The following is a 228,637-nucleotide window of genomic DNA, read 5'->3' on the forward strand; positions in this document are numbered from 1 at the left end:
CAGAGCCGGTCACCATTGTGCTCTCCCAGGGCGGCTGGGTGCGTAGCGCCAAGGGGCACGATATCGACGCCCAGGGGCTAAGCTACAAGGCGGGCGATAGCTTTAAGTCGGCGGTGAAAGGTAAGAGCAACCAGCCGGTCGCCTTTATCGACACGACCGGGCGCAGCTACGCCGTCGACCCGATCACGCTGCCGTCGGCGCGCGGGCAGGGCGAGCCGCTGACCGGCAAGGTGACGCTGCCGCCGGGCGCGACGGTGGAGCATATGCTGATGGAGAATGACGACCAGAAGCTGCTGCTCGCCTCCGACGCCGGGTATGGCTTTATCTGTACCTTTAACGATCTTATCTCGCGCAACCGTGCGGGCAAGGCGATGATCACCCTGCCGGATAACGCGCACGTGATGCCGCCGCTGGTGGTGGAGAACGAGAGCGATATGCTGCTGGCGATCACCGCCGCCGGGCGTATGTTGATGTTCCCGGTCAGCGACCTGCCGCAGCTTTCGAAAGGTAAGGGTAACAAGATCATCAACATCAGCGCGGCGGACGCGGCAAAAGGCGAAGATGGCCTGGCGCATCTCTTCATCCTGCCGCCGCAAAGCACCCTGACCCTGCACGTGGGCAAACGCAAAATCAAGCTGCGCCCGGAAGAGCTGCAGAAGGTAGTGGGCGAACGCGGACGCCGCGGTTCGCTGATGCGCGGCCTGCAACGCATCGATCGCGTGGAGATCGACTCGCCAGACCGCGGCAAAGCCGCCGATAGCGAAGCGTAACCTGCATCCCCTCCGTTCTGGAGGGGATTTTATAAAATTTCCTGTGAAGTCATTGTTAATTGGCGCGTTGCGTTTAACAATACGCGCTCGTAATAAAGTCCTTACCTGGCCACAGGTGAAGTATAATTGTCAGCTGTCAGGGCTTCAGAGGTCTCTATGCTATTCATTGTTCGACTTATTCTCGTTGTAATCTACAGTTTACTGGTCTGCATTTTCGGGTCGATTTATTGTCTGTTTAGCCCGCGTAATCCAAAGCATGTCGCCACTTTCGGCCATATGTTTGGTCGCATGGCGCCGCTGCTGGGCCTGAAAGTGGAAACACGCCTGCCGGAAGGGGCGGAGCAGTTTGGCAACGCTATCTATATCGCCAATCATCAGAACAACTACGATATGGTGACCGCGTCCAACATTGTTCAGCCGCCGACCGTGACGGTGGGTAAAAAAAGCCTGCTGTGGATCCCTTTTTTCGGTCAGCTTTATTGGCTCACCGGTAACCTGCTGATCGATCGTAACAACCGCACCAAGGCGCACGGTACTATCGCGGAAGTAGTGAATCACTTCAAAAAACGCCGCATCTCCATCTGGATGTTCCCGGAAGGGACGCGCAGCCGCGGTCGCGGTCTGCTGCCGTTTAAAACCGGGGCCTTCCATGCCGCCATTGCCGCAGGCGTGCCGATTATTCCCGTGTGTGTTTCCAATACTTCGAATAAGATTAATCTTAACCGCCTGAAGAACGGTCTGGTGATCGTAGAGATGCTGCCGCCGGTGGATATCAGCATGTATGGCAAAGATCAGGTTCGTGAACTGGCGGCCCACTGCCGTGAACTGATGATGAACAAAATCGAAGCGCTTGATAAAGAAGTCGCAGAGCGAGAGGCGGCCGGCAAGCTTTAAGCCGTCGCCAGGGGGAAATGGATCCCCGCGTTATGGGTTTATACATGGAGAATATATGTCACTCAGTCGGCGTCAGTTTATTCAGGCATCCGGGATCGCCCTCTGTGCTGGCGCGGTTCCGCTGACTGCCAGCGCCGCCGGGCAGCAGCAGCCGCTGCCCATCCCTCCGCTGCTGGAATCCCGTCGCGGCCAGCCGCTGTTCATGACCCTGCAGCGTAGCCACTGGACCTTTACTCAGGGGACGCGCGCGTCGGTCTGGGGGGTGAACGGGCGTTATCTCGGTCCGACCATTCGCGTCTGGAGTGGCGACGACGTCAAGCTTATCTACAGCAACCGCCTGGCGGAGAATGTGGCGATGACCATCAGCGGGCTGCAGGTTCCGGGGCCGCTTATCGGCGGTCCGGCGCGTATGATGTCGCCCAGCGCCGACTGGGCGCCGGTCCTGCCGATTCGTCAGAGCGCGGCGACCCTCTGGTATCACGCCAATACGCCGAACCGGATGGCCGAACAGGTCTATAACGGCCTGGCGGGGATGTGGCTGGTGGAGGATGAGGTGAGTAAATCGCTGCCAATCCCTAACCACTACGGGGTGGACGATTTTCCGGTCATCATTCAGGACAAGCGTCTGGATAATTTCGGCACGCCGGAGTACAGCGAGCCGGGCAGCGGCGGATTTGTCGGCGATACCCTGCTGGTGAACGGCGCCCAGAGTCCCTACGTGGAGGTATCGCGCGGCTGGGTTCGCCTGCGTCTGCTTAACGCCTCTAACTCCCGCCGCTATCAGCTGCAGATGAGCGACGGACGCGCGCTGCACGTCATCTCTGGCGATCAGGGCTTCCTGCCCGCTCCGGTCTCGGTAAAACAGCTGGCGCTGGCGCCGGGCGAGCGGCGTGAGATCCTGGTGGATATGACCAACGGCGATGAAGTCTCCATTACCTGCGGCGAGGCGGCGGGTATTGTTGATCGTATTCGCGGCTTCTTTGAGCCGTCGAGTATTCTCGTATCGACCCTGGTGCTTACCCTGCGCCCGACAGGCCTTTTGCCGCTGGTGACCGACAGCCTGCCGATGCGCCTGCTGCCGCAGGATATTCTGGCCGGCGCGCCGGTGCGCAGCCGCGACATCAGCCTCGGCGACGATCCTGGTATTAACGGCGCGCTGTGGGATGTGAACCGTATTGATATCACCGCGCAGCAGGGTACCTGGGAGCGCTGGCTGGTACGCGCGGAGATGCCGCAGTCGTTCCATATTGAAGGGGTGAGCTTTCTCATCCGCAACGTCAACGGCGCGATGCCATTCCCGGAAGATCGCGGCTGGAAAGATACGGTCTGGGTCGACGGCCAGGTGGAACTGCTGGTCTACTATGGTCAGCCTTCATGGCCCCATTTCCCGTTCCTGTTCCACAGCCAGACGCTGGAGATGGCGGATCGCGGTACGGTGGGGCAACTGCTGGTCAATCCGGCACCATAACTTTGCCCCTCACCCCGGCCCTCTCCCCAAAGGGGAGAGGGAGAAACTGCCTGCCCCTTTCCCAGGGGGGAGAGCGAAATGGGAGAGGGAGAAACTGCCTGCCCCTTTCCCAGGGGGGAGAGCGAAATGAGTACGCCGAACGGTTCCCTCTCCCCGGAGGGGAGAAGGAGAAACTGCCCGCCTCTTCCCAGGGGGGAGAGCGAAATGAGTACGCCGAACGGTTCCCTCTCCCCTCCGGGGAGAGGGTTAGGGTGAGGGGAATCATCACCCGCACAATACTCCTTCATTTCCCACATTGTTCCAGCGTATAATCCCGCTCCTTTTGTCTATTTTTTCTTCGGAAGCATTATGAGCGCAATTTCCCTGATCCAGCCGGATCGTGACCTCTTCTCCTGGCCCCAGTACTGGGCGGCCTGTTTTGGACCGGCGCCTTTCCTGCCGATGTCTCGCGAAGAGATGGACCAGCTGGGCTGGGACAGCTGCGACATTATCCTGGTGACGGGAGACGCCTATGTCGACCACCCCAGCTTTGGCATGGCTATCTGTGGCCGTATGCTGGAAGCGCAGGGCTTTCGCGTGGGGATCATCGCCCAGCCGGACTGGAACAGCAAAGAGGACTTTATGCGCCTCGGCAAGCCGAACCTCTTCTTCGGCGTGACGGCGGGGAATATGGACTCCATGATCAACCGCTACACCGCCGACCGCAAGCTGCGCCACGACGATGCCTATACCCCGGATAACGTGGCGGGCAAGCGTCCCGACAGAGCCACGCTGGTCTATACCCAACGCTGTAAAGAGGCGTGGAAAGATGTGCCGGTAATTTTGGGCGGTATTGAGGCGAGCCTGCGCCGCACCGCACACTATGACTACTGGTCCGATACTGTACGCCGCTCGGTGCTGGTGGACTCCAAAGCTGACATGCTGATTTTTGGCAATGGCGAGCGTCCGCTGGTGGAAGTGGCCCATCGTCTGGCGCAGGGCGAGCCGGTCTCCGCCATTCGCGACGTGCGTAACACCGCTATTATGGTGAAAGAGGCGCTGCCGGGCTGGAGCGGCGTTGACTCTACCCGTCTGGATACGCCGGGGAAAATCGATCCTATCCCACACCCTTACGGGGAAGATCTGCCTTGTGCGGACAACAAACCGGTCGCGCCGAAAAAGGCCGAAGCGAAAGCAGTGACCGTCCAGCCGCCGCGTCCGAAGCCGTGGGAAAAAACCTATGTGCTGCTGCCGTCATTCGAAAAGGTGAAGGCGGATAAAGTGCTCTACGCCCACGCGTCACGCATCCTGCACCACGAAACCAACCCTGGCTGTGCCCGCGCGCTGATGCAAAAGCATGGCGAACGCTACATCTGGATCAACCCGCCGGCCATTCCGCTCTCCACCGAAGAGATGGACAGCGTATTCGCGCTGCCCTATAAGCGCGTGCCGCACCCGGCTTACGGCAAGAGCCGTATTCCGGCCTACGAGATGATCCGCTTCTCCATTAACATCATGCGCGGCTGCTTTGGCGGCTGCTCCTTCTGCTCCATTACCGAGCACGAAGGGCGCATCATCCAGAGCCGCTCCGAAGACTCCATTATCAACGAGATCGAAGCGATTCGCGACACGGTGCCGGGCTTTACCGGCGTGATCTCCGATCTGGGCGGCCCGACGGCCAATATGTATATGTTGCGCTGCAAATCGCCGCGCGCAGAGCAGACCTGCCGCCGCCTGTCGTGCGTCTATCCGGATATCTGTCCGCACATGGACACAAACCACGAGCCGACGATCAATCTCTACCGCCGCGCCCGCGATCTGAAGGGGATCAAAAAGATCCTTATCGCTTCCGGTGTGCGATACGACATTGCGGTAGAAGATCCGCGCTATATCAAAGAGCTGGCCTCTCACCATGTGGGCGGGTATCTGAAGATCGCGCCGGAACATACCGAGGAAGGGCCGCTGTCGAAGATGATGAAGCCGGGGATGGGCAGCTATGACCGCTTCAAGGAGCTGTTTGACCTCTACTCGAAGCAGGCGGGCAAGGAGCAGTACCTGATCCCGTACTTTATCTCTGCGCACCCGGGCACCCGCGACGAAGATATGGTGAACCTGGCTTTGTGGCTGAAGCGTCACCGCTTCCGTCTCGACCAGGTGCAGAACTTCTATCCGTCGCCGCTGGCTAACTCCACGACCATGTATTACACCGGCAAAAACCCGCTGGGTAAGATTGGCTATAAGAGTGAAGAGGTGGTGGTACCGAAAGGGGATAAACAGCGTCGTCTGCATAAAGCGCTGCTGCGCTACCACGATCCGGCTAACTGGCCGCTGATCCGCCAGGCGCTGGAAGAGATGGGGAAAAAACATCTGATAGGCGGGCGTCGCGACTGCCTGGTGCCTGCGCCAACCATCGAGGAGATGCGCGAAGCGCGCCGCCAGAATCGCCATACGCGTCCGGCGCTGACCAAACACACGCCGATTGTGCATCAGCGTTCGAACGGTGGTACGGGAACGAAGAAGAACGTAAAACGTAAGATCGGTTAAACCTGTAACAATGCCCGGTGGCACTGCGCTTACCGGGCCTACAGCTCTAACCCTCTCCCCTCCGGGGAGAGGGCAGGGTGAGGGGATTACCCGCCAAACTGATCCGGGTCTGGCCCCAGGCGTTTGCCCTGGTCCAGTTTCGCAATCTCGCCCAGCTCATCTTTATCCAGACGGAAATCCCAGACGTTAAAGTTCTCGGCAATACGCGACGGTGTGACCGATTTCGGGATGACCACCAGGCCGCAGTCCAGGTGCCAGCGGATGACAATCTGCGCCGGGGTCTTGCCATATTTATCCGCCAGGTCGCGAATGATTTTCTGATTAAACACCCCTTCGCCGCCCTGCGCCAGCGGGCTCCAGGACTCGGTCTGGATCTTATGCGTCGCGTTCCAGGCGTGGAGCTGGCGCTGCTGCATCAGGGGGTGCAGTTCAATCTGGTTAATCACCGGACTTACGCCCGTCTCATCGATCAGCCGTTGCAGGTGGTGAACCTGGAAGTTACAGACGCCGATGCTCTTAATCAGCCCCTCCTGTTGAAGCGCTATCATCCCTTTCCAGGCATCAACATAGTGGTCGATAGCCGGAACAGGCCAGTGCATCAGATAGAGATCGACAAAATCGAGTTGCAGCTTCTCCAGGCTCTCCTGTAGCGCTTCCCGGGGACGCTTCTGATCGTCGTTCCACAGTTTGGTGGTGATAAAGAGTTCATCCCGCGCCACGCCGGCGCTGGCGAGCGCCTTGCCGACGCCCTCTTCGTTTTTATACGCGGCGGCGGTATCAATCGAGCGATAGCCAACTTCCAGCGCTTTATGAATGGCGGAGACGACCTCGTCGTTACCGGCTTTCCATACGCCGAGCCCCAGCTGGGGCATTACGTTGCCGTCCTGAAGCTTGATTACGGTTTGGTTTGCCATTTTTCCTCCTGCATGTGCTCGTCACCGGGAAACCCGGTGACGTGGTGTGCATTAATTCTGGACGAAATGCCAAAAAACGAAAGGTGGGAGAGAGAGGTTTATCGCGCCGCTTCGTAGATACGGCGGCTGACCTCCAGCGTAATATCCTTATGTTCGCCCAGCTGCGTCAGGCCATGCTCTTCCAGCTTCGCCAGCAGGGCAGGGATGGAGCTGCCGTCCAGGCCGTAGCCGGAGAGACGCGTCGGCACGCCCATCTGCTCGAAGAAGTTGCGCGTGGCAGCGATAGCCGCATCGATACGCTCCTCTTCCGTACCGCTGGTGATATTCCAGACCCGTTCGCCATACTGCAGCAGTTTTTCCCGCTTGGCGTCACGCTTCTCATTCCACAGGGCAGGGAGGATCACCGCCAGCGTCTGGGCATGATCCAGACCGTGCATCGCCGTCAGCTCGTGGCCCAGCATATGGGTCGCCCAGTCCTGCGGCACGCCTGCGCCAATCAGTCCATTCAGCGCCTGGGTCGCCGCCCACATGACGTTAGCGCGTACGGTGTAATTTTCTGGTTCTTGCAGCGCTTTCGGACCTTCTTCCACCAGCGTCAGCAGAATGCCTTCCGCGAAACGGTCCTGAATTTTGCCGTCGACCGGATAAGTCACATACTGCTCCACGGTGTGAACAAAGGCGTCCACCACGCCGTTCGCCACCTGACGCGGCGGCAGGGTATAGGTATAGACCGGATCCAGTACCGCAAAGAGAGGCTGAACGTGCCCGGAGTGGAACGCCTGCTTATCGCCGGTCGTTCTGCGGGAGATCACGGCGCCTTTATTGGATTCGGAGCCAGTGGCGGGCAGGGTCAGGACCGAGCCCATCGGGATCGCGCTCTGGATCTCGCTGCCGCTGGTCTGCAGGATATGCCAAGGATCGCGGCCTTCCGCGTAATGCGCCGCGGCGGCGATAAACTTGGTGCCGTCCAGCACCGAACCGCCGCCGACCGCCAGCAGGAAGGTGATCTTCTCATCGCGGGCGATAGCGACCGCGTTCATCAGCGTTTCATAAGAGGGGTTCGGTTCGATGCCGCCAAACTCACGAACGTCCATCCCTTCCAGCGCGCGGTAAACCTGATCCAGCACGCCGGTTTTCTTTACGCTGCCGCCGCCGTAGGTAATCAGCACGCGGGCATCCGCCGGGATCTGCGCACGCAGGTCGGCGATGGCGCCTTTACCAAACAGAATGCGGGTCGGGGTGTGGAGAGTAAAATTATTCATGACATGTTCCCTTCCGGAATTAAAAACGCGGCGGCGAGGATCGTCGCCTGATAGCGTTTATTGTGGGCATCGCCCCTGTTTCCCTCAATGCACATTCCTGCCAATCTCTTGCCCATTTCTCCATCATGCTGGAGAAATTGTAAAAAATTAAGCAGACTGTCAGCGTCGGAAACCAGAGCCGGAGCCGGGAAAAATGAACCGCCATGTCGTCTGCCAGCAGCTTGCTGAAAAAGTTAAGCTTTTAAAAAATAATGAAAATCGTGCCAGCGAGTGGCTGCCCGATGTACGCCTGCTCTACGGCACTCAGCCCGGAGCGCGCACGCCGGTGATGTACCAGCCCGGCATCGTATTTCTCTTTTCCGGGCACAAAATTGGCTATATCAACGAGCGCGTCTTTCGGTACGACGCCAGCGAATATCTGCTCCTCACCGTTCCTCTGCCTTTCGAATGCGAAACCTTCGCCACCGAGGCGGTGCCGCTGGCCGGGATGCGCCTGAACGTCGACATTCTTCAGCTACAGGAGCTGCTGATGGAGATTGGCGAAGATGAGCTTTTCCGGCCCGCGCTGGCGGCGAGCGGCATTAACTCCGCCACGCTGTCGGATGAGATCCTCTGCGCCATTGAACGGCTCTTTGACGTGATGACGCGTCCTCTGGACGCGCGCATCCTCGGCAGGCAAATTATCCGCGAGATCCTCTACCACGTGCTGCTGGGGCCGGGCGGCGGCGCGCTGCTGGCGCTGGTTAGCCGTCAGACACACTTTAGCCTTATCAGTCGCGTGCTCAAGCGTATTGAAAACCACTACACGCAAAACCTGAGCGTGGACGAACTCGCCGCTGAGGCCAACATGAGCGTATCGGCGTTTCACCATAATTTTAAATCGGTAACCAGCACCTCGCCGCTGCAATACCTGAAAACCTACCGGCTGCACAAGGCGCGGATGTTGATGATTCATGACGGCATGAAGGCCAGCGCGGCGGCGATGCGCGTGGGATATGAAAGCGCGTCACAGTTCAGTCGGGAGTTTAAGCGTTACTTTGGCGTGACGCCGGGAGAGGACGCCGCGCGCATCCGGACGATGCAGGGGGCGTAAGGGAAGAGAACAGGCCGGGTAAGCGCAGCGCCACCCGGCGTTATTATCAGGCGTTGTGATACTTTTTCTTAACCACCACGGCCACGGCGCCCACCAGACCGGCGACCAGCAGCACCATCGGCAGGACCATCAGAAAGGTCATCACCTGGTCTTCATGGTGCTTCACAAAGGGGATCATGTTAATCGCATAGCCCAGCGAGGTAACGACTCCGACCCACAGTAGCCCGCTCAGCCAGTTAAAGAGCTGGAAACGGCGGTTAGAGAGGCCAGAGATGCCCGCCATGGTAGGCAGCAGCGTACGAACGAAGGCCAGGAAACGCCCGGCGAGCAGCGCCAGCAGGCCGTGGCGATCGAACATACAGGTCGCTCGCTGGTGGTACTTATGCGGGAGCTGCGCCAGCCACCCCTTCACGACGCGCGTATTACCCAGCCAGCGGCCCTGCAAATAGCTCAGCCAGCAGCCGAGGCTGGCGGCGGAGGTCAGCAGCAGCAGGGTGGGGGTGAAGTCCATTACGCCTTTGCCGATTAACGCGCCGGCAAGCAACAACAGGCTATCGCCCGGCAAAAAGGAGGCCGGAAGCAAACCGTTTTCTAAAAATAACGTCGCAAACATAACAAAATAGACAATGCCAACAACGTGCGGATTCGCCAGCGCGGCAAAATCGTGTTGCCAGAGCGCAGCGATAATATCTTGAATGACAGACATGGACTTTCCTGTGGTACAGCTCGTATGAACTTATTGTACTCCTGATTTCCCCGGAACACCTTGATCGACGACGCAACAAATCAGGCAAATTGCCGCGATTTGTTACGGTAAGTGACACAACGCCCTTTTTCAGGGCGTAATGTATAAATTCTCGCCGGATCGCTTAACTTTACACGATACGCGCGAAGCCTGCCGCTAAATCCGCGATCAGATCGTCAACGTTCTCTAAACCAATGTGCAGGCGAATCAGGGTACCGCTAAAATCCACCTCGCCACCGGGACGCAGGGCGGCGATCTGCTCCGGCTGGTTAGGCAGGATCAGAGACTCAAAACCGCCCCAGGAGTAGGCCATGCTGAAGAGCGTAAAGTTGTCGAGATAGGCCGCCAGCTCCTCGTTATTCAGCCGCTTTTTCAGCACAAACGAGAAAAGGCCGCTGCTGCCGGTAAAATCACGCTGCCAGAACTCATGCCCTTTACTGCCCGGCAGCGCCGGATGGTTAACCCGCTCCACCTGCGGATGTTGCGCCAGCCATTGCGCCACCCGCAGGCTGCTTTCATGATGCTGACGCAGGCGTACGCCCAGCGTACGCAGACCGCGGCTGGTCATGTAGGCGGTATCGGCATCGACCATCTGTCCCATCAGATAGGCGTTTTCGCGCAGCTGCTCCCAGCAACGGGCGTTTGCCACCGCAGTGCCGATCATGCCGTCGGAGTGGCCTATCAGATATTTAGTCGCCGCCTGAATGGAGATATCGACACCAAATTCCAGCGCTTTAAACAGCACGCCCGCCGCCCAGGTGTTGTCGATGATGATAATCGCCTCGGGCGCTTTGCTGCGTACCGCCTTCACAATGGCCGGGACGTCGTGAACCTCCATGGTGATGGAGCCAGGGGATTCCAGGAAAACAATACGGGTGTTTGGCTGGATACGTTCGGCAATGCCCGCGCCAATCAGCGGATCGAACCAGTCGGTGGTCACCCCCAGCTTGCTGAGGATTTTGGTACAGAAATCCTGGCTCGGCTCATAGGCGGTGTTGGTCATCAGAATATGATCGCCCTGTTCGATAAAGGCGAGGATCGTGTTCGCTACCGCCGCCGCGCCGCAGGGGAAGAGGGCGCAGCCTGCGCCGCCCTCCAGCTCGCACATCGCTTCCTGGAGCGAAAAGTGGGTCAGCGTACCGCGACGTCCGTAAAAGAGCTCGCCATTGGCGCGATTGCGGGTGGCGTGCTTTTTTGCCTCCACGGTATCGAACACCAGCGAGGAGGCGCGCTGAATAACGCTGTTTACCGAGCCCTGCGTATACTTCTTGCTGCGTCCGGCCTGGACGAGCGTGGTATCAAGATGCTTCTCTGTCATGTCCGCGAAACCTGTTTTTATACGTCTGGACGTCCAGACTACCATGAAAGAAAAAGTGTGTCCGTTGGCGTCTACAGAATAAGCAGAAAATTTTATTAAAGGAGAGGGGAGAAATTTTTTCCTGCGTAAGCGCAAGGAAAATGAAACGATTTTGCGGCACTATGTAAATAGTAATGAGAACGACTATCAATTCGACGTTGTTTTGATATTATTATGCTCAGATTTTGTGACTTACGTCCTGGAGATAGAGAGTGGGTAATAATTTGATGCAGACGGATCTCTCCGTTTGGGGCATGTATCAGCATGCTGACATCGTGGTGAAAATTGTGATGATTGGCCTGATCCTGGCCTCCGTGATCACCTGGGCTATCTTCTTTAGCAAAAGCGCAGAGCTGATCTCCCAGAAGCGTCGTCTTAAGCGCGAACAGCAGCAGCTGGCGCAGGCGCGCTCGCTCGATCAGGCATCTGAATTGACCTCATCTTTCCACGCAAAAAGCCTGACTACTCAGCTTATCAACGAAGCGCAGAACGAGCTGGAACTTTCTGAAGGCAGTGAAGATAACGAAGGCATTAAAGAGCGTACCGGCTTTCGCCTGGAGCGCCGCGTAGCCGCCGTTGGCCGTCACATGGGCCGCGGTAACGGTTATCTGGCGACCATCGGTGCGATTTCACCCTTTGTCGGTCTGTTCGGTACTGTATGGGGCATCATGAACAGCTTTATCGGTATCGCCCAGACGCAGACCACTAACCTGGCGGTAGTTGCGCCGGGTATCGCGGAAGCGCTGCTGGCGACGGCGATTGGCCTGGTGGCGGCGATCCCGGCGGTCGTTATCTATAACATTTTTGCCCGTATGATCGGCAGCTACAAAGCGACGCTGGGCGATGTTGCCGCGCAGGTTCTGCTGCTGCAAAGCCGCGACCTGGACCTCAACGCCAGCTCGGTAAAGCCGGTTCACGCCGCATCTAAACTGCGTATAGGTTAAGAGTATGGCTTTGCGTCTTAATGAAAATCTGGACGATAACGGTGAAATGCATGAGATCAACGTAACGCCGTTTATCGACGTTATGCTGGTTCTGCTGATTATCTTTATGGTTGCCGCGCCGCTGGCGACGGTGGATGTGAAGGTCAATCTGCCCGCTTCTTCCAGTCAGCCGCAGCCGCGCCCGGAAAAGCCAATTTACCTCTCGGTGAAAGCCGATAAGAGCATGTTCCTGGGCAACGATCCGGTGACCGATGCGTCGGTAATTCCGGCGCTTAACGCGCTGACCGGCGGCAAGAAAGATACCACCGTCTTTTTCCGCGCGGATAAAACCGTCGACTATGAAACCATGATGAAGGTGATGGACACGCTGCACCAGGCGGGTTACCTGAAGATTGGCCTGGTCGGGGAAGAAAAAGCGAAGTAATAAAAAAGGCAACGTAAGTTGCCTTTTTTGTCTGCCCCCTTCATGAGGAAGGGGGCTGGAGTACTGGGTTTACCCCAGATGTTCCCCGCCGCACACGCCATGTACCTCTGCCGTGACGTAGCTTGATTCCTGACTTGCCAGATAAACGTAGACCGGCGCCAGCTCGGCAGGCTGCCCCGCGCGTTTCATTGGTGTCTGCTGACCAAACTGCGGAATTTTATCCTGCGTCTGGCCGCCGGAGATCTGCAGCGCCGTCCAGATAGGGCCCGGGGCGACCACGTTCACACGGATCCCTTGCTCGGCAATCTGCTTCGCCAGCCCGCGGCTGTAGTTCAGGATGGCCGCCTTGGTGGAGGCGTAGTCCAGCAGGTGCGGGCTTGGCTGATAGGCCTGAATGGACGACGTGGTGATAATGCTGGAGCCTGCCGGCAGCAGCGGGATCGCCTCCTGGGTAATGTAGAAGAGCGCCAGGACGTTAACCGCATAGGTCTGTTTAAACTGCTCGGTCGTCAGATCGGCAATCTTTTCTACCGCAGTCTGTTTACCAGCTACCAGCGCAAGGATATCCAGTCCCCCCAGCGCTTCGTGAGCCTTATGCACCAGCGAACGGGCAAACTGCTCGTCGCTTAAATCGCCCGGGATCAGCACCGCTTTGCGGCCCGCCTCTTCGATAAGCTGCTTAACCTGCTGCGCATCCTCTTCTTCCGCCGGAAGATAGTTAATAGCGACATCCGCACCTTCACGCGCGTAAGCGATGGCGGCAGCTCGTCCGATACCGGAGTCACCTCCTGTCACCAGCGCCTTACGATCCTGGAGCCTGCCGCTACCTTTATAGCTTTGCTCGCCGCAGTCAGGCACCGGCGTCATTTTCGCCTGGACGCCCGGAGCGGGTTGCTTCTGCTTCGGATATTCACCGGTGTGATACTGGGTAGTAGGATCCTGGATTTTCGTCTGGTTATCTGCCATGTGGAATCTCCTGTTTTGTGACGTAGATGATAAGCTTAGGAGAAAATTCTGGCTTGTGTGGGATAATCAGGATAATCCTTAATTTTCTTACCGCTTCGGTTATTTTTATGCGTCTTTTTCGGGGAGAGGGGAGGCAGGCGAATCGGCTCTGGCGGCAACGGCCTCCGGGTCAAGCGCCACGGCGGCGACGCTGGCGGTGCGGTGTTTGCCCTCGGCAAGAAGACGGGTAAGGCGCAGCGTGGCAGTTTCGCGCGCCAGAAGATGCTGATAATGGCTCTCCAGTCGCGCCATAACCTTTTCGGTCAGTTCCGGCTTTTGCGCTATCAGACTGGCGATCGCCGCACCGTAGATCTCTTCTTTCACCTGCAGGGGATATATTTCACGGCGGTTATGCCACTTCAGGCGCACCAGCGCCGCAGGAATAGAAACCATATCCTGTGTAATTCGCGCCATCTCTTCATTTTTATGCTGAATAAGCGCATCAAGGTTTTGCTTTAAGATAAATTCGTCGCTTTTAGCATTATCCAAAGCCAAACAGATGTTATCTTCCGGCGCGTCGCTCATCTTATTCACCCTCCAGCTTATAAAAAAGAGGCGCGGAGGTTTCGCGGGTAATTAGATTAAGCCAGATTGCGTTGCCCTCTTTATTTATCGCTTCGCTTTTTTCGGCCATTATTTCACTTAATGTCTGGGCATCTATTTCGCCTTCAGCCTGCAGGTCGTTAAGCAGCCGGACAAAGACCTCGATCTTCGCCGCGCGAAATAAGCGTTCTTTTATATGGCGATCGTGCTCTTCCAGCAGCATATTGCGGGATTTACCGGAGTGGGAAACACCAATTAATATGTCAGCCTCGAAATCGGAGAGGGTTGTTTTTCCCTGAGTTAAACTGGCATTTTTTTCTGCTGCCTCGGGCTTCTCTTTTTCAGGCGTAATGTGAAACCTGGCCGGGACCAGATGCTCAGGCAGCATTTCAATATCCTTTGTTTTCAAAAAGATAGTTTTATTCGGGAGGTGAGATCCGTTGACAATAACATGGGGCAATTTTAAAATCAAAAAAAATGGAGCCAACCCATGAACAGCATTTTTTATTCTGTCATTACCCTGCTTTTGCTGACGGCCGGCGTGCTTTTATTGATGCGCGAATTTAATAAAACAGAGACGCCGCCCGCAGATGCCGCTCCCCAGCCACAGCCTTTGACAAAGGAGGAGGGAGAAGATCATTTTTCATCGCTCATGAATGCGATAACGCCGGTCTGGTACTGGCGAGTTAATCATGAATATATTGATTTCCTGCACGCGACAATTAAGCGAATGAAAATGACGGAAATAAACGATACGCCCGGGTTGTTTGAGGCCCAGCGTCGTTGCAGCGACCTTAATTCCGCCGTTTATAAATATTACGACAATATCAAAAAGCGCTGCCTGAACGGGGAAAAAGTCGCCTTCTCCGATCTGGAGGTGCTTAACCTGCGCCAGTGTTTTCGGGAGTTTAGCCTGGAAGCTTATCCCGAACTGGTGGCGCTGGTCTGGCCGGACTATGCCCGTCCGCAGGTTAACCCGGCAGAAGTGTAAGGTTTTTGTGGGTTAGTTGTTGCAATCTGTTTACCGCGTTGCGATATACTTCAACCTGGTTTTGCTTGCTGACAGGTTTATATGGAACGTTTTTTTGAAAATGCAATGTACGCCTCCCGCTGGTTACTGGCGCCGGTTTACTTTGGCCTCTCTTTAGCGCTGGTTGCGCTGACCATCAAATTTTTCCAGGAGATTTTTCACGTCCTGCCAAACATATTTACCATTGCCGAGGCGGATCTGATCCTGGTTCTCCTGTCGCTGGTGGATATGACGCTGGTGGGCGGGCTGCTGGTGATGGTGATGTTTTCCGGTTATGAAAATTTTGTCTCTCAGCTCAATATTGCGCCTCACAAGGAGAAGCTGAGCTGGCTTGGCAAAATGGACGCCTCCTCGCTGAAAAACAAAGTGGCCGCGTCTATTGTCGCTATCTCCTCCATTCACCTGCTGCGCGTATTTATGGACGCGAAGAACGTGCCGGACAATAAGCTGATGTGGTACGTCATTATCCATCTGACGTTCGTGCTGTCGGCGTTCGTAATGGGGTATCTGGATAAGCTGAGTAAGAAGTAGGAGGCGCTTCCCCTCACCCCGGCCCTCTCCCCGGTGGGAAGAGAGAGAAAGGCGTGATAAACGCGGGTGCGGAGTCGGCTCCTTCTGTGAGGCAACGGGTAAAAGACGGCAGCGGACCGTCTCCTCTCCCCGGTGGGGAGAGGGAGAAAAGCGTGATAAACGCGGGTGCGGAGTCTGCTCCCTCTGTAGGGCAACGGGTAAAAGACCGCAGCGGACCGTCTCCTCTCCCCGGTGGGGAGAGGGAGAAAAGCGTGATAAACGCGGGTGCGGAGTCTGCTCCCTCTGTGGGGCAACGGGTAAAAGACGGCAGCGGACCGTCCCCTCTCCCCGGTGAGGAGAGGGAGAAAGCGTGATAAACGCGGGTGCGGAGTCTGCTCCCTCTGTGAGGCAACGGGTAAAAGACCGCAGCGGACCGTCTCCTCTCCCCGGTGGGGAGAGGGAGAAAAGCGTGATAAACGCGGGTGCGGAGTCTGCTCCAGCTGTGAGGCAACGGGTAAAAGACTGCAGCGGACCGTCTCCTCTCCCCGGTGGGAAGAGGGAGAAAGGCGTGATAAACGCGTGTGCGGAGCCGGTTCCCTCTGTGGGGCAACGGGTAAAAGACCGCAGCGGACCGTCCCCTCTCCCCTCCGGGGAGAGGGTTAGGGTGAGGGGATTATTTATCCGATGACGCCTGCCACAGATTTAGCTCCCCGTCCGCCACATGCTGGTCAATCTTCCTCAGCTCCTCCTCGCTAAAGCGCAGATTATCCAGCGCCCGTACATTCTCCTCCAGCTGCTCCGGACGGCTCGCCCCGATCAGCACCGAGGTGACGCGCTCATCTTTCAGCAGCCAGCTTAACGCCATCTGGGCCATCGTTTGCCCGCGCTGTTGCGCCATCTCGTTGAGCAGGCGCAGGCTATTCAGGTTCGCTTCCGTCAGCATCTTCTCCGTCAGGCCGCGCACCTTTTTACCCTCGCGATGCATACGCGAATCGTCCGGGATGCCGTTAAGGTATTTGCCGGTGAGCAGCCCCTGCGCCAGCGGCGTAAAGGCGATGCAGCCGGTGCCGTTAGCCGCCAGGGTCGCCAGCAGACCGCTCTTATCTACCCAGCGGTTGAGCAGATTATAGGAAGGCTGATGAATCAGCAGCGGCACTTTCCACTCGCGCAGCAGATCGGCCATCTTTTGAGTGCGCTCCGGTGAATAAGAGGAGATCCCCACGTAAAGCGCTTTTCCGCTCTGCACCGCATGGGCCAGTGCGCCAGCGGTCTCTTCCATCGGCGTATTCTCATCCACGCGATGGGAGTAGAAGATATCCACATACTCCAGCCCCATCCGCTGCAGACTCTGGTCGAGGCTGGCAAGCAGGTATTTGCGCGAGCCGCCGGAGCCATAGGGTCCAGGCCACATGTCATACCCCGCTTTGGTGGAGATGATCAGCTCGTCGCGGTAGCCTGCGAAATCCTCCCGCAGCAGACGGCCAAAGTTCTCCTCGGCGCTTCCCGGCGGCGGGCCGTAGTTGTTGGCGAGATCGAAGTGGGTGATGCCAGAATCAAAGGCTTTGCGCAGCAGCGCGCGCTGGCTCTCCAGCGTCTGGACATGACCGAAGCTATGCCACAGGCCAAGTGAGAGGGCGGGCAGACGTAAACCGCTTCTGCCGCAGTAGCGGTACTGCATCTTTTCGTAGCGGCCAGGGTCGGCGTTCCAGGACATGATGTCTCCTTGTTATGATGCGTTTTGAAACAGCGTTTTCATCCATTATAGAATCATAAATTTTGATGAGATGCGACTTCCCTCCCGCCGCTCTGTTGCGGATGAAAGATATATTTTAATAACCACAATTTAACACTGTTTCTTTTATAGAGGCGAATTTTGCCTTTTGCGCAATATGGCTAATTCAGGCGTTTTAATTAACGCGCTAAATATGTGGAATTAATTAAGTGCTTCTGAATAAATCATATTAAAAACAAGAAGATACTATTTTTATGCGCTCTGTTTTCCAGCGTGAAGCTGCGATTTTTAAAAAAATAAGAGAAGCGTAAATATTTATAAAATTCATCTTAAATAAGTATTGTTCTGCCAGCTGCTGCCGATAAAGGAAAAGGAGGCGCCTGCGGGCGAAGACTCCGTAACGGCAAGGATAATCTATGAATCTGTTTCGCAATTTTACGATCCGTCGCGTCATGCTGATGGTGCTGGGCTTTTTTTGTTTCATGTGGGCAGGCGTGGGTCTGTACAGCACCTGGTCCCTTTCCCGGGTCGCCGAGGGGCAGGAGATTGACAGACAACTGGTGCAGCAGCTGACGCTGGTAAGCCAGGGGAACGACGCCTATTTTCGCGTGGTTACGCGCCTGAGCCGTGCGATGGAGCTGCAGGCGACGGGCGGCACCCCTGATTTCGCTCCGGCGCGCCAGGCGCTGGATAATCTTCGCAGCAGACTTAGCGAGATGAAGGCCATATCGCCAGGGCCGATGGATCCGCAGATTTCCGCGCAGATGCTGGCTGCGTGGCAGGATTTGCTCGAGCAGGGTATCGCTCCCCAGCTGGCACTGGCGCAGCAGGGTCAGTCAGAGGGCTACCGGCAGCAGGCGGGGCAGGTGACGCCGACGCTCAGCCGCGCCTTTGGCGCCGCCGCCGACGCGTTTAACCGTGCCGCGACAGACAGGATCGACAGCTCCCGCGCTACGGTGGATGAGCTGGTGGGCATCACCCGAACGGCGATTATCGCCGCCACCCTTATTGGTCTGCTGATCCTTCTCTTTAGCGACCGCTATCTGGTCGCCATGCTGGTCAAACCGCTGGCGCAGATGCGTGAGCATTTTCGCCAGATTGCCCAGGGCGATCTTAGCCAGCCGATTGCCCCCATCGGACGTAACTGTGTAGGGCAGCTGGTGCCGCTGCTTACCGCCATGCAGGATAGCCTGCGCGAGGCGGTAAGCACCATTCGCGCCGGCAGTGAAAACATCTGGCGCGGCGCAGGAGAAATTGCCCAGGGCAATAACGATCTCTCCTCGCGTACCGAAGAACAAGCTGCCGCGCTGGAGCAGACGGCGGCAAGCATGGAGCAGCTGACCGCCACGGTGAAGCTGAACGCTGACCACGCCCGGCAGGCCAGCACGCTGGCGGAGGTAGCCTCCACCACTGCGGGCCGCGGTGAATCGTTAGTCAAAGAGGTGGTGGCGACCATGAGCGGCATTTCTGACAGCTCGCACAAGATTGCCGATATCACCAGCGTGATTAACGGCATCGCCTTTCAGACCAACATCCTGGCGCTGAACGCGGCGGTAGAAGCGGCGCGTGCGGGAGAGCAGGGGCGCGGTTTCGCCGTAGTGGCCGCAGAGGTGCGTAACCTGGCGAGCCGGAGCGCCAGCGCGGCGAAAGAGATAGAAGGGCTTATTGCCGACTCCGTAACCCGCGTGGATCGCGGTGCCCATCTGGTTAACGAGACGGGCAGCACCATGCAGGCGATTTTGCGCGACGTTACAGAGGTCACGACCCTGATGCGGCAGATTGCGCTGGCGTCAGAGGAGCAGAGCAGAGGCATCTCGCAGGTGGGACTGGCGATTGGTCAGATGGATGGCGTCACCCAGCAGAATGCCTCCCTGGTGGAGCAGGTCTCCGCCGCCGCCGCCGCGCTGGCGCGCCAGACGGATGAACTTCAGCGTTCGGTGCAGAAATTTCGCCTCAGCGCCCGGGAGGCGGAGCCGCTCGGGTAAGGGATTATCAGGCCGCCCCGTGCGGCCTGATGATTTTAGGCAAACGGGCATCGGTGATCAGCTCGGTCACCTGGGAAAGATGCCCTATTTTCACCTCGCTGGCGCGCTTAAGCTTACTTTTATCGATCAGCAGCAGCGACTGCGCGGCCCGTTTAAGCAGCTGCGCTTTAAACCCGGCGCTGTGCATTGCCGGGTCCCACATATTGCCCGCCTCATCGACCCCCTCGCAGGAGAAGATAAACAGGTCGATCTCCATTCCCTTCAGCAGCGAGCCCAGCGCGGGATTCACATAGCAGCGGTATTTACGCTCCAGCGTGCCGCCGGAGCAGATAAGGGTGATGCGCTCGCGTTTCGCCATCTCGTGACAGATGGGCAGGCTGTTGGTAAAGACGGTCATCTCTATATCCGGCAGCTGGCGCGCCAGATGAAAGCAGGTGGAGCTGGCATCCAGGGCGAGGATCATCCCTTCACTTATCCAGCCCAGCGCGTGACGGGCGATATCCACCTTATCGGCGTAATGGCTTTTTAACCGGCTGCCAAACGGCTCGCCACCGTCGCGGTTAGGGGGATGAATCAGCCGCGCCCGACCATGATGGCGCACGATCTTTCCGTGCTGCTGTAACGCCCTGAGATCCCGGCGGATGGTCTCCTGGCTGACGGCGAGCCTGTCAGCGAGCGCCCCGGTGGTGAGCCAGTCGCTGTCGCGTAGCAGCGCGAGAATGCTTTGCTGTCGGTTACCCTTCATGGTGCGGCTCCGGCTTTTCAGCGCCCGATCGGTGAAAGATAAAATGAGTGATGCCAGTTTAGCGGAGGGTTGTAAATAAGCGGGTAAAAAAAGCGCGACGGGGGCCGGTTTTCGGTCAGAGGAGGAGCGTCTTGCAGGGCGGTATTACCCGCCCTGCACGGGCTTAGTGGGTGGCTTCGCCCACCAGGCCGCCCGCACCGGCGCCGACCGCCGCGCCTTTCAGCACGCTTTTGCCGGTGAGGGCTGCCGCGCCTGCGCCAACGCTGCCGCGCCTGCGCCAACGGCCGCGCCGATCGCGCCGCCCTTGCGCGCCGCTTTACCTTTATCGCCGCTTTTCAGCATTGCGCCTGCGCCTGCGCCTACCACGGCGCCGCCGACGGTGGATTTCACATCTTTGCCCGCCGCCGCGCCGACGGCCGCGCCAACCAGCGCCCCGGTGCCGGTTTTATCAATCGCCATACCGGAGGCAGAAAAGATCAGCGTGCTGATGATCAGCGTTGTTCTTATCATTTTCATGACAGTTCCTTTGCAACTGCGTGTGGTAATTACTCAAGACCGCTCGCCCAGGCCAGCGGCGGCGGAATAATGCCAGTAAACCGCGCGCGGTTGTAGGCCAATGATGCCTGAATCGCGGTGGACGGCGGAAAAGCACTCACAATGACAGGGGAAATCGTTATATAATTTTTTGCATAACGAAAAGGTGAGGTCTTATGAAACAGCAATTCTGGCGGGCTCTGGCCCTGAGCATAGTAATTTTTATCCCGTTAACTTCCCAGGCCTCCCGCCTGATAACCGATCAGACTGGCCGACAGGTGACGATTCCCGATCGTGTCGATCGGGTGGTGGTATTGCAGCATCAGACCCTGAACCTGCTTGTGCAGATGAACGCCACCGACAAAATTGTCGGCGTGATGGCAAACTGGAAGCAGCAGCTTGGCGAGGGCTACGCGCGCCTGGCGCCGGAGCTGAACCAGAAGGCGGCGCTGGGCGATCTTACCCATGTCGATCCCGAAAAGCTGGTGGCGCTCCACCCGCAGGTGGTCTTTGTCACTAACTACGCGCCGAAGGCGATGATCGACACCATCAGCGCTCTGGGGATCCCGGTCGTGGCAATCTCACTGCGTCACGACGCGGCGGGGGAGCAGGATAAGATGAACCCGACGATGGCCGATGAAGAACAGGCCTACGATCGCGGTCTGCGCGAGGGGATTACGCTTATTGGCGATATCGTCAATAAGCCGCAGGAGGCGAAAGCGCTGATAGAGGCGACCGACCAGGGGCGTAAGCTGGTGCGCGAGCGCCTCAAGTCGATCCCGGCCGGCCAGCGGATCCGCGCCTATATGGCCAACCCCAATCTGACCACCTACGGCTCCGGCAAATATACCGGCCTGATGATGGCCCACGCGGGGGCGGTAAACGTAGCGGCGGAGACCGTCAAAGGCTTTAAAACCGTGACGATGGAGCAGGTCATCGCCTGGAACCCGCAGGTGATTTTTGTACAGGATCGCTATCCGTCGGTGGTCAACGAAATCAACGCTTCACCTCAGTGGCAGGTGATTGATGCGGTGAAAAACCATCGCGTCTACCTGATGCCGGACTACGCCAAAGCCTGGGGCTACCCGATGCCGGAGGCGATGGGCATTGGCGAGCTGTGGATGGCGAAAAAACTCTACCCCGAGCAGTTCCGTGATGTGGATATTCGCAAAGTAGCTAACGACTGGTATCAGCGTTTCTATCGCACAAACTATCAGGGCGTTGACTGATGCGCGCGCTGGCGGCTGGCAGCCTGCGAACCGTCTGGCCGAGGCTGATGGCGCACTTCCCGGAACCGGTTGAAACCCGCTTCGGCCCGGCCGGGCTGTTGCGGGAACGAATTAGCGCCGGAGAGCCGTGCGATCTCTTCGCCTCGGCAAGCCTGGATCATCCGCAGACGTTGCTCACTGCGGGCAAGGCGCGACGGGTTTTACCGTTCGCCAGCAATTCGCTCTGCCTGACCGTGCGCAGCGACCGGGTGCGGGAAGGAGAGGCGTGGCACGCCCTGCTGGACCGGGACGATCTGCGGATCGCCACTTCCACCCCTGTCGCCGATCCTTCCGGCGACTATGCGCAGCTCCTCTTTGACCGCATGGGTGACGCGGGAGCGCGCGTTCGCCGTCGGGCGCGGGCGCTGGTGGGCGGGCGCGACAGCGCGGCGCGGGCGCTGGTGGGCGGGCGCGACAGCGCGCCGGTGCCGCAGGGAAAAATGGCGGCGGAGTGGATTATTCATAGCGGCCAGGCGGAGATTTTCATCGGCTACGCCAGCTATGCGCCCGCGCTGCGGCAGAGGGAAGGGCTGACGGTGATAACGCTCCCCGAATCGGTTAACCCGCAGGCGGTCTACGCCAGCGCGGTGATCACGAGGCAGGGGCAGCGTCTGGCCGATTTTTTACGATCCGATACGGCGCAGGCGATCCTGCGGGAGGCGGGGTTTGGTGCTTGTCCGGGCGGCGAACCGCCCGGCTGAGGATTATCCCTGACGTTTATCTTCGGTTTGGGTATCGAAGTCGCTGGCGGAATGGCGCTCGTGAAGCTGTTCGGCAGGCTCGCCGAAGGTGCGATTCACCATGCGTCCGCGCTTAACCGCCGGGCGCTCGCCCACCTCCTGGGCCCAGCGCTGAACGTTTTTGTAGCTCTGCGCGTCAAGAAACTCGGCGGCATTATAGACGCTGCCGAGCGCCACGCCGCCGAACCACGGCCAAATCGCCATATCGGCAATGGTGTACTCCTCTCCCGCCACGTAGCGTCCGCGCGCAAGCTGCTTGTCCAGCACGTCTAACAGGCGCTTCGCCTCCATGGTGAAACGGTCGATCGCATACTCAATCTTCACCGGCGCGTAACTGTAGAAGTGGCCAAAGCCGCCGCCAAGGAACGGCGCGCTACCTTGTAGCCAGAACAGCCAGTTGAGGGTTTCGGTGCGGGCCGCCGGATCTTTGGGCAGGAAGTGGCCAAATTTCTCTGCCAGATAGAGCAGAATATGGCCCGATTCAAAGACGCGCGTCGGCGGGGTAGTGGAACGATCGCAGAGTACCGGGATCTTCGAGTTGGGGTTAAGGTCCACAAAGCCGCTGGAGAACTGGTCGCCTTCACCGATGCGGATCAGCCACGCGTCATACTCCGCCTGGGTCACTCCCAGCGCCAGTAGCTCCTCCAGCATAATCGTCACTTTCTGGCCGTTGGGTGTGCCCAGCGAGTAGAGCTGCAGCGGATGCGAGCCGACCGGCAGCGCCTTTTCATGGGTGGCGCCGGAGACAGGGCGGTTGATATTGGCGAACGCGCCGCCGCCGTTTTTGTTCCACTCCCACACTTTGGGTGGCTGATAGGTGTTGTCTGACATGTTGGCCTGCCTTTTTGAGGATGTGTTGAGGCAGTGTAGCAGGAGATTTTCAGCAGGTTTAACGAACTGAGCACATACGCCTGTACGCTCCCAAAGCGCAGTAAGAGGTGTATGATAATTTTTCTTTGTCTGGTTAATAACAACGTGCAGACGACAGCGCTTGCAGCCTATGCCGCCTGCCTTGATTAGGTTGGATTAATGCATAAAGGAAATTCAAGCAGCGACGCTCCTTTTGGAACCTTGCTGGGGTATGCGCCAGGTGGCGTGGCGATTTACTCTTCTAATTACGGTAGTCTCGATCCGCGTCACTATCCGGCTGATGCGGAGTTTCGCAGCTATATCGGCAACGAGTATATGGGACATAAATGGCAGTGCGTGGAGTTTGCGCGCCGTTTCCTCTTCCTCAACCACGGCTTTGTTTTTACCGACGTCGGCATGGCGTGGGAAATTTTTTCGCTGCGCTTTCTGCGCGAGGTGGTCAACGATAATCTTCTGCCGCTGCAGGCCTTCGCCAACGGCTCCCGCCGCGCGCCGCAGGCCGGAGCGCTGCTGATCTGGGAAAAGGGCGGGGAATTTCACGAGACGGGCCACGTGGCGGTGATCACTCAGCTTCTCGGCGACAGAGTGCGCATTGCCGAACAGAATGTGATCCACTCCCCGCTGCCCGCCGGGCAGCAGTGGACCCGCGAGCTAAAGCTGACGGTGGAGAACGGCTGCTATACCCTGCATGATACCTTCACCGATACCACCATTCTGGGCTGGATGATCCAGACGGCGGAGAGTGAACATAGTCTGCCGCAGCCGGAGATCGACGGCGAACTGCTGAAGATCCGCGGCGCCCGGCTGCAAAACAACCGCCAGTTCGACGGCAAATGGCTTAACGAGAACGATCCTCTGCAAAAAGCCTACGTCCAGGCTAACGGTCACGTGATCAACAGCGATCCCTGTCACTACTTCACCATTACCGAAAGCGCCGAGCAGGAATTGATCAAAGCGACCAACGAGCTGCACCTGATGTATCTCCACGCAACCGATAAGGTGCTGAAAGATGACAATCTGCTGGCGCTGTTTGATATTCCGAAAATCCTCTGGCCGCGTCTGCGACTCTCCTGGCAGTGGCGTCGTCACCATGCGATCACCGGGCGTCTCGATTTTTGCATGGATGAGCGCGGCCTGAAGGTTTACGAGTACAACGCCGATTCCGCCTCCTGCCACACCGAAGGCGGGCTGATCCTCGAAGAGTGGGTGAAAAAGGGCTATCGCGGTACCGGCCATAACCCGGCTGAAGGGCTGCTGGAAGAGCTGACCGGCGCCTGGCAGCACAGCCATGCGCGTCCGTTCGTCCATATTATGCAGGATGATGATATCGAAGAGGATTACCACGCGCTCTTTATTCAGCGCTCGCTGATCCAGGCCGGTTTTGAAACCAAAATACTTCGCGGGCTGGGCGCGCTCGGCTGGGATGCGGCAGGGCAGCTTATTGATGACGAGGGCCGCCATGTCAACTGCGTCTGGAAAACCTGGGCGTGGGAGACCGCCATGGAGCAGATCCGCGAGGTGAGCGAAACGGAGTACGCCGCCGTGCCGATTCGCACCGGCCATCCGCAGAACGAGGTGCGGCTGATTGACGTGCTGCTGCGCCCGGAAGTGCTGGTCTTCGAGCCGCTGTGGACGGTGATCCCCGGTAACAAAGCGATTCTGCCAGTGCTGTGGCAGCTCTTTCCTGGCCACCGTTACCTGCTGGATACCGACTTCGAGGTGAATGACCTGCTGGCGAAAACCGGCTACGCCGTGAAGCCGATTGCCGGGCGCTGCGGCAGTAATATCGATCTGATAAGCCCGGAAGAAGAACTGCTGGATAAATCCAGCGGCAGGTTTGCCGATCGCAAAAATATCTATCAGCAGCTCTGGTGTTTGCCTGAGGTTGACGACAAGTATATTCAGGTCTGTACCTTTACCGTCGGCGGCAGCTATGGCGGAACCTGCCTGCGCGGAGATAATTCGCTGGTAATTAAAAAAGAGAGCGATATCGAGCCGTTAATGGTGGAAAAAGAGCGGTAACTTTACAGCCTCTCCGCAGGCGCGGCCTTGCGGGGAGGCTTTGATTGTTTTCATAGCGCGTTTTAGGCAAAGATCTTCCGGTGCGGATAAAAGCACCCTCATACTTTTTCGATGAACCTTATCGAGAAGGTTCTATTTCAGAGAAATAAAAGAGCTTTAGCTTGTAGGTAGGTTTGCAGAGCGGGCTTATTTATCGGGTAATGCCATGTAGTCATCAATCTTTGACCGAACTATGCTGATCAACACAAGTCGCTAATATAGAGAGAAAGAGAGATACACTGGGAAGAAGCTTCCGCCAGGTTATTGAATCTGTATATGGAGATTGAGATTTACAGGAAGGAAAAGAAGAAAAGTGGTGCCCGGACTCGGAATCGAACCAAGGACACGGGGATTTTCAATCCCCTGCTCTACCGACTGAGCTATCCGGGCAACGGGGCGCATTAAACCCGATCCGCTGCCCGGCGTCAACGAAATTTATTGTTTTCGCAACGAAGTGCACACTCTCTCGCCAGGTTGCCGCGAAATCAGGCGAAAAAGCGACTCCAGAGGAGGGAAAGCGGCATGGCGAGCGCCAGCGCGGGCAGCATATTCACCACCGCAAACATCTTAATCCCGCAGATGCGCAAACCGGTCGCCAGCAGTAACAGACCGCCGACCGCTGTAAAATCGGCCATCATCGCCGGCGTAGTGAGCGGTAAAATAAGGCCAGCGCAGGCAGCCAGCGCAAGCTGGATGAGCAGCATCGGTACGCAGATTGCCGCAACGGCTATCCCGAGAGAAGTGGCGAAAATCGTGGCGGTAAAAAAGTCGAGAAAAGCTTTGGCGATCAGAATGCTTGGATCGCCGGTCATCCCCTCCTGCATGGCGCCAAAAATCCCGGTACCGCTGGCGCAAAAGAGAATAATGATCGCCACAAAGCTCTGAATATACGACTCATGCGCGCCGCTTTTGCTTTGCCCGGGACGGGAGATGAGCGTCTTCGCCTTGCCGACCGCCTTGTTGATCCCTTTTTCAAGGAAGCAAAACTCACCGATCAGCGCGCCGAGCAGCGTCGCCAGCACCATCACCGGCAGGTTGGCGCATTTGATGACCAGAAGGATGCCGATCCCCATAGAGGCCAGGCCGAATATGGAAGGCATCGATGAGCGAATACGCTCCGGTAATCTCTGGCTTAGCAGTGCGCCAAGCACGCCTCCCAGCAGCACGGCACTGGCATTGATAAACGGTCCGACAACCACGGGAACTCCTTTTAGGTGCAACACGTAAAAAAATAATTATGACATGTGTCACGATTTGCGTTTTAGTAATGAATGATAAACGCCCCGACCGCGCCTTGCACCACCGGAAAAAAGGTGCCATCATTGCGCAAATTTTCCTCACGGAACGGGCCGCTCATGACTATCATTTCCACCGCCGCGCGCATTCCTGTCCGTTTATCTCCCTCTCGCTCAAGCCTCACTATGCGGTGAAGTTCACGCAGGCTCACTGCTGGACAACAGTAAAACCAGACGCGATCTGCTTTTACTGATGTCTGGCGGTCGGAGCTCTCCGATCGGACACCTTCGTTGGGCAGAACAGAGATTCTGTCCGGGGCTTTTTCACCCCTGAACGGGTATTTGTGCTTATGAAATCCATGAAAATTGCCGTCAGCCACGAGCTGCTTGACCTTGTCTCTACGCATCGTGAAAAGGTGACGCTGGATAACACCGATTTTACGGATGTGGCGGCAGTCCTCATTACGGTAGCTGATAGTCGCAGCGGTATTCTGGCGCTGTTAAAACGCACCGGCTTTGCGCTGCCGGTTTTCCTCTTCTCGCCGGGGCCAGTGGAGAAGCCGGCGGGCGTGACGGCGGTGATTGGCGGTAAAGCGCAGGAGTTTCTGGAAGTGGAGGCGGCAGCGTGCGCCTATGAAGAGAAGCTGCTTCCGCCATTTTTTGACACCCTCAGCCAGTACGTGGAGATGGGCAACAGCACCTTCGCCTGCCCGGGGCACCAGCACGGCGCATTTTTTAAAAAGCATCCCGCCGGACGTCAGTTTTTTGAGTTTTTCGGCGAGAACCTTTTTCGCGCCGATATGTGTAACGCCGACGTTAAGCTGGGCGATCTGCTGATCCATGAAGGCTCCGCCAAACACGCGCAAAAGTTCGCGGCAAAAGTTTTTAACGCCGATAAAACCTATTTCGTGCTTAACGGCACGTCGGCGGCCAATAAAGTAGTGACCAACGCACTGCTGGCCCGCGGCGATCTGGTACTGTTCGATCGCAATAACCATAAATCTAACCACCACGGCGCCCTGATCCAGGCGGGGGCCACGCCGGTCTATCTGGAGGCGGCCCGCAATCCGTTCGGCTTTATCGGCGGTATTGACGAACGCTGCTTTGACGAGGCCTGGCTGCGCGAGCAAATTCTCGACGTCGCGCCGGAAAAAGCGCGTGACGCTCGCCCGTTCCGCCTGGCGGTGATCCAGCTCGGCACCTATGATGGCACCATCTATAACGCCCGGCAGGTAATCGACAAGATTGGTCATCTGTGCGACTACATCCTTTTTGACTCCGCATGGGTGGGCTACGAGCAGTTTATCCCGATGATGGCGGACAGCTCGCCGCTGCTGCTGGATCTGACCGAAAACGATCCGGGGATCTTTGTGACCCAGTCGGTACATAAGCAGCAGGCGGGCTTCTCACAAACGTCGCAGATCCATAAAAAGGATGACCATATTCGCGGGCAGGCGCGCTTTTGCCCGCATAAGCGTCTGAATAACGCCTTTATGCTCCACGCTTCCACCAGCCCGTTCTATCCGCTTTTCGCTTCTCTTGACGTCAACGCCAGGATCCATGAGGGGGAGAGCGGACGCCGGCTCTGGGCGGAGTGCGTAGCGCTGGGGATCGAGGCGCGTAAGGCGATTATCGCCAACTGTAAGATGATTAAGCCCTTTATCCCGCCGGAGGTGGCGGGGCGTCCCTGGCAGGATCATCCCACCGAGGCGATAAGCCGCGAGCGGCGCTTCTTCAGCTTTGAGCCGGGCGCCAGATGGCACGGCTTTAAAGGCTACGCCCGCGAGCAATATTTTGTCGATCCGTGCAAGCTCCTGCTGACCACCCCGGGCATCGACGCGCAAACGGGCGACTATACAGCGTTTGGCATTCCCGCCACCATTCTCGCCCACTACCTGCGGGAAAACGGCATCGTGCCGGAGAAGTGCGATCTGAACTCAATCCTCTTTCTGCTCACGCCAGCTGAAAGCGCGGAGAAGATGGCGCAGCTGGTGGCGATGCTCGGCCAGTTTGAGCAGCATATTGAGGACGACACGCCGCTGGCCGACGTGCTGCCCACCGTCTTTAATAAATACCCGGTGCGCTATCGCGATTACACCCTGCGTCAGCTTTGCCAGGAGATGCACGATCTCTACGTCAGCTTTGACGTGAAAGATCTGCAAAAAGCGATGTTCCGCAAGGCGAGCCTGCCTGCGGTGGTGATGAACCCGCAGGAGGCAAATCAGGCTCTTATCCGGGGCGAGGTGGAGCTGGTGCGTATCAGTCAGGCGGAAGGACGTATCGCGGCGGAAGGGGCGCTGCCGTATCCCCCCGGCGTGCTTTGCGTGGTGCCAGGCGAAGTCTGGGGCGGGGCGGTGCAGCGTTACTTTCTGGCGCTGGAGGAGGGGATCAATTTGCTGCCGGGCTTTTCGCCGGAGTTACAGGGCGTCTACAGCGAAACCGACGCCGATGGCATCAAACGGCTCTATGGCTACGTGCTGAAGTAAGAAAAACCCCCTCATGCGAGGGGGTGAATGTTTTAATGGGCGATCGGCTGTGTGCCGGTTGGCACGCGAACGTGTTTGTATTTGAACAGCACAATGAACGCGAAGAAGAGCACCAGCGAATAGCCCGCGAAGATCAGCCATACCGGCTGCCAGTCGGTGATGCCGTTGGTGGTATACATCTCCACCACTTTCCCGCTGACGATGCCGCCAAGGATGCAGCCGAAGCCGTTGGTCATCATCAGGAACATCCCCTGCGCGCTGGCGCGGATTTCCGGTTTCACCTCTTTTTCAACAAAGACCGAGCCGGAGATATTGAAGAAGTCGAAGGCGCAGCCGTAAACAATCATCGACAGCACCAGCAGAACGGTGCCGAACGGCGTCGGGTCACCGTAAGCGAACAGGCCAAAGCGCAACATCCACGCCATGATACTGATAAGCATAACGTTCTTGATGCCGTAGCGGCTGAGGAAGAACGGGATGGTGAGGATAAACAGCGTCTCGGAGATCTGTGAAATCGACATCATCACCGAGGCGTGCTCAACGATAAAACTGCCCGAGAAGAGCGGGTTGTTATCGAAGCTGTGCAGGAAGGTGTTGCCGAACATGTTGGTGATCTGCAGCTCGGCGCCCAGCAGCATGGAGAAGATGAAGAAGATGGCCATGCGCTTGTTTTTAAACAGCGCAAAGGCGTCCAGGCCGAGCATGGTGCTCCAGCTCTGGTTTTTCTGCTGGTTGGAGACCGGGATATGCGGCAGCGTCAGAGTGAACAGCGCCAGCAATACCGACAGCGCGGCGCCGATATAGAGCTGCATATGGCTCAGTTCGAAGCCTGCGAAGCTAACGCCCCACATCGCCAGAATGAAGCCGATGGTGCCCCAGATGCGGATCGGGGGGAAATCGGTCACGATATCCATTCCCGCCGACTTCAGGCGGTAGTAGGAGATGGTGTTGATAAGCCCGAGGGTTGGCATATAGGCCAGCGAGTTGAGCAGGATCACCATAAACATCGCCCCGGGCGTGGTGACGCTGGCGGCCATAAATAGCGTGCCGGCGCCGACCAGGTGGCAGAGGGCATAGAGCCATTTGGCGCTCAGCCATTTATCCGCCACGATCCCGAGCAAGGTCGGCATAAAGACCGCCGCGATCCCCAGCGAACTGTAGACCGCGCCGATAGACGCTCCGTCGAACTTGAGCGTAACAAACATGTAGGAGCCAAGCGTGGTCAGCCAGCTTCCCCACAGGCAGAACTGCAGGAACGACAATATTTTAAGCTGCAGCTTAAGGTTCATGTTAACTTCCTCACAAGAAGGTGGGGTAAATGTTGATTCAGAAACATTCATGAAGTGGATTTGATGCAATTCTATCAGCGGGTAATGATATGTTTTGTTACCTCCCGCAAAAAAATGCAATCTCCATTAATTTGCAGATTGGATTGTGATGCAAATAACATTTTTGTATGGATGGGGTGACGGGCTCCTCACTCTCTCCCCGGTGGGGGAGAGAGCAGGATAAGGGGAGGGGTTACCGGCGTCGGTAGCTTTTCTGAGCCGTGTTCACCTTATAAAGGTACCGGCGCGACTCCGCCGACGGATGCCGGGAGGTGAGGGTGGCGTAAACATCTCCTGGCGACATGCTGTTGATAATATTGGCCGCCTGCACCTTATCGTCAGAAAAGACGCGCAGTACGCTGCCCGCCCCGCCGTTATAGGCGGTGATCACCGCATAGCGACGCGAGGTAGGGTTATTGATGCCGCTCAGATAGACATTATTCAGCATCGCCAGATAGGCGGTACCGGTGTCGATATTGCTGGCCGGATCGAAAAGATAGTTGCGGCTCGGCATGCCGTAACGCCCCTGCGAGCGGAACACATCCTTCCCGGCGCTGTGCTGCACCACCTGCATCAGCCCCAGCGCGTCGGAACGACTTACCGCATAGGGGTTAAATGACGATTCCGTCTGCATAATCGCCAGAATCAGCGACTCGTCTACGCCATATTTACGTGACGCCTGACGCACCATGCCGATGTACTTATGGGCTCGTTTGTCGAGGTGGTTCGGCACCAGGTTAATGGTTACGCTGTAGATCACCTTCAGGCCGTTGGTACGGCTCTTGAGACGATTTTGCAGCAGATAGTCGGCAAAGCTGGTGGCGCGCCCCTCCCAGCGAATGGGCTGCCCGGTCTGATCCACCACCTGGCCATAGAGGAACGGCTCTTTGGAAATGGTAATATCGTCTTCGTCAGAGTAGAGGTCGATAGAGCCCGGATCGTCGCCCATCAGCAGGGTTTTAACGATGGCGCGCCGTAAATGCGCGGCCGGTTCAGTCCCAGCGATAGTCTCGATCGTGATCGTACCGTCATCAAAGTTGATGTGGCTACGGGTCTGGTAAGCGTCGGTATATTTAACGTAGTCTTTTGGACCGGCAATCAGGACTTCGTTAAATCCCCAGATGTTTTCAATGTTATGGGCGAACTGCCCCATCAGAATATCAAAACCGTTGGTGTCCTTAACCCAGGCTTCGTTATAGCTATCGCCCTTTTTGGAAGAACAAGAGACAAGCAACGGCGCAACAAGTGCTAGCGCTAAAATTTTTTTCATCATTCCGGGAGTGCATGTTGTGTTTGCTTGGTCGTTGCTTTCGCCGGGTGGCGCTGCGCTTACCTGGCCTACAAAACCGTAGGCCCATGCAAGCGAAGCGTTACCCGACAACAGCCGCAGCGTATTATTTTTCCGGCGGTGTATAGCCTTCGATATGGACATCTTTGCCCTCGAACAGGAAATTAACCATCTCCTGTTCCAGCAGCTTGCGGTGCTCCGGATTCATCATGCTCAGTTTTTTCTCGTTAATCAGCATGGTCTGCTTATGCTGCCACTGCGCCCACGCCTCTTTGGAGATCTCGTTGTAGATGCGCTTTCCCAGTTCGCCCGGATAGAGCTGGAAGTCCTGACCTTCAGCTTCGCGCTGCAGGTAGGTACAAAAAATCGTTCTGGCCATACTTACTCCTCATCTTTTACCAGAGCTAAATCAACGCTCCGGCACGTAATTGCTGCAACAAGCGCTCCACGGGGGCCGCCAGTCCTACTGACGGCGGTTGCGCTAAGTTATACCAAAGACCATTGCCTTCATCCATGCAAGAGGAGAAGGAGGACACGGGAAGCCACATTGGCACAATATCCAGATGGAAATGGCTGAACGTGTGGCGAAACGCGGTCTGCTGGGTTAGATTATCGGCCGATATTCCGTGCTGTTTAAGCCATTCGCGAAGCGCCGCTTCATCTGCAAACTGCGGGAAGCAGTGAAGCCCGCCCCACAGGCCGCTGGGCGGGCGCTTCTCCAGAAATACCTCGTCGCCGTGCTGCATCATCAGCATACAGGCGGAGCGCTCCGGCAGCGTCTGCTTTGGCTTTTTGCCCGGATACTGCGCCCACGACTGGTTCGCTCTGGCGATACAGATATTGTTCACCGGGCAAAGCTCGCATTTTGGCTTTGAGCGGGTGCAAACCATCGCGCCGAGATCCATCATCGCCTGGTTAAAACGCGCCACGCCAGCGGCGGGTGTCACCGTTTCGCTGATTGTCCAGAGCCGCTTTTCCACCTCTTTTTTACCCGGCCAGCCGCTTACAGCATAGCAGCGAGCCAGCACGCGTTTTACATTGCCGTCGAGAATCGGAAAATGCTGGTTTAAGGAGAGGGAGAGGATCGCCCCGGCGGTAGAGCGTCCGACCCCCGGCAGCGCAGCCACCTCTTCAAAGGTTTGCGGGAAAATTCCGTTGTGCCGGGTAGCGACCTGCTGGGCCGCGAGATGCAGATTGCGGGCGCGGGCGTAATAGCCAAGACCGGTCCACAGGTGCAGCACCTCATCCAGCGGCGCGTTTGCCAGATCTGTCACCGTCGGAAAGCGCGCCATAAAGCGCTCAAAATAGGGGATAACCGTCGCGACCTGCGTCTGTTGCAACATCACCTCGGAGAGCCATACTTTGTAGGGCGTTTTTTCGATTTGCCAGGGCAGGGTTTTACGCCCGTATTTGTCGTACCAGTCCAGCACCTGGGCTGAAAATTGAGAGGCTTGCATGGTCATTGATTCGCATTATCAGGGAGCCAGATTGCAGCACAGCGGCCCCGACCTGTAAACCGGATCTTTCCCAGGCTTGCATAGAAGGCTTAACTTTGGATAATGCCCGTTTCCCGAACATTCTCACTGGCAGACACTTTTTATGAAAAACGACGTCATTTCACCGGAATTTGATGAAAACGGCCGCCCGCTGCGCCGTATTCGTAGCTTTGTGCGTCGTCAGGGGCGCCTGACAAAAGGGCAGCAGCATGCGCTGGATAACTTCTGGCCGGTGATGGGCGTTGAGTTTAGCGAAGAGCCGCTCGACTTCGTGGCGCTGTTTGGCCGCGACGCGCCCGTCACGCTGGAGATCGGTTTTGGCATGGGCGCCTCGCTGGTGACGATGGCGAAAGCGTGTCCGGAGCAGAACTTCCTCGGCATTGAGGTCCACTCTCCTGGCGTCGGCGCCTGTCTGGCCCAGGCGCATGAAGAGGGTGTAGAGAACCTGCGCGTGATGTGTCACGATGCGGTGGAAGTGCTGCACAAAATGATCCCTGATAACGCATTAAGCATGGTGCAGCTCTTTTTCCCTGACCCCTGGCATAAAGCGCGTCATAATAAACGCCGTATTGTTCAGGCTCCTTTTGCTGAGCTTGTGAAAAGCAAGCTGAAGCTCGGCGGCGTGTTCCATATGGCGACCGACTGGGAGCCCTATGCGGAACATATGCTGGAGGTAATGTCGTCGCTGGATGGGTATAAAAACCAGTCAGCCACCAACGACTATGTACCACGCCCGGAATCACGTCCGGTAACCAAATTTGAACAGCGTGGCCATCGTCTTGGTCACGGCGTATGGGACTTAATGTTCGAGAGGGTGAAATAATGGCAAAGAATCGTAGCCGTCGTCTGCGTAAAAAGATGCATATCGATGAGTTTCAGGAAGTAGGTTTCTCCGTCGCCTGGCGTTTCCCGGAGGGGACCAGCGTAGAGAAGATTGACCAGGACGTTGACGCGTTTATTAACGAAGTCATCGAGCCGAACAAGCTGGCGTTTGACGGCAGTGGCTATCTGGCCTGGGAAGGGCTGATCTGCCTGCAGGAGATTGGTAAATGCACGGAAGAACATCAGGCTATCGTGCGCAAATGGCTTGAAGATCGCCAGTACGAAGAGGTGCGCGTCAGCGAACTTTTCGATATCTGGTGGGACTAAGTAGCACAGGGCCGGCAAATGCTGGCCCGTTTTGTCTTGAGGGAAACTTATGATGCGCAAAACGCTGCTCGCCGCGGCATTAATGACCACGACCCTGGCCGCTCACGCGGAGTACAAATGTGAAGTGACGCCGCGTGACGATGTGATCTTAAGTCCACAAACCGTACAGGTAAAAGGCGAGAACGGAAATCTGGTCATCACGCCGGATGGCAACGTGATGTATAACGGCAAACAATATACCCTGAGCGCGGCGCAACGCGAGCAGGCGAAAGATTATCAGGCGGATCTGCGCGCGGCGCTGCCGTGGATCGACGAAGGGGCGCAAAGCCGCGTCGAAAAAGGCCGCGTGGCGCTGGATAAGATCATCGCCAAAGAGGTGGGGGAGAGCAGCAATATGCGCACCCGCCTGACCAAACTGGACGCGCAGCTTAAAGAGCAGATGAACCGTATTATTGAGCATCGTCCTGACGGTTTAACCTTCCACTACCAGGCTATCGATCAGGTGCGCGCCGATGGTCAGAATCTGGTAAATCAGGCGATGGGCGGTATTCTCCAGGACAGCATTAACGAGATGGGCGCCAAAGCGGTGCTGAAAGGCGGCGGGAATCCGTTACAGGGCGTGTTAGGCAGCCTGGGCGGTTTGCAGACGGCGATCCAGAATGAATGGAAAAATCAGGAAGCGGATTTCCAGCAGTTCGGGAAAGATGTTTGTAAACGCGTGGTGTCGCTGGAAGATAGCCGTAAGGCGCTGGTAGGGACGCTGAAGTAAGCGAGTCGCGTTGGCCCCTCACCCTAACCCTCTCCCCAAAGGGGAGAGGGGATAGTCCGCACTTCACGTCAGGTATCGCACTGCCTTTCCCCCTCTCCCTTTCAGGGAGAAGAACGGGGTGAGGGTATTCACACCACCGGTCTGCTTTTCCCCTCTCCCTTTCAGGGAAAAGAACGGGCGAGGGTATTCACACCACAGGTCTGCCTTCCCTTCTCCCTTTCAGGGAGAAGAACGGGGAGAGGGTATTCACACCACCGGTCTGCCTTCCCCTCTCCCTTTCAGGGAGAAGAACGGGGCGAGGATATTCACACCACCGGTCTGCTTTTCCCCTCTCCCTTGCAGGGAGAAGAACGGGGTGAGGGTATTCACACCACCGGTCTGCCTTTCCCCCTCTCCCTTTCAGGGAGAGGGTCGGGGTGAGGGTAAAAGTCTGCGCAAATTTACCAGTATCTCCTCCAGCACTGCCTCTTCGTTCTGCCAGAGTTCATTGTTCCAGAACCGTATCACCATCCAGCCATTTTCCCTGAGCCAGGCCGTGCGGCGACGATCGTAATCGCGCCTCTCATTATGCTGCCCGCCATCCAGCTCGACCGCCAGCCGCGCTTCGCAGCAGGCAAAATCCAGAATGTAGTTACCGACCGGATGCTGTCGGCGAAATTTATAGAGCGAGAAGCGGCGGCTGCGTAGCAGATACCAGAGCCGCTTCTCTTCCTGTGTCTGCTCGCGTCTGAGCTTTTTAGCATGCGAATAAATAATGTCCATCGCCACACTCTGCCAGCCTTTTCCTCCGCTGGCAGAACGGGACGTCAATTCCTGAACCGCGCTTCAGGAATCTTCGGCGAGGAAGAGCTCAAGCAGGGAGTTTAAGAAGAGTTTGCCGTGCGGGGTGATCTGCCAGTACGTCTCGCATTCGGTGATGTAACCCTTCGCCAGCGCGTCGTCAATCTGCGGACGGATCGTTGATTCCGGCAGCCCGGTGTAAAGGGTAAACTCCGCGCGCGGCGCCGGTTCCAGCAGCCGGAAGCGGTTCATAAAGAACTCGAACGGTTTATCCGCCGCCGCAACGTCGTGGCTGCGCTCCAGATAACGCCCTTCCATATAGCCGCGCGGATGGCGCGTTTTGGCGGTGCGCAGAATGCGTCCGTCCGGGAAAGTCACCTTTCCATGCGCGCCGCAGCCAATGCCCAGATAGTCGCCAAAGCGCCAGTAGTTGAGGTTATGCTGGCACTGATAGCCCGGCTTCGCATAGGCAGATGTCTCATACTGCTCATAGCCAGCGGCCGTCAGAAGCTGATGCCCCTGCTCGAAAATGTCCCACAGCGCGTCATCGTCCGGCAGTACAGGGGGGCGGGAGCCAAAGAGCGTATTTGGCTCAATAGTCAGCTGATACCAGGAGAGATGGGGCGGGTTGAGGGCAATTGCCTGGCGCAAATCGTCCAGCGCCTCCTCCAGCGTCTGGTCCGGCAGGCCATGCATTAAATCCAGGTTAAAGCTGCGCAGCCCCAGGCCGGTCGCCAGCTTCGCGGCGCGCTTCGCCTCTTCCGGACCATGGATACGCCCGAGACGCTTTAGCTTCGGCTCGCTAAAGCTCTGCACGCCGATGGAGATACGATTGACCCCCGCGCGCTGATAATCGACAAAGCGGTCAGCCTCCACGGTGCCGGGGTTGGCTTCCATCGTAATCTCGGCATCCGCCGCCAGATCCAGGCGCGCACGTACGCCATCCAGCAGCGTCTGCATCGCCGGACCGGAGAGCAGGCTCGGCGTACCGCCGCCAATAAAAATGGTCTTCACTTCGCGTCCCTGCGCGTAAGGCACGTCTGCGTCCAGATCCGCAAGCAGATGCTGGACATAGTCGTCATGCGGTACCTCGCCCTTCAGCGCGTGCGAGTTGAAATCGCAGTACGGGCATTTCTGCACGCACCACGGGATATGAATATAAAGACTCAGGGGCGGCAAATTAGCCATTACGTAATGCTTCCAGTAATAGTTTCAGCGCGCGTCCGCGGTGGGAAATGGCGCTTTTTTCTTCGCGGGTCAGCTCCGCGGCGGTTTTGCCCTCGGTTGGGACAAAGAAAATCGGATCATAGCCAAAGCCGCCGCTGCCCGCCGCTTCACGGGTAATCACCCCCGGCCAGCTGCCGTGGCAGACGATGGGCGTAGGATCTTCCGCATGACGCATGTAGACCAGTACGCAGTGGAACTGCGCCTGACGCTGGTCGTCCGGCACCGTTTTCAGCGCCTCCAGCAGTTTTTCCAGATTCTGCTGGTCACTCGCCTCTGCGCCAGCGTAGCGGGCAGAGTAAATGCCCGGCGCACCGCCCAGATAGTCCACGGCGATGCCGGAGTCATCGGCAATGGCGGGCAATCCGGTGATCTTTGCGGCATGGCGCGCTTTCAGTATGGCATTTTCGATAAACGTCAGCCCCGTCTCCTCGGCGGACTCTACGCCCAGATCGGTCTGGGCGACCACATCCAGGCCGAAATCTTTCAACAGCGAGGCCAGCTCGCGCACTTTACCGGCATTGCCAGTAGCGAGAACAACTTTCTGCATTGTTTAATCCTGTTCGGTTAGCGCCGCGACTTCCGTCGGGAGGGTTTGCGGATGGAGGATTTTTACCTGTTTATGGCGCCCCAGCTCACCTTTTTCAATGATGACCTGGCTTTTGGCGACTCGAAACTGTTTGGCCAGATATTTGGTCAGGTGGGCGTTCGCCTGACCGTCAACGGGCGGGGCGGTGATGGCGACTTTGAGTTCGTCGCCATGCAGCCCGACAATGCTGTCCCGGCTGGCTTTCGGCTGAATATAAAGCCGCAAAACCAGCCCGTCATCGCAGAGACTCACGGCACTCATAGCGCCATCCACAGCCCCGGCAGCAGCATGTCGCCCGTCGACTGGAGCAGTTCGCCAATACCCATATTGATCACATAGAGCAGCAGCACGAGGATCATCGGTGAAAAATCGATACCGCCCATCGAAGGCAGCAGATTACGGATCGGGCGCAGCAGCGGCTCGGTGAGCTGGATAAGCGCATATTCCACCGGGCTACGGCCCTGGCTGACCCAGCTCATGATCGCCATAACCAGCAGCACCCAGAAGATGAGCGAGCCGATGGTTTTCAGCAGGATCAGCACGGCGGCGATCCAGATGATCGGCTGGAAGGTCACCACCATAAACAGCACGATGGCTTTGATGACGCACAGCACAAACGCAACCAGCAGCGAGGCGCTGTCAATCGGCCCCATCGCCGGGATAATGCGGCGTAACGGCCCGATAATGGGCTGAGTGATTTTCACCACAAACTGGGAGAACGGGTTGTAAAAATCACAGCGGGCCCACTGCATCCAGACGCGCAATAAAAGCACCATCGTATACAGTTCAATGACCGTGGAGAGCAGGAAAGTCAACGTCTTCATGGCGTTCCTCAGGTTTCCTTATTTTGTGTAATCGCGCGCACCGAAAATCGCGGTACCGATGCGCACCATAGTGCTGCCTGCCGCAATGGCGGCTTCCATATCGTCTGACATGCCCAGAGAAAGCGTGTCTACGGTTGCGTAGCGCGTTTTAAGCGCCTCAAATGCTACAGCCATTTGCCGTGCCACGGCAAACTGCCTCTCATAATTTGATTCCGGAGCAGGGATCGCCATCAGCCCGCGCAGGGTTAAACCGGGCAGCGCGGCGACCTGTTCCGCCAGCGCATCCAGGTCGGCAAGCGCGATCCCCGATTTGCTGTTCTCATCACTGATATTGATTTGAATCAGCACGTTAAGGGGAGTCATGCCCGACGGACGCTGGTCGCTCAGGCGAGTGGCGATGCGCAGGCGATCCACCGTGTGGCACCAGTCGAAATTCTCGGCCACCAGACGGCTTTTGTTCGACTGCAAGGGACCAATAAAGTGCCATTGCAGATCGCGATTTCCCGCTTCGTGAAAATAACGAATTTTATCCACGCCCTCCTGCACATAATTTTCGCCAAAGGCGCGCTGTCCAGCGGCGATCGCCTCTGCGATGGCGCTCGCAGGTTTGGTTTTACTCACTGCAAGTAACGTAACTTCTTCTGAAGCACGGCCGCAACGTGTTGCAGCGGCTGAGATTTTGTCCCGGACCTGTGCCAGGTTATGCGCAATGTCGTTCATATTCCGAGGGTGGTCGTATGGTGTTGGAAGAAATTGTGGCCCTAAGTGTAAAGCATAACGTCTCCGATCTACACCTGTGCGGTGATTCGCCGCCGCGCTGGCGCAGGCTGGGCAGGCTTGAGCCTGCCCCCTTTCCTGCGCCGGACATTCCAGCGCTGTTAAAGAAATGGCTTAACGACGAACAGCAGGGTGCCTGGTGGGCGAGCGGACAGCTTGATTTCGCTATCGCCCTCAATAACGGCTATCGCCTGCGGGCCAGCGCCTTTGCCCATCTTCGCGGCGTTTCGCTGGCCCTGCGGATCCTGCCGCAACGCTCCCCGCAGCTTGCGACGCTCGGCACACCGCAGGCGATACCGGATCTGCTTGCCAGCGACAATGGCCTGATTCTGGTGGTCGGGGCGACGGGGAGCGGTAAGTCCACCACTCTGGCGGCGATGGTCGATCACCTTAACCACCACGTTGAACGCCATATCCTGACGCTGGAAGATCCGGTGGAGTTTGTTTACGAGAGTAAGCGCTGCCTCATTCAGCAACGCGAAATTGGCGAACACTGCCCAACGTTTGCACAGGCGCTCCGCGCCGCGCTGCGTGAAGATCCAGACGTTATCCTGCTGGGTGAACTGCGCGACGAGGAAACGATACGGCTTGCCCTGACGGCGGCGGAAACGGGCCATCTGGTGCTGGCTACGCTCCATACCCGCGGTGCGGCGCAGGCTGTGGAACGGCTGGTGGATACCTTTCCGGCCCAGGAGAAAGATCCGGTACGCAGTCAGCTGGCGGGGAGCCTGCGGGCGGTAATGGCGCAAAAGCTGGTGCAGGATAACCAGGGCGGGCGCGTGGCGCTGTTCGAACTGCTGGTCAATACCCCCGCTTCGGCGAACCTTATCCGCGAGGGTAAAACGCACCAGTTGCCCGGCGTGATCCAGACCGGGCAGCAGGCCGGTATGCAGAACTTTGACCAGAGCCGCGCGGAGCGCCAGGCGCAGGGGCGGCTTTAGCGAATGTTCAGTGAATAGATGGCCGGCAGCGCGCCAGCGGTCGCCAGGATCTCCAGCCTGAGCTCCCGTGCGGTGACGGGGGTAGTGAAGCGATGTTCCCGAACGGAGTGATGATTATGTGTAACCTCAGCGAGCAGCGCGTCGTCCGCCCACAGCCGATAATGGGTCACACAGTGGGGCGTGACGGCGTAAAAATGGCCCATTTGCACCGTTTCCATCGCATTGTCGAAGTCGTTGTCCTGCACCAGCGTCAGATGGCTGAAGGTGCGTGGCGTCTGCCAGCGCCAGCGAATATGCGGCGCGGCGTCGTCAGCAGCGGGCACCCAGGCGTTGGTCTGCTGCTCCGGGCGCAGACGGCCGTTGAGCAGATGAACCGGGGAATAACAGCGCAGCGGCTCCCTCAGATGCAGCGCGGGAAAGCACTGGTGGGGATGGCGGCGCGGCAGCCAGAAGTCAAATTCATCCACGCCGTAGTCGCCGTCCGCTATCTGGCGGGTATGCTTCGCCACACGCGCGTTAAGGCTGTTAAACACCGTCATCAGCCCCGGCAGACGGCTCTCCGTCAGGGCAATCTCAACGCCGGGGCAGGCGTCAAAGGCGACGAAAAGATACTGGTCGCGGTCGCTGACCCAGTCAAAACGGAAAGCATAGTCGCGCTCGTCCGCCACCTCTGTCTGGCAGACGTCATAGCGCAGCTCCGGGGTAAAGTTACCGCTTTTCTCGCTGCCGAGCAGCTGAAGGGTGAGCGTTTGCGGCGTTTGCGCCCGCAGACGAAAGGTTATCTCGGGCAGCGAGTCGCCCTGTCTGACCGGCAGCAGAATGGCCATCCGCTCCGCAAGCGCCAGCCACTGACCATTGGGTACAAGCCGGGTAAGCTGGTATTCGCTGCTGGCGGTGACCGTTGCGCCGCAGGCGGGATCGGAGAGCCGCTGGCGGGGAAGATAGCAGCCGCTGGCCTGCAGATGCTGTTGAAGCGCGCCGATGCGCTCGGGCGCGGCCAGCGTACGCGGGGCGATTCGCTGCTGATGGCAGAGCGCCGCTGCGCGTCCCACCGCTTCGCCGAGCAGCCCGCAGGTGCACATCACCCGTGCGCTGCCGAAGGCGACATGGGAGGCGGAGATCAGCCTGCCGGTGAGAAGCAGATTATCCAGCGAGCGGCTGTAGAGCGAGCGAAAGGGGATGGTGTAGGTGCCTTTGCTGTGGAACTGGCGACAGCCGTCGTGGGTGCTATAGACCCCGTCTGCCGGATGCAAATCGATCGACCAGCCGCCGTAAGCCACTGCGTCGTAGTGGTCGCGCTGGTCGATGATATCCTGCTGGCAGAGCAGGTAATCGCCCATAAACCGGCGGCTCTCCCGCTTGCCGGGGATCGTACCGACCCATTCGATCGTCAGACGATCGGCATCCGGGAAACGGCCCGAGTTTTTAATGTAATCCCAGACGCCCCAGACAATCTTCCACAGCTCCCACTTGATCTCCTCGCTCTGATGAACGGTATCCAGGCGGCCGCCCCATTCAAGCCACCAGAGATCGCAGCCGTTCATGGAGGAGGTCAGGCGGCGATAGCGCGGAATATCGGTGATATTTTTCAGGGCAAAGGAGGGCGGCGTGAACGTTACCGGTTCGGCGGTACGTCTGGTGTAAAAGTAGATGGAGTGACCGAGCTTATGACCGAAGCTGGCGCCGGGGGCCATCTTCTCACCGAGCTCCTCTTTCTCTTCCGCCCCTTCCCGGAACTCCGCCCCGGCCAGAAAGCCCAGCACCCCGTCGCCGGTCGCATCGCAAAAGAGGGGAGCGCTCACCTGGTAAAAGGTTTCGTTGATGGCGTTAAAGGCGCGCACGCCGGTAATGCGCGAGCCGTTTTTTTCCACCTCGTAGACGGCGGTATTGAGCAGCAACGTCAATCCCGGCTGGCTTTTCACCAGATCGAGCAGCAGCAGATCGAACATCACCGGGTTGCCCTCTTTGTTGCGCCAGAGGTTCTCCTCAAGGATTTCGCCCATTATGCCGCCCTCGCGCGCCCAGCGGTTATTGTTGCCCATATGCGACGTGGCGCCGTTGGCCCACAGGCGCACTTCGCTGGAGGCGTTACCGCCGAGGACGGACCGGTCCTGAATCAGCACCACATTAAGTCCGTCGCGGGCGGCCGCCAGGGCGGCGCAGACGCCGGCGAGCCCGCCGCCCGCCACCAGCAGGTCTGTTTCGAGCGCGTTAACGGGAAAACGTCGGGCATCCTGCTGTGGAGAGATTTTCATGACCTTGTATCCTTCTGAACTGGCTGTAGAATCGACATACTTATTACCTGAACGAATGCATCGCTATGTCATCACAACCCAACCAAAGCCTGATTGACGGCATACGCTGTCTGCAATATCTGGTCTCCAGCGGCCGCGCTATCGGCTGTCGCGAGCTGGCACGCCTGATGGGCATTAATACGACACGCGTCAATCGGCTGCTGATGACGATGGCCTCCATCGGGCTGACGATGCAGGACGACCATCGACGCTACCTGCCGGGGCCGGGCATTCATGCGCTGGCGGCGCAGGCGATTCGCGGCTCGGCGCTCTTTTCCCGCGCGCTGCCGATCCTTGAGCGCTACGCCCCGCGCGACATCGTGGTGGCGCTGGGTGTGCTCTGGGAGGACCAGGTGATCTATATCTGGCACTCCGTACCCGGCAGTACCCCCAGCCAGGCGCTGGCGGGATTTCACATGCTGCCCGCCTGGCAGTCGGTTATCGGCATGACGCTGCTCGCCTCTGAACCCGACGAGCAGTTAATACCGCGCTTTGCTCCCGAACAGTGGCAAAACCTTGCCCCGCACCTTGCCCAGCAACGCGAGCAGGGGCAAGTGATCTGGCATCACGATAACGGCGAGCTCTCTATGGCTCAGCCGGTGGGAAACCATGCGGCTGCGCTGGCCTTCGCCGGGATGTGGAACGTCGACGAGTCGGTCGAGCAGGCTCGTCTGAAAGCGCTAAGCGAGCTGAACGCCAGGCTACAGGATAAAGCATAGCCTTTTATGTTTCTTTTATAGAAACATTGTGCGGAATGCAAAACAGGGCAGTTGAACTGTGAACGGGATCGGAGAGAGGAGCGTGCCCGGCATGGCGGGCAACGGGGAAGATCAGTAGCCTTGCTCGAAGAAGCTTTCCAGAATGACGACCGCGGAGGCGGAGTCCACGCTACCCTTGCTGAGCGCGCGAAAGCCGCCGTGCTCGAACAGTCCGGCGCGGGCTTCAACCGTACTCAGCCGCTCATCGTGCAGCTTAATTTCTACGCCGAAACGGCCATGGATCTTGTTGGCAAACTTGCGGGCGCGGGCGGTCAGCGGCTGCTCGGTGCCATCCATATTGAGCGGCAGACCGACAATAACCGCATCCGGCTGCCACTCTTTCAGCAGACGTTCTATCAGGTTCCAGTCAGGGGTGCCGTCCTGGGCTTTCAGGGCGTTCAGCGGCCGCGCCGTGCCGGTGATTCGCTGCCCCACGGCAACGCCGATACTCTTTGTTCCAAAATCAAAAGCGAGTAGCGTTCCGCTCATTACGCATGCCCCGCTACGCCAGGCATAGTCTGGATATCGATTCCAATCAGCTTTGCCGCCTCGCGCCAGCGCTCTGAGATAGGCGTTTTAAACAGGATATTCATGTCCGCCGGGGCGGTAAGCCAGGCGTTATCCAGGATCTCCTGCTCCAGCTGTCCTTTTTCCCACGAGGCGTAGCCCAGAGCGACCAGCACTTCGGAGGGTTGCTCAGCGGTGCCTAAGGTTTCCAGTACGTCACGGGAAGTGGTGATGATTGTGTTATCAGAGATGCGAATACTGGAAGAGAACGCCGGCGGGCTATGCAGGATAAAGCCACGATCTTCTGCCAGCGGGCCGCCCAGCATCACAGGTTTATCAAGACGGATTTCCGGAATGCGCGCTTTCGGGGCAATCTTAAGCTTTTCCAGAATGCCTTCAACTTGCAGATTTTCCAGCGGTTTATTGATAATAATCCCCATCGCGCCATCTTCGTTGTACTCGCAAATATAGATAACGGAGCGACGAAAAATCGGATCCTGGAGAGCAGGCATGGCAATAAGAAAGTGATGCTGTAAATTCATTGTCAGAGGTTCTGTTTCCTGGTTTAAAAAAGCGACAGCTCCCAGTATGGGGTCAAACTGGGACGCTGTCACTACAGACCTTAACCTTCATGCCGCCCGGGGCGACACGGAGGAGGGGAGAAAATTACTGCTTCAGACGCTTCTCAATGGCGTCCATCAGCATTCCGGTAATGGAGACGGGGAACTCCGCTTCGATTTCGCGGATGCAGGTCGGGCTGGTGACGTTCACCTCGGTAAGACGGTCGCCAATGATGTCGAGGCCGACAAAGATGAGACCTTTGGCCTTCAGCATCGGGCCGACGCGGCGGGCGATTTCCCAGTCGCTTTCGGTCAGCGGACGCGGTTCGCCACGGCCGCCAGCAGCCAGATTGCCGCGGGTTTCACCGCCCTGGGGAATACGCGCCAGGCAGTAAGGAACCGGTTCGCCATCCACCACCAGCACGCGCTTGTCGCCGTCAACAATGGCCGGAATGTAGTTCTGCGCCATGCAGTAGCGGGTGCCGTGCTCGGTCAGGGTTTCGGCAATCACGCCGAGGTTAGGATCGCCCTCTTTTACACGAAAGATCGAGGCGCCGCCCATTCCGTCCAGCGGTTTTAAAATGATGTCGCCATGCTTCTGCCAGAAAGCTTTCAGCTGCGCTTTGCTGCGGGTTACCAGCGTCTCTGGCGTCAGGTCGGAGAACCAGGCGGTGTAGAGCTTCTCGTTGCAGTCGCGCAGGCTCTGCGGTTTGTTGACGATAAGCGTCCCTTTCTCTTCGGCGCGCTCAAGAATATAGGTGCAGTAGATATATTCGGTATCGAACGGCGGATCTTTACGCATCAGGATCACATCCAGATCGGCCAGCGGCAGATCCTGTTCAGTGCCGAACTCATACCATTTATCGTAATTCTGCTCGACGTTGACGATGCGGGTACGCGCGCGGGCTTCGCCATTGTTCAGGTAGAGGTCGCTCATCTCCATGTAGTGGAGCTGGTAGCCGCGACGTTGCGCTTCCAGCAGCATAGCGAAGCTGGAATCTTTTTTGATGTTGATGGTTGCGATGGGGTCCATCACGATGCCGAGCTTGATCATTGTTCTTCTCCGTTAAAAGCCAGATCGTCAGGCTGGTTTGCTGGCCATTTTGTACCAGAGCCGCATTTAAACTTTCACGCCTGATGGATCAGGCTTAGCTTCAACCCAGGTCGCCAAACCGCACCTGTAGCGCAGTGATAGCGGTGAGGGCGGTCGTTTCTGTACGCAGAACGCGTGGTCCCAACAGAATATCCGTAAACTGATAGCGTGCGGTCATGGCGATCTCATCCGCCGACAGGCCGCCTTCCGGCCCGATCAGCAGGCGAATGCGCTCCACCGGCAACGGCAGCGTGTTGATGCTGGCGCTGGCGCGGGGGTGAAGATTAAGCTTAAGCCCGTTCTCCTCTTCTGCACACCACGCCTCCAGATCCATTGCCGGGCGGATCTCGGGGATACGGTTACGGCCACACTGTTCGCAGGCGGCAATGGCGATTTTCTGCCACTGCTGGATCTTTTTATTCAGACGTTCAGCATCCAGTTTAACGCCGCAGCGCTCAGAAAAAAGTGGCGTAATGAGGCTTACACCCAATTCAATCGATTTCTGGATAGTAAATTCCATCTTTTCGCCGCGCGACATCACCTGGCCTAGATGGATGTGCAGCGGCGATTCCCGATCGTCCACTTCGCCGCGCAGGATCTCCACCTGCACGCTTTTTTTATCCGCCCGGGCGATCCGGGCGTCAAAAACCTGGTTGGAGCCATCAAAAAGCTGGATCGCCTGGCCCGACCCCATACGCAGCACGCGGCCGACGTGATGAGCGGCGTCGTCGGAAAGGGCAATCTCCGTGCCGACGGTTAACGGTTCAGGATGATAAATACGAGGAATGCGCATAGTGAAAAGTCCATAGAATGTGCGGTCTCCCCCTCGCTAAGCCCTCTCCCCGCAGGGAAAAGGGGACAGTTCGCCGCCACAGTAACAATTGCCGCTAGTGTAGGGTAGCTCTTTTACCGCTGGCAAGCCTGCTGGACGTAGGGGTTATGGTTACCCTGGATTTTGGCAATGCGCGCGTCGCGGGTACACTCCCACTCGGTGACAGGATAGAGCTTATCCCAGGCATTAAACAGCTGCGTCTGCTGGCGGGAAAGGTTCAGGTGGTAACGGTCGCGCATATAGAAGTAGGTGCGGGCGATGCTGCCGCGCGCCCGGGCAGGCGGCTCTGCAAGCTTCTCTTTAAAGTCGACCTTCATGGCGCACTGACCGTACTGGCCTTCCCCGGCGTTCCACTGGCTGTACATGAAATTGCCGCGATCGCCGTTGACCTCGCCCACGGCGGGCTGAAGGTTGTGCATATCGCTCTCCATCTGCCGGTAGACCGGATCTTTGGTGCAGTTTTTGCGCCCGCCATCCTGCCAGCACTGGCGCTGGTGGCCAAACTGCCATGCCGGAACGACATGTTCCCATTCGATTCGGCTGGCGCGATTGGCGTTTTTACGCACCTTGTAGCCGCAGGACGCCAGATCGACGATCCCTTTTTTACCCTGCCAGGTAATTTTGCAGCCGCAGTAGAAATCCCCCGGCGCGTCGGCGTTAACCTTCACGCCCGCGGCTTTAGCCTGAGAGAAACTGTGAATACCATCGGCCAGCGCCTGGCCGCAGAATGCCGTCGCCATCAACGCAACGGCGAGAGAAAAATTACGGGACATTATTTACTCCGCCTTAAAACGAGCCCGCAACGTAACGAAAGTTGTTCCTGTATGCAATCAGGCAGATCACGAATGTTCCAGATGGCTCACCAGATTATTCCGCGACCAGCGGCTCGCCGCATTTTACGCAGCGGTAGGAGGCTTCCCCGCGCACCACGCGGTTGTGACGCCGGATGGTCAGCTGGTGCTGCTGGCACTGGCAGCGATAGGGGAACGTATTACGGCGGACCGACTCCAGCGCGAACGAGTGGGTGCGGTGGGCGGGCACTCCCAGCACGCTCTCCATCATCCATTTCCACTCTTTGCCGTGCGGCGCGACGCGGCCAAACGTCTTCCAGACCAGCAGATGCGCCAGTTCGTGTGGCACCACTTCGTCAATAAACGCCTGCGGGTTTTCCATCAGCAGGACCGGATTTAAGCGGATCTCATAAGCATCCAGCCAGGCGGTGCCGGCAGAAGTGCCGCGCTGCTGATAAACCAGTCGGGGTTCAGGATAGTCACGGCCAAGCGTCAGATTGGCCTGGGCCAGTTTTTCTCGCAGACTGCGCATGACGGCCTGCTGAAGGGCGATGGGGAGACGGAGCGTTTTCATGCAGAGAGGATAAAACGGGAAACGGGGAGGCGCAACCGCGTCCTCCCCGCCAGCAACCTTATTTGTGCGAGCCGATTTCGCGAAGCTTACGGCCTTTCATCAGGTTACGTTCAATGTGCTCCAGAGAGACATGTTTAGTTTCCGGCACCAGCCAGAGGGTCAGCAGGATAAACAGTACGTTCAGACCGGCGTAAACCCAGAAGGTGTTAGCGTTACCCAGGTTGTTAAGCATGGTCAGGAACGTAGCGCCGACAATCATATTGGCGATCCAGTTGGTCGCGGTAGAGCAGGTGATACCGAAATCACGCCCTTTCAGCGGCTGGATTTCAGAGCAGAGTACCCAGATCAGAGGACCGGCGCTCATCGCAAAGCCGACGATAAACATCAGCAGCATCGCTACCGCGAAGTACTGCGCGGTCGTGGAGTGGATGCCCATATGCATCATGGTGCCCAGCACGCCCATCCCGACAGCCATGACCAGGAAGCCCAGCGTCAGGGTCGGTTTACGGCCCCAGCGATCCACCAGGCCAATGGCGATGAAGGTGGCCAGCACGTTAGTCAGGCCAACAATAACGGTGCCCCACATCTGCTCGGTGGTATTGGTGTAACCCGCCAGTTCAAAGATTTTCGGCGCGTAATACATAATGACGTTCATACCGGTGAACTGTTGCATCACCTGCAGCAGTACGCCGAGGAACACCGCGCGGCGGAAGTTGCTGTTCTCTTTAAACAGCGCCCAGCCGGACTGTTTAACCTTCAGACTTTCGCGGATCTCTTCCAGCTCGTTTTTCGCTTCGGCGCTGGTATCGCGCAGGCGCAGCAGCACGCGCTCCGCGTCATGGAAGCGGCGTTTCGCCGCGAACCAGCGTGGGCTGTCCGGCAGGAAGAAAACGCCAATCAGCAGCAGGATCGCCGGGATGATAATTACCCCCAGCATCCAGCGCCATGCGCCGCTGTAGCTGAAGGCGGTATCGGAAAGATAAGCCCCCAGAATACCGATGGTGATCATCAGCTGGTACATGGAGATCATGCTGCCGCGGATTTTTTCCGGCGCAATCTCAGAGAGGTAGAGCGGCGCGGTATAAGAGGCGACACCCACCGCCAGACCGAGCAGTACGCGGGAGATGATCAGCACTTCGACGTTAGGTGCGGCTGCCGAGAAGAGCGAACCGGCCACGAAGAGAATAGCGCCAATCATCAGGCTCTTTTTACGGCCCAACTTGAAGGAGAGCCAGCCGCTGCCGACCGCGCCCACTGCCGCGCCAAACATCATGGAGCTCACTACCCATTCCTGCGTGTGTGCGCTTATCTGAAATTCATCGGTGATGAAAGGTAACGCGCCGGCGATAACGCCGATATCAAGACCAAATAAGAGTCCCGCCAGGGCTGCGAGAAAACAGACGAAAAAGGTCATCGCCTTATTAGACGTACGCCCCTGTTTTTTATTGTCAGGCATTATGCCCTCCAGTTGGGTTATCGATTTTAACGGTGTAAAGGGTAAGTGAGTACCGAACAAATTTGTGTGAGACAAATCACAACGGTGTAATCGGTTACACACCGGTATAACCGTAAATTTAATTAAAGCTTTGAAAATATAGATGTAAATTAATTGAAGCGCATCCCGTTTCAATTAAATTCAGACTTAACTGAAACAAAATGAAACAGCAGAAACAAAGCGGCGTTGCAAAGAGATTTTTCTGAAAACAAGCGGCGGGAATAGTGGTGTAATCGCTACCAAAATGGCAGATCGCTATTTCAAGTATAGTTCAGGAAAAAAGGGGAAGGGCGGATGAAGCGACCGGCAGGTGGTTTTCTGCGTTTGCGCGGGCATAAAAAAACGGCAACGCGAAGTTGCCGTTTGATTTGACCATTACGGGGAATTATTTCAGGCCAGCAGCATCGCGCAGCAGCGCCGCTTTGTCGGTTTTTTCCCACGGGAAATGTTCGCGGCCAAAGTGGCCGTAAGCTGCGGTTTCCTGGTAAATCGGGTGCAGCAGATCCAGCATCTGGATCAGGCCGTACGGACGCAGGTCGAAGAACTCACGCACCAGCAGGGTGAGCTGTTCGGTAGAGACTTTTTCGGTACCGAAGGTTTCAACCATGATGGAGGTCGGTTCAGCCACGCCGATAGCGTAAGAAACCTGGATTTCGCAGCGGTCAGCCAGGCCAGCGGCAACGATGTTTTTCGCCACATAACGCGCCGCATATGCTGCGGAACGGTCCACTTTAGAGGGATCCTTACCGGAGAACGCGCCGCCACCGTGACGCGCCATGCCGCCGTAGGTGTCCACGATAATTTTACGACCAGTCAGACCGCAGTCACCCATCGGGCCGCCAATCACAAAGCGACCGGTCGGGTTGATGAAGAATTTGGTCGAGGCGTTCAGCCATTCGGATGGCAGGATCGGCTTGATGATCTCTTCCATCACCGCTTCCTGCAGATCTTTCTGCTCAATCTCTTCGGAATGCTGAGTGGAGAGAACTACCGCGTCGATGCCAACGATTTTGCCGCTGTCATACTGGAAGGTAACCTGGCTTTTCGCATCCGGGCGCAGCCACGGCAGGGTGCCATTTTTGCGCACTTCAGCCTGACGCTGCACCAGACGGTGAGCGTAAGTAACCGGAGCAGGCATCAGCACGTCGGTTTCGTTCGTGGCGTAGCCAAACATCAGGCCCTGGTCGCCCGCACCCTGTTCCAGCGGATCGGCGCGGTCAACGCCCTGGTTGATGTCCGGGGACTGTTTGCCGATAGCGCTCAGTACCGCGCAGGAGTTGGCGTCAAAGCCCATATCAGAATGCACATAGCCAATCTCACGCACCGTTTTACGGGTGATCTCTTCGATATCGACCCATGCGCTGGTGGTGATTTCACCGCCAACCAGAACCATGCCCGTTTTGACATAGGTTTCACAGGCGACACGTGCTTTCGGATCCTGAGCCAGGATAGCGTCAAGCACGGCATCGGAGATTTGGTCAGCAATTTTATCAGGATGTCCTTCTGATACAGACTCGGACGTAAACAGGTGTTTAGCCATATTCTCTTTCACCCTTAGAAATTCGGTTAAAACAAACTCTTGCCATTCAAAACAATCGCAGAGGATTCTACTGCAATAGAGAAGTGAAGTCACAAGAAGTCTGAGTGTTAATCAGTATAGATGGATTAACTTCTGGACGGCTATTTTAGGTCACATCTTGACCTCATTTCCAGCGATTTTTGAGCCATGTCGCACTAAGCGTGAAAGCAAGTGGAAAATTTTCCTGACGGCGCTGGCAGGAGACATATTTTTATTTTGCTTTTTACCCCTGTTGTCGGTATAAATCGCCGCGCGCGGCTCTCAAAAATAAGCGCTCGATGACCTCATCGTGTCGCCACTTCCAGCCGGGTTAAGCAGTGAACATTTAGCTTTGGCTTGGTGGTCTGTCTTTCGGGGCAGCCGTGGAGGTGATACGAGATAATGAACCGTCGTTTTGTGCTAACTCAGCTTCGTCGTTCTGACGAACACACGCGCCCTGCAACCCCCCATTTCCGTCTGCAAACCTGCCGATGTTATACCCATCTCGGCGCTTCTCAGGATTCCAGAGCCGGCTAATCGCTTTGTGAAATCTGAACAAGGGCGCTCTTGTTAATCAGGAGCTTTCTCGTGGTTTCGCCGGACCTTGTCATACAGAGTTCGGTTACGTGTTTTACAATGTTATGAATAAGAAACCGTTAGCACGGCCTCGCTTTCAGCATGAAGTGCTGGAGTCTTGCGCCGTTTATGGGTTGTTATCGCAGGATGACGCTGCGATAGTAGTCAACTGTTTTACACTTATTACAAGTTGAGGTTCGCTATGTCTGACGACATGTCTTTAGGTTCGCCTTCGTCAGCGGGCGAACAGGGTGTACTACGTTCCATGCAGGAGGTTGCGATGAGCTCCCAGGAAGCCAGCAAGATGCTGCGCACATACAATATTGCCTGGTGGGGCAATAACTATTACGACGTCAACGAACTGGGCCATATCAGCGTCTGCCCGGATCCGGACGTTCCGGAAGCTCGCGTCGATCTCGCTAAGCTTGTTAAAGCACGCGAAGCGCAGGGACAACGCCTGCCGGCATTGTTCTGCTTCCCGCAGATCCTTCAGCACCGTCTGCGTTCAATCAACGCCGCCTTCAAGCGCGCGCGTGAATCTTACGGTTACAACGGCGACTACTTTCTGGTCTATCCGATCAAGGTAAACCAGCACCGCCGCGTCATTGAATCCCTGATCCACTCCGGCGAGCCGCTGGGGCTGGAGGCGGGCTCCAAAGCGGAGCTGATGGCGGTACTGGCCCACGCGGGCATGACCCGCAGCGTTATCGTCTGTAACGGCTATAAAGACCGCGAATATATTCGTCTGGCGCTGATTGGCGAGAAGATGGGCCACAAGGTCTATCTGGTGATCGAGAAGATGTCCGAGATCGCTATCGTGCTGGAAGAGGCGGAGCGTCTGAACGTGGTGCCGCGCCTCGGCGTGCGTGCGCGTCTGGCTTCGCAGGGTTCCGGCAAGTGGCAATCCTCCGGCGGCGAAAAATCCAAATTCGGTCTTGCGGCAAATCAGGTGCTGCAGCTGGTGGAAATTCTGCGCGAGCGCGGGCGTCTGGACAGCATTCAGCTGCTGCACTTCCACCTCGGTTCGCAGATGGCCAACATTCGCGATATCGCCACCGGCGTGCGCGAGTCGGCGCGTTTTTACGTGGAGCTGCATAAGCTTGGCGTCAATATCCAGTGTTTCGACGTGGGCGGCGGCCTGGGCGTAGACTATGAAGGAACGCGCTCGCAGTCCGACTGCTCCGTCAACTACGGCCTGAACGAGTATGCCAACAACATTATCTGGGCGATTGGCGACGCCTGTGAAGAGCATGGTCTGCCGCACCCGACGGTCATCACCGAGTCGGGCCGCGCCGTGACGGCGCACCATACGGTGCTGGTTTCCAATATCATCGGCGTGGAACGCAGCGAAACGACGGAATCAACGCCGCCTGCTGAAGATGCGCCGCGCGCGCTGCAAAGCATGTGGGAAACCTGGCAGGAGATGCACGAGCCGGGCACGCGCCGTTCCCTGCGCGAATGGCTGCACGACAGCCAGATGGATCTGCACGATATCCATATCGGCTACTCCTCAGGCAGCTTTAGCCTCCAGGAGCGCGCCTGGGCGGAACAGCTCTACCTGAATATGTGCCATGAGGTACAAAAGCAGCTTGATCCGAGCAACCGAGCCCATCGCCCGATTATCGACGAACTGCAGGAGCGTATGGCGGACAAAATGTACGTCAACTTCTCCCTGTTCCAGTCGATGCCGGATGCATGGGGGATCGACCAGCTCTTCCCGGTTCTGCCGCTGGAGGGGTTAAACCAGGCGCCGGAGCGCCGCGCGGTACTGCTTGATATTACCTGTGATTCCGACGGCGCGATCGATCACTACGTGGATGGGGACGGTATCGCCACCACCATGCCAATGCCGGAGTATGATCCTGAGAACCCGCCGATGCTGGGCTTCTTTATGGTCGGCGCCTATCAGGAGATTCTGGGCAATATGCATAACCTGTTCGGTGATACCGAAGCGGTGGATGTGTTTGTCTTCCCTGACGGCAGCGTTGAGGTGGAGCTTTCCGATGAAGGTGACACCGTGGCGGATATGCTCCAGTACGTGCAGCTTGATCCGAATAAGCTGCTGACCCAGTTCCGCGATCAGGTGAAAAACACCGATCTGGACGATGTGCTTCAGCAGCAGTTCCTGGAAGAGTTCGAGACGGGTCTTTACGGCTATACCTATCTGGAAGACGAGTAAGGCATCTGCCTTTCCCCTCACCCCAGCCCTCTCCCCATGTACAGTCCGGGGACATAGTGAACACTTGTTCGGAGACATGGTAGACACTTACAACTGAGGCATAAGAACCCGTTTATGGAGCCGCTTATGCCCTGGGATGCGAGAGATACCATGTCATTACGTACTGAGTTTGTTTTGTTCGCCTCGCAGGACGGGGCGAACATCCGTTCACTCTGCCGCCACTACGGCATTTCACCGGCCACCGGCTACAAGTGGCTTCGCCGCTGGGCTGAAGACGGCGCAGCCGGGCTTCAGGACCGGCCGCGCACGCCGCATCACTCCCCGAACCGTTCACCGGACGGCATCACTGACCTGCTGCGTATGGCCCATGCCCGCCATGAACGCTGGGGCGCGCGCAAGATTAAGCGCTGGCTGGAGGACCGCGGGCATCCCATGCCCGCCTTCAGCACCGTTCACAGCCTGATGGCCCGTCACGGCCTGCTGCCCGGTATGCCTCCCGGCATACCGGCTACCGGCCGCTTCGAACACTCCGCCCCGAACCGGCTCTGGCAGATGGATTTCAAGGGCCATTTTCCCTTTGGCGGCGGCCGCTGCCATCCGCTCACCCTGCTGGACGACCACTCCCGGTTCTCCCTGTGTCTGGCGCACTGCGGGGATGAACGGCGTGAGACCGTACAGCGGCAGCTCGTCAGGGTCTTTGAACACTACGGTCTGCCGGACCGGATGACCATGGACAACGGCGCGCCGTGGGGCGACACCACCGGCAGCTGGACGGGGCCGGAGCTGTGGCTGATGCGTCTGGGTATCCGTGTCGGTCACTCCCGGCCTTATCATCCACAGACCCAGGGCAAGCTGGAGCGTTTTCACCGCAGCCTGAAGGCGGAACTCCTGCAGGGAAGATGGTTCGCCGACAGCAGCGGGCTGCAGCGGGCGTTCGACCAGTGGCGGGCTGTCTATAACCTTGAGCGTCCGCACGAGGCGCTGGGTATGGCGGTGCCGGCCTCGCGCTATCAGCCGTCCGCCCGTCAGTACAGCGCCACCGTCATGCCGCCGGAATATGACGAAGGGGTGATGGTGAGGAAGGTGGATATCAGCGGGAAGCTGAGCATAAAGGGTCTCAGTCTGAACGCAGGCAAGGCCTTCAGGGGAGAGCGTGTGGGGCTGAAGGAAACGCAGGAGGACGGCTGTTATGAAGTCTGGTGGTACAGCACGAAAGTGGGGGTGATCGACCTGAAGAAAAAGTCGATCACCATGGGTAAGGGATGTTAAAAAGTGTTCACCATGTCCCCGAACATCTGTCTACCATGTCCCCGGACTGTACACCCCAAAGGGGAGAGGGTGTTCAAATTCCCTCCCCTTTAGGGAGAGGGGCAGGGTGAAGGGCAAAGACCTCATCAGCGCCTATACTTACTTGAACCCGTCTGAATTAACGGCGATAATTCGTTCTAATCAGCAGCATTCGAATCAATCCCTTCCTCGTCGGGTTTAACGACGCGGAAGGGATTTTTTTTCATCTGTATTTAATGTATCGACTTTTACGAGGTCAGGACATGAGCACTTTAGGTCATCAGTACGACAACTCCCTGGTATCGAACGCGTTTGGTTTTTTACGCCTTCCGCTCAATTTCCAGCCATACGACAGCGACGCTGACTGGGTCATTACCGGCGTACCCTTTGACATGGCGACCTCGGGTCGTGCGGGCGGTCGTCATGGTCCGGCGGCGATCCGTCAGGTGTCGACCAATCTGGCCTGGGAGCATTGCCGCTTCCCGTGGAACTTCGACATGCGCGAGCGTCTGAACGTGGTGGACTGCGGCGACCTGGTCTACGCCTTTGGCGACGCGCGTGAAATGAGTGAAAAACTCCAGGCTCACGCCGAAAGACTGCTGGCAGCCGGCAAGCGTATGCTCTCTTTTGGCGGCGACCACTTCGTCACGCTGCCGCTGCTGCGCGCCCACGCGAAGCACTTCGGCAAAATGGCGCTGGTCCATTTTGACGCCCATACCGACACCTATGCGAACGGCTGTGAGTTTGACCACGGCACCATGTTCTACACCGCGCCGAAAGAGGGGTTAATCGATCCGAACCACTCCGTGCAGATTGGTATCCGTACCGAGTTCGACAAAGATAACGGCTTCACCGTGCTTGACGCGGGCCAGGTGAACGATCGTACCGTGGACGATATCCTTGCGCAGGTGAAGCAGATTGTGGGCGATATGCCGGTCTATTTGACCTTTGATATCGACTGCCTGGATCCGGCATTCGCACCGGGTACCGGTACGCCGGTGATTGGCGGCCTGACCTCGGATCGCGCCATCAAGCTGGTGCGTGGCCTGAAGGATCTGAACATTGTCGGTATGGATCTGGTTGAAGTGGCGCCTGCCTACGATCAGTCTGAGATCACGGCGCTGGCCGCCGCGACCCTGGCGCTGGAGATGCTCTACATCCAGGCGGCGAAGAAGGGCGAGTAAACCCGCGCCGGCGTTCGGCGCTGTGCCTGTATGTGCCGGATGGCGCTGCGCTTATCCGGCCTACGGTTGTGCATTCACGCAGGTAGGCTGGATAAGGCGTTTACGCCGCCATCCGACGCTGCGCTTATCCGGCCTACGATTGTGCATTCATGCATGTAGGCCGGATAAGGCGTTTACGCCGCCATCCGGCGCTGTTTCTGCGATGCCCGATAAGGGCCGGGCTGGCGAAATTATTTTATTCCGTCTGCCGCCATGCGGTCGCGGATATGCTGGGCGCGCGCTTCCGAGGCCGGGTGGTCGTCGAACATCGAGCTTTGTCGTCCTGCTTCCAGTTGTGCCAGTTTCTCAAAGCTGGTGGCTAAGCCCGCCGGGCTGATGCCTCGTTTGCGCAACAGATCGTAAGAGTAGTCATCCGCTTCCGACTCCTGACGCTGGGAGAACTGCGAGTTAACCAGCTTTTCGCCAAGGTCGCCAAGCTGCGACTGGGAGAGGCTGCCGACTACGCCGCCCGCAGAGGCTGCGGCGACGCGCACTGCGTTGGTACCCAACGCTACCTGCATTCCTTTCTTCACGTGACCCAGCGCCACGTGGCCCATCTCGTGACCGATCACCGCTTCCACTTCGTTGTCGGTCATCATATCCATCAGGCCGCTGTAGACACGGATACAGCCGTTCGCCATCGCGAAGGCGTTAACGTCTTTCGTCTCATATACCTTGTAGTTTACCGGCTGGCCGTTGATGTTATCGCCCAGCGCCGCCGCGATCTTATTCAGGCGCTGGGTATAGGTGCTGCTGGCGGGAGCGATAGTAGCTTTGGCATCCAGCTCTTTACAGGATTGATCGCTCAGCGCTTTCACCTGTTCATCGCTTAACGAGTAGGCCTGGAAAGCCTCTGCGCCGGAACTTAACAGACCGTTAGAATCCATATTTTGACAGCCGCTAAGCAGAACGGTCGTTCCCAGAGCCAGCACTACTGCACGCATTTTCATCATATTGCTTCCGCACCTGTTGATCTGAATAAAATCTGAATGTTGCTTCGCCAGCGAAGCCGGAGTGAGGTAAGTATAAGGAATATCGACTGGAGCGGGCGAGCGGATTGCGCAACATGCGAGCATGATCCAGAGATTTCTGAAGAGGCAAAAGAATGCTCCATGTACATGCCCTGTCGCTTGGGTTACATTGTTGGCACTTTTTTCCGGCGTAGCCCAAAACGCGCTGTCGTCAAGGGCATGGCCTTTAACAGTCCGATCTGGAGTTAAAATGTCCTCACGTAAAGAGCTTGCTAATGCTATTCGTGCGCTGAGCATGGACGCAGTACAGAAAGCCAAATCCGGTCACCCGGGTGCCCCTATGGGTATGGCTGACATTGCCGAAGTCCTGTGGCGTGATTTCCTGAACCACAACCCGCAGAACCCGTCCTGGGCTGACCGCGACCGTTTCGTGCTCTCCAACGGCCACGGCTCCATGCTGATTTACAGCCTGCTGCACCTTACCGGCTACGACCTGCCAATGTCTGAACTGCAGAATTTCCGTCAGCTGCACTCCAAAACCCCGGGTCACCCGGAAGTGGGTTACACCGCAGGTGTAGAAACCACCACCGGTCCGCTGGGTCAGGGTATTGCTAACGCGGTCGGTATGGCTATCGCGGAAAAAACGCTGGCGGCGCAATTCAACCGCCCGGGTCACGACATTGTTGACCACTTCACCTACGCCTTCATGGGCGACGGCTGCATGATGGAAGGTATTTCCCACGAGGTATGCTCCCTGGCCGGTACCCTTAAGCTGGGTAAACTGATTGCTTTCTACGACGACAACGGCATCTCCATTGACGGTCACATTGAAGGCTGGTTCACCGACGACACCGCGAAACGCTTTGAAGCCTACGGCTGGCACGTCGTGCGCGGCATTGATGGTCACGATGCTGAAGCGATTAAACGCGCGGTGGAAGAGGCGCGCAGCGTTACCGATAAACCGTCCCTGCTGATGTGCAAAACTATCATCGGTTTTGGCTCCCCGAACAAAGCGGGCACCCACGACTCCCACGGCGCGCCGCTGGGCGACGCTGAAATCGCGCTGACCCGCGAACAGCTGGGCTGGAAATATGCGCCGTTTGAGATCCCGTCTGAAATCTACGCGCAGTGGGATGCCAAAGAAGCGGGCCAGGCGAAAGAAGCGGCCTGGAACGAGAAGTTTGCCGCCTATGCGAAAGCCTTCCCGCAGGAAGCCGCAGAGTTCACCCGCCGCATGAAAGGCGAGATGCCGGCTGACTTCGATGCGAAAGCGAATGAGTTCATCGCGAAGCTGCAGGCGAATCCGGCGAAAATCGCCAGCCGTAAAGCGTCTCAGAATGCGATCGAAGCGTTTGGCCCTCTGCTTCCAGAGTTCCTCGGCGGCTCCGCTGACCTGGCGCCATCCAACCTGACCATCTGGTCCGGCTCGAAAGCGATCAATGAAGATACCGCAGGTAACTACATCCATTACGGCGTGCGCGAGTTCGGTATGACCGCGATTGCCAACGGTATCGCCTTGCACGGTGGTTTCCTGCCGTACACCTCGACCTTCCTGATGTTTGTGGAATATGCCCGTAACGCGGTGCGTATGGCTGCGCTGATGAAACAGCGTCAGGTGATGGTCTACACCCACGACTCTATCGGTCTGGGTGAAGATGGCCCGACCCACCAGCCAGTTGAGCAGGTGGCTTCCCTGCGCGTTACGCCGAACATGTCCACATGGCGTCCGTGTGACCAGGTTGAATCCGCAGTGGCGTGGAAATATGGCGTAGAGCGTCAGGATGGCCCGACCGCGCTGATCCTCTCCCGTCAGAATCTGGCGCAGCAGGAGCGTACGGAAGAGCAGCTGGCAAACATCGCGCGCGGTGGTTACGTGCTGAAAGATTGTGCAGGCCAGCCGCAGCTGATCCTGATCGCGACCGGCTCTGAAGTTGAACTGGCCGTTGCCGCCTGGGAAAAACTGACTGCCGAAGGCGTGAAGGCGCGCGTGGTTTCCATGCCGTCCACCGATGCGTTCGACAAGCAGGATGCCGCTTATCGTGAGTCCGTACTGCCTAAAGCAGTCTCCGCTCGCGTGGCAGTGGAAGCGGGTATCGCTGACTACTGGTTCAAATACGTGGGCCTGAACGGTGCTATCGTCGGTATGACCACCTTCGGTGAGTCCGCCCCGGCGGAGCAGCTGTTTGAAGAGTTTGGCTTCACCGTTGAAAACGTAGTAGCGAAGGCGAAAGAGCTGCTGTAATTGCCGTTTTGCCCGGTGACGCTGACGCTTACCGGGCCTACAAGTGGCATAAAATGTAGGCCGGGTAAGCGTTAGCGCCACCCGGCTTTTTTGTATGCACGATTCCTGAGACATGTAACTGCTCTGTAAATTATTCCACCGAAAATGTGATGCAAGTCATATAGCTCGCCTATTCATCTGGACAGAGATTCCTTTTATTCCACGTTTCGCTTATCCTTGCTGAAGCGTTTCAGTCGATTAAGTGTTCGACATTTGACCAATCAATCGCAGTTTGTGACAGGCAATGATTCCCCTTCAGGCGTGGCTGAATTACTCTTTCACCACCTCATACTCAGGGATAGTCTTGCAGGAGACCTATGACCGTACGCGTAGCGATTAATGGCTTCGGTCGCATCGGGCGCAATGTGGTTCGTGCTTTATATGAATCCGGGCGTCGGGCGGAGATCACCGTGGTGGCCATCAACGAACTGGCGGATGCCGAAGGCATGGCGCATTTGTTGAAGTATGACACCAGCCACGGGCGCTTTGCCTGGGAGGTTCGTCAGGAAAGAGATCGGTTGTTCGTGGGCGATGATGTGATTCGCCTCCTGCATGAACGCCGCCTTGAGCCGCTGCCCTGGAAAGAGCTTGGGGTCGACGTGGTCCTCGACTGCACTGGCGTCTACGGTAACCGCGAACATGGAGAGGCGCATCTCGCCGCCGGGGCAAAAAAGGTGCTTTTTTCCCATCCCGGCAGCCACGATCTCGACGCCACCGTAGTCTACGGCGTCAACCACCAGGAGCTGCGGGCTGAACACCGCCTCGTCTCTAATGCCTCCTGCACCACCAACTGCATAATACCGATCATCAAACTGGTAGATGATGCTTACGGTATCGAATCGGGTACGGTAACCACGATTCATTCCGCTATGCACGATCAGCAGGTCATCGACGCTTACCACCCGGATTTACGACGCACTCGCGCGGCGAGCCAGTCGATTATTCCGGTGGATACAAAACTCGCGGCGGGCATCACCCGAATTTTCCCGCAGTTTAACGATCGTTTCGAAGCGATTGCCGTACGTGTGCCGACGATAAACGTCACCGCAATCGATTTGAGCGTAACGGTAAAAAAACCGGTAAAAGCTAATGAAGTCAACCGATTGCTGCAAAAAGCGGCACAGGGTTCATTTCATGGTATAGTTGACTATACGGAATTGCCGTTGGTCTCCACCGATTTCAACCACGATCCGCACAGCGCCATCGTCGATGGCACGCAAACGCGAGTGAGTGGGGCGCATCTGATCAAAACGCTGGTCTGGTGTGATAACGAATGGGGCTTTGCTAACAGGATGCTCGACACCACGTTAGCCATGGCTGCACAAGGTTTCAGGTAAGGTGCGAAAGCGCCTGCAAATCTTTAGAATCAATGAGAGGATTCACCATGTCTGTAATTAAGATGACCGATCTGGATCTGGCTGGTAAACGCGTATTTATCCGTGCCGATCTGAACGTGCCGGTAAAAGATGGCAAAGTGACCAGCGATGCGCGTATCCGTGCATCTCTGCCGACCATCGAACTGGCGCTGAAGCAGGGTGCGAAAGTGATGGTTACCTCTCACCTGGGTCGTCCGACCGAAGGTGAGTACAACGAAGAGTTCTCTCTGCTGCCGGTTGTAAATTACCTGAAAGATAAGCTCTCCAGCCCGGTACGTCTGGTAAAAGATTACCTGGACGGCGTGGAAGTAGCTGAAGGTGAACTGGTTGTTCTGGAAAACGTGCGTTTCAACAAAGGCGAGAAGAAAGACGACGAAGCGCTGTCCAAAAAATATGCCGCGCTGTGCGACGTATTCGTTATGGACGCATTCGGTACCGCTCACCGTGCGCAGGCCTCTACCCACGGTATCGGTAAATTCGCTGACGTGGCGTGCGCAGGCCCGCTGCTGGCGGCAGAACTGGACGCGCTGGGTAAAGCGCTGAAAGAGCCGGCTCGTCCGATGGTCGCTATCGTAGGCGGTTCTAAAGTTTCTACCAAACTGACCGTTCTCGACTCTCTCTCCAAAATCGCTGATCAGCTGATCGTTGGCGGTGGTATTGCCAACACCTTCGTTGCTGCTCAAGGCCACAACGTAGGTAAATCCCTGTACGAAGCGGACCTGGTTGATGAAGCCAAACGCCTGCTGGGCACCTGCGACATCCCGGTTCCGACCGACGTTCGCGTAGCGACCGAGTTCTCTGAAACCGCGACCGCCACCCTGAAATCTGTTAACGACATCAAAGATGACGAGCAGATCCTGGACCTGGGCGACGCCTCTGCAGAAAAACTGGCTGAGATCCTGAAAAACGCCAAAACCATCCTGTGGAACGGCCCGGTTGGCGTGTTTGAGTTCCCGAACTTCCGTAAAGGTACCGAAATCGTGGCTAACGCTATCGCAGACAGCGACGCGTTCTCCATCGCAGGCGGCGGCGACACCCTGGCGGCGATCGACCTGTTCGGCATTTCCGACAAGATCTCCTACATCTCCACTGGCGGCGGCGCATTCCTCGAATTTGTGGAAGGCAAAGTCCTGCCAGCTGTGGCGATGCTCGAAGAGCGCGCTAAGAAGTAAGTTTGTTCAGGCGGGGAGACCCGCCTGTTTTTCTGCGCGCTGAAAAGCTCGCTTACCCGTTTCAACGGTCGAAGATACAGATACAGGACTACGTAACATGTCTAAAATTTTTGATTTCGTAAAACCTGGCGTGATCACTGGTGATGACGTACAGAAAGTGTTCCAGGTCGCTAAAGAGAACAACTTCGCTCTGCCTGCGGTTAACTGCGTTGGCACCGACTCCATCAACGCTGTTCTGGAAACCGCTGCGAAAGTAAAAGCGCCGGTTATCGTTCAGTTCTCCAACGGTGGTGCTTCCTTCATCGCCGGTAAAGGCGTGAAAACCGACGTTCCGCAGGGCGCGGCAATCCTGGGCGCAATCTCTGGCGCGCACCACGTTCACCAGATGGCTGAACACTACGGCGTGCCGGTTATCCTGCACACCGACCACTGCGCGAAGAAACTGCTGCCGTGGATCGACGGTCTGCTGGACGCGGGTGAAAAACACTTCGCGGCTACCGGCAAACCGCTGTTCTCTTCCCACATGATCGACCTGTCTGAAGAGTCCCTGCACGAAAACATCGAAATCTGCTCCAAATACCTGGCGCGCATGTCCAAAATGGGCATGACTCTGGAGATCGAACTGGGCTGCACCGGCGGTGAAGAAGATGGTGTGGACAACAGCCATATGGACGCTTCCGCTCTCTACACCCAGCCGGAAGATGTTGATTACGCCTACACCGAGCTGAGCAAAATCAGCCCGCGTTTTACCATCGCTGCCTCCTTCGGCAACGTACACGGTGTTTACAAGCCGGGTAACGTGGTTCTGACCCCGACCATCCTGCGCGACTCTCAGGAATATGTTTCTAAGAAACATAACCTGCCGCACAACAGCCTGAACTTCGTATTCCACGGCGGTTCCGGTTCTTCTGCTCAGGAAATCAAAGACTCCGTAAGCTACGGCGTAGTGAAAATGAACATCGATACCGATACCCAGTGGGCAACCTGGGAAGGTATCCTGAACTACTACAAAGAAAACGAAGCTTACCTGCAGGGCCAGCTGGGCAACCCGAAAGGCGAAGACCAGCCGAACAAGAAATACTACGATCCGCGCGTATGGCTGCGTGCTGGTCAGCAGTCCATGATCACCCGTCTGGAGCAGGCGTTCAAAGAGCTGAACGCGATTGACGTTCTGTAATTTGCGCTGCTAACAGCCTCAGAAAGGTCCGCTCCGGCGGGCCTTTTTTATTTTTCAAATGCAATAACCGATTTCGTGATCTGTTTGGCAAAGCTCTCGCTTTTGTTTACCCTTTAATGGCCTGCCAGTCTCCTTTGGGGATGGTTAATTTGTGTTTAGCATAAGGAAAACGAAATGGAAGATCTCGGTGTCGTAGACAGCATTAATAATGCTGGCTCCTGGCTGGTGCGCAACCAGGCATTACTGCTGAGTTACGCCGTAAATATCGTTGCCGCCATCGCGATTATTATTGTCGGGATGATTGTCGCGCGCGTGGTATCAAATGGGGTTAACCGCCTGATGGTGGCGCGTCATATTGACGCGACGGTGGCAGATTTTCTCTCGGCGCTGGTGCGTTACGGGATTATCGCGTTCACGCTGATTGCGGCGTTAGGGCGCGTGGGTGTACAAACCGCCTCGGTCATTGCCGTTCTCGGTGCCGCCGGTCTGGCTATCGGTCTGGCACTGCAGGGCTCTCTCTCCAACCTGGCGGCGGGCGTTCTGCTGGTCACGTTCCGTCCGTTCCGCGCCGGTGAATATGTTGATCTCGGCGGCGTGGCGGGTACGGTGCTTCAGGTGCAGATTTTCTCCACCACCCTGCGTTCGGTGGATGGCCGTATTATCGTTATTCCTAACGGTAAAATTATCGCCAACAATATTATTAACTTCTCCCGTGAGCCGGTGCGTCGTAACGAATTTATTATTGGCGTGGCGTACGATTCCGATATTGAAAAAGTTAAGCAGCTGCTGACCACGATTATTGAATCTGATGAGCGCATTCTTAAAGATCGTGAAATGACCGTTCGCCTGAACGAACTGGGCGCTTCGTCAATCAATTTTGTGGTGCGCGTCTGGAGCAAAAGCGGCGATCTGCAAAACGTCTACTGGGACGTGCTGGAGCGTATTAAGCGTGACTTTGACGCCAACGGTATTAGCTTCCCGTATCCGCAGATGGATGTAAATTTCAAACGCGTAAAAGATACGTCAGAGACGCATTAATATCCTCTTCTCCCGGCGGCGCAATGTCGCCGGACTTTTATTAGCCTCCCTTATCGCCGATTAAAATTATCCATTTCCGCTAATGCATATCCCGCAGTATAGTCAGCGCCATGACAAAACTGTGAGATGCTCTTCATGTTATCTTTTTACTTTCAAGGGCTTGCTCTGGGGGCGGCGATGATACTTCCCCTCGGCCCGCAAAACGCTTTTGTGATGAATCAGGGGATTCGCCGCCAGTATCATCTGATGATTGCGCTGCTCTGCGCCGTAAGCGATCTGGTGCTGATTTGCGCGGGTATCTTTGGCGGCAGCGCACTGCTGATGCAGTCGCCGTGGCTGATGGCGCTGGTCACCTGGGGCGGCGTCGCTTTTTTACTGTGGTATGGCTTTGGCGCGTTGAAAACCGCGATGAGCAAAGATATCGCCCTGGCGAACGCCGAGGTGTTAAAGCAGGGACGCTGGAAAATCATCGCCACCATGCTGGCTGTTACCTGGCTTAACCCGCACGTCTATCTGGATACCTTTGTGGTGCTGGGCAGCCTTGGCGGTCAGCTTGATGTTGAGCCGAGACGGTGGTTTGCGATGGGGACAATCAGCGCCTCGTTCTTATGGTTCTTCGGCCTGGCGCTGCTTGCCGCCTGGCTCGCGCCGCGTCTGCGTACCGTGAAGGCCCAGCGCATCATCAATACGCTGGTGGGGCTGGTGATGTGGTTTATCGCTTTTCAGCTGGCGAAGGAGGGGATTCACCATCTCCATGCGCTCTTCAACCAGGTCTTGTCTTATGGACAATAGCGTCAGAACCGCTAAGCTTGCAGGCATGCGCCCTGTTGGTGGGCACTCTTCGCACCATGGAGGAATGACAGTGAAGTTTAAAGTGATGGCCCTGGCGGCATTAGTAGGTTTTGGCGCAATGTCGGTTCAGGCGAGTGAACTGCCTGACGGTCCGCACATTGTCACTTCCGGTACCGCGAGCGTGGATGCTGTGCCGGATATCGCGACTCTGGCCATTGAGGTCAACGTGGCGGCAAAAGATGCGGCCTCCGCCAAGAAGCAGGCGGATGAACGTGTTGCGCAATATCTCTCCTTTCTTGAGCAGAACGGTATTGCGAAAAAGGATATCAGCTCCGCCAACCTGCGTACTCAGCCCGACTACGACTACCAGAACGGTAAAAGCATTCTGAAAGGCTATCGCGCCGTGCGCACCGTAGAGGTCACACTGCGCCAGCTCGATAAGGTGAATACGCTGCTCGACGGCGCCTTAAAAGCGGGCCTGAACGAAATTCGCTCCGTTTCGCTTGGGGTTGCGCAACCCGAGAAATACAAAGATGAAGTTCGCAAGGCGGCTATTGATGACGCCGTTCGTCAGGCGCAGCAGCTCGCTTCCGGCTTTCACAGCAAGCTGGGGCCGGTCTACAGCGTGCGCTACCACGTCTCGAACTATCAGCCAAGCCCGATGGTCCGCATGATGAAAGCCGATGCCGCGCCAGCCTCCGCGCAGGAGACGTACGAACAGGCAACGATTCAGTTTGACGATCAGGTGGACGTGGTGTTCCAGCTTGAACCAGCCCAGGGCCAGACGCAAAGTCAGGAGCCTGCGCAGACGCAAACTCAGCAGCAGCCTGCTGCCACGCCTGCCCGGTAATTTCTCCAATCTGCTATCCCTTCTCCCGGCCGGGAGAGGGGAATATTTTTCAGTCCTGCCTCAATACCTTATGCCCGTAAGCCAGCAGCGCGTCGGTGACGTTGCGCATCATGCGGCTTTCCGGCGCGAAGCGGTGCCAGTAGAGCATCCGGCGCTGATAGAGGCCAGGCGTAAGGTCAATCAGCTCGCCGCTTTCCAGCTCCTTTTCAATCTGCAGATGCGGGATCATACAGCAGGTGGTGCCCTGGCGGGCCAGCTGGACAAACGCTTCCGAGGAGTTAACGATATGGCACGGCACGCTGCCCGGCGGCAGATCGAAGTTCTGCTGCAAAAAGGCCTGGTGCATATCGTCGAGATGGTCGAACGCGACGGCAGGCGCTTTCAGCAGGGCCGAGCGGGTGACGCCGTTCGGGAAGTAGCGTTCGGCAAAAGCTTTTGACGCCACGAAGAGATAGTCCAGCGCGCCCAGCTGATCCACCAGGCAGCTTGGCAGCGCCTGAGGCTGAATACTGACCGCGCCCACCACTTCGCCGCGCCGCAGACGTTCCTGGGTGCGGGTTTCATCTTCAACCTGCAGGTTAAGACGAATCGGCGAGTCGGCCAGTACCGTAGCCAGGGCCGGGAGTAACCAGGTCGCCAGACTGTCGGCGTTCACCGCCAGCGACAGCAGCAGCGGGGTGGAGCCGGTCTGCTCATCGCCCAGCCACTCCTCTTCCAGTAGCTCCACCTGACGCAGCAGGGCGAGCAGCTTCTGCCCCTGCTCCGTCGGGCGCGGCGGTACGGTACGCACCAGCAGCGGCTGTCCGAACATATTCTCAAGCTGTTTGATTCGCTGCGAGACGGCGGATTGGGTGATGCACAGCTTTTGCGCCGCCCGTTCAAAACCGCGCTCGCGTATGACGGCATCAAGGGCCTGTAATGTTCTGTAATCCGGACGTTTCATTGCGGGTGGGGACTCCTTTATTTGCTCAATCTGCACTATGACACAATTTTCCTTTTGTGGCAGACGAAATCGAACCTGCATGTTCTATAATGCGCGCTGAGTTTTCACACCACAGGCAAAACGATCATGACGCAGGATGAACTGAAAAAAGCAGTAGGATGGGCCGCTCTCCAGTACGTACAGCCAGGCACCATTGTCGGGGTAGGTACCGGGTCGACCGCCGCGCACTTTATTGACGCGCTGGGCACGATGAAAGGGCAGATCGAGGGTGCGGTCTCCAGCTCCGATGCCTCCACCGAAAAACTGAAAAGCCTTGGTATCACCGTATTTGATCTTAACGAGGTTGATCGTCTGGGCATTTATGTCGATGGCGCGGATGAAATCAACGGCCACATGCAGATGATCAAAGGCGGCGGCGCGGCGCTGACCCGTGAAAAGATCATCGCCTCGGTGGCGGATAAATTTATCTGCATCGCCGACGCCTCCAAGCAGGTCGACATTCTGGGCGCCTTCCCGCTGCCGGTAGAGGTGATCCCGATGGCGCGTAGCGCCGTCGCCCGTCAGCTGGTGAAGCTGGGCGGCCGCCCGGAGTATCGTCAGGGCGTGGTGACCGACAACGGCAACGTGATTCTTGACGTACACGGTCTGGAGATCCTGGATGCGGTTGCGCTGGAAAACGCAATCAACGCGATTCCGGGTGTTGTCACGGTGGGCCTGTTTGCGAACCGCGGCGCGGATGTGGCGCTGATTGGTACCGCCGACGGCGTGAAAACCATCGTAAAATGATCTGACGGGGGAGCGCTTCCCCCGTTAAAAAAATTTTGCATCGCTGAATTTGGTGACTTGTGTCACGTTTTTCCGCCCCTTCTGACGATTTGACCAGCAATTTTCTTCTCGCCAGCATTTTCCACTGCCATTTCACGCTGTATGACTTTTCTTCAGGGACTCGACGCAAACGTTCATATTGCCGCAATAGTTTTTTTTGATATGTTGGAAAGCGGATTGCAATCCAGCACAACATCATCAAAAAACAGGGTCGGGTAAATGGCAAAGGTATCACTGGAGAAAGACAAGATTAAATTTCTGCTCGTCGAAGGGGTGCACCAGAAGGCGCTGGACAGCCTTCGTGCGGCGGGTTACACCAACATCGAATATCACAAAGGCGCGCTGGATAGCGAAGCGCTGAAAGCCTCCATCCGTGATGCCCACTTCATTGGCCTGCGATCCCGTACCCATCTGACCGAAGAGGTGATTGCCGCAGCGGAGAAGCTGGTGGCTATCGGCTGCTTCTGCATCGGCACCAACCAGGTCGACCTGGAAGCCGCCGCGAAGCGCGGTGTCCCGGTTTTTAATGCGCCATTCTCTAATACCCGCTCCGTGGCTGAACTGGTCATTGGCGAGCTCCTCCTCCTCCTGCGCGGCATCCCGGAAGCGAACGCCAAGGCGCACCGCGGCGTCTGGAACAAACTGGCTGCGGGCTCGTATGAAGCGCGTGGCAAAAAGCTGGGGATTATCGGCTATGGCCACATCGGCACACAGCTCGGCATTCTGGCGGAGTCGCTGGGGATGCATGTCTTTTTCTACGACATCGAGAGCAAGCTGCCGCTCGGTAATGCCACCCAGGTGCAACATCTTTCCGATCTGCTGAACATGAGTGACGTGGTGAGCCTCCATGTGCCGGAAAACGCCTCCACTAAAAATATGATGGGCGCTGAAGAGCTGGCGCTGATGAAGCCTGGTTCACTGCTGATCAACGCCGCGCGCGGAACGGTGGTCGATATTCCGGCGCTGTGCGACGCCCTGAAGCGTAAGCATCTGGCGGGGGCGGCTATCGACGTCTTCCCGACCGAACCGGCGACCAACAGCGATCCCTTTACCTCTCCGCTGTGCGAGTTTGATAACGTCATTCTGACGCCGCACATCGGCGGCTCCACTCAGGAAGCGCAGGAGAATATCGGTCTTGAGGTAGCGGGTAAGCTGGCGAAATATTCCGATAACGGCTCCACGCTCTCGGCGGTGAATTTCCCGGAAGTCTCCCTGCCGCTGCACGGCGGGCGTCGCCTGCTGCATATCCACGAAAACCGTCCGGGTGTGCTGACCGCCATTAACCAGATTTTCGCCGAGCAGAGCGTTAACATCGCCGCGCAGTACCTGCAAACTAATGCGCAGATGGGCTATGTGGTCATTGATATTGAAGCGGATGAAGAGGTTGCCGAGAAAGCGCTGCAGAGCATGAAGGCGATCCCGGGGACGATTCGCGCGCGTCTGCTGTACTGATAAGCGGTTTGTGGTGTCGGGTGGCGCTTACGCTTACCCGACCTGCGCTGAGGATTTGCAGGCCGGGTAAGCGCAAGCGCCGCCCGGCTTTATTCTACCAGGTCCACGTTTTACCAGGCGTCACCACCGCAGGCAGCGGAATATCCCATTTTTCTACAGGTAAGGCTTCTACAGCCTGGCAATCGTGCGCATAACCCACCGGCTGTAATTTATACCGCTGCCAGTTTTGCAGCGTCCTGTCATAGAAACCACCGCCCATTCCTAAACGCTGGCCCTGTGCATCAAACGCCACCAGCGGCGTTACCAGCACGTCCAGCTCCGTGAGGGGGAGTACGTCGCGAACATCCAGCTTTGGCTCGCTGATTTTCAGACGATTCACCACCAGCTCACTGTGCGGATGGTAGTGGAGAAACAGCAGATTACCCGGGCTGAAAGGGTGCAGAACCGGCAGGTAAACCTTTTTACCCGCGCGCCAGAGCTGGTCGATAAGCGGTTGGGTATCCAGCTCGCCGTCAAACGATAAAAAGAGCGCAATGGTATGAGCCATTACCACCGGCGGGTAGGCCATCATGCGGGCGGCCGCCTGCTGGGCAAAGTGTGCCTGTTGCTCGGCGCTTAAAGCGCGACGACGCTGACGAATGAGTTTACGAATGTCCTGGCGTGAGGTAAAAACTTCAGGGAATTGAGTCATGGTAGTTGGTAGAAGAAGAGAGAGGGAATCTCCGAGATGCCGCCGCAGGCTGTAACCCTTGAACCCTTGGTTCAAGGTGAATGTGTCGTCACAGTTTTAAGGCTTCTCGGACGAACCGAGCATGCTCACCAACCGTGGAGCGCCACATTCTTGTGGTATGAAATATCGGCTCAGGGGACTGGCCCGCTTGCAAACATCTCAGAGAATTTTTTTCTTCACAGTTACTCTACCATAGTCAACTGCAAAGTGTTATTCAAACTTTGGTCCCGTTCTGTCGGGATTGCGACCCTGATCAAGCAATGCCTGTTCAATGGTCTGCTGGAGCATTTTAATGCGCTGCTCCATGCTCGCCGCGTAGTCGCGGGTCTTGGTCTTTTCCTGAGTCAGTTCATAACTGATGTTCAACGCGGCAATGAAGACCAGCTGCTCAGTATTTGTGACTCTAGTGCGTTCTTTTAAATCTTGCAACCGCTGATTCAAATCGTCCGCAGCCTGATTCAAGGCATCCCTTTGTTCAGGAGGACAATTTACTCGCAGCGCACGGCCAAAAATCTGGAGATCGACGGGTTGTGCAGACATGCCACCTTCCTGCTGATTGACTGCGCGGCCTTCGCAAACGACCCGGGGGGCGGCGAAGGGGCGACACTATAGCTACCCTGGTGTGAAGATACAAGCCCTTTTCTGGTATCACCAGGGTCCAAAGTGTTAGCATATCATGAATATTCCTCCCATTGATGACGAATGAGCATGTCTATACAGAACGAAATGCCTGGTTACAACGACGTAAGCCAGTTACTCAACCAGCAGGGAGTAGGGCTGACCCCTGCTGAAATGCACGGTCTCATCAGCGGGATCCTGTGCGGCGGGAACAACGACAGCTCATGGCAGCCGCTGATCCATGACCTGACCAACGAAGGGCTGGCCTTTGGCCATGAGCTGGCCGAGGCCCTGCGCAGAATGCATGCCGCCACCAGCGACTCGCTGGAGGATGATGGATTTCTGTTTCAGCTCTACCTGCCAGAGGGTGATGATGTCAGCGTGTTTGACCGCGCCGACGCGCTGGCGGGTTGGGTAAACCACTATCTGCTGGGTCTTGGCGTAACGCAGCCTAAACTTGATAAAGTGACCGGCGAGGCGGGCGAAGCCATCGACGATCTGCGCAACATTGCGCAGCTCGGCTACGATGAAGATGAGGATCAAGAAGAGCTTGAGATGTCGCTCGAAGAGATTGTGGAATATGTGCGCGTGGCCGCGCTTCTCTGCCATGACGCCTTTACCCGTTCGCAGCCGACCGCGCCGGAAGTGCGCAAGCCGACCTTACACTAAACATTACACACAGGAGAGTGTCATGGTTATTTCTCAGCCTGAGTATTTACGCCGTCGTCAGGCGCTGCTGGCAAAGATGCAGCCCGGCAGCGCCGCGCTGATTTTTGCCGCGCCGGAGGCGACGCGCAGCAACGACAGTGAATACCCCTATCGTCAGAATAGCGATTTTTGGTACTTCACCGGTTTTAACGAGCCGGAAGCGGTGCTGGTGCTGATTAAAAGCGATGACACCCACAGCCATAGCGTCTTGTTTAACCGCGTGCGCGATCTCACCGCTGAAATCTGGTCTGGCCGTCGTCTGGGACAAGAGGCGGCACCTGAGAAGCTCGGGGTGGATCGCGCTCTGGCCTTTAGCGAAATCAACGAGCAGCTCTATCAGCTCTTCAACGGCCTGGATGTGATTTACCACGCTCAGGGGGAATATGAATATGCCGACGAGATTGTCTTTTCCGCGCTGGAAAAGCTGCGTAAAGGCTCTCGCCAGAACTTAATCGCCCCCTCTTCGCTCACCGACTGGCGCCCGATGGTGCATGAAATGCGCCTGTTCAAATCGGCGGAAGAGATTGAGGTGATGCGCCGGGCGGGCGAGATCAGCGCGCTGGCGCATACCCGCGCGATGGAAAAATGTCGCCCCGGCATGTTCGAGTACCAGCTTGAAGGTGAAATCCAGCATGAATTTAACCGCCACGGCGCGCGCTTTCCCTCCTACAACACCATCGTGGGCGGCGGTGAAAACGGCTGTATTCTCCACTACACCGAGAACGAAAGCGTACTGCGCGACGGCGATCTGGTGCTGATTGACGCGGGCTGCGAGTATCAGGGCTATGCCGGAGATATTACCCGCACCTTCCCGGTGAACGGGAAATTTAGCCCTGAACAGCGCGCCATCTACGACATCGTGCTCAAATCGCTGGAGACGGCGCTGAATCTCTTCCGCCCCGGAACCTCCATTCAGGAGGTGACAGGCGAGGTGGTGCGCGTCATGGTGACCGGGCTGGTTGAACTGGAGCTCCTCAAGGGCGACATTGACGAGCTGATTGCCGCTAACGCCCACCGTCCGTTCTTTATGCACGGCCTTAGCCACTGGCTCGGGCTGGACGTGCATGATGTCGGCGGCTATGGTCCCGACCGTTCACGCCCCCTTGAGCCTGGCATGGTGCTGACCGTCGAACCGGGTCTCTATATCGCGCCGGATGCTAACGTGCCGCCCGCCTGGCGCGGCATCGGCATTCGCATTGAAGACGATATCGTCATTACCGAAACCGGTAACGAAAACCTGACCGCCACGGTTGTGAAGCGGGCGGAGGATATCGAAGCGCTAATGGCGGCGGCACGCCTATGAGTATCATCATCGTTGGCGGAGGGATGACCGGCGCGACGCTGGCGCTGGCGATTTCACACCTGACAGGCGGTAAGCTTCCGGTTCATCTGGTGGAGGCCGTTACTCCGCAGTCAGACGTGCATCCGGGATTTGATGCCCGTGCCATTGCGCTGGCGCAGGGCACCTGTCAGCAACTTGCCCGTGTGGGCATCTGGCAGGCGATTGCCGATCGCGCGACGCCCATCCGCACCGTGCATGTGAGCGATCGCGGCCATGCGGGTTTTGTCACGCTGGAGGCGCAGGATTACCGTATTGACGCGCTGGGTCAGGTTGTCGAACTGCATGATGTCGGGCTGCGGCTGTTTCGGCTGTTGCAGGATGCGCCCGGCGTTACGCTGCACTGTCCGGCGCGCGTCGCCAGCTTCACCCGCAGGGATGACAGCGTCAGCGTGACGCTGGACGATGGCAGCCTGATAGAGGGCAAACTGCTGGTCGCGGCAGACGGTACGCGATCGGAGCTGGCGACCCGCTGCAAAATCGAGTGGAACGAGCAACCTTATGGACAGTGTGCGGTGATCGCCAATGTCTCCACCGCTCTGCCGCACGAGGGACGCGCCTGGGAGCGCTTTACCGAACATGGCCCGCTGGCGATGCTGCCCATGTCGCACGGGCGTTGCTCCCTGGTCTGGTGCCATCCGCTGGAGAAGGCCGATGAGGTGCTGGGCTGGTCTGATGAACGTTTCTGCAACGAGCTGCAAAAGGCGTTTGGCTGGCGGCTGGGGCGCATCACCCATGCGGGAAAACGCGTCTCCTATCCGCTGGCGCTGACCACCGCCCGGCAGTTTATCTCTCACCGTGTGGCGCTGGTAGGCAATGCGGCGCAAACCCTGCATCCCATCGCCGGACAGGGCTTTAACTTAGGGCTGCGCGATGTCATGAGCCTGGCGGAGACGCTGGCGCAGGCGTGGTCTGAAGGGAAAGACTGCGGCGCTTTTTCGGTGTTAAGCCACTATCAGCAACGCCGTCAGGCAGACAAAGCCGCGACTATTGGCGTTACCGACGGTCTGGTGACACTTTTCGCAAACCGCTGGATGCCGCTCGTTGCCGGACGCAACCTGGGGCTGATGGCTATGGAACTATTCATTCCGGCACGCGACGTGCTGGCGCAGCGAACCCTGGGTTGGGTAGCGCGTTAAGGAGTAAACAGTGCAAAATGTTGATGTCGCCATTGTCGGCGGCGGAATGGTAGGACTGGCGCTGGCCTGCGGATTACAGGGAAGCGGCCTGCGCGTGGCGGTCCTTGAACAGAACGAGCCGCAACCGGTCGCCGCCGATGCGCCGCCGGAGCTTCGCGTCTCGGCCATCAATGCCGCCAGCGAAAAGCTGCTGACGCGGTTGGGAGTATGGAGCGAGATCGCGGCGGTTCGCGCCAGCTGTTATCACGGCATGGAGGTGTGGGACAAAGACAGCTTTGGCCAAATAGCCTTTGACGCCGACAGCATGGGCTACAGCCATCTCGGTCATATCGTTGAAAACGCAGTTATTCACTACGCGCTGTGGCAAAAAGTAGAGCAGTGCAGCGACGTCACGCTGATCGCCCCTGCGCAGATCCAGCAGGTAGCGTGGGGGGAAAACGACGCTTTCCTGACGCTGCAAAGCGGTGACATGCTCACCGCGCGGCTGGTGGTGGGAGCCGATGGCGCTAACTCCTGGCTGCGCAGCAAGGCGGATATTCCGCTTACCTTCTGGGATTACCGCCACCATGCGCTGGTCGCCACCATCCGTACCGCTGAACCGCACGGCGGCGTGGCGCGGCAGATCTTCCATAACGATGGCATTCTGGCGTTTCTGCCGTTAAGCGATCCGCATCTCTGCTCTATCGTCTGGTCGTTAGCTCCGGAAAAAGCGCAGCAGATGCATGAGGCGCCGGTACCGGAGTTTAACCAGGCGCTCTGCATGGCGTTTGATAATCGTCTGGGGCTTTGCTCGCTTGAGAGCGAGCGTCAGCTGTTCCCGCTGACCGGCCGCTATGCGCGTCAATTTGCCGCCCATCGTCTGGCGCTGGTGGGCGACGCGGCGCATACCATTCATCCGCTGGCAGGACAGGGGGTTAACCTCGGCTTTATGGATGCCGCGGAGCTGGTAGAAGAGCTGCGTCGTCTCCATCGCGAAGGCAAAGATATCGGTCAGTATCTCTATCTGCGCCGCTACGAGCGAAGCCGTAAACACAGCGCCGCCATGATGCTGGCCGGTATGCAGGGGTTCCGGGAGCTGTTTGCTGGCGCCAACCCGGCGAAAAAACTGCTGCGTGATTTAGGGCTGAAGCTGGCCGATACCCTTCCAGGCGTTAAGCCGCAGTTGCTTCGTCAGGCGATGGGCCTGAACGATCTTCCCGACTGGCTGCGCTAAAGCCGATCCCCGTCACACTTTCCTCTCCCGGCTTCCCGCCGGGGGATTTCCCTCGTTTGAAATATTCTAATTTCACCGCTTTTTTCGCATTAGTTTAACTAATCTGGCGTTTTTTAAGTTGAGGAAAATCGGCCCGTTTTCCCGTACGAAATGTCATTATTCACCGTATGCGCGACGGCAATATTAATTTTATGCGGCGGTATTCGCATTTTTGCAGAGAATAACTCTGTAGGCTGGCTTGCGCTTTTTGGACATAAGCTAATGTGATGGCTCACGATCGCTTATGGTTTGCCGCCAGTTTCGGTGGTAAGTTCAGTGAAAAGAGAACGTTTGCGTCGGCGTCCAGGAGCGAGGCCGGCGCCGGGTTTCGTGGCGAGTTTTAAAGCGCGAAACGCATCAAGGCCCTGCTTATTCAACGAGGAAAAGATGGCTCAACAGACTCCTTTGTACGAACAACACACCTTATGCGGCGCGCGCATGGTGGACTTCCACGGCTGGATGATGCCGCTGCATTACGGCTCTCAGCTCGACGAGCATCACGCGGTACGTAACGATGCCGGTATGTTCGACGTGTCGCACATGACCATTGTCGACCTGCACGGCAGCCGCACCCGGGAGTTTTTGCGTTATCTGCTGGCAAACGACGTCGCCAAACTGAAAACGCCGGGCAAAGCCCTCTATACCGGCATGCTTAACGCCTCCGGCGGCGTGATTGACGATCTGATTGTCTACTTCCTTGCCGATGATTTCTTCCGCCTCGTTGTTAACTCCGCCACCCGTGAAAAAGATCTCGCCTGGATCACCCAGCACGCCGAGTCTTACGCCATTGAGATCGTCGAGCGCGACGACCTGGCGCTTATCGCTGTGCAGGGGCCAAACGCGCAGGCGAAAGCGGCAACGCTCTTTACGGATGAGCAGCGCAAAGCCACCGAAGGGATGAAGCCTTTCTTTGGCGTGCAGGCGGGCGAGCTGTTTATTGCCACCACCGGTTATACCGGCGAAGCGGGTTATGAAATCGCTCTGCCGAATGAGAAAGCAGCCGATTTCTGGCGCGCGCTGGTGGAAGCGGGCGTGAAGCCATGCGGGCTGGGCGCACGCGACACGCTGCGTCTGGAAGCGGGTATGAACCTTTATGGTCAGGAGATGGATGAAGGCGTTTCGCCGCTGGCGGCCAATATGGGCTGGACCATCGCCTGGGAGCCTGCCGATCGTGATTTTATCGGTCGAGAAGCGCTGGAGATGCAGCGTGAAAAAGGCACTGAACAGCTGGTGGGTCTGGTGATGACCGAAAAAGGGGTGCTGCGCGGCGAGCTGCCGGTACGCTTTACCGACGCGCAGGGTAATCCGCGCGAAGGGATCATCACCAGCGGCACCTTCTCCCCGACGCTGGGCTACAGCATCGCGCTGGCGCGCGTGCCGGAAGGAATTGGCGAGAAAGCCGTGGTTCAAATCCGCAACCGCGAAATGCCGGTGACTGTCACCAAACCGATTTTTGTTCGCGCCGGTAAGCCGGTCGCCTAATTAAAGTTATCAGGAGAATTTCGATGAGCAATGTGCCAGCAGAACTGAAATACAGCAAAGAACATGAGTGGCTGCGCAAAGAGGCAGACGGCACTTATACCGTGGGGATCACCGAGCATGCGCAGGAGCTGCTGGGCGACATGGTTTTTGTAGACCTGCCGGAAGTGGGCGCCACCGTTAGCGCAGGAGATGACTGCGCGGTAGCCGAGTCCGTTAAAGCGGCATCCGATATTTATGCGCCGATCGGCGGCGAAATTGTGGCCGTGAATGACGCGCTGGGCGACGCCCCGGAGCTGGTTAACAGCGAGCCCTACACCGGCGGCTGGATCTTCAAAATCAAAGCCAGCGATGAAGCGGAAGTAGCTGCGCTGCTGGATGCCACCGCATACGAAGCCCTGCTCGAAGACGAATGATTTAGTGCCGGATGGCGCGTCGCTTATCCGGCCTACAGGTCTGCAGGCTAACGTAGGCCCGGTAAGCGATAGCGCCACCGGGCAACGGCGTTAAGACATATACGATTCACTGCATGTTTCAGGAACCATCGCTCATGACACAGACTTTAAGCCAGCTTGAAAACCGTGGCGCTTTTATCGAACGTCACATCGGGCCGGACGCTCAGCAGCAGCAGGAGATGCTGAAAACCGTTGGCGCGGATTCACTCAGCGCGCTGATCGGCCAGATTGTGCCGAAAGATATCCAGCTCGCCACCCCGCCTCAGGTGGGAGAAGCCACGACAGAATATGCCGCTCTGGCGGAGCTGAAGGCGATCGCCGGTCTTAACAAGCGCTTTAAGTCTTATATCGGCATGGGCTACACCCCGGTGCAGCTGCCGCCGGTGATCCTGCGCAACATGCTGGAAAATCCGGGCTGGTATACCGCCTACACCCCTTACCAGCCGGAAGTCTCCCAGGGCCGTCTGGAAGCGCTGCTCAACTTCCAGCAGGTGACGCTGGATCTGACCGGGCTGGATATCGCTTCCGCCTCTCTGCTGGATGAAGCGACCGCCGCAGCCGAAGCGATGTCGATGGCGAAGCGCGTGAGCAAGCTGAAAGGGGCGAACCGCTTCTTTGTGGCGGCCGACGTGCATCCGCAGACGCTGGACGTGGTTCGCACCCGCGCGGAGACCTTCGGCTTTGAGGTCATTGTTGACGATGCGGACAAAGTACTGGATCACCAGGATGTGTTCGGCGTGCTGCTTCAGCAGGCAGGCACCACCGGCGAGGTGCATGACTACAGCGCGCTGATTAGCGAACTGAAAGCGCGCAAAATCGTCGTGAGCGTGGCGGCCGATTTTATGGCGCTGGTGCTGCTCACCGCGCCGGGCAAGCAGGGGGCGGATATCGTTTTCGGCTCAGCCCAGCGCTTTGGCGTGCCGATGGGCTACGGCGGCCCGCACGCGGCGTTCTTCGCCGCTAAAGATGAATTTAAACGCTCCATGCCGGGCCGTATTATCGGCGTATCGAAAGATGCGGCCGGTAACACCGCGCTGCGCATGGCGATGCAGACCCGCGAGCAGCATATCCGCCGCGAGAAAGCGAACTCTAACATCTGTACCTCTCAGGTGCTGCTGGCTAATATCGCCAGCCTCTACGCCGTCTTCCACGGTCCGGTCGGCCTGAAGCGTATCGCCAGCCGTATCCACCGCTTCACGGATATTCTGGCTGTCGGTCTGCAGCATAAAGGGCTGAAGCTGCGTCACGCCCACTATTTCGATACCCTTTGTGTGGAAGTGGCCGATAAAGCGGCGGTGCTGGCACGCGCCGAAGCCGCAGAAATCAACCTGCGCAGCGATGTGCTGAACGCGGTGGGCATTACCCTTGATGAAACCACCACCCGCGAAGATGTGCTGAAGCTGTTTGAGGTGGTGGCAGGCGACGCTCACGGCCTGGATATCGACGCGCTCGATAAAGAGGTGGCGCTCGACAGCCGCTCCATTCAGGAGAGTATGCTGCGCGATGACGCGATCCTGAGCCATCCGGTCTTTAACCGCTATCACAGCGAAACCGAGATGATGCGCTATATGCACTCGCTGGAGCGCAAAGATCTGGCGCTGAACCAGGCGATGATCCCGCTCGGCTCCTGCACCATGAAGCTGAACGCCGCCGCCGAGATGATCCCCATTACCTGGCCGGAATTTGCCGAGCTCCATCCGTTCTGCCCGGCAGAGCAGGCGGAAGGGTATCATATGATGATCAACCAGCTTTCCGACTGGCTGGTGAAGCTGACCGGCTACGACGCGCTCTGCATGCAGCCGAACTCCGGGGCGCAGGGTGAATACGCCGGCCTGCTGGCGATTCGCCACTATCATGAGAGCCGCAACGAAGGCCATCGCGATATCTGCCTCATCCCAAGCTCCGCCCACGGCACTAACCCGGCCTCGGCGCAGATGGCGGGAATGGAAGTGATGGTGGTGGCCTGCGACAGGAATGGCAACATCGATCTCGCCGATCTGCGTGCGAAAGCGGAGCAGGCGGGCGATAAACTCTCCTGCATCATGGTGACCTATCCTTCCACTCACGGGGTCTACGAAGAGACGATCCGCGAAGTCTGCGACGTGGTGCACCAGTATGGCGGCCAGGTTTACCTCGATGGCGCCAACATGAACGCTCAGGTGGGCATTACCTCTCCAGGCTTTATCGGCGCGGATGTGTCCCACCTTAACCTGCATAAAACGTTCTGCATTCCGCACGGCGGTGGCGGTCCGGGCATGGGGCCGATTGGCGTGAAAGCGCACCTTGCGCCGTTCGTGCCGGGCCACAGCGTGGTGCAGATTGAAGGAATGCTTACCCGCCAGGGGGCGGTTTCCGCCGCACCGTTCGGCAGCGCCTCCATTCTGCCTATCAGCTGGATGTATATCCGCATGATGGGCGCGGAAGGCTTAAAGCAGGCGAGCCAGGTGGCGATTCTCAATGCCAACTATATCGCTACTCGCCTGCAAGAGGCCTATCCGGTGCTCTATACCGGCCGCGACGGGCGCGTGGCGCACGAGTGCATTCTCGATATTCGTCCCCTGAAAGAGGAGACGGGCATTAGCGAGCTGGATATCGCCAAGCGTTTGATTGACTACGGTTTCCACGCGCCGACCATGTCCTTCCCGGTAGCGGGTACGCTGATGGTGGAGCCGACCGAATCGGAGAGCAAGGTGGAGCTGGACCGCTTTATCGACGCGATGCTGGCCATTCGCAGCGAAATCGACCGCGTGAAAGGCGGGGAATGGACGCTGGAGGATAACCCGCTGGTGAACGCGCCACACACCCAGAACGAGCTGGTTGCGGAGTGGCAGCATGGTTACACCCGCGAGCTGGCGGTCTTCCCGGTGGGCATGGCGAACAAATACTGGCCGACCGTGAAGCGTCTGGATGATGTCTACGGCGACCGTAACCTGTTCTGCTCCTGCGTGCCGATGAGCGAGTACCAGTAATTTATTGCCATACTGTAGGCCGGGTAAGCGTAAGCGCCACCCGGCTTTTTTTTATCTGGAGGTAGAGAATGGCAATTGCACTGGTCACCGGCGCCAGCCGGGGTATTGGCAGGGCCACCGCGCTGCTGCTGGCTCGCGAAGGCTATACCGTCGCCGTGAATTATCATCACAATGTGCGCGCGGCAACCGAGGTCGTACAGGCGATAATTGCCGCGGGCGGCAAAGCCTTTATCCTGCGTGCCGACATCAGCGATGAGGCGCAGGTCGTGGCGATGTTTGACTCTATCGATCGTGAAAACGAGCCGCTAACCGCGCTGGTTAATAACGCGGGTATTTTGTTCGAACAAAGCACGGTGGAACATCTGACCGCTGAGCGGATCAACCGCGTTCTGGCAACCAACGTGACGGGCTATTTCCTCTGCTGCCGTGAAGCGGTGAAACGTATGTCGTTCAGTCATGGCGGCAAGGGTGGGGCGATTGTGAATGTCTCCTCTGCTGCGTCACGATCGGGCTCGCCGGGGGAGTATGTCGATTATGCGGCATCAAAAGGCGCGGTCGACTCGCTTACGAGGGGGTTATCGCTGGAGGTAGCGGCGCAGGGTATTCGGGTTAACGGTGTTCGCCCTGGATTTATCTATACGGAGATGCATGCCTCAGGCGGCGAGCCGGGGCGTGTGGATCGGGTTAAGTCTATGCTGCCGATGCAGCGCGGCGGCCAGCCGGAAGAGGTGGCGCAGGCGATTGCCTGGCTGCTGAGCGATAAGGCCTCGTACGTGACGGGGAGTTTCCTGGAACTGGCGGGTGGAAAGTAGGGAGCATTGCCGGATGGCGCTACGCTTATCCGGCCTGCAATCCGCAGGCCGAACCCTGTAGGTCGGGGAAGGCGAAGCCGCCACCCGACCATCGCTGCTACAGCTCCTCGCCGTTGCTGGCGATCACTTTTTTATACCACTCAAAGCTTTTCTTGCGAGAGCGCGACATATCGCCGGTACCGTCGTCGTGCTTGTTCACGTAGATAAAGCCGTAGCGCTTGCTGTACTGACCAGTGGTAAAGGAGACGCAGTCGATGCAGCCCCACGGGGTGTAACCCATCAGATCCACGCCGTCGTACGTCACCGCTTTAATCATCTCTTCCACGTGCGCGCGCAGATAGTCGATGCGGTAGTCGTCGTTGATGCTGCCGTCTTCTTCCACCTTGTCGTAGGCGCCAAAGCCGTTTTCCACAATAAACAGCGGCTTCTGGTAACGTTCGTACAGTTCGCACAGGGAGTAGCGCAGGCCCACCGGATCAATCTGCCAGCCCCAGTCGGAGGCTTTCACGTGCGGATTCGGCACGCTCCCCTCAAACCCGGAGATTGCATCCCCGGTGCCGCCTTCCGCTTTCACCGCGTTGGTCATGTAGTAGCTGAAGCCCAGATAGTCGCAGGTACCTTCCCGCAGGATCTGCGCGTCGCCTTCTTCCATCCGGATGGTAAACCCGCGGCGCTCCCACTCGTTCAGCACATAGGAGGGGTAGTAACCGCGCAGCTGCACGTCGGTAAAGACATAGCGTTCGCGCATCGATTCCTGAGCGAACATCACATCGTCTGGTTTGCAGGAGTATGGGTAGAGCGCCACCATCGCCAGCATGCAGCCAACTTTCATTTCCGGATTAATACGGCGCGCGGCTTTCACCGCCAGCGCGCTGGCGACAAACTGGTGGTGCAGTACCTGGTACATGGTCTCTTCCGGATTCTCATGGTCGGTATAGACCACCCCGGAGCAGCAGTAGCCGAACAGCGGCGCGCGCCAGTTACGCTGGTTGTTGATCTCGTTAAAGGTCATCCAGTATTTGACCTTGTTTTTGTAGCGCTCAAAAACGACTTCGGCGAAGCGCACAAAGAAGTCGACTACCTTCCGGTTAGTCCAGCCGCCATATTGCTGCACCAGGTGTAGCGGCATTTCGAAGTGGGAAAGGGTGATAACCGGCTCGATGTTGTACTTCAGCAGCTCATCAAACATGTCGTCATAGAAGCGCAGCCCGGCTTCGTTTGGCTGGGTTTCGTCGCCTTTCGGGAAGATGCGCGTCCAGGCGATGGAGGTACGGAAGCATTTGAACCCCATCTCGGCAAAGAGCCTGATATCCTCTTTGTAGTGACCGTGGAAGTCGATCGCCTCATGGTTGGGGTAGTATTTACCCTCCATCACCCGATCGGTAATTTCACGCGGTACGCCATGCGCGCCGCCGGTCAGCACGTCACAGATGCTTGGACCTTTACCCTCTTTATTCCAGCCACCTTCGACCTGATGAGCGGCCACCGCGCCGCCCCATAAAAAATCTTTTGGTAAGGTCAGTTTTTTCATCTTCGCCAGTCTCACGTTATCTCTGTTGTAGCGGAGTCTAGCAAAGCGATATTAAAAGTCACGATATAACAATTTCACCAGAATGTGATTTGTTACATACAAAAAACAGCCTGTTTTATTCCGCCAGTTTTTTTGCCAGCTTACGTCCTAACGACTCTAAAATATAGATAACCGGAATCTGCGTCGTAATATCATAAACGCCGCCGATGCGCGTTTGCGGCACATGCCAGGAGAGATTAAAGTCGGCAAGCCGCGCCAGGCGCGACTGTTCGTGGCTGGTAATAGAGAGAACTTTGCAGTGATGAAGGCTGAACTGACTGGCAAATCGCAGGATCTCCTCCGTTTCCCCGGAAACTGACAGTACAATCGCCAGCGCGTTTTTCGCCATATCATTGGTCACCGGGAAATAGGGGTCGTCGATATGGTTGCTGAATTTGCCGATATTGGAAAAGAAGCGGGCGCCATATTTTGCCAGCGATCCCGATGTGCCCGCACCGACAAAAATAATACGTTCAGACGTTGAAATAATATCTACTGCCCGATCCAGTAAAGCGTCAAATTCTTCATTATTGACGCTTTTAAAAAAGCTGATGATCTCGCTGGCGCCAAAATTTGCCTGCTGCGGCTCATTTTGCTCGAGGTAGAGCTTAAAACGGACGCGAAATTCGGAATAGCCTTCGCAGTGAAGCTTGCGGCAAAAGCGCAGCACGGTTGTGGTAGAGACACCCGCCGCATCCGCCAGTTCACGGATGGTCATATACATCACCTTGTCGCGATTCCTGATGACATAGTTGTAGACCATCATCTCCAGGTTATTGAGGCTGGCAATGGCGGAGTGGGTAAACATCGTCACGGGCTTTTCCTTTGGGTTAACGTCACCTGCTTTCCTGAACAGCTGTATTGTAAAGAATCCCGTCAGCGACTGCGAATCGGAGCGTGAAAGATTTTTTTAGCTAACAGGTGTTCACTGGAATCATTCTCAGTTAGCATAGCGTGGAGATGTATTTTTTTTAGCCGTTTTTCGAGGTCACCCATGGTTAGCAAACCATTAATCGCAAAAGGATATTCCCTGGCAGAGGAGATCGCCAACAGCATCAGTCACGGTATCGGGCTGGTGTTTGGAATTGTTGGACTGGTTTTGCTGCTGGTGCAGGCGGCGGATACCAACGCCAGCGCAACGGCTATTACCAGCTATAGCCTCTACGGCGGAAGCATGATCCTGCTCTTTCTCGCCTCCACCCTCTACCATGCGGTTCCCCATCAGCGGGCCAAGCTGTGGTTAAAAAAATTCGACCACTGCGCCATCTATCTGCTGATTGCCGGCACCTATACGCCGTTTTTGCTGGTGGGGCTTAATTCACCCCTGTCGCGCGGACTGATGATTGTTATCTGGAGCCTGGCGCTGTTGGGCATTCTCTTTAAGCTCACCATCGCGCATCGCTTCAAGGTGCTTTCGCTGGTGACCTATCTCACCATGGGCTGGCTGTCGTTGATTGTTGTCTATCAGCTGGCGATGAAGCTGGCAGTCGGCGGCGTGACGCTGCTGGCGGTGGGCGGGGTGGTTTACTCCCTGGGGGTGATTTTTTACGTCTGCAAGCGCATCCCTTATAACCACGCTATCTGGCACGGCTTTGTGCTGGGCGGTAGCGTCTGCCATTTTCTGGCGATCTATCTCTATGTGGGGCAGGTGTAATTTTTGTCGGGAGGCGGCTTCGCTTAACGTAGGCCGGGTAAGGCGAAGCCGCCACCCGGCACATAACACTTACTCTTCCAGCGAATAGGGCAATGGCTGGATAGCTAACGTGTTGGCGTCGTCGCGTACGCGGAATACGCTGTCCGGCTCCATATCGTTATTCATCACCACCTGCGCCAGCAGGCGGCCATCCTCCAGCTGAACGGCGGCTAAAACGGTGCCGGTACGACGCCAGTTTTCGCCCATCTTCAGCTCCAGATCCTCCCCCGCTTCCGGTACGCGGCTCGCCTGGCCTGCCAGATACCAGAGCGCACGTTTGTTAGCGCCGCGGAACTTGGCCCGCGCCACCATCTCCTGCCCGGTATAGCAGCCTTTCTTAAAGCTGATGCCGCCCAGCGCCTGCAGGTTGGTCGCCTGCGGAATAAATTGTCCGCTGTTCGCCGCGTCGATAACCGGCAACCCGGCTTCGATATCCAGCGCCAGCCATTGCTGGCTGTTATTCAGCTGCGCTTCGCCGCGCAGGGCATCGGTGACGCGGGTGGCGGTGGCTTCGTCGGTAACCAGCAGGAAACGCTCGTCAGGATGGGCAAACCAGAGCAGGGCGGTCTCGCCGTCATTTACCAGCGGCGTTTCGCTATCCGGCAGCACGCTGAAGAGACCTTTCAGTGCGCCGCGCGCCTGGAACCCCGCGACGCCCAGCAGCACGCGCTCGTCATCGGCGGCGATGGTCACTTTCGAAAAGACGGCGTACTTTTTCAGCTCTGTCAGCTGCGTATCGCGCAGGCTGCGACGCTCAATAAAGGCAAAGCCGTCGCGCTGGCGGAACAGACGCAGATTGCTCCACATTTTACCCTTCGCGTCGCAGTGGGCGGCGAGCAGATGGTGATGCTCGTTCATCTGGCTTACGTCAGCAGTAACCTGCCCTTGCAGGTATTTTTCGCTATCCGGGCCGGTGAGGGTCGCCAGCGCCCAGTCATCAAGGGAGATAAGCGTCAGCGGCAGACGCGCGGAGGCGGCGGGCTGGCGCGGAGAAAATGGAGTAAAAGCCATAGTGATGTCCTGATTTGCTTAACGCTTTGATAATGCCTAATGGTAAAAGAGACTGCATGCAATGCAAGCGGTTTAAACGGCACGATTGTGCCTTATAGCGCTTCTGCGTAGCGCTACGCAGAAAAAGGCAACGCCTTGTCGCGGGTCATTTCTTTCTGCGCATGCCATTCAGGAAGCGAATATTCCAGTAAAGATTGCGCTGAAAACGCGTTACACTAGGGAAGGTTAACTCTCGCCGGGCGTCGCGCGCATCGGCGTTAACCGGCATGCTGCCTTTGCCAAACGTTACGCAGGAAAAAGAACATGGATATTAGCAACAAGGCCCGTATTCACTGGGCGTGTCGTCGCGGTATGCGCGAACTTGATATCTCCATCATGCCGTTTTTTGAATATGAATATGACAGCCTCAGCGATGACGATAAACGACTTTTTATTCGCCTGCTGGAGTGTGACGATCCCGATTTATTCAACTGGCTGATGAATCACGGCAAACCCGCCGACACCGAGTTGCAACGGATGGTGCAATTAATTCAAACACGGAATCGGGAACGTGGTCCTGTGGCAATCTGATCTGCGCGTCTCGTGGCGCTCTCAGTGGATGTCATTACTGCTCCACGGCGTGGTTGCGGCGGTAATTCTGTTGATGCCGTGGCCGCTCAGCTATACGCCCTTATGGCTGCTTTTACTGTCACTCGTAGTGTTCGACAGCGTGCGCAGCCAGCGGCGCATTCATGCCCGTCAGGGTGAAGTTAAGCTCATGATGGATTGCCGTCTGCGCTGGCAGGGCATGGAGTGGGATATCGTCGGTACGCCATGGATGCTGAACACCGGTATGATGTTCCGGCTGCGTAAAGCCCGGGGAGGGCGCTGCCAGCATCTTTGGCTGGCGGCAGACAGCATGGATCCCGCCGAGTGGCGGGAGCTGCGGCGGATGGTGTTACAGCAGCCGATGCACGGACGTTAATCCGTCAGCTGAACCTTTCCGCCATTTCGGCGAGGATCTGCTCGCACCAGCTTTGCAGGCGCTCATCGCTCAGGTCATACTGGTTGGTCTCATCCAGCGCCAGCCCGACGAAGAGCTGCCCGTCGGCAATGACCGGTTTGGGGCTGGTAAACTCATAGCCTTCGGTAGGCCAGTAGCCGACAAAGTTAACCCCTTTCGGCGCGAGCTTGTCATGAAGCATACCGAGCGCGTCGAGGAACCATTCGCCGTAGCCAAGCTGGTCGCCCATGCCGTAGAGGGCGACAATTTTGCCGTCAAGATCCAGCCCGTCGAGCCGATCCCAGACCGCTTCCCAGTCCTCCTGAATTTCACCGAAATCCCAGGTGGGAATGCCGAGGATCAGCACATCGTACTGCTCCATGAGCTCCGGCGCGTCATCTTTGAGGTTATGCAGCGTGACCAGCTCAGGACCAATAATGTCGCGGATCTTTTCCGCCGCCATTTCGGTGTAGCAGGTGCTGGAACCATAAAAAAGACCAATCTTCATCGCGTAAAATCTCAATACTGGCTATGACGTTGCGCGTAGTGTACCAGAAACCTGTACCATTGAGTCATAATGGCCATTGGCATTACCAGAGGGGCAGAGGTGGAAAAGGATCTCGCGCGCATCGAACAGTTTCTTGATGCGCTTTGGCTTGAGAAGAACCTGGCGGAAAATACGCTCAGCGCTTATCGCCGTGATTTAACGATGCTGGCGGAGTGGCTGGCGCATCGTGGCCTGTCGCTTGAAACCGCCCAGAGTGAAGATCTGCAACAGCTGCTGGCCGAGCGCATGGAGGGGGGGTATAAGGCGACCAGCTCGGCGCGGCTATTGAGCGCCATGCGCCGTCTGTTCCAGCATCTGTACCGCGAGAAAGTGCGGGCAGACGATCCCAGCGCGCTGCTGGCGTCGCCAAAACTCCCGCAGCGGTTGCCAAAAGATCTCAGCGAAGCACAGGTGGAGAGATTATTACACGCGCCAGCGGTTGACCTGCCGCTGGAGTTACGCGATAAAGCGATGCTTGAAGTGCTCTATGCGACCGGGCTGCGCGTGTCGGAGCTGGTGGGGCTGACCATGAGCGACGTCAGCCTGCGTCAGGGCGTCGTGCGCGTTATCGGTAAAGGGAACAAAGAGCGGCTGGTGCCGCTGGGTGAAGAGGCGGTCTACTGGCTGGAGAATTATCTGGAACATGGCCGCCCCTGGCTGCTCAACGGCGTCTCCATCGACGTGTTGTTCCCGAGCCAGCGCGCCCAGCAGATGACGCGACAAACCTTCTGGCATCGCATTAAGCATTACGCCACACTGGCGGGTATCGACAGTGAGAAACTTTCGCCGCACGTTTTGCGTCATGCCTTTGCCACGCATCTGCTTAACCACGGCGCCGATTTGCGCGTGGTCCAGATGCTGCTGGGGCATAGCGATCTTTCGACGACACAAATTTATACGCATGTTGCAACGGAACGACTGCGGCAGTTACATCAACAGCACCACCCGCGAGCGTGAGTGCCGAAGCATTGTTACAGGACCATTTATGAAAAAATCTTTCGCACTGTTCACCTTACTGGCTGCTTCTTTTACGGGGCTGGCCCACGCTGACGATGCGGCGATCAAACAGTCGCTCAGCAAACTTGGCGTCACCAGCACTGACATTCAGCCTGCGCCCGTCGCCGGTATGAAAACCGTGTTGACCGACAGCGGCGTACTCTACGTCACCGAAGACGGTAAGCATGTTATCCAGGGGCCGCTCTATGACGTTAGCGGCGCGCAGCCGGTGAACGTGACCAACCAGCTGCTGATGAAACAGCTGAACGCGCTGGAAAAAGAGATGATCGTCTACAAAGCGGCGCAGGAGAAGCATGTCATTACCGTCTTTACCGACATCACCTGCGGCTACTGCCACAAGCTGCACGAAGAGATGAAAGACTATAACGCGCTGGGCATCACCGTGCGTTATCTCGCTTTCCCGCGCGCGGGCGTGCAGAGCCAGCCGGAACAGGATATGAAAGCGATCTGGTGCGCGAAGGATCGAAATAAAGCGTTCGACGACGCCATGAACGGCAAAGGGGTGCAGCCCGCCTCCTGCGATATCGATATCGCGAAACATTACGCGCTGGGCGTGCAGTTCGGCGTGAACGGTACGCCGGCCATCGTCCTCAGCAACGGCACCGTTGTGCCGGGCTATCAGGGGCCGAAAGAGATGAAAGCGTTCCTCGACGCCCATCAGAGTCAGACTGGCGGTAAATAATTTACGTGAAACCCAAAATTGAGCTGCGCCGCCGCGAGGCGGCCGAAGATGTTAACCTGCCCGCTGAACTGCCGCCGCTGCTGCGTCGGCTCTACGCCAGCCGCGGCGTGCGCTCTGCCGACGATCTGGAGCGCAGCGTCAAAGGGATGATCCCCTGGCAGCGGTTAACGGGTATCGATAAAGCGGCAGAGATGCTTTATGAAGCCTTCCGTGAAGGGACACGTATCGTCGTGGTGGGCGATTTTGATGCTGACGGCGCCACCAGCACCGCGCTGAGCGTGCTCTGCCTGCGTGCGCTTGGCTGCGATAGCGTCGCTTATCTGGTGCCAAACCGTTTTGAAGATGGCTACGGACTGAGTCCCGAGGTGGTGGATCAGGCCCACGCCCGCGGCGCGCAGATGATCATGACCGTCGATAACGGGATCTCCTCCCATGCGGGGGTCGATCGCGCGCACCAGCTCGGGATCCCGGTGCTGGTTACCGATCACCATCTTCCCGGCGAGACGCTTCCGGCGGCCGAGGCGATTATCAACCCTAACCTGCGCGACTGCGATTTTCCGTCGAAGTCGCTGGCGGGGGTTGGGGTGGCATTTTATCTGATGCTGGCCCTGCGCAGCCTGCTGCGGGAGAAAGGCTGGTTTGAGGCGCGCGGCATCGCCGTGCCGAACCTGGCGGAGTATCTCGACCTGGTGGCGCTCGGCACCGTGGCGGACGTGGTGCCGCTGGATACCAATAACCGCATCCTGACCTGGCAGGGGCTCAGCCGCATTCGTGCGGGGAAATGCCGTCCGGGGATTAAGGCGCTGCTGGAGATCTCGAATCGCGATCCGCTGAGGCTGGCGGCAAGCGATCTTGGGTTTGCCCTTGGCCCGCGGCTTAATGCGGCGGGCAGGCTCGATGATATGTCCGTCGGCGTGGCGTTGCTGCTGTGCGATAACATTGGCGAAGCGCGGGTGCTGGCGAGCGAGCTGGATGCCCTCAACCAGACCCGCAAAGAGATTGAGCAGGGGATGCAGGCCGAGGCGCTCACGTTGTGTGAAAAACTGGAGCGCAGCGGCGACACGCTGCCCGGCGGGTTGGCGATGTATCACCCGGACTGGCACCAGGGGGTCGTCGGGATTTTGGCCTCGCGTATCAAAGAGCGTTTTCACCGCCCGGTGATCGCTTTTGCTCCTGCGGGGGATGGCACGCTGAAAGGCTCGGGCCGCTCGATCCAGGGGCTGCATATGCGCGATGCGCTGGAGCGTCTCGACACGCTCTATCCGGGGCTGATGATCAAGTTCGGCGGCCACGCGATGGCGGCGGGGCTGTCGCTGGAGGAGACGAAGTTCGATGAGTTTCAGCGTCTTTTCGGCGAGCTGGTTACCGAGTGGCTCGATCCCGCGCTGCTTCAGGGCGAAGTGGTTTCTGACGGCGCGCTTGCGCCTGCGGAGATGACCATGGAGGTGGCGCAAATGCTGCGCGATGCCGGGCCGTGGGGGCAGATGTTCCCGGAGCCGCTCTTTGACGGGCGCTTTCGCTTGCTGCAACAGCGGCTGGTGGGGGAGCGGCATCTGAAGGTGATGGTGGAGCCGGTAGGGGGTGGCCCGCTGCTGGATGGTATCGCCTTCAATGTAGACACCGCGCTCTGGCCAGACAATGGCGTGCGCGAGGTGGAGCTGGCCTATAAGCTCGACATTAACGAATTTCGCGGCAACCGCAGCCTGCAGATCATCATCGATCATCTCTGGCCGGTCTGAACTGGCCAATTTAGCGTCACTATTCTCTATAAAAAAGGGCGTGGATTCGGTACAATCCCGCCCTTATCACCGCATTTTGACTAGTCGAAAAAAGAAAACAGACCATGTTTGAAATTAACCCGGTAAAAAACCGCATTCAGGACCTCACGGAGCGCTCTGACGTTCTTAGGGGGTATCTTTGACTACGATGCCAAGAAAGAGCGCCTCGAAGAGGTAAATGCCGAACTGGAGCAGCCGGACGTCTGGAACGAGCCAGAACGCGCTCAGGCGCTGGGCAAAGAGCGCTCCTCTCTCGAAGCGATTGTCGACACACTCGATCAGATGTCCCAGGGGCTGGAAGATGTCTCCGGTCTGCTGGAGCTGGCCGTTGAGGCGGACGACGAAGAGACCTTCAACGAAGCCGTTGCTGAACTGGACGGGCTGGAAGAGAAGCTGAGCCAGCTTGAGTTCCGCCGCATGTTCTCCGGCGAGTATGACAGCGCCGACTGCTACCTTGATATCCAGGCTGGCTCCGGCGGTACCGAAGCGCAGGACTGGGCCAGCATGCTGATGCGTATGTATCTGCGCTGGGCGGAAGCGCGCGGCTTTAAGACCGAAATTATTGAAGAGTCTGAAGGCGAAGTGGCCGGCATTAAATCGGTGACCATTAAAATCATCGGCGACTACGCCTACGGCTGGCTGCGTACCGAAACGGGCGTTCACCGTCTGGTGCGTAAGAGCCCGTTTGACTCTGGCGGCCGCCGTCACACCTCCTTCAGCTCCGCGTTCGTTTACCCGGAAGTGGATGAAGATATCGATATCGAAATCAATCCGGCGGATCTGCGCATTGACGTCTATCGCGCATCCGGGGCGGGCGGCCAGCACGTTAACCGTACAGAATCCGCGGTGCGTATTACCCACATTCCGACCGGGCTGGTGACGCAGTGCCAGAACGACCGTTCGCAGCATAAAAACAAAGACCAGGCCATGAAGCAGATGAAAGCGAAGCTTTATGAGCTGGAGATGCAGAAGAAGAACGCTGAGAAGCAGGCGATGGAAGATAACAAATCTGACATCGGCTGGGGCAGCCAGATCCGTTCTTACGTCCTCGATGATTCCCGCATTAAAGATTTGCGTACCGGGGTTGAAACCCGTAACACGCAGGCGGTGCTGGATGGCAGCCTGGACCAATTTATCGAAGCAAGTCTGAAAGCAGGGTTATGAGGAACCAACATGTCTGAACAACAAGCACAGGGCGCTGACGCGGTCGTCGATCTTAACAACGAACTGAAAACCCGCCGCGAGAAGCTGGCTGCACTGCGTGAGCAGGGCGTGCCGTTCCCGAACGATTTTCGTCGTGACCACACCTCAGACCAACTGCACGCCGACTTCGACGCTAAAGAGAACGAAGAGCTGGAAGCGCTGAACATCGAAGTGGCCGTTGCTGGCCGTATGATGACCCGCCGCATTATGGGTAAAGCCTCCTTCGTGACCTTACAGGACGTTGGCGGCCGTATTCAGCTGTATGTCTCCCGTGACGATCTGCCTGAAGGCATCTATAACGAGCAGTTCAAGAAGTGGGACCTGGGCGATATCCTGGGCGCGAAAGGTAAGCTGTTCAAAACCAAGACCGGTGAGCTGTCTATCCACTGTACCGAGCTGCGTCTGCTGACCAAGGCCCTGCGCCCGCTGCCGGATAAATTCCACGGCCTGCAGGATCAGGAAGCGCGCTATCGTCAGCGCTACCTGGATCTCATCTCTAACGATGAATCCCGTAAGACCTTCAAAATTCGCTCCCAGATCATGGCCGGTATTCGCCAGTTCATGGTTAACCGCGACTTTATGGAAGTGGAAACCCCGATGATGCAGGTGATCCCGGGCGGTGCCTCTGCGCGTCCGTTCATCACCCATCACAATGCGCTGGACCTGGATATGTATCTGCGTATCGCGCCGGAACTCTACCTGAAGCGTCTGGTGGTGGGTGGTTTCGATCGCGTGTTCGAGATCAACCGTAACTTCCGTAACGAAGGTATCTCCGTTCGCCATAACCCAGAGTTCACCATGATGGAACTCTATATGGCGTATGCGGATTACAAAGATCTGATCGAGCTGACTGAATCCCTGTTCCGTACCCTGGCGCAGGATATTCTGGGTACCACCGAAGTGCCTTACGGTGAAGAGGTGTTCGACTTCGGCAAGCCGTTCGAAAAACTGACCATGCGCGAAGCGATCAAGAAATACCGTCCGGAAACCGAGATGGCCGATCTGGATAACTTCGACTCGGCGAAAGCGATCGCGGAAAGCATCGGTATCAAGGTTGAGAAGAGCTGGGGTCTGGGCCGTATCGTGACCGAGATCTTCGAAGAAGTGGCGGAAGCGCACCTGATTCAGCCGACCTTCATTACCGAATACCCGGCGGAAGTCTCCCCGCTGGCGCGTCGTAATGACCAGAACCCGGAAATCACCGATCGTTTTGAGTTCTTTATCGGTGGCCGTGAAATCGGTAACGGCTTTAGCGAGCTGAACGATGCGGAAGATCAGGCGCAGCGTTTCCAGGATCAGGTTAACGCAAAAGCGGCTGGCGACGACGAAGCGATGTTCTTCGATGAAGATTACGTAACCGCGCTGGAGCACGGTCTGCCGCCGACGGCGGGCCTGGGTATCGGTATCGACCGTATGGTGATGCTGTTTACCAACAGCCACACCATCCGCGACGTGATCCTCTTCCCGGCGATGCGTCCGGTGAAGTAATCACTCCACGCTGAACAGAGCCCCGCGCGTTATCGCCGGGGCTTTTTTATTGCGCTGAAAAGGCGCTGAGCGCTGCTCTGGCACCTGCCGCTTCCGCAACCATCCACGGGCTAAAGGCCCAGGGAGTGGACTCCAGCGTCTGCAGGAGCGTCGCAAAATCGACCCACTCACAGGCCATCACCTCATCCGGATTGAGCGTGAGCGGGCCGGCGAGCTGTGCGGCATAAACCGGGCAGATTTCGTTTTCCACGATCCCGGAGGGATCGACCTCGCGGTAGCGAAAGTCAGTAAACATGGCGGTCAGGCGGGTCACCTCCGCGCCGAGTTCAAACCGACAGCGCCGCACGATAGCCTGCTCGGTGGTCTCCCCGCTTTGTGGATGGCCGCAGACGGAGTTAGTCCAGACCCCGGGCCAGGCTTTTTTACTGAGCGCGCGGCGGGTGACAAGGCATTCGCCCCGGGCATTAAACAGCCAGCAGGAGAAGGCCAGATGCAGCGGAGTGTGTGAGTTATGGGCGGCATATTTTTCCAGGGTGCCCAGCGCCTCTCCCCGATCGTTGACTAAAATGACATGTTCTTCTGTATGCATTCCGACTCCATTTCGCATACTGCGGGTTTTCCGCAGGCCAGGTGAGCAATGGTCCCGGGCTACCCCAGTATAAGCGATACGCCAGAGACCGGTTTATCCCCCAGAGCGGAAAACAGTCGCAAATCTTGGGCAACCAGAATGAGGCTGCTATGATAAGAGGCCATTCACGCTGACCGAGGAGCCGTTTTGTTTGCAGGAAGCCCGATGAGACAATCTATTCCCGCCGTAATCTGCCTCACGTTTGCGCTGCTGGTGGCAGGCTGCTCGGGAAGCAAATCCTCCGACGCGGGAAGCAGTTCCGGTGCGGTTTATACCGTTAAGCGCGGCGATACCCTCTATCGTATTTCGCGCATTACGGGAACCAGCGTGAAGGATCTGGCGCGTCTGAATAATATCTCTCCTCCTTACACCATTGAGGTGGGGCAGAAGCTCAGGGTGAACGGCAGCAAGTCAACGGCGAAAAAATCCTCGTCCAGAAGTAAAAACTCTAAAGTAACGCCATCTTATGCGGTGCCGCAGTCGTCATGGCCGCCTGTAGGCCAGCGCTGCTGGATCTGGCCTGCCAGCGGCACGGTCGTTGTGCCTTACTCCACCGCTGAAGGGGGGAATAAGGGAATCGATATCGCCGCGCCACGCGGGACGCCGGTTTATGCTTCCGGCGCGGGTAAAGTGGTTTACGTGGGCAATCAGCTGCGCGGCTATGGCAACCTGATCATGATTAAGCATGGCGAGGATTACATCACCGCCTATGCTCATAACGACACGATGATGGTGAATAACGGGCAAAACGTGAAGGCGGGGCAGCAAATTGCGACGATGGGCAGTACCGGAACGGACACGGTAAAACTGCACTTCCAGATCCGCTATCGCGCGACCGCTATCGATCCGCAGCGCTATTTGCCGCCGAAAGGCAGCAAACCGAAGTGCTAAGTGGTTATTTTATCGCCGGTTAACCGTTCAGGCACTTGTATGGAGAGGCGTAAGGGCTATAATGCTCTACGCACCTCAACGCGGGCGTAGTTCAATGGTAGAACGAGAGCTTCCCAAGCTCTATACGAGGGTTCGATTCCCTTCGCCCGCTCCAGTCGCTTCCCTTGTTGTCAAACTCGCGCACCGTTCGAAGGCCAGCCGCAGCTTATCGTTATCCCTCTTTTCTGAGACAGAGATGGCGCACCCGCAATGAAGGCGCTGAACGGCAGAGAAATTATAAACTGCAAAAACTATTATTTTTAAATCTGTCATTAAGGTTACCCCCCATAACTATTTATTCTCATATAGTTTCTGAGAAAATATCTGCCCCTTATTTATTGGAGTATTACGGCGTTTTTTACAGCGTCATGGATTGAATATTGGTTGCACCTGCTCGTCATCGCGCCATATTAAATAACAGCAGAATTTTTCCTGTGCTATTCCCGAATCTTAAGCACACATCCCGGTAAAAGAAAAAACGACGGGCCATGTATAATTGCGCGCGAAACAAACTATGGGAATTTTATGGCTTTACTACGTACTATCTTCTATTTTTTGCTGGCGACCGTTTTTGCAGGCGTGGTGTTGTTGGGGTTGTGGCTCGATGTGCATGTGCTTCAGGACAAACTTCGTGAAGTGTCAGTTACTGAAATCCTTCAGGAAATTATTCTGGCCACCATCGTTTTTCTCCATTTCAGACTGGTGAAAGCGTCTGAACGCATGCGGGAGTGTAATCTCCTGATCGGCGCTTTTTTCCTTGCGATGCTTATTCGTGAACTGGATGCGCTGTTTGACATCATTGCACACGGTAGCTGGGTGTGGTTTGCGCTGATGGTTTCAATAGCCGCTATTGCTTTCGCCGCTTCGCGTTATCGTAAAACCGTATCGCAATTATCGGTTTATCCGCAAACGCCTTATTACGGGATGATGATATCCGGCCTGCTTTGTGTGCTGGTATTTTCACGATTATTCGGGATGCACTCGCTGTGGGATTCAGTGCTTGGCGACCAGTATATGCGCATCGTTAAAAATATGGTGGAAGAGGGAGCGGAGTCCTTTGGCTATACGCTTTGTCTGACCTCGAGTATCGGTTATTACTTTTACCAGTGCAGAACGGCGTCTCCATCCGCCTCCGCTATGCTGTAAGGATAAGGGGCATCGCCCCTTTTAATCTTCTTTTCGCTCCCGTTTTTGTTGCAAAAATGTAAACGAGTCGGTAGGCTCATCGCTTTCGGAGCCATACCATGCCTGTCGCTGATTCGCTTCTTGCCTGGACTCTCGCTGCAACGCTTCTGACCTTAACCCCTGGCCTTGATACGGCACTTATCACGTAGTGATTGGCACGCTCTGGTCGCTGACGCTCATTGTGATTACACGCTACGCCGCAGGCGTGCTAAAAAAGCCAGCCGTCGTGAGATGGATGGATCGCGCTACCAGGCCCGCGCCTGTTAATGCTAGTGTGAAACTCTTTCAATGACCTCTGGTTCCTGTAATGACAATAAAATCTGACCTGATTAACCGCTACCCGACGGCCGTTTGTTGTGCCTTTGGCGATTCACCTGAATTAGCAGACCAGCTTGCCTCGCTTATCGCATCGGGACAAAAAACGGGCTCGTGCGGATCGCTTGCGGGCTGTGTCGAAGATAACGAATACCCCCTCATGGGCGGCTACCGGATCGTTGAAAACGGCGCCGGCGAGCCCGTATGCGTAATACGTACGACGCGGCTACAGCTGGTGCGTTTTTCAGAGGTGACGGAGGAGCTGGCCAGAAAAGAGGGCGAGGGTGACTTGAGCCTTTGCTACTGGCGCGCCGAGCACGAACGCTTTTTCAGGCAGGAGGGCACTTTCTCGAACGAGATGGAACTTATTTTTGAAGAGTTTTACGTGGTTGAGAAAGTCTGAAAGCGGGGTAGCCTCTCTTTCACATCATGATGAGAGTTTAAGATGAGCAATATTACCATTTATCACAACCCGGCCTGCGGCACGTCGCGCAATACGCTGGAGATGATCCGCAACAGCGGGAATGAACCCACCATTATTCACTATCTCGAAACCCCGCCTTCGCGGGATGAGCTGGTACAACTCATCGCACAGATGGGGATCGCCGTACGGGCGTTACTGCGGACAAACGTCGAGCCCTATGAGACGCTGAAGCTGGCGGATGAGACCCTGACTGACGAGCAGTTAATCGACGCCATGCTCCGGCATCCGATCCTGATTAACCGTCCGATTGTGGTCACCCCGCTGGGGACCCGTCTGTGCCGCCCGTCAGAGCTCGTGCTGGATATTCTGCCGGATGGGCAGAAAGGCGCCTTTATGAAGGAAGATGGCGAGCAGGTGGTCGATGCCGCAGGTAAACGCCTGTAAAACTGTGCCGGATTTATCCGGCACATTATCACGACTAAACCGCCTCGTTCACCTGACGACGTAACAGCGTTAACGGTCCCTGCCCGCTGAGGGTAAAGAGGGAAATGACCGTAAAGCCGAGCGCAATTAATCCCAGCACCAGATAGGCCCCGTGGAAGCCAATACTTTCATACATATTCCCGGCCAGCACTGACATAAAGATCATCGCCAGCTGCTTAAAGAAGCAGAAGCAGACCAGGTAAATCGTGGCGGAAAAGCGCACCTCAAACTGGCTGGTAATATATTTAAAGCAGCCGACGAGCAGGAATGGCACTTCAAACATGTGCAGCGTTTTGAGGACAACCACTTCCAGCGCAGTGGTGGCGAACGACGATCCGATAATACGCACCGACATAATTGTTCCCGCCAGCAGCAGCGCGTTTTTCCCGCCAATACGGTTAACAATCAACGGAGCAAAAAACATAATGCAGGCGTTCAGCAGCTCGCCCATCGTGGTGACATAGCCGAAAACGCGGGTCCCTTGTTCACCGGTGGCGAAGAAAGAGGTGAAGAAGTTGGCGAACTGCTGGTCAAACACTTCATAGGTACAGGAAACGCCGATCACGTAGAGAGAGAGGAACCACAGCTTTGGCTGTTTAAACAGCTCCAGCGCCAGCCGGAGATTAAACGCTGAGTGGTTCGCGCCCACGGCATCGGCCACTTCCGCCGAGGGGGAGGCATCCGTTCGCGAGAAAAAGAGCAGCAGGGCGAGGATCACCGCGCAGCCGGAGCCGAGCCAGAAGACAAACTCATTGTTGATGGTAAACATGATGCCCGCGATGGAGGCGCATAAGGCCCAGCCAACGCAGCCAAACATGCGCGCGCGGCCAAATTCGAAATGGCTGCGGCGACTCACTTTCTCAATATAGGCCTCAATTGACGGGGCGCCCGCGTTATAGATAAAGCCCAGGTAAATACCGCCGACGATGGAGCCAAGCAGAATATTAAACTGTAATAGTGGGCCAAAGACGTAGATAAAGAACGGGGCAAACATCACCAGCATGCCGGTAATGATCCACAGCAGATGTTTACGCAGACCGAGCTTGTCGGAGAGCAGGCCAAAGATGGGCTGAAATAAGAGCGAGAAAAACGAAATAGAGGCGAAGATAATACCGGTATCGCTTTTACTGATGTGGTTAATATCGTGAAGCCAGATGGGGAAAAAGGGGAAATAGGCTCCCATGATGAAAAAGTAAAAGAAGAAGAAAAACCCAAATATCCAAAAGTTACTATTTTTTAAATAGTTCATACGGCATCCTTAGCAAAGTCCGGGCAGGGGAGCCTGCCCGGTCTGGATTATTTCTGGCTCCAGATAATCTGGTAGTGATAACGTCCCGCGCTGAGCTGATATTCAGGAGAGACCGACGGGCTCCAGGAGTCATCCCCGCCCACGCCCATATGAAAACCGTCCAGGTTGAGCCAGGTACCTGCTTCCGCTTGCAGCAGATGCCGGTGGCTGGTCTCCATCAGCTGAGCCTGGCTGTAACGGCTGATATTGAACTGGAAATCGCCGCGCCAGCAGTGCGCGCCATAGTTCAGCTCGCGCGTGTTGCAGCGCAGCCCGTTCTCGCTCGGGAAAACGTACGGGGTGTACATTTCATCAAGCGACAGATCCCAGCGGTCAAAACAGGCGGCCGAGAAGCGGTCGGGGTAGTTTTCATGGGGGCCGAGCCCCAGCCAGTTAACCCGCTCCTCCACCTGCGTAAGCTGGCAGGTCAGACCTATGCGCGCCGGATGCGGGGTGCCGCTGGCGACACTAACATCAACGGTTATCGTCATCTCGCCATGGCCGTCGATACGGTAGCTTTTATGGCTGATAAAGAGCGTCTCGCCCTGATACTGCCAGGCATGAACGGTCGCTATCTCCACCGCGTCGCCCGCCGGATAAGCGTCGCAGCGTAGCAGCGCCGCTTCGGCGCGATAATGTCCCGCCGCTTTCCAGCGCTCCACCCAGGCGTTGGGATCGATACGGGTCGCTTCGCTGATGCCGATATCGTTATCCAGCGGCGCGCGAATGAACTGGTCGGTGAGCGGGGAGAGAAGCTGCGCCTTGTCATCAATCCAGTACTGCGTCAGCAGACCCCGCTGACGGCAGAACTGCCAGCGCCGGTTGTTCACGCTAACCCGGTAATTATCGTTCTCTGCCTCAAGCTGCGGCGCGCTGTCGGCGCGCGGGGGAAGCGCCACGCGGAGTTTTTCCTCGAGCGGCCACTGCTGCCAGGCGCTGATATGCCCGGCGGGCGCCCAGTCGGTAGCCCGCGGCTGTTCCACGCGGACCGTCAGCCAGAGCTGGCCCGCTGCGTCGGGGGCAGCCACGTCGGGAAGGGTAATGACCTGAACTCCCTGCGGTGCGATATCCAGTACGGCATCTCCCGTCGCGACGGGCTTACCGTCCAGGGCAATCGTCCAGCGCAGGATCTCGTTGTCGCTATGGCGGAAAAGATACTCGCTGGTCACCTCGATTTTACGTTCCGCGCCGGGCAGCAGCCTGAACTGGAAGAACTGCTGCGCGTGTTTGGCTTCGTAAAGCGCCGGGTGCGGCGTGCGATCGGCAAACACCACGCCATTCATGCAGAACTGACGATCGTTTGGCGTGTCGCCAAAGTCGCCGCCGTAGGCTGACCACGGCTTGCCTTCATCATCATATTTAATGAGCGACTGATCGACCCAGTCCCAGATAAAGCCACCCTGCAGACGGGGATACTGACGAAACGCCTGCCAGTATTTCGCAAAGCCGCCAAGGCTGTTGCCCATCGCGTGGGCATATTCGCAAAGGATCAACGGGCGCTGCTCTCCCGGCAACGACAGCCACTTTTTGATCGACCATTTCGGCACCGCCGGGAAGGGCTGGTCCTGATCGACGCGGGCATACATCGGGCAGATGATATCCGTGGCGGCGGTATCCGCGCCGCCGCCCTCATACTGCACCGGGCGTGACGGATCTTCAGACTTCAGCCAGCGGTAGAGGGCGTCGTGGTTAACGCCGTGGCCGGACTCATTGCCCAGCGACCAGATAATAATGCTCGGATGGTTGCGGTCGCGCTGCACCATGCGCGTCACGCGCTGGCTCATGGCGGGCAGCCAGTCGGGATCGTCGGTCAGGCGATTCATCGGCACCATGCCGTGGGTTTCAATATTGGCTTCATCCACCACGTAGAGACCGTAGCGGTCGCACAGGGTGTACCAGAGCGGATGGTTGGGATAGTGGGAGCAACGCACGGCGTTAAAGTTGTTCTGCTTCATCAGCAGAATGTCCTGCACCATGGTCGCTTCATCCATGACCTGGCCGTTTTGCGGATGGTGCTCATGGCGGTTGGTGCCGCGAATAAGCAGCGGCTTGCCGTTAAGCAGCAGCAGGCCGTTTTCAATACGCACCTCACGGAACCCAGTGTCGCAGGCTTCCGCTTCAATGAGCGTGCCGTCGGCGGTGTGCAGCAGGACCACCGTGCGGTAGAGATGCGGCGTTTCGGCGCTCCAGAGGGAAGGGTTATTCACATTAAGGCGCAGGGTGACGCGGTCATGGTACGCGCCGCGCTCGTCAACGATCTCGCTGCCGAAGGCGGCGGTCGCTTCCCCGACCTGCGTTTCGCCGTCCCACAGCTGAAGGGTGACGCGCAGGTCGTCACACACCTCACCTTTCATTCTGATTTCAGCAAGCAGTACCGCCCGGCTGAAGTCATCGTTGAAACGGGTCGAAACGCGCAGGTCGCTTATCTGTCTCCTGGGCTTGTTCAGCAGGGAGACGTCGCGGAAGATGCCGCTCATCCGCCACATATCCTGATCTTCCAGGTAAGTGCCGTCGCTCCAGCGCAGCACCATCACCGCAAGGCGGTTCTCGCCGCTGACCAGGAAATCGCTGAGGTCAAACTCTGAGGGGAGACGGCTGTCCTGGCCGTAGCCCACCCAGCGGCCGTTGCACCAGAGATGGAAAGCGGAGTTGACGCCGTCAAAAATAATTCGCGTCTCTTCGTCGCGTAGTTCGGCCTCGTCAATGCTGAATGTGAGCGAGTAACAACCCGTGGCGTTTTCTGCGGGAACAAAAGGAGGGTTGGCCGGAATGGGGTAGGTAATGTTGGTGTAAACCGGCGCATCGTAGCCGTCCATCTGCCAGTTAGAGGGCACCCGGATGGTGTCCGCGTTTTCCAGATCGTTGACCAGCCAGCTCTCCGGCACCGCTTCCGGGGAGGCGAACCAGCAAAATTTCCATTCGCCATTAAGGCTGCGCAGTCGGCTGGATGGCCGGTTAAGGCGCGCATCCGTTGCGTTACGCCAGCTGGCGAAAGGCGGGTGTGCCTGCAGACGGTTAAGCTGAGTCACGCCGGGGTTTTCCCAGTCGCGTCGCGCCAGTATGGCGGCGAGAGAGGTGATGGTCTGTGTCATGGTTCAGTCCTGTTGATAATTGTTATTCGCTCACAATTTTAATCAACATAAGAAAAGATCGCGCGCGCTGTAAAGCGCGAAGGGGGTAAGGGGTGAGCTGGCTCACAATAACGGGCCAGTTAAGTTTAACGGGGTAAGCGTGCCACCTGACGTGCAAGCTGCATAAGCGACTCCGCCAGCGCCTCGGGAGAAGCCGACTGTGTCTGCGGGGGAAGAACGGTTTTGCGTTCCACCAGCGTAACCGGCAGGAGTTGATTACCGGTGGCAGCGTCGCCACGCGCGAGGTGCAGCAGACGGTCCACGCTGGTCTGGCCAAGCAGCGGGAAATTCTGCCGGATGGTGGTGAGAGGGGGAATATAGCAGGCGCTGTCGTCGGTATCGTCGTAACCAATAACCGAGATATCCCCCCCCACCCGCAGGCCGGACTCGCTAATCGCACGCATCGCCCCCAGCGCCATCTGATCGTTTGCCACCAGCATCGCCCCCGGCAGCGCGCCGTCGTTCAGCATCCGCTGGGTCTGCAAAAAGCCGGACATGGCGCTCCAGTCACCCTCATATTCCGCCACCGCCTTAAGCTGGTGGCGCGCCAGGTGTTTATGCCATCCCGCCAGGCGCAGGCGCGCGGAGACCGACGCTTTCGGCCCCGCCAGTAACGCGATGCGCTGGTGACCCTGCCCGATTAGATGCTCCACCCCGAGCCGCGCCCCCTCGTCATGCGAAAAGATAATGCTGTTAACCGGCGTATTGTCAGAGACGTCGAGAAACAGGACGGGGGTGGCGCCGCAGGCGGCGGCCACGGCGAGGGCATCTTCTTCATCAAGGGGATAGTTAATAATCAGTCCGCTTACCCGCTGGGAAAGCAGGTTATAGACCGCCTCTTTACACGCCTGCGCGCCGCTGCGCTCCACCATGGCGATCACCACGCTGGCGCCGGACTGGTCGGCGCGGGACTTGATGGCGGCCACAATCTGCGAGGGGGCATGCAGCGCCAGGTTGGCAGTGGCGACGCCGATAAGCGGCGTTTGTTTACCCGCCAGCTGCTGGGCGACACGGTTAGGAATGTAATTCAGCGCCGCCATCGCGGCTTCGACTTTTTCGCGGGTTTTGACGGAAACATGGCTGGCCTGATTGACCACGCGGGAGACCGTCTGGTACGAGACGCCTGCATAGTCGGCCACATCATAGAGCGTTACCTGTTTCACTTTCATCCCCTGATTCAACGAGCGTCGCGCTATGATGCCACAAGAGACAATCTTTTTCGCCTGGCTGCGCTGACGCTTTCTTTTGCATCCGCTGAGTGGCTAAGGCTATTCTTCACATAATAATAACAACCGAGGCAATGTCATGGATAACGATCTCCTGGAGGCAGGATACCGGCTCTACAGCGGTGAAAAAATCGACGTTTATTTTAATACCCATATCTGCCAGCACGCGGGCAACTGCGTACGTGGTAGCGCCAGGCTGTTTAATCTCAAGCGTAAGCCGTGGATCGCGCCGGATGAAGTGGACGTGCAGACGGTGAAAACCATCATTGATACCTGTCCGAGCGGTGCGCTCAAGTACCGTCCCAAATAAGCGAGAAACCATGAACATTCTTGAAGGCCATAACAAGTTTTACGTGAACGACGCAGAGGGCAACCAGGTCGCCGAGATCGTCTTTGTGCCTACCGGCGAGCACCTGAGCATTATTGAACATACGGACGTTGATCCCAGCCTGAAGGGACAAGGGGTCGGTAAGGAGCTTGTGGCGAAGGTGGTGGAGAAGATGCGCGCGGAGAACCGCAAGGTGATCCCGCTCTGCCCGTTTGCCAAACACGAGTTTGATAAAACGCGCGAGTATGACGATATCCGCGCGTAGCGTTCAGGGCGGCGCCTGAGTTCAGGCGCCGCGAGGGTTAGCCGATAAACATCACCGAGACGCACAGCACGCCGACGATAAAAGTCAGCAGGTTGCCCACCGAGCGGTAAGGCTTCAGGGCCGGGATAAGCCAGGTGGAGAGGGTCGGCATGATAAAGAGGATCATGGCGATAAGCGGCCCGCTGATGGCGTAAATCATGGAGATGGCGTTCGGGTTGACGCAGCAGACCACAAAAGTAATCAACGATACCAGCATCAGTGACAGCGCCCGGTTAAACGCCCGGCTCTTCTTAATACCCGCCTGATTCAGCGAGGCCCTTACCATCTCTGTCGCCCCTTCGATTACGCCGAAGTAGGTGCCGAGAAACGATTTCGACATCGCCACCACCGCCACGATAATGCCCGAAACGCTCAGCCAGGCCGGGGAGGAGGGCATCATGGAGAGCGCCGAGAGGATTGTCACCCCTTGTGCTTTTGCCGTCTGAATATAGCCAGGCGGAATCGCCAGCAGGCAGCTAAAGACAAAGAACAGCACGCTCAGGCAGATGATCAGGTAGGCCACCTTCATGATTTTTTTGCATTTCCCCATCGCCGCCTCGCCATATTTCTCACGGCGATCAACGGCAAACGTTGAGATAATGGGCGTATGGCTAAATGCAAAAACCATCACCGGAATGGAGAGCCAAAGCTGGTGCAACGAGTGGGTATCCACGCTCATCTGGCTGGTGAGCAGCGCGGGCTGCCAGCTTCCCATCAGGTAGAAGGAGAGAAAGAGGAAATAGCCAATCAGGGGAAAGACCAGCATTCCCATCACCCGGATGGTGATCTGACGGCCCATCAGAAAGATCAGATTCAGCACCAGCACCACGCCCAGGCTGACCAGCACCCGTTCCGGCAGCCCGACCGCCATCCGCTTCGCCAGCTGCTCCGTGAGCGAGTTGGTGATCGCCACGGCATAAATCAGCACCACCACAAAGAACGCGACAAAATAGAGCGCGGTAATCAGGTTGCCGATCTTCTTACCGTAATAATGGGTAACCGCGTGGGTGATCCCTTCGCTGCCTCTGGCGCTGGAAGAGAGGATAAATTGCGCCAGCGCCTTATGCGGCCAGTAGGTGAGCGGCCAGGCGACGAGGGCGGTGATCAGTAAAACGAGGGCACCGGCAGAGCCGAGCTGGATGGGCAGAAACAGCGTTCCTGCGCCTACCGCGGTGCCATAGAGGGCGAAACTCCAGAGAGTCTCTTCTTTTGACCAAATTTTCGACATGAGAGGCACGTATCAACTATAAAACGAACAAAAAGAAGCGCAATTTACCATAATTGTGACGAGAGGGGGTTGTTTGCTTTGTCATCATATTGCAGGAGGCCCGTGGTGCCGGGCAGGGCGGGAGAGAGGCGGCAACGTGCAGGAGTGACGGGAACGATCATCCTTTGTGATTAAACTCACTTTTTTTAAACAATTGCGATAATTTTTGATAACAATGCTCTACTATCTGCGCTGTCATTTTGCGCAGAGGTTGAGATGAAAGATGTCGTTATAGTGGGTGCATTGCGTACGGCTATCGGCTGTTTTCAGGGGGCGTTATCGCGCCACTCTGCGGTTGAGCTGGGCAGCGTCGTGGTCAAAGCGCTGGTGGAACGCAGCGGCGTACCGGCTCATGAAATTGACGAGGTGATCCTGGGACAGGTGCTGACCGCAGGCGCGGGGCAAAACCCGGCACGCCAGGCGGCACTCAAGGGGGGACTGCCGAACACCGTTTCGGCGATCACCATTAATGACGTCTGCGGCTCTGGTCTCAAGGCGCTGCATCTGGCAACCCAGGCGATCCAGTGCGGGGAAGCGGATGTGGTGATCGCCGGTGGTCAGGAGAACATGAGCCGCGCGCCCCACGTGCTCACCGACAGCCGCACCGGCGCTCCGCTGGGCAACAGTCAGCTGATTGACAGTCTGGTGCATGACGGCCTCTGGGATGCCTTCAACGACTACCATATGGGCGTCACCGCCGAGAACCTGGCCCGCGAATATGGTATCAGCCGCGAGCTACAGGATGCCTACGCCCTCAGCTCACAGCAGAAAGCCCGCGCGGCGATTGACGCGGGACGCTTTCGCGACGAGATCGTGCCGATTGCCACCGTGCGGTATAACGGCGATCCGCTGATTGTCGATACCGACGAACAGCCGCGCACTGACACCAGCGCCGAAGGGCTGGCGAGCCTGCATCCTGCGTTTGAGAGCACCGGATCGGTCACGGCGGGTAATGCCTCCTCCATTAACGACGGCGCCGCCGCCGTGATGATGATGAGCGAAAGCAAGGCGGAAGAGCTGAACCTGCCGGTGCTGGCGCGTATTCGCGCCTTCGCAAGCGTGGGCGTCGACCCGGCGCTGATGGGGATTGCGCCGGTCTACGCCACGCGCCGCTGCCTGGAACGTACCGGCTGGACGCTGGAGGAGGTCGATCTGATCGAAGTGAACGAAGCCTTTGCCGCCCAGGCGATCTCGGTGGGTAAAATGCTGGAGTGGGACCCGCGGAAGGTGAACGTGAACGGCGGCGCCATCGCGCTCGGCCATCCTATAGGCGCCTCCGGCTGTCGCATTCTGGTATCGCTGGTGCACGAGATGACCAAACGCAACGCCCGCAAAGGGCTGGCGACGCTCTGCATCGGCGGCGGGCAGGGGGTCGCGCTGGCGATAGAGCGCTAATTCTTCTCTTCTGCTCTTCATAAGCCTCCTTCGGGAGGCTTTATCATTTCTGCTCGCTATATTTTCTTCCAGGTAAATTCTCAACAAGCTAATTATTGCTAAATCGATCTATTTTCATATCAAGCTATTTCGGATGTGATCTCTCCCCGTTAATTCCCCCTTAAACAGCGCCCTTTGTTGATACACGTCACGCTACGCTTTGCCAAAAAAAATGAAACAAATAATTACGATCATGATCACTAAAATAACGTTGTTTAAAAAATAAAATTCAATTTCATAAAAACGAAACACTATTTTATTTGAGGGTTTTTGCATGTTTAAGAAATCTCTGGTCCTCGCTTCTGCTGTGTGTGCATCCTTTGCGGCTCAGGCCGTCACCGTGGATCTTCGCCACGAATATATCGACAGCGGCAGTAACGCCGATCGCGTCGCTGTCTCTCATCGTTTTGAAAATGGGGTAGGTTTTTCCGTCGAAGCTAAATGGAAATCGGGTGGCGATAAGGCCGACCAGCCCTTTGCGGACGTGGTAGGTAACGGTCATGAAGATCAGATTAGCTGGCGCTGGAAGGCGACAGAAAATATCGCGCTAACGCCCGCCTTTACGATTGAAAGTACGGACAGCCGAACCATCTATAAACCTAATATCCATTTGCAGTACAGTTTTGACAATGGCTTCTATGTGGCGGCGCGTTATCGTTATGAATATACCCGTTACCCCTCCAGTGATAATAAAGACGATGATAAAGTTAATCGCGGCGACGCATGGGTTGGCTGGGTAATGGGCGACTGGCGTACCGAGCTGAATTATGTTTACGCGAAAAGTTCAGAAGGGATGGTGCGTAATAATAATAAAGATTACTCAACAGAATATAACGCCAAGCTGGCCTACAAATGGGATAAGAACTGGGCGCCCTATATTGAAGTGGGCAACGTGGGGGTGAAAGAGAGCGATGAACGCCAGACCCGTTTCCGTTTAGGCGTGGCGTATTCCTTCTGATAATCCAGCTTCTTCGCTAAAACCCGCCGGGTAGCGCTAACGTTTCCCGGCCTGCATCTCCCCTCAATCCCTCCAGTCCGTAGCCGGGTAAGCGTTAGCGCCACCCGGCAAAATGTGATGAACCAAAAAAAGCCCTTCCTCAGGAAGGGCAAAGCCAGTTACAGAAACACAAACTCAAATCATGCGCGCAACAGTTCGGGTTGCTCGGGGAGTTTCGCGATATAGAGGGCCGGTTTGCCATCTTTATCGGAACTGAAAAGGACCGCTTTCTCGTCCGGGGTAAAGGAGGGATGCGGATGGGTGACCTGGCGGCTCTGCTCCACCGTGGCCCAGGAAGTGTCGTGACGCGCGATGCGAAACCAGCCTCTTTTTGCCACGTCAAAACCATAGAGATAAGGATCGTTATTAATGGTATAGCCGCCGGTATCCTTCACATCCACCGGCGTACCGGAGCCATCACCCACCAGCAGCGTTCCGTTAACGTTGCTCATCAGGTGCGAGCAGGCAGGCATGGGCATCACCACCTCATTGATGCCGCTCTCAGGGTTATAGCGGGAGATCGAACGCCCCTGCTGGCCCTTCAGGTAAGAGACATAGATCAACGCGGAACCGTCCGGCACCCAAAACTCATGGGTGCAGCTTTCTCCCTCCGCATGATCTTTTACCTTGCGCACGTTGCTGCCATCTTCATTCACCAGCCACATGCGGGCATCCACCAGATCGTGCGGGCCTTCATGGCAGAAGGCGACCGTATTGTCGTCGAAGGGACGGTAGATTGGATGGCCGAGCCACTTTTTCTCTTCAAGGATCGTGGCGCTTTCACCCGTTTTCAGATCCACCCGCAGCAGGCGACAGCGCGGCCCCTTGTGAAAGAAGTCGTGGAAAATTTGCCAGTCGTTCAGCGGCGTCCAGTCGCTTTTTGCAATCTCAATGCCGACCAGCTTCGTGCAGTCGCTGTTCGCCACCCAGGTACCGTAGCCGACCCACTCATCCGCCACGCGATAGACTTCGCGCTCGGCCAGCGTCGTCAGATCCACCTCCCGCAGCGTGCGGTCGTTCTTAACGTAGTAGAGCGATTTATCGTCCGGGGAGAGGAAACCGCCAAAGGTATTATCCCCGGCTCCCTCCGTCAGCTGTATCGCCTCCGCCTTCTTCAGATCCAACAGGTAGTAGTTCCAGTGGCCGTCGAACGCCCCGGCGAACAGCAGATGGCTGCCGTCGTTGAAGAAACATTTCTGGTAGAAATAGTTACGATGACAGGTTACTTCCGGCGGGGTCAGACGGGTCACTTCTACGCCCGTATCCGCGTCGCGGCTGACTTCATAGTGCAGCTTGACCCGCATACCTTTAGCCATGATTCGCTCCTTTTTCGACTATCGACAGCCGGGCACTCCCCGCGGTCAGGTCTGGGTGAAGGTGAGTTAAAATTACGGTGTTAAATTATCAAAACACTGTTTTATTATGTGTGACTGAGAGCGCATTTTGAGCGATTAGTTGAGGGCCGTGATGATAACTTTGAATTTTGACAGAAAAATTCACCCCCAACGTCTAAATTCTAAGTTTAGTTAACTTGTTGTTTATATTGGTTTTTAATGGCTATACTTTTGCCTTATTCCTTTTTTATTTCTCACGTAACGCCGGGCAAGCGTGATCGACTCAGCAAATCTGCCATTAATCTTCAGAAAAAATGAAACATCGTTTTAAATGCGATTGAAAAGAAATTTTGCAACGGATAGTATAAGCGCATCAAGAAAACGGAACGCCGTTTCGTTACTGTCCTCAGTACAATGAATCTGGAGGTAGATGTGGACGTAAGACAAAGCATCCACAGCGCGCACGCAAAAACGCTGGATACCCAGGGGCTGCGCAACGAATTTTTAGTTGAGAAGGTCTTCGTTGCTGACCAATATACGATGGTCTACAGCCATATCGACCGCATTATCGTGGGCGGCATTATGCCCGTCGCACAGACCGTTTCCGTCGGTGGTGAAGTGGGTAAACAGCTCGGCGTCAGCTATTTTCTGGAACGCCGCGAGCTGGGCGTAATCAATATCGGCGGGCCAGGCACTATCACCGTGGATGGCCAGTGCTATGAGATCGGCCACCGCGACGCGCTCTATGTTGGGAAAGGGGCGAAAGAGGTGGTGTTTGCGAGCGTGGATAGCAACACACCGGCGAAGTTCTACTACAACTGCGCGCCGGCGCATACCACTTATCCGACTAAGAAAGTGACCCTGGCGGACGTCTCGCCCGTTACGCTCGGCGATAACCTCACCAGCAACCGCCGCACCATCAACAAATATTTTGTTCCCGATGTGCTGGAAACCTGCCAGCTCAGCATGGGGCTGACCGAGCTGGCGCCGGGCAACCTCTGGAACACCATGCCGTGTCATACCCATGAGCGCCGCATGGAAGTGTACTTCTATTTCAACATGGACGAGGACGCCTGCGTGTTCCACATGATGGGGCAGCCGCAAGAGACTCGCCATATCGTGATGCACAACGAGCAGGCGGTGATCTCTCCCAGCTGGTCCATTCACTCCGGCGTAGGCACCAAAGCCTACACCTTTATCTGGGGCATGGTGGGCGAAAACCAGGTCTTTGATGATATGGACCACGTAGCGGTTAAGGATCTGCGCTAGTCGCAGGCAGGTAAGTTAATTCTGCCTGTGATAACAGGCGCTGAGAGTAAGGATTAAACATGATTCTGGATGCATTTTCTCTGCAGGGTAAAGTGGCGGTGGTTTCCGGCTGTGACACCGGTCTGGGCCAGGGTATGGCGTTAGGGCTGGCGGAAGCGGGCTGCGATATCGTGGGTATCAACATCGTTGAGCCGACCGAGACGATTGAGCGCGTTACCGCGCTGGGCCGTCGCTTTCTGAGCCTGACCGCCGACCTGCGCAAAATCGACGCTATCCCCGGTCTGCTGGATCGCGCGGTGGCTGAGTTCGGTCATATCGACATTCTGGTTAACAACGCGGGTCTGATCCGTCGCGAAGATGCGATCAACTTCAGCGAGCAGGACTGGGATGACGTAATGAACCTCAATATCAAGAGCGTCTTTTTCATGTCCCAGGCGGCGGCGAAGCACTTCATCGCCCAGGGTAAAGGCGGCAAGATCATCAATATCGCCTCCATGCTCTCCTTCCAGGGCGGCATCCGCGTTCCTTCTTACACCGCATCAAAAAGCGGCGTCATGGGTGTGACCCGTCTGCTGGCGAACGAGTGGGCGAAACACAACATCAACGTCAACGCCATCGCGCCGGGTTACATGGCGACCAATAACACCCAGCAGCTGCGCGCCGACGAACAGCGTAGCGCAGAGATCCTCGATCGTATCCCGGCAGCCCGCTGGGGTCTGCCGAGCGATCTGATGGGGCCGGTGGTTTTCCTGGCTTCTGCGGCTTCCGATTACATTAACGGCTACACCATCGCCGTGGATGGCGGCTGGCTGGCCCGTTGATTATTCGATATAAACCTCTGCCTGCGGGCGGAGGTTTATATCTTCGAACAGAGTTATCCATATAACCAAAGAGAAAAAATCCATATCCACAATAAAATTTTATTACACACTGCGCTACAGGCCAGTAAAAATGAGGGTTAAATAATTAACAAATCGCTTTCAGCATAATTTGAAAGTGGAATATCCATCACAAATCCACCTGTTGTAGCTTAAAAATCCATATCTTCACGTTATCCTGCCTGACACTTTTTCCCGCTATTTCGTACCTTCAAATCACGTATAGCTGTTCGGGTAAAATAACGATGAGTTCAATATATCCCTCTTCCCTGACGCAAGGTGCGCTTCGCGATACCCGGCGTATGAATATGTTTGTTTCTGTGGCGGCGGCGGTTGCCGGGCTGCTTTTTGGCCTTGATATCGGCGTGATTGCCGGAGCGCTGCCGTTTATTACCGATCACTTTAGCCTGAGCAGCCGTCAGCAGGAGTGGGTGGTGAGCAGCATGATGCTGGGCGCGGCGCTGGGCGCGCTGTTTAACGGCTGGCTGTCGTTCCGTCTGGGTCGTAAATATAGCCTGATGGTGGGAGCGGTACTGTTTGTGGCGGGCTCCATCGGCTCGGCCTTTGCCGGTAACGTCGAGATATTGCTGCTTTCACGCGTACTGCTGGGCGTGGCGGTGGGGATCGCCTCGTATACCGCACCGCTCTATCTTTCTGAAATGGCGAGTGAGAACGTGCGCGGCAAGATGATCAGCATGTATCAGCTGATGGTAACGCTCGGTATCGTGCTGGCATTTTTATCCGATACCGCGTTCAGCTATACCGGTAACTGGCGCGCCATGCTCGGCGTGCTGGCGCTGCCCGCACTGCTGCTGATTGTGCTGGTGATTTTCCTGCCGAACAGCCCGCGCTGGCTGGCGCAAAAAGGGCGTCACGTGGAGGCGGAGGAGGTGCTGCGGATGTTGCGCGATACCTCGGAAAAAGCCCGGGAGGAACTGAACGAGATCCGCGAAAGCCTCAAGCTGAAGCAGGGCGGCTGGTCGCTGTTTAAAGTCAACCGCAACGTGCGCCGTGCGGTCTTTCTCGGCATGCTGCTGCAGGCGATGCAGCAGTTTACCGGGATGAACATCATCATGTATTACGCGCCGCGCATCTTTAAAATGGCGGGCTTTACCACCACCGAGCAGCAGATGATCGCCACGCTGGTGGTGGGGCTGACCTTTATGTTCGCCACCTTTATCGCGGTCTTTACCGTGGATAAAGCGGGGCGTAAACCGGCGCTGAAAATTGGCTTTAGCGTGATGGCGCTCGGCACCCTGATTCTGGGCTACTGCCTGATGCAGTTTGATAACGGCACCGCCTCCAGCGGCCTCTCGTGGCTGTCGGTAGGGATGACGATGATGTGTATTGCGGGTTATGCGATGAGCGCCGCGCCGGTCGTCTGGATCCTCTGCTCTGAAATTCAGCCGCTGAAATGCCGTGACTTTGGTATCACCTGTTCCACCACCACCAACTGGGTGTCGAACATGATTATCGGCGCTACCTTCCTGACGCTGCTGGACGCCATTGGCGCGGCGGGCACCTTCTGGCTCTACACGGCGCTTAACGTCGCCTTTATTGGCGTGACGTTCTGGCTGATCCCGGAAACCAAAGGGGTGACGCTGGAGCATATTGAACGCAAGCTGATGGCGGGGGAGAAGTTACGCAACATCGGTGTGTGATTTTAAAGCCGGGTGGCCTTCGCTTACCCGGCCTGGGTGAACTACGATACCTTGTAGGCCGGGTAAGGCGAAGCCGCCACCCGGCTTTGTTTTTACCGCATCGCACGTCGCAAAATACGCTCCGCCTGGCGCTGGAAATCCGCCGCCGTCTCTTCCACGGTTTTCTGGCCGTAGTCGATATACTGTAATGAGGTGCCAAACTGCGCCACGATCTGCGGATCGTCAAAGTAAGGGGAGACGGAGAGCTTCGCCGGCAGCGACTGCGCCAGACGCAGACCCGCCACGGAAGGATCGTCCTCTTTAATGGTGCCATCTTCCGTCAGATACTGTACCGCGGCCTTGCTCAGCGGCACGCCGCGCTCCAGCCCCAGAGTATCGACCCCCTCTTTGCTGTTCAGCAGGAAGTTAACCAGCTTCGCCGCCGCCTGCGGATTTTTAGTCGATTTACCAATGGAGAGCATCTGCGCCGGTTTAAAGAAGAGGCCCGCGTCGGTTGCCCCTTCCAGCATCGGATAGCTGCCCAGCTCCAGCTTCGCCGGCGGCTTCAGGTTATCGGAATATTTTGTGATGGTGGAGTTCCACATGTAGGTGCCGCCCCATTCGCCCTGGATCCACGGCTTCATCTCATACATGTTGCTCTTGCCAAAGGAGGCATAATATTTGGTGTCCGGCATCACGTGGCTGTCGATAAGCTTCTTGTACATCTGGAAAAACTCGACCCACTGCTCCTTGCTGTAAGAAAACTTCTTCGTTTTCTCATCCACCGCCGGGATATTGTATTTCTGAACCATGTACGAGTTCAGCAGCGCCAGGGTGTCCTGATGCTCCAGGATGACCGGGTAGTACTGCTTGCCGAGCTTGCTCTCGAAGGTTTTCCCCGCCGCCAGCAGTTCGTCCCAGCTTTTCGGATAGGCGATGCCCGCCTTTTTCCAGGTCTCATCGTTATAGTAAAAGACGCGGGCGGTCACGGAGACAGGAATACCGTTGAGCTTGCCGTTGATGGTGGTGGTTTGCAGCTCTTTCGGATCGAATTGCGTTAAGTCGATTACATCCTTCAGTTTGTTCAGGTCATAAAAGCCTTCGCCGTTCTTCGAGAAGATCGGCAGCCAGTTCCAGTTGGTCTGCATCACGTCGGGCTCGGTACCGCCCGCGATCTGGGTGGTCAGGCGCGAAAGATGGCCGTCCCAGCCGGTATATTCCGCCTTCACGTTAATATCCGGATTCTGCTTGTGGAACTCTTCCAGCGCCTTCAGGGTGACCTGATGACGTCCGTTGCCGCCCCACCAGGACATCCGCAAATCCACATCCTGCGCCATCGATGGCAAAGCGGTCAGACCGAGGGTAGCGGAGATGGCTGCGCTTAAAAGCACTTTTTTCATTTTTATGACTCCATTAAAGAGAGATGTTCTGCTCAGTTTTCGCGTCAAAAATATGACACTTATTCATATCGAACCGGAAATAGACCTTGCGATGTAGTCCCTTTTCAATCAAGGGCTTAGCTTCATCAGAAGGAATGCGGGCGGTCAGCTCGTAGTCGGCGACTTTTAGATAAACAAAAAATTCATGGCCCATGTTTTCGACCCGGACCATCTCACCGCTGCAACCGCCCTCTGCAAAGGGGGTGTCCGACAGCGAGACAAACTCCGGGCGAATGCCGTAGAAAATCTGCTGGCCGCGGTGGCTTGCAACCTTCTCCTGTAAACGGGGGCCGAGCGGCATGGTTTCGCTGCCGATGGTAAGCGCCTGGCCGCCCTCCAGCTCTACGAGCTGGCTGGAGCGAATATTCATCTCCGGCGCGCCGATAAAGCCCGCGACAAACATATTTTTCGGCTTGTGGTAAAGGTTGTCCGGGGTGTCCACCTGCATGATGTGACCCAGCTTCATCACGCAGATGCGATCGCCCATGGTCATCGCTTCCGTCTGGTCGTGGGTAACGTAGACGGTGGTTGCCGGTTTCCCCGACTGCTTCAGCTGCTTGTGCAGATCGGAGATGCGGATACGCATGGAGGCACGCAGCTTGGCGTCGAGGTTTGACAGGGGTTCATCAAACAGGAACACGTCCGGTTTTTTCACAATCGCGCGGCCAACCGCCACACGCTGGGCCTGACCGCCGGAGAGCTGGCGCGGCAGGCGATCGAGCAACTCTTCCAGCTCAAGGATCTTCGCTGCCTCATTCACCTGCGCATCAATCTGCTCCTTCGGCAGCTTGCTCAGCTTCAGGCCAAAGGCCAGATTTTCACGCACCGTCATATGCGGGTAGAGGGCATAGTTCTGGAACACCATCGCGATGCCGCGCTCTTTGGGGGCAAGGTTATTGACGACCTTGCTGCCGATACGTACCTCGCCGCCGCTGATGGTCTCCAGCCCGGCCAGCATGCGCAGGGTGGTGGATTTGGCGCAGCCCGACGGCCCGACAATCACCATAAACTCCCCTTCGGCGATGGAAAGATCGATAGCATGTACCGCTTTGAATCCGTTGGAGTAGACCTTTTCCAGTTTGTTGAAAATGACTTCAGCCATGGTATTTCCCTCTTAACCTTTAATTCCGCTGCTGGTCACGCCCTGTACGAAGTAGCGCTGTGCCAGGAAGAAGACGATGATGGATGGCAGAATGGAGATGCTCGCCATTGCCAGAATTTCGTTCCACGGCGCCCCTTCGGTGACGTCGATGGACATTTTGAGCGCCAGTGCGATCGGGTATTTATCCACGCTGTAGACATAGATCAGCGGCCCGATAAAGTCGTTCATCGACCACATGAACTGGAACAGGGCGACAGAGATAATCGCCGGCTTCAGAATGGGCACCACCACATACCACAGCACCTGGAAAGAGTTGCAGCCGTCGATCTGCGCCGCCTCTTCCATGTCGCGCGGGACGCCGCGCAGAAACTGAATCAGCATAAAGACGAAGAACCCCTGCGTGGCGAAGGCCAGCGGCAGATAGAGCGGCATATAGCTGTTCAGCATCCCCATTTCGCGGAACATCAGGTACTGCGGGATCAGCAGGACGGTGCTCGGCAGCAGCATGGTGGCGATAAGGGTGGCGAACCAGAACTTCTTCCACGGGATCTCGAAACGGGCAAAGCCGTAGGCCACGATGGTGGAGGAGATAATGGTCAGAATGACTTTCGGGATCACATACTTGAAGGTGTTCAGCATGTAATGGCCGAAGGTATATTCAGTGCCGGTTTTCCAGCCGTTGATAAAGCCATCCCAGGTGGCGTGCGCGGGCCACAGGCTGAGCGTGGTGAAGATCTCATGGTTTGGCTTAAACGACGCCGAGAACATCCACACCAGCGGATAGAGCATCAGCAGGCCCACGATAAGCAGGATGACGTAACGGATGGACGCGTTAATCTTTTCCCGGCGCAGCGTGCGGGCGACTTCATGTTCCGCCACGCTTCTCGCCGTAGAGAGCTGTTGAATATCAGCCATTTTTGCCTCCCTTATCGGCAGAGTAAAAGACCCAGTATTTCGATGACTTAAAGGCTATTGCCGCAAAGACTGCCACCACCAGGAAGAGGATCCACGCCAGCGCCGCGCCGTATCCCATGTCAAAATATTTGAATGCCGTATCGTAGATGTAGAGCGAGAAGAGGTAGGTGGAGTAGGTGGGGCCACCGCCGGTTATCACATATGGGCCGGTAAATTCCTGGAACGCCTGGGTGGTCTGCATAATGAAGTTAAAGAAGATCACCGGGGTAATCAGCGGCACGGTTACTTTCATAAACATCTGCCATTTAGAGGCGCCGTCGATCATCGCCGCTTCATATTGCGACTGCGGGACGTTCTGCAGCGCGGCGAGGAAGATGACCATCGCAGAGCCAAACTGCCAGACGCGCAGCAGCGTAACTGACATCAGCGCCAGCGACGGCTCGCCCAGCCAGTTCACCGGATCAAAGCCAAAGACGCCGATAAAGCTGTTGAGCAGACCATCAATGGCAAACAGCGCGCGCCACAGAACGGCGATCGCCACGGAGCTGCCGAGAATGGAGGGGATATAATAGGCAGTGCGGAAAAAGCCGATGCCGCGCAATTTAAAATTAAGGACAAACGCAATGCCCAGCGCAAACGCGAGCTTGAGCGGGATGGTTAAAAAGACATAGGCAAAGGTCACGCCCATCGATTTCCAGAAGAGGGTATCTTCGGTAAACATGTAGCGGTAGTTCTCTATGCCGTTAAAGACCGGCGGGCTCATCAGATCGTAATCAGTAAAACTGAGAAAGAACGATGAGACAAAGGGGAAGGCGGTAAAGAGTATCAGCCCGATGATATAAGGCGATATCCAGGCCAGCCCCAGCAGTTTGTTTTCATTCATACATACCTACCTGGTAATCAATGGTTAAAACGGAATCTGCTTGCGGTGCCACGCTGCAGGCGTTGTCACAACGCCTGCAGGCAAAGTCGTATGCCAGGTGTAACGGCCTCTCCATTTACCTGTTGATAAATAAACTGTTTGATGAGCAATTCAGGGCTGGTTCGGCACCATTTTAAAACAGCTGAACTGCTGTTCTTGATTACTAAAACATCGTTTTATTTTATTTTATTGCTATTTGTTACCGCGTCATTCGCTAAATGGTGGAAATGTGATCAGAGTCGAAACGCTGTTTCAATATGGTGAGGTGGGCGGCATTTTTCACCTTCGGCGATCGATTTTTCACCAAAAGCCAGCGGGAAGGAAAGGAAAGTGCAGCGGATGTAACGGGGGTTTTATAAACTTTGCGGAATACTACTAATGTTTGTAGTGCCTCAACAATTTGTAATAAGTTGCGTTCAGATAATTCTTAACTTCTTGTATTATGCCCGTTCACTCAGGCCTCGCGCCACGAACAGCACGTAACTGTGATAAGAAGAACTGGTATGTCAGCGATGGATTTCAAGAAAAAAACGGAACTGGATTTTGCCCACTACGTCCCGCCTGCGGTACATCACGCTAAAGAGATTGACTTGCTCAGGTTACTGGAACTCCTGTTCGCCGCGAAAAAGCGCATTGTCGCCATCGTCTTCGCCTTCGCTGTGGCGGGTTTAGCGATTGCCCTGATGATGCCGCAAAAGTGGACCAGTAAAGCGGTGGTCACGCCCGCTGAGCAGACGCAGTGGAACGATCTGCAGCAGATGCTGGTGGCGCTGCAGGTGCTGGATGTCGGCGCGGGCGTTGACCGTGGCGACACTTTTAACCTGTTTATCAAGAAGTTCCAGTCTCAGTCGCTACTTGAAGAGTACATGAAATCTTCCCCTTACGTGATGGCGCAGCTTGAGAACGCGGAGGTTGATCCGCTGGAGCTGCATCGTGCCGTCGTCAACATCGCTGAAAAAATGAAAGCGCAAGATAACGCCGCGGCAAAAGATGCTGACAAAATGCCCTACACCTCCTGGACGCTGAGCTTTACCGCCCCCACGGCGGAAGATGCGCAGGTGGTGCTGAACGGCTATATCGACTATATCGCCAGCATTGTGCAAAAAGAGACGATGCTCAATATTCGTAACGTGCTGGCGCTGAAGACCCGTATCGAGAAAGAGCGCCTGGAGCTGGATCGCGTGCGGCTCACCAACGCCCACAACACCAATATGCAGCGCCTCAACTACTCGCTGGAAGTCGCTAACGCGGCGGGCATTAAGAAGCCGGTCTACAGCAATGGCCAGGCGGTAAAAGATGATCCGGACTACTCCGTGGCGCTGGGGGCTGACGGTATCGCCGAGAAGCTGCGCATTGAGAAGTCGTTAAAGGATATCTCGGAGCTGAATGCCGACTTCCAGAACCGTCAATACCATCTGGCGCAGCTGGAGAAGTTGTCGGTGAACAACGTCAAGTTTGTGCCGTTCAGCTATCAGCTTTCGCCTTCGCTGCCGGTGAAAAAGGATGGCCCGGGTAAAGCGCTGATCGTCATTCTGGCGGCGCTGGTGGGCGGTATTCTGGCCTGCGGCGGCGTGCTGCTGAGAGAGGCAATCGACTCCCGTCAGCCGCTGCCGGAACCGGTACTGGAATAAATCAGGCAGGACAACAAAGGCGGCTTAACGGCCGCCTTTTGCATTATTTCAGAAAATCTTCCCGCACCGGCGTAAAGGTATCCAGCAGGGTGCCGGGCTTGAGGCAGACGCAGCCGTGCATAACGCCAGGCTTTTTATAGAGCGTATCGCCTTTGGTCACGATATGTTTTTCCTCGCCGATGGTAAATTCAAACTCGCCCGAGAGCACGTAGGTCAGCTGTTCATGCGGGTGATTATGCAGCGGGCCGACCGCCCCCTCTTCAAAATTAACCTCGACGGCCATCATCTTGCCGTCATGCGCCAGAATACGTCGCGTGACGCCGTTGCCCAGATCTTCAAGCGACGTCTCTTTGTGAAAAATAAACATGATAGCGTCCTGTTTTATAGTGAAACAATGTTTCATTTAATTTATCGCAGCCCTGAATAAAAGAAAATGGCAGCGCAAATAAGTGGAAACAGGATCACAAGTTTGTTTCACTGGGGAAAACCATTAAGGAGCGACCATGAAAACAATCGGCCTGTTGGGCGGCATGAGCTGGGAGTCAACTATTCCCTATTACCGCCTGATCAATGAAGGGATAAAAGCGCGTCTCGGTGGCCTGCATTCGGCGAGCCTGATCCTGCACAGCGTGGATTTTCATGAAATTGAAGCCTGCCAGGCCAGCGGCGACTGGGACAAGGCGGGCGAGATACTGGCCGGGGCCGCGGCAGGATTAGAGCGGGCAGGCGCCGAGGGGATCGTCCTCTGTACCAACACCATGCATAAGGTGGCCGCGCAGATAGAGGCGCGCTGCCCGCTGCCGTTTCTGCATATCGCCGACGCCACCGGTCGGGCGATTACCGCCGCCGGAATGGACCGCGTGGCGCTGCTGGGAACGCGCTACACCATGGAGCAGGATTTTTACCGGGGTCGGCTGCGCGAGCGGTTTGCCATTGACTCTCTTATTCCCGATACCGAGGAGCGGGAGCGTATTAACCGGATCATTTTTGAAGAGCTCTGTCTTGGCACCTTCAGCGACGCCGCCCGCCACTACTATCTGCAGGTGATAGCGGGGCTGGCGAAGCAGGGGGCACAGGGCGTTATCTTCGGCTGTACGGAGATCGGGCTGCTGATCCCCGCCGCGGAAAGCCCGATCCCGGTTTTTGATACCGCCGCCATTCATGCCGCCGACGCGGTGGCTTTTATGCTCTCCTAACGCTGTAGCAGATCGGGAAGGCGCTGCACCACCTGCCGCGCCTGTGCGGTAAGGTGGGCGGTAAAGGCCTCCACCAGGGAGGAGCTGGGGCGGTGCCGGGGGCGAACCAGGCTCACGGTAAAGGGGACGCTGACGCTGAACGGGCGGATGACGATATCGCTGGCGTAGTCCATCGCCGTCAGGGGATTTACCACCGCGATCCCCACTCCCGCCCGCGTCAGCGCGCAAATCGACGCGGCGCTGTGGGTCTCCACCACCATCCGCCGCTTCACCTGATGTTCCGCAAACAGCGAATCGAGCAGATGCCGGTAGCTGTCGCTCTGCGACAGGCTGATATAGTTTTCGCCATGAAAATCGGCGGGGGTCAATACGCTTCTGGCGGCCAGCGGATGGCCCTTCGGCAATACGCAAACTTCATCCAGGGTAAGCAGCTCGGTGCGTACGGTTCCCGCAGGCGTTACCCGCGTTTCGGTCAGGCCTAAATCGTGACGCTGCGCGGAGAGCCACTCCTCCAGCAGCGGCGACTCCTGCGGCACGATGGTGAGGTTCACCTCCGGGTAGCGTGCCAGAAACGGCTGGATCAGCGGCGGCAAAAAGGACTGGGAAAAGACCGGCAGACAGACAACCGACAGCTCTCCCTGACGAAACTCCCGCAAACTCTCCGCCGCGCTCAGGATCCGATCCAGCCCGTACCAGGAGCGTTGTACCTCTTCAAACAGCCGCAGCCCCTGAACGGTGGGGTGCAAACGCCCGCGCGTGCGCTCAAACAGCGTCAGCCCCAGTACCTTTTCAAAACGCGCCAGCTCGCGGCTTACCGTCGGCTGGGAGGTGTGCAGCATCTGCGCCGCTTCGGTCAGATTACCGGCGGTCATCACCGCGTGAAAAATTTCAATATGGCGTAGATTAACGGCGGGCATAGGACACCTGTTAAATGACAAAGCCATATCATTTTTGCATAGACTGACGACAAAACGATATTTTTTATCGCATGAACTCTGTGGCGTAATGAGGAAAATGATTTTACGGAGATAGCCATGCCTCGCCCGCTCAACAGTACTGATACCGATCTGAACGCCACGAACCTGCTGCGCCTGCCCGCCGAATTTGGCTGCCCGGTCTGGGTCTATGATGCGCAGATCGTGCGCGATCGCATCGCGGCCCTGCACCAGTTCGACGTGGTACGGTTCGCCCAGAAAGCCTGTTCGAATATCCACATTCTGCGCCTGATGCGCGAGCAGGGGGTGAAGGTCGACTCCGTTTCACTGGGAGAGATCGAACGCGCCCTGGCGGCGGGCTACGATCCGCAGAGCGACGCCGATGCCATTGTCTTTACCGCCGATCTGATCGACGAGGCGACGCTTGCGCGGGTGCGAGAACTGCAGATCCCGGTTAACGCCGGATCGGTGGATATGCTGGCGCAGCTTGGCGAAGCGTCGCCTGGCCATCGCGTCTGGCTGCGCGTTAACCCCGGCTTTGGTCATGGGCACAGCCAGAAAACCAACACCGGCGGCGAAAACAGCAAGCACGGCATCTGGCACAGCGATCTGCCCGCGGCGCTGGAGGTAATTAAGCGCTACGGCCTGAAGCTGGTGGGCATTCATATGCATATCGGCTCCGGCGTGGATTATGGTCATCTGGAACAGGTGTGCGGCGCGATGGTCAACCAGGCGATCGCCTTCGATCAGGATCTGGAGGCGATCTCAGCAGGCGGCGGGCTGTCGATCCCTTACCGTGAAGGGGAGGAGGCGATCGATACCGATCATTACTACGGTCTCTGGAGCGCGGCGCGTGACAAAATCGCCGCTCACCTGGGCCATCCGGTGAAGCTTGAACTTGAGCCGGGCCGTTTTCTCGTGGCCGAAGCGGGCGTGCTGGTCGCCCAGGTGCGCAGCGTAAAAGAGATGGGCAGCCGCCACTTCGTGCTGATTGATGCAGGGTTTAACGACCTGATGCGCCCCTCCATGTATGGGAGCTACCACCACATCAGCGTTCTGCCGGCGGATGGCCGCGACCTGAGCCAGGCGCCGCTTATCGACACCGTGGTGGCCGGGCCGCTGTGCGAATCGGGGGATGTCTTTACCCAGCAGGAGGGCGGTAAGGTCGAAACGCGTGCGCTGCCGCAGGTGATGCCGGGCGACTATCTGGTGTTGCACGACACCGGCGCCTACGGCGCGTCAATGTCCTCCAACTACAACAGCCGCCCGCTGCTGCCGGAAGTGCTGTTCGATCGTGGCGAGGCGCGACTGATCCGCCGTCGCCAGACCATCCAGGAGCTGATCGCGCTGGAGCAGTTATAAGGTCAGGTAGGGTCCCGTCGTCACCGAATCACGCAGAACCAGCGTGCCGGTGAAGGGCGGGATCGGCTCGATCGGCTGGCCGCTCGCCAGCCGGATCGCCTGATCGATTGCGGTCGTGATCATATTGTCGATCGGCAGATAGACAGTCGAAAGGGCAGGTTCGAGCCATTTCGCGCTCGGGGCGTCGTCAAAACCAAACAGCGAAATATCTTCAGGAATACGCAGCCCCGCCTGGTGCAACGCTTTTGAGGCGCCCAGCGCCATATCATCATTGCAGGCAAACAGCGCGCTAAAAGTCGCCTTTTCGTTAAGCAGCGCCTGACACAGCTCATACCCCCGCGTCATGCCGGCATCACCATACTTTACCCGCCTGTCATCCCACGGAATGCCATGCTTTTCCAGCGCCTGCCGATAGCCCGCCAGACGCGCTTTACCGGTGGGGGTATGAATGGGAACGGTGATACAGGCGATCTCGCGGTGGCCCTGACCTATCAGGTAGTCAACGGCCCTGAAAGCCGCCTCCTGCTGCTCGAAAAAGACGCAGCGATCCCGCGCCTGGCTGACATCGCGGTTTATCACGATAAGCGGCATCCTGACGCTGTGGATAAGCGACATAATCGCCTTTTCGCTCATGTAGCGGGTATAGAGGATAATGGCGTCGCACTGCCGGTCGGCCAGCATCTGCACCGCCTCTTCTTCACGCGTCGGGGTGTTGTGCCCGTCGGTGACAATCAGCTGTTTGCCGTGGGTTTCCGTCTGGCGCGACGCCTGCTGTAAAAGGCGGCCAAAATAGAAACCATCAAAAGTAGAGACAACCAGACCAATGCTGTTGCTCGTTCGGTTTGCCAGCGAGCGCGCCAGAAAGTTCGGGCGATACCCCAGCTCCTCCATCGCGTTAAAGACCTGCTGACGCGTGCTCTCTTTTACCTGACCCGTGCCGTTCAGCACGCGCGAAACGGTGGCTTTAGAGACGCCCGCGCGCAGTGAGACATCCAGCATCGTTACCATTCGTCATTCCTGATTTACGTCATCGAATGCAGTTTAACACAGACCTTCAGTACCATAAGCGGGGCGGGGAGAGGAAAATCCCATCACGATCACGGTTTTTAGCAACGCCTTCGCGGTTTCTTCGTTACGCATCGCGGCGGGAGGGGGCAAAAAGAGGAGCCGCAGCACGGCTCCGCGCCGGGGTTATTCGTTCTCTGAGTCCGGGGGGGCCACTACCGAGTGGCGGCGCACCAGCGTCGGGCTGAAAAGGTGGGTAATCTCTGGCGGCGGCCTTTTCTCCGCCAGCGCCAGCGCCAGCTCCGCTGCCTGCGTCGCCATCGTCACGATAGGGTAGCGAACGGTGGTCAGACGCGGGCGTACGTAGCGCGACACCAGCACATCATCAAAGCCAATCAGGGAGATTTCCGCCGGCACCTCTATACCGTTATCGTTCAGCACCCCCATCGCGCCGGCGGCCATCGAGTCGTTATAGCAGGCGACGGCGGTAAAATGGCGGCCGCGGCCCAGCAGCTCGGTCATCGCCTGCTCGCCGCCGCTCTCATCCGGTTCACCGTAGGTGACGAGCCTGTCGTTACAGGGCAGACCATTTTCACGCAGGGCGTCGTAGTAGCCCTTAAGGCGATCCTCCGCGTCGGAAATCTGGTGATTGGAGCAGAGATAGCCGATGCGGGTATGCCCCTGCTGGATCAGATGGCGTGTGGCGAGCCACGCGCCGTAGCGATCGTCCAGCGCGACGCAGCGCGTCTCGTAGCCCGGAATAATACGGTTGATCAAGACCATGCCGGGGATCTGATTCATCAGATGCAGCAGTTCGGCGTCGGAGAGCACCTTGGCGTGCACCACCAGCGCGGCACAGCGGTGGCGAATGAGCTGCTCGATCGCCTGCCGCTCTTTTTGTTCGCTGTGGTAGCCGTTGCCGATCAGCAGAAAATTGCCCGTCTGGTAGGCCACCTGTTCCACCGCTTTTACCATCGCGCCAAAGAACGGGTCGGAGACGTCGCCCACCACCAGACCCACCGTTTCGGTTGACTGCTGGGCCAGCGCCCGGGCGTTGGCATTGGGATGGTAGTTCAGGGACTCCATGGCACTGATGACGGCCTGACGTGAATTATCGCTGGCTTTCGGCGAGTCGTTAATTACGCGCGAGACGGTCGCGACGGAGACACCCGCCAGCCGGGCCACATCTTTTATTGTCGCCATTTAGGACCTTCTTCAGGGTAAGCGTTTACACACCTCATAGTGTTGCGGAAAAGCGAGGCCCATTCAAGGGTCGCGCGCGGGCGCTTTTCTCAAACGTGACGCAGAACAGGGGAAGAGAAGGGCGGCGTTACACGGCGAAGCATGTCTGAATAATGTCAAACGGAATCTTTGGTTACACTTTGCCTCAGGCTGTTGCGTTTATGCGCTGGTGGGGGGCGGCGGCCCATTGATACAGTCGAGATCCCAGAGGTATTGATAGGTGAAAATCAACCCTGAGTTGATTAACACAAATTACACCAGCCTGCGTTTATACGCAGGTTTTTTTTTGCCGTTACATCAATGTGTAACAGCTATACAGAATAGACATACCTCGTTGCACTTCGGTTCATTCCCTTGCGTTTTCCCGCTGGTGCACGGCAGGGGCGAGAGCCACAATCAAGATCCCAGAGGTATTGATTGGTGAGAATTCTTGGTACGGATTCGTACTCATCTCTTGCACCAACCTGCGCGGATGCGCAGGTTTTTTTTCGCCCTCATTTTAGCTGTCGCCCCTCCTGCGCTTCTCGTGTAATCTGCCAACATTCAATGTCAGCCGACGACAGGCAAAGGGAGTTGAAATGCTTTTTGGGTTTTTTCGTACGCTTTTTCGCGTACTTTTTCGTATCCAACTGACTGGCGATACCCGGGCGTTACGCGGCGAGCGCGTGATGATCGTGCCTAATCACGTCTCGTTTATCGACGGGATCCTGCTGGCACTCTTTTTGCCGGTACGCCCGGTGTTTGCGGTCTATACCTCTATCAGCCAGCAGTGGTATATGCGCTGGCTCGCGCCGCTTATCGATTTTGTACCGCTCGACCCCACGCGCCCGATGATGATTAAACATCTGGTGCGGCTGGTGGAGCAGGGGCGTCCCGTTGTGATTTTCCCGGAAGGGCGAATCTCCGTTACCGGGTCGCTGATGAAGATTTATGATGGCGCAGGCTTTGTGGCGGCCAAATCGGGCGCGACGGTCGTGCCGCTGCGCATTGAAGGGGCGGAGCTCACTTACTTTAGTCGCCTGAAAGGCCTGGTCAAACAGCGCCTCTTCCCCCGCATCACCCTCCATCTTCTTCCCCCGACGCAGCTGCCGATGCCGGATGCGCCGCGCGCCCGCGAACGCCGCAAAATCGCCGGGGAGATGCTGCACCAGATCATGATGGAAGCCCGTATGGCGGTGCGCCCCCGCGAAACGCTTTACGAATCGCTGCTCAGGGCGCAATCCCGCTACGGCGCCGGTAAGAACTGCATAGAAGATATTAACTTTACGCCGGATAGCTACCGCAAGCTGCTGACCAAGACTCTCTTTGTCGGACGTATCCTTGAGAAATACAGCCAGCAGGGCGAGAAGATTGGCCTGATGCTGCCTAACGCTGGCATCAGCGCAGCGGTGATTTTCGGTGCCGTCTCTCGCGGGCGTATCCCGGCGATGATGAACTACACCGCCGGAATAAAAGGGTTAAGCAGTGCCATTACCGCCGCGCAGATCAACACTATCTTCACCTCCCGGCAGTTTCTGGAAAAAGGCAAACTCTGGCATCTGCCTGAGCAACTTACCCAGGTGCGCTGGGTCTTTCTGGAGGATCTGAAAGCTGACGTCACGCTCGCGGACAAGCTGTGGATTTTCGCCCATCTGCTGGCGCCGCGTCTGGCGCAGGTGAAACAGCAGCCGGAAGATGATGCGGTGATCCTCTTTACCTCCGGCTCGGAAGGCCACCCGAAAGGAGTGGTGCATAGCCACAAAAGCCTGCTGGCGAACGTAGAGCAGATCAAAACCATCGCCGACTTTACCGCCAATGACCGCTTTATGTCGGCGCTGCCGCTGTTCCACTCTTTCGGCCTGACCGTGGGACTTTTCACGCCGCTTCTGACTGGGGCGGAAGTCTTTCTTTACCCCAGCCCGCTGCACTATCGCATGGTGCCGGAACTGGTGTATGACCGTAACTGTACCGTACTGTTTGGTACCTCCACCTTTCTGGGCAACTATGCCCGTTTTGCCAACCCGTACGACTTTTACCGTCTGCGCTACGTGGTGGCGGGGGCTGAAAAGCTCCAGGAGAGCACCCGTCAGATCTGGCAGGATAAATTTGGCCTGCGCATTCTGGAAGGCTACGGCGTGACCGAATGCGCGCCGGTAGTCTCCATCAACGTGCCGATGGCGGCGAAACCCGGCACGGTCGGGCGTATTCTGCCGGGCATGGATGCCCGCCTGCTGGCGGTGCCCGGCATTGATGAGGGCGGGCGCCTGCAGCTTAAGGGGCCAAACGTGATGAACGGCTATCTGCGGGTGGAAAACCCGGGCGTGCTGGAGCGGCCCACGGCGGAAAATGTCAACGGCGAAATGGAGCCCGGCTGGTATGACACCGGGGACATCGTGCGATTTGATGAGCAGGGCTTTGTGCAGATCCAGGGGCGCGCCAAACGGTTCGCCAAAATCGCGGGCGAAATGGTCTCGCTGGAGATGGTCGAACAGCTTGCCACCGCGGTCTCGCCCGACAAAATGCACGCCACGGCGATCAAAACCGATGCGATCAAAGGGGAGGCGCTGGTGCTCTTTACCACCGACAGCGAGCTTAAGCGGGAAAACCTGCTGCAGCATGCCCGCGCCAGCGGCGTGCCGGAGCTGGCGGTGCCGCGCGATATCCGCTATCTCAAACAGCTGCCGCTGCTTGGCAGCGGTAAGCCCGATTTTGTCACGCTAAAAAGCATGGTTAATGAGGCGGAGCAGCCAGATGCGTGAGTCAGTACACACTAACGTTTCACTCTGGTCGAAGGGAATGGTGGCGGTCACCGCCGCGCAGTTCCTTTCGGCGTTCGGAGATAACGCGCTGCTCTTTGCCACGCTGGCACTGCTGAAAGCGGAGTTTTACCCCGACTGGAGCCAGCCGATCCTGCAGATGGTGTTTGTGGGCGCTTACATCGTGTTTGCCCCCTTTGTCGGCCAGGTGGCGGACAGCTTCTCTAAAGGGCGGGTGATGATGTTCGCCAACGGCCTCAAGCTGCTGGGGGCGGCTAGCATCTGCTTCGGCGTTAATCCGTTTGTGGGCTATCTGCTGGTGGGGATTGGCGCGGCAGCTTATTCGCCAGCGAAGTACGGCATCCTCGGGGAGCTGACCACCGGCGATAAGCTGGTTAAAGCGAATGGGCTGATGGAGTCCTCAACCATCGCTGCGATCCTGCTGGGCTCGGTGGCGGGCGGCAAGCTGGCCGACTGGCATGTGCTGGCGGCTCTGGCCTTTTGCGCGGTGGCCTATGGCGGCGCGGTCATCGCTAACCTCTTTATTCCGAAGCTTCCCGCGGCCCGTCCCGGTCAGTCATGGCGTTTCACTCCGATGACCGCCAGCTTCTTCAGCGCCTGCCGCGTGCTGTGGCGCAACGGCGAAACTCGCTTCTCGTTGATGGGCACCAGTCTTTTCTGGGGGGCGGGCGTCACGCTGCGCTTTTTGCTGGTGCTGTGGGTGCCGGTGGCGCTTGGACTTACCGACAACGCCACGCCGACCTACCTGAATGCGATGGTGGCGGTAGGGATCGTCGTCGGGGCGGGCGCCGCCGCGAAGCTGGTGACGCTGGAGAGCGTGGCCCGCTGTATGCCCGCCGGGATCCTGATTGGCGTGGTGGTCACTTTCTTCTCCTTGCAGCACGCGCTGCTCCCTTCTTACGCGTTGCTCGTTCTGGTGGGGATCCTGGGCGGGTTCTTCGTGGTGCCGCTCAACGCGCTGCTGCAGGAACGCGGTAAACAGACCGTTGGCGCCGGTAACGCGATTGCGGTGCAGAATCTCGGTGAAAACACCGCCATGCTTTTGATGCTGGGAATCTTTTCGCTGGCTATTAAGGCAGGGGTATCGGTGGTGGGGACAGGGATCGGATTTGGTGTGCTGTTTGCGCTGTCGATTGCCGGTCTGTGGATCTGGCAGCGTCGCCGCTAGTCGCAATGGCCCAGCGGCGCTCTGCCGCCGGGCATCTTCTGTTACGGTGCCGGATAGGTATAGACCTGATGCACCGCTTCAATCTCCTCTAATACCGCTTCGCTTAAGGTCAGATTAAAACTGTCGATATTGGTTTTAAGCTGTTGAAGCGTTGTCGCGCCCAGCAGGGTGCTGGCGACAAAGGGCTGGCGGCGGACAAAAGCCAGCGCCATCTGGGCCGGATCGAGGCCGTGGCGTCTGGCGATATCCACATAGGCCGCCACCGCTTTTTGCGTCTGTTCGCCGCTATAGCGGGTGAAACGACTAAACAGCGTATTTCGCGCCCCGGCGGGTTTCGCGCCGTTAAGGTATTTCCCGGTGAGGGTGCCAAAACCGAGGCATGAGTAGGCCAGCAGCTCCACCCCCTCATACTGGGAGACTTCCGCCAGGCCCACCTCGTAGCTGCGGTTCAGCAGGCTGTAGGGGTTCTGAATGGTGACGATGCGCGGCAGATCGTGTTTATCCGCCAGATGCAGGTAACGCATCACCCCAAACGCCGTCTCGTTGGAGACGCCAATATAGCGAATTTTACCGGCGCGCTGGCACTCTGTTAACGCTTCAAGGGTTTCAAGCAGGCTAACCACCGGCGCGCTGTCGCTCCAGCTGTATCCCAGCTTGCCAAAACAGTTGGTCGAACGCTGCGGCCAGTGAACCTGGTAGAGATCGAGGTAGTCGGTTTGCAGGCGCTTAAGGCTGGCATCCAGCGCTTCGCGAATATTTTTGCGATCCAGGATCTGGTTTGAGCGGATACCGTTGTCATTGTTGCGCGCCGGGCCGCTCACTTTGGAGGCGATAACCAGCTTTTCGCGGTTGCCGCGTTTTGCCAGCCAGTTGCCGACATAAGTTTCGGTTAGTCCCTGCGTTTCAGGGCGCGGCGGCACCGGATACATCTCGGCGACGTCGATAAGGTTAATGCCCTGGCTGACGGCGTAGTCCAGTTGAGCATGCGCATCGGCTTCGCTGTTTTGTTCACCAAACGTCATCGTGCCCAGCCCTAACTGGCTGATTTCCAGCGTGCTGAGGGGAATACGGTGATAATGCATTGCCAGCTTCCTTAATAAGAAGGATTTTAGGGTCTATAAACATGGCAGAGGGGAGAGAAAAGGGGAAGAGGAAAAGAGAAAAAGGTCAGCAAGCGGCTGACCTGGAAAATATTAGCGTTCGATAATCTGGGAAACGTCGTCGCGGTTAATCTGCATTTTATTGCCCTGCAGATCTTCATAGCTGACCAGGCCGGTATCATCATCTACCTGGGGTTTACCGTCGGTCAAAATCATACGGCCATCTTTGGTTGCCATGACGTAGTCGCTGCTACAGCCTGAAACGACACACGCTAAACCCACCGCTGAGATTAAGACTGCCCATTTTTTCATCGTTATTGTCCTCACCTGGCTTATATTCAAACAGAGTGTAGTAATAACCCGATATGCGGTGATGAGAAAGTAGTTAAATCTTAAAAAACGGCAATTTATGTTTGATATCACACACTCTTCGTATGAAATTATGTTTTTATCAGGAAATGTCGGGCCAATAATGCGCCGGTGAAGTTCTTTTTCAGATAAAAACCGCGGGGCAGCGTCAGTATCGGTTCGCCGTGCGCGCCGATGGCCTCGGTCAGCGCTTTGCTGTTGGCGGCTTTCGGACGCAGCTGTAACACCTCCCCGTGGCGCGCGGTGATGCGCTCAACCTGGCCCAGCACAATCATATCCATCAGCTCTTCCCAGTCCTGGCTGAGCTGGCGCTCCTCCTCTTCATTAGGGCTCCAGAGCAGGGGCGTGCCAACGCGCCGGTCCGCCAGCGGGATCTGCCGCTCACCTTCTACCGGCACCCAGAGTACGCGTCTGAGCTTGTGGCGCACGTGGCTGCTCTCCCAGGTGACGCCGCTGTTGCCGGTCAGCGGCGCTACGCAGACGAATGTCGTCTCCAGCGGCCTGCCCAGGCTGTCGATCGGGATCGTTTTTAACTCTACGCCAAGCGCGGCAAAATCCTGTTCCGGTTTGCTGCCAGCGCTGGCGCCCAGCCAGCGCTCCAGCAGAACGCCGATCCAGCCTTTATCACGCCGGAGATCCAACGGAACCGGCAGACCTGCCAGCGCCGCCAGTTCGCCCAGCGTATACCCCGCCAGCCGCTGCGCCTGGTGCAGCAGCTGCGCTTCAGTCGTGGGAGGAGAGAGGAGGGGAGCAAGCGGAAGCATAGACGATCTCTTTGGTTAAAAATTAAGCAATGAAAAGCGGCCTTGTGGACAGAGTTTATCTTTTTCTGAACAGCTGTGACAGCGCTATGATTTACATGGTTTTTTCGGAGATTTCTCAGCGCCTTTTTTCCCACAACAACGGGTTGTTCAAATCTGGTCACTGACAATGAACAGGATCTTACACCATGTTATCCACAGAAAAATGGGATAACTGGGAATAACCCCCACTACTGGTTTGATTTACAGCCTTGACGTGGGACGAAAATCGAATTTTCAGACAAATTGTGCCTAACTTATTGGCACAATCTGTGGATAAAACCGACGTTGCTCGATCTTTCATCACTACAACGATCCCTGATGTGATGGAGGTCACATTAAACCACTAAAGGCGAAATAAAATCTGTCTAACCTTATGAAATATAGCGCTTTGATTTTACGTTCTTGTCTGTGGGAAAATGTGTTCACAAGGGTTGTCCATCGCTAATTCCATACTTTTTCACAAGTATATCCACAGAAAAGGTGAATAAAATCGAGTCTGGAGGGGCTTATCTGTTTATAACTCGGCTGATAATTGTGAGTTATTCAATTGTTATCCGGTTATGGCGCGGTAAGAGAGTGGTTTACCGCCTCCCTGGAGTGTGAAACAATCATTTATATATAAAGTTTAGTTTGGGGTAGTCCGGTGATTGATGACGATGGCTACCGCCCGAATGTCGGTATCGTAATTTGTAATCGTCAGGGTCAGGTAATGTGGGCAAGACGATATGGTCAACACTCGTGGCAGTTCCCGCAGGGCGGGATTAACCCGGGGGAGTCCGCAGAGCAGGCGATGTACCGGGAGCTGTTCGAAGAGGTCGGTTTACACCGCAAGGATGTGCGTATCCTTGCTTCGACCCGCAACTGGTTGCGTTACAAATTACCGAAACGTTTGGTGCGTTGGGACACAAAGCCGGTATGTATCGGCCAGAAACAAAAATGGTTTCTTCTGCAATTGGTGAGCAACGATTCGGAAATTAATATGCAAACCAGCAGTACGCCAGAATTTGATGGCTGGCGCTGGGTGAGCTATTGGTATCCCGTTCGTCAGGTCGTGTCTTTTAAACGCGATGTTTACCGCAGGGTGATGAAAGAATTTGCTGGCGTCGTGATGGCGCTTCAGGAGACCACTCCGAAGCCGCAAAGCGCGCCAGCCTGGCGACGTAAAAGAGGTTAAGCTACGCACATCATGCTCACCCGCCTGCGAGAAATAGTAGAAAAGGTGGCCAGTGCGCCGCGTCTGAACGAGGCGCTGAACATTCTGGTCACCGAGATCTGCCTTGCGATGGAAACGGAGGTCTGCTCGGTCTATCTGGCCGATCACGACAGGCGTTGTTACTACCTGATGGCGACCCGCGGCTTAAAAAAGCCGCGCGGGCGTACCGTTGCGCTCGCCTTTGATGAGGGTATCGTCGGTCTGGTAGGGCGGCTGGCAGAGCCTATCAACCTTGCCGACGCGCAAAAGCACCCCAGCTTTAAATATATCCCGTCCGTAAAAGAAGAACGCTTCCGCGCCTTTCTGGGGGTGCCGATTATTCAGCGGCGCCAGCTCCTGGGCGTGCTGGTGGTACAGCAGCGTGAGCTGCGCCAGTATGATGAAAGCGAAGAATCCTTCCTCGTTACGCTTGCCACCCAGATGGCGGCGATCCTCTCTCAGTCTCAGCTTGCCGCGCTGTTTGGTCAGTTCCGGCATACCCGGATTCGGGCGCTTCCTGCCTCGCCGGGGGTGGCTATTGCCGAAGGCTGGATGGATGCCACGCTGCCGCTGATGGAGCAGGTCTATGAGGCCTCTACGCTCGACACCTCCCGCGAGCGCGAGCGGCTGACCGGCGCGCTGGAAGAGGCGGCGGGGGAGTTTCGTCGTTACAGCAAGCGTTTTGCCGCCGGCGCGCAGAAAGAGACGGCGGCAATCTTCGATCTCTATTCACATCTGCTCTCAGATGCCCGCCTGCGGCGCGAACTTTTCTCTGAAGTTGATAAAGGTTCGGTTGCAGAGTGGGCGGTTAAGAAGGTCATTGAAAAGTTTGCCGAGCAGTTTGCCGCCTTAACGGATGGCTACCTGAAAGAGCGGGCGGGCGATCTGCGTACGCTCGGCCAGCGACTGCTGTTCCATCTGGATGATACCGTTCAGGGTGCCAATGCCTGGCCTGAACGCTTTGTGCTGATAGCGGATGAGCTTTCCGCGACGACGCTTGCTGAGCTGCCGCAGGACAGGCTGGCAGGCGTCGTGGTCCGCGACGGCGCCGCGAACTCCCACGCGGCGATCATGGTTCGTGCGCTTGGCATTCCCACGGTGATGGGGGCCGATATCCAGCCTTCGGTGCTCCACCGGCGCACCGTAGTGGTGGACGGCTATCGCGGCGAGCTGCTGGTCGATCCTGAGCCGGTGCTGCTGCAGGAGTACCAGCGTCTTATCAGCGAAGAGAACGAGCTGAGCAAACTGGCGGAGGATGACGTTAACCTGCCCGCCCAGCTGAAAAGCGGCGAGCGGGTGAAGGTGATGCTCAACGCGGGGCTGAGTCCTGAACATGAGGAGAAGCTCGGCAGCCGTATTGACGGTATCGGCCTTTATCGTACTGAAATTCCCTTTATGCTGCAGAGCGGCTTCCCCTCGGAAGAGGAGCAGGTGGCGCAGTATCAGGGAATGTTGCAGATGTTCAACGATAAACCGGTCACGCTACGCACCCTTGACGTCGGGGCGGATAAGCAGCTGCCTTACATGCCGATCAGCGAAGAGAACCCCTGTCTTGGCTGGCGCGGGATCCGCATCACCCTTGATCAGCCGGAGATCTTCCTGATCCAGGTGCGTGCCATGCTGCGCGCCAACGCGGCAACCGGGAATCTCAGTATTCTGCTGCCGATGGTCACCAGCCTTGATGAGGTTGACGAAGCGCGTCGCCTCATCGAGCGTGCCGGACGAGAAGTGGAGGAGATGATTGGCTACGCTATCCCGAAACCTCGTCTGGGGGTGATGCTGGAAGTGCCGTCAATGGTCTTTATGCTCCCGCAGCTGGCCAGTCGCGTCGACTTTATCTCTGTCGGCACCAACGATCTGACCCAGTACATTCTGGCGGTGGATCGTAACAACACGCGGGTGGCGAATATTTACGATAGTCTCCATCCGGCTATGCTGCGGGCGCTGGCGATGATCGCCCAGGAGGCGGAGCGTAATGGCATCGATCTGCGCTTATGCGGTGAGATGGCGGGGGATTCCATGTGCGTCGCGCTACTCATCGGGCTGGGTTATCGTCACCTCTCCATGAATGGCCGTTCGGTGGCGCGTGTAAAATATCTGCTGCGCCATATCGACCATGCGGATGCACACGCCCTGGCGACGCGCTGCCTTGAGGCGCAGATGGCCGCCGAGGTACGCCACCAGGTCGCCGCCTTTATGGAGCGCCGCGGTATGGGCGGTCTTATCCGCGGCGGTCGTTAACCTCGCTCTTCTGCCTTCAGTAAGAGTAAAAGCCCTCCTCTGGCTCGGTCTGTTCCCTCTCCCCTGCGGGGAGAGGGCCCCCTCCGGGCTTATACACATCTTTTACATCACAGCGCATCACCTGCGCCCGCCTTGTGCTATGATTCGCACCTTTGGAGCGCGGACAAAACCGCGTGCGCTTAACTACCGCTGTCCACTTTCGGCGGAATAACAAGAGCTTGTGGTGACAGATGAATAGTGGTTATCTGCATTTTCCGGACTTCGATCCGGTTCTTTTTTCCATCGGCCCCGTTTCGCTTCACTGGTACGGCCTGATGTATCTTGTCGGCTTCGTCTTTGCCATGTGGCTGGCAGGCCGTCGCGCCAGCCGTCCGGGTAGTGGATGGACGAAAAACGAAGTTGAAAATCTGCTCTACGCCGGCTTCCTCGGCGTCTTCCTGGGTGGACGTATCGGCTACGTGCTGTTTTACAATTTGCCGGTTTTCCTCAGCGATCCGCTCTATCTGTTCCGCGTCTGGGACGGCGGCATGTCCTTCCATGGCGGCCTGATTGGCGTCATCCTGGTAATGGTCATCTTTGCTAAACGCACGAAACGCCACTTCTTCCAGGTGTCAGATTTTATTGCTCCCCTGATCCCGTTTGGGCTTGGCGCGGGGCGTCTGGGTAACTTCATTAACGGTGAACTGTGGGGACGCGTCGATCCTGGCTTCAGGTTTACCATGCTCTTCCCGGGCTCGCGGGCAGAAGATATGGCGCTGCTGCCATCACACCCGGAGTGGCAGTCGATCTTTGATACCTACGGCGTACTGCCGCGCCACATGTCACAGCTTTACGAGCTGGCGCTGGAAGGCGTGGTGCTGTTTATCATCCTCAATCTCTTTATCCGCAAGCCGCGCCCAATGGGGGCCGTATCGGGTCTCTTCCTGATTGGTTATGGCGCGTTTCGTATCATCGTGGAGTTCTTCCGCCAGCCGGATGCGCAGTTTACCGGCGAATGGGTACAGTACATCAGCATGGGGCAGATTCTCTCCATCCCGATGATCGTCGCGGGCGCAATTATGATGATTTGGGCGTATCGTCGTCGTCCACAGCAACAGCTTTCCTGAGGAACCATGAAACAGTATCTTGAACTGATGACAAAAGTGCTCCATGAGGGCACGCCGAAAAACGACCGCACCGGCACCGGTACGCTCTCCATTTTTGGCCACCAGATGCGCTTCAATTTGCAGGAAGGCTTTCCGCTGGTGACAACCAAGCGCTGCCATTTGCGCTCGATCATTCATGAACTGCTCTGGTTCCTGCAAGGCGACACCAATGTGGCCTATTTGCATGAGAATAACGTCACGATCTGGGACGAGTGGGCTGACGAAAACGGCGATCTGGGCCCGGTTTACGGCAAACAGTGGCGCGCCTGGCCTACGCCTGATGGCCGCCATATTGACCAGATTTCCACCGTTATCAACCAGCTGAAGAACGACCCGGACTCGCGCCGCATTATCGTCTCCGCCTGGAACGTGGGCGAGCTGGATAAAATGGCGCTGGCGCCGTGCCACGCATTTTTCCAGTTTTATGTGGCTGACGGCAAACTCTCCTGCCAGTTGTATCAGCGTTCCTGCGACGTTTTCCTCGGCCTGCCGTTTAATATCGCCAGCTATGCCTTACTGGTGCATATGATGGCGCAGCAGTGCGATCTTGAGGTGGGCGATTTCGTCTGGACCGGCGGTGATACGCACCTTTACAGCAACCACCTGGAACAGACGCGCCTGCAGCTTTCCCGCGAGCCGCGCGCCTTGCCGAAGCTGGTCATCAAACGTAAGCCAGACTCTCTCTTCGATTACCGCTTCGAAGATTTTGAGATTGAAGGTTACGATCCGCACCCCGGCATTAAAGCCCCGGTCGCTATCTGATCCTCCTCATCCTGACACAACCGGTGCTTGTTAGCGCCGGTTTTTTTGCCTCTTTTATCAGTTTACGAGCCCCCTTCCGGGCGTTTTGCAACACAGTGAAAATGGTGATATTTAGCGGATAACGCCTCGCAATTTTCAGATCCAGCATTCGTTTTTTCCCTTCTGTTTCTCCACACTGCCGCCATGAAAAATGAACGCGGCTTCACCTTATTTGAAACCCTGATCGCAATGATGCTGATCGTTATGCTGAGCGGCGCGGGGCTAACGGGCTGGCAGCGCTGGCAGGCGCAGCAGCAGCTCTGGCAAACCGCCCGGCAGGTACGGGATTACCTGGTTCAGTTGCGAAACGACGCCAACGGGCACAACCGGGAGCACATCGTCAGCCTTCGCCAGGCAGAAGGAGGGTGGTGCCTGTTAACGAACGATCTGGCCGATTGTCAGGCGGAAAGTTCGCAGGTGATGGTGCCGCGCTGGCCCGGCATCGTTGTTGTCGAAATTACGCCGTCGCTCGGGTTTTATGGATTAAGGGATACCGCCTGGGCAGGGCGCATACGTCTGCAAAGCCGGGCCGGTGAATGGCTAGTGATTGTCGCAAACGGCGGGCGAATCAGAATGTGCAGCAACGAGGGAGGGGATGTATGCCATTAAAGGAGCACGGTTTTTCACTTGTCGAGGTGCTACTGGCTATGGCGATAAGCAGCATTATGCTGCTTGGTGCGTCGCGATTTTTGCCGGGGCTGCAGCGGGCCACCCTCATACAGGCAGGGCTGCAGGAGCTGGAGGACGAACTCTGGCTGCGGGCGATGGCGGTGGGCAAACAGCTTCAGCGCGCAGGCTATTGCGCCGGGCAGTGCCAGGGTGCCGCGCTATTGATTAACGAGCGCTGCGTTATCGTCCAGTGGGACGCTAACAGCAACGGCCGCTGGGAGCGGTCGCCGCTTTACGCGGCGGAGCAAACTGGCTTTCGCCTGACGGACGGGGCGCTGGAAACGCTGCGCGGCGCAACGGGCTGTGAAGGGAAAGGGTGGGATAAACTGACCGATCCTGGCCGCATCCTGATCCAGCGCTTTCAGGTGAATAAAACCGAGCTGGCCGGTTTCGCGCCGCAGCTGGAGGTGCTGCTCTCCGGCTCGCTTACCGGCAGGCCAGAAAGTGCGATGACGGTGAGTCAACGCGTGACGGGATTTAATCTGTGAATCGTCAGCGGGGACTCTCCTCCCTGGGGCTGGTTCTGTTACTGCTGATTCTGGGGAGCATGACGCTGACGGGCCTCGGTTTACAGCTTGATGCCTTTACGCACAGCGTCGCCAGCGAAAGCCTGACGATCCAGCACCAGACGGCTCTCCAGTCGGCGCTGGAGTGGGGGCGGGTTCAGCAATGGCAGGCTGGAGCGCCCCTGGAGTGCAGACAGGCACCGCAGGGGCAGGTTTGTCTGCGTCAGCTGGATGAGGGGCGCGTGGTGCTGATTGCACAAGCGGGCGATATGCTGCTGTGGCGCATCGGGGAACAACAGAAAGAGCAGGTGCGCTTTTCGCCACATGGCTGGAGCGACTTTTGCCCGCTCAAGGAGAAAACGCTGTGTCAGGTACCTTAAAAAAAGAGTCAGGTTTCAGCATGGTGGAAGCCCTGCTGGCGATGGTGCTGCTGGTCATGGTAGTTCTGGCGCTGGCAGGGTTGCAGCGGGCGCTGGCTGCCCGCTTCGCCACGCTAAACCAGTATCGTCTGCTCTGGCATCACCTCTGGAATCAGGCGCAGCTACAGCCTCCTGAGTTACCCGAAGGCTGGCAGGTAAAGCGGATGCAGACAACGCAGACGGGATGTGTCAGCATCACGGTTAAAAGTATTTCTCCTTTGGGGCGGCAGGGGCAGTTAACCCGTCTGCATTGCCCGGTTAGCAAGTAGTCTGGAGCGTGTATGTTAAGGGTCTACCACTCAAATCGTCTTGATGTGCTGGAAGCGCTGATGGAGTTTCTCGTCGAGAACGATCGGCTCGCCGATCCTTTTGAGCCGGAAATGGTGCTGGTGCAGAGTACGGGTATGGCGCAGTGGCTCCAGATGACTCTTTCGCAAAAATTTGGCATTGCGGCCAATATCGACTTTCCGCTGCCGGCAAGCTTCATCTGGAATATGTTTGTCCGGGTGCTGCCTGACGTCCCTGAGCAGAGCGCATTTAACAAGCAAAGCATGAGCTGGAAGCTGATGACGCTGCTGCCCGATATGCTGTCGCGAGATGAATTTGCCATGCTGCGCCACTACCTCAGCGACGACAGCGATAAACGCAAGCTGTTTCAGCTCGCTTCCCGCACCGCAGACCTGTATGACCAGTACCTTGTCTACCGCCCCGAATGGCTTACGCAGTGGGAGGCGGGGGAGCTTATCGACGGGCTGCCGGAGGCGCAAATCTGGCAGGCTCCGCTCTGGAAGGCGCTGGTTGAACATACGGCGAAGCTTGGACAGCCGTTGTGGCACCGCGCTAACCTCTATCAGCGTTTTATTGCCGCGCTGGAGAATGCCAAAGCGAAGCCAGCCGGTTTACCGACGCGCGTATTTATCTGCGGTATCTCTGCGCTCCCGCCCGTCTATCTGGACGCTCTGAGGGCGCTCGGCAGGCATGTGGATATCCATATCCTTTTTACCAATCCCTGCCGCCACTACTGGGGCGACATTCAGGATTCACGCTGGCTTGCCCGGCTGGTCACCCGCCAGCGGCGCCGGCTGTTTGAAGATCGGGAGGTACCGCTCTTTAAAGAGGGCAGCGACGCCGCGCAGCTCTTTGATGAAGAGGGTATCCAGAATCTGCCCAACCCGCTGCTCGCCTCCTGGGGCAAGCTTGGCCGCGACTATATCCATATGCTGTCGGACATCACCTCCTCCGGCGAAGGGGATGTGGATGCTTTTGCGGATATTCCCGCAGACAGCCTGCTGCACCATGTGCAGCTCGATATTCTGGAGCTGGATAACCGCGCGGTGGCGGGCCTCTCTGCCGATGAGTTTGCCCGCAGCGACAGTAAACGGCGCCTGGATCCTGAGGATCGCACTATTACCGTCCATGTCTGCCATAGCCCGCAGCGGGAGGTGGAGGTGCTTCACGATCGGCTGCTGGCGATGTTAGAGGAAGATCCCGATCTGACGCCGCGCGATATTGTGGTCATGGTGGCCGATATCGACAGCTACAGCCCCTTTATTCAGGCGGTGTTTGGCAGTGCGACGGGCGATCGCTACCTTCCATACGCTATCTCCGACCGGCGGGCGCGTCAATCTCATCCTGCCATGCAGGCTTTTGTCAGCCTGCTCTCCCTGCCTGACAGCCGCTTTATCTCAGAAGATGTACTGGCGCTGCTGGATGTTCCGGTGCTTGCTGCGCGGTTTGGCATTGAAGAGGAGGGGCAGCGCTATTTGCGCCAGTGGGTCAATGAGTCGGGCGTACGCTGGGGGATTGATGATGATAACGTGCAGGAGTTTGAACTACCTGCCACGGGCCAGCATACCTGGCAGTTTGGCCTGACGCGCATGCTGCTGGGCTACGCCATGGAGAGCAGCCAGGGGGAATGGAATGAGGTGCTGCCTTACGATGAATCGTCGGGGTTAATCGCCGAGCTTATCGGCCATCTTGCCTCGCTGCTGATGCAGCTCAACCGCTGGCGGCGCGAGCTAATGCAGTCCCGAACCCTTGAGGCGTGGCTACCGGTCTGCCGGGAGATGCTTAACGACTTTTTCCTGCCTGACCGGGAAACCGAAGCGGCGATGGCGCTGATTGAGCAGCAGTGGCAGGCGATCATTGATGAGGGCGTCGCCTCGCACTATGGGGAGGAGGTCCCGCTCTCCCTGCTGCGCGACGAGCTGACGCTGCGTCTTGACCAGGAGCGCATCAGCCAGCGTTTTCTGGCGGGGCCGGTAAATATCTGTACGCTGATGCCCATGCGCTCCATACCGTTTAAGGTAGTTTGTCTGCTGGGGATGAACGATGGCGTCTACCCGCGCGCGCTGGCGCCGTTAGGCTTTGATCTGATGAGCCAGCAGCCGAAGCGTGGCGATCGCAGCCGTCGTGATGACGACCGCTATCTCTTCCTGGAAGCGCTCATCTCTGCCCAGCAGAAGCTCTACATTAGCTATATTGGCCGCTCGATTCAGGACAACAGCGAGCGTTTCCCGTCGGTGCTGGTGCAGGAGCTGGTGGACTATATCGGGCAAAGCCACTATCTGCCGGGCGATGAGGCGCTTAACTGCGATGAAAGCGAGCAGCGGGTAAAATCGCATATTACCTGGCACCATAGCCGCATGCCGTTCGATCCGCTTAACTACGTGGAAAGCGAGCAGCAAAGCTATGCGCGCGAATGGCTTCCTGCGGCGAAAAAGGCCGGCACCGCCCATACGGATTTTATCCAGGCGCTTCCGCCGCTTGAGCTGGATACCCTGACCTTTGAGCAACTTCAGCGCTTCTGGGCGCATCCGGTGCGGGCATTCTTCCAGCAGCGTTTGCAGGTCAATTTCCGTTCTGAAGAGAGCGAAATTCCCGACGCGGAGCCGTTTATGCTGGATGGACTGAGCCGTTACCAGCTCAACAGCCAGCTGCTTAACGCGCTGGTAGAGCAGGAGGATGCGCAGCTTCTCTACCGCCGCTATCGCGCGTCCGGGCTGCTGCCTTATGGGGCGTTTGGTGAAATTATCTGGGATGCGCAGTGCCAGGAGATGCAGGCGCTGGCAGGGCGGGTTATCGAATGCCGCCAGCCGGGTACCAGTCTGGAAATCGATCTGCTTTGCAACGGCGTGCAGCTGACGGGATGGCTACAGCACGTGCAGCCTGACGGCCTCCTGCGCTGGCGTCCCTCCAGTCTCAGCGTATCGCAAGGTTTGCAACTCTGGCTGGAGCATCTTGTCTACAGCGCCAGCGGTTACCAGGGCGAAAGCCGTCTGTTTGTTCGTAAAGATGGGGCATGGCGTTTCCCCCCCATGGACAAAGAGCAGGCGCTTGCCCTGCTCGAACTCTTTATCGACGGGTATCGCAAAGGGATGAATAAACCGCTGCTGTTACTGCCAGAAAGTGGGGGAGCGTGGATAAAAGCCTGTTTCGATGCCGAAAAGGGTGCCATGTTAACGGACGAGGCGACGCTGCAAAAAGCGCGCAGTAAATTTTTACAGGCCTATGAAGGCAACATGATGATCCCTGGCGAAGGTGACGACGTCTGGTATCAGCGCCTGTGGCGTACGCTCGAACCTGAATATTTTGACGAAATCGTCCAGGAGGCGCAGCGCTACCTGTTGCCGCTGTTTAAATTTAATCAGTCCTGATGTTTGTTTAAAAATTGCGCAGGAAAGGACGTTCATTTATGATGCCCATCCTGTCACGGACTGATGTAGCAAAAGAATGAGAGGCTGGCGCGTCCAGCTCGCAGTTTGTTAATGATGTAGCCGTGAAAAGAGGTCGTGAATGCCAGGCAGCACCTTGTTGAAAGCGTTTGTTTTGTTCGTCGCCCTTTGGGCACCCTTCATTCAGGCAGATACCGGTTGGCAACCCATCCAGGAAACTATCCGCAAAAGCGAAAAAGATCCTCGCCAGTATCAGGCTATTCGCCTGGATAACGGGATGAGTGTGCTGCTGGTTTCCGATGCGCAGGCGGTAAAATCGCTCTCGGCGCTGGTGGTGCCGGTCGGTTCGTTGCAGGATCCCGACTCCCACCCGGGCCTGGCGCACTATCTGGAACATATGACTCTGATGGGCTCTAAAAAGTATCCACAGCCCGATAGCCTCTCTGAATTTCTTAAAATGCACGGCGGCAGCCATAACGCCAGCACCGCGCCCTATCGCACTGCCTACTACCTTGAAGTCGAAAACGATGCGCTGGATGGGGCGGTCGATCGTCTGGCCGATGCGATTGCGGCTCCTTTACTGGCTCAAAAATATGCCGCTCGCGAGCGTAATGCCGTCAACGCCGAGCTGACCATGGCGCGCTCCCGTGACGGAATGCGCATGGCGCAGGTGAGCGCTGAAACTATCAACCCGGCGCACCCCGGCTCACGTTTTTCCGGCGGTAACCTGGAAACGCTGAGCGATAAACCGAACAGCCCGGTGCTGGATGCCCTGCACGCCTTCCGCGATAAATACTACTCCGCCAACCTGATGAAGGCGGTGATTTACAGCAATCGCCCTTTGCCTGAGCTGGCGAAGCTGGCGGCGCAAACCTATGGCCGCGTACCGAATAAAAATATCGAAAGACCGGAAATTGACGTGCCGGTCGTAACCGACGCGCAGAAAGGGATCATTATTCATTATGTCCCGGCTCAGCCGCGAAAAGTGTTGCGCGTTGAGTTTCGTATCGATAACAACACCGCGCAGTTTCGCAGTAAAACCGACGAGCTCGTCACCTATCTGATTGGCAACCGCAGCCCCAATACCCTGTCAGACTGGCTGCAGAAAGAGGGGCTGGTGGAAGGCATTCGCGCCGACTCCGATCCGGTAGTGAATGGCAACAGCGGCGTGCTGGCTATTTCAGCCACCTTAACCGATAAGGGACTTGCCCATCGTGACGAGGTGGTTGCCGCCATCTTCAGCTACCTCTCGCTGCTGCGGGAGAAAGGGGTGGATAAGCGCTATTTTGATGAGCTTGCGCATGTGCTGGATCTCGATTTCCGCTATCCGTCGATTACCCGCGACATGGATTATGTGGAGTGGCTGGCGGATACCATGATTCGCGTACCGGTAGAGCATACGCTGGATGCGGTAAATATCGCCGATCGCTATGACGCTAAGGCGATTCAGGCGCGTCTGGATATGATGACGCCACAAAACGCGCGCATCTGGTATATCAGCCCGAAAGAGCCGCACAACAAAACCGCCTACTTTGTCGATGCGCCATATCAGGTGGAGAAGATAAGCCCGGCCACTTTTGCCGGCTGGCAAAAAGCGGCTTCGGCGATTGCGCTTAAGCTGCCAGAGCTGAACCCCTATATTCCTGATGACTTTACGTTGATTAAGCCGGAAAAAGCCTACCCGCGCCCGGAGCTTATCGTTGATGAGCCGACGCTTCGGGTGGTTTATACCCCAAGCCGCTATTTTGCCAGCGAGCCAAAAGCGGACGTCAGCGTGGTGCTGCGCAACCCGAAAGCGATGGACAGCGCTAAAAACCAGGTGCTCTTTGCCCTCAATGACTACCTGGCGGGTATCGCGCTCGATCAGCTCAGTAACCAGGCCGCGGTTGGGGGGATCAGCTTTTCCACCAACGCCAACCATGGCCTGATGGTCAACGCAAACGGCTACACCCAGCGGCTGCCGCAGCTTTTCCTGGCATTGCTGGAGGGCTATTTCAGCTACACCCCGACCGAGGAGCAGCTTGAACAGGCCAAGTCCTGGTACGCCCTGATGATGGATTCGGCAGAAAAAGGCAAAGCGTTTGACCAGGCGATGATGCCGGTGCAGATGCTTTCGCAGATCCCCTACTTCCAGCGGGAGACGCGCCGTGCCCTGCTGCCGGGCATCACCCTGAAGGAGGTGATCGACTATCGCAACGCGCTTAAAACCCAGGCGCGGCCGGAGTTTCTGATCGTGGGCAACATGAGCGAAGCGCAGGCCAAAAAGCTGGGGCAGGATGTGCGTAAACAACTGGGGACAAACGGCAATGAGTGGTGCCGTAACCAGGATGTGGTCGTGGCTAAAAAGCAGGGCGTTATATTTGAAAAAGCGGGCAGCAGTACCGATTCGGCGCTTGCCGCCGTCTTTGTTCCAGCCGGTTATGACGAGTTTGTCAGCTCCGCCTACAGCGCGGTGTTAGGACAAATCATCCAGCCCTGGTTCTATAACCAGCTGCGCACCGAAGAGCAGCTTGGCTATGCGGTCTTTGCCTTTTCCATGAACGTGGGCCGCCAGTGGGGGCTGGGCTTCTTGCTGCAGAGTAGCGATAAACAGCCTGATTTCCTCTGGCAACGTTACCAGGCCTTTTTCCCTAAGGCAGAGGCGAAGCTGCGTGCGATGGCGCCAGCGGAGTTTGCACAAATTCAACAGGCGGTCATCGCTCAGGTGCAACAGCCGCCGCAGACACTGGGGGAAGAGGCCTCGCAGCTAAGTAAAGATTTCGACAGGGGTAATATGCGCTTCGATTCACGTGATAAGATCGCGTCCGAAATCAAACAGCTGACGCCGCAAAAAGTTGCCGACTTCTTCCATCAGGCTGTGCTCCAGCCGCAGGGGATGGCATGTTTATCCCAGGTTTCCGGCAGTCAGAATGGCAAGGCGGAGTACGCCACGCCGAAGGGCTGGAAAGTATGGGAGAGCGTCAGCGCATTGCAGCAAACTATGCCCTGGAGTAAGAAAGAATGACCGACACCGCTGAGTCCCTTGATCCCCTACGTTTGCCGCTGTTGGGCGAACGGTTGATTGAAGCCTCAGCGGGAACAGGAAAAACTTACACCATCGCCGCGCTTTATCTGCGTCTGCTGCTTGGTCTGGGCGGCAGCGCCGCCTTTACGCGCCCGCTCAGCGTGGAAGAGATTCTGGTGGTGACCTTTACCGAGGCCGCCACCGCTGAACTGCGCGGGCGAATCCGCTCGAACATACATGAACTGCGCATCGCCTGCCTGCGTGAAACGACCGATAGTCCGCTTTACGCAAGCCTTCTTGATGAGATCGAGAACCGGGAACAGGCCGCGCAATGGTTGTTACTGGCTGAGCGCCAGATGGACGAGGCCGCCATCTTTACCATTCACGGCTTCTGCCAGCGCATGCTGAGCCTGAACGCCTTTGAATCCGGTATGCTTTTTGAGCTTCAGCTTATCGAAGATGAGTCACGGCTGCGCTACCAGGCCTGCGCCGATTTCTGGCGCCGCCACTGCTATCCTCTGCCGCGCGAAATTGCCGAGGCGGTACACGCGCTCTGGAAAGGGCCGGAAGAGCTGCTTCGCGCCATCGACCGCTACCTGCAGGGCGAGGCGCCGGTGATCAAATCCCCTCCGCCTGCGGATGAAACGCTGGCTTCACGCCATGAGAAAATCGTCGCCACCATCAGGGCGATGAAACAGAAGTGGTGCGAATCGGCAGGAGAGATCGAGGCGATCATCGAAAATTCCGGTATCGACAGGCGTAAATTTAACCGGGGCAATCAGGCGAAATGGATAGAGAAAATCAACGCCTGGGCGCAGGAGGAGACGCGCAGCTATCTGCTGCCTGAAGCGCTGGAAAAATTCTCTCAACGCTTCCTCGCAGAACGAACCAAAGCGGGTGGCGCAGTGCCGGAACATCCGCTTTTCAGCGCCATTGATGAGCTGCTGGCGCAGCCGCTGACGTTGAACGATTTAATGCTCACCCGCGCCATGATCGAAATCCGTGAGGCGGTGGCGCGCGAAAAGCGTCGCCGCGGCGAGCTGGGCTTTGACGATATGTTAAGCCGCCTTGACGCGGCGCTGAACAACGCCAGCGGCGAAGCGCTCGCCGCCGCAATCCGCACCCGCTTCCCGGTGGCGATGATCGATGAATTTCAGGATACCGACCCGCAGCAGTACCGTATTTTTCGCCGCATCTGGCGCCAGCAGCCCGAGACGGCGCTGCTGCTGATTGGCGACCCCAAACAGGCTATTTACGCTTTCCGCGGGGCGGACATATTCACCTACATGAAAGCCCGCGGCGAGGTGGCGGCGCACTATACGCTGGATACCAACTGGCGATCGGCGCCGGGCATGGTCGACAGCGTCAACACGCTGTTCGGACAGATGGACAGCCCCTTTATGTTCCGGGAAATTCCCTTTTTGCCGGTCCGGTCGGCGCCGGGGAACGCCTCGCTGCGCTTCGAATACCAGGGGCAGAGCCAGCCCGCCATGCGCTTCTGGCTGATGGAAGGAGAGGGCTGCGGCGTGGGCGACTACCAGTCTTATATGGCGGAGCACTGCGCGGCGCAAATTCGCGACTGGCTAAGCGCCGGGCTGCGCGGCGAAGCTACCCTCTGGAAGGGGAGCGCTTCCCGCCCCGTTAAAGCCTCTGACATCACGGTACTGGTACGCAGCCGCCAGGAGGCGGCCCTGATCCGCGATGCGCTGACCCTGCTGGATATCCCCTCGGTCTACCTCTCTAACCGCGACAGCGTTTTTGAAACGCTGGAAGCGCAGGAGATGCTCTGGCTGTTGCAGGCGGTTCTGGCGCCGGAGCGCGAAAGCACGCTGCGCAGCGCGCTGGCGAGCTCCATGCTGGGGCTGAACGCGCTCGACATCAACCGGCTGAATCAAAACGAGGCGGAATGGGATGCCGCCGTCGAGGAGTTTGTTCATTATCGCGAGCGCTGGCAAAAGCGCGGCGTGATGGCGATGCTGCGCGAGCTAATGGCCCGGCGGCAGATAGCGGAAAATATGCTGGCGACCCCCGGCGGTGAGCGGCGTCTTACCGATATCCTGCATCTCAGCGAACTGCTGCAGGAGGCGGGTTCGCAGCTGGAGAGCGAACATGCGCTGGTGCGCTGGCTGGCCCAGCACATTGCCGACCCGAACAGCAACGCCGCCAGCCAGCAGATGCGTCTGGAGAGCGACAAACATCTGGTGCAGATTGTCACCATCCACAAATCGAAAGGGCTGGAGTATCCCCTGGTCTGGCTGCCGTTTATCGCCAACTACCGGCCCCAGGATCAGGCGTTTTATCACGATCGTGAATCGTTCGAGGCGGTTCTCGACCTGAGCAAGGCGGATAGTAGCCTTGAGCTGGCCGAGGCCGAACGTCTGGCTGAGGATTTACGCCTGCTGTACGTGGCGCTTACCCGCTCCGTCTGGCACTGTAGCCTGGGCGTGGCGCCGCTTTTCCGCCGGCGGGGAGAGAAAACGGGGGAGAGTGATTTTCACCAGAGCGCGCTGGGACGGTTGATCCAGAAAGGAGAACCGATGGACGCTGCGGGGCTGCGCCAGCGCCTGACCTCGCTTTGTAACGATCATATCGCGCTTTATCTTCCCGATCTGCCCGACAACAGCCGCTGGCAGATGCCGGAGCCGCTGACGCCCGATTTAGGGGTGCGGCGTCTTACCCGCGCGGTGCAGGATGAGTGGCGCGTCACCAGTTATTCCGGGTTACAGCAGCACGGACAAAGCGTGGCCCAGGATCTGATGCCGAAGCTCGATATCGACGCCGCGGGGGTTGGCGAAACGGTTTCACAGCCGGTACTGACGCCGCACCAGTTCCCGCGCGGTGCCTCGCCGGGCACCTTTTTACACGGTCTTTTCGAGTCGATCGATTTCACCCAACCTGTCTCGCCAGAGTGGGTGCAGGAGAGGGTACTAAAGGGGGGCTACGCTCCCGAGTGGCAGCCGGTGCTGACCGACTGGATCGCAGCGGTGTTGCAGGCGCCGTTAACGGAAACGGGCTTCACCCTGAGCCAACTCGCTCCCCGGGAAAAGCAGGTGGAGATGGAGTTCTGGCTGCCTGTTTCCGGTTTGCTGACCGCGGGAGCGCTCGATCAGCTTATTCGCGAGCACGATCCCCTCTCCCGGGGCTGCCCGCCGCTCGATTTCCGGCAGGTGAGTGGTATGCTCAAAGGCTTTATTGACCTTGTTTTTCGCCACAACGGGCGCTATTACCTGCTGGATTACAAATCCAACTGGCTGGGCGAAAACAGCGAAGCCTATACCCGACAGGCGATGGCGCAGGCGATGCAAACCCACCGTTATGATTTGCAGTATCAGCTCTATACGCTGGCGCTGCATCGCTATCTGCGCCACCGTATCGCCGACTACGCCTATAACGATCACTTTGGTGGGGTAATTTATCTTTTCTTACGCGGCGTAAAGGCTGGTGACCCCGATTCGGGGATCTTCAGAACGCGGCCCGACGCGGCGTTGATTGAAAAAATGGACGACCTGTTCGCAGCAGGTACGGAGGAGAGAGCGTAATGACCATGCAGGAACTATTGCTGGAGGCGGTGGAACAGCGCGCCCTGCGCCGGCTGGACGTGCAGTTCGCCATGATGGTCGCCAGTAATGAAGAGCCCGCGGTAATGTTCGCCGCGGCGATGCTCAGTAAAGATGCGGGAGACGGGCATGCCTGCCTCCCGCTTACGCGTCTGCGTCTGGACGAGAAAACGCCCCCGGCGCTTCGCGCCTGTTTTACGATGCTGGGGGAGAGGGTTGACTGGCACGCTGAGCTGCAACGCGCCGCCGCCGTCAGCGGCGGCGACAGACCGACGCCGCTGATCCTCTGGGCAGAGCGGCTCTACCTGAACCGCATGTGGCGCAACGAGCTTGCCATCGCGCGTTTCTTTAATGAAGCCAACCAGCCGTTACCCTACGATCCGCAGCAGCTTAACCAGACGCTCGACGCGCTGTTCGGCCCGGCGGAGGGGGTAAACTGGCAAAAAGTGGCCGCCGCCGTGGCGCTCACGCGTCGAATCGCCGTGATTTCCGGCGGGCCAGGCACCGGTAAGACCACGACCGTGGCGAAGCTGCTCGCCGCGCTGATTCAGATGACGGGGGAGCAAAAGTGCCGTATCCGGCTGGCGGCTCCCACCGGGAAAGCGGCCGCGCGGCTGACCGAATCCCTCGGCGGCGCGTTGCAGAAACTCTCCCTGACCGAACAGCAGCGTAAGCAGTTCCCTTCCGAGGCGAGCACGCTGCACCGTCTGCTTGGCGCCCAGCCCGGGAGCCAGCGCTTACGTTACCATGCCGGAAACCCGCTTCATCTCGACGTGCTGGTGGTGGATGAAGCCTCCATGATCGACCTGACGATGATGTCGCGGCTGATAGAGGCGCTGCCGCCCCACGCCAGAGTGATTTTCCTCGGCGATCGCGATCAGCTTGCTTCGGTGGAAGCGGGAGCGGTGCTGGGCGATATCTGTACCTGTGCCAGCGCGGGTTATACCGCCGAACGCGCCCGCGAGCTTGCCCGGCTTACCGGCTGCCCTCTTGAGGGTAACGACGATCCGGCCGCTGGCGTTCTGCGCGACAGCCTCTGTCTGCTGCAAAAAAGCTACCGTTTTGGCAGCGACTCCGGTATCGGCAGGCTGGCAGCGGCGGTTAACTGCGGCGATCGCAGCGCAATACGGCAGGTATTTGACGGCACTTATGGGGATATCGCCAGAAAAGTGCTGCAGACGGGGGAGGAGTATCTGGCCATGCTGGAGGATGCGCTCGCCGGTTACGAACGTTACCTCGCCGCCCTGAAAAAACAGGATGCGCCTGAAGCCGTTATCGCCTCTTTCAGCGAGTTTCAGCTTCTCTGCGCGTTGCGCGAAGGGCCCTTTGGCGTGGCGGGGCTTAACGAACGTTTTGAGCAGGCGCTGGCGCAGAAGCGTAAAATCAGCCGCTCGCCGCATACTCGCTGGTATGAGGGACGCCCGGTGATGATCTCCCGCAACGACAGCGCGCTGGGGCTTTTTAACGGCGATATTGGCATCGCCCTCGATCGCGGCGACGGGCTGCGCGTATGGTTTCAGTTGCCCGACGGCAGCGTGAAGTCAGTGCAGCCGAGCCGCCTGCCGGATCATGAAACGGCCTGGGCGATGACGGTACACAAGTCGCAGGGTTCGGAATTTGACCACGCTGCGCTGATCCTGCCGTCGCAGATGTCGCCGGTCGTGACGCGCGAACTGGTCTATACCGCCATCACGCGCGCGCGCCGCCGTTTATCGCTCTATGCCGATGATAAAGTACTGACGCAGGCGGTTACCACGCGCACCGAGCGGCGCAGCGGGTTAAGCGAGATATTTGCACAGTAAGGCAGGGCTCCTTCGCGTTCAGCATGGCTGAACGCGAAGGGGCAGCGTAGCCCTCAGGCGAGATCCGCCATCAGCACTTTTGAGCGGCGCTGGTAGTTATACATCTGCTTTTTGCTCTCCGGCAGCAGGTCGATATCCACCGGCGTAAAGCCGCGCTCCTGGAACCAGTGAATGCTGCGCGTCGTCAGCACAAACAGCTTGCTCAGGCCAATCTGCCGGGCCTGTGCCGCGATACGCTCCAGCAACACCTCTCCGCGCGACGAGCTACGATAGTCGGGATGCACTGCCACGCAGGCCATTTCGCCAATCTTCTCTTCCGGGAAAGGGTAGAGCGCCGCGCAGGCGATAGTCAGGTTATCGCGCTGAATAATGGTAAATTTATCGATCTCCATCTCCAGCTGCTCGCGCGAGCGGCGGACCAGGATCCCCTGCTGCTCCAGGGGACGAATCAGCTCCAGGATCCCGCCGATATCGTTAATGGTGGCGCGACGAATCTGCTCGGCGCTCTCCATCACAATCTGAGTGCCGATGCCGTCGCGGGAGAAGAGCTCCTGTAACAGCGCGCCATCCTCCTGATAGCTGATAAGGTGGCTGCGGCGTACCCCGCTGCGGCACGCTTTTACCGCGCCGCGCAGAAAACGTACCGTACCGGAATAGTAATCACCTTCGGCCTCCAGCGCCTCCACGCGCGCCTGCGCTTCGTTAGGGAAGAGCTCGGAGACGATATCCCCCCGTTCGTTAAAGACCCCCTGCGAGGAGCAGAAGCCAATCATCTTCTCCGCTTTCAGCTTGATGGCGAGCTGGGTGGCGATCTCTTCTGAGGTGAGATTAAAGCTCTCGCCGGTAACCGACACCGCCACAGGCCCCATCAGTACGATGGCGCCGCTGTCGAGCTGGCGGTGGATTGCCTCTTCGTCGATACGGCGGATACGGCCGCTGTGGCAGTAATCCACGCCGTCGTCCACCCCCAGCGGCTGGGAGATAATAAAGTTTCCGCTTACCACGTTAATATGCGCCCCCTGCAGGGGCGTATTGTTGAGGCTCATCGACAGGCGGGCGGTAATATCGAGCTGAAGCTGACCGGCCGCCTGTTTTACCAGTTCCAGGGTTTTGGCGTCGGTAACGCGGATATGTTTGTGATAAAGCGGCTCATGATGATGCGCATTGAGGTTCGCCTCAATCTGCGGGCGCGCGCCGTAGACCACCACCAGGCGAATACCCAGGCTGTGCAACAGGCCAATATCATTGACGATGCTGGAAAAGTTTTCATGTTCAATGGCTTCGCCACCCAACATAATGACAAACGTCTTTCCCCGGTGGGCGTTGATATAGGGAACAGAATGGCGAAATCCCTGGACCAGTTCGATTCTACGTTCCTTTACCACGGCACAACCCTCAGTGAATTTTTATTCGTAATTTGTGTATTTTTATTCGATTCTGGCGCTAAGCGCAAGCCTAAATTTTCTGCAAGCAAAAGAAAACAATGGTGGATACGTGCGCAAGGCGCGGATTGTTTACCCTTTTATTGATGACAGTTTATGCGTCATTCGTTAAAGTTTCCGGTCGGTTTGGACGTATGTTTAGTAAAGCGTTTTCTTGCTCGGGAGAAGCATGTCAGGATCCAGTTCAGCAATAAGCCGCCGCCGCCTGTTAAAAGGGGCCGGGGCGATGTGGTTGCTTAGCGTCAGCCAGGTTGGATTTGCCGCCGTCAGTCAGGTGGTGGCGGTACGCGTCTGGCCATCGTCAACCTATACACGCGTCACGGTCGAATCGAATCGGGTGCTGAAATACAAACAGTTCGCCCTTAGTAATCCTGAGCGCGTTGTAGTGGATCTTGAAGGCGTAAATCTCAATTCGGTACTGAAGGGGATGGGGGCGCAGATCCGTGGCGACGATCCTTACATCAAATCCGCCCGCGTCGGCCAGTTCGACCCGCAGACCGTGCGTATGGTCTTTGAACTCAAGCAGAACGTGAAGCCGCAGCTCTTCGCCCTCGCGCCGGTGGCGGGCTTTAAAGAGCGTCTGGTGATGGATCTCTATCCCGCCAACGCGACCGATATCCAGGATCCGCTGCTGGCGTTGCTGGAAGATTACAATCAGGGCAACCTTGAGAAGCAGGTGCCGCCCGCCCAGAGCGGCCCGCAGCCGGGTAAGGCGGGGCGCGATCGTCCGATTGTGATCATGCTCGATCCGGGCCACGGGGGTGAGGATTCGGGCGCGGTGGGTAAATACCGCACCCGCGAAAAAGATGTGGTGCTACAAATCGCCCGCCGCCTGAAGGCGCTTATCGACCGGGAAGGTAATATGCGCGCCTACATGACGCGCAACGAAGATGTCTTTATCCCGCTCAAGGTTCGCGTGGCAAAGGCGCAAAAGCAGCGCGCAGACCTCTTTGTCTCCATTCATGCGGATGCCTTTACCAGCCGTCAGCCGAGCGGCTCGTCGGTGTTTGCGCTCTCCACCAAAGGGGCGACCAGTACAGCGGCGCGCTACCTGGCGGATACGCAGAACGCCTCCGACCTGATCGGGGGGGTGAGCAAAAGCGGCGATCGCTACGTTGACCATACGATGTTTGATATGGTGCAGTCGCTGACCATCACCGATAGCCTGAAGTTTGGTAAAGCGGTACTTGGCAAGCTCGGTAAGATTAACAAGCTACACAAAAATACCGTGGAGCAGGCCGGCTTTGCGGTGCTGAAGGCGCCCGATATTCCCTCCATCCTGGTGGAAACCGCGTTTATCAGTAACGTGGCCGAGGAGCGTAAGCTCAGGACGGCGAAATTCCAGCAGGAGGTCGCAGAGTCGATTCTCGCGGGGATCAAAGCTTACTTCTCAGATAGCGCGACGTTAGCGAGACGGGGATAAGAGGGAGCCGGGTTCACGCCCGGCAGAGTGACAAACCGCAGAAACAAAAAAACACCCGTCAGGGTGTTTAATTTTTCAGAATGTTGGTTGCGGGGGCCGGATTTGAACCGACGACCTTCGGGTTATGAGCCCGACGAGCTACCAGGCTGCTCCACCCCGCGTCCGTCATTCTGCTTTTGCAGAATCTTACTGCTTCAAATTTGATTGGTTGCGGGGGCCGGATTTGAACCGACGACCTTCGGGTTATGAGCCCGACGAGCTACCAGGCTGCTCCACCCCGCGTCCGTCTTTTCTGCTACGCATTTCAAATCACATGTGCGTTGGCTTTCCTCGTTCACCTTAGTCATTTACTTATGTAAATTCCTAAGGATTCAATGCGTCGCCGCCTTCCTGTGATTCGAACTGCTTGCAGAAAATTTGCTGCAAATTTTAATTGGTTGCGGGGGCCGGATTTGAACCGACGACCTTCGGGTTATGAGCCCGACGAGCTACCAGGCTGCTCCACCCCGCGTCCGTGGAAGCGCACTATACTCGGATAGCTTTATGATGCAACCCCTTTTTCATCGAAAAACGCAAATCAGTATGATAAGTAAACGATTCGCCCCTGGGTGGGTGAATTTTTGTGCAAAATTGAGTGCGCGTTGCGCGATCACATTTCAATCACCCTGACGGTTTGTTATCTTCATGGCGGTGACTTAGGGCAACTTAAAGACGAGACATAATGAAAGGACGTTGGGCGAAGTATCTTATGGCGGGCGCAATGGTAGCGATTCTTGCGGCCTGCTCCTCTAAACCGACCGATCGCGGTCAGCAGTATAAAGACGGGAAGTTCACCCAGCCTTTTTCACTCGTTAACCAGCCGGATGCGGTGGGTGCGCCGATTAATGCGGGCGATTTCGCCGAGCAGGTCTATCAGATCCGCACCGCCTCGCCGCGCCTGTACAGCTCGCAGAATGCCGTCTACAACGCCGTGCAGGATTGGCTGCGCGCCGGAGGCGACACCCGTAATATGCGCCAGTTCGGCATCGACGCCTGGCAGATGGAGGGCGCTGATAACTACGGTAACGTCCAGTTTACCGGCTATTACACCCCGGTTATCCAGGCGCGCCATACTCGCCAGGGCGAGTTCCAGTATCCCATTTACCGTATGCCGCCGAAGCGCGGACGCCTGCCCTCCCGGGCCGAGATTTACGCCGGCGCCCTGAGCGAAAATTATGTGCTGGCCTACAGTAACTCCTTAATGGATAACTTCATTATGGATGTGCAGGGTAGCGGCTATATCGATTTTGGCGACGGCAGCCCGCTGAACTTCTTCAGCTACGCGGGCAAAAACGGCCATGCCTATAAGAGCATCGGTAAGGTGCTGATCGACCGTGGCGAAGTGAAGCGCGAAGATATGTCGATGCAGGCGATCCGCGAGTGGGGCGAAAAGCACAGCGAGGCGCAGGTGCGCGAATTGCTGGAACAGAACCCCTCTTTCGTCTTCTTTAAGCCGCAAAACTTTGCGCCGGTGAAAGGGGCCAGCGCCGTGCCGCTGATTGGCCGCGCCTCTGTTGCTTCCGACCGCTCCATTATTCCGCCAGGCACCACCCTTCTGGCAGAGGTGCCGCTGCTGGATAACAACGGTAAATTTAACGGTCAGTATGAGCTGCGCCTGATGGTAGCGCTGGATGTCGGCGGCGCGATCAAAGGGCAACACTTCGATATTTATCAGGGGATCGGCCCGGATGCAGGCCATCGCGCAGGCTGGTATAACCACTATGGCCGCGTGTGGGTGCTGAAAGCGGCTCCGGGCGCAGGCAACGTATTTAGCGGCTAATTATGCTATCCTGACGCACTTGTCGCCCGAAGGTCACGCATCTTCGGGCCTGCGAAAACTGAGCTGGGGTGAGGGAGAACCTCACCCTTTTTACATCTGAGGTTTTATGTCTGTAACGATCGGCGATGCCTGGCGTCAGCGTTTTGGCGGCACGGCGCGTTTATATGGTGAAAAAGCCCTGCAACTCTTTGCCGATGCGCACATCTGCGTGGTAGGTATTGGCGGCGTGGGCTCGTGGGCGGCGGAGGCGCTGGCGCGTACCGGTATTGGCGCTATCACCCTGATTGATATGGATGACGTCTGCGTCACCAACACCAACCGCCAGATCCATGCCCTGCGCGACAGCGTTGGGCTGGCCAAGTCGGAAGTCATGGCGGAACGTATTCGCCAGATCAACCCGGAATGCTGGGTAACGGTGATTGATGATTTTGTGACGCAGGAGAACGTGGCGAGCTATATGGGCGCAGGCTACAGCTACGTGATTGACGCCATCGACAGCGTGTGGCCGAAGGCGGCGCTGATCGCCTGGTGCCGTCGCAATAAGGTGCCGCTGGTCACCACCGGCGGCGCGGGCGGGCAAATTGACCCGACCCAAATCCAGGTGGCGGATCTGGCGAAAACCATCCAGGATCCGCTGGCGGCTAAGCTGCGTGAAAGGCTGAAAAGCGATTTTAACGTGGTGAAAAATAGCAAGGGTAAGCTGGGGGTCGACTGTGTCTTTTCTACGGAAGCGCTGGTTTATCCGCAGGCGGATGGTTCGGTCTGCGCCATGAAAAGCACGGCAGAAGGGCCAAAACGGATGGACTGCGCTTCCGGATTTGGCGCCGCCACCATGGTGACCGCGACCTTTGGCTTTGTCGCGGTCTCTCACGCCCTGAAAAAGATGATGGCAAAGGCGGATCGTCAGGCCTGAGCCTGACGCGCGGCCTCCTGCACCGCCTCGCTGATGGCGGCCAGCCCCTGACTGCGGGAGGCGCTGAGCTGGTCACGCAGGCCAAGCTCGGCAAAGAGCGCCAGCGGATCGCCGCCCAGCAGCTGCGCCGCGCTTTTCCCCTCTACGGCGGTCAGCAGTACCGCCAGCAGCCCGCGTACGATGCGTCCTTCGCTGTCGCCATAGAAATGGAGCTTATCTCCAGATTGCGTAAAGCCAAGCCAGACGCGGTTTTCGCAACCCGGGATCTCTCTGGCCTGCGCCTTAAGATCGTCTGAGAGGGCAGGGAGCTGCTTCCCCAGCATAATCAGCTGGCGATACTTATCTTCCCACTGGGTGAGCGGCAGGAAGGTCTGGCGCAGCGTATCTTCGGTAATTACGCTGCCGAACGGATGTCCGGCCAGGGCTGAACTTGTCATTAATCCACCAGTAAGTCGAGGGCGCGGTCGATGGCGACAAGCAGCGCCTCGACGTCGCTTTGAGTATTGTAAGGGGCAAACGAGGCGCGAAGTGTTCCGCTGACCCCGAGCGCCGCCAGCAGCGGCTGGGCGCAGTGTTGACCGGCGCGCAGGGCAATGCCGGATTGCGCCAGCAGCGTCACCATATCGCTATGGTGAACGCCAGCGAAGTCAAAGGCCAACAGGCTCGAATCCTGCACCCGGAACGAGCGAAAGCCGGGGCGTTTTTTCAGCTCCTCTTCCGCAAGCGTTGCCAGCCCGCGGCTCCAGCTTTCGGCCTGGGCCAGATCGGTCTCCTCCAGCCACTCCAGCGCCGCGCTCAGGCCGATCACGCCTGCAACGTTCGGCGTACCCGCCTCCAGACGCCAGGGAAGATCCTGCATTTTAAATCCTTCGAACGTGACTTCAGTGACCATCTTCCCCCCGCCCAGCCATGGGCTCATCTGCGACAGCAGCGCGCTTTTCCCGTAGAGCGCGCCGATACCGGTTGGCCCATAAATTTTATGGCCGGAAAAGGCGTAAAAGTCGATATCCAGCTTCTGCACATCCGCCGGGAAATGGACCACCCCCTGCGCGCCGTCCACCATCACCACGATATCGCTGGCATGCGCGATAGCGATAGCACGCGCCAGATCCGGGCAGCCGCCGGTGACGTTGGACATCTGCCCCAGCGCCAGAATTTTGCTTCGCGGGGTAATCAGCTCAGGCAGGCGGGCGATATCGGGCAGACGGTCGGTCCCCAGCGGGAGTTTAACTACCCGCGCGGCGGTCTGCTCCGCCACCATCAGCCACGGCACCAGATTGGCATGGTGCTCCGCCTCGCTGACGATAATCTCATCACCGGGGCGCAGGCGAGGACGGGCATAGCATTGCGCCACCATATTGATGGCTTCAGTAGTGCCGCGCGTCCAGACGATATTTTTACCGCTTTCGGCATTAAGCAGGCGCGCTACCCGATCGCGCGCCGCTTCGTAACGCGCGGTCAGCTGTTGGGCTTCGGCAAACTGGCTGCGGTGGACGTTACCCGCGCTCAGGCTGTAGAAAAGGCGGGTGGCCTCTGTCACCGCCTGCGGTTTTAAAGCGGTCGCAGCGCTGTCCAGATAGACGCCGGCATCGGCCAGCGCCGGAAACTGTGCGCGAAAGTGCGCAGGGCTGAAAGCGTTCATGGAATACCTCATTCAATCAGACGATCGTCGCGCAAATCGGGCAGAAGGGCAAGGATGTTGATCGCTATCGGATTTTTCTGTTTAACCTGGCAAAAATGAAGGAGCAGGTTATGCTGAAGAGTGTTAGGTGAATGTTTATGCCTGTTATAAAACGAGATTTGAATAGCATATATTGCTAAAGGAGCAAAATCATGAAAAAGAGTGCCGCAATCATTTCCGCTTGTATGTTTACTTTTGCCCTGAGCGCCTGCTCCAGCCCGAACTACGTTATGCACACGAATGATGGACGTTCCATCGTTTCCGACGGGAAGCCGCAGACCGATGACGAAACCGGGATGATCTCTTATAAAGACGCCAACGGTAACAAACAGCAGATCAACCGTTCTGACGTAAAAGAGATGGTCGCGCTTGAGAAGTAATTGAAAGCAGACAAAAAAAAGCACCGCAAGTTGGCGGTGCTACATTAATCACTATGGACAGACAGGGTAAATGTACAGGAAGTGAAAAATTGGTAGCTTCGCTACCGCGGTCTGAATCGCAGACCAATTGCAAACACAACAACACAACATCACAACCGTAAGCCAAAAGCCCTTCAGAACACGCATCCCAAAAAAGCTTTTCGTTCCGGCTCAGGAAGTGCCGCCACTATAGGTATTTGCTGGTAGTTCCTCAACGGACAAATTATAATGGCTCAGATAAAAAAAACTAATAGGTTAATCGTTGTTTCCTATTTGTTAAATTTCGTTAACATCCAAGCCAGATAACCATGTCAAAGCGATTACCGCCCCTCAATGCATTACGTGTTTTTGATGCTGCCGCACGCCATCTTAGCTTCACTCGGGCCGCCGATGAACTCTTTGTGACGCAGGCTGCCGTCAGCCATCAGATTAAGTCACTGGAGGATTTTCTGGGGCTTAAGCTCTTCCGGCGTCGTAACCGCTCCCTGCTTTTAACCGAAGAAGGGCAGAGTTATTTTCAGGATATCAAAGAGATCTTTTCCCAGCTGACGGAAGCGACCCGCAAGCTGCAGGCACGTAGCGCAAAAGGCGCGCTAACGGTAAGCTTATTGCCCAGTTTTGCCATTCACTGGCTGGTGCCAAGACTCTCAAGCTTTAACTCAGCTTATCCGGGAATCGATGTCCGAATCCAGGCAGTGGACCGTCAGGAGGAGAAGCTGGCCGACGACGTCGACGTGGCCATTTTCTATGGCCGCGGAAACTGGCCAGGCCTGCGCGTGGAAAAACTTTATGCTGAATATCTGCTGCCCGTCTGCTCGCCTCTGCTGTTAACCGGTGACAAGGCGTTGAAAACGCCTGCCGATCTGGCGCAACATACGTTGTTACACGATGCGTCCCGCCGCGACTGGCAAACATATACCCGCCAGCTGGGTCTTAACCATATCAATGTGCAGCAGGGGCCCATTTTTAGCCACAGCGCGATGGTGCTGCAGGCTGCGATACACGGGCAGGGCGTGGCGCTGGCGAATAACGTCATGGCGCAGTCTGAAATTGAGGCAGGCCGCCTGGTTTGCCCGTTTAACGATGTATTAGTCAGTAAGAATGCGTTTTATCTGGTTTGTCATGACAGTCAGGCGGAACTGGGTAAAATAGCCGCATTCCGGCAGTGGATCCTGGCGAAGGCGGCAAACGAGCAAGAGAAATTTCGCTTTCGGTATGAACCATAATCTTTCGATATTTTAGGAAAAAACAATGACCAGCCGTTTTATGCTGATTTTTGCCGCGGTAAGTGGTTTTATCTTTGTTGCCCTGGGGGCGTTCGGGGCGCACGTGCTCAGTAAATCCTTAGGGGTGGTGGAGATGGGCTGGATCCAGACTGGCCTTGAATACCAGGCGTTCCATACGCTGGCGATTTTCGGGCTGGCGGTGGCAATGCAGCGCCGCATCAGTATCTGGTTTTACTGGAGCAGCGTTTTTCTGGCGCTCGGCACGGTCCTTTTCAGCGGCAGCCTTTACTGCCTCGCACTTTCGCATTTGCGCCTGTGGGCGTTTGTTACACCGGTCGGCGGCGTCAGCTTCCTGGTCGGATGGGTATTGATGTTAATCGGAGCGATCCGTCTGAAACGCAAGGGCGTTGTTCATGAATAAGGTTGTTTTATATTGTCGCCCGGGGTTTGAGAAAGAGTGCGCCGCGGAAATTACCGATAAAGCCGGCAGGCTTGAAGTCTATGGTTTTGCGCGGGTTAAGGATCATGCAGGCTATGTGATTTTTGAATGTTACCAGCCTGAAGATGCCGATAAGCTGGCGCGCGAACTGCCTTTCAGCTCGCTGATTTTTGCACGCCAGATGTTCGTGGCAGGCGAGCTGTTAAAGGATCTGCCGCCGGAAGATCGCATTACGCCTGTCACCGGTATGTTGCAGGGCGTGGTGGAGAAGGGCGGCGAGCTGCGTGTTGAAGTGGCGGACACTAACGAAAGCAAAGAGCTGATGAAGTTCTGCCGCAAGTTTACCGTGCCGCTGCGGGCGGCGTTGCGTGAAGCAGGGGTGCTGACCAACTACGAAACGCCGAAGCGTCCGGTGGTGCATGTCTTCTTTATCGCGCCGGGCTGCTGCTATACCGGTTACTCTTACACGAATAACAACTCCCCGTTTTATATGGGCATTCCGCGCCTTAAGTTCCCGGCGGATGCGCCAAGCCGCTCCACCCTGAAGCTGGAGGAGGCGTTTCACGTCTTTATTCCGGCAGACGAGTGGGACGAGCGTCTGGCCAACGGCATGTATGCGGTGGATCTGGGCGCCTGTCCGGGCGGGTGGACCTATCAGCTGGTGAAGCGCAACATGTGGGTTTACTCGGTGGATAACGGCCCGATGGCGCAAAGCCTGATGGATACCGGCCAGGTGACCTGGCTACGCGAGGATGGATTCCGCTTCCGACCGACCCGTAACAACATCTCCTGGCTGGTGTGCGACATGGTGGAAAAACCGGCCAAAGTCGCAGCGCTGATGGCGCAGTGGCTGGTGAACGGCTGGTGCCGCGAGGCGATTTTCAACCTCAAGCTGCCGATGAAAAAGCGATACGAAGAGGTGTCGCAGAACCTGGCCTATATTGAGGCGCAGCTTAAAGAGCACGGTATTAACGCACAGATACAGGCACGCCAGCTCTACCACGACCGCGAAGAGGTGACGGTGCATATTCGCCGCTGGTGGGCGGCGGTGGGTGGGCGCTGGGACGAGCGGTAACGTTCGTTCCCCTCACCCTAACCCTCTCCCCAAAGGGGAGAGGGAATAGCACGGTGCACGGCTTGTTTTCCCCGTCCCTGAGTGAAGAATAGTTCCTGCGGGGCACGGTTTGTTTTCCCCGTTCCTGAGCGAAAAATAGTTCCTGCGGTGCACGGTTTGTTTTCCCCCTCTCCCCTTTGGGGAGAGGGCAGGGGTGAGGGGCGGTTAACGCGTCAGCCTTAGCTGCTGCAAATTACCGTTTAACTGCAAATCCGTCTGTAGCCTTGCCACTTCCCGGCAGATAAAGGCCATCTCTTTCTGCGTCTCCAGTTTTTTACGCCACTTCTCCGGCACCGCTTCCAGGTTCGCATAAATCCCTTCCAGATCCTGAAAGTCGGTCAGTAGCTGCGCCGCGCTCTTCGGCCCGATGCCTGTTACCCCCGGCACTTTTGAGCTGCTGATACCCGCCAGCCCCCAGTAATCGGGGAGCTGCTGCGGCGAGACGCCGAACTCCTGGGCGATAAACGGCGCGTCCAGCCAGCGCTTCTGAAAGTAGTCGCGGATCTGAATGGTCGGGGAGAGGAGCTGGCAGTACCCTTTATCGGTGGAGACAATCGTGGCCTGATGACCCGCGCTGGCGACCTTCACCGCCAGCGTCGCCGCCAGATCGTCCGCCTCGCTCCCTTCTGCCCCCCAGCAGGCGACGCCGCGCGCTTCAAACGCGGCGCGAATCTGCCCCATTTCCGCATGCAGGTCGTCGGGCATCGGCGCACGTCCCGCTTTGTAGTCGGGCAGGCGCTGGTGCCGCCAGCTGCTGCTGCGCGCCTCGTCGTCAAACACCGCGACCGCATGGGTAGGCTGGCTGTGCCGAATCAACTGCTCCAGCGCGTGCAGGCAGGTATCCTTACAGGGCGTTCCCTGTACAGCATGAATACGGCGGATCAGGTTGAGCGCATCAACAATAAGCAAATGAACGGCCACAGATAATCTCCCTTCTGTCAGTCAGGCAAGGGTATCACTGTCAGCGTAATGAGACTACGGCAGGCGGGTGAAACGGGAAGGCGCCTCGCAAAGACGAGGCGCTTTTTTTCAGTCGCAGGTAACGATCTTCATCGCCAGTCCGCCGCGGGACGTTTCGCGGTATTTGGCGTTCATATCCTTGCCAGTTTCATACATCGTCTCGATCACCTTATCAAGGCAGACGCGCGGCTCGCTGGTGCGGCGCAGCGCCATACGCGCGGCGTTGACCGCCTTAACGGAGGCAATGGCGTTACGTTCGATGCACGGCACCTGCACCTGTCCGGCGACCGGATCGCAGGTCAGCCCCAGGTTATGCTCCATGCCGATTTCAGCGGCGATGCAGACCTGTGCCGGGCTGGCGCCAAGCAGTTCGGCAAGCCCTGCGGCGGCCATGGAGCAGGCGACGCCCACCTCGCCCTGGCAGCCCACTTCGGCACCGGAGATGGAGGCGTTCATCTTATAGAGCGAGCCGATGGCGCTGGCCGTCAGCAGATAGCGCGCCAGCGAGTTAGCGTTCACTTCGCGGATAAACTTGTCGTAATAAGCCAGCACCGCCGGGACGATGCCGCACGCCCCGTTGGTCGGCGCGGTCACCACGCGGCCACCGGCGGCATTCTCTTCGTTTACCGCAAGGGCAAACATATTGATCCAGTCCACCACGGCCATCGGATCGGTCGTGGTTTTATCGCTGCTCACCAGCATGCGACGCAGCGCCGCCGCGCGACGCGGGACGCGTAGTTTCCCCGGCAGCACCCCTTCGGTGGTGGTTCCGCGCTCGATGCCGCCGCGCATCACCTCCCAGACCCGGGCAAAGTGCTGCTCCAGCTCCGCTTTACTGTGCAGAGCCAGTTCGTTTTGCATCATCAGGCCGGAGAGCGACAGGCCGGTTTCAAGGCAGTGGCGCTGAAGATCCGCCGCGTTTTTATAGGGGTAAGGAACCTCTACCGACGCGTTGCTGGTCTGGCCAAAGTGCGCTTCATCCACGATAAAGCCGCCGCCGATAGAATAATAGGTCTGGCTGTAGAGCACGTTATCGCCCGCCAGCGCGGTGATCCGCATGCCGTTTTCATGCAGCGAGAGGTTGTCGGCATGAAAGTTCATGCAGCGATCGACGGGAAATTCCACTTCATGCCTGCCGTTCGCCAGCATCAGGCGGCTATGTGTATTCACGTCCTGAATGAATCCCGGTATGGCATCAATATCGACGCTGTCCGGCAGGTTACCCGCGAGCCCCATAATGATAGCGATATCGGTATGGTGGCCTTTGCCGGTCAGGGAGAGGGAGCCGTAGACATCGACCACGACGCGCGTCACGTCATTAAGGATGCCGCGGGCAATCAAATCGTCCGTGAATTGTTTACCGGCTTTCATCGGCCCGACGGTATGCGAACTGGAAGGACCAATCCCGATTTTAAAGATATCAAATACGCTAATCATGATGCGTCCATGGCTATCAGTCAGAGAGGAAAGGTGCGCCGCCCTGAGACGGCGCAAAAGGTGTTAGCTAAAGAGCGAGTAGAAAATGGCGGAGATGGCAATCAGGCCCATGATCACAACGAACACGTTGCTGACAGTGCCGCTGTACTTGCGCATCGCCGGCACTTTCTGAATGGCGTACATCGGCATCAGGAAGAGGATCATCGCAATAACCGGGCCGCCCAAGGTTTCGATCATGCCGAGGATGCTCGGGTTCAGGGTCGCCACCGCCCAGGTGGTCAACAGCATGAACAGCGCGGTGATTTTGTTCAGCTTGTTGATTTCAATGCTCTTGCCTTTGCTGCGCAGAGATTTAATCACCATACCGTTAAAGCCTTCGCGCGCGCCAAGGTAGTGGCCGAGGAAGGATTTGGTGATAGCGATCATCGCGATGATTGGCGCCATCCAGGCGATAACCGGCGCGTTAAAGTGGTTCGCCAGGTAAGAGAGGATGGAGATGTTTTGTGCTTTCGCCGCCGCCAGGTCAGCCGGAGAGAGGCTCAGTACGCAGCTAAAGACGAAGAACATAACGGTCAATACCATCATCACGTGGGCGCGCGCCAGAATGCTGGAGCACTTCTTCTCGGCACCGTCGCCATACTCTTCACGCTTCGCCACTGCGAAGGAGGAGATGATCGGCGAGTGGTTAAAGGAGAAGACCATCACCGGGATAGCCAGCCACAGGGTCATCATCAGGCCGTTGCCGGTAGCGGAAGCGCCGCTAAAGGAGAGGGTCTCCAGCACGGCGCCGTGCCACTGCGGGATCAGATAGAGCGCCAGCAACATCAGCGCGGCAACAAACGGGAATACCAGAATGCTCATCGCCTTAACGATCATCTGCTCGCCAAAGCGCACGATGGTCATCATGCCGACAATCAGGATCAGAGAGAGGATGGCGCGTGGCGGCGGCGTCAGGTGCAGCTGGTGCGCCATAAAGCTTTCAACGGTATTGGTGATCGCCACGCTGTAGACCAGCAGAATAGGGTAGATGGCGAAGAAGTAGAGCAGGGTAATCAGCTTACCGGCGCCCACGCCAAAGTGCTCTTCCACCACTTCGGTGATGTCCTCGCCCGGGTTTTTACCGGAGAGCACAAAACGGGTCAGCCCGCGGTGGGCAAAGAAGGTCATCGGAAAGGCGAGGATCGCCATAATGATAAGCGGAATCAGACCGCCTACGCCTGCGTTGATTGGCAAAAAGAGGACACCTGCGCCAATAGCCGTACCGTACAGGCCAAGCATCCACATCGTATCCGTTTTGCGCCAGCCGCTTCGGGTTTCTGTCGAAGCAATGGTGCTGGTTTGAGTCGTTTCCATCTGTTTCTCCTGAGGAAGCAAATTGTCAGGTTTCTAGTCATTTCTGATGCCAAAATGCCTGACGGTAATATGAAATTCGTTCAAACACGCTTTTCTTATAATTTTTTCGCGTAACTATTTGCGGGCGGAAAGATACATTTAAGTAATGAATGTATCAGTGATCGCGATCTCAAATGCAATAATCCCCTTTCGCAGTGGGTATAAATAGACCAAAAAACTGTTATCAAAACGTAAGAGCGAATTTACGGGCGCGAAGGCTACCATTAACAACATATGCCGTGAAGGTCAGGGCAGTAAGTTACGAGCGTTTCGCTGCAAAGAAATGGCTTTTTAGGATTTTCGGGTGGGTAATGGCCTTTAAGGATGATAATTTCCGGCTTAAGAAGGGAAGGTAATCGATTGCGTTCATAATAAATGGCTATTCATGTTGCACTGGCAGGCGGGCTAAAGGGGAAAAACCCGGCAGGCGACAGCGTGCCGGGCAGGAAAGTCAGGCACAGATTTCGTAGCAGGGGATATAGGCGGAGCCGGGCAGCTTCATACGGTGCTGGGCGACAAAACCTTGTAGCAGATCGTCCATCCGGCGCATCATTTCGCGATCGCCGTGAATTTTATAAGGGCCGAACTGTTCTATGGCGCGGATCCCCATCTCCTTCACGTTGCCGGCGACAATGCCGGAGAAGGCGCGACGCAGGTCGGCGGCTAACACCTCAACCGGCTGATCGGGATAGAGCTTCAGGTTAGCCATCTTCTCGTGCGTCGGCTCGAACGGCAGTTGCAGATCGGGCGCGATGCGAATCGACCAGTTAAAGCTGTAGGCGTCGCCCGTGTCGCGGCGATTCTCTTTCACCAGCGGCATCGCTTTTTTCATCTGGCGGGCCACTTCCGGCGCATCGTCGATGATGATGCGGTAGTGGCGGCGGGCCGCTTCCCCCAGGGTATGGACGATAAATTCATCCAGCACGCGGAAGTAGTCGGCGCTCTCCTTCGGCCCGGTCAGGATCAGCGGCAACACCTGCTCTTTGTTGGCCGGGTTCATCAGAATACCGAGCAGATAGAGCAGCTCTTCCGCAGTTCCCACGCCGCCCGGGAAGATGATGATGCCGTGAGCGATGCGCACAAACGCCTCAAGACGCTTCTCGATATCCGGCATGATGATAAGCTCGTTCACCAGCGGGTTAGGCGGCTCGGCGGCGATGATCGACGGCTCCGTCATGCCGATAAAACGGCCCTCTTTATAGCGCTGCTGGGCGTGGCCCACCGCGGCGCCTTTCATCGGCGCTTCCATCGCGCCCGGCCCGCAGCCGGTGCAGATGTTCAGCTCACGCAGCCCAAGCTGCGTACCGACGCGGCGGGCGTAGAGGTATTCGGTTTCGTTGATCGAGTGACCGCCCCAGCAGACCACCATCGATGGCGCTTCCCCGACGTGCAGGGCGCGGGCGTTACGCAGTATCGAGAACACCAGATTGGTAATATGCGCCGAGCTTTCCAGATTCAGGTTCGGGAAGCGGGCCGCGTTATGAATTTGTCCGTTAACGAACAGGATGTCGCGCAGAACGGCAAAGAGGTTAGCCTGGAGCGAGCGAATAATCCGTCCGTCGACAAAAGCCTCTTCCGGCGGGTTGATAAGCTCCAGCTTCACGCCGCGCTCCCGGCGCAGCACGTTGATATCAAAGTTTTGAAAGCGGGAGAGCAACTCTTTGCTGTTGTCGGTCAGGCTTCCGGAGTTCAGAACAGCAAGAGAACAGTTGCGAAACAGTTGATAAAGATCGCTGCTGGCCGTGCGTTTTAGCATGTCCACTTCCAGCTGCGACAACATATCCATTGAGCCAAGCGGGCTAATATGTGTAATCAAGTGAGCTCCTTACGGGACGAAAATCGTCTTACCTTGTTTACAATAGCCCTGGCATATGACCTTTCACAACCTCAGGCGCACAATCGCTTTCGCATATTGAGAAAAAATTTACTTTCCGGCGCGGATATTACTGCCGCACCAGACGGCCCGTGGCCGGAACGAAATCGGTGTTAGTGCGCCACGGGTTGATATCCAGACCGCCGCGACGGGTATAGCGCGCATAGACGCTCAACGTTTCTGGCTGACAGAAGCGCTGGATATCATTGAAAATGCGCTCCACGCACTGCTCATGAAACTCGTTGTGATGGCGGAAAGAGACCAGATAGCGCAGCAGCTTTTCGCGATCGATCTGCGGCCCACGATAGCGGATCTGCACGGAGCCCCAGTCCGGTTGGTGGGTAATCAGGCAGTTGGATTTTAGCAGATGGCTGACCAGCGTCTCTTCCAACACCTTGCCGCCGACAGCGTTTTGCAGATAGTCGGTGCTAAAAGCGTAGTTATCGATGTCTATCTCCTGATCGTCAATGCAGACGCCGTGGAAGTGAGCGATGGGCTGGCCTTCCAGTTCTTGCAGACGATAGAGCGCAACGGTGACTTTGCCCTGGGCGCAGGCGCTCAGGTCGCGCTCCAGCGTGCGTTGTACCGCCTCCCAGGAGTCAAAGCGGGTCTGGTTAAAGCTGTTGAGATAGAGCTTAAAGCTCTTTGACTCCACCAGATTGACGCTGGCGTAATCCAGTTCCACATGGCCGACCGCCACCTGCGGCAGGCCGCGGGCATTCAGCCAGGAGAGCTCATAGAGGGTCCAGATATCCGCTCCGGTAAAAGGCAGCGCATCGGCGCTCAGCCCCAGCGGATCGCGATTCAGGCTGCGGGGCACTCCCTGCAGCAGACTGGCGTCATAGGTATCGCGATAATCGGTGGTTTTACCCAGCGTTAAGCCCGTTAACGCCTGGTGATTTTCATAGGACATGTTTCATTGCCACTTTACAGGTAAACTATAGCGCTGAGTTTATCCTGTCTTTGAAGAAGAGAGAAATCGGTGGATATTGAGACTGCAAATGCCCTGACGGCGTTTACCACGCGCTATTGCGACGCCTGGCTTGAGAACCGCAACAGCTGGCCGCAAAGCGAAGCGCTCTATGGGGTGCCTTCTCCCTGCATTATCACCACTCTGGATGACGCGATTATCTGGCAGCCACAGCCTTTTAGTGCGGAAAAAGGGCTAAATGCGGTTGAACGGGCGATGGACCTTGTGATACAACCTGCGGTCCAAATTTTTTATACCACACAGTTTGCGGGAGATATGCCCGCCCGTTTCGCCAGCGAGACGCTGACGCTGCTCCAGACCTGGAGTGAAGAAGATCACCTGCGCGTACAGGAGAATCTTATCGGCCATCTGGTGATGCAAAAAAGGCTGAAGCTTTCGCCGACGCTCTTTATCGCCACGCTGGAGAACGAACTGGAGGTTATCGCCGTCAGCAACCTGACCGGCGAAGTTGTCAAAGAGACGCTGGGTACCGCCCGTCGCACCGTGCTCGCCCCCTCCCTTGCGGACTTTCTTAACCAGCTTGAGCCTCTTCTGTAATCCGTATTGCTACTGAGTTTGTGAGAGATCTCTTACAAGGTTTGTAGGAGATCGGCGTAATCGTTCGTCTGCTCTGGCGCGCATCACATTTAATAATTTTTACTTTTCAGTAAGATAGTGAAAAGTTTCTTCTATTTTTATGCTTCTGCACGCTCTGTAAGGTTTATCGCATGGCTTGTAAGACGAGGCGGAATAGACGATTCTATATCTGTCGACAGGATGACGACGCAAGAAACGAACATCAGGATGATGGCGTTTCTTACAGGACACGTCAGGATGGCGCTTCAGGAAGGCTTCAGGATGAAGCAAGGATCGCGCAGGATGCGTAAGGGACACCTCCAGGAAGGAGAATGAGAGCCGGTCAGGATGAACGGTGGGCCAGGATAGCCAGGATGTTTCAGGATGAAACACGCACATTCAGGATGATGTGGGCAGGATGCGGCTGTTAATGGAATAACACGCCTTCGGGCGCAGGAAAAGTTGTCAAGGATGAGCAGGGAGCAAGAAAAGTAGCCGGAATGCTGCGAAACGAACCGGGAGCACTGTTTTTACAGTGCTCCCTTTTTTTATTTCTTTTCTCTGCGGTGCTATGCTTCCCGCCGTTCAGTTTTTCAGTTGAGGTTTTCATGACTCGCCACGACAGCGTCCGTTCCCGTTTGCACGCCCTTGAAACGCTTTTGCGCGATCGCGCGCTTTGGCAGGAGATTGCGCCGCAGCCTGAGGCATTCGCCAGCACTCAGCCATTCTGCCTGGATACCCTTGCGCCACTTGAATGGTTGCAGTGGGTATTGATCCCGCGTATGCATGCGCTGATCGATGCGGGGCAGCCGCTGCCGCAGGCTTTTGCCGTCTCACCCTATTACGAAATGGCGCTGGAGGAGGCGCATCCGGCGCGCGAGGTGGTACTTATCGAGCTGCAGAAGCTGGATAAGCTGTTCGCCGGTGACGATGCATGACGCTTGAGATCCTCTACCAGGACGCGTGGCTGGTCGCCGTCAACAAACCCTCCGGCTGGCTGGTGCACCGTAGCTGGCTGGATCGTGACGAAAAAGTGGTGGTGATGCAGACCGTGCGTGACCAGATAGGCCAGCACGTCTTTACCGCCCACCGTCTGGACAGGCCCACCTCCGGCGTTCTGCTGATGGGGCTTTCCAGCGAAGCTGGGCGCCTGCTGGCGCAGCAGTTCGAGCAGCACCAGATTCAGAAACGCTACCACGCCATCGTGCGCGGCTGGCTGACCGATGCCGCCCGGCTTGATTATCCTCTGGTAGAGGAGCTGGATAAGATCGCCGACAAGTTCGCCCGTGACGATAAAGGTCCTCAGCCGGCGGTTACCGACTATCGCGGCCTCGCCACCACCGAAATGCCGGTCGCCACCAGTAAATTTCCCACCACCCGCTACAGCCTTGTCGAGCTGGAGCCTAAAACGGGCCGCAAGCACCAGCTGCGCCGTCACCTTGCCCATCTGCGCCATCCTATTATCGGCGATAGTAAGCATGGCGATTTGCGCCAGAACCGCAGCGCGGCGGAGCATTTTGGCTGTAACCGGCTGATGCTGCACGCAAGTGAGTTGAGCCTGACGCACCCCTTCACCGGCGAGCCGCTGACCCTCCGCGCCGGGTTTGATACGGTATGGATGCAGGCGTTGTCACAGTTTGGCTGGCTGGGCCAACTCCCCAAAAATGAAAGGGTTGAGTTTACGCCAGCCAGCGTTCAGGATGGAACCATTAGCGACAATTAAGGGAGTAAAAGATGGCTGAAGTGGGTATTTTCGTCGGCACAATGTATGGCAATTCGCTGCTGGTGGCGGAAGAGGCCGAGACCATTCTGAAAGCGCAGGGACATCAGGCGACGGTGTATGAAGATCCTGAGCTGGCGGACTGGGTCAAATATCAGGGCCAGTATGTGCTGGTGGTTACCTCTACCACCGGTCAGGGCGATCTGCCGGAGAACATCGTGCCGCTCTTTGAAGCGATGAAAGAGAAGCTGGGATACCAGCCCGAAACGCGCTACGGCATTATCGCCTTAGGCGACAGCACCTACGCCAGTTTTTGCGGTGGCGGCAAGCGTTTCGACGCGCTCTTGCAGGAGCAGCACGCCCGTCGCGTGGGGGAGATGTTGCTCATCGACGCCAGTGAACACCCGGAGCCGGAAAGCGAATCCAACCCCTGGGTCGAACAGTGGGCAACTCTGCTTAATTAATGCCCCGTTGCGGGCAAATTTTTTCTCTCCTCTGGCCGGAGGCTGCCGGCCATTATTAACGCCTCCCTTGTCATTTTCGTGAAGCACCTTCCACTCTATTAGGCTTTTGCCACAAACCACGTCAAACCTGCGGCTGAATGTTGTGTTGTTGCACGGTGAGAGAGTACGACTCCCTTTTTTATACTTTTCCTGTCAGTTAATAAAAGGCAGTTCGCACAATAAAACGGCGCTAAGCCGAACCAAAACTGCAAAACACTAACCTCTCCCATTCTGTCTACCCTGCAGGTTGAGCTGTTCAGAATGGATCTGGCACAAACCAGGCTTCAGGAGTACAACGATGAGTACATTAAGCCAAGCGGCGAGCAGCGCGGAAAAGCGCACTAACGCTCGTTACTGGATAGTGGTGATGCTGTTTATTGTCACCTCTTTTAACTACGGTGACCGCGCCACGCTGTCGATAGCGGGTTCGGAAATGGCAAAAGCGATCGGTCTTGACCCGGTCGGTATGGGTTACGTTTTCTCGGCGTTTTCATGGGCCTACGTCATAGGGCAGATCCCCGGCGGCTGGCTGCTTGACCGCTTTGGTTCCAAGCGCGTCTATTTCTGGTCAATTTTCATTTGGTCGGTATTCACCCTGCTGCAGGGCTTTGTCGATATCTTCAGCGGCTTTGGCATTATTGCGGCGCTCTTTACGCTGCGCTTCCTGGTCGGTCTGGCTGAATCGCCATCCTTCCCGGGCAACAGCCGTATCGTCGCCGCCTGGTTCCCGGCGCAGGAGAGAGGCACCGCGGTTGCTATCTTTAACTCCGCGCAATATTTCGCTACGGTCATCTTCGCCCCGGTAATGGGCTGGCTGACCCACGAGGTGGGCTGGTCACACGTCTTTTTCTTCATGGGTGGGCTGGGGATCATCATCAGCTTTATCTGGCTGAAAGTGATTTATGAACCGAACCAGCATCCGGGCGTAAACCAGAAGGAGCTGGACTATATCGCTGAAGGCGGTGCGCTGATCAATATGGATCAGAAGAGCGAAAAGGTAAAAGTGCCGTTCAGTCAAAAGATGAGCCAAATCAAACAGCTGGTCGGCTCCCGCATGATGGTGGGCATCTATCTGGGCCAGTACTGCATTAACGCCTTAACCTACTTCTTTATCACCTGGTTCCCGGTTTATCTGGTGCAGGCGCGCGGCATGTCGATCCTGAAAGCGGGCTTTGTCGCCTCTGTTCCGGCGGTATGCGGCTTTATCGGCGGCGTGCTGGGCGGGGTGATCTCCGACTGGCTGATGCGTCGCACCGGTTCGCTGAATATCGCCCGTAAAACGCCTATCGTGCTGGGTATGCTCCTCTCCATGACCATGGTCTTCTGTAACTACGTCAACGCAGAATGGATGATCATCGGCTTTATGGCGATGGCCTTCTTCGGCAAAGGGATTGGCGCGCTGGGCTGGGCTGTTATGGCGGATACCGCGCCGAAAGAGATCAGCGGCCTGAGCGGCGGTCTGTTCAACATGTTTGGCAACATCTCCGGCATTGTCACCCCGATTGCGATTGGTTATATCGTCGGCACCACAGGCTCCTTTAACGGCGCGCTGATCTATGTCGGTATCCATGCGCTGGTGGCAATCATGAGCTACCTGGTACTGGTGGGCAATATCAAACGTATTGAACTGAAACCTGTGGTGGAGCGTTAATCATGAGCACGCAATCCAGCCCGATTATTACTGAAATGAAGGTTATCCCTGTCGCCGGACAGGACAGCATGTTGCTCAATATTGGCGGGGCGCACAACGCATGGTTTACCCGTAATATTGTGGTACTCACCGACAGCGCCGGGAATACCGGCGTAGGTGAAGCGCCGGGCGGCGAAGTGATTTACCAGACGCTGGTTGACGCGATTCCTGCCGTGGTGGGGCAGGAGATCGCCCGTCTGAACAAGGTGGTTCAGCGCGTGCATAAAGGCAATCAGGCCGCTGACTTTGATACCTTTGGCAAAGGCGCATGGACCTTCGAACTGCGGGTTAACGCCGTGGCGGCGCTGGAGGCGGCGCTGCTCGATCTGCTCGGCAAAACGCTGAACGTGCCGGTCTGCGAACTGCTGGGACCAGGAAAACAACGCGACGCGGTGACCGTGCTGGGCTATCTCTTCTACATCGGCGATCGTAACAAAACCGATCTGCCCTATCTGGCGCGTTCGCCGGGCAACCACGAGTGGTACAGCCTGCGTCATCAGGAGGCGCTGACCAGCGAGTCGGTGGTCCGCCTGGCGCAGGCGGCGCAGGATCGCTACGGTTTTAAAGACTTCAAGCTCAAGGGCGGCGTGCTGCCGGGCGAGAAAGAGATCGAGAGCGCGCGCGCCCTGAAAAAATGTTTCCCGGATGCGCGGATCACCGTCGACCCTAACGGCGCCTGGCGGCTTGATGAGGCTATCCGCCTGTGTAAAGGGCTAAACGATGTGCTGACCTACGCGGAAGATCCCTGTGGCGCCGAGCAGGGCTTCTCCGGACGCGAGGTGATGGCGGAGTTCAGGCGCGCAACCGGCCTGCCGGTGGCCACCAATATGATCGCCACCAACTGGCGGGAGATGGGCCATGCGGTGATGCTGAACGCGGTAGATATTCCGCTGGCAGACCCGCACTTCTGGACCCTCTCCGGCGCGGTGCGCGTGGCGCAGCTGTGTGACGACTGGGGCCTGACCTGGGGCTGCCACTCCAACAACCACTTCGATATTTCGCTGGCGATGTTCACCCACGTAGGCGCCGCGGCGCCGGGTACGCCAACCGCTATCGACACCCACTGGATCTGGCAGGAGGGCGAAGCGCGCCTGACGAAAGAACCACTACAGATTAAAGACGGCAAGATTGCCGTACCGGATGCGCCGGGGCTTGGCGTGGAGCTGGACTGGGATCAGCTTCTCAGGGCCCACGAATGGTATAAAAAGCTGCCTGGCGGCGCCCGTAATGATGCCGGTCCGATGCAATATCTCGTTCCCGGCTGGACATTTGACCGTAAACGCCCTGCGTTTGGTCGTCAGTAAATTAAAAGGATCAGACCATGACCACATTTTCTTCCCCCGTTGTGACTTCCATGCAGGTGGTTCCCGTTGCGGGCCATGACAGTATGCTGATGAACCTGAGCGGCGCGCACGCCCCGTTCTTCACCCGTAATATTGTCATTATTAAAGATAACGCCGGTCACACCGGCGTGGGCGAAATCCCTGGCGGTGAGAAGATCCGCAAGACGCTGGAGGATGCCATTCCGCTGGTGGTGGGGAAAACCCTGGGTGAATATAAAAATGTGCTAAACACGGTGCGTAACACCTTTGCCGATCGCGACGCTGGCGGACGTGGCCTGCAAACCTTCGACCTGCGCACCACCATCCATGTGGTGACCGGGATCGAAGCGGCGATGCTGGATCTGCTCGGTCAGCACCTGGGCGTTAACGTGGCGTCGCTGCTGGGTGAAGGGCAACAGCGCAGCGAAGTGGAGATGCTGGGCTACCTCTTCTTCGTGGGCAACCGTAAACAGACCGCGCTGCCTTACCAGAGCCAGCCGGAAGAGAAATGCGACTGGTATCGCCTGCGTCACGAAGAGGCGATGACCCCGGACGGCGTAGTGCGCCTTGCTGAAGCAGCCTATGAAAAATATGGCTTCAACGACTTCAAACTGAAGGGCGGTGTACTGGCGGGTGAAGAGGAAGCCGAAGCGATTACCGCGCTGGCGAAACGCTTCCCGCAGGCGCGCGTCACCCTGGATCCTAACGGCGCGTGGTCCTTAAATGAGGCGATTAAGATTGGTAAGCAGCTGAAAGGCGTCCTGGCCTATGCTGAAGATCCGTGCGGCGCGGAGCAGGGCTTCTCCGGACGTGAGGTGATGGCGGAGTTCCGTCGCGCCACCGGCCTGCCGACGGCAACCAACATGATCGCCACCGACTGGCGTCAGATGGGCCATACCCTCTCTCTGCAGTCCGTCGATATTCCGCTGGCGGACCCGCACTTCTGGACTATGCAGGGTTCGGTGCGCGTGGCGCAGATGTGCCATGAGTTTGGCCTGACCTGGGGCTCTCACTCCAACAACCACTTCGATATCTCGCTGGCGATGTTCACCCATGTGGCAGCGGCTGCGCCGGGCAATATCACCGCCATCGACACCCACTGGATCTGGCAGGAAGGCAACCAGCGTCTGACCAAACAGCCGTTTGAGATCAAAGGCGGTATGGTTCAGGTGCCGAGCGCGCCGGGTCTGGGGGTAGAAGTGGATATGGATCAGCTCATGAAAGCGCACGAGCTCTATAAGAAGCATGGGCTGGGCGCGCGTGACGACGCGATGGCGATGCAGTATCTGATCCCGAACTGGACGTTCGACAATAAGCGCCCGTGCATGGTACGCTAAATGAACTGGGACCGCTCCCAAAATGCGGTCCTTCGTTTAATGTATGCTTATAACAGTCAACATGCGTAAGGATGCCCTATGAAAATTGTGATAGCTCCCGACTCATATAAGGAAAGTTTGAGCGCTCTCGAAGTGGCTACGGCCATTGAGCAGGGCTTTCGCGATATCTGGCCCGATGCAGAGTACGTAAAGCTGCCGGTGGCAGACGGCGGGGAAGGGACCGTCGAGGCGATGGTCGCCGCCACCGCAGGCCGACTTGTGCATGTTGAGGTTACCGGCCCCCTGGGGGCCGCAGTACCAGCTTTTTATGGCGTCTCCGGCGATGAGCGGAGCGCATTTATCGAAATGGCGGCGGCAAGCGGACTGGAGCGGGTCCTGCCTTCACAGCGTAATCCCCTCAAAACCACCTCCTGGGGGACGGGGGAGCTGATTCGTCACGCGCTCGATAGCGGGGTGAAACATATTATTATCGGTATCGGCGGCAGCGCGACCAATGACGGTGGCGCCGGTATGGTGCAGGCGCTCGGCGCCAGGCTGCTGGACGCCGATGGTCACAGCATCGGGCAGGGCGGCGGCGAGCTGGAGAAACTGGCGAGAATTGATATTAGCGGACTGGATAAACGCCTCGCTGAATGCCGGATAGAGGTGGCGTGCGATGTCACCAATCCCTTGACCGGAGAGCAGGGCGCCTCGGCGGTGTTTGGCCCGCAGAAAGGGGCGACCCCGGAGATGGTCGCCCGGCTGGATGCCGCGCTGGAACGGTACGCGGCGCTTATCGCCCGTGACCTCGATAAAGATGTGCTTAACCTGCCGGGCGGCGGCGCGGCGGGGGGCATGGGGGCGGCGCTTTGCGCCTTTTGCGGCGCGCAGCTACGCCAGGGGATTGAAATTGTCACCGACGCGCTCCAGCTCGATAAAGCGGTCGCCGATGCGGATCTGGTGATCACCGGCGAAGGGCGCATCGACAGCCAGACCATCCACGGAAAAGTGCCGGTAGGGGTGGCGAAGGTTGCTAAACGTTACAACAAACCGGTGATAGGTATTGCCGGTAGCCTGACCGCCGACGTCGGCGTGGTGCACCAGCACGGGCTCGACGCGGTATTCAGCGTTATCTACACCATCTGCTCGCTGGAGGATGCGCTGGTAAACGCCGCGGCAAACGTGCGCATGGCGGCACGCAATATCGCGGCGACAATTCAGATTGGAGAGCAGCTGTAACGCACGCATTTCCTCTTCGCCCTGAAGGGGAGAGGAGCCAGACACGGTTCTCCCCCTCTCCACTCCGCAGAGAGGGCCGGGGTGAGGGGCCTGTCACGCTCGATACGCTTTCCCCCCGCTACGGCTTTTAATTACCCAGTACCTTGCTCGCTTCCCGCGCGACGTTATCCATCTCATCCAGCAGCTCCAGAAACTCTGGCTCCAGCTCGGCTTCCGGCGTGCCGGAACGTAGCTGTTGCTCCAGCAGCTGGCACAGATTCTTCAGCCGCGGCACGCCGCTATAGCCGCAGCTACCGTGGAGCTTGTGGATCGCGTTCAACAGATCGCCCGGGTTTTCACCTACCAGCTGTTCTTCCACTTTGTTGCGGATCTCCGGCAGGAAGGCGATAAGCATCTGCAGCATCTCCCGCGCCAGATCGGGCTTACCCGCCGCCTGCCGCAGCGCCAGCTGCCAGTTGAAGGTATCGTCCGGGTTGATGGTAATCTCCTCGGGCGCCGGCGGCGAAACCCAGGGGGTAGCGACCAGGCCGGGCTTATAGCGCAGCAGCAGGCTATGGAGCTTCTCCTCATCGATGGGCTTCGCCAGATAGTCATTCATTCCGGCGCTCAGCAGCTTCTCTTTCTGTCCGGCCATGGCGTGCGCGGTAACGGCGATAACCGGGGTCTGCAGCTGGTGGGGAAGCTGGCGAATCAGCTCGCAGGCGCGAATACCATCCATATCGGGCATCTGAATATCCATCAGGATCAGATCGAACTGCATCTGTTTCGCCTGTTCCACCGCCTGTATGCCGCTGCTGCACAGTTCAACGTGCTGCACCTGATCCTCCAGCAGCACGCCGATAAGCTTCAGGTTGGCGGGGTTATCATCCACGGCCATGACGCTCATCGGCAGCTTCGAATCCTCCATCTCCAGAGGGAGCGCCGTAGAGTTAAGCTGGCAATACTCGGTGAGCGCGGGCAGCAGGCGCGTGGAGGTAAGCGGCTTCAGCAGACAGGCGGCCGCGCCGTCGTTTTTCAGCTCTTCGGCGTTTAGCTGCGCGTGGCACGGCAGCGCCAGCAGCAGATAATCGGTCATCGCGGCAGCCTTCGCCAGGCGTTCCTGCTGCATCGTCAGCTCGCCGGTAAAGGTGACGGGGATCCCCAGCAGCAGAATATCGTAATGTTCCACCGCCAGCGCGGAGAAGGTGGGACTGTAGATCACCTCCAGCGGAGTAGTGCTCAGAATATCCAGCGTGCACTGGGCGGCGGCAGGGTTCGGTTCGACGTAGGCGATGCGCTTGCCGCGCAGGCAGTCGGTAGCCGGTACGTCGATAATCGCGTTCGGATTCAGGTCGAGATTGATATGGAACCAGAACGTAGAGCCCCGGCTCGGCTGGCTATGGAAGGAGATATCGCCACCCATCTCTTTCACCAGTTTTTGGGTGATTACCAGCCCCAGCCCCGTTCCGCCGTGACGGCGGGAGATGCTGGCGTCCGCCTGGCGGAAGGCCTGGAACAGCCGCGACTGATCGCGCTCGGGAATGCCGATACCCGTGTCGCGGATCTGCACCTCTATCTGCACTTTGTTATGGCTAATCGCCCGCTTCTCAACCAGCACGTCAATATTGCCGCTTTCGGTAAACTTAATCGCGTTGCCCACCAGATTGGTGATCACCTGCTGCAGGCGCAGCGGATCGCCGATAACGTTATCCGGCACGTCGTTTTTAATGTTCAGCGTCAGCTCCAGCCCTTTATCGTGAGAGGAGTGCGCCAGCAGCGTCACCACTTCATCCAGCGTACTGCGCAGCGGGAAGGGGATGCTCTCGAGGATCAGCTTGCCCGCCTCCAGCTTGGAGAAGTCGAGCACGTCGTTAATGATGGTCAGCAGATTGTTGGCGGAGCGCTCAATGGTATGCAGATGGTCGCGCTGGGTGGGATTAAGATCCGATTTGAGCGTCAGACGGGTAAAGCCAATCACCCCGTTGAGCGGGGTACGCAGCTCGTGGGACATATTGGCAAGGAACTCAGACTTAATGCGCACCGCCTCCTGGGCGCGCTTTTTCGCCAGATCCAGCTCGACGTTCTGGATCTCCATCTGCTCCAGCGTTTCGCGCAGATCGGAGGTCGCCTGATCGACGTTGTGCTGCATCTCTTCATGATAGGCGGCCAGCGACATCGCCATCGAGTTGATGCCGTTTTTCAGCATATCCAGCTCGCCAAGCATAAAACCCTCGACGCGGCTGTCGAGCTGCCCGCGGCGGATGCGGTCAACGGTATTCACCATATTGCGAATCGGGCCGGTGACGTCGCGCATCAGGCGCCAGCCGAAGATCAGCGCAATACCGATACAAAACAGCATCATCACGCTGGAGATGAAAATCTCTTTATATTGCCGCAGCCGCACCGATTTCAGATCCAGCTCCAGCGCCACATACCCCAGCATATTATTGCCTGGTTTGGCATCTGACAGCGCCGACTCGTCGGGGGAGTAGCTTTCCGAGATGATCGGGGTGCGCAGAATCATAATGTCGCCATAGCGCGTCACGCTTAGCCGCTTGGGAAGCGGCGAGCCATCCGCCACCTTCAGCACGCCGGGATCAAGCTGAAAGTTGGAGGTGACAAAGAGCCGGTTATGCTCATCGTAGACCGAAATGGCGCGCACAATGTCCGAGTGGCGGCGATGGAGCACGCTGATAAGCTGCCCGAGCGACTCCCGGTTCTGCAAATTCATGCTGTATTCGCTGGAGACGGCCAGCGGCTCAATAATGCTGGAACCGGCATCCTCCAGCTGGCGCTGCAGGTCGTTGTAACGATGCACAACAAAAAAGATGCTGAGCAGCAAGCCGATGAGAACGGTCGGAGCGAGGATCAAAATCATCATCCGCGCGCGCAGGCTGTAGTTGGTCATGGCGTTCCGTTATGGGACAATTAGAGTCATTATGTTTATTTGAGAAAAATCTCGGCGATGGCGCAATTCTACTCTGCAAAACGACGCGTGACGACGCGTCAGATCATAACCGTTGACGTCACGGACCTGGACCCGTTTGGTCAGGGGGTGGCGCGGCATCACGGCAAAGCCCTTTTTGTTCCCGGCCTGCTGCCGACAGAGCGCGCTGACGTCACCGTGACGGAGGACAAGCGCCAGTTTGCCCGCGGCCAGGTAAAACGTCGCTATAACGACAGCGCCGATCGCGTGGCGCCCCGTTGCCCCCATTTTGGCGTCTGCGGCGGCTGCCAGCAACAGCACGCGAGCGTTGCCCTCCAGCAGCGCAGCAAAAGCGCCGCGCTGGCGCGTTTACTGCGCCATGAGGTCAACGAGATTATCGCGGGCGAACCCTGGGGCTATCGCCGCCGCGCGCGTCTGAGCCTGAACTACCAGCCTAAAAGCGGGCTGCTGGAGATGGGGTTTCGCCAGGCGGGCGCAAACGACATTGTTAACGTCAGGGCATGTCCCATTCTGGTGCCCCAGCTTGAGGCGCTCCTGCTCCCGTTACGGGAGTGCCTTTCGCAATTGCAGGGCGCAGGCGCGCTAGGCCACGTGGAGCTGGTGCTGGCCGACAACGGACCGCTGATGGTGCTGCGCCATACCGCGCCGCTCACCCGCGACGATCGCGAAAAACTGGAACGCTTTTCGCATTCTCATCACCTTGCGCTTTTTCTCGCGCCGCAAAGCGAGATACTTGAGCAGGTCAGCGGCGAAGCGCCCTGGTATACCTCGGACGGGCTACGCTTAACCTTCAGCCCGCGCGACTTCATTCAGGTGAATGATGGCGTCAATCAGCAGATGGTGGCGACCGCGATAGCGTGGCTTAATGTTCAGCCGGAGGACCGGGTGCTCGATCTCTTCTGCGGAATGGGGAATTTTACCCTGCCGCTGGCGAAAAGCGCGCAGAGCGTGGTCGGTGTGGAAGGGGTAGAGGCGCTGGTCGATAAGGGGCGCGAAAACGCCCGGCAGAACGGTCTGGAGAACGTTACCTTCTTTCATGAGAACCTGGAAGAGGATGTTACCCGGCAGCCGTGGGCGAAGCAGGGCTTCGATAAAATTCTGCTCGACCCGGCCCGCGCGGGGGCGCCTGGGGTGATGAAGCATATTATTAAGCTCGCCCCGGCCCGCGTGGTCTATGTTTCCTGTAACCCGGCAACGCTTGCGCGGGATAGCGAGGCGCTGCTGGCGGCAGGTTACCAAATTCAGCGTCTGGCAATGCTGGATATGTTCCCGCACACTGGACATCTGGAATCGATGGTGTTGTTTGAGCAGATCTAATTAGTTTGGCTTGCCGAATTCGACAGGCCCTGGTCCCTAAAGGAGAGGACAATGGTTGCGGTACGCAGTGCACATCTCAATAAAGCTGGTGAGTTTGACCCACAAAAATGGATCGCAAGTCTGGGTATTTCCAGCCAGCAGTCATGTGAACGCTTAGCCGAAACCTGGAATTATTGTCTGCGCACCACGCAGGGCCATCCTGACGCGGAGCTGCTGCTCTGGCGTGGCGTGGAGATGGTGGAAATCCTCTCCATGCTGAGTATGGATATCGAAACGCTGCAGGCGGCGCTGCTTTTTCCGCTGGCGGATGCTGAAGTTGTCACCGAAGAGGTTCTGCGCGAAAGCATGGGCAAGCCCGTGGTGGCGCTTATTCACGGCGTGCGCGACATGGCGGCTATTCGCCAGCTTAAGGCGACCCATACCGACGCCGTCTCCTCTGAACAGGTGGATAACGTTCGCCGCATGCTGCTGGCAATGGTGGACGATTTCCGCTGCGTGGTCATCAAGCTGGCCGAGCGGGTCGCCCATCTGCGGGAAGTAAAAGATGCGCCGGAAGATGAGCGCGTGCTGGCGGCGAAAGAGTGTACCAATATCTATGCGCCGCTGGCGAACCGGCTGGGTATCGGCCAGCTTAAGTGGGAGCTGGAGGATTACTGCTTCCGCTATCTGCACCCGGCGGAGTACAAGCGGATCGCTAAACTGCTGCACGAGCGCCGCATCGACCGCGAGCACTACATCGACGAGTTTGTCGGCGGGCTGCGCAAGGCGATGAAAGAAGAGGGGGTGAAAGCCGAGGTCTATGGCCGCCCGAAACATATCTACAGCATCTGGCGCAAGATGCAGAAAAAGCATCTGGCGTTTGATGAGCTGTTCGACGTGCGGGCGGTGCGTATCGTCGCCGAGCGTCTGCAGGACTGCTATGCGGCGCTGGGGATAGTACACACTCACTTCCGCCATCTGCCGGATGAGTTTGACGACTACGTGGCAAACCCCAAACCGAACGGCTATCAGTCGATTCATACCGTGGTGCTTGGCCCCGGTGGTAAAACGGTGGAGATCCAGATCCGTACTAAACAGATGCACGAGGACGCCGAGCTGGGCGTGGCGGCGCACTGGAAGTACAAAGAGGGGACCACCGGCGGGGTGCGTTCGGGCCATGAGGATCGCATCGCCTGGCTGCGTAAGCTGATTGCCTGGCAGGAAGAGATGGCGGACTCCGGCGAAATGCTCGACGAGGTACGAAGCCAGGTCTTTGACGATCGGGTCTATGTCTTTACCCCGAAAGGGGATGTGGTGGATCTGCCTGCCGGCTCCACGCCGCTCGATTTCGCCTACCATATCCACAGCGATGTCGGCCACCGCTGCATCGGCGCGAAAATCGGCGGACGCATTGTGCCGTTCACCTACCAGCTTCAGATGGGCGATCAGATAGAGATCATCACCCAGAAGCAGCCCAACCCGAGCCGCGACTGGTTAAACCCGAACCTCGGCTACGTCACCACCAGCCGCGGGCGTTCAAAAATTCACGCCTGGTTCCGCAAGCAGGATCGCGATAAAAACATCCTTGCGGGCCGGCAGATCCTCGATGATGAGCTGGAGCGCGTGGGCATTAGTCTCAAGGAGGCGGAAAAATTCCTCCTGCCGCGCTACAACTTTAACGAGCTGGACGAACTGCTGGCGGCCATCGGCGGCGGCGATATTCGCCTTAACCAGATGGTCAACTTCCTGCAGGCGCAGTTTAATAAGCCCAGCGCGGAGGAGCAGGATGCCGCGGCGCTGAAGCAGCTGCAGCAGAAAACCTACGCGCCTCAGCAGCGCACCAGGGATAACGGCCGCGTCGTGGTGGAAGGCGTCGGTAACCTGATGCACCATATCGCCCGCTGCTGCCAGCCGATTCCGGGGGATGATATCGTGGGCTTTATCACCCAGGGACGCGGCATCTCCATTCACCGCGCCGATTGCGAACAGCTTGCCGAGCTGCAGTCCCACGCGCCGGAGCGCATTGTCGATGCGGTCTGGGGCGAGAGCTACTCCTCCGGCTATTCGCTGGTGGTGCGCGTCACCGCCAATGACCGCAGCGGCCTGCTGCGCGATATCACCACGATCCTCGCCAACGAGAAGGTGAACGTGCTGGGGGTGGCCAGCCGCAGCGACACGCGGGAGCAGCTAGCCACCATCGATATGACCATCGAAATCTATAACCTGCAGGTGCTGGGCCGCGTGCTCGGCAAACTCAACCAGGTGCCGGATGTGATTGACGCACGACGTCTGCACGGCGGTTAATGCCACTTTCTCTTGTAGGCCGGGTAAGGCGCAGCCGCCACCCGGCGTTTATTTTTTATCAGGACAGAAAAATGACTCAAATCGACCGCCTGCTCACCATCATGAAATGCCTGCGCGACCCGGAAAACGGCTGCCCGTGGGATAAAGAGCAGACTTTCGCCACCATTGCGCCTTACACGCTCGAAGAGACCTATGAAGTGCTCGACGCCATTTCGCGCGAAGATTTCGAAGACCTGCGCGGCGAGCTGGGCGACCTGCTGTTCCAGGTGGTGTTCTATGCGCAGATGGCCCAGGAAGAGGGGCGTTTCGACTTCAGCGATATTTGCGCCGCCATCAGCGACAAGCTGGAGCGCCGCCACCCGCATATTTTTGGCGATGCGACGGCAGGTAACAGCGAAGAGGTGCTGGTCCGCTGGGAGCAGATTAAATCCGCCGAGCGCGCGGAAAAATCCCAGTACTCCGCGCTGGACGACATTCCGCTGAGCCTGCCCGCACTGATGCGCGCCCATAAAATTCAGAAGCGCTGCTCGGCGGTAGGTTTTGACTGGAAAACCCTCGGCCCGGTGCTGGAAAAGGTGCATGAAGAGATAGATGAAGTGATGCACGAGGCGCAGCAGGCGGTGGTGGATGAGGCGAAACTGGAAGAGGAAGTTGGCGACCTGCTGTTCGCCACCGTGAATCTGTCGCGCCATTTAGGGGTAAAAGCGGAAACCGCGCTGCAGAAAGCGAACCGCAAATTTGAGCGCCGCTTCCGTGAAGTGGAGCGTATCGTCACCGCCCGTGGCCTGGAAATGGGGGGCGTTGACCTGGAAACCATGGAAGAGGTTTGGCAGGAGGTAAAACGCCAGGAACATGATCTCTAACGGGTTTTTGCGATCAAGCGCATTTTGTATGATTTTTTAAATGACAAGCGCTTGATTTGCGTCAAAAACTTTTGTCCAAAAGGGGCTATTTTCTCACTCCTTACGTCAGGCGAACCCGGGGAAGGGGAGGGAGAATGAAAGTTTGTGGCGCTCGTCGTGTTCGGGTATACTACTTTCCCGTCCTGGTTATTCCATCGTTTCACCCTAACTTCTCAGGTTCAGCATGACAACGAACTATATTTTTGTGACCGGCGGGGTCGTATCCTCTCTGGGTAAAGGCATTGCCGCAGCCTCCCTCGCAGCCATTCTCGAAGCCCGTGGCCTCAACGTGACCATCATGAAGCTGGATCCGTATATCAACGTCGATCCGGGTACCATGAGCCCAATCCAGCACGGGGAAGTGTTCGTTACCGAAGACGGCGCTGAAACCGACCTGGACCTGGGGCACTATGAGCGCTTCATCCGCACCAAGATGAGCCGCCGCAACAACTTCACCACTGGCCGTATCTATTCCGACGTGCTGCGCAAAGAGCGCCGCGGCGACTATCTCGGCGCAACCGTTCAGGTTATCCCGCACATCACTAACGCCATCAAAGAACGCATTATCGAAGGCGGTGAAGGTCATGATGTGGTGCTGGTAGAAATCGGCGGTACGGTGGGGGATATCGAATCTCTGCCGTTCCTGGAGGCGATTCGCCAGCTGGCGGTGGATATCGGTCGTGAACATGCGCTGTTTATGCACCTGACGCTGGTGCCGTACATGGCCGCCGCGGGCGAGGTCAAAACCAAACCGACCCAGCACTCTGTTAAAGAGCTGCTCTCTATCGGCATCCAGCCGGATATCCTTATCTGCCGCTCCGATCGCGCGGTACCGGCTAACGAACGTGCAAAAATTGCATTGTTCTGTAACGTTGCTGAAAAGGCCGTTATTTCCCTGAAAGATGTCGATTCAATTTATAAAATCCCGGGCCTGTTGAAATCTCAGGGTCTGGACGATTATATTTGTAAACGATTCAGCCTGAACTGTCCGGAAGCAAACCTGTCTGAATGGGAGCAGGTGATTTATGAAGAAGCTAATCCGGCGGGCGAAGTGACTATCGGTATGGTCGGCAAGTACATTGAACTGCCGGACGCTTATAAGTCAGTTATCGAAGCGCTGAAGCATGGCGGCCTGAAGAATCGCGTCACCGTTAACATTAAGCTCATCGATTCGCAGGATGTCGAAACGCGCGGCGTCGAAATCCTGAAAGATTTGGATGCGATTCTGATCCCGGGCGGCTTTGGCTATCGTGGCGTAGAAGGTAAGATCGCCACCGCGCGTTATGCGCGTGAAAACAATATTCCTTACCTTGGCATCTGCCTGGGTATGCAGGTTGCGCTGATCGAGTTTGCGCGTAACGTGGCGGGGATGGGAAATGCCAACTCAACGGAATTTGTGCCAGACTGTAAGTACCCTGTAGTGGCGCTGATCACCGAGTGGCGCGACGAAGACGGCAACGTTGAAGTCCGCACTGAGAAAAGCGATCTGGGCGGCACCATGCGCCTTGGCGCACAGGCTTGCCAGCTCTCTGACGACAGCGTGGTTCGCCAGCTGTACGGTGCGCCAGTTATTACCGAGCGCCACCGTCACCGTTATGAAGTCAACAACCTGCTGTTGAAACAAATTGAAGCTGCGGGTCTGCGTGTTGCGGGCCGCTCCGGGGATGATCAGTTGGTCGAGATCATCGAAGTGCCGAACCATCCGTGGTTTGTCGCCTGTCAGTTCCACCCGGAATTTACTTCCACCCCGCGTGACGGACATCCGCTGTTTGCCGGCTTTGTAAAAGCCGCCAGCGACTACCAGAAGCGTCAGGTGAAGTAAAAATAAGTTAGAACGGCAACGCGTACCTCTGGTACGCGTTGTTTGTCTGGAGTTTTAGTTTAACTTGTACTGAGGAAAACCTAATGTCCAAAATCGTTAAAGTCATCGGTCGTGAAATCATCGACTCCCGTGGTAACCCGACTGTTGAAGCCGAAGTACACCTGGAAGGTGGTTTCGTCGGTATGGCAGCTGCGCCGTCAGGTGCTTCTACTGGTTCCCGCGAAGCGCTGGAACTGCGCGATGGCGACAAATCCCGTTTTCTGGGTAAAGGCGTAACCAAAGCTGTTGCAGCGGTTAACGGCCCGATCGCTCAGGCTATCCTTGGCAAAGATGCCAAAGATCAGGCTGGCATCGATAAGATCATGATCGACCTGGACGGTACTGAAAACAAATCTAACTTCGGTGCGAACGCAATCCTGGCGGTTTCCCTGGCGAACGCCAAAGCTGCTGCTGCTTCCAAAGGCCAGCCGCTGTACGAACACATCGCTGAACTGAACGGCACTCCGGGCAAATACTCCATGCCGGTTCCGATGATGAACATCATCAACGGCGGCGAGCACGCTGACAACAACGTCGACATCCAGGAATTTATGATCCAGCCGGTTGGCGCGAAAACTGTGAAAGAAGCCATCCGCATGGGTTCTGAAGTTTTCCATCACCTGGCGAAAGTGCTGAAAGGCAAAGGCATGAACACCGCTGTAGGTGACGAAGGTGGCTACGCGCCGAACCTGGGCTCCAACGCCGAAGCGCTGGCTGTTATCGCTGAAGCGGTAAAAGCGGCTGGCTACGAGCTGGGCAAAGACATCACCCTGGCGATGGACTGCGCAGCGTCTGAATTCTACAAAGACGGTAAATACGTTCTGGCTGGCGAAGGCAACAAAGCGTTCACCTCTGAAGAGTTCACTCACTTCCTGGAAGAGCTGACTAAACAGTACCCGATCGTCTCCATCGAAGATGGCCTGGACGAATCTGACTGGGACGGTTTCGCATACCAGACCAAAGTACTGGGCGACAAAATCCAGCTGGTTGGTGACGACCTGTTCGTAACCAACACCAAGATCCTGAAAGAAGGCATCGAGAAAGGCATCGCTAACTCCATCCTGATCAAATTCAACCAGATCGGTTCCCTGACCGAAACTCTGGCTGCAATCAAGATGGCGAAAGATGCTGGCTACACCGCTGTGATCTCTCACCGTTCTGGCGAAACTGAAGACGCAACCATCGCTGACCTGGCGGTAGGTACTGCGGCTGGCCAGATCAAAACCGGTTCTATGAGCCGTTCTGACCGCGTTGCTAAATACAACCAGCTGATTCGTATCGAAGAAGCACTGGGCGAAAAAGCACCGTACAACGGTCGTAAAGAGATCAAAGGCCAGGCATAATCCTGCGCTTTCGTTCTAAAAAACCCGCTCCGGCGGGTTTTTTTATTTCTCTCCCGTCTTACGACCAGGCCTCCACTGCGTTAACGTTCTTCCTCTCACCCCTTTGGGCTGCATCACATCTTCTCTGCCCCTTTCTGGACCCTTACGCCTGATGGTCGCAAAATCGTAGCTCTCATCAGAAACGAAGCAGAAGGGATTTATCTTCATGAACACGGTACTGGAAAAACTGAAAGGGCAGCTGGTGGTCTCCTGCCAGGCGCTGGAGGATGAGCCGCTGCATAGCCCGTTTATTATGTCGCGTATGGCCCTTGCGGCGGCGCAGGGCGGGGCGGCGGCGATCCGCGCCAACAGCGTGGTGGATATCGAAGCCATCAAACATGAGGTCTCTTTGCCGGTTATTGGCATCATTAAGCGCCATTATCCTGACAGCGAGGTGGTGATCACCGCCACGATGAAAGAGGTGGAGGAACTGATGAGCGTTGCGCCGGAGATAATTGCGCTCGACGCCACCGCGCGTCCGCGTCCGGGAGGCGAGTCGCTGGCGGCGATGGTAGAGCAGATCCGCGCACGTTACCCTTCCCTGGCGCTGATGGCCGATATCGCGACGGTGGAAGAGGCGAAAGCGGCGCAGGCGCTCGGCTTCGACTGCGTGGGCACGACGCTGTATGGCTACACGCCCGAAACTCAGGGGCGTTCGCTGCCTGAAAACGACTGTGGCTTTTTGCGTGATGTGCTGGCGGCGGTAACCGTGCCGGTCGTGGCGGAAGGGAACGTTGAAACGCCTGCGCTCGCTGCCCGCTGCCTGGCGTTAGGGGCGCATATGGTGGTCGTAGGCGGGGCGATTACCCGCCCGCAGCAGATCGCGGCGCGATTCCGGGCGGCAATCGACGGTTAAAGCATCGATGGGACATGACCCAACGCAGGGGATCTGCGATACTTATCGTTTACCCCTTTAACTGAGACGACTATGCAGTACCCGATTAACGAGATGTTCCAGACCCTGCAAGGTGAGGGTTATTTTACCGGCGTCCCCGCCATTTTTATCCGTTTACAGGGATGCCCGGTTGGCTGTGCCTGGTGTGATACCAAACACACCTGGGATAAGCTCGCAGATCGGGAGGTGTCGCTGTTCAGCATCCTGGCAAAGACCAAAGAGAGCGACAAATGGGGAGCGGCAAGCGCAGAAGATCTGCTGGCAATTATTGGCCGGCAGGGGTGGACCGCGCGCCACGTGGTTATTACCGGCGGCGAGCCGTGCATTCATGACCTGATGCCGCTAACAATGCTGCTGGAGAAAAACGGCTTTAGCTGCCAGATAGAAACCAGCGGCACCCACGAAGTGCGTTGTTCCCACACCACTTGGGTGACGGTATCGCCGAAGGTGAATATGCGCGGTGGTTACGATGTGCTTTCCCAGGCGCTGGAGCGTGCGGATGAGATTAAACATCCGGTGGGGCGTGTGCGTGATATCGAAGCGCTGGATGAGCTGCTGGCAACGCTCACTGACGATAAACAGCGGGTCATTGCGCTGCAGCCGATCAGCCAGAAAGAAGACGCAACGCGTCTGTGCATTGAAACCTGCATCGCCCGCAACTGGCGCCTCTCTATGCAGACGCATAAATACCTGAATATTGCATAATAATAAGCCCGGTGGCGTTATGCCCCACCGGGCAGGAAAGCTCCGCGTTTTTACTCTCCGCGATAGATGCAGCCCGCGGTGCAGGTCTCTTTGATCATCACCGCGCTCAGCAGCGGCACCAGGGGTTTCATCTGATCCCAAATCCATTTCGCCAGCACTTCGCTGGTCGGATTCTCCAGCCCCGGAATATCATTCAGGTAATAGTGATCGAGACGGTCGTAGGTCGGCTTAAACGCCGCCTTCAGCTCGGCGAAATCCATGATCCAGCCGGTATGCGGGCAGACTTCACCGGTTATCTCAAGGCGTACCATAAACGAGTGCCCGTGCAGGCGGCCACATTTATGTCCCTCTGGTACGTGAGGAAGGCGATGAGCGGCTTCAAAGGTGAAATCTTTAAATAGTGTGGTGGACATCATGAACTCTCAAACAGTGCGGAAAAAACCGCCGCATAGTACCGGAAAGCATATTTTTTATCATTAACTAAAACAGCCCTGACGGCTAATCTGCTCGCCGGAGGTGACAAATCCGGATTTATTTAATTAAAATCAGCGGCTTAATCAACCGCTTTTATTGCTAACAACGATAACTAAAAGAGGTTAGTCAATTTGGTTATTTATTATTTCCATCCCTTCTTTAATTGTTGTTATCCCCACCGTTAACCTTACACTCTGTTCTGTTTTTACGATGAAAAACAGCCTTGCTACTGGAACATAAGAACGCATGACAACACAGGCCCCTCCTTCTAATTTGCTCCCTCTGAACCCGGAGCAACTGGCGCGCCTTCAGGCGGCCACTACCGATTTTTCGCCCACCCAGCTTGCCTGGGTCTCCGGCTATTTCTGGGGAATGATCAATCAACAGCCGGGGGCGGTAGTTGCGCCTGCGGCTGCGGCCGCTGAGACAGCGTCGATCACGCTCATTTCCGCCTCCCAGACCGGTAACGCCCGCCGCGTGGCGGAAGCGCTGCGCGACGATCTGCTGGCGGCGAAACTCAACGTGAAGCTGGTAAATGCCGGGGACTATAAATTTAAGCAAATCGCCTCGGAGAAGCTGCTGGTTGTCATCACCTCGACGCAGGGGGAAGGCGAGCCGCCGGAGGAAGCGGTGGCGCTGCACAAGTTTCTGTTCTCGAAAAAAGCGCCAAAGCTGGATGGGGCCGCTTTCGCCGTCTTCGGTCTTGGCGACACCTCCTATGAATTTTTCTGCCAGTCGGGTAAAGATTTTGACAGCAAGCTGGCGGAGCTGGGGGCGGAGCGTCTGCTCGATCGCGTGGATGCGGACGTGGAGTACCAGCCCGCCGCCGCCGAATGGCGCTCCCGCGTGGTTGAGGTGCTGAAGGCTCGCGTGCCGAAAGAGACGCCGGCGCAGGCTGCCGTTACCGCAGCGGGCACCGTCAACGAGATCCATACCAGCCCTTACACCAAAGAGACTCCGCTGACGGCGAGCCTGTCGGTGAACCAGAAAATCACCGGCCGTGACTCGGAAAAAGATGTTCGCCATATCGAAATCGATTTAGGCGATTCCGGCCTGCGCTATCAGCCCGGCGACGCGCTGGGCGTCTGGTATCAGAACGATCCGGCGCTGGTGAAAGAGCTGGTGGAGCTGCTGTGGCTGAAAGGCGACGAGCCGGTCAGCGTCGAGGGCAAAACCCTGCCGCTCTCCGAGGCGCTGCAGTGGCATTTTGAACTGACGGTTAACACCGCCAATATCGTTGAGAATTACGCCACCTTAACGCGCAGCGAATCGCTGCTGCCGCTGGTGGGGGATAAAGCGCAGTTGCAGCATTACGCCGCCACCACGCCGATTGTCGATATGGTGCGCTTCTCCCCGGCACAGCTGGATGCAGACGCCCTGATCGGCCTGCTGCGCCCGCTGACGCCGCGCCTCTACTCCATCGCCTCGTCGCAGGCGGAAGTGGAGAGCGAAGTACACGTCACCGTGGGTGTGGTGCGTTATGAGGTGGAAGGCCGGGCGCGTGCGGGCGGAGCCTCGAGCTTCCTCGCGGATCGCGTGGAAGAAGAGGGCGAAGTGCGGGTCTTTATCGAGCACAACGATAACTTCCGCCTGCCAGCCAACCCGGAAACCCCGGTGATCATGATTGGCCCGGGCACCGGCATCGCGCCGTTCCGCGCCTTTATGCAGCAGCGCGCGGCTGACGGTGCGCCAGGTAAAAACTGGCTCTTCTTCGGCAATCCACACTTTACTGAAGATTTCCTCTACCAGGTGGAGTGGCAGAGCTACGTGAAAGAGGGCGTGCTCTCGCGAATCGATCTGGCCTGGTCCCGCGATCAGAAAGAAAAAGTATACGTACAAGACAAACTGCGCGCACAGGGCGCAGAGCTGTGGCGCTGGATTAACGACGGCGCCCATATTTATGTCTGCGGCGACGCCAATCGCATGGCGAAAGACGTTGAGCAGGCTTTACTGGACGTGATTGCCGAATTTGGCGGGATGGATGCCGAAGCGGCGGATGAATATTTAAGTGAGCTGCGCGTTGAGCGCCGTTATCAGCGAGATGTCTACTAATGAGCGAAAAACATCCAGGACCCCTGGTGGTCGAAGGCAAGCTGTCTGATGCCGAGCGCATGAAGCGTGAGAGCAACTACCTGCGCGGCACCATCGCCGAAGATTTAAACGACGGCCTGACCGGCGGGTTTAAGGGCGATAACTTCCTGCTGATCCGTTTTCACGGCATGTATCAGCAGGATGACCGCGATATCCGCGCCGAGCGCGCCGCTCAGAAGCTGGAGCCGCGCCACGCGATGCTGCTGCGCTGTCGCCTGCCGGGCGGCGTCATTACCACGAAACAGTGGCAGGCGATCGATAAGTTCGCGGGCGAGAATACCATTTACGGCAGCATTCGTCTGACCAACCGCCAGACCTTCCAGTTTCACGGCATTCTGAAGAAGAACGTCAAGCCGGTGCACCAGATGCTGCACTCGGTGGGGCTGGACGCGCTGGCGACCGCTAACGACATGAACCGTAACGTGCTCTGCACCTCCAATCCGTACGAGTCTGAACTGCACGCGGAAGCCTACGAGTGGGCGAAGAAAATTTCTGAGCATCTGCTGCCGCGCACTCGCGCCTATGCGGAGATCTGGCTCGATCAGGAGAAGGTGGCGACCACCGACGAAGAGCCGATCCTCGGTCAGACCTATCTGCCGCGTAAGTTCAAAACCACGGTGGTGATCCCCCCGCAAAACGACATCGATCTGCACGCCAACGACATGAACTTCGTGGCGATTGCGGAAAATGGCAAACTTATCGGCTTTAACCTGCTGGTGGGCGGCGGTTTGTCCATCGAGCACGGTAACAAGAAAACCTATGCCCGCACCGCGAGCGAGTTTGGCTTTCTGCCGCTGGAGCACACCCTGGCGGTGGCGGAAGCGGTGGTGACTACCCAGCGCGACTGGGGCAATCGTACAGATCGTAAAAATGCGAAAACCAAATACACCCTGGAGCGCGTGGGCGTAGAGACGTTTAAAGAAGAAGTGGAGCGTCGCGCGGGGATTAAGTTTGAGCCGATCCGTCCTTACGCGTTCACCGGTCGCGGCGATCGTATCGGCTGGGTAAAAGGTATCGACGATAAATGGCACCTGACGCTGTTTATCGAGAACGGCCGTATTCTTGATTATCCGGGCCGCCCGCTGAAAACCGGCCTGCTGGAGATCGCGAAGATCCATAAAGGTGAGTTTCGCATTACGGCGAACCAGAACCTGATCGTCGCCGGCGTGCCGGAGAGCGAGAAGGAGAAGATCGAAAAGCTGGCGCGCGATCATGGGCTGATGAATGCTGTCAAACCGCAGCGCGAAAACTCCATGGCCTGTGTCTCGTTCCCGACCTGTCCGCTGGCGATGGCCGAAGCCGAGCGTTTCCTGCCCTCTTTCACTGACAAAGTGGAAGCGATTCTGGAAAAACACGGTATCCCGGACGAGCATATCGTGATGCGCGTGACCGGCTGCCCGAATGGCTGTGGTCGCGCGATGCTGGCCGAGCTGGGTTTGGTGGGGAAAGCGCCTGGGCGGTACAACCTGCATCTTGGCGGCAACCGCATCGGCACGCGCATTCCGCGCATGTTCCGCGAGAACATCACCGAGTCGGAAATTCTCGATTCCCTCGACGTACTTGTCGGACGCTGGGCGAAAGAGCGCGAAGCGGGTGAAGGCTTTGGCGACTTTACGGTGCGTGCGGGCATCATTCGCCCGATACTCGATCCCGCAAGGGATTTCTGGGAGTAACATCCCGGCGGTTTCACCGCTTTTGTAGGCCGGGCAAACGCAGTGCCGCCCGGCAAAACAGGCAAACGAGGTGCTTATGTCCATACTCGATCTAAACGCGCTTAACGCACTGCCGAAAGAGGAGCGCGTGCTGGCGCTGGCGGCAACCAACGAAAAGCTGGAAAAACTTGACGCCGAAGGGCGGGTTGCCTGGGCGCTGGAAAATCTGCCCGGCGACTATGTGCTCTCTTCAAGCTTCGGCATTCAGGCGGCGGTGAGTCTGCATCTGGTGAACCAGATCAGGCCGGATATTCCGGTGATCCTCACCGATACCGGCTATCTCTTCCCGGAAACCTACCAGTTTATTGATGAACTGACGGAGAAGCTCAAGCTGAACCTGAAGGTTTACCGCGCCGAACAGAGCCCCGCCTGGCAGGAGGCGCGCTACGGCAAACTGTGGGAGCAGGGGGTAGAGGGCATTGAGAAGTACAACGAAATTAACAAAGTCGAGCCGATGAACCGGGCGCTGAAAGATCTTAATGCGCAGACCTGGTTTGCGGGGCTGCGTCGCGAGCAGTCCGGCAGCCGGGCCACGCTTCCGGTGCTGGCGATCCAGCGCGGGGTGTTCAAGGTGCTGCCAATCATCGACTGGGATAACCGCACCGTTTACCAGTACCTGCAAAAGCATGGCCTGAAATATCACCCGCTGTGGGATCAGGGCTATCTTTCTGTTGGCGATACGCACACCACGCGTAAATGGGAGCCCGGCATGGCGGAAGAGGAGACACGCTTCTTTGGCCTGAAACGCGAATGCGGCTTACACGAAGGTTAATCTCTCATCCCGGCGCTGCCGGGATTTTTTTTACCCTGTTCGACCATAAATTCAACGCTGCGTAGCTTGCTGGTTAATAAATTGTTTGCTCTTTGCTTTTTTTATTCCGCTGCCCCGTATGGCCGGCTTTTATCTAGCTCGATATAGAATAGATCTTCGTTATTTATTGTGTCAGGGTAGAGGTGACTGAAAAGACACTGGTGTATTTGTTTGATGTGATTTAATAAACCCTCTCGCAGTTCACCCCAGTTAATCCCTGTTTATGTGCTGCATAAACATTATTCCGGTTTATCTGTAATAACAATCTTATAAACGGTTCAAATATGAATTTAGTACCTGATAACACGGGCCAGACCCTGGCGCATCGTTCCTGGCAATGGCGGGACAACATCTGGACGCTTGGCCTGTACGGCACGGCTGTCGGGGCGGGGACGCTCTTTCTGCCGATAGAGATAGGCACGCGCGGGCCGGTGATATTCCTTGTTATGCTGCTGCTCGGGCTGCCGCTTTCTCTGATGCCCCATCTGCTGCTGTGCCGCGTTTATATGAAAGAGGCGCCGTCGGGCGATTCGGCATTACCGGTATTTGGCTCCTTTTTTCGCGGAAAGGGCGAACTGGCGATGCTGTTATTTTACTGCCTCACCTTTTTCCCGGTGACCCTGGTATATGGGACATCCCTGGTCAACGCGCTGGATAATTACCTTACGACCCGTTTGCATTTTCATCTTATTCACCGCAGCGTCATTTCATTTATCGTTGTCGCCTGTCTTTATGCGGTACTGAGTAAAGGGCGCGATAAAGTCGTCAGCACCCTGAGCGCGCTGGCGCTTCCCTTTGCGATCTCCATCGTGCTGATTGCGGTTTCGCAAATTCCTCACTGGCATCTGGATAATTTTACCGGCGCTATCGAAAACGTTCGCAGCACTCCGCCCGGCGCGACCTTTAAGGGCGTCTGGCTTACGCTGCCGCTGATCGCATTTTCGTTTTGCTGCGCGCCGATGATCTCCCCCCTGGCCTCCTGGTATCGTGAAAAACAGGAAAGCGGGGAGCGCAAGGCGCTGCGGGTGATCCGCGTGGCCTACGCCGCCATCTTTATCAGCATTATCTTTTTTGTCCTGAGCTGCGTGTTAAGCATTCCGCAGGCCACCTTTATCCATGCCAAGGCGCAGAACCTCAACGTGCTGTCGATCATGACCGGGGGCGAAGGGGGCGGTATGGTCTACTACGTGGCGCCTTTTATCGCCATCCTCGGCATGACCAAATCGTTCCTCGGCGTGGGGTTGTCGGTAGCCGATACGCTGGCGCGGCTGCTCACCTGTGCCGGTGGCGAGAAGCGCCGCGTCGGTAAGGGGCTGGCCTGGCTTCTGATGTTCGCGGTGACCTTTGGGGTGGTCGATGCCAACCCGGATGTGATTACGTTGATTGAGACAATCTGCGGCCCGATGATCGCCGTCATTCTCTTTTTAATCCCGGCCTGGCTTATCTATACCCGGGAGGAGCTGCGCTCGCTGCGCGGCGCGAAAGCGATCATGGTGATTATCGGCGGGCTGGCCACGCTCTCTGCGCTCTTTTACAGCATGATCTAAACGTCACCCCCGCCCCGGCGGAGGGACGAATTATCAGGCGCTCTCCGCTTTCGCCAGCTCTCTCACCAGCGGCAACATGATGCGCATGACGTCGCGGCTGCGGTGTTCCATCCGCTTCGGCAGCGCCTTATCGATATGCTCCTGATTATCCAGCCGCACGTTATGCCATGAGACGCCTTGCGGGAAGGCGCTGGAGGGGCTGCGCTGCTGGTAGCCATCTTTTTTACCGAGCGACCAGTTCGTCGCCTCCACATAGAGCACCGGAATACCCGCTTTATCAAATACGTCGCCGTCGTTACAGCAGCCGGTGCCCTGGGGATAATCCTTATTCAGCCCTGGATTCATGGTGGCGTAAATGCCGCGGCTGCGGGCAATCGCCAGAGCGCGATCGCGGGTAAGCTTGCGTACGGGGCCGGGCGTATTTTTCCCGCTATTAAAATAGAGCTTATCCCCGACAATTAAATTATCGAGATTAATTACCAGCAGGGTATTTTTCTTTTCCGCTGCACTCATGCGCTGGAGGAGATTCTCCGCGCCGAGCTTGCCCTCTTCTTCACCGCTGGTGGCGACAAAGCGGATGCCATACTCGGTGGTGGCGCTCTTCAGCCGTTCAGCGAGTTCCAGCATAACGCCAAGGCCTGCGGCATTATCGTCCAGCCCCTGCAATGACAGGCCGCCCAGGTTATTATCGCTGTCGGCGTCGCTCATCGGCGCGTAGGTATCCAGGTGCGCCATAATAATAATTTGCTGCGGTTTTCGTCCCTCGTGCGCCGCAATAACCGTACTGCCGGTGACGTTATGCCAGTTTTGCGTATTATTGCGCGCGGTATAAATATAGCGGCTGTGAAAAGTACGAATATCACTCTGGTAACCCATTCCGGCAAACTGCTGGCGAATATAGTCGGCAGAGAGCATTTCAGCGGGCGTTCCGGTCATCCTTCCTGGAAACATCATGGCAATATGCCGCGCCTGCTGATTGGCGATGGTACCCAGGGGAGAGGTGTGTGCCTGAGCAGGCAGGATAGAGCATACGCCGAGCGCCAGAGCCGCGAGTCGGTGGCGCATTGCGGAAAACATAGTGAGTCCTTAAAAAAGCGCAAATTTTTGACCCGCTTAGTATGAAACTGTGACCGCGCTTACACAATTTCATTTGCTCTTAAATGCCCGATATTTCGTGTGTTAAGCACTTTTTGAGATTAGCTTTCCCATAACGTTATTCCATTGAGTAACTACTCATTCCAATTCGTAATTTCATTCGCTCTAAGCCGCCCCCTATAGTCCCATTATTCCTGGTTGTTAGTGAGTTGTTGCCTGTGGACTATCTCCCCCTTTTTGCCGCCTTAAAAGACCGACCGGTACTGGTTGTCGGGACGGGTGAAATTGCCGATCGCAAAATCGCGTTCCTGCAACGCGCCGGGGCGCAGGTGCGGGTTGTTGCAGAGGCGGATTTTGAAGAGTCACAGATCGACAGCGTGGTGTTGGTCATTGCGGCAACCGAGGATCGGCCGCTCAATCGCCGCATCTCCGACGCTGCCCAGGCCCGTCACCGTCTGGTGAACGTGGTGGATGACCAGCCGCTGTGCTCGTTTATCTTCCCGTCGATTGTCGACCGCTCGCCGCTGCTGGTAGCGATCTCCTCCGGCGGCACCGCGCCGGTGCTGGCGCGCGTGCTACGGGAAAAAATCGAAGCGCTGCTGCCGACCAGCCTTGGGCGCATGGCGGAGAAAGCCAGCTACTGGCGCAACCATCTGAAAACGCGTCTGACCAGCGTAACGGAACGTCGTCGCTTCTGGGAGCGGGTGTTTCGGGGCCGCTTTGCCAGCCTGATGCAGGCAGGTAATGAGACGGCGGCGCAGAAAATCCTCGAAGATGAACTGGATAACCCCGGCGGTACGGGCGGGGAGATCATTCTGGTGGGGGCCGGGCCGGGGGATGCCGGGCTGCTGACGCTGCGTGGCCTCCAGGTGCTTCAGGATGCGGACGTGGTGTTCTACGACCACCTCGTCACCGACGGCATCCGCGAGATGATCCGCCGGGACGCGGAGCAAATCTGCGTCGGCAAACGGGCGGGCGAGCACTCCGTGGCGCAGCACGACACCAATCAGATGCTGATTGCCGCCGCGAAAGCGGGCAAGACCGTGGTGCGCCTGAAAGGGGGCGACCCGTTTATTTTTGGTCGCGGTGGCGAAGAATTGCAGGCGGCAGCCGAAGCGGGCGTGCCGTTCCAGGTGGTCCCCGGCATCACGGCGGCGTCAGCCGTCACGGCCTACGCCGGTATTCCTCTGACCCATCGCGATTACGCCCAGAGCGTGACCTTTGTGACCGGGCACTATAAAGCCGACAGCGCGCCGTTTGACTGGTCGCATCTCGCCCAGAGCCGACAAACGCTGGCGATTTACATGGGCACCATGAAAGCGGCGGACATCAGCGAACAGCTTATCCAGCACGGTCGCGATGCGACGACGCCGGTAGCGGTGATCTCCCGCGGGACACGCGTCGATCAGCATGTCGCCATCGGCACATTACAAGACCTTGCAACCCTGGCGAAAGATGCCCCGATGCCCGCCCTGATCGTGGTGGGAGAAGTGGTGCAGCTGCACAGCGCGCTCGCCTGGTTCCAACACACAACCGACACAGAGGGCTTTGGTTCTTCTGTTATCAATTTGGCTTAAGGAACGGTTATGGACCAAAAACGACTCACTCACCTGCGGCAGCTTGAAGCGGAAAGTATCCATATTATCCGCGAAGTGGCCGCCGAGTTTTCTAACCCGGTGATGATGTACTCCATCGGTAAAGATTCCAGCGTCATGCTGCACCTGGCGCGTAAAGCCTTCTATCCCGGCACGCTGCCGTTCCCGCTGCTGCATGTGGATACCGGCTGGAAATTCCGCGAGATGTACGAGTTCCGTGACCGTACCGCTAAAGCCTACGGCTGCGAGCTGCTGGTGCATAAAAACCCGGAAGGGGTGGCGATGGGGATTAACCCGTTTGTCCACGGCAGCGCCAAACATACCGACATCATGAAAACCGAAGGGCTGAAGCAGGCGCTGAACAAATATGGCTTTGACGCCGCGTTCGGCGGCGCGCGCCGCGACGAGGAGAAATCCCGCGCGAAAGAGCGTATCTACTCCTTCCGTGACCGCTTCCACCGCTGGGACCCGAAAAACCAGCGTCCGGAGCTGTGGCACAACTACAACGGCCAGATCAACAAAGGCGAAAGCATTCGCGTCTTCCCGCTCTCCAACTGGACCGAGCTGGATATCTGGCAGTATATCTTCCTGGAAAATATCGAAATCGTTCCGCTCTACCTGGCCGCCGAGCGCCCGGTGCTGGAGCGCGACGGCATGCTGATGATGATCGATGACGATCGTATCGATTTGCAGCCGGGGGAAGTGATCAAAAAGCGTATGGTCCGTTTCCGTACCCTCGGCTGCTGGCCGTTGACCGGCGCGGTGGAGTCGAATGCGCAGACGCTGCCGGAGATCATCGAAGAGATGCTGGTATCGACCACCAGCGAGCGACAGGGGCGCGTCATCGACCGCGACCAGGCAGGCTCCATGGAGCTGAAGAAACGTCAGGGTTATTTCTAAGGAGCCGCCATGAACACCACTATTGCTCAACAAATTGCTAACGAAGGCGGCGTGGAAGCCTATCTGCACGCCCAGCAGCATAAAAGCCTGCTGCGTTTTCTCACCTGCGGCAGCGTCGACGACGGCAAGAGCACGCTGATTGGCCGCCTGCTGCACGACACGCGCCAGATTTACGAAGATCAGCTCTCTTCCCTGCATAACGACAGCAAACGCCACGGCACCCAGGGCGAAAAGCTCGATCTGGCGCTGCTGGTGGATGGCCTGCAGGCGGAGCGCGAGCAAGGGATCACCATTGATGTGGCCTACCGCTACTTCTCCACCGAGAAACGCAAATTTATTATCGCCGACACCCCGGGGCATGAGCAGTACACCCGTAACATGGCGACCGGCGCCTCCACCTGCGACCTGGCGATCCTGCTGATCGACGCCCGTAAAGGCGTACTGGATCAAACCCGTCGCCACAGCTTTATCTCCACGCTGCTGGGGATCAAAAATCTGGTGGTGGCGGTTAACAAAATGGATCTGGTGGACTTTAGCCAGGATCGCTTCGAGGAGATCCGCCAGAACTATCTGACCTTTGCTGAACAGCTGCCGGGCAACCTGGATATCCGCTTTGTGCCGCTCTCGGCGCTGGAAGGCGATAACGTCGCCTCCCAGAGCGGGAACATGCCCTGGTACAGCGGCCCGACGCTGCTGGAGATGCTTGAGACCGTAGAGATCCAGCGCGTGGTGGAAAGCCAGCCGATGCGTTTTCCGGTGCAGTACGTTAACCGCCCGAACCTCGATTTTCGCGGCTTCTCTGGCACTATCGCCTCCGGCGTGGTGACGGTGGGCCAGCGCGTGAAGGTGCTGCCGTCCGGCGTGGAGTCGTCGATCGCCCGTATCGTCACCTTCGATGGCGATCTGCCTCAGGCGGGCGCAGGCGAAGCGGTGACGCTGGTGCTGAAAGATGAGATCGACATCAGCCGCGGCGATCTGCTGGTGGAGGCGGCTGAAACGCTAACGGCGGTGCAGAGCGCGTCGGTTGACGTGGTATGGATGGCGGAGCAGCCGCTGACCGCTGGCCAGAGCTACGATATCAAAATCGCCGGCAAGAAAACCCGCGCCCGGGTGGATGGCGTTCAGTTCCAGGTGGATATCAATAACCTCACCCAGCGCGAGGTGAGCGAGCTGCCGCTGAACGGCATTGGCCTTGTGGATCTCACCTTTGACGAGCCGCTGGTGCTGGATCGCTACCAGCAGAACCCGGTGACCGGCGGGCTGATTTTTATCGATCGCCTCTCTAACGTTACCGTGGGGGCGGGCATGGTGCGTGAACCCCACGCGCAGGCCGCCGCCACGCCGTCCGACTACAGCGCCTTTGAGCTGGAGCTGAACGCGCTGGTCCGCAAGCACTTCCCGCACTGGGGCGCGCGCGATCTGCTGGGAGGCAAGTAATGGCGCAACACGACGAAAACGTCGTCTGGCATCCCCATCCGGTGACGGTGGCGGCCCGTGAGCAACTCCACGGCCATCGTGGCGTGGTGCTCTGGTTTACCGGGCTCTCCGGCTCCGGTAAATCTACGGTCGCAGGCGCGCTGGAGGAGGCGCTGCACCAGGCGGGGGTAAGCACCTACCTGCTGGACGGAGATAATGTGCGCCACGGCCTGTGCAGCGATTTAGGGTTCAGCGACGCGGATCGCAAAGAGAACATTCGGCGGGTGGGGGAGGTGGCCGGCCTGATGGCGGACGCCGGGCTGGTGGTTCTCACCGCCTTTATCTCCCCCCACCGCGCCGAGCGACAGATGGTGCGTGAGCGGGTGGGCGAGGGGCGGTTTATCGAGATCTTTGTCGATACGCCGCTGGCGATTTGCGAACGCCGCGATCCAAAAGGGCTCTATAAAAAGGCGCGGGCGGGGGAGCTTAAGAACTTCACCGGCATCGATGCGGTATACGAGGCGCCCGTCTCCGCGGACATTCACCTGAATGGTGAACAATTGGTAACAAATTTAGTAGGCCAATTATTAGACCTGCTCAGACAGGACGATATTATCAGATCCTGAGACGGTACCTTCCGGGAAGCTACCTTCCCGGCAGGGGTGTCATAGTCACAGGATTTTTTATGCGCGACGGTCAGAATTTCATTATTAACGGGTCGGAGAGGTTATCGCCCCAGGACGAAACGACATGGTCCCTGCCGGGGGCGGTGGTCGGTTTTGCCTCATGGCTGCTGGCGCTGGGTATCCCTTTCCTGGTCTATGGCCGTAACACGCTCTTTTTCTTTCTTTATACCTGGCCATTTTTCCTGGCGCTGATGCCCGTTGCGGTTGTGGTGGGTATCGCGTTCCACTCCCTGCTTAACGGCAGACTGCTGTTCAGCCTCCTCACCACTATCGCTCTGGTCGTCGCCATCTTTGGTCTGCTCTTTTTGTGGCTGATGGGCTAACTTGCGACATAATTGAACCCCATAGTAGAGTCCAGCGGAAAGTTATGGGATGATGATGCCGTTTTTCAGGGGGCAGGATGGGTAAATTAACGTTGCTGTTGCTGGCCTTGCTGGTCTGGCTACAGTATTCGCTGTGGTTCGGTAAGAATGGCCTGCACGACTACAGCCGGGTCAATGATGACGTAACGGCGCAGCAGGCTACGAACGCAAAACTTAAGGCGCGAAACGATCAGCTTTTTGCCGAGATCGACGATCTCAACGGTGGGCAGGAGGCGATTGAGGAGCGCGCGCGTAACGAACTCAGTATGACGAAGCCGGGCGAAACCTTCTATCGTCTGGTGCCGGATGCGTCTAAACGCAATCAGGGCACAGCGCAAAACAATCGATAATCAGGCCCAGGATTACGACATGGCAGTGACTTTTTCGGACGTATGCGCCGTCGTGCCGGCCGCAGGCGTCGGCCGCCGCATGCAAACAGAGTGTCCTAAGCAGTATCTCTCCATCGGCGATAAAACCATTCTTGAGCACTCCGTCGCGGCGCTGCTCGCCCATCCGCGGGTATCGCGCGTGGTGATCGCCATCAGCCCCGGCGACGCCCGCTTCGCGGCGCTCCCGCTCGCTTCCCACCCGCAGATTGTTGTCGTCGACGGCGGCGCCGAGCGCGCCGAATCCGTCATGGCGGGCCTTCAGGCGGCTGAAGGCGCCTCGTGGGTGCTGGTGCATGATGCCGCACGCCCCTGTTTGCACCCGCAGGATCTGGCGCGTCTGCTCGCTATCAGCGAAACCAGCCGCGTCGGCGGCATTCTGGCCGCCCCGGTGCGCGACACCATGAAGCGCGCCGAACCCGGTAAAAACGCCGTCGCCCATACCGTCGAGCGCGTCGATTTATGGCATGCGCTGACCCCCCAGTTTTTCCCCCGCGAGCTGCTCCACGACTGTTTACAGCGGGCGCTTAATGAAGGCGCCACTATCACCGACGAAGCGTCGGCGCTGGAGTATTGCGGTTTTCATCCGCAGCTTGTCGAAGGGCGTGCAGATAATATAAAAGTAACGCGCCCGGAAGATTTACAGCTCGCGGAGTTTTATCTTACCCGTTTGACCCACCAGGAGAAGGCATAATGCGAATTGGACACGGTTTTGACGTACACGCCTTTGGCGGCGCGGGCCCGATTATCATCGGCGGCGTGCGCATTCCTTATGAGAAGGGGTTGCTGGCCCATTCCGATGGCGACGTGGCGTTGCACGCCCTGACCGACGCGCTGCTCGGCGCGGCGGCGCTGGGCGATATCGGCAAGCTTTTCCCGGACACCGATCCGGCATTTAAAGGTGCCGACAGCCGCGAACTGCTGCGCGAAGCCTGGCGCCGTATTCAGGCCAAAGGCTATACGCTTGGCAACGTGGATGTCACTATCATCGCCCAGGCGCCGAAAATGTTGCCGCATATTCCGCAGATGCGCGTCTTTATCGCCGAAGATCTCGGGTGTCATATGGATGATGTCAACGTCAAAGCCACCACCACGGAAAAGCTCGGCTTTACCGGGCGCGGCGAGGGGATCGCCTGTGAAGCGGTGGCGCTGCTGGTGAAGGCGGGCAAATGACAGCGTTTGACAACCTCACCTGGCTGCACGGCCAACCGCAGGCGAGCGGCCTGCTGAAAGCCAGCCCGGAAGATTTTCTCGTGGTGGAGGATTTGGGCTTTGAGCCGGATGGCGAGGGCGAGCATATCCTGGTACGCATCCTGAAAAAGGGCTGCAACACCCGCGCCGTAGCCGATGCGCTGGCGAAATTTCTCAAGATCCCTGCCCGCGAGGTGAGCTTCGCCGGGCAAAAAGATAAACAGGCCGTTACCGAGCAGTGGCTTTGCGCCCGTGTGCCCGGCAACGCCATGCCTGATATCAGCAAATTTGAGCTTGAGGGCTGCCAGGTACTGGAGTACGCCCGCCACAAGCGCAAGCTGCGTCTCGGTGCGCTGAAGGGCAACGCCTTTACGCTGGTGCTACGCGACATCTCCGATCGCGCACAGGTGGAACAACGTCTGACGGCGATCCGCGAGCGGGGCGTGCCCAACTATTTCGGCGCCCAGCGTTTTGGCATCGGCGGCAGCAACTTGCAGGGCGCGTTGCGTTGGGCGCAAAGCGATGCGCCGGTTCGTGACCGCAATAAACGCAGTTTTTGGTTGTCGGCGGCCCGCAGCGCGTTGTTTAATCAGATTGTGAGCGAGCGTCTGAAAAAAACGGACGCGAATCAAGTTGTTGTCGGCGATGCGCTACAATTAGCCGGACGCGGCAGCTGGTTTGTCGCAACGGCGGAAGAGTTGGCCGAACTCCAGGCGCGCGTCGATGGCAAAGCGCTGATGATTACCGCCGCGCTGCCGGGTAAAGGCGAGTGGGGGACACAGGGCGAGGCGCTGGCTGCCGAAGAGGCGGCGATAGCGGATGCGCCGGAATTACAGGCGCTGCTGGTGCGGGAAAAGGTTGAGGCGTCGCGTCGCGCGATGCTGCTCTATCCGCAGCAGATGAACTGGAGCTGGTGTGACGACGCAACCGTCGAGCTGCGCTTCTGGCTGCCTGCGGGCAGCTTCGCCACCAGCGTTGTCAGGGAACTTATCAACACGTCGGGTGATTATGCGAATTTTGCTGAGTAACGATGATGGGATCCACGCGCCGGGCATTCAGACCCTGGCGAAACACCTTCGCGAATTTGCCGAGGTGCAGGTGGTGGCCCCCGATCGTAACCGCAGCGGGGCGTCTAACTCGTTGACGCTGGAATCATCCCTTCGCACCTTTACGTTTGATAACGGGGATATCGCGGTGCAAACGGGGACGCCGACCGACTGCGTCTTTTTAGGGGTTAACGCCCTGATGCGCCCGCGCCCGGATGTGGTGGTCTCCGGCATCAATGCCGGCCCCAATCTGGGCGATGATGTGATCTACTCCGGCACCGTGGCGGCCGCGATGGAGGGCCGACACCTGGGCTTTCCGGCGCTGGCGGTCTCCCTGAACGGCTATCAGCACTACGACACCGCGGCGGTTGTCACCTGTTCGCTGCTTCGGGCGCTGGAGCGAGAGCCGCTGCGCACCGGGCGCATTCTTAACGTCAACGTGCCCGATCTGCCGATAGAGGCGATCAAGGGGCTTCGCGTGACCCGCTGCGGCAGTCGCCACCCGGCGGATAAAGTCATTCCGCAGGAAGATCCGCGCGGCAATACCCTTTACTGGATAGGACCGCCGGGAGAAAAATGCGACGCCGGGCCGGATACCGATTTTGCGGCGGTCGATGAGGGGTATGTCTCGGTCACGCCGTTACATGTCGATCTCACTGCGTATAAGGCGCAGGAGGTGGTCTCAGGCTGGCTGGAACGCGCCGGGGTGAACGCGCAATGGTAAGTAAACGTGTACAAACGCTCCTGAATCAGTTACGTCATCAGGGCATCAGCGACGAGCGGGTGCTGGAGGCGATCGCGCAGGTTCCGCGTGAAAAATTTGTTGATGAAGCGTTTGAACATAAAGCCTGGGAAAACGTCGCCTTGCCCATCGGCCAGGGACAAACCATTTCGCAGCCCTATATGGTGGCGAGAATGACGGAGCTGCTTGAGCTGACGCCGGAATCACGGGTGCTGGAGATCGGCACCGGTTCCGGCTATCAGACCGCCATCCTGGCGCATCTGGTGCATCACGTCTGCTCGGTTGAGCGTATTAAAGGGCTACAGTGGCAGGCGCGCCGCCGCCTCAAGCAGCTCGATTTACACAATGTTTCCACACGTCACGGCGATGGCTGGCAGGGCTGGCAGGCCCGCGCCCCGTTTGACGCCATCATCGTGACCGCAGCACCGCCTGAGATCCCGGTCGCGCTCTTATCGCAGCTGGATGAGGGCGGACTCCTCGTTTTGCCAGTGGGCGATGAACAGCAGCTCTTAAAGCGTGTTTGTCGACGGGGCGGCGAGTTCATTATCGATACCGTAGAAGCCGTACGCTTTGTGCCTCTCATCAAGGGAGAGCTGGCCTGAGACTCGGAATTATCCAGGGTTTTTCGGCTGGTTTCAGCGTATGGTGTGCGCACATGGCGTGTGCCACAACGGTTTTTTTAAGTCACTGGTAGTTAACACATTCCTGGGGGATAAATGAGCGCGGGAAGCCCTAAATTCACCATCAGCCGTGTTGCGGCATTAACAATGGTTTCACTCTGGCTGGCAGGCTGTTCAAGCTCCAGTAACCCACCGGCGCCAGTCAGCTCCGTCGACGGCAGCAGCGGTGCGGGCAGCACTTCCAGCGGAATGCTGATTACGCCACCCTCCCAAATGGGAACGCCTGTGCAGCAAACTCCTGTTATCCAGCCTGTTCAGCCGCCTGTTACGCAGCCAACTCAGGTTCAGCCAGTTGAACAGCCTGTGCAAATGGAAAATGGCCACATAGTGTACAACCGTAAGTATGGGAACATTCCGAAAGGTAGCTATACCGGCGGCAGTACCTATACCGTCAAACGTGGCGATACCTTGTTTTATATCGCCTGGATCACCGGGAACGATTTCCGTGATTTAGCCCAGCGAAACAACGTTCAGGCCCCGTACGCCCTGAATGTCGGCCAGACGTTGCAGGTTGGTAACGCAACGGGTAAACCGCTCACGCCAGGCAATACCGTCTCGGCGACAGACGTAACCGCGCAAAATAACAGCGTAAAACCTGCACAAAATTCAACCGCGGTTGTTGCTTCACAACCAACAATTACGTATTCTGAGGACTCAGGTGAACAAAGTGCTAACAAGATGTTGCCTAACAACAAGCCTGCAACTGTGGTTACAGCGCCTGTTACGGCTCCAGCAGTTAGCTCTACTGCACCGACTGCCAGCAGCGTTTCGTCCAGCTCGCCGATTTCAACCTGGCGCTGGCCAACTGATGGCAAGGTTATCGAGAACTTCTCTTCCTCTGAGGGGGGAAATAAAGGGATCGATATCGCAGGCAGCAAAGGCCAGCCTATCGTCGCGACCGCTGATGGACGCGTGGTATATGCCGGTAACGCCCTGCGCGGTTACGGTAATTTAATCATCATTAAACACAACGATGATTACCTGAGTGCCTACGCCCATAACGACACAATGCTGGTCCGGGAACAACAAGAAGTTAAGGCGGGGCAGAAAATCGCTACCATGGGTAGCACCGGAACCAGTTCTACACGCTTGCATTTTGAAATTCGTTACAAGGGGAAATCCGTCAACCCGCTGCAATATTTACCGCAGCGATAATTCGGCGAAGCTTACCGTAAGGTCTGTTTCGCTCAGGGATCACGGGTAGGAGCCACCTTTATGAGTCAGAATACGCTGAAAGTTCATGATTTAAATGAAGACGCGGAATTTGATGAGAACGGAGTAGAGGCTTTTGATGAAAAAGCCTTGAGTGAAGAGGAACCCAGTGATAACGAGTTAGCTGAAGAAGAGCTGTTATCGCAGGGGGCCACACAGCGGGTGCTGGACGCAACGCAGCTCTACCTGGGAGAGATCGGATACTCTCCCCTGTTAACAGCGGAAGAAGAAGTTTATTTCGCCCGTCGCGCACTGCGTGGAGATGTTGCCTCACGCCGTCGTATGATCGAAAGTAACCTGCGTCTGGTGGTGAAAATTGCCCGTCGTTACAGCAATCGTGGTCTGGCGCTGCTCGACCTGATTGAAGAAGGTAACTTAGGTCTTATCCGCGCGGTTGAGAAATTTGACCCGGAACGCGGGTTCCGCTTCTCAACCTACGCGACATGGTGGATTCGTCAGACTATCGAACGTGCGATCATGAACCAGACTCGCACCATTCGTCTGCCGATTCATATCGTGAAAGAGCTGAACGTCTATCTGCGTACCGCGCGCGAGTTGTCCCATAAGCTGGACCACGAGCCAAGCGCGGAAGAGATTGCCGAGCAGCTGGATAAACCGGTCGATGACGTCAGCCGTATGCTGCGTCTGAACGAGCGCATCACCTCGGTTGATACCCCGCTGGGCGGTGATTCCGAAAAAGCGCTGCTGGATATCCTGGCCGATGAAAAAGATAACGGCCCGGAAGATACCACGCAGGACGATGACATGAAGCAGAGCATCGTCAAATGGCTGTTCGAACTGAACGCCAAACAGCGTGAAGTACTGGCGCGTCGTTTCGGTCTGCTGGGTTATGAAGCTGCCACGCTGGAAGATGTGGGTCGCGAAATCGGTCTCACCCGCGAGCGCGTTCGCCAGATTCAGGTTGAAGGTCTGCGTCGCCTGCGTGAAATCCTGCAGGGTCAGGGGCTGAATATCGAAGCGCTGTTCCGCGAGTAAGCCACCGTTAGTCAAAAAAGGCCAGTCGACAGACTGGCCTTTTCTTTGCGCGTTTTCCCGCTATTCCATCATCTTGCGTACCAGTTCCGTGAACTGCCTGCGCTCCGCGTCGCTTAAACGTCCTAAAAAGGCCTCATCCACGCCGTTGCCCACCGGCTGACAGCCTGCCAGCAGCGCTTTTCCCTCATCGGTTAAAAAGACAAAGCGGCGGCGTTTATCCGCCCTGTCGTGCTCGCGCTTCACCAGCCCGCGCATTTCCATTCGGCTCAGCATCTCTGCTAGGGTGGCCTTGGTGCTGACCGCCGCCTCCGTTAACGCCACCTGCTCAATGCCGGGATGCTCAGCGATAGCCCGCAGCACCGCATACTGCGGTTTCGTGAGTTCCGGCAACGCGTGCTGCCAGCGCGCGGTATGCTGTTGAAAAAGCTGGCGCAGCAGGTGAAACGCTTCTTGTCTCAGTTCCATGAACTCTCCTGAATAAGGTGCAGCTCCTTATCATAGCCTCTTCTGGCTGGAATATTAACGCGCCCGTTTTTAGCGAATCGTGTGATCGTGTACGAACGACCTTGTCAGATTTCCGTTTCCGGCGTAGTGTAATTTAAAATGTTCGTACACGAACAAATTATTGAGGTGATGAATGCGATTGATTGTTGGAATGACGGGAGCAACCGGCGCGCCGTTAGGCGTGGCGCTGCTGCAGGCGCTACGTGATATGCCGGAGGTGGAGACTCATCTGGTGATGTCGAAATGGGCAAAAACGACCATTGAACTGGAAACGCCTTATACGGCGAAAGATGTCGCCGGGCTGGCGGATGTGGTCCACAGTCCGGCCGATCAGGCGGCCTCTATCTCCTCCGGCTCTTTTCATACCGACGGCATGATCATCATCCCCTGCAGCATGAAAACTCTGGCGGGGATCCGCGCAGGCTACGCCGATGGGCTGGTGGGGCGAGCCGCGGACGTGGTGCTGAAAGAGGGGCGCAAGCTAGTGCTGGTCCCGCGCGAAACGCCGCTCAGCACTATTCATCTGGAAAATATGTTGGCCCTTTCCCGGATGGGGGTGGCGATGGTGCCGCCGATGCCTGCCTGGTACAACCATCCGCAAACGGCTGACGACATTGCCCAACATATCGTCACCCGCGTGCTCGACCAGTTCGGTCTGGAGCATAAAAAAGCGCGGCGCTGGAGCGGTCTGCAGGCGGCAAAGAATTTTTCACAGGAGACTGAAGATGGCATTTGATGATTTGAGAAGCTTTCTGCAGGCGCTCGATGAGCAAGGGCAGCTGCTGAGAATTGAGGAAGAGGTTAACGCCGAGCCGGATCTGGCGGCGGCGGCCAACGCGACCGGACGCATTGGCGATGGCGCGCCCGCGCTCTGGTTCGATAACATTCGCGGCTTTACCGATGCCCGCGTCGTCATGAACACCATAGGCTCCTGGCAAAACCATGCCATCTCCCTGGGGCTGGCCCCCAACACCCCGGTCAAAAAGCAGATCGATGAGTTTATTCGCCGCTGGGATAAGTTCCCCGTCGCGCCGGAACGCCGCGCTAATCCGGCCTGGGCAGAAAACAGCGTCGATGGCGATGAAATTAACCTGTTCGATATTCTGCCGCTGTTTCGCCTCAACGATGGCGATGGCGGTTTTTATCTCGACAAAGCGTGCGTGGTCTCCCGCGATCCGCTCGATCCCGACAACTTCGGCAAGCAGAACGTGGGCATTTACCGCATGGAGGTAAAGGGGAAGCGTAAGCTCGGCCTTCAGCCGGTACCGATGCACGACATCGCCCTGCATCTGCATAAGGCGGAGGAGCGCGGCGAAGATCTGCCGATCGCCATTACCCTGGGCAACGATCCCATTATCACCCTGATGGGGGCAACGCCGCTGAAATACGATCAGTCTGAATATGAGATGGCGGGGGCGCTGCGCGAAAGCCCATACCCGATCGCCACCGCGCCGCTGACCGGGTTTGACGTACCGTGGGGCTCTGAAGTGATCCTCGAAGGGGTGATCGAGAGCCGTAAGCGTGAAATCGAAGGGCCGTTTGGTGAGTTTACCGGCCACTACTCCGGCGGTCGTAACATGACGGTCGTGCGCATCGACAAGGTCTCTTATCGCACGAAACCGATTTTCGAGTCGCTCTATCTGGGCATGCCGTGGACAGAGATTGATTATCTGATGGGGCCGGCCACCTGCGTACCGCTCTATCAGCAGCTGAAGGCGGAGTTCCCGGAAGTGCAGGCGGTGAACGCCATGTACACGCACGGCCTGCTGGCGATTATCTCCACCAAAAAACGTTACGGCGGTTTTGCCCGCGCGGTAGGGCTGCGGGCGATGACCACCCCGCATGGCCTGGGCTATGTGAAGATGGTGATTATGGTGGATGAGGATGTCGATCCCTTTAACCTGCCGCAGGTGATGTGGGCGCTCTCCTCGAAGGTCAACCCGGCGGGGGATCTGGTGCAGCTGCCGAACATGTCGGTCCTGGAGCTGGATCCCGGCTCAAGCCCGGCGGGGATCACCGACAAGCTGATTATCGACGCCACCACGCCCGTTGCGCCGGATAAGCGTGGGCACTACAGCCAGCCGGTGCAGGATCTGCCTGAAACCAAAGCCTGGGCTGAAAAACTGACCGCTATGCTGGCCGCACGTCAATAAGGAGAAAAAGATGATTTGTCCACGCTGTGCCGATGAGCACATTGAGGTTATGGCCACTTCCCCGGTAAAAGGTGTCTGGACCGTCTATCAGTGCCAGCATTGTCTTTATACCTGGCGCGACACCGAGCCGCTGCGCCGTACCAGCCGCGAGCATTACCCCGAAGCGTTTCGCATGACGCAGAAAGATATCGACGAGGCGCCGCAGGTGCCGACTATTCCGCCGCTGCTGGCGGAAGATAAGCGCTGAGAGCGGGGGATAGGGGCCCCTCACCCTGGCCCTCTCCCCAGTGGGGAGAGGGAACTGATCGAGCGCGGTACGTTTTGCCCCTTCCCCAGTGGGGAGAGGGAACTGATTGAGCACGGTACGTTTTTCCCCTTCCCAAAGGGGAGAGGTAACTAATTGAGCACGTTACGTTTTTTCCCCTCTCCCCTTTGGGGAGAGGGCCGGGGTGAGGGGCTGCCGGGTCTGATGCCTTAACCGCCTTATACCAGACTTTTCAACCGATAGTTTGTAGATACTGTTATGCCACGCAAGCATTTTCCTGATGCAACGTGGCATCGAACGGGCGTCCTGATTTCAGGACGCCATACGCCACCTGCGCCAGCTTACGCATCATCGCTCCGATTATCAGCTTCGCTCCCTTACCGTTCTTTTCCAGACGCGCCCTGAACCCTTTTCCCCACTCCGTTTTGTACAGCGCCACCATCGCGGGCATATACAGCGCCCTGCGAAGCGAGACATGTCCGGCCTTGCTCATCCTGCCTGCCCTGTTTACGCTGCTTCCGGATTCATGCTGCCGCGGTGTCAGCCCTGCGAACGCCGCGAACTGCCGCGCCTGCCCGAACCTGTCCTTCAGCCCCACATACGCCAGCAGCACCGCCGACGTCTTTTCACCGATACCCGGTATGCTGTCCAGCAGTTTTCGCCGGTGCTTCAGGTCCGGATCGTCATCCGTCAGGTCCTTTATCTGTTTCTCCAGCCGCTTCAGTTCCGCTTCCAGCCACAGAAGGTGCGCATCAATGCTCGGCATCTGCACCTCCCGCGCCGTCTCACGGCGGTTCAGTTCCTGCGTGTGCATGTCCGTCAGGGACTGATGCCGCAGCACCAGCGCCCGCAACGCGCGTTCCACCGGATGCGGTGCCTCCCAGGCTGCCGGACGCTTCTGCCGGCAGAACTCTGCCAGCATACGGGCATCCACGGCATCGGTTTTACTGCGCAGACCTTCGCTCTGCGCAAAGGCTTTACCCAGAGCCGGGTTGATGATGGATACGATGAAACCGGCATCACTGAGGGATGCCGCAGCATCTTCCATACAGGTGCTGGTCGCTTCCATGCAGACATGTGCCGGAGCCACATTATGGCTGCGTAGCCAGCTGAGCAGCGCCTCGTGGCCTCCGGGTGTGTTGGCAAATTTTTTGCTGCGGTGACGGCCATCAGGTCGCAACACATCGACATCCAGCTTAGCTTTGGAGACATCGATACCAATAAAATGAAGTTGCTGTTCCATAGTGAAACCAACCTTGTGAATGCGGATTACCGGGAAAACCGGTCCATGATACTGTCCGGTTTGTCACTTGTGGAGAAGGGGCAGTCCACTGCAGGGATCTACAACACAGGCTCGTGGCCTAAGGCCGGGTACGGCATGTGGACTGCCTGACAGAAAGAACTGGCCGGTTCTTTCTGTACGGGAGGATAATACAAGGCCGGGTAAGGCGAAACCGCCACCCGGCAACACAGACCGTAGAGATCTATACCAGGCTCTTCAGCCGATAAATCCACTCCAGCGCCTGGCGCGGCGTTAACGAGTCAGGGTCGAGATTTTCCAGCGCTTCCACGGCAGGAGAGGTCTCCTCCGCAGGCGCCAGCAGCGACATCTGCGTACCATCCACCTGCGTGGCGGCCGCGTTCGGCGACAGGCTTTCCAGCTCGCGCAGCTTCTGTCGCGCACGTTTTACTACCTCTTTCGGTACGCCCGCCAGCGCGGCAACGGCCAGACCGTAGCTTTTGCTCGCTGCGCCATCCTGTACCGAGTGCATAAAGGCAATCGTGTCGCCATGCTCCAGGGCGTCAAGATGGACGTTTGCCACGCCTTCCATTTTTTCCGGTAGCTGGGTCAGCTCGAAATAGTGGGTCGCGAAGAGCGTCAGCGATTTAATTTTATTCGCCAGATTTTCCGCGCAGGCCCAGGCCAGCGACAGTCCGTCATAGGTGGAGGTGCCGCGGCCAATTTCGTCCATCAGCACCAGACTATGTTCCGTGGCGTTATGCAAAATGTTGGCCGTCTCGGTCATCTCCACCATAAAGGTAGAGCGGCCGCTCGCCAGATCGTCCGCCGCGCCCACACGGGTAAAGATGCGGTCAATCGGGCCAATCTCCACCTTCTGCGCCGGGACGTAGCTGCCGATCCAGGCAAGCAGGGCGATAAGCGCCGTCTGGCGCATATAGGTACTCTTACCGCCCATATTCGGGCCGGTGATGATCAGCATCCGGCGCTGCGCCGAAAGGTTCAGCGGGTTAGCGATGAACGGCTCATTCAGCACCTGCTCCACTACCGGATGGCGGCCTTCGGTAATGCGGATACCCGGTTTATCCATAAAGACCGGACAGGTGTAGTTGAGCGTATCGGCGCGCTCGGCCAGGTTCGTCAGCACATCCAGCTCCGCCAGTGCGCTGGCGCTCTGCTGCAGGTCGGCCAGGTGCGGCATCAGCTTATCGAACAGCTCCTCGTAAAGCTGTTTCTCCAGCGCCAGCGCTTTCCCTTTCGAGGTGAGCACTTTGTCTTCGTACTCTTTTAATTCAGGGATAATGTAGCGCTCGGCGTTTTTCAGGGTCTGACGGCGGACGTAGTGGATCGGCGCCAGGTGGCTCTGGCCGCGGCTGATTTGAATGTAATAGCCATGCACCGCGTTGTAGCCCACCTTCAGGGTATCCAGCCCCAGACGCTCCCGCTCGCGGATCTCAAGCTGGTCAAGGTAATCGGTGGCGCCATCCGCCAGCGCGCGCCACTCATCCAGCTCCGCGTGATAACCCGGAGCGATAACCCCCCCGTCGCGCACCAGCACCGGCGGCGAGTCAATAATGGCGCTTTCAAGCAGTTCACGCAGATCGGCAAATTCGCCTATCGTTTCACGCAGCGCCTGAACCGGTGCGCAATCGACTTCCGCCAGCTGAGCGCGCAGGTCGGGCAGCTGTTGCAGGGCGTGCCGCATACGGGCCAGGTCGCGCGGACGGGCGGTACGCAGCGCCAGGCGCGCCAGAATACGCTCCAGATCGCCCACCTGACGCAGCACCGGCTGCAGCTCGGTAAAGCGATCCTGCAGGGCGCCAATGGTTTGCTGGCGGCGCAGCAGCACGGCGGTATCGCGTACCGGCATATGCAGCCAGCGCTTGAGCATGCGGCTGCCCATCGGCGTGACGGTATTGTCCAGCACCGAGGCCAGGGTATTCTCCACGCCGCCGGCCAGATTCTGGGTGATCTCCAGATTACGGCGCGTCGCCGCGTCCATAATAATGCTGTCCTGCTGGCGATCCAGGGTAATGGAACGAATATGGGGCAGGGAGGTGCGCTGGGTATCTTTCACATACTGCAGCAGGCAGCCGGCGGCGCAGAGGCCGCGCGGGGCGTTCTCAACGCCAAAACCCGTCAGATCCCGCGTGCCGAACTGCATATTGAGCTGCTGTCGCGCGGTGTCGATTTCAAACTCCCACAGCGGACGACGGCGCAGGCCACGACGCCCTTCGATAAGCGCCATCTCGGAAAAATCTTCCGCATAAAGCAGTTCTGCCGGATTGGTGCGCTGAAGCTCGGCGGCCATGGTTTCCCGATCCGCCGGTTCGCTCAGGCGAAAACGGCCGGAGCTGATATCGAGCGTGGCGTAGCCAAAGCCTTTGCTATCCTGCCAGATGGCCGCCAGCAGGTTGTCCTGGCGCTCCTGCAGCAGCGCTTCGTCGCTGATGGTGCCCGGCGTGACGATACGCACCACTTTGCGTTCGACCGGTCCTTTGGAGGCGGCCGGATCGCCAATTTGCTCACAGATCGCGACCGACTCGCCCTGGTTGACCAGCTTAGCCAGATAGTTTTCCACCGCATGATAAGGGATGCCCGCCATCGGGATCGGCTCGCCCGCGGAGGCCCCGCGTTTGGTCAGAGAGATATCGAGCAGCTGCGACGCCCGTCTGGCATCGTCATAGAACAGCTCATAAAAATCCCCCATGCGATAAAAGAGCAAAATGTCTGGATGCTGCGCCTTGAGCTTCAGGTACTGCTGCATCATGGGGGTGTGAGCGTCGAAATTATCAAGTGTGGTCATGGAGTTATGCTATCCATTTTCTTTGAAAACAGGTCGTTAGAGCGATGGGTTCGTTCTCTATTTTCGCTATTGTCGCATGAAAAAATAGCCCGGCGCAGCAAAATGTCATGCTTTTACGAGACGGGTTCCGGTATCAGTTCAATCACCAGTTTTCCATGCTCCACGTTTACCTGGACCCGTGAGTTTTGGATAAAGCCCGCCTCTTCCAGCCAGTCCCCCTTCAGGCTAAGCGCGGCGTGAACGCTGTAGCGGGTCGGGATTTTGGTCTTGCGATCTTCATGACGCTTTCTGTAGTAGCCCACCTTGAGATGGCGCAGCGGTTTAACAATGGTGATATCAGACATAAAGACTCCGTAATAGCAGGCTGGTCGCGATTTATACTGTATAAAATGCCAGTAATATGGGGCAAGGACAAATTTAAAACTGGAAGCTGGCTTCAGAAAATGAACTGCAAAAAATGAAATCGGGCTGAAATGGGGAGTTTAAAAAGGTATTATTAATGCATCTTAAAAATCGGTAAAAGATCATGGCAGGAAAACGCATCTCCCGGGAAAAAGAGACGATCCGCAAGATGATTGATCTCTATGAAAAACGGTGTCCGCAGGCGCTGGACGAGGAGGGTCACTACCAGAGGCTGAACGCCTATGCGGATAAACGGCTGGATAAGTGCGCGTTTGGCGAGGAGAAACCCGCCTGCAAGCGCTGTCCGATACATTGCTACCAGCCTGCGAAGCGCGAAGAGATGAAGCAGGTGATGCGCTGGGCGGGGCCGCGCATGCTGTGGCGACACCCTGTTCTGACTATCCTGCATATGATCGATGGTCGTCGTCCGGTACCGGAACTGCCGGAAAAATATCGACCGAAAAAATAGAAGCCTGCCGCAAATACACCCGGCAGGCTCGGCCTGACGTTACATCTCCGCCAGGTGCTCTTTATCGATTCCCAGCCGCTTCATGCGCGACAGCAGCGTGGTGCGTTTAAGCCCCAGCCGCTGGGCGGCGCCTTTTGGTCCGGCCACCACGCCGTTGGTCTCTTTCAGCACCCGGACGATAAGCTGATACTCATCTTCCCCTTCCTGCGCAACCACGCTGGCGGCGGGCGCTTCCGGCACGACGATCTCCGGTAGCGACAGCTGCAGGACGTTGCCGCGCGTCAGCAGCACCGCCCGTTCAACCACGTTCTCCAGCTCGCGCACGTTGCCCGGCCACTCCATGGTGCTCAGCGCGCGCAGCGTCTCGGCGGGGATACTGTCGATCTGGCGCCCCATCCGGCGGGCGATTTTAGCGGTGAACGCTTTGACCAGCAGGGGAATATCCTCCGGGCGTTCGCGCAGCGGCGGCAGGCAGATGGGAAAGACGTTCAGGCGATAGTAGAGATCGCTGCGAAACTCGCGGTCGGCCACCATCTTTTTCAGATCGCGGTTGGTGGCGGCAATCAGCCTGACGTCGGTCTGGATAAGCTTGTTGCTGCCGAGACGCTCGAACTCCTGTTCCTGCAGTACGCGCAATAGCTTAGGCTGTAGCTCAAGCGGCATATCGCCCACTTCATCAAGGAACAGCGAGCTTTTATCCGCCAGCTCAAAACGGCCGATACGCTGGCTGCTGGCGCCGGTAAATGCGCCGCGCTCATGACCAAACAGGTCGCTTTCCAGCAGGCCAGCGGGCATGGCGGCGCAGTTCATCTTCACCATCCGGCGGCTGTTGCGGTTGCTGAGGTTGTGAATGGCGCGGGCAATCAGCTCTTTACCGGTGCCGGTTTCTCCGAGGATCAGCACCGTACTGTCGCTCCGGGCCACCATCTCAACCTGTTTTAAGACGCTATACATGGCGTCGCTGCGACCAATGATTTCGCCGAACTCGCTGTCCACGTTGTTGAGCTGCTCCGTCAGGGCGAGGTTTTCGTCCACCAGCCGCTCCTTCAGGCGCTGGATCTCCTGGTAGGCCAGGGCGTTATCCAGCGCGATCGCGATGCGTTCCGCAATCTGGCGCAGCAGCTTCAGGTTGGTGGTGGTAAAGATCTTCTCATCACACTGGGCCAGCTTCAGAACGCCCAGCATGGTATTGCCGGACATCAGCGGCAGCAGGCAGAGCGTCTGGATCTGGTTGCCCCAGGTTTTAAAGAGCATTCGTTCATAGGGGGCCAGCTCGTCCCGCTCGTGCAGGTTAAGCAGCAGCATCTCTTTGCTTTTAAAGACACGCTCGGAGAGGGTGCCAGCTTCATCCACCTCGCTCTGCTCGTGGGCGGGGTGGGCATCATCCAGATAGTGGGTGGAGTGGATAGTGAGCTTGCCCTTGCGCGAGCCGCGCAGCACCAGGCTTATCGCATCGATATTGAAGTAGTGGTGGATCTCCTTCGCCACTTCGCTCACCAGCTCGTCCATATCCAGCCGGGAGAGGACCGCGTTAGTGATGGCGACCAGAATGCGAAAGTTATCCCGCTCGCGGCTCAGCAGATCGTAATCGACATTGCTGGAGACGCGGCTGTGGATCTGCTCTGCCACCACGCTGACGATCTGGTTAAAGGTGTGCAGCCGCTCAAACTCCTCGTCGCTCCAGGGCCGATCTGCGTTGCGGATAAACTCGCAGCCGCCGAAAATTCGTCCTTCCGCGGCGAGCGGCAGCAGGCAGTAGTGGGCAAACGGCGGGTAGAGCGTGCTTTCAGCAAGCAACGGCCAGGCCCGGCGGAACTGCTCGTGGTTGCACTGCAGCGCATCGGGGCGGGACAAAATGCGGCGCAGCGGCCCGTGGGCCAGCACCGTTTCATCCTCATATTCAATCGGCTTCTCGTTGTTTCGGGTCGCGAAGTAGCTGGCGCGGTGGCTCGCTCCGTGCCAGAGCACGATAGCGGCACTATCCGCAAGCGCCGACTGCCTGACCAATTGGGTCAGGGCGGCGCTCAGCGCCCCCATGTCGGGCTGCTGTAAAAGAGTGCGCGTAATATCAAACAGACCCTGCTGTCCGAGATCGCTCATCGGTGTATACGACATATCGCTTCCAAAAAACTGGCAAAAAAAGATCTTAGCTGACCGATTATGATGCGGTTCTAGCAAATTCGGGGTAACGGCTCGGCGTGCGGTAAATCGAGCGTGCGTTTAACGCCATATAGCCCGCTCAGGCGTACCCCTGAACGTTCAACAACTTCGCCAATAATGGCGGCATCGCGCCCCAACGGATGGGATCGTAACTGCGCCAGGGCGGCCTCGGCATCCTGGCGCGCCACCCCGATCACCAGCTTGCCCTCATTAGCGAAGTTCAGCGGGTCGAGGCCCAGCAGCTCGCAAAGGCCGCGAACCGCAGGCTTAACGGGCAGGCTGCTCTCGGTCAGTTCGATACCGCAACCGCAGGCGGCAGCAAATTCATGGGCCACCGCGTTCACGCCGCCGCGGGTCGCGTCGCGCAGGGCCTTGACGCCACGGATATTGCGCAGCGTCTGGATGAGCGGAGTAAGGATGGCGCAGTCGCTTGTCAGCTCGCCGTCCAGCCCCAGCCCTTCCCGCAGGTTAAGGATCGTGGCGCCGTGGCAGCCGATCGTCCCGCTCACCAGCAGCACATCCCCCGGCGTCAGGCTTTGCGCGCGCCAGTGGACGTCGCGGGGGATAGAGCCCATGCCGGCGGTATTGATAAATATTTTGTCTGCCGCGCCGCGCTGCACCACCTTGGTGTCGCCGGTGACGATAGCGATACCTGCCTCGCGCGCGGTCTGTGCCATGCTGTTGACGAGGGTGGTCAGCGTCTGGAGCGGCAGTCCCTCTTCCAGGATAAAGCCGCAGGAGAGATAGCGGGGCACCGCGCCGCTCACCGCCACGTCGTTTGCCGTCCCGCAGACCGCCAGCTTGCCGATATCCCCGCCCGGAAAGAAGAGCGGGTCGATGACGTAGCTGTCCGTGGAGAAGGCCAGCCGGTCGCCGCCCAGGGCGAGCGACTCAAGGCTGATACGCGCCTGATCCTCCTGCTCCGCCAGCCAGGGGTTATCAAAGGCGCTGATAAACAACCGGTTAATAAGCTGCTGCATCGCCAGCCCGCCGCTGCCGTGCGCCATTTCAACGCTGTTCATGCTTCTTGTTCCTGTTTACGATATTGATACCACGCGGCGCAGGCCCCCTCGGAGGAGACCATCAGCGCGCCAAAAGCGGTCTGCGGGTTACAGGTTTTGCCAAATAACGGGCAGTGATGAGGTTTGCATTTACCGGTTAACACCTCACCGCAGCGGGCGCGCGGATCGTCGCAGGTGCGCTGAGGCCGGGGACGGAAATGCGCTTCGGCGTCAAAGGCCGCATACGCCGGCGTCAGGTGTACGCCAGACTCGGCGATTAGGCCCAGGCCGCGCCATTCGCTCTCGCCCTGAACGCAAAACACCTCGGCCATCGCCTCCCGGGCGAGCGGGTTGCCCGCATCCGGTACCACGCGGCGATACTGGTTCTCCACCACGCTGCGGCCCGCTATTTTCTGCTCAACCAGCATGCTTACGCCTTGCAGTAGATCAAGCGGTTCGAATCCAGCCACCACTAATGGCCGGGAAAAGTCTTTTGCGATGAATCCGTAGGCTTCGGTGCCAATGACCATGCTGACATGCCCGGGCGCCAGAAAAGCGTCAATGCCGTTATCCGCCTCCTCCAGCAGGCTGCGCAGGGTGGGGATCAGCGTGATGTGCTGGCAGAAAAAGAAAAAATTACGCAGGTTAAGCGCCTTCGCCTGCTTCAGCGTGATGGCGGTTGCGGGCATGGTGGTTTCAAAGCCGAGGCCAAAAAAGACCACCTCCCGGTCGGGGTTCGCCTGCGCCAGCCGAAGCGCGTCCACCGGGGAATAGACGATGCGCACGTCCGCCCCGCGTGCGCGGGCCTGTAGCAACGAGCCATTTTTGCCCGGTACGCGCATCGCGTCGCCAAAGGTGCAGAAGATCACCCCTGGCCGGCTGGCAATCTCAATGCAGCTGTCGATGCGCCCCATCGGCAGGACGCAGACCGGGCAGCCGGGGCCGTGGATAAACTCCACGTTGGGCGGCAGCAGCTGATCGAGGCCGAACTTAAAGATGGCGTGGGTATGGCCGCCACAGACCTCCATAATGCGCAGCGGCCGGGTGGCGGTATAGCTGAGCTTCTGCGCGCGCGCCTTCAGATGGGCGATAAGCTGCATCACCTGCTCCGGCGCCCGATATTCATCCACGTAACGCATCTACCGCTCCTCGCCATAGAGCAGGGCGCCGACATCCGGCTCCACTTCAAACATATTTTGCAGCGCCTCCAGGGTGTCGCGCGCCTCCTCCTCGTTGATGATGCTCATGGCAAAACCGACGTGGACCAGCACCCACTTTCCCAGCATGGAGGCGTCGCTGCCCACTAACGTCAGATCGACATCGCGCAGGACGCCGCACACCTCGACCTTCGCCAGCGTGCCGTCAATGGCCTGGATTTGACCGGGTACGCCTATGCACATCGTTCACTCTCCAGCCATGCCAGCCACTCCGCCATACCGTCGCCACGCGTGGCGGAGACCAGCATGATTTGAATCTCCGGGTTGACCTCCCGGGCGTAAGCCAGACACTTCTCCACGTCAAAATTGAGGTAGGGCAGCAGATCCACTTTATTGAGCAGCATCAGCGAGGCGGCGGCAAACATATGCGGGTATTTCAGCGGCTTGTCCTCCCCTTCGGTCACCGAGAGAACCGCCACCTTGTGACGCTCGCCCAGGTCGAAGCTGGCGGGGCAGACCAGGTTGCCGACGTTTTCAATAAAGAGAATGCCGTTATCCGCCAGCGGCAGGCGCGGCGCGGCTTCGGCAATCATCATGGCGTCCAGGTGGCATCCTTTACCGGTGTTGACCTGTATGGCGGGCGTGCCGGTTTCGCGGATGCGCGCCGCGTCGTTCACCGTCTGCTGATCCCCTTCGATCACTGCGCAGGAGACGCTACCCGCCAGCCTTTTCAGCGTTTCGGTCAACAGGGTGGTTTTGCCGGAGCCGGGGCTGGAAACCAGATTCAGCACCAGCTGCTGACGGGCGGCAAAGCGGGCGCGGTTTTGCGCGGCGAGCTGGTTGTTTTTATCCAGCACGTTAATCTCCACCTCCAGCATGGTGCGCTGGCTCATACCCGGCGCATGGGTGCCCGCCGCGCCATGGCCGTAATGCAGGTCGCCTTCTGCCGTACGCGTCGGGGAGAAGGCGAGCCCGGTTAACGCCGCCGCCTTGCGCGGGGCGGGCGCAAAGGGCGCCGAGCGAAACGCGGAATGGGGGCGGCGTTCGTCCCCTTCGATATAGAGGTTGCCTTCGGCGCAACCGCAGGTACTACACATGACTCACTCCTTCCAGTTCGAGGCGCTGAATTTGTAAACCGTCGTCCGCGACGATGCGAAGGCCGGTGCTGTGGCACTGTGGACAGCTGCGCACTTTTGATGAGAGCAGCGTGACGTACTGCTGGCACGCCTCGCACCAGCACTCCGCCTGTTGTTCTTCTATATGCAGCGCGCAGCCTTCCGCCAGCGTGTCGCGACACACCAGTTCAAAACAGAAGGTCAGAGCGCTGGTTTCGACGCAGGAAAAAGCGCCGACCTTAAGCCAGACGCCGGTCACGCGCGTGGCGTTGTGCTGCCGCGCCTGCTGTTCGATAAGCTCCAGCGCGCGCTGACAGAGGGTAATTTCGTGCATGACGCCTCCTTAATGTTCGGCCCCCCTTATGCAATAACAGTGCCATTTTCATTGAAAGCGGCGGGTGTCGATGACGACGCTGACGAAATGACACGTCGAACCGTGGACATTCGGCCCTCTGTTTTTAATAAAAGCTTTTATTATCAATGAAATAAAAACTGGCACGGAAACTGCTTAAGAGGGGCATCTTCATTAACCGGATAGTAACGATGACGATTTGGGAAATTAGCGAAAAAGCTGACTATATTGCGCAGCGCCATCATCAGCTTCAGGAGCAGTGGCACCTCTATTGCAACTCGCTGGTACAAGGCATCACCCTTTCTAAGGCGCGTCTGCACCACGCCATGAGCTGCGCCGCCGAGGAAGATCTCTGCTTTGTGCTGTTTGGTCACTTCAGGATCTTTGTCACTCTGGCCGACGGCTTTAACAGCCACACCATTGAGTATTACGTCGAAACGAAAGAGGGGGCCAGACAGCTTATCTCGCAGGCGCGTTTAATGGCTGACGGCATGATTGACGGGCATATCAGCAACCGCGATCGCCAGCAGGTGCTGGAGCACTATCTGGAAAAAATTTCGCCGGTCTATAACGGCCTCTATTCAGCGATTGCGCAGGATTTGCCGATCAATCTGAATCAACTGGTAAGCGAGCCGCGTCTCGCCTGATTTGGCGTGACGAAAATGTCGAAACGTCACATTTTCGTCAAAAATGACTATCTACCAAGGATACCTGGTGAACCGTTTTGTAATTGCTGATTCGACGGTCTGCATTGGCTGTCGCACCTGTGAGGCCGCGTGCTCGGAGACACACCGCCAGCACGGGCTACAGTCGATGCCGCGCCTGCGCGTCATGCGTAATGAAAAAGAGTCTGCCCCGCAGCTCTGCCACCACTGTGAAGATGCGCCCTGCGCGGCGGTCTGCCCTGTCAATGCGATTACCCGCGTTGACGGCGCGGTACAGCTCAACGAAAGCCTCTGCGTCAGCTGCAAGCTCTGCGCTATCGCCTGTCCGTTCGGCGCGATTGAATTTTCTGGCAGCCGTCCGCTGCATGTTCCGGCCAATGCCAATACGCCAAAAGCGCCACCGGCGCCGCCCGCACCGGCACGCGTCAGCTCGCTGCTGGACTGGGTGCCCGGCGTGCGCGGCGTCGCGGTGAAGTGCGATCTCTGCCACTTTGACGAACAGGGTCCCGCCTGCGTGCGCACCTGCCCGACGAAGGCGCTGATTCTGGTCGATATCCGCGATATCGCCCGCACCAGCAGACGCAAGCGCGAGCTGACTATTAATACCGATTATGGCGATCTGACGCTGTTTCAGGCACAGCAGGAGGAGATGAAATGAACGCTGTCGCTTTGATTAACGACGCGGTGGCCTGCTTTGCCGCCACCGCCGTGCTGGCGCTGATTTTCGCCTTTCAGAAAACGCTCAGCGGCTGGATCGCCGGCCTTGGCGGGGCGGCGGCCAGCGTGCTGACGCTGCTGGCGGGCGCAACGGTGCTGCTCAGCGGCCAGGGGCAGGAGGCGGTGATGCCGTGGATTGGTCATCACCTCTTCCTGACGCCGTTTAACGCCATCTGGCTTATTACCTTCGGCCTCTGCGGGCTGTTTATTAGCCTCTTCAATATCGACTGGCATCGCCATGCCCGGACAAAGCCCAACGGCCTGCTGGTTAATCTCCTGCTCGCCGCCGCTGTCTGCGCGGTGACCGCCAGCAACATGGGCACGCTGGTGGTGATGGCGGAGATCATGGCGCTCAGCGGCGTCTTTCTCACCGGCTGCAGCCAGTCCGGCAAGCTCTGGTTTGCGCTGGGACGTCTTGGCACGCTGCTGCTGGCGCTCGCCTGCTGGCTGACGTGGCAGCGCTTCGGCACGCTGGATCTCTATCGCCTCGGCGGGCAGCCGCTGGGTAGTGATATCTGGCTGCTGGGCGTGGTGGGCTTTGGCCTGCTGGCGGGGATCATCCCGCTGCACGGCTGGGTGCCGCAGGCGCATGCCAGCGCCTCTGCGCCCGCCGCGGCGCTCTTCTCCACCGTGGTGATGAAGGTCGGGCTGTTCGGCATCATGATCCTGACCCTTGCCACCGGCGAGCCGCCGCTCTGGTGGGGCGTGATCCTGCTGCTGGCCGGGATGGTCACCGCCTTTGTCGGGGGGCTCTATGCGCTGATGGAGCATAACATTCAGCGCCTGCTGGCTTACCACACGCTGGAGAACATCGGCATTATCCTGCTGGGGCTGGGGGCCGGGGTTTGCGGCCTGGCGCTGCATAATTCGGCGCTGATTGCCGCCGGGTTTATCGGCGGGCTCTATCATCTGCTGAACCACAGCCTCTTCAAAAGCACCCTCTTTCTCGGCGCGGGCAGCGTCTGGTTCCGTACCGGCCACCGCGATATCGAAAAACTGGGCGGTATCGGCAAAAAGATGCCGCTTATCTCCCTTGCCATGCTGGTGGGGCTGATGGCGATGGCGGCCCTGCCGCCGCTGAACGGCTTTGCCGGCGAGTGGGTCATCTATCAGTCCTTCTTCGCCTTTGGGCAGAGCGGCGCCTTCGTCGGGCGTCTGCTGGGGCCGCTGCTGGCGGTCGGGCTGGCGGTAACCGGCGCGCTGGCGGTGATGTGTATGGCGAAAGTCTACGGCGTTACCTTCCTGGGCGCGCCGCGTACCCGGGAGGCGGAGCAGGCCAGCCCTGCGCCTGTGCTGATGACCGCGAGCGTCGTGCTGCTGGCGCTCTGCTGCATCGCGGGCGGGGTGGCTGCCCCCTGGCTGCTGCCGCTGCTGGCGCGGGTCGTTCCGCTGCCGCTGGTGACGGCGCACACCACCGTCTCTCAGCCGACAATCGCCATTCTGCTGATTGCCGCGCTGCTGCTGCCGTTCCTGCTGACCATCTTCTTCAAAGGCGATCGCCTGATGTCGCGTTCGCGCGGCGCGGCGTGGGCCTGCGGGTATGAACATGAGCAGTCGATGGTGGTCACCGCCCACGGCTTTGCCATGCCGGTAAAAGAGAACTTCGCCTTTGTGCTCCGGCTGCGCCAGTGGCTCAACCCGGTGGGCCGGGTGCCCGGCTGGCAGAACGTCGCCGCCCCGGTGCTGTTCCGTCGTCTGGCGCTGATCGAGCTGGCGGTGCTGGTGGTCATTGTGATTTCACGAGGAGCCTGAGATGAATCTGTTACTGGCTATTGTTCAGGCGCTGGTGCTGTTTGCCGTTGCGCCGCTGCTGTCGGGCATCACGCGCGTGGCGCGCGCCCGCATGCATAACCGTCGCGGGCCTGGCGTACTGCAGGAGTACCGCGATCTGATAAAGCTGCTGGGCCGTCAGAGCGTGGCGCCGGACGCCGCAGGCTGGGTCTTTCGCCTGACGCCGTTTGTGATGGTGAGCGTCATGCTGACCATCGCCACCGCGCTGCCGGTGGTGACGGTGGCCTCGCCGCTGCCGGCGCTCGGCGATCTCATCACCCTTATCTACCTCTTCGCCGTCGCACGCTTTTTCTTTGCGATTGCCGGGCTGGATACCGGGAGTCCCTTTACCGGTATCGGCGCCAGCCGCGAGGCGATGCTGGGCGTACTGGTCGAGCCGATTCTGCTGCTGGGACTGTGGGTCGCGGCGCAGGTGGCCGGTTCGACCCATATCAGTTTTATCACCGACACCGTTTATCACTGGCCGGTTGCCCGCTCCATTCCGCTGCTGCTGGCGCTCTGCGCCTGCGCGTTCGCCACCTTTATCGAGATGGGCAAGCTGCCCTTCGATCTGGCGGAAGCTGAGCAGGAATTACAGGAGGGGCCGCTCACCGAGTACAGCGGCTGCGGTTTTGCGGTGCTGAAGTGGGGTATCAGCCTTAAACAACTGGTGGTGCTGCAGATGTTTGTCGGCGTTTTCTTCCCCTGGGGGCAGATGACCCACTTCTCCGTCGGCGGGCTGCTGCTGGCCGTGGTCGTGGCTATCGTCAAGCTGGTGGCGGGCGTGCTGATAATCGCCCTGTTTGAAAACAGCATGGCGCGTCTGCGTTTCGCCGCCACTTCGCGTATTACCTGGGCCGGTTTTGGCTTTGCATTTTTAGCGTTCGTCTCCTTGCTGGTGGCGTGATTTAAGAGAGTTTTTATGTCTGAAGAAAAAACGGGTCAACACTATCTCGCCGCACTGCACCAGGCCTTTCCGGGCGTGGTGCTGGACGAAGGCTGGCAGACCAAAGACCAGATCACCATTACGGTAAAAGTAAACTATCTGCCGGAAGTGGTGGAGTTCCTCTATTACAAACAGGGCGGCTGGCTGTCGGTACTGTTTGGTAACGACGAGCGCCAGCTCTGCGGCAATTACGCGGTCTACTACGTGATGTCGATGGAGAAGGGGGTGAAGTGCTGGATCACCGTGCGTGTGGAGGTCGATCCGAATAAACCGGAATACCCCTCCGTGACGCCGCGCGTGCCTGCCGCCGTCTGGGGCGAGCGCGAGGTGCGCGATATGTACGGCCTGGTACCGGTCGGCCTGCCGGACGAGCGTCGTCTGGTGCTGCCGGACGACTGGCCGGATGAACTCTATCCGCTGCGTAAAGACAGCATGGACTACCGTCAGCGCCCGGCGCCGACCACCGACAGCGAAACCTACGAGTTCATTAACGAACTCGGCAGCAAGAAGAACAACGTAGTGCCGATCGGCCCGCTGCACGTCACCTCTGACGAGCCGGGCCACTTCCGCCTCTTCGTTGACGGTGAAAACATTATCGACGCCGATTACCGCCTCTTCTACGTGCACCGCGGCATGGAGAAGCTGGCGGAGACCCGCATGGGCTACAACGAAGTCACCTTCCTCTCCGATCGCGTCTGCGGCATCTGCGGCTTTGCCCACAGCACCGCCTACACCACTTCGGTGGAGAACGGCATGGGGATAGTAGTGCCTGAGCGCGCGCAGATGATCCGCGCCATTCTGCTGGAGGTGGAGCGTCTGCACTCGCACCTGCTCAACCTGGGGCTGGCCTGCCACTTTGTCGGCTTTGACTCCGGGTTTATGCAGTTCTTCCGCGTGCGTGAGGCTTCCATGAAGATGGCTGAAATCCTCACCGGGGCGCGTAAAACCTATGGCCTGAACCTGATCGGCGGGATCCGCCGCGACCTGCTGAAAGATGACATGATCCAGACCCGCCAGCTGGCCCAGCAGATGCGCCGCGACGTTCAGGAGCTGGTGGATATGCTGCTCAGCACGCCGAACATCGAGCAGCGCACCGTCGGGATCGGCCGTCTCGATCCGGAGATTGCCCGCGACTTCAGCAACGTCGGCCCGATGGTGCGCGCCAGCGGCCACGCCCGCGACACCCGCGCCGATCACCCGTTCGTTGGTTATGGCCTGCTGCCGATGGAGGTACACAGCGAGCAGGGCTGCGACGTTATCTCTCGCCTGAAGGTACGCATCAACGAGGTATTCACCGCGCTCAATATGATCGACTTCGGTCTGGACAACCTGCCGGGCGGTCCGCTGATGGTGGAAGGCTTTACCTACATTCCTGGCCGTTTTGCCCTCGGCTTTGCCGAAGCGCCGCGCGGGGATGATATCCACTGGAGCATGACCGGCGACAACCAGAAGCTCTACCGCTGGCGTTGCCGTGCGGCGACCTACGCCAACTGGCCAACCCTGCGCTACATGCTACGCGGTAACACCGTCTCTGACGCGCCGCTGATCATCGGCAGCCTCGACCCCTGCTACTCCTGCACCGACCGCATGACGGTGGTGGACGTGCGTAAGAAAAAGAGCCAGGTGGTGCCGTACAAAGAGCTGGAGCGCTACAGCATAGAGCGCAAGAACTCGCCGCTGAAGTAATTGAGATCGTTTCACCCTGACCCTCTCCCCAAAGGGGATGTTCACCCTCTCCCCTTTGGGGAGAGGGCCGGGGTGAGGGGACGAATGGAGCAAGCATGTTTACCTTTATTAAAAAAGTGATCAAAACCGGCACCCAGACCAGCAGCTATCCGCTGGAGCCGATGCCGGTAGATAAGAATTTCCGCGGCAAGCCGGAGCACAACCCGCAGCAGTGCATCGGCTGCGCGGCCTGCGTCAACGCCTGCCCGTCGAACGCCCTGACGGTGGAGACCGATCTGGCGACCGGCGCGCTCGCCTGGCAGTTCAATCTCGGACGCTGCATCTTCTGCGGTCGCTGCGAAGAGGTCTGCCCGACGGCGGCGATAAAGCTTTCTCAGGAGTACGAGCTGGCGGTCTGGAAAAAAGAGGATTTCCTGCAACAGTCCCGCTTTGCGCTGTGCAACTGCCGCGTCTGCAACCGGCCTTTCGCGGTGCAAAAAGAGATTGATTACGCTATTGCCCTGCTGAAACACAACGGCGACCGGCGCGCGGAGCTGCACCGGGAGAGCTTTGAAACCTGCCCGGACTGTAAGCGCCAGAAGTGTCTGTTGCCCTCTGAGCGCATCGATTTAACCCGTCATATGAGAGAGGCGAGCTGATGACCCAACTACTCGGCCCACGCGATGAAAATGGCATTCCGGTGCCGCTGACGGTGGAGGAGTCCATCGCCAGAATGAAAGAGTCGCTGCTTAAAAAAATCAAACGCTCGGCCTACGTCTACCGCGTGGACTGCGGCGGCTGTAACGGCTGCGAAATCGAAATCTTCGCGACCCTCTCTCCGCTCTTTGACGCCGAACGTTTCGGCATCAAGGTGGTACCGTCGCCGCGCCATGCGGATATTCTGCTGTTTACCGGAGCGGTCACCCGCGCCATGCGCTCCCCGGCGCTGCGCGCGTGGCAGTCGGCGCCCGACCCGAAAATCTGCATCTCCTACGGCGCCTGCGGCAACAGCGGCGGTATCTTCCACGATCTCTACTGCGTCTGGGGCGGCACCGACAAGATTGTGCCGGTCGATGTCTATATTCCCGGCTGCCCGCCGACGCCTGCCGCCACGCTCTACGGCTTTGCCATGGCGCTCGGCCTGCTGGAGCAGAAGATCCACGCCCGCGCGCCGGGCGAGCTGGATAACCAGCCAGCGGAGATCCTCCATCCCGATATGGTGCAGCCGCTGCGCGTGAAGGTGGATCGCGCGGCGCGCAGGCTGGCGGGCTACCGCTATGGCCGCCAGATCGCCGACGACTATATGCAGCATCTGAACCAGGGCGCGGCGCATGTGCAGCAGTGGCTGGAGAGCGAAAGCGATCCGCGCCTGACGGAGATCGTCACGCAGCTTAACCACGTTGTAGAAGAGGCACGTTTTCGATGAGTGAGCAGGTGGTGTTCAGTCAACTGAGCCGTAAATTTATTGATGAGAACGATGCCACGCCCGCTGAGGCGCAGCAGGTTGTCTATTACAGCCTGGCGATTGGCCACCACCTCGGGGTCATCGACTGCCTCGAAGCGGCGCTGACCTGCCCGTGGGAGGCGTATCTGGCGTGGATTGCCACGCTGGAAGAGGGCAGTGCGGCACGGCGAAAAATGGAGGGCGTACCGAAGTATGGCGAGATCGTTATCGATGCTAACCATGTATCGCTGCTCGCCAATGCGTTCGACGCGGCGCTTTGCAGGCAAACCCCCGAGCAGCAGGCGTGGAGCAAAACGTTGCTCAGCATGCTGCACGATATCCACCAGGAGAGTGCCATCTACCTGATGGTGAGGAGATTACGTGACTGACGTTTTACTGTGTGTCGGCAATAGCATGATGGGTGATGACGGCGCCGGCCCGCTGCTGGCGGAGATGTGCGCCGCCAGCCCGCAGGGTGACTGGGTTGTTATCGACGGCGGCAGCGCACCGGAAAACGACGTGGTCGCCATCCGCGAGCTGCGTCCGGAGAGGTTGTTAATTGTTGATGCGACCGATATGGGGCTAAACCCCGGTGAGATCCGCCTGATAGACCCGGACGATATCGCCGAGATGTTTATGATGACCACCCACAATATGCCGCTCAACTACCTTGTCGATCAGATCAAGGACGACGTGGGGGAGGTGCTCTTTTTAGGCATTCAGCCGGATATTGTGGGCTTTTATTATCCGATGACTCCGCCGGTGAAAGCGGCGGTGGAGGAGATCTGGTCCCGGCTGGCTGGATGGGTTGGGGATGGCGGTTTTCAGCCCCTCACCCCGGCCCTCTCCCCGGAGGGGAGAGGGTGAAGACCTCACCGGACAGTCCCTTATCCACCTGAAAAGAGGGTGGAAACTGCACTGAACATTCCCCTCTCACCTCCGGGGAGAGGGTTAGGGTGAGGGGAACGTTCTGTGGGCCGGGTAAGGCGAAGCCGCCACCCGGCAAAACAGGCTACCCGAGATCCGCCCCGTTACTCGCAATCACCTTCTTGTACCACCAGAACGATTTCTTGCGCTTTCTCTCCAGCGTACCGTTGCCCGCGTCGTCGCGATCCACATAGACAAACCCGTAGCGTTTGCTCATCTCCCCGGTCGAGGCGGAGACCAGATCGATACAGCCCCAGGTGGTGTAGCCCATCAGCGGCACGCCGTCCTCGATGGCATCACCCATGGCGCGGATATGTTCGCGCAGATAGCTGATGCGGTAGTCGTCGTTAATCTCGCCGTTAGCGTCAGGCTCATCCTTCGCGCCCAGGCCGTTTTCCACCAGAAAGAGCGGCTTCTGGTAACGGTCATACATCATATTCATGGTGATGCGCAGGCCCAGCGGGTCGATGCCCCAGCCCCATTCGCTCACCTGGATGTGCGGATTACGCAGCGATTTAACGATGTTCGCCGCGCTGGTATTACCCGCGTTCATATCCGCCGAGGCGCAGCGCGAGGCGTAATAGCTAAAAGAGACAAAATCGACGGTGTTTTTCAGCAGCTCGTCGTCACCGGGATCTTTAATAATCACTACCCCTTTTTCACGGAACAGGCGGGCAGAGTATGCCGGATAACTGCCGCGCGCCTGCACGTCGATAAAGAAGAGGTTTTCGCGGTCTTTCTCCAGCGCCATCCAGACATCTTCCGGCTTGCAGGACCAGGGGTAAAAATTACCCCCCGCCAGCATACAGCCCACCTGATTTGCCGGGTTCACCTCGTGGGCGATTCTGGTCGCCAGCGCGCTCGCCACCAGTTCGTGATGGGCGGCCTGGTATTTCACCTGATCTTCGTTCTCACCCTCTTCAAACACCAGCCCCGCCCCGGAGAAAGGGCTGTGCAGCATGATGTTAATCTCGTTAAAGGTGAGCCAGTACTTCACCAGCCCGTTGAACTCTTCAAAGCAGGTGCGGGCGTAGCGGGCAAAGAAATCGACCATCTTGCGGTTGCGCCATGAGCCATATTCCCTTACCAGATGCATCGGCACGTCAAAGTGGCAGAGCGTCACCAGCGGCTCGATATTGTACTTTTTGCACTCCTCAAACAGCGCGCGATAGAAAGCGATCCCTTCCGGGTTCGGCAGCGGCTCGTCGCCGTTGGGATAGAGGCGGCTCCAGGCGATAGAGGTGCGAAACACCGTAAAGCCCATCTCCGCCATCAGCGCGATATCCTCTTTATAGCGATGATAAAAATCGATCGCCTCATGGCTGGGGTAGAACTCGTCGTCGCGCAGCGCAAAGCGCTTCTCCTTGCCGAGCTTAACCGCCAGACGGTTCGCCCCATGGGGGATCATATCCACCGTGGTTAACCCTTTTCCGCCTTCGCGATAAGCGCCTTCACTCTGGTTGGCGGCAAGCGCGCCGCCCCATAAAAATCCTTGTGGAAAAACTGCCATTATTACCTCGTCTGGTTATGTCCGCGCCGCGCTGTAGGGGGCATTTTGCAGGGCGCGCGCTTTTTCCGCTTCGTCCTCAACCGGAATATCTTCAAAGCCTAAAATCAGCGTCAGCACAAAAGAGAGCACCACCGCCAGCCCCATCACGCCGAATACCCAGACGATGGAGATGGGGTTGGCGGGATCAAAGAACTGTACGCTGGTAAACAGACCCGGTGCCGCCATCGAGTGGCTGGCAAGCCCCGCGATCCCGGCCACCGCGCCGCAGATAAAGCCGCTGATCAGGC

The 228,637-nt window shown here is 57.5% G+C and carries 209 protein-coding genes, 5 tRNA genes, 1 other RNA gene and 3 pseudogenes (2 of these 218 cut by a window edge); 131 read left to right on the forward strand and 87 right to left on the reverse strand.

The annotated features are described in order from the left end of the window. From parC to BN3796_RS04625, 4 genes are all read left to right on the forward strand, one after another. Positions 1-770: the final stretch of a DNA topoisomerase IV subunit A gene (parC, locus tag BN3796_RS04610; RefSeq protein WP_061707207.1), read on the forward strand. 1,489 nt of this gene lie to the left of the window's left edge; only the last 770 of its 2,259 coding nucleotides appear in the window; its start codon lies beyond the left edge, outside the window; the stop codon is at positions 768-770. Between the two features lie 156 nt (positions 771-926). After that, on the forward strand, positions 927-1,664 hold the full coding sequence (plsC, locus tag BN3796_RS04615; protein WP_061707208.1) for a 1-acylglycerol-3-phosphate O-acyltransferase: 738 nt from the start codon (positions 927-929) through the stop codon (positions 1,662-1,664). 55 nt (positions 1,665-1,719) lie between these two features. After that, positions 1,720-3,132: a cell division protein FtsP gene (gene ftsP / locus BN3796_RS04620; protein ID WP_061707209.1), complete on the forward strand. Its 1,413-nt coding sequence runs from the start codon at positions 1,720-1,722 to the stop codon at positions 3,130-3,132. 348 nt (positions 3,133-3,480) lie between these two features. Beyond that, positions 3,481-5,655: a YgiQ family radical SAM protein gene (locus BN3796_RS04625; RefSeq protein ID WP_061707210.1), complete on the forward strand. Its 2,175-nt coding sequence runs from the start codon at positions 3,481-3,483 to the stop codon at positions 5,653-5,655. An 86-nt stretch (positions 5,656-5,741) separates the two neighbouring features. Here the strand turns inward: BN3796_RS04625 and dkgA are convergent, their stop codons facing one another. Further along, complete coding sequence (gene dkgA, locus BN3796_RS04630; RefSeq protein WP_061707211.1) at positions 5,742-6,569, reverse strand: 2,5-didehydrogluconate reductase DkgA; 828 nt, start codon at positions 6,567-6,569, stop codon at positions 5,742-5,744. A gap of 98 nt (positions 6,570-6,667) precedes the next feature. Continuing rightward, positions 6,668-7,831 (reverse strand): alcohol dehydrogenase, encoded by a 1,164-nt coding sequence (gene yqhD / locus BN3796_RS04635; RefSeq protein WP_061707212.1) that lies wholly within the window; start codon positions 7,829-7,831, stop codon positions 6,668-6,670. Between the two features lie 193 nt (positions 7,832-8,024). On the opposite strand from yqhD, the gene BN3796_RS04640 reads away from it, so the two are divergent. Then, positions 8,025-8,924, forward strand: coding sequence for an AraC family transcriptional regulator (locus BN3796_RS04640; protein ID WP_061707213.1), 900 nt, complete (start codon positions 8,025-8,027; stop codon positions 8,922-8,924). Positions 8,925-8,970: 46 nt separating this feature from the next. Here the strand turns inward: BN3796_RS04640 and BN3796_RS04645 are convergent, their stop codons facing one another. Next, positions 8,971-9,630 carry a DedA family protein gene (locus tag BN3796_RS04645; protein WP_061707214.1) on the reverse strand — a complete coding sequence of 220 codons (660 nt, stop codon included), beginning with the start codon at positions 9,628-9,630 and terminating at the stop codon, positions 8,971-8,973. 169 nt (positions 9,631-9,799) lie between these two features. Next, positions 9,800-10,987, reverse strand: coding sequence for a cystathionine beta-lyase (gene metC / locus BN3796_RS04650; RefSeq protein ID WP_061707215.1), 1,188 nt, complete (start codon positions 10,985-10,987; stop codon positions 9,800-9,802). 251 nt (positions 10,988-11,238) lie between these two features. On the opposite strand from metC, the gene exbB reads away from it, so the two are divergent. Together exbB and exbD are read left to right on the forward strand one after the other, a co-directional pair. Then, positions 11,239-11,970, forward strand: a complete 732-nt coding sequence (gene exbB, locus BN3796_RS04655; protein ID WP_061707216.1) for a tol-pal system-associated acyl-CoA thioesterase — start codon at positions 11,239-11,241, stop codon at positions 11,968-11,970. Between the two features lie 4 nt (positions 11,971-11,974). After that, on the forward strand, positions 11,975-12,394 hold the full coding sequence (gene exbD, locus BN3796_RS04660; protein ID WP_061707217.1) for a TonB system transport protein ExbD: 420 nt from the start codon (positions 11,975-11,977) through the stop codon (positions 12,392-12,394). 69 nt (positions 12,395-12,463) lie between these two features. Here exbD and BN3796_RS04665 read toward each other — a convergent pair whose 3' ends face one another. The 3 genes from BN3796_RS04665 to BN3796_RS04675 all read right to left on the reverse strand — a co-directional run bounded on the left by BN3796_RS04665 (position 12,464) and on the right by BN3796_RS04675 (position 14,330). Next, entirely contained in the window at positions 12,464-13,360 is an 897-nt protein-coding gene (locus tag BN3796_RS04665; protein WP_061707218.1) for an SDR family oxidoreductase, read from the reverse strand. A 105-nt stretch (positions 13,361-13,465) separates the two neighbouring features. Then, positions 13,466-13,924, reverse strand: a complete 459-nt coding sequence (locus BN3796_RS04670) for a hypothetical protein (RefSeq protein ID WP_061707219.1) — start codon at positions 13,922-13,924, stop codon at positions 13,466-13,468. Position 13,925: 1 nt separating this feature from the next. Then, on the reverse strand, positions 13,926-14,330 hold the full coding sequence (locus BN3796_RS04675) for a hypothetical protein (protein ID WP_061707220.1): 405 nt from the start codon (positions 14,328-14,330) through the stop codon (positions 13,926-13,928). 102 nt (positions 14,331-14,432) lie between these two features. Between BN3796_RS04675 and BN3796_RS04680 the strand changes: the two genes are divergently transcribed. Next, positions 14,433-14,933 carry an ESA_00282 family adhesion-associated protein gene (locus BN3796_RS04680; protein WP_061707221.1) on the forward strand — a complete coding sequence of 167 codons (501 nt, stop codon included), beginning with the start codon at positions 14,433-14,435 and terminating at the stop codon, positions 14,931-14,933. A gap of 81 nt (positions 14,934-15,014) precedes the next feature. Continuing rightward, complete coding sequence (locus BN3796_RS04685; RefSeq protein ID WP_061707222.1) at positions 15,015-15,503, forward strand: TIGR00645 family protein; 489 nt, start codon at positions 15,015-15,017, stop codon at positions 15,501-15,503. Positions 15,504-16,155: 652 nt separating this feature from the next. Here BN3796_RS04685 and BN3796_RS04690 read toward each other — a convergent pair. Beyond that, positions 16,156-17,196: an aldo/keto reductase gene (locus BN3796_RS04690; RefSeq protein WP_061707223.1), complete on the reverse strand. Its 1,041-nt coding sequence runs from the start codon at positions 17,194-17,196 to the stop codon at positions 16,156-16,158. Positions 17,197-17,630: 434 nt separating this feature from the next. On the opposite strand from BN3796_RS04690, the gene BN3796_RS04695 reads away from it, so the two are divergent. Continuing rightward, positions 17,631-19,199, forward strand: a complete 1,569-nt coding sequence (locus BN3796_RS04695; RefSeq protein WP_061707224.1) for a methyl-accepting chemotaxis protein — start codon at positions 17,631-17,633, stop codon at positions 19,197-19,199. 7 nt (positions 19,200-19,206) lie between these two features. On the opposite strand, the gene fucR is transcribed toward BN3796_RS04695, so the two are convergent. Both fucR and BN3796_RS04705 read right to left on the reverse strand, forming a co-directional pair. Next, positions 19,207-19,944, reverse strand: a complete 738-nt coding sequence (gene fucR / locus BN3796_RS04700) for an L-fucose operon activator (protein ID WP_061707225.1) — start codon at positions 19,942-19,944, stop codon at positions 19,207-19,209. 163 nt (positions 19,945-20,107) lie between these two features. Next, positions 20,108-20,460 (reverse strand): annotated as a pseudogene (locus tag BN3796_RS04705) (glycine zipper family protein). A 194-nt stretch (positions 20,461-20,654) separates the two neighbouring features. On the opposite strand from BN3796_RS04705, the gene BN3796_RS04710 reads away from it, so the two are divergent. Continuing rightward, positions 20,655-21,707, forward strand: coding sequence for an ABC transporter substrate-binding protein (locus BN3796_RS04710; RefSeq protein WP_061707226.1), 1,053 nt, complete (start codon positions 20,655-20,657; stop codon positions 21,705-21,707). Beyond that, positions 21,707-22,447: a substrate-binding domain-containing protein gene (locus tag BN3796_RS04715; protein WP_061707227.1), complete on the forward strand. Its 741-nt coding sequence runs from the start codon at positions 21,707-21,709 to the stop codon at positions 22,445-22,447. The genes BN3796_RS04710 and BN3796_RS04715 overlap by 1 nt, the downstream gene beginning before the upstream one ends. Positions 22,448-22,450: 3 nt before the next feature. Here the strand turns inward: BN3796_RS04715 and yghU are convergent, their stop codons facing one another. Further along, entirely contained in the window at positions 22,451-23,317 is an 867-nt protein-coding gene (yghU, locus tag BN3796_RS04720; RefSeq protein ID WP_061707228.1) for a glutathione-dependent disulfide-bond oxidoreductase, read from the reverse strand. A gap of 198 nt (positions 23,318-23,515) precedes the next feature. Between yghU and gss the strand changes: the two genes are divergently transcribed. After that, positions 23,516-25,378 (forward strand): bifunctional glutathionylspermidine amidase/synthase, encoded by a 1,863-nt coding sequence (gss, locus tag BN3796_RS04725; RefSeq protein WP_061707229.1) that lies wholly within the window; start codon positions 23,516-23,518, stop codon positions 25,376-25,378. A gap of 353 nt (positions 25,379-25,731) precedes the next feature. On the opposite strand, the gene BN3796_RS04730 is transcribed toward gss, so the two are convergent. The 3 genes from BN3796_RS04730 to BN3796_RS20660 form a co-directional block, all read right to left on the reverse strand. Further along, positions 25,732-25,807 (reverse strand) — tRNA-Phe (locus BN3796_RS04730). 95 nt (positions 25,808-25,902) lie between these two features. Next, positions 25,903-26,616, reverse strand: a complete 714-nt coding sequence (locus BN3796_RS04735) for a DUF554 domain-containing protein (protein ID WP_061707230.1) — start codon at positions 26,614-26,616, stop codon at positions 25,903-25,905. A 62-nt stretch (positions 26,617-26,678) separates the two neighbouring features. Beyond that, positions 26,679-27,032: a hypothetical protein gene (locus tag BN3796_RS20660; protein WP_148381757.1), complete on the reverse strand. Its 354-nt coding sequence runs from the start codon at positions 27,030-27,032 to the stop codon at positions 26,679-26,681. On the opposite strand from BN3796_RS20660, the gene BN3796_RS04740 reads away from it, so the two are divergent. Beyond that, positions 27,003-29,138, forward strand: coding sequence for an ornithine decarboxylase (locus BN3796_RS04740; protein WP_061707231.1), 2,136 nt, complete (start codon positions 27,003-27,005; stop codon positions 29,136-29,138). The two genes, BN3796_RS20660 and BN3796_RS04740, sit on opposite strands and share 30 nt — an antisense overlap. A gap of 32 nt (positions 29,139-29,170) precedes the next feature. On the opposite strand, the gene BN3796_RS04745 is transcribed toward BN3796_RS04740, so the two are convergent. From BN3796_RS04745 to mutY, 4 genes are all read right to left on the reverse strand, one after another. Then, positions 29,171-30,427, reverse strand: a complete 1,257-nt coding sequence (locus BN3796_RS04745) for a nucleoside permease (protein ID WP_061707232.1) — start codon at positions 30,425-30,427, stop codon at positions 29,171-29,173. Between the two features lie 232 nt (positions 30,428-30,659). Beyond that, the gene (mltC, locus tag BN3796_RS04750) at positions 30,660-31,736 is read right to left on the reverse strand and encodes a membrane-bound lytic murein transglycosylase MltC (protein ID WP_061707233.1); all 1,077 of its coding nucleotides are present in this window, start codon (positions 31,734-31,736) and stop codon (positions 30,660-30,662) included. Between the two features lie 124 nt (positions 31,737-31,860). Then, the gene (locus BN3796_RS04755; protein ID WP_061707234.1) at positions 31,861-32,133 is read right to left on the reverse strand and encodes an oxidative damage protection protein; all 273 of its coding nucleotides are present in this window, start codon (positions 32,131-32,133) and stop codon (positions 31,861-31,863) included. A 25-nt stretch (positions 32,134-32,158) separates the two neighbouring features. Further along, positions 32,159-33,211 carry an A/G-specific adenine glycosylase gene (gene mutY / locus BN3796_RS04760; protein WP_148381758.1) on the reverse strand — a complete coding sequence of 351 codons (1,053 nt, stop codon included), beginning with the start codon at positions 33,209-33,211 and terminating at the stop codon, positions 32,159-32,161. Between the two features lie 142 nt (positions 33,212-33,353). Here mutY and trmB point away from each other — a divergent pair, with 142 nt between their 5' ends. The 3 genes from trmB to BN3796_RS04775 are packed head-to-tail and all read left to right on the forward strand — an operon-like array spanning position 33,354 to position 35,168. Next, the gene (gene trmB, locus BN3796_RS04765; protein WP_061707236.1) at positions 33,354-34,073 is read left to right on the forward strand and encodes a tRNA (guanosine(46)-N7)-methyltransferase TrmB; all 720 of its coding nucleotides are present in this window, start codon (positions 33,354-33,356) and stop codon (positions 34,071-34,073) included. Next, complete coding sequence (locus BN3796_RS04770; RefSeq protein WP_061707237.1) at positions 34,073-34,399, forward strand: YggL family protein; 327 nt, start codon at positions 34,073-34,075, stop codon at positions 34,397-34,399. Before trmB ends, BN3796_RS04770 begins: the two co-directional genes overlap by 1 nt. A 49-nt stretch (positions 34,400-34,448) precedes the next feature. Further along, positions 34,449-35,168 carry a YggN family protein gene (locus BN3796_RS04775; protein ID WP_061707238.1) on the forward strand — a complete coding sequence of 240 codons (720 nt, stop codon included), beginning with the start codon at positions 34,449-34,451 and terminating at the stop codon, positions 35,166-35,168. A 246-nt stretch (positions 35,169-35,414) separates the two neighbouring features. On the opposite strand, the gene BN3796_RS21080 is transcribed toward BN3796_RS04775, so the two are convergent. The 7 genes from BN3796_RS21080 to BN3796_RS04805 all read right to left on the reverse strand — a co-directional run bounded on the left by BN3796_RS21080 (position 35,415) and on the right by BN3796_RS04805 (position 39,305). Then, the gene (locus BN3796_RS21080) at positions 35,415-35,537 is read right to left on the reverse strand and encodes a hypothetical protein (RefSeq protein ID WP_262360310.1); all 123 of its coding nucleotides are present in this window, start codon (positions 35,535-35,537) and stop codon (positions 35,415-35,417) included. 30 nt (positions 35,538-35,567) lie between these two features. Then, positions 35,568-35,930, reverse strand: a complete 363-nt coding sequence (locus BN3796_RS04780; RefSeq protein WP_061707239.1) for an endonuclease domain-containing protein — start codon at positions 35,928-35,930, stop codon at positions 35,568-35,570. Between the two features lie 63 nt (positions 35,931-35,993). After that, positions 35,994-37,136 (reverse strand): radical SAM family heme chaperone HemW, encoded by a 1,143-nt coding sequence (gene hemW, locus BN3796_RS04785; protein ID WP_061707240.1) that lies wholly within the window; start codon positions 37,134-37,136, stop codon positions 35,994-35,996. Continuing rightward, on the reverse strand, positions 37,129-37,722 hold the full coding sequence (locus tag BN3796_RS04790; protein WP_061707241.1) for an XTP/dITP diphosphatase: 594 nt from the start codon (positions 37,720-37,722) through the stop codon (positions 37,129-37,131). Before BN3796_RS04790 ends, hemW begins: the two co-directional genes overlap by 8 nt. Positions 37,723-37,725: 3 nt before the next feature. After that, positions 37,726-38,022 carry a DUF167 family protein YggU gene (gene yggU / locus BN3796_RS04795; RefSeq protein ID WP_061707242.1) on the reverse strand — a complete coding sequence of 99 codons (297 nt, stop codon included), beginning with the start codon at positions 38,020-38,022 and terminating at the stop codon, positions 37,726-37,728. Further along, on the reverse strand, positions 38,019-38,585 hold the full coding sequence (locus BN3796_RS04800; RefSeq protein ID WP_061707243.1) for a YggT family protein: 567 nt from the start codon (positions 38,583-38,585) through the stop codon (positions 38,019-38,021). The genes yggU and BN3796_RS04800 overlap by 4 nt, the downstream gene beginning before the upstream one ends. Before the next feature lie 18 nt (positions 38,586-38,603). Then, positions 38,604-39,305, reverse strand: a complete 702-nt coding sequence (locus BN3796_RS04805) for a YggS family pyridoxal phosphate-dependent enzyme (protein ID WP_061707244.1) — start codon at positions 39,303-39,305, stop codon at positions 38,604-38,606. A gap of 17 nt (positions 39,306-39,322) precedes the next feature. On the opposite strand from BN3796_RS04805, the gene BN3796_RS04810 reads away from it, so the two are divergent. Then, the gene (locus BN3796_RS04810; protein ID WP_061707245.1) at positions 39,323-40,303 is read left to right on the forward strand and encodes a type IV pilus twitching motility protein PilT; all 981 of its coding nucleotides are present in this window, start codon (positions 39,323-39,325) and stop codon (positions 40,301-40,303) included. Here the strand turns inward: BN3796_RS04810 and BN3796_RS04815 are convergent. After that, on the reverse strand, positions 40,300-42,558 hold the full coding sequence (locus BN3796_RS04815) for an FAD-dependent oxidoreductase (RefSeq protein WP_061707246.1): 2,259 nt from the start codon (positions 42,556-42,558) through the stop codon (positions 40,300-40,302). The two genes, BN3796_RS04810 and BN3796_RS04815, sit on opposite strands and share 4 nt — an antisense overlap. A 65-nt stretch (positions 42,559-42,623) precedes the next feature. On the opposite strand from BN3796_RS04815, the gene BN3796_RS04820 reads away from it, so the two are divergent. Then, entirely contained in the window at positions 42,624-43,316 is a 693-nt protein-coding gene (locus BN3796_RS04820) for an IclR family transcriptional regulator (RefSeq protein ID WP_061707247.1), read from the forward strand. A gap of 111 nt (positions 43,317-43,427) precedes the next feature. On the opposite strand, the gene ruvX is transcribed toward BN3796_RS04820, so the two are convergent. The 8 genes from ruvX to metK form a co-directional block, all read right to left on the reverse strand. Continuing rightward, positions 43,428-43,844, reverse strand: a complete 417-nt coding sequence (gene ruvX / locus BN3796_RS04825; protein WP_061707248.1) for a Holliday junction resolvase RuvX — start codon at positions 43,842-43,844, stop codon at positions 43,428-43,430. Further along, the gene (locus tag BN3796_RS04830; protein WP_061707249.1) at positions 43,844-44,404 is read right to left on the reverse strand and encodes a YqgE/AlgH family protein; all 561 of its coding nucleotides are present in this window, start codon (positions 44,402-44,404) and stop codon (positions 43,844-43,846) included. The genes ruvX and BN3796_RS04830 overlap by 1 nt, the downstream gene beginning before the upstream one ends. 124 nt (positions 44,405-44,528) lie before the next feature. Further along, positions 44,529-45,476, reverse strand: coding sequence for a glutathione synthase (gene gshB / locus BN3796_RS04835; protein ID WP_061707250.1), 948 nt, complete (start codon positions 45,474-45,476; stop codon positions 44,529-44,531). A 100-nt stretch (positions 45,477-45,576) separates the two neighbouring features. Then, positions 45,577-46,308, reverse strand: coding sequence for a 16S rRNA (uracil(1498)-N(3))-methyltransferase (gene rsmE, locus BN3796_RS04840; RefSeq protein WP_061707251.1), 732 nt, complete (start codon positions 46,306-46,308; stop codon positions 45,577-45,579). Positions 46,309-46,421: 113 nt separating this feature from the next. After that, positions 46,422-47,120, reverse strand: a complete 699-nt coding sequence (gene endA / locus BN3796_RS04845; RefSeq protein ID WP_061707252.1) for a deoxyribonuclease I — start codon at positions 47,118-47,120, stop codon at positions 46,422-46,424. 94 nt (positions 47,121-47,214) lie between these two features. Next, positions 47,215-47,712 carry a SprT family zinc-dependent metalloprotease gene (locus tag BN3796_RS04850; RefSeq protein ID WP_061707253.1) on the reverse strand — a complete coding sequence of 166 codons (498 nt, stop codon included), beginning with the start codon at positions 47,710-47,712 and terminating at the stop codon, positions 47,215-47,217. A gap of 58 nt (positions 47,713-47,770) precedes the next feature. Next, entirely contained in the window at positions 47,771-49,168 is a 1,398-nt protein-coding gene (gene galP / locus BN3796_RS04855; protein WP_061707254.1) for a galactose/proton symporter, read from the reverse strand. Between the two features lie 424 nt (positions 49,169-49,592). After that, positions 49,593-50,747 (reverse strand): methionine adenosyltransferase, encoded by a 1,155-nt coding sequence (gene metK / locus BN3796_RS04860; protein ID WP_061707255.1) that lies wholly within the window; start codon positions 50,745-50,747, stop codon positions 49,593-49,595. A 420-nt stretch (positions 50,748-51,167) separates the two neighbouring features. Between metK and BN3796_RS21230 the strand changes: the two genes are divergently transcribed. The 5 genes from BN3796_RS21230 to speB all read left to right on the forward strand — a co-directional run bounded on the left by BN3796_RS21230 (position 51,168) and on the right by speB (position 55,991). Beyond that, positions 51,168-51,302, forward strand: coding sequence for a hypothetical protein (locus tag BN3796_RS21230; RefSeq protein WP_439652846.1), 135 nt, complete (start codon positions 51,168-51,170; stop codon positions 51,300-51,302). Positions 51,303-51,406: 104 nt separating this feature from the next. Next, a complete protein-coding gene (gene yqgB / locus BN3796_RS20665) occupies positions 51,407-51,535 on the forward strand; it encodes an acid stress response protein YqgB (RefSeq protein WP_148381760.1) in 129 nt (42 codons plus the stop codon). Positions 51,536-51,543: 8 nt separating this feature from the next. Further along, positions 51,544-53,520, forward strand: a complete 1,977-nt coding sequence (gene speA / locus BN3796_RS04865) for a biosynthetic arginine decarboxylase (RefSeq protein ID WP_061707256.1) — start codon at positions 51,544-51,546, stop codon at positions 53,518-53,520. Between the two features lie 126 nt (positions 53,521-53,646). After that, on the forward strand, positions 53,647-54,789 hold the full coding sequence (locus BN3796_RS04870) for an IS481 family transposase (protein WP_061706824.1): 1,143 nt from the start codon (positions 53,647-53,649) through the stop codon (positions 54,787-54,789). A 281-nt stretch (positions 54,790-55,070) separates the two neighbouring features. Further along, entirely contained in the window at positions 55,071-55,991 is a 921-nt protein-coding gene (gene speB / locus BN3796_RS04875) for an agmatinase (RefSeq protein ID WP_061707257.1), read from the forward strand. 230 nt (positions 55,992-56,221) lie between these two features. Here the strand turns inward: speB and loiP are convergent, their stop codons facing one another. After that, the gene (gene loiP, locus BN3796_RS04880; protein ID WP_061707551.1) at positions 56,222-56,980 is read right to left on the reverse strand and encodes a metalloprotease LoiP; all 759 of its coding nucleotides are present in this window, start codon (positions 56,978-56,980) and stop codon (positions 56,222-56,224) included. Between the two features lie 271 nt (positions 56,981-57,251). On the opposite strand from loiP, the gene tkt reads away from it, so the two are divergent. The 7 genes from tkt (at position 57,252) to BN3796_RS04915 (ending at position 65,687) form a co-directional block, all read left to right on the forward strand. After that, complete coding sequence (tkt, locus tag BN3796_RS04885) at positions 57,252-59,243, forward strand: transketolase (RefSeq protein ID WP_061707258.1); 1,992 nt, start codon at positions 57,252-57,254, stop codon at positions 59,241-59,243. Positions 59,244-59,599: 356 nt separating this feature from the next. Beyond that, positions 59,600-60,619, forward strand: a complete 1,020-nt coding sequence (gene epd, locus BN3796_RS04890; RefSeq protein WP_061707259.1) for an erythrose-4-phosphate dehydrogenase — start codon at positions 59,600-59,602, stop codon at positions 60,617-60,619. A 47-nt stretch (positions 60,620-60,666) separates the two neighbouring features. Next, entirely contained in the window at positions 60,667-61,830 is a 1,164-nt protein-coding gene (pgk, locus tag BN3796_RS04895) for a phosphoglycerate kinase (RefSeq protein WP_061707260.1), read from the forward strand. 97 nt (positions 61,831-61,927) lie between these two features. Next, complete coding sequence (gene fbaA, locus BN3796_RS04900) at positions 61,928-63,007, forward strand: class II fructose-bisphosphate aldolase (protein WP_061707261.1); 1,080 nt, start codon at positions 61,928-61,930, stop codon at positions 63,005-63,007. Positions 63,008-63,181: 174 nt separating this feature from the next. Then, a complete protein-coding gene (locus BN3796_RS04905; RefSeq protein WP_061707262.1) occupies positions 63,182-64,045 on the forward strand; it encodes a small-conductance mechanosensitive channel MscS in 864 nt (287 codons plus the stop codon). 135 nt (positions 64,046-64,180) lie between these two features. Continuing rightward, complete coding sequence (gene argO, locus BN3796_RS04910; protein WP_061707263.1) at positions 64,181-64,837, forward strand: arginine exporter ArgO; 657 nt, start codon at positions 64,181-64,183, stop codon at positions 64,835-64,837. Positions 64,838-64,907: 70 nt separating this feature from the next. After that, positions 64,908-65,687 carry an oxidative stress defense protein gene (locus BN3796_RS04915; protein WP_061707264.1) on the forward strand — a complete coding sequence of 260 codons (780 nt, stop codon included), beginning with the start codon at positions 64,908-64,910 and terminating at the stop codon, positions 65,685-65,687. A 49-nt stretch (positions 65,688-65,736) separates the two neighbouring features. On the opposite strand, the gene argP is transcribed toward BN3796_RS04915, so the two are convergent. Beyond that, positions 65,737-66,630: a DNA-binding transcriptional regulator ArgP gene (gene argP / locus BN3796_RS04920; protein WP_061707265.1), complete on the reverse strand. Its 894-nt coding sequence runs from the start codon at positions 66,628-66,630 to the stop codon at positions 65,737-65,739. A gap of 126 nt (positions 66,631-66,756) precedes the next feature. Here argP and rpiA point away from each other — a divergent pair, with 126 nt between their 5' ends. Then, on the forward strand, positions 66,757-67,416 hold the full coding sequence (gene rpiA / locus BN3796_RS04925) for a ribose-5-phosphate isomerase RpiA (RefSeq protein WP_061707266.1): 660 nt from the start codon (positions 66,757-66,759) through the stop codon (positions 67,414-67,416). A 258-nt stretch (positions 67,417-67,674) separates the two neighbouring features. Further along, on the forward strand, positions 67,675-68,907 hold the full coding sequence (gene serA / locus BN3796_RS04930; RefSeq protein WP_061707267.1) for a phosphoglycerate dehydrogenase: 1,233 nt from the start codon (positions 67,675-67,677) through the stop codon (positions 68,905-68,907). A gap of 94 nt (positions 68,908-69,001) precedes the next feature. Here the strand turns inward: serA and BN3796_RS04935 are convergent, their stop codons facing one another. From BN3796_RS04935 to zapA, 3 genes are all read right to left on the reverse strand, one after another. Further along, a complete protein-coding gene (locus BN3796_RS04935) occupies positions 69,002-69,598 on the reverse strand; it encodes a 5-formyltetrahydrofolate cyclo-ligase (protein ID WP_061707268.1) in 597 nt (198 codons plus the stop codon). Positions 69,599-69,622: 24 nt separating this feature from the next. Next, positions 69,623-69,806, reverse strand: a non-coding RNA gene (ssrS, locus tag BN3796_RS04940) — 6S RNA. Positions 69,807-69,847: 41 nt separating this feature from the next. Next, positions 69,848-70,177, reverse strand: coding sequence for a cell division protein ZapA (gene zapA / locus BN3796_RS04945; RefSeq protein WP_061707269.1), 330 nt, complete (start codon positions 70,175-70,177; stop codon positions 69,848-69,850). 168 nt (positions 70,178-70,345) lie between these two features. Here zapA and BN3796_RS04950 point away from each other — a divergent pair, with 168 nt between their 5' ends. The 8 genes from BN3796_RS04950 (at position 70,346) to BN3796_RS04985 (ending at position 80,408) form a co-directional block, all read left to right on the forward strand. Beyond that, positions 70,346-70,924: a YecA/YgfB family protein gene (locus tag BN3796_RS04950; protein WP_073885083.1), complete on the forward strand. Its 579-nt coding sequence runs from the start codon at positions 70,346-70,348 to the stop codon at positions 70,922-70,924. A 28-nt stretch (positions 70,925-70,952) separates the two neighbouring features. After that, positions 70,953-72,266, forward strand: coding sequence for a Xaa-Pro aminopeptidase (gene pepP, locus BN3796_RS04955; RefSeq protein ID WP_148381767.1), 1,314 nt, complete (start codon positions 70,953-70,955; stop codon positions 72,264-72,266). Next, positions 72,263-73,441 (forward strand): 2-octaprenyl-6-methoxyphenyl hydroxylase, encoded by a 1,179-nt coding sequence (gene ubiH, locus BN3796_RS04960; RefSeq protein ID WP_061707272.1) that lies wholly within the window; start codon positions 72,263-72,265, stop codon positions 73,439-73,441. The genes pepP and ubiH overlap by 4 nt, the downstream gene beginning before the upstream one ends. 10 nt (positions 73,442-73,451) lie before the next feature. Beyond that, positions 73,452-74,654, forward strand: coding sequence for an FAD-dependent 2-octaprenylphenol hydroxylase (gene ubiI, locus BN3796_RS04965; RefSeq protein WP_061707273.1), 1,203 nt, complete (start codon positions 73,452-73,454; stop codon positions 74,652-74,654). A gap of 426 nt (positions 74,655-75,080) precedes the next feature. Next, the gene (gene gcvT, locus BN3796_RS04970) at positions 75,081-76,175 is read left to right on the forward strand and encodes a glycine cleavage system aminomethyltransferase GcvT (protein ID WP_061707274.1); all 1,095 of its coding nucleotides are present in this window, start codon (positions 75,081-75,083) and stop codon (positions 76,173-76,175) included. Positions 76,176-76,198: 23 nt separating this feature from the next. Next, positions 76,199-76,588 carry a glycine cleavage system protein GcvH gene (gene gcvH, locus BN3796_RS04975; protein ID WP_061707275.1) on the forward strand — a complete coding sequence of 130 codons (390 nt, stop codon included), beginning with the start codon at positions 76,199-76,201 and terminating at the stop codon, positions 76,586-76,588. Positions 76,589-76,722: 134 nt separating this feature from the next. Then, positions 76,723-79,596 carry an aminomethyl-transferring glycine dehydrogenase gene (gcvP, locus tag BN3796_RS04980; RefSeq protein WP_061707276.1) on the forward strand — a complete coding sequence of 958 codons (2,874 nt, stop codon included), beginning with the start codon at positions 76,723-76,725 and terminating at the stop codon, positions 79,594-79,596. Positions 79,597-79,664: 68 nt separating this feature from the next. Then, a complete protein-coding gene (locus tag BN3796_RS04985; RefSeq protein ID WP_061707277.1) occupies positions 79,665-80,408 on the forward strand; it encodes an SDR family oxidoreductase in 744 nt (247 codons plus the stop codon). Positions 80,409-80,505: 97 nt separating this feature from the next. Here the strand turns inward: BN3796_RS04985 and BN3796_RS04990 are convergent, their stop codons facing one another. After that, entirely contained in the window at positions 80,506-81,939 is a 1,434-nt protein-coding gene (locus tag BN3796_RS04990) for a 6-phospho-beta-glucosidase (protein WP_061707278.1), read from the reverse strand. 115 nt (positions 81,940-82,054) lie between these two features. Continuing rightward, positions 82,055-82,786: a MurR/RpiR family transcriptional regulator gene (locus BN3796_RS04995; RefSeq protein WP_061707279.1), complete on the reverse strand. Its 732-nt coding sequence runs from the start codon at positions 82,784-82,786 to the stop codon at positions 82,055-82,057. A gap of 186 nt (positions 82,787-82,972) precedes the next feature. On the opposite strand from BN3796_RS04995, the gene trhA reads away from it, so the two are divergent. After that, positions 82,973-83,632 (forward strand): PAQR family membrane homeostasis protein TrhA, encoded by a 660-nt coding sequence (gene trhA, locus BN3796_RS05000; protein ID WP_061707280.1) that lies wholly within the window; start codon positions 82,973-82,975, stop codon positions 83,630-83,632. A gap of 69 nt (positions 83,633-83,701) precedes the next feature. Here trhA and ygfZ read toward each other — a convergent pair whose 3' ends face one another. Further along, on the reverse strand, positions 83,702-84,682 hold the full coding sequence (ygfZ, locus tag BN3796_RS05005) for a tRNA-modifying protein YgfZ (RefSeq protein ID WP_061707281.1): 981 nt from the start codon (positions 84,680-84,682) through the stop codon (positions 83,702-83,704). Positions 84,683-84,985: 303 nt separating this feature from the next. On the opposite strand from ygfZ, the gene sdhE reads away from it, so the two are divergent. Both sdhE and BN3796_RS05015 read left to right on the forward strand, forming a co-directional pair. Next, complete coding sequence (gene sdhE, locus BN3796_RS05010) at positions 84,986-85,252, forward strand: FAD assembly factor SdhE (protein WP_061707282.1); 267 nt, start codon at positions 84,986-84,988, stop codon at positions 85,250-85,252. Then, entirely contained in the window at positions 85,233-85,646 is a 414-nt protein-coding gene (locus tag BN3796_RS05015) for a protein YgfX (RefSeq protein ID WP_061707283.1), read from the forward strand. Before sdhE ends, BN3796_RS05015 begins: the two co-directional genes overlap by 20 nt. 4 nt (positions 85,647-85,650) lie before the next feature. Here the strand turns inward: BN3796_RS05015 and fldB are convergent, their stop codons facing one another. After that, a complete protein-coding gene (gene fldB / locus BN3796_RS05020) occupies positions 85,651-86,172 on the reverse strand; it encodes a flavodoxin FldB (RefSeq protein ID WP_061707284.1) in 522 nt (173 codons plus the stop codon). Positions 86,173-86,271: 99 nt separating this feature from the next. Between fldB and xerD the strand changes: the two genes are divergently transcribed. From xerD to lysS, 5 genes are all read left to right on the forward strand, one after another. Beyond that, positions 86,272-87,168 (forward strand): site-specific tyrosine recombinase XerD, encoded by an 897-nt coding sequence (gene xerD, locus BN3796_RS05025; protein ID WP_061707552.1) that lies wholly within the window; start codon positions 86,272-86,274, stop codon positions 87,166-87,168. Between the two features lie 28 nt (positions 87,169-87,196). Beyond that, the gene (dsbC, locus tag BN3796_RS05030; protein WP_061707285.1) at positions 87,197-87,910 is read left to right on the forward strand and encodes a bifunctional protein-disulfide isomerase/oxidoreductase DsbC; all 714 of its coding nucleotides are present in this window, start codon (positions 87,197-87,199) and stop codon (positions 87,908-87,910) included. A 5-nt stretch (positions 87,911-87,915) separates the two neighbouring features. Continuing rightward, entirely contained in the window at positions 87,916-89,649 is a 1,734-nt protein-coding gene (recJ, locus tag BN3796_RS05035) for a single-stranded-DNA-specific exonuclease RecJ (protein WP_061707286.1), read from the forward strand. Between the two features lie 104 nt (positions 89,650-89,753). Further along, positions 89,754-90,852 (forward strand): peptide chain release factor 2 gene (prfB, locus tag BN3796_RS05040; protein WP_148381761.1). Its coding sequence is split into 2 segments (ribosomal slippage): positions 89,754-89,828 and positions 89,830-90,852, totalling 1,098 coding nucleotides; the frame shifts between segments, so codons are not numbered across the junction. Between the two features lie 9 nt (positions 90,853-90,861). Continuing rightward, positions 90,862-92,379, forward strand: a complete 1,518-nt coding sequence (gene lysS / locus BN3796_RS05045; RefSeq protein ID WP_061707288.1) for a lysine--tRNA ligase — start codon at positions 90,862-90,864, stop codon at positions 92,377-92,379. 46 nt (positions 92,380-92,425) lie between these two features. Here the strand turns inward: lysS and idi are convergent, their stop codons facing one another. After that, entirely contained in the window at positions 92,426-92,968 is a 543-nt protein-coding gene (gene idi / locus BN3796_RS05050) for an isopentenyl-diphosphate Delta-isomerase (RefSeq protein ID WP_061707289.1), read from the reverse strand. 204 nt (positions 92,969-93,172) lie between these two features. Here idi and actS point away from each other — a divergent pair, with 204 nt between their 5' ends. The 6 genes and pseudogenes from actS (at position 93,173) to arsC (ending at position 96,305) form a co-directional block, all read left to right on the forward strand. Continuing rightward, complete coding sequence (gene actS / locus BN3796_RS05055) at positions 93,173-93,898, forward strand: amidase activator ActS (protein WP_148381762.1); 726 nt, start codon at positions 93,173-93,175, stop codon at positions 93,896-93,898. A gap of 80 nt (positions 93,899-93,978) precedes the next feature. After that, a tRNA-Gly gene (locus BN3796_RS05060) sits at positions 93,979-94,052 on the forward strand. A 410-nt stretch (positions 94,053-94,462) separates the two neighbouring features. Then, positions 94,463-95,083, forward strand: a complete 621-nt coding sequence (locus BN3796_RS05065) for a hypothetical protein (protein ID WP_061707291.1) — start codon at positions 94,463-94,465, stop codon at positions 95,081-95,083. Positions 95,084-95,258: 175 nt separating this feature from the next. Then, positions 95,259-95,414, forward strand: a pseudogene (locus tag BN3796_RS20670) (LysE family translocator); the annotation flags it as partial. A 15-nt stretch (positions 95,415-95,429) separates the two neighbouring features. Continuing rightward, positions 95,430-95,840, forward strand: coding sequence for an ASCH domain-containing protein (locus tag BN3796_RS05070; protein WP_061707292.1), 411 nt, complete (start codon positions 95,430-95,432; stop codon positions 95,838-95,840). 42 nt (positions 95,841-95,882) lie between these two features. Next, positions 95,883-96,305 carry a glutaredoxin-dependent arsenate reductase gene (arsC, locus tag BN3796_RS05075; RefSeq protein WP_061707293.1) on the forward strand — a complete coding sequence of 141 codons (423 nt, stop codon included), beginning with the start codon at positions 95,883-95,885 and terminating at the stop codon, positions 96,303-96,305. A gap of 34 nt (positions 96,306-96,339) precedes the next feature. Here arsC and BN3796_RS05080 read toward each other — a convergent pair whose 3' ends face one another. The 3 genes from BN3796_RS05080 to BN3796_RS05090 form a co-directional block, all read right to left on the reverse strand. After that, the gene (locus BN3796_RS05080) at positions 96,340-97,593 is read right to left on the reverse strand and encodes an MFS transporter (protein WP_061707294.1); all 1,254 of its coding nucleotides are present in this window, start codon (positions 97,591-97,593) and stop codon (positions 96,340-96,342) included. A 47-nt stretch (positions 97,594-97,640) separates the two neighbouring features. Then, positions 97,641-100,724, reverse strand: coding sequence for a beta-galactosidase (locus BN3796_RS05085; RefSeq protein ID WP_061707295.1), 3,084 nt, complete (start codon positions 100,722-100,724; stop codon positions 97,641-97,643). A gap of 125 nt (positions 100,725-100,849) precedes the next feature. Beyond that, positions 100,850-101,932 carry a LacI family DNA-binding transcriptional regulator gene (locus BN3796_RS05090; protein WP_148381763.1) on the reverse strand — a complete coding sequence of 361 codons (1,083 nt, stop codon included), beginning with the start codon at positions 101,930-101,932 and terminating at the stop codon, positions 100,850-100,852. A gap of 136 nt (positions 101,933-102,068) precedes the next feature. Here BN3796_RS05090 and BN3796_RS05095 point away from each other — a divergent pair, with 136 nt between their 5' ends. Further along, positions 102,069-102,299 (forward strand): (4Fe-4S)-binding protein, encoded by a 231-nt coding sequence (locus BN3796_RS05095; RefSeq protein ID WP_061707296.1) that lies wholly within the window; start codon positions 102,069-102,071, stop codon positions 102,297-102,299. 10 nt (positions 102,300-102,309) lie between these two features. Continuing rightward, a complete protein-coding gene (locus BN3796_RS05100) occupies positions 102,310-102,582 on the forward strand; it encodes a GNAT family N-acetyltransferase (protein ID WP_061707297.1) in 273 nt (90 codons plus the stop codon). A gap of 37 nt (positions 102,583-102,619) precedes the next feature. Here the strand turns inward: BN3796_RS05100 and BN3796_RS05105 are convergent, their stop codons facing one another. Beyond that, positions 102,620-103,849: an amino acid permease gene (locus BN3796_RS05105; protein WP_061707298.1), complete on the reverse strand. Its 1,230-nt coding sequence runs from the start codon at positions 103,847-103,849 to the stop codon at positions 102,620-102,622. A 255-nt stretch (positions 103,850-104,104) separates the two neighbouring features. Here BN3796_RS05105 and BN3796_RS05110 point away from each other — a divergent pair, with 255 nt between their 5' ends. Further along, positions 104,105-105,283 (forward strand): acetyl-CoA C-acetyltransferase, encoded by a 1,179-nt coding sequence (locus tag BN3796_RS05110; protein WP_061707299.1) that lies wholly within the window; start codon positions 104,105-104,107, stop codon positions 105,281-105,283. 313 nt (positions 105,284-105,596) lie between these two features. Beyond that, entirely contained in the window at positions 105,597-106,280 is a 684-nt protein-coding gene (locus tag BN3796_RS05120) for an oligogalacturonate-specific porin KdgM family protein (RefSeq protein WP_061707300.1), read from the forward strand. Between the two features lie 179 nt (positions 106,281-106,459). Here BN3796_RS05120 and BN3796_RS05125 read toward each other — a convergent pair whose 3' ends face one another. Continuing rightward, the gene (locus tag BN3796_RS05125; protein WP_061707301.1) at positions 106,460-107,635 is read right to left on the reverse strand and encodes an oligogalacturonate lyase family protein; all 1,176 of its coding nucleotides are present in this window, start codon (positions 107,633-107,635) and stop codon (positions 106,460-106,462) included. A gap of 450 nt (positions 107,636-108,085) precedes the next feature. On the opposite strand from BN3796_RS05125, the gene kduI reads away from it, so the two are divergent. From kduI to araE, 3 genes are all read left to right on the forward strand, one after another. Further along, the gene (gene kduI / locus BN3796_RS05130; protein ID WP_061707554.1) at positions 108,086-108,922 is read left to right on the forward strand and encodes a 5-dehydro-4-deoxy-D-glucuronate isomerase; all 837 of its coding nucleotides are present in this window, start codon (positions 108,086-108,088) and stop codon (positions 108,920-108,922) included. A gap of 59 nt (positions 108,923-108,981) precedes the next feature. After that, on the forward strand, positions 108,982-109,743 hold the full coding sequence (kduD, locus tag BN3796_RS05135; protein ID WP_061707302.1) for a 2-dehydro-3-deoxy-D-gluconate 5-dehydrogenase KduD: 762 nt from the start codon (positions 108,982-108,984) through the stop codon (positions 109,741-109,743). Between the two features lie 302 nt (positions 109,744-110,045). Continuing rightward, on the forward strand, positions 110,046-111,461 hold the full coding sequence (araE, locus tag BN3796_RS05140; RefSeq protein WP_061707303.1) for an arabinose-proton symporter AraE: 1,416 nt from the start codon (positions 110,046-110,048) through the stop codon (positions 111,459-111,461). 92 nt (positions 111,462-111,553) lie between these two features. On the opposite strand, the gene BN3796_RS05145 is transcribed toward araE, so the two are convergent. From BN3796_RS05145 to BN3796_RS05160, 4 genes are read right to left on the reverse strand one after another with little or no spacing between them, the layout of a single operon-like run. Beyond that, positions 111,554-112,840 carry an ABC transporter substrate-binding protein gene (locus BN3796_RS05145; protein ID WP_061707304.1) on the reverse strand — a complete coding sequence of 429 codons (1,287 nt, stop codon included), beginning with the start codon at positions 112,838-112,840 and terminating at the stop codon, positions 111,554-111,556. A gap of 13 nt (positions 112,841-112,853) precedes the next feature. Continuing rightward, positions 112,854-113,981, reverse strand: a complete 1,128-nt coding sequence (locus BN3796_RS05150; RefSeq protein WP_061707305.1) for an ABC transporter ATP-binding protein — start codon at positions 113,979-113,981, stop codon at positions 112,854-112,856. A 12-nt stretch (positions 113,982-113,993) separates the two neighbouring features. Further along, positions 113,994-114,896 carry a carbohydrate ABC transporter permease gene (locus BN3796_RS05155; RefSeq protein WP_061707306.1) on the reverse strand — a complete coding sequence of 301 codons (903 nt, stop codon included), beginning with the start codon at positions 114,894-114,896 and terminating at the stop codon, positions 113,994-113,996. Then, positions 114,889-115,779, reverse strand: coding sequence for a carbohydrate ABC transporter permease (locus BN3796_RS05160; RefSeq protein WP_061707307.1), 891 nt, complete (start codon positions 115,777-115,779; stop codon positions 114,889-114,891). Before BN3796_RS05160 ends, BN3796_RS05155 begins: the two co-directional genes overlap by 8 nt. Positions 115,780-116,321: 542 nt before the next feature. On the opposite strand from BN3796_RS05160, the gene wzz(fepE) reads away from it, so the two are divergent. After that, a complete protein-coding gene (gene wzz(fepE), locus BN3796_RS05165) occupies positions 116,322-117,449 on the forward strand; it encodes an LPS O-antigen length regulator Wzz(fepE) (protein ID WP_061707308.1) in 1,128 nt (375 codons plus the stop codon). A 43-nt stretch (positions 117,450-117,492) separates the two neighbouring features. Here wzz(fepE) and BN3796_RS05170 read toward each other — a convergent pair whose 3' ends face one another. Further along, entirely contained in the window at positions 117,493-117,816 is a 324-nt protein-coding gene (locus BN3796_RS05170; RefSeq protein ID WP_061707309.1) for a cupin domain-containing protein, read from the reverse strand. A 136-nt stretch (positions 117,817-117,952) separates the two neighbouring features. Between BN3796_RS05170 and BN3796_RS05175 the strand changes: the two genes are divergently transcribed. Next, complete coding sequence (locus BN3796_RS05175; RefSeq protein ID WP_061707310.1) at positions 117,953-118,645, forward strand: aspartate/glutamate racemase; 693 nt, start codon at positions 117,953-117,955, stop codon at positions 118,643-118,645. Here BN3796_RS05175 and BN3796_RS05180 read toward each other — a convergent pair. Then, positions 118,642-119,562 (reverse strand): LysR family transcriptional regulator, encoded by a 921-nt coding sequence (locus BN3796_RS05180; protein ID WP_061707311.1) that lies wholly within the window; start codon positions 119,560-119,562, stop codon positions 118,642-118,644. The two genes, BN3796_RS05175 and BN3796_RS05180, sit on opposite strands and share 4 nt — an antisense overlap. Positions 119,563-119,679: 117 nt before the next feature. Between BN3796_RS05180 and lysA the strand changes: the two genes are divergently transcribed. Next, positions 119,680-120,942 (forward strand): diaminopimelate decarboxylase, encoded by a 1,263-nt coding sequence (gene lysA, locus BN3796_RS05185; RefSeq protein WP_061707312.1) that lies wholly within the window; start codon positions 119,680-119,682, stop codon positions 120,940-120,942. Here lysA and BN3796_RS05190 read toward each other — a convergent pair. After that, complete coding sequence (locus tag BN3796_RS05190) at positions 120,937-121,950, reverse strand: LacI family DNA-binding transcriptional regulator (RefSeq protein WP_061707313.1); 1,014 nt, start codon at positions 121,948-121,950, stop codon at positions 120,937-120,939. The two genes, lysA and BN3796_RS05190, sit on opposite strands and share 6 nt — an antisense overlap. A 183-nt stretch (positions 121,951-122,133) precedes the next feature. Next, positions 122,134-123,150, reverse strand: a complete 1,017-nt coding sequence (gene galR / locus BN3796_RS05195) for an HTH-type transcriptional regulator GalR (protein WP_061707314.1) — start codon at positions 123,148-123,150, stop codon at positions 122,134-122,136. Positions 123,151-123,767: 617 nt separating this feature from the next. Here galR and aas point away from each other — a divergent pair. Both aas and lplT read left to right on the forward strand, forming a co-directional pair. Next, complete coding sequence (gene aas / locus BN3796_RS05200) at positions 123,768-125,927, forward strand: bifunctional acyl-ACP--phospholipid O-acyltransferase/long-chain-fatty-acid--ACP ligase (RefSeq protein WP_061707315.1); 2,160 nt, start codon at positions 123,768-123,770, stop codon at positions 125,925-125,927. Then, complete coding sequence (lplT, locus tag BN3796_RS05205) at positions 125,920-127,113, forward strand: lysophospholipid transporter LplT (RefSeq protein ID WP_061707316.1); 1,194 nt, start codon at positions 125,920-125,922, stop codon at positions 127,111-127,113. Before aas ends, lplT begins: the two co-directional genes overlap by 8 nt. A gap of 41 nt (positions 127,114-127,154) precedes the next feature. On the opposite strand, the gene BN3796_RS05210 is transcribed toward lplT, so the two are convergent. The 4 genes and pseudogenes from BN3796_RS05210 to BN3796_RS20935 form a co-directional block, all read right to left on the reverse strand. Beyond that, positions 127,155-128,195: an NADP(H)-dependent aldo-keto reductase gene (locus tag BN3796_RS05210; protein WP_061707317.1), complete on the reverse strand. Its 1,041-nt coding sequence runs from the start codon at positions 128,193-128,195 to the stop codon at positions 127,155-127,157. 111 nt (positions 128,196-128,306) lie between these two features. After that, positions 128,307-128,525 (reverse strand): YgdI/YgdR family lipoprotein, encoded by a 219-nt coding sequence (locus BN3796_RS05215; RefSeq protein ID WP_061707318.1) that lies wholly within the window; start codon positions 128,523-128,525, stop codon positions 128,307-128,309. 128 nt (positions 128,526-128,653) lie between these two features. Then, positions 128,654-129,346, reverse strand: coding sequence for a DNA mismatch repair endonuclease MutH (mutH, locus tag BN3796_RS05220; RefSeq protein ID WP_061707319.1), 693 nt, complete (start codon positions 129,344-129,346; stop codon positions 128,654-128,656). 153 nt (positions 129,347-129,499) lie between these two features. Further along, positions 129,500-129,574 (reverse strand): annotated as a pseudogene (locus tag BN3796_RS20935) (hypothetical protein); the annotation flags it as partial. Positions 129,575-130,028: 454 nt separating this feature from the next. On the opposite strand from BN3796_RS20935, the gene rppH reads away from it, so the two are divergent. The 12 genes from rppH to recD all read left to right on the forward strand — a co-directional run bounded on the left by rppH (position 130,029) and on the right by recD (position 148,395). Continuing rightward, on the forward strand, positions 130,029-130,559 hold the full coding sequence (rppH, locus tag BN3796_RS05225) for an RNA pyrophosphohydrolase (RefSeq protein WP_061707320.1): 531 nt from the start codon (positions 130,029-130,031) through the stop codon (positions 130,557-130,559). Positions 130,560-130,571: 12 nt separating this feature from the next. Beyond that, on the forward strand, positions 130,572-132,818 hold the full coding sequence (gene ptsP, locus BN3796_RS05230; RefSeq protein ID WP_061707321.1) for a phosphoenolpyruvate--protein phosphotransferase: 2,247 nt from the start codon (positions 130,572-130,574) through the stop codon (positions 132,816-132,818). Positions 132,819-133,048: 230 nt separating this feature from the next. Continuing rightward, on the forward strand, positions 133,049-133,924 hold the full coding sequence (gene lgt / locus BN3796_RS05235) for a prolipoprotein diacylglyceryl transferase (protein ID WP_061707322.1): 876 nt from the start codon (positions 133,049-133,051) through the stop codon (positions 133,922-133,924). A 6-nt stretch (positions 133,925-133,930) separates the two neighbouring features. Next, the gene (thyA, locus tag BN3796_RS05240; RefSeq protein ID WP_061707323.1) at positions 133,931-134,725 is read left to right on the forward strand and encodes a thymidylate synthase; all 795 of its coding nucleotides are present in this window, start codon (positions 133,931-133,933) and stop codon (positions 134,723-134,725) included. A 183-nt stretch (positions 134,726-134,908) separates the two neighbouring features. After that, positions 134,909-135,373: a prepilin peptidase-dependent protein gene (locus tag BN3796_RS05245; protein WP_061707324.1), complete on the forward strand. Its 465-nt coding sequence runs from the start codon at positions 134,909-134,911 to the stop codon at positions 135,371-135,373. After that, a complete protein-coding gene (locus BN3796_RS05250) occupies positions 135,364-135,921 on the forward strand; it encodes a prepilin peptidase-dependent protein (protein ID WP_061707325.1) in 558 nt (185 codons plus the stop codon). Before BN3796_RS05245 ends, BN3796_RS05250 begins: the two co-directional genes overlap by 10 nt. Then, complete coding sequence (locus BN3796_RS05255; RefSeq protein WP_061707326.1) at positions 135,918-136,319, forward strand: DUF2509 family protein; 402 nt, start codon at positions 135,918-135,920, stop codon at positions 136,317-136,319. The genes BN3796_RS05250 and BN3796_RS05255 overlap by 4 nt, the downstream gene beginning before the upstream one ends. Continuing rightward, a complete protein-coding gene (locus BN3796_RS05260) occupies positions 136,304-136,627 on the forward strand; it encodes a prepilin-type N-terminal cleavage/methylation domain-containing protein (RefSeq protein ID WP_061707327.1) in 324 nt (107 codons plus the stop codon). The genes BN3796_RS05255 and BN3796_RS05260 overlap by 16 nt, the downstream gene beginning before the upstream one ends. Positions 136,628-136,639: 12 nt before the next feature. Beyond that, positions 136,640-140,014 (forward strand): exodeoxyribonuclease V subunit gamma, encoded by a 3,375-nt coding sequence (gene recC / locus BN3796_RS05265; RefSeq protein WP_061707328.1) that lies wholly within the window; start codon positions 136,640-136,642, stop codon positions 140,012-140,014. 139 nt (positions 140,015-140,153) lie between these two features. After that, the gene (gene ptrA / locus BN3796_RS05270) at positions 140,154-143,036 is read left to right on the forward strand and encodes a pitrilysin (protein WP_061707329.1); all 2,883 of its coding nucleotides are present in this window, start codon (positions 140,154-140,156) and stop codon (positions 143,034-143,036) included. Further along, complete coding sequence (gene recB / locus BN3796_RS05275; protein ID WP_061707330.1) at positions 143,033-146,575, forward strand: exodeoxyribonuclease V subunit beta; 3,543 nt, start codon at positions 143,033-143,035, stop codon at positions 146,573-146,575. The genes ptrA and recB overlap by 4 nt, the downstream gene beginning before the upstream one ends. Then, on the forward strand, positions 146,575-148,395 hold the full coding sequence (recD, locus tag BN3796_RS05280) for an exodeoxyribonuclease V subunit alpha (RefSeq protein WP_061707331.1): 1,821 nt from the start codon (positions 146,575-146,577) through the stop codon (positions 148,393-148,395). The genes recB and recD overlap by 1 nt, the downstream gene beginning before the upstream one ends. 53 nt (positions 148,396-148,448) lie before the next feature. Here recD and argA read toward each other — a convergent pair whose 3' ends face one another. After that, positions 148,449-149,780 carry an amino-acid N-acetyltransferase gene (gene argA, locus BN3796_RS05285; RefSeq protein ID WP_061707332.1) on the reverse strand — a complete coding sequence of 444 codons (1,332 nt, stop codon included), beginning with the start codon at positions 149,778-149,780 and terminating at the stop codon, positions 148,449-148,451. Between the two features lie 226 nt (positions 149,781-150,006). Here argA and amiC point away from each other — a divergent pair, with 226 nt between their 5' ends. Beyond that, positions 150,007-151,260, forward strand: coding sequence for an N-acetylmuramoyl-L-alanine amidase AmiC (gene amiC / locus BN3796_RS05290; RefSeq protein ID WP_061707333.1), 1,254 nt, complete (start codon positions 150,007-150,009; stop codon positions 151,258-151,260). Between the two features lie 84 nt (positions 151,261-151,344). On the opposite strand, the gene BN3796_RS05295 is transcribed toward amiC, so the two are convergent. From BN3796_RS05295 to BN3796_RS05305, 3 genes are all read right to left on the reverse strand, one after another. Then, positions 151,345-151,421 (reverse strand) — tRNA-Met (locus BN3796_RS05295). A gap of 44 nt (positions 151,422-151,465) precedes the next feature. Further along, positions 151,466-151,542, reverse strand: a tRNA-Met gene (locus BN3796_RS05300). Positions 151,543-151,694: 152 nt separating this feature from the next. Beyond that, positions 151,695-151,771, reverse strand: a tRNA-Met gene (locus tag BN3796_RS05305). A 210-nt stretch (positions 151,772-151,981) separates the two neighbouring features. On the opposite strand from BN3796_RS05305, the gene mltA reads away from it, so the two are divergent. Both mltA and tcdA read left to right on the forward strand, forming a co-directional pair. Continuing rightward, positions 151,982-153,079, forward strand: coding sequence for a murein transglycosylase A (mltA, locus tag BN3796_RS05310; protein WP_061707334.1), 1,098 nt, complete (start codon positions 151,982-151,984; stop codon positions 153,077-153,079). Between the two features lie 106 nt (positions 153,080-153,185). Further along, positions 153,186-153,992: a tRNA cyclic N6-threonylcarbamoyladenosine(37) synthase TcdA gene (tcdA, locus tag BN3796_RS05315; RefSeq protein ID WP_061707335.1), complete on the forward strand. Its 807-nt coding sequence runs from the start codon at positions 153,186-153,188 to the stop codon at positions 153,990-153,992. Here the strand turns inward: tcdA and csdE are convergent. Next, positions 153,983-154,429 carry a cysteine desulfurase sulfur acceptor subunit CsdE gene (gene csdE / locus BN3796_RS05320; RefSeq protein ID WP_061707336.1) on the reverse strand — a complete coding sequence of 149 codons (447 nt, stop codon included), beginning with the start codon at positions 154,427-154,429 and terminating at the stop codon, positions 153,983-153,985. The two genes, tcdA and csdE, sit on opposite strands and share 10 nt — an antisense overlap. Then, positions 154,429-155,634: a cysteine desulfurase CsdA gene (gene csdA / locus BN3796_RS05325; protein WP_061707337.1), complete on the reverse strand. Its 1,206-nt coding sequence runs from the start codon at positions 155,632-155,634 to the stop codon at positions 154,429-154,431. The genes csdE and csdA overlap by 1 nt, the downstream gene beginning before the upstream one ends. A gap of 191 nt (positions 155,635-155,825) precedes the next feature. On the opposite strand from csdA, the gene BN3796_RS05330 reads away from it, so the two are divergent. The 4 genes from BN3796_RS05330 to rlmM all read left to right on the forward strand — a co-directional run bounded on the left by BN3796_RS05330 (position 155,826) and on the right by rlmM (position 158,832). Beyond that, positions 155,826-156,053 carry a YgdI/YgdR family lipoprotein gene (locus BN3796_RS05330; protein WP_061707338.1) on the forward strand — a complete coding sequence of 76 codons (228 nt, stop codon included), beginning with the start codon at positions 155,826-155,828 and terminating at the stop codon, positions 156,051-156,053. Positions 156,054-156,400: 347 nt separating this feature from the next. Then, positions 156,401-157,318 (forward strand): glycine cleavage system transcriptional regulator GcvA, encoded by a 918-nt coding sequence (gene gcvA, locus BN3796_RS05335; protein WP_061707339.1) that lies wholly within the window; start codon positions 156,401-156,403, stop codon positions 157,316-157,318. Positions 157,319-157,343: 25 nt separating this feature from the next. Next, positions 157,344-157,739, forward strand: a complete 396-nt coding sequence (locus tag BN3796_RS05340) for a DUF423 domain-containing protein (protein WP_061707340.1) — start codon at positions 157,344-157,346, stop codon at positions 157,737-157,739. Further along, complete coding sequence (gene rlmM / locus BN3796_RS05345) at positions 157,732-158,832, forward strand: 23S rRNA (cytidine(2498)-2'-O)-methyltransferase RlmM (protein ID WP_061707341.1); 1,101 nt, start codon at positions 157,732-157,734, stop codon at positions 158,830-158,832. The genes BN3796_RS05340 and rlmM overlap by 8 nt, the downstream gene beginning before the upstream one ends. A gap of 204 nt (positions 158,833-159,036) precedes the next feature. Here rlmM and xni read toward each other — a convergent pair whose 3' ends face one another. From xni to queF, 5 genes are all read right to left on the reverse strand, one after another. Beyond that, positions 159,037-159,792 carry a flap endonuclease Xni gene (xni, locus tag BN3796_RS05350; protein ID WP_061707342.1) on the reverse strand — a complete coding sequence of 252 codons (756 nt, stop codon included), beginning with the start codon at positions 159,790-159,792 and terminating at the stop codon, positions 159,037-159,039. A 108-nt stretch (positions 159,793-159,900) separates the two neighbouring features. Then, on the reverse strand, positions 159,901-161,268 hold the full coding sequence (locus tag BN3796_RS05355) for an L-serine ammonia-lyase (RefSeq protein ID WP_061707343.1): 1,368 nt from the start codon (positions 161,266-161,268) through the stop codon (positions 159,901-159,903). A 63-nt stretch (positions 161,269-161,331) separates the two neighbouring features. Continuing rightward, the gene (locus BN3796_RS05360; protein ID WP_061707344.1) at positions 161,332-162,621 is read right to left on the reverse strand and encodes an HAAAP family serine/threonine permease; all 1,290 of its coding nucleotides are present in this window, start codon (positions 162,619-162,621) and stop codon (positions 161,332-161,334) included. Positions 162,622-163,111: 490 nt separating this feature from the next. Further along, the gene (gene ppnN, locus BN3796_RS05365; protein ID WP_061707345.1) at positions 163,112-164,476 is read right to left on the reverse strand and encodes a nucleotide 5'-monophosphate nucleosidase PpnN; all 1,365 of its coding nucleotides are present in this window, start codon (positions 164,474-164,476) and stop codon (positions 163,112-163,114) included. Between the two features lie 127 nt (positions 164,477-164,603). Next, the gene (gene queF / locus BN3796_RS05370; RefSeq protein ID WP_061707346.1) at positions 164,604-165,446 is read right to left on the reverse strand and encodes an NADPH-dependent 7-cyano-7-deazaguanine reductase QueF; all 843 of its coding nucleotides are present in this window, start codon (positions 165,444-165,446) and stop codon (positions 164,604-164,606) included. 69 nt (positions 165,447-165,515) lie between these two features. On the opposite strand from queF, the gene syd reads away from it, so the two are divergent. From syd to BN3796_RS05410, 8 genes are all read left to right on the forward strand, one after another. After that, positions 165,516-166,061 carry a SecY-interacting protein gene (gene syd, locus BN3796_RS05375; RefSeq protein WP_061707347.1) on the forward strand — a complete coding sequence of 182 codons (546 nt, stop codon included), beginning with the start codon at positions 165,516-165,518 and terminating at the stop codon, positions 166,059-166,061. A 626-nt stretch (positions 166,062-166,687) separates the two neighbouring features. Beyond that, entirely contained in the window at positions 166,688-167,017 is a 330-nt protein-coding gene (locus tag BN3796_RS05380) for a YqcC family protein (protein ID WP_061707555.1), read from the forward strand. Next, positions 167,014-167,802: a tRNA pseudouridine(65) synthase TruC gene (gene truC / locus BN3796_RS05385; protein ID WP_061707348.1), complete on the forward strand. Its 789-nt coding sequence runs from the start codon at positions 167,014-167,016 to the stop codon at positions 167,800-167,802. Before BN3796_RS05380 ends, truC begins: the two co-directional genes overlap by 4 nt. Before the next feature lie 11 nt (positions 167,803-167,813). Next, entirely contained in the window at positions 167,814-168,263 is a 450-nt protein-coding gene (locus BN3796_RS05390) for a flavodoxin (RefSeq protein ID WP_061707349.1), read from the forward strand. A gap of 337 nt (positions 168,264-168,600) precedes the next feature. After that, the gene (locus BN3796_RS05395; RefSeq protein ID WP_061707350.1) at positions 168,601-169,953 is read left to right on the forward strand and encodes an MFS transporter; all 1,353 of its coding nucleotides are present in this window, start codon (positions 168,601-168,603) and stop codon (positions 169,951-169,953) included. Positions 169,954-169,955: 2 nt separating this feature from the next. After that, on the forward strand, positions 169,956-171,296 hold the full coding sequence (locus tag BN3796_RS05400; protein ID WP_061707351.1) for an enolase C-terminal domain-like protein: 1,341 nt from the start codon (positions 169,956-169,958) through the stop codon (positions 171,294-171,296). A gap of 17 nt (positions 171,297-171,313) precedes the next feature. Further along, complete coding sequence (gene gudD, locus BN3796_RS05405) at positions 171,314-172,651, forward strand: glucarate dehydratase (RefSeq protein ID WP_061707352.1); 1,338 nt, start codon at positions 171,314-171,316, stop codon at positions 172,649-172,651. A gap of 78 nt (positions 172,652-172,729) precedes the next feature. Further along, positions 172,730-173,869, forward strand: a complete 1,140-nt coding sequence (locus BN3796_RS05410; RefSeq protein WP_061707353.1) for a glycerate kinase — start codon at positions 172,730-172,732, stop codon at positions 173,867-173,869. A gap of 127 nt (positions 173,870-173,996) precedes the next feature. Here BN3796_RS05410 and barA read toward each other — a convergent pair whose 3' ends face one another. Next, entirely contained in the window at positions 173,997-176,756 is a 2,760-nt protein-coding gene (gene barA / locus BN3796_RS05415) for a two-component sensor histidine kinase BarA (protein WP_061707354.1), read from the reverse strand. A gap of 57 nt (positions 176,757-176,813) precedes the next feature. Between barA and rlmD the strand changes: the two genes are divergently transcribed. The 7 genes from rlmD to queE all read left to right on the forward strand — a co-directional run bounded on the left by rlmD (position 176,814) and on the right by queE (position 186,140). Beyond that, on the forward strand, positions 176,814-178,112 hold the full coding sequence (rlmD, locus tag BN3796_RS05420) for a 23S rRNA (uracil(1939)-C(5))-methyltransferase RlmD (protein WP_061707355.1): 1,299 nt from the start codon (positions 176,814-176,816) through the stop codon (positions 178,110-178,112). Between the two features lie 51 nt (positions 178,113-178,163). Further along, positions 178,164-180,395, forward strand: coding sequence for a GTP diphosphokinase (gene relA / locus BN3796_RS05425; protein ID WP_061707356.1), 2,232 nt, complete (start codon positions 178,164-178,166; stop codon positions 180,393-180,395). Between the two features lie 71 nt (positions 180,396-180,466). Then, positions 180,467-181,258, forward strand: a complete 792-nt coding sequence (mazG, locus tag BN3796_RS05430) for a nucleoside triphosphate pyrophosphohydrolase (protein WP_061707357.1) — start codon at positions 180,467-180,469, stop codon at positions 181,256-181,258. Between the two features lie 223 nt (positions 181,259-181,481). Next, entirely contained in the window at positions 181,482-183,119 is a 1,638-nt protein-coding gene (gene pyrG / locus BN3796_RS05435) for a glutamine hydrolyzing CTP synthase (RefSeq protein ID WP_061707358.1), read from the forward strand. 83 nt (positions 183,120-183,202) lie between these two features. Then, on the forward strand, positions 183,203-184,501 hold the full coding sequence (eno, locus tag BN3796_RS05440) for a phosphopyruvate hydratase (protein ID WP_061707359.1): 1,299 nt from the start codon (positions 183,203-183,205) through the stop codon (positions 184,499-184,501). Positions 184,502-184,706: 205 nt separating this feature from the next. Next, positions 184,707-185,396 carry an N-acetylmannosamine-6-phosphate 2-epimerase gene (locus BN3796_RS05445; protein ID WP_061707360.1) on the forward strand — a complete coding sequence of 230 codons (690 nt, stop codon included), beginning with the start codon at positions 184,707-184,709 and terminating at the stop codon, positions 185,394-185,396. 72 nt (positions 185,397-185,468) lie between these two features. After that, positions 185,469-186,140, forward strand: coding sequence for a 7-carboxy-7-deazaguanine synthase QueE (gene queE / locus BN3796_RS05450; protein ID WP_061707361.1), 672 nt, complete (start codon positions 185,469-185,471; stop codon positions 186,138-186,140). 50 nt (positions 186,141-186,190) lie between these two features. On the opposite strand, the gene queD is transcribed toward queE, so the two are convergent. Next, positions 186,191-186,556: a 6-carboxytetrahydropterin synthase QueD gene (gene queD, locus BN3796_RS05455; protein WP_162267575.1), complete on the reverse strand. Its 366-nt coding sequence runs from the start codon at positions 186,554-186,556 to the stop codon at positions 186,191-186,193. 304 nt (positions 186,557-186,860) lie between these two features. Between queD and cysJ the strand changes: the two genes are divergently transcribed. The 4 genes from cysJ to BN3796_RS05475 all read left to right on the forward strand — a co-directional run bounded on the left by cysJ (position 186,861) and on the right by BN3796_RS05475 (position 192,775). Then, the gene (cysJ, locus tag BN3796_RS05460) at positions 186,861-188,666 is read left to right on the forward strand and encodes an NADPH-dependent assimilatory sulfite reductase flavoprotein subunit (RefSeq protein WP_061707363.1); all 1,806 of its coding nucleotides are present in this window, start codon (positions 186,861-186,863) and stop codon (positions 188,664-188,666) included. Then, positions 188,666-190,378, forward strand: a complete 1,713-nt coding sequence (cysI, locus tag BN3796_RS05465; protein WP_061707364.1) for an assimilatory sulfite reductase (NADPH) hemoprotein subunit — start codon at positions 188,666-188,668, stop codon at positions 190,376-190,378. The genes cysJ and cysI overlap by 1 nt, the downstream gene beginning before the upstream one ends. Before the next feature lie 76 nt (positions 190,379-190,454). Continuing rightward, positions 190,455-191,189, forward strand: coding sequence for a phosphoadenosine phosphosulfate reductase (cysH, locus tag BN3796_RS05470; protein ID WP_061707365.1), 735 nt, complete (start codon positions 190,455-190,457; stop codon positions 191,187-191,189). 323 nt (positions 191,190-191,512) lie between these two features. Then, positions 191,513-192,775 (forward strand): amino acid permease, encoded by a 1,263-nt coding sequence (locus BN3796_RS05475; protein ID WP_187374029.1) that lies wholly within the window; start codon positions 191,513-191,515, stop codon positions 192,773-192,775. A gap of 33 nt (positions 192,776-192,808) precedes the next feature. On the opposite strand, the gene BN3796_RS05480 is transcribed toward BN3796_RS05475, so the two are convergent. Further along, the gene (locus BN3796_RS05480; RefSeq protein ID WP_061707366.1) at positions 192,809-193,852 is read right to left on the reverse strand and encodes an aminopeptidase; all 1,044 of its coding nucleotides are present in this window, start codon (positions 193,850-193,852) and stop codon (positions 192,809-192,811) included. Positions 193,853-194,088: 236 nt separating this feature from the next. Here BN3796_RS05480 and cysG point away from each other — a divergent pair, with 236 nt between their 5' ends. From cysG to rpoS, 13 genes are all read left to right on the forward strand, one after another. Then, positions 194,089-195,447 carry a siroheme synthase CysG gene (cysG, locus tag BN3796_RS05485; RefSeq protein ID WP_061707367.1) on the forward strand — a complete coding sequence of 453 codons (1,359 nt, stop codon included), beginning with the start codon at positions 194,089-194,091 and terminating at the stop codon, positions 195,445-195,447. A 9-nt stretch (positions 195,448-195,456) separates the two neighbouring features. Next, positions 195,457-196,365 (forward strand): sulfate adenylyltransferase subunit CysD, encoded by a 909-nt coding sequence (gene cysD / locus BN3796_RS05490; protein ID WP_061707368.1) that lies wholly within the window; start codon positions 195,457-195,459, stop codon positions 196,363-196,365. Positions 196,366-196,374: 9 nt separating this feature from the next. After that, positions 196,375-197,802, forward strand: a complete 1,428-nt coding sequence (gene cysN / locus BN3796_RS05495) for a sulfate adenylyltransferase subunit CysN (protein WP_061707369.1) — start codon at positions 196,375-196,377, stop codon at positions 197,800-197,802. Beyond that, complete coding sequence (gene cysC / locus BN3796_RS05500; protein ID WP_061707370.1) at positions 197,802-198,407, forward strand: adenylyl-sulfate kinase; 606 nt, start codon at positions 197,802-197,804, stop codon at positions 198,405-198,407. The genes cysN and cysC overlap by 1 nt, the downstream gene beginning before the upstream one ends. Before the next feature lie 59 nt (positions 198,408-198,466). Beyond that, on the forward strand, positions 198,467-198,790 hold the full coding sequence (locus tag BN3796_RS05505) for a DUF3561 family protein (protein WP_061707371.1): 324 nt from the start codon (positions 198,467-198,469) through the stop codon (positions 198,788-198,790). Between the two features lie 77 nt (positions 198,791-198,867). Continuing rightward, positions 198,868-199,179, forward strand: a complete 312-nt coding sequence (gene ftsB, locus BN3796_RS05510) for a cell division protein FtsB (RefSeq protein ID WP_061707372.1) — start codon at positions 198,868-198,870, stop codon at positions 199,177-199,179. 19 nt (positions 199,180-199,198) lie between these two features. After that, a complete protein-coding gene (gene ispD / locus BN3796_RS05515; RefSeq protein WP_061707373.1) occupies positions 199,199-199,909 on the forward strand; it encodes a 2-C-methyl-D-erythritol 4-phosphate cytidylyltransferase in 711 nt (236 codons plus the stop codon). Then, on the forward strand, positions 199,909-200,388 hold the full coding sequence (gene ispF / locus BN3796_RS05520) for a 2-C-methyl-D-erythritol 2,4-cyclodiphosphate synthase (RefSeq protein WP_061707374.1): 480 nt from the start codon (positions 199,909-199,911) through the stop codon (positions 200,386-200,388). Before ispD ends, ispF begins: the two co-directional genes overlap by 1 nt. After that, entirely contained in the window at positions 200,385-201,434 is a 1,050-nt protein-coding gene (truD, locus tag BN3796_RS05525) for a tRNA pseudouridine(13) synthase TruD (protein ID WP_061707375.1), read from the forward strand. Before ispF ends, truD begins: the two co-directional genes overlap by 4 nt. Then, positions 201,415-202,176, forward strand: a complete 762-nt coding sequence (gene surE, locus BN3796_RS05530; protein ID WP_061707376.1) for a 5'/3'-nucleotidase SurE — start codon at positions 201,415-201,417, stop codon at positions 202,174-202,176. Before truD ends, surE begins: the two co-directional genes overlap by 20 nt. After that, the gene (locus BN3796_RS05535; protein WP_061707377.1) at positions 202,170-202,796 is read left to right on the forward strand and encodes a protein-L-isoaspartate(D-aspartate) O-methyltransferase; all 627 of its coding nucleotides are present in this window, start codon (positions 202,170-202,172) and stop codon (positions 202,794-202,796) included. The genes surE and BN3796_RS05535 overlap by 7 nt, the downstream gene beginning before the upstream one ends. A 114-nt stretch (positions 202,797-202,910) precedes the next feature. Next, on the forward strand, positions 202,911-204,029 hold the full coding sequence (gene nlpD / locus BN3796_RS05540) for a murein hydrolase activator NlpD (RefSeq protein WP_061707378.1): 1,119 nt from the start codon (positions 202,911-202,913) through the stop codon (positions 204,027-204,029). Between the two features lie 60 nt (positions 204,030-204,089). Further along, positions 204,090-205,082: an RNA polymerase sigma factor RpoS gene (rpoS, locus tag BN3796_RS05545; protein WP_061707379.1), complete on the forward strand. Its 993-nt coding sequence runs from the start codon at positions 204,090-204,092 to the stop codon at positions 205,080-205,082. Positions 205,083-205,142: 60 nt separating this feature from the next. Here rpoS and BN3796_RS05550 read toward each other — a convergent pair whose 3' ends face one another. Beyond that, on the reverse strand, positions 205,143-205,547 hold the full coding sequence (locus BN3796_RS05550) for a MarR family winged helix-turn-helix transcriptional regulator (protein ID WP_061707380.1): 405 nt from the start codon (positions 205,545-205,547) through the stop codon (positions 205,143-205,145). Between the two features lie 172 nt (positions 205,548-205,719). On the opposite strand from BN3796_RS05550, the gene BN3796_RS05555 reads away from it, so the two are divergent. From BN3796_RS05555 to BN3796_RS05565, 3 genes are read left to right on the forward strand one after another with little or no spacing between them, the layout of a single operon-like run. Continuing rightward, positions 205,720-206,322 (forward strand): non-oxidative hydroxyarylic acid decarboxylases subunit B, encoded by a 603-nt coding sequence (locus BN3796_RS05555; protein WP_061707381.1) that lies wholly within the window; start codon positions 205,720-205,722, stop codon positions 206,320-206,322. Continuing rightward, complete coding sequence (locus BN3796_RS05560) at positions 206,312-207,739, forward strand: non-oxidative hydroxyarylic acid decarboxylases subunit C (RefSeq protein ID WP_061707382.1); 1,428 nt, start codon at positions 206,312-206,314, stop codon at positions 207,737-207,739. Before BN3796_RS05555 ends, BN3796_RS05560 begins: the two co-directional genes overlap by 11 nt. Before the next feature lie 10 nt (positions 207,740-207,749). Further along, positions 207,750-207,986 (forward strand): non-oxidative hydroxyarylic acid decarboxylases subunit D, encoded by a 237-nt coding sequence (locus BN3796_RS05565; RefSeq protein WP_061707383.1) that lies wholly within the window; start codon positions 207,750-207,752, stop codon positions 207,984-207,986. A gap of 274 nt (positions 207,987-208,260) precedes the next feature. Here the strand turns inward: BN3796_RS05565 and BN3796_RS05570 are convergent, their stop codons facing one another. From BN3796_RS05570 to BN3796_RS05580, 3 genes are all read right to left on the reverse strand, one after another. After that, positions 208,261-209,247: an IS110 family transposase gene (locus BN3796_RS05570; RefSeq protein WP_061707384.1), complete on the reverse strand. Its 987-nt coding sequence runs from the start codon at positions 209,245-209,247 to the stop codon at positions 208,261-208,263. Between the two features lie 241 nt (positions 209,248-209,488). Next, on the reverse strand, positions 209,489-212,050 hold the full coding sequence (gene mutS, locus BN3796_RS05575) for a DNA mismatch repair protein MutS (protein ID WP_061707385.1): 2,562 nt from the start codon (positions 212,048-212,050) through the stop codon (positions 209,489-209,491). A gap of 113 nt (positions 212,051-212,163) precedes the next feature. Further along, positions 212,164-212,394 carry a SymE family type I addiction module toxin gene (locus BN3796_RS05580; protein WP_061707386.1) on the reverse strand — a complete coding sequence of 77 codons (231 nt, stop codon included), beginning with the start codon at positions 212,392-212,394 and terminating at the stop codon, positions 212,164-212,166. A gap of 182 nt (positions 212,395-212,576) precedes the next feature. On the opposite strand from BN3796_RS05580, the gene BN3796_RS05585 reads away from it, so the two are divergent. Continuing rightward, positions 212,577-212,921, forward strand: coding sequence for a nitrous oxide-stimulated promoter family protein (locus BN3796_RS05585; protein ID WP_061707387.1), 345 nt, complete (start codon positions 212,577-212,579; stop codon positions 212,919-212,921). 39 nt (positions 212,922-212,960) lie between these two features. Here the strand turns inward: BN3796_RS05585 and flhA are convergent, their stop codons facing one another. From flhA to hypA, 6 genes are read right to left on the reverse strand one after another with little or no spacing between them, the layout of a single operon-like run. Next, positions 212,961-215,036, reverse strand: a complete 2,076-nt coding sequence (flhA, locus tag BN3796_RS05590) for a formate hydrogenlyase transcriptional activator FlhA (RefSeq protein WP_061707388.1) — start codon at positions 215,034-215,036, stop codon at positions 212,961-212,963. A 56-nt stretch (positions 215,037-215,092) separates the two neighbouring features. Beyond that, positions 215,093-216,103 (reverse strand): hydrogenase expression/formation protein HypE, encoded by a 1,011-nt coding sequence (gene hypE / locus BN3796_RS05595; protein ID WP_061707389.1) that lies wholly within the window; start codon positions 216,101-216,103, stop codon positions 215,093-215,095. Beyond that, positions 216,100-217,221: a hydrogenase formation protein HypD gene (gene hypD / locus BN3796_RS05600; RefSeq protein WP_061707390.1), complete on the reverse strand. Its 1,122-nt coding sequence runs from the start codon at positions 217,219-217,221 to the stop codon at positions 216,100-216,102. Before hypD ends, hypE begins: the two co-directional genes overlap by 4 nt. Further along, a complete protein-coding gene (locus BN3796_RS05605) occupies positions 217,222-217,482 on the reverse strand; it encodes a HypC/HybG/HupF family hydrogenase formation chaperone (protein WP_061707391.1) in 261 nt (86 codons plus the stop codon). It lies immediately after the preceding gene. Further along, on the reverse strand, positions 217,473-218,336 hold the full coding sequence (gene hypB, locus BN3796_RS05610; protein ID WP_061707392.1) for a hydrogenase nickel incorporation protein HypB: 864 nt from the start codon (positions 218,334-218,336) through the stop codon (positions 217,473-217,475). Before hypB ends, BN3796_RS05605 begins: the two co-directional genes overlap by 10 nt. Continuing rightward, entirely contained in the window at positions 218,329-218,688 is a 360-nt protein-coding gene (gene hypA, locus BN3796_RS05615; RefSeq protein ID WP_061707393.1) for a hydrogenase maturation nickel metallochaperone HypA, read from the reverse strand. The genes hypB and hypA overlap by 8 nt, the downstream gene beginning before the upstream one ends. A gap of 209 nt (positions 218,689-218,897) precedes the next feature. On the opposite strand from hypA, the gene hycA reads away from it, so the two are divergent. From hycA to hycI, 9 genes are all read left to right on the forward strand, one after another. Then, complete coding sequence (gene hycA / locus BN3796_RS05620; protein ID WP_061707394.1) at positions 218,898-219,353, forward strand: formate hydrogenlyase regulator HycA; 456 nt, start codon at positions 218,898-218,900, stop codon at positions 219,351-219,353. 67 nt (positions 219,354-219,420) lie between these two features. After that, entirely contained in the window at positions 219,421-220,029 is a 609-nt protein-coding gene (locus tag BN3796_RS05625; protein ID WP_061707395.1) for a 4Fe-4S dicluster domain-containing protein, read from the forward strand. Beyond that, positions 220,026-221,840 (forward strand): formate hydrogenlyase subunit 3, encoded by a 1,815-nt coding sequence (hycC, locus tag BN3796_RS05630; protein WP_061707396.1) that lies wholly within the window; start codon positions 220,026-220,028, stop codon positions 221,838-221,840. The genes BN3796_RS05625 and hycC overlap by 4 nt, the downstream gene beginning before the upstream one ends. A gap of 1 nt (position 221,841) precedes the next feature. Then, entirely contained in the window at positions 221,842-222,765 is a 924-nt protein-coding gene (locus tag BN3796_RS05635; RefSeq protein ID WP_061707397.1) for a respiratory chain complex I subunit 1 family protein, read from the forward strand. A 15-nt stretch (positions 222,766-222,780) separates the two neighbouring features. Beyond that, positions 222,781-224,490 carry a formate hydrogenlyase subunit HycE gene (hycE, locus tag BN3796_RS05640; RefSeq protein ID WP_061707398.1) on the forward strand — a complete coding sequence of 570 codons (1,710 nt, stop codon included), beginning with the start codon at positions 222,781-222,783 and terminating at the stop codon, positions 224,488-224,490. 95 nt (positions 224,491-224,585) lie between these two features. Further along, positions 224,586-225,128 (forward strand): formate hydrogenlyase complex iron-sulfur subunit, encoded by a 543-nt coding sequence (locus tag BN3796_RS05645; RefSeq protein WP_061707399.1) that lies wholly within the window; start codon positions 224,586-224,588, stop codon positions 225,126-225,128. After that, entirely contained in the window at positions 225,128-225,895 is a 768-nt protein-coding gene (locus tag BN3796_RS05650) for an NADH-quinone oxidoreductase subunit B family protein (RefSeq protein ID WP_061707400.1), read from the forward strand. Before BN3796_RS05645 ends, BN3796_RS05650 begins: the two co-directional genes overlap by 1 nt. Continuing rightward, positions 225,892-226,302, forward strand: coding sequence for a formate hydrogenlyase maturation HycH family protein (locus BN3796_RS05655; RefSeq protein WP_061707401.1), 411 nt, complete (start codon positions 225,892-225,894; stop codon positions 226,300-226,302). The genes BN3796_RS05650 and BN3796_RS05655 overlap by 4 nt, the downstream gene beginning before the upstream one ends. Beyond that, on the forward strand, positions 226,295-226,780 hold the full coding sequence (hycI, locus tag BN3796_RS05660) for a hydrogenase maturation peptidase HycI (protein ID WP_061707402.1): 486 nt from the start codon (positions 226,295-226,297) through the stop codon (positions 226,778-226,780). Before BN3796_RS05655 ends, hycI begins: the two co-directional genes overlap by 8 nt. Before the next feature lie 145 nt (positions 226,781-226,925). Here the strand turns inward: hycI and BN3796_RS05665 are convergent, their stop codons facing one another. Further along, the gene (locus BN3796_RS05665) at positions 226,926-228,350 is read right to left on the reverse strand and encodes a 6-phospho-beta-glucosidase (protein ID WP_061707403.1); all 1,425 of its coding nucleotides are present in this window, start codon (positions 228,348-228,350) and stop codon (positions 226,926-226,928) included. A 15-nt stretch (positions 228,351-228,365) separates the two neighbouring features. Beyond that, positions 228,366-228,637, reverse strand: partial view of a PTS cellobiose/arbutin/salicin transporter subunit IIBC gene (ascF, locus tag BN3796_RS05670; protein ID WP_061707404.1) — the final stretch only. The gene runs 1,174 nt beyond the window's last position; the window shows 272 of its 1,446 coding nt (coding positions 1,175-1,446); the start codon falls outside the window, past its right edge; the stop codon is at positions 228,366-228,368.

Source organism: Pseudenterobacter timonensis (assembly GCF_900021175.1).
Classification (GTDB): Bacteria; Pseudomonadota; Gammaproteobacteria; order Enterobacterales; family Enterobacteriaceae; genus Enterobacter; species Enterobacter timonensis.

What these genes read in the sequence shown, in the direction of transcription:
- plsC (WP_061707208.1), top strand. Translation starts at nt 927, where the DNA reads ATGCTATTCATTGTTCGACTTATTCTCGTTGTAATCTACAGTTTACTG.
- ftsP (WP_061707209.1), top strand. Translation starts at nt 1,720, where the DNA reads ATGTCACTCAGTCGGCGTCAGTTTATTCAGGCATCCGGGATCGCCCTC.
- BN3796_RS04625 (WP_061707210.1), top strand. Translation starts at nt 3,481, where the DNA reads ATGAGCGCAATTTCCCTGATCCAGCCGGATCGTGACCTCTTCTCCTGG.
- dkgA (WP_061707211.1), bottom strand. Translation starts at nt 6,569, where the DNA reads ATGGCAAACCAAACCGTAATCAAGCTTCAGGACGGCAACGTAATGCCC.
- yqhD (WP_061707212.1), bottom strand. Translation starts at nt 7,831, where the DNA reads ATGAATAATTTTACTCTCCACACCCCGACCCGCATTCTGTTTGGTAAA.
- BN3796_RS04640 (WP_061707213.1), top strand. Translation starts at nt 8,025, where the DNA reads ATGAACCGCCATGTCGTCTGCCAGCAGCTTGCTGAAAAAGTTAAGCTT.
- BN3796_RS04645 (WP_061707214.1), bottom strand. Translation starts at nt 9,630, where the DNA reads ATGTCTGTCATTCAAGATATTATCGCTGCGCTCTGGCAACACGATTTT.
- metC (WP_061707215.1), bottom strand. Translation starts at nt 10,987, where the DNA reads ATGACAGAGAAGCATCTTGATACCACGCTCGTCCAGGCCGGACGCAGC.
- exbD (WP_061707217.1), top strand. Translation starts at nt 11,975, where the DNA reads ATGGCTTTGCGTCTTAATGAAAATCTGGACGATAACGGTGAAATGCAT.
- BN3796_RS04665 (WP_061707218.1), bottom strand. Translation starts at nt 13,360, where the DNA reads ATGGCAGATAACCAGACGAAAATCCAGGATCCTACTACCCAGTATCAC.
- BN3796_RS04670 (WP_061707219.1), bottom strand. Translation starts at nt 13,924, where the DNA reads ATGAGCGACGCGCCGGAAGATAACATCTGTTTGGCTTTGGATAATGCT.
- BN3796_RS04675 (WP_061707220.1), bottom strand. Translation starts at nt 14,330, where the DNA reads ATGCTGCCTGAGCATCTGGTCCCGGCCAGGTTTCACATTACGCCTGAA.
- BN3796_RS04680 (WP_061707221.1), top strand. Translation starts at nt 14,433, where the DNA reads ATGAACAGCATTTTTTATTCTGTCATTACCCTGCTTTTGCTGACGGCC.
- BN3796_RS04685 (WP_061707222.1), top strand. Translation starts at nt 15,015, where the DNA reads ATGGAACGTTTTTTTGAAAATGCAATGTACGCCTCCCGCTGGTTACTG.
- BN3796_RS04690 (WP_061707223.1), bottom strand. Translation starts at nt 17,196, where the DNA reads ATGTCCTGGAACGCCGACCCTGGCCGCTACGAAAAGATGCAGTACCGC.
- BN3796_RS04695 (WP_061707224.1), top strand. Translation starts at nt 17,631, where the DNA reads ATGAATCTGTTTCGCAATTTTACGATCCGTCGCGTCATGCTGATGGTG.
- fucR (WP_061707225.1), bottom strand. Translation starts at nt 19,944, where the DNA reads ATGAAGGGTAACCGACAGCAAAGCATTCTCGCGCTGCTACGCGACAGC.
- BN3796_RS04710 (WP_061707226.1), top strand. Translation starts at nt 20,655, where the DNA reads ATGAAACAGCAATTCTGGCGGGCTCTGGCCCTGAGCATAGTAATTTTT.
- BN3796_RS04715 (WP_061707227.1), top strand. Translation starts at nt 21,707, where the DNA reads ATGCGCGCGCTGGCGGCTGGCAGCCTGCGAACCGTCTGGCCGAGGCTG.
- yghU (WP_061707228.1), bottom strand. Translation starts at nt 23,317, where the DNA reads ATGTCAGACAACACCTATCAGCCACCCAAAGTGTGGGAGTGGAACAAA.
- gss (WP_061707229.1), top strand. Translation starts at nt 23,516, where the DNA reads ATGCATAAAGGAAATTCAAGCAGCGACGCTCCTTTTGGAACCTTGCTG.
- BN3796_RS04740 (WP_061707231.1), top strand. Translation starts at nt 27,003, where the DNA reads ATGAAATCCATGAAAATTGCCGTCAGCCACGAGCTGCTTGACCTTGTC.
- BN3796_RS04745 (WP_061707232.1), bottom strand. Translation starts at nt 30,427, where the DNA reads ATGAACCTTAAGCTGCAGCTTAAAATATTGTCGTTCCTGCAGTTCTGC.
- mltC (WP_061707233.1), bottom strand. Translation starts at nt 31,736, where the DNA reads ATGAAAAAAATTTTAGCGCTAGCACTTGTTGCGCCGTTGCTTGTCTCT.
- BN3796_RS04755 (WP_061707234.1), bottom strand. Translation starts at nt 32,133, where the DNA reads ATGGCCAGAACGATTTTTTGTACCTACCTGCAGCGCGAAGCTGAAGGT.
- mutY (WP_148381758.1), bottom strand. Translation starts at nt 33,211, where the DNA reads ATGCAAGCCTCTCAATTTTCAGCCCAGGTGCTGGACTGGTACGACAAA.
- trmB (WP_061707236.1), top strand. Translation starts at nt 33,354, where the DNA reads ATGAAAAACGACGTCATTTCACCGGAATTTGATGAAAACGGCCGCCCG.
- BN3796_RS04770 (WP_061707237.1), top strand. Translation starts at nt 34,073, where the DNA reads ATGGCAAAGAATCGTAGCCGTCGTCTGCGTAAAAAGATGCATATCGAT.
- BN3796_RS04775 (WP_061707238.1), top strand. Translation starts at nt 34,449, where the DNA reads ATGATGCGCAAAACGCTGCTCGCCGCGGCATTAATGACCACGACCCTG.
- BN3796_RS04780 (WP_061707239.1), bottom strand. Translation starts at nt 35,930, where the DNA reads ATGGACATTATTTATTCGCATGCTAAAAAGCTCAGACGCGAGCAGACA.
- hemW (WP_061707240.1), bottom strand. Translation starts at nt 37,136, where the DNA reads ATGGCTAATTTGCCGCCCCTGAGTCTTTATATTCATATCCCGTGGTGC.
- BN3796_RS04790 (WP_061707241.1), bottom strand. Translation starts at nt 37,722, where the DNA reads ATGCAGAAAGTTGTTCTCGCTACTGGCAATGCCGGTAAAGTGCGCGAG.
- yggU (WP_061707242.1), bottom strand. Translation starts at nt 38,022, where the DNA reads ATGAGTGCCGTGAGTCTCTGCGATGACGGGCTGGTTTTGCGGCTTTAT.
- BN3796_RS04800 (WP_061707243.1), bottom strand. Translation starts at nt 38,585, where the DNA reads ATGAAGACGTTGACTTTCCTGCTCTCCACGGTCATTGAACTGTATACG.
- BN3796_RS04805 (WP_061707244.1), bottom strand. Translation starts at nt 39,305, where the DNA reads ATGAACGACATTGCGCATAACCTGGCACAGGTCCGGGACAAAATCTCA.
- BN3796_RS04810 (WP_061707245.1), top strand. Translation starts at nt 39,323, where the DNA reads ATGGTGTTGGAAGAAATTGTGGCCCTAAGTGTAAAGCATAACGTCTCC.
- BN3796_RS04815 (WP_061707246.1), bottom strand. Translation starts at nt 42,558, where the DNA reads ATGAAAATCTCTCCACAGCAGGATGCCCGACGTTTTCCCGTTAACGCG.
- BN3796_RS04820 (WP_061707247.1), top strand. Translation starts at nt 42,624, where the DNA reads ATGTCATCACAACCCAACCAAAGCCTGATTGACGGCATACGCTGTCTG.
- ruvX (WP_061707248.1), bottom strand. Translation starts at nt 43,844, where the DNA reads ATGAGCGGAACGCTACTCGCTTTTGATTTTGGAACAAAGAGTATCGGC.
- BN3796_RS04830 (WP_061707249.1), bottom strand. Translation starts at nt 44,404, where the DNA reads ATGAATTTACAGCATCACTTTCTTATTGCCATGCCTGCTCTCCAGGAT.
- gshB (WP_061707250.1), bottom strand. Translation starts at nt 45,476, where the DNA reads ATGATCAAGCTCGGCATCGTGATGGACCCCATCGCAACCATCAACATC.
- rsmE (WP_061707251.1), bottom strand. Translation starts at nt 46,308, where the DNA reads ATGCGCATTCCTCGTATTTATCATCCTGAACCGTTAACCGTCGGCACG.
- endA (WP_061707252.1), bottom strand. Translation starts at nt 47,120, where the DNA reads ATGTCCCGTAATTTTTCTCTCGCCGTTGCGTTGATGGCGACGGCATTC.
- BN3796_RS04850 (WP_061707253.1), bottom strand. Translation starts at nt 47,712, where the DNA reads ATGAAAACGCTCCGTCTCCCCATCGCCCTTCAGCAGGCCGTCATGCGC.
- galP (WP_061707254.1), bottom strand. Translation starts at nt 49,168, where the DNA reads ATGCCTGACAATAAAAAACAGGGGCGTACGTCTAATAAGGCGATGACC.
- metK (WP_061707255.1), bottom strand. Translation starts at nt 50,747, where the DNA reads ATGGCTAAACACCTGTTTACGTCCGAGTCTGTATCAGAAGGACATCCT.
- BN3796_RS21230 (WP_439652846.1), top strand. Translation starts at nt 51,168, where the DNA reads ATGAACCGTCGTTTTGTGCTAACTCAGCTTCGTCGTTCTGACGAACAC.
- yqgB (WP_148381760.1), top strand. Translation starts at nt 51,407, where the DNA reads ATGAATAAGAAACCGTTAGCACGGCCTCGCTTTCAGCATGAAGTGCTG.
- speA (WP_061707256.1), top strand. Translation starts at nt 51,544, where the DNA reads ATGTCTGACGACATGTCTTTAGGTTCGCCTTCGTCAGCGGGCGAACAG.
- BN3796_RS04870 (WP_061706824.1), top strand. Translation starts at nt 53,647, where the DNA reads ATGCCCTGGGATGCGAGAGATACCATGTCATTACGTACTGAGTTTGTT.
- speB (WP_061707257.1), top strand. Translation starts at nt 55,071, where the DNA reads ATGAGCACTTTAGGTCATCAGTACGACAACTCCCTGGTATCGAACGCG.
- loiP (WP_061707551.1), bottom strand. Translation starts at nt 56,980, where the DNA reads ATGAAAATGCGTGCAGTAGTGCTGGCTCTGGGAACGACCGTTCTGCTT.
- tkt (WP_061707258.1), top strand. Translation starts at nt 57,252, where the DNA reads ATGTCCTCACGTAAAGAGCTTGCTAATGCTATTCGTGCGCTGAGCATG.
- epd (WP_061707259.1), top strand. Translation starts at nt 59,600, where the DNA reads ATGACCGTACGCGTAGCGATTAATGGCTTCGGTCGCATCGGGCGCAAT.
- pgk (WP_061707260.1), top strand. Translation starts at nt 60,667, where the DNA reads ATGTCTGTAATTAAGATGACCGATCTGGATCTGGCTGGTAAACGCGTA.
- fbaA (WP_061707261.1), top strand. Translation starts at nt 61,928, where the DNA reads ATGTCTAAAATTTTTGATTTCGTAAAACCTGGCGTGATCACTGGTGAT.
- BN3796_RS04905 (WP_061707262.1), top strand. Translation starts at nt 63,182, where the DNA reads ATGGAAGATCTCGGTGTCGTAGACAGCATTAATAATGCTGGCTCCTGG.
- argO (WP_061707263.1), top strand. Translation starts at nt 64,181, where the DNA reads ATGTTATCTTTTTACTTTCAAGGGCTTGCTCTGGGGGCGGCGATGATA.
- argP (WP_061707265.1), bottom strand. Translation starts at nt 66,630, where the DNA reads ATGAAACGTCCGGATTACAGAACATTACAGGCCCTTGATGCCGTCATA.
- rpiA (WP_061707266.1), top strand. Translation starts at nt 66,757, where the DNA reads ATGACGCAGGATGAACTGAAAAAAGCAGTAGGATGGGCCGCTCTCCAG.
- serA (WP_061707267.1), top strand. Translation starts at nt 67,675, where the DNA reads ATGGCAAAGGTATCACTGGAGAAAGACAAGATTAAATTTCTGCTCGTC.
- BN3796_RS04935 (WP_061707268.1), bottom strand. Translation starts at nt 69,598, where the DNA reads ATGACTCAATTCCCTGAAGTTTTTACCTCACGCCAGGACATTCGTAAA.
- zapA (WP_061707269.1), bottom strand. Translation starts at nt 70,177, where the DNA reads ATGTCTGCACAACCCGTCGATCTCCAGATTTTTGGCCGTGCGCTGCGA.
- BN3796_RS04950 (WP_073885083.1), top strand. Translation starts at nt 70,346, where the DNA reads ATGTCTATACAGAACGAAATGCCTGGTTACAACGACGTAAGCCAGTTA.
- ubiH (WP_061707272.1), top strand. Translation starts at nt 72,263, where the DNA reads ATGAGTATCATCATCGTTGGCGGAGGGATGACCGGCGCGACGCTGGCG.
- gcvT (WP_061707274.1), top strand. Translation starts at nt 75,081, where the DNA reads ATGGCTCAACAGACTCCTTTGTACGAACAACACACCTTATGCGGCGCG.
- gcvH (WP_061707275.1), top strand. Translation starts at nt 76,199, where the DNA reads ATGAGCAATGTGCCAGCAGAACTGAAATACAGCAAAGAACATGAGTGG.
- gcvP (WP_061707276.1), top strand. Translation starts at nt 76,723, where the DNA reads ATGACACAGACTTTAAGCCAGCTTGAAAACCGTGGCGCTTTTATCGAA.
- BN3796_RS04985 (WP_061707277.1), top strand. Translation starts at nt 79,665, where the DNA reads ATGGCAATTGCACTGGTCACCGGCGCCAGCCGGGGTATTGGCAGGGCC.
- BN3796_RS04990 (WP_061707278.1), bottom strand. Translation starts at nt 81,939, where the DNA reads ATGAAAAAACTGACCTTACCAAAAGATTTTTTATGGGGCGGCGCGGTG.
- BN3796_RS04995 (WP_061707279.1), bottom strand. Translation starts at nt 82,786, where the DNA reads ATGTTTACCCACTCCGCCATTGCCAGCCTCAATAACCTGGAGATGATG.
- trhA (WP_061707280.1), top strand. Translation starts at nt 82,973, where the DNA reads ATGGTTAGCAAACCATTAATCGCAAAAGGATATTCCCTGGCAGAGGAG.
- ygfZ (WP_061707281.1), bottom strand. Translation starts at nt 84,682, where the DNA reads ATGGCTTTTACTCCATTTTCTCCGCGCCAGCCCGCCGCCTCCGCGCGT.
- sdhE (WP_061707282.1), top strand. Translation starts at nt 84,986, where the DNA reads ATGGATATTAGCAACAAGGCCCGTATTCACTGGGCGTGTCGTCGCGGT.
- fldB (WP_061707284.1), bottom strand. Translation starts at nt 86,172, where the DNA reads ATGAAGATTGGTCTTTTTTATGGTTCCAGCACCTGCTACACCGAAATG.
- dsbC (WP_061707285.1), top strand. Translation starts at nt 87,197, where the DNA reads ATGAAAAAATCTTTCGCACTGTTCACCTTACTGGCTGCTTCTTTTACG.
- lysS (WP_061707288.1), top strand. Translation starts at nt 90,862, where the DNA reads ATGTCTGAACAACAAGCACAGGGCGCTGACGCGGTCGTCGATCTTAAC.
- idi (WP_061707289.1), bottom strand. Translation starts at nt 92,968, where the DNA reads ATGCATACAGAAGAACATGTCATTTTAGTCAACGATCGGGGAGAGGCG.
- actS (WP_148381762.1), top strand. Translation starts at nt 93,173, where the DNA reads ATGAGACAATCTATTCCCGCCGTAATCTGCCTCACGTTTGCGCTGCTG.
- BN3796_RS05065 (WP_061707291.1), top strand. Translation starts at nt 94,463, where the DNA reads ATGGCTTTACTACGTACTATCTTCTATTTTTTGCTGGCGACCGTTTTT.
- BN3796_RS05070 (WP_061707292.1), top strand. Translation starts at nt 95,430, where the DNA reads ATGACAATAAAATCTGACCTGATTAACCGCTACCCGACGGCCGTTTGT.
- arsC (WP_061707293.1), top strand. Translation starts at nt 95,883, where the DNA reads ATGAGCAATATTACCATTTATCACAACCCGGCCTGCGGCACGTCGCGC.
- BN3796_RS05080 (WP_061707294.1), bottom strand. Translation starts at nt 97,593, where the DNA reads ATGAACTATTTAAAAAATAGTAACTTTTGGATATTTGGGTTTTTCTTC.
- BN3796_RS05085 (WP_061707295.1), bottom strand. Translation starts at nt 100,724, where the DNA reads ATGACACAGACCATCACCTCTCTCGCCGCCATACTGGCGCGACGCGAC.
- BN3796_RS05090 (WP_148381763.1), bottom strand. Translation starts at nt 101,932, where the DNA reads ATGAAAGTGAAACAGGTAACGCTCTATGATGTGGCCGACTATGCAGGC.
- BN3796_RS05095 (WP_061707296.1), top strand. Translation starts at nt 102,069, where the DNA reads ATGGATAACGATCTCCTGGAGGCAGGATACCGGCTCTACAGCGGTGAA.
- BN3796_RS05100 (WP_061707297.1), top strand. Translation starts at nt 102,310, where the DNA reads ATGAACATTCTTGAAGGCCATAACAAGTTTTACGTGAACGACGCAGAG.
- BN3796_RS05105 (WP_061707298.1), bottom strand. Translation starts at nt 103,849, where the DNA reads ATGTCGAAAATTTGGTCAAAAGAAGAGACTCTCTGGAGTTTCGCCCTC.
- BN3796_RS05110 (WP_061707299.1), top strand. Translation starts at nt 104,105, where the DNA reads ATGAAAGATGTCGTTATAGTGGGTGCATTGCGTACGGCTATCGGCTGT.
- BN3796_RS05120 (WP_061707300.1), top strand. Translation starts at nt 105,597, where the DNA reads ATGTTTAAGAAATCTCTGGTCCTCGCTTCTGCTGTGTGTGCATCCTTT.
- BN3796_RS05125 (WP_061707301.1), bottom strand. Translation starts at nt 107,635, where the DNA reads ATGGCTAAAGGTATGCGGGTCAAGCTGCACTATGAAGTCAGCCGCGAC.
- kduD (WP_061707302.1), top strand. Translation starts at nt 108,982, where the DNA reads ATGATTCTGGATGCATTTTCTCTGCAGGGTAAAGTGGCGGTGGTTTCC.
- araE (WP_061707303.1), top strand. Translation starts at nt 110,046, where the DNA reads ATGAGTTCAATATATCCCTCTTCCCTGACGCAAGGTGCGCTTCGCGAT.
- BN3796_RS05145 (WP_061707304.1), bottom strand. Translation starts at nt 112,840, where the DNA reads ATGAAAAAAGTGCTTTTAAGCGCAGCCATCTCCGCTACCCTCGGTCTG.
- BN3796_RS05150 (WP_061707305.1), bottom strand. Translation starts at nt 113,981, where the DNA reads ATGGCTGAAGTCATTTTCAACAAACTGGAAAAGGTCTACTCCAACGGA.
- BN3796_RS05155 (WP_061707306.1), bottom strand. Translation starts at nt 114,896, where the DNA reads ATGGCTGATATTCAACAGCTCTCTACGGCGAGAAGCGTGGCGGAACAT.
- BN3796_RS05160 (WP_061707307.1), bottom strand. Translation starts at nt 115,779, where the DNA reads ATGAATGAAAACAAACTGCTGGGGCTGGCCTGGATATCGCCTTATATC.
- BN3796_RS05170 (WP_061707309.1), bottom strand. Translation starts at nt 117,816, where the DNA reads ATGTTTATTTTTCACAAAGAGACGTCGCTTGAAGATCTGGGCAACGGC.
- BN3796_RS05175 (WP_061707310.1), top strand. Translation starts at nt 117,953, where the DNA reads ATGAAAACAATCGGCCTGTTGGGCGGCATGAGCTGGGAGTCAACTATT.
- BN3796_RS05180 (WP_061707311.1), bottom strand. Translation starts at nt 119,562, where the DNA reads ATGCCCGCCGTTAATCTACGCCATATTGAAATTTTTCACGCGGTGATG.
- lysA (WP_061707312.1), top strand. Translation starts at nt 119,680, where the DNA reads ATGCCTCGCCCGCTCAACAGTACTGATACCGATCTGAACGCCACGAAC.
- BN3796_RS05190 (WP_061707313.1), bottom strand. Translation starts at nt 121,950, where the DNA reads ATGGTAACGATGCTGGATGTCTCACTGCGCGCGGGCGTCTCTAAAGCC.
- galR (WP_061707314.1), bottom strand. Translation starts at nt 123,150, where the DNA reads ATGGCGACAATAAAAGATGTGGCCCGGCTGGCGGGTGTCTCCGTCGCG.
- aas (WP_061707315.1), top strand. Translation starts at nt 123,768, where the DNA reads ATGCTTTTTGGGTTTTTTCGTACGCTTTTTCGCGTACTTTTTCGTATC.
- lplT (WP_061707316.1), top strand. Translation starts at nt 125,920, where the DNA reads ATGCGTGAGTCAGTACACACTAACGTTTCACTCTGGTCGAAGGGAATG.
- BN3796_RS05210 (WP_061707317.1), bottom strand. Translation starts at nt 128,195, where the DNA reads ATGCATTATCACCGTATTCCCCTCAGCACGCTGGAAATCAGCCAGTTA.
- BN3796_RS05215 (WP_061707318.1), bottom strand. Translation starts at nt 128,525, where the DNA reads ATGAAAAAATGGGCAGTCTTAATCTCAGCGGTGGGTTTAGCGTGTGTC.
- mutH (WP_061707319.1), bottom strand. Translation starts at nt 129,346, where the DNA reads ATGCTTCCGCTTGCTCCCCTCCTCTCTCCTCCCACGACTGAAGCGCAG.
- ptsP (WP_061707321.1), top strand. Translation starts at nt 130,572, where the DNA reads ATGCTCACCCGCCTGCGAGAAATAGTAGAAAAGGTGGCCAGTGCGCCG.
- lgt (WP_061707322.1), top strand. Translation starts at nt 133,049, where the DNA reads ATGAATAGTGGTTATCTGCATTTTCCGGACTTCGATCCGGTTCTTTTT.
- thyA (WP_061707323.1), top strand. Translation starts at nt 133,931, where the DNA reads ATGAAACAGTATCTTGAACTGATGACAAAAGTGCTCCATGAGGGCACG.
- BN3796_RS05245 (WP_061707324.1), top strand. Translation starts at nt 134,909, where the DNA reads ATGAAAAATGAACGCGGCTTCACCTTATTTGAAACCCTGATCGCAATG.
- BN3796_RS05250 (WP_061707325.1), top strand. Translation starts at nt 135,364, where the DNA reads ATGCCATTAAAGGAGCACGGTTTTTCACTTGTCGAGGTGCTACTGGCT.
- recC (WP_061707328.1), top strand. Translation starts at nt 136,640, where the DNA reads ATGTTAAGGGTCTACCACTCAAATCGTCTTGATGTGCTGGAAGCGCTG.
- ptrA (WP_061707329.1), top strand. Translation starts at nt 140,154, where the DNA reads ATGCCAGGCAGCACCTTGTTGAAAGCGTTTGTTTTGTTCGTCGCCCTT.
- recB (WP_061707330.1), top strand. Translation starts at nt 143,033, where the DNA reads ATGACCGACACCGCTGAGTCCCTTGATCCCCTACGTTTGCCGCTGTTG.
- recD (WP_061707331.1), top strand. Translation starts at nt 146,575, where the DNA reads ATGACCATGCAGGAACTATTGCTGGAGGCGGTGGAACAGCGCGCCCTG.
- amiC (WP_061707333.1), top strand. Translation starts at nt 150,007, where the DNA reads ATGTCAGGATCCAGTTCAGCAATAAGCCGCCGCCGCCTGTTAAAAGGG.
- mltA (WP_061707334.1), top strand. Translation starts at nt 151,982, where the DNA reads ATGAAAGGACGTTGGGCGAAGTATCTTATGGCGGGCGCAATGGTAGCG.
- tcdA (WP_061707335.1), top strand. Translation starts at nt 153,186, where the DNA reads ATGTCTGTAACGATCGGCGATGCCTGGCGTCAGCGTTTTGGCGGCACG.
- csdE (WP_061707336.1), bottom strand. Translation starts at nt 154,429, where the DNA reads ATGACAAGTTCAGCCCTGGCCGGACATCCGTTCGGCAGCGTAATTACC.
- csdA (WP_061707337.1), bottom strand. Translation starts at nt 155,634, where the DNA reads ATGAACGCTTTCAGCCCTGCGCACTTTCGCGCACAGTTTCCGGCGCTG.
- BN3796_RS05330 (WP_061707338.1), top strand. Translation starts at nt 155,826, where the DNA reads ATGAAAAAGAGTGCCGCAATCATTTCCGCTTGTATGTTTACTTTTGCC.
- gcvA (WP_061707339.1), top strand. Translation starts at nt 156,401, where the DNA reads ATGTCAAAGCGATTACCGCCCCTCAATGCATTACGTGTTTTTGATGCT.
- BN3796_RS05340 (WP_061707340.1), top strand. Translation starts at nt 157,344, where the DNA reads ATGACCAGCCGTTTTATGCTGATTTTTGCCGCGGTAAGTGGTTTTATC.
- rlmM (WP_061707341.1), top strand. Translation starts at nt 157,732, where the DNA reads ATGAATAAGGTTGTTTTATATTGTCGCCCGGGGTTTGAGAAAGAGTGC.
- BN3796_RS05355 (WP_061707343.1), bottom strand. Translation starts at nt 161,268, where the DNA reads ATGATTAGCGTATTTGATATCTTTAAAATCGGGATTGGTCCTTCCAGT.
- BN3796_RS05360 (WP_061707344.1), bottom strand. Translation starts at nt 162,621, where the DNA reads ATGGAAACGACTCAAACCAGCACCATTGCTTCGACAGAAACCCGAAGC.
- queF (WP_061707346.1), bottom strand. Translation starts at nt 165,446, where the DNA reads ATGTCCTATGAAAATCACCAGGCGTTAACGGGCTTAACGCTGGGTAAA.
- BN3796_RS05380 (WP_061707555.1), top strand. Translation starts at nt 166,688, where the DNA reads ATGACTCGCCACGACAGCGTCCGTTCCCGTTTGCACGCCCTTGAAACG.
- truC (WP_061707348.1), top strand. Translation starts at nt 167,014, where the DNA reads ATGACGCTTGAGATCCTCTACCAGGACGCGTGGCTGGTCGCCGTCAAC.
- BN3796_RS05390 (WP_061707349.1), top strand. Translation starts at nt 167,814, where the DNA reads ATGGCTGAAGTGGGTATTTTCGTCGGCACAATGTATGGCAATTCGCTG.
- BN3796_RS05395 (WP_061707350.1), top strand. Translation starts at nt 168,601, where the DNA reads ATGAGTACATTAAGCCAAGCGGCGAGCAGCGCGGAAAAGCGCACTAAC.
- BN3796_RS05400 (WP_061707351.1), top strand. Translation starts at nt 169,956, where the DNA reads ATGAGCACGCAATCCAGCCCGATTATTACTGAAATGAAGGTTATCCCT.
- gudD (WP_061707352.1), top strand. Translation starts at nt 171,314, where the DNA reads ATGACCACATTTTCTTCCCCCGTTGTGACTTCCATGCAGGTGGTTCCC.
- BN3796_RS05410 (WP_061707353.1), top strand. Translation starts at nt 172,730, where the DNA reads ATGAAAATTGTGATAGCTCCCGACTCATATAAGGAAAGTTTGAGCGCT.
- barA (WP_061707354.1), bottom strand. Translation starts at nt 176,756, where the DNA reads ATGACCAACTACAGCCTGCGCGCGCGGATGATGATTTTGATCCTCGCT.
- rlmD (WP_061707355.1), top strand. Translation starts at nt 176,814, where the DNA reads ATGGCGCAATTCTACTCTGCAAAACGACGCGTGACGACGCGTCAGATC.
- relA (WP_061707356.1), top strand. Translation starts at nt 178,164, where the DNA reads ATGGTTGCGGTACGCAGTGCACATCTCAATAAAGCTGGTGAGTTTGAC.
- mazG (WP_061707357.1), top strand. Translation starts at nt 180,467, where the DNA reads ATGACTCAAATCGACCGCCTGCTCACCATCATGAAATGCCTGCGCGAC.
- pyrG (WP_061707358.1), top strand. Translation starts at nt 181,482, where the DNA reads ATGACAACGAACTATATTTTTGTGACCGGCGGGGTCGTATCCTCTCTG.
- eno (WP_061707359.1), top strand. Translation starts at nt 183,203, where the DNA reads ATGTCCAAAATCGTTAAAGTCATCGGTCGTGAAATCATCGACTCCCGT.
- BN3796_RS05445 (WP_061707360.1), top strand. Translation starts at nt 184,707, where the DNA reads ATGAACACGGTACTGGAAAAACTGAAAGGGCAGCTGGTGGTCTCCTGC.
- queE (WP_061707361.1), top strand. Translation starts at nt 185,469, where the DNA reads ATGCAGTACCCGATTAACGAGATGTTCCAGACCCTGCAAGGTGAGGGT.
- queD (WP_162267575.1), bottom strand. Translation starts at nt 186,556, where the DNA reads ATGATGTCCACCACACTATTTAAAGATTTCACCTTTGAAGCCGCTCAT.
- cysJ (WP_061707363.1), top strand. Translation starts at nt 186,861, where the DNA reads ATGACAACACAGGCCCCTCCTTCTAATTTGCTCCCTCTGAACCCGGAG.
- cysI (WP_061707364.1), top strand. Translation starts at nt 188,666, where the DNA reads ATGAGCGAAAAACATCCAGGACCCCTGGTGGTCGAAGGCAAGCTGTCT.
- cysH (WP_061707365.1), top strand. Translation starts at nt 190,455, where the DNA reads ATGTCCATACTCGATCTAAACGCGCTTAACGCACTGCCGAAAGAGGAG.
- BN3796_RS05475 (WP_187374029.1), top strand. Translation starts at nt 191,513, where the DNA reads ATGAATTTAGTACCTGATAACACGGGCCAGACCCTGGCGCATCGTTCC.
- BN3796_RS05480 (WP_061707366.1), bottom strand. Translation starts at nt 193,852, where the DNA reads ATGTTTTCCGCAATGCGCCACCGACTCGCGGCTCTGGCGCTCGGCGTA.
- cysD (WP_061707368.1), top strand. Translation starts at nt 195,457, where the DNA reads ATGGACCAAAAACGACTCACTCACCTGCGGCAGCTTGAAGCGGAAAGT.
- cysN (WP_061707369.1), top strand. Translation starts at nt 196,375, where the DNA reads ATGAACACCACTATTGCTCAACAAATTGCTAACGAAGGCGGCGTGGAA.
- cysC (WP_061707370.1), top strand. Translation starts at nt 197,802, where the DNA reads ATGGCGCAACACGACGAAAACGTCGTCTGGCATCCCCATCCGGTGACG.
- BN3796_RS05505 (WP_061707371.1), top strand. Translation starts at nt 198,467, where the DNA reads ATGCGCGACGGTCAGAATTTCATTATTAACGGGTCGGAGAGGTTATCG.
- ftsB (WP_061707372.1), top strand. Translation starts at nt 198,868, where the DNA reads ATGGGTAAATTAACGTTGCTGTTGCTGGCCTTGCTGGTCTGGCTACAG.
- ispD (WP_061707373.1), top strand. Translation starts at nt 199,199, where the DNA reads ATGGCAGTGACTTTTTCGGACGTATGCGCCGTCGTGCCGGCCGCAGGC.
- ispF (WP_061707374.1), top strand. Translation starts at nt 199,909, where the DNA reads ATGCGAATTGGACACGGTTTTGACGTACACGCCTTTGGCGGCGCGGGC.
- truD (WP_061707375.1), top strand. Translation starts at nt 200,385, where the DNA reads ATGACAGCGTTTGACAACCTCACCTGGCTGCACGGCCAACCGCAGGCG.
- surE (WP_061707376.1), top strand. Translation starts at nt 201,415, where the DNA reads ATGCGAATTTTGCTGAGTAACGATGATGGGATCCACGCGCCGGGCATT.
- BN3796_RS05535 (WP_061707377.1), top strand. Translation starts at nt 202,170, where the DNA reads ATGGTAAGTAAACGTGTACAAACGCTCCTGAATCAGTTACGTCATCAG.
- nlpD (WP_061707378.1), top strand. Translation starts at nt 202,911, where the DNA reads ATGAGCGCGGGAAGCCCTAAATTCACCATCAGCCGTGTTGCGGCATTA.
- rpoS (WP_061707379.1), top strand. Translation starts at nt 204,090, where the DNA reads ATGAGTCAGAATACGCTGAAAGTTCATGATTTAAATGAAGACGCGGAA.
- BN3796_RS05550 (WP_061707380.1), bottom strand. Translation starts at nt 205,547, where the DNA reads ATGGAACTGAGACAAGAAGCGTTTCACCTGCTGCGCCAGCTTTTTCAA.
- BN3796_RS05555 (WP_061707381.1), top strand. Translation starts at nt 205,720, where the DNA reads ATGCGATTGATTGTTGGAATGACGGGAGCAACCGGCGCGCCGTTAGGC.
- BN3796_RS05560 (WP_061707382.1), top strand. Translation starts at nt 206,312, where the DNA reads ATGGCATTTGATGATTTGAGAAGCTTTCTGCAGGCGCTCGATGAGCAA.
- BN3796_RS05565 (WP_061707383.1), top strand. Translation starts at nt 207,750, where the DNA reads ATGATTTGTCCACGCTGTGCCGATGAGCACATTGAGGTTATGGCCACT.
- BN3796_RS05570 (WP_061707384.1), bottom strand. Translation starts at nt 209,247, where the DNA reads ATGGAACAGCAACTTCATTTTATTGGTATCGATGTCTCCAAAGCTAAG.
- mutS (WP_061707385.1), bottom strand. Translation starts at nt 212,050, where the DNA reads ATGACCACACTTGATAATTTCGACGCTCACACCCCCATGATGCAGCAG.
- BN3796_RS05580 (WP_061707386.1), bottom strand. Translation starts at nt 212,394, where the DNA reads ATGTCTGATATCACCATTGTTAAACCGCTGCGCCATCTCAAGGTGGGC.
- BN3796_RS05585 (WP_061707387.1), top strand. Translation starts at nt 212,577, where the DNA reads ATGGCAGGAAAACGCATCTCCCGGGAAAAAGAGACGATCCGCAAGATG.
- flhA (WP_061707388.1), bottom strand. Translation starts at nt 215,036, where the DNA reads ATGTCGTATACACCGATGAGCGATCTCGGACAGCAGGGTCTGTTTGAT.
- hypE (WP_061707389.1), bottom strand. Translation starts at nt 216,103, where the DNA reads ATGAACAGCGTTGAAATGGCGCACGGCAGCGGCGGGCTGGCGATGCAG.
- hypD (WP_061707390.1), bottom strand. Translation starts at nt 217,221, where the DNA reads ATGCGTTACGTGGATGAATATCGGGCGCCGGAGCAGGTGATGCAGCTT.
- BN3796_RS05605 (WP_061707391.1), bottom strand. Translation starts at nt 217,482, where the DNA reads ATGTGCATAGGCGTACCCGGTCAAATCCAGGCCATTGACGGCACGCTG.
- hypB (WP_061707392.1), bottom strand. Translation starts at nt 218,336, where the DNA reads ATGTGTAGTACCTGCGGTTGCGCCGAAGGCAACCTCTATATCGAAGGG.
- hypA (WP_061707393.1), bottom strand. Translation starts at nt 218,688, where the DNA reads ATGCACGAAATTACCCTCTGTCAGCGCGCGCTGGAGCTTATCGAACAG.
- hycA (WP_061707394.1), top strand. Translation starts at nt 218,898, where the DNA reads ATGACGATTTGGGAAATTAGCGAAAAAGCTGACTATATTGCGCAGCGC.
- hycC (WP_061707396.1), top strand. Translation starts at nt 220,026, where the DNA reads ATGAACGCTGTCGCTTTGATTAACGACGCGGTGGCCTGCTTTGCCGCC.
- BN3796_RS05635 (WP_061707397.1), top strand. Translation starts at nt 221,842, where the DNA reads ATGAATCTGTTACTGGCTATTGTTCAGGCGCTGGTGCTGTTTGCCGTT.
- hycE (WP_061707398.1), top strand. Translation starts at nt 222,781, where the DNA reads ATGTCTGAAGAAAAAACGGGTCAACACTATCTCGCCGCACTGCACCAG.
- BN3796_RS05645 (WP_061707399.1), top strand. Translation starts at nt 224,586, where the DNA reads ATGTTTACCTTTATTAAAAAAGTGATCAAAACCGGCACCCAGACCAGC.
- BN3796_RS05650 (WP_061707400.1), top strand. Translation starts at nt 225,128, where the DNA reads ATGACCCAACTACTCGGCCCACGCGATGAAAATGGCATTCCGGTGCCG.
- BN3796_RS05655 (WP_061707401.1), top strand. Translation starts at nt 225,892, where the DNA reads ATGAGTGAGCAGGTGGTGTTCAGTCAACTGAGCCGTAAATTTATTGAT.
- BN3796_RS05665 (WP_061707403.1), bottom strand. Translation starts at nt 228,350, where the DNA reads ATGGCAGTTTTTCCACAAGGATTTTTATGGGGCGGCGCGCTTGCCGCC.